At 65.6% G+C, this 230,686-nt stretch carries 198 protein-coding genes, 2 tRNA genes and 5 pseudogenes (1 of these 205 cut by a window edge); 96 read left to right on the top strand and 109 right to left on the bottom strand.

Annotation, left to right across the window (positions count from 1 at the left end; translation table 11 throughout):
• A protein-coding gene (locus tag EO141_RS01315) for a S9 family peptidase (RefSeq protein ID WP_164738997.1) crosses the window boundary here: on the top strand, positions 1-647 show its 3' portion. 1,678 nt of this gene lie to the left of the window's left edge; the window shows 647 of its 2,325 coding nt (coding positions 1,679-2,325); its start codon lies beyond the left edge, outside the window; it ends in the stop codon at positions 645-647.
• Between the two features lie 314 nt (positions 648-961).
• On the opposite strand, the gene EO141_RS01310 is transcribed toward EO141_RS01315, so the two are convergent.
• Positions 962-2,893, bottom strand: a complete 1,932-nt coding sequence (locus tag EO141_RS01310) for a S9 family peptidase (RefSeq protein WP_127168376.1) — start codon at positions 2,891-2,893, stop codon at positions 962-964.
• A 193-nt stretch (positions 2,894-3,086) separates the two neighbouring features.
• Positions 3,087-3,422 carry a DUF3817 domain-containing protein gene (locus tag EO141_RS01305; RefSeq protein ID WP_164738996.1) on the bottom strand — a complete coding sequence of 112 codons (336 nt, stop codon included), beginning with the start codon at positions 3,420-3,422 and terminating at the stop codon, positions 3,087-3,089.
• 150 nt (positions 3,423-3,572) lie between these two features.
• On the opposite strand from EO141_RS01305, the gene EO141_RS01300 reads away from it, so the two are divergent.
• The 4 genes from EO141_RS01300 (at position 3,573) to EO141_RS01285 (ending at position 7,205) form a co-directional block, all read left to right on the top strand.
• Entirely contained in the window at positions 3,573-4,196 is a 624-nt protein-coding gene (locus EO141_RS01300) for a YiiX/YebB-like N1pC/P60 family cysteine hydrolase (protein ID WP_127168328.1), read from the top strand.
• Positions 4,197-4,427: 231 nt separating this feature from the next.
• A complete protein-coding gene (locus EO141_RS01295) occupies positions 4,428-5,411 on the top strand; it encodes an alpha/beta hydrolase-fold protein (RefSeq protein WP_127168327.1) in 984 nt (327 codons plus the stop codon).
• A gap of 107 nt (positions 5,412-5,518) precedes the next feature.
• Positions 5,519-6,448, top strand: coding sequence for a CPBP family intramembrane glutamic endopeptidase (locus tag EO141_RS01290; RefSeq protein ID WP_102583358.1), 930 nt, complete (start codon positions 5,519-5,521; stop codon positions 6,446-6,448).
• Between the two features lie 295 nt (positions 6,449-6,743).
• Positions 6,744-7,205 carry a DUF4126 family protein gene (locus tag EO141_RS01285; RefSeq protein WP_164738995.1) on the top strand — a complete coding sequence of 154 codons (462 nt, stop codon included), beginning with the start codon at positions 6,744-6,746 and terminating at the stop codon, positions 7,203-7,205.
• 143 nt (positions 7,206-7,348) lie between these two features.
• Here EO141_RS01285 and EO141_RS01280 read toward each other — a convergent pair whose 3' ends face one another.
• The 3 genes from EO141_RS01280 to EO141_RS01270 form a co-directional block, all read right to left on the bottom strand.
• A complete protein-coding gene (locus tag EO141_RS01280; RefSeq protein WP_115675944.1) occupies positions 7,349-7,744 on the bottom strand; it encodes a VOC family protein in 396 nt (131 codons plus the stop codon).
• A 91-nt stretch (positions 7,745-7,835) separates the two neighbouring features.
• Positions 7,836-8,810: a glutathione S-transferase family protein gene (locus EO141_RS01275; protein WP_127168326.1), complete on the bottom strand. Its 975-nt coding sequence runs from the start codon at positions 8,808-8,810 to the stop codon at positions 7,836-7,838.
• A gap of 174 nt (positions 8,811-8,984) precedes the next feature.
• Positions 8,985-9,764 (bottom strand): SPFH domain-containing protein, encoded by a 780-nt coding sequence (locus EO141_RS01270; RefSeq protein ID WP_127168374.1) that lies wholly within the window; start codon positions 9,762-9,764, stop codon positions 8,985-8,987.
• 429 nt (positions 9,765-10,193) lie between these two features.
• Between EO141_RS01270 and EO141_RS01265 the strand changes: the two genes are divergently transcribed.
• The 7 genes from EO141_RS01265 (at position 10,194) to EO141_RS01235 (ending at position 17,027) form a co-directional block, all read left to right on the top strand.
• Positions 10,194-11,780: an SDR family oxidoreductase gene (locus tag EO141_RS01265; protein ID WP_127168325.1), complete on the top strand. Its 1,587-nt coding sequence runs from the start codon at positions 10,194-10,196 to the stop codon at positions 11,778-11,780.
• A 192-nt stretch (positions 11,781-11,972) separates the two neighbouring features.
• Positions 11,973-12,998 (top strand): alpha/beta hydrolase, encoded by a 1,026-nt coding sequence (locus EO141_RS01260; protein WP_127168324.1) that lies wholly within the window; start codon positions 11,973-11,975, stop codon positions 12,996-12,998.
• A 286-nt stretch (positions 12,999-13,284) separates the two neighbouring features.
• Positions 13,285-13,911 carry a GntR family transcriptional regulator gene (locus EO141_RS01255; protein WP_206514765.1) on the top strand — a complete coding sequence of 209 codons (627 nt, stop codon included), beginning with the start codon at positions 13,285-13,287 and terminating at the stop codon, positions 13,909-13,911.
• A gap of 260 nt (positions 13,912-14,171) precedes the next feature.
• Positions 14,172-14,312: a lasso peptide xanthomonin 1 gene (locus EO141_RS01250; RefSeq protein WP_016903879.1), complete on the top strand. Its 141-nt coding sequence runs from the start codon at positions 14,172-14,174 to the stop codon at positions 14,310-14,312.
• 48 nt (positions 14,313-14,360) lie between these two features.
• Positions 14,361-14,507: a benenodin family lasso peptide gene (locus EO141_RS01245; protein WP_104573314.1), complete on the top strand. Its 147-nt coding sequence runs from the start codon at positions 14,361-14,363 to the stop codon at positions 14,505-14,507.
• A gap of 112 nt (positions 14,508-14,619) precedes the next feature.
• The gene (locus tag EO141_RS01240; RefSeq protein ID WP_127168323.1) at positions 14,620-15,294 is read left to right on the top strand and encodes a lasso peptide biosynthesis B2 protein; all 675 of its coding nucleotides are present in this window, start codon (positions 14,620-14,622) and stop codon (positions 15,292-15,294) included.
• Positions 15,294-17,027, top strand: coding sequence for a lasso peptide isopeptide bond-forming cyclase (locus tag EO141_RS01235; RefSeq protein WP_127168322.1), 1,734 nt, complete (start codon positions 15,294-15,296; stop codon positions 17,025-17,027). The genes EO141_RS01240 and EO141_RS01235 overlap by 1 nt, the downstream gene beginning before the upstream one ends.
• 70 nt (positions 17,028-17,097) lie before the next feature.
• Here the strand turns inward: EO141_RS01235 and EO141_RS01230 are convergent, their stop codons facing one another.
• Both EO141_RS01230 and EO141_RS01225 read right to left on the bottom strand, forming a co-directional pair.
• Positions 17,098-19,179 carry an Atxe2 family lasso peptide isopeptidase gene (locus EO141_RS01230; RefSeq protein WP_241236605.1) on the bottom strand — a complete coding sequence of 694 codons (2,082 nt, stop codon included), beginning with the start codon at positions 19,177-19,179 and terminating at the stop codon, positions 17,098-17,100.
• Between the two features lie 68 nt (positions 19,180-19,247).
• On the bottom strand, positions 19,248-21,695 hold the full coding sequence (locus EO141_RS01225; protein WP_127168320.1) for a TonB-dependent receptor: 2,448 nt from the start codon (positions 21,693-21,695) through the stop codon (positions 19,248-19,250).
• A gap of 233 nt (positions 21,696-21,928) precedes the next feature.
• Between EO141_RS01225 and EO141_RS21300 the strand changes: the two genes are divergently transcribed.
• Positions 21,929-22,255 (top strand): hypothetical protein, encoded by a 327-nt coding sequence (locus EO141_RS21300; RefSeq protein WP_164738994.1) that lies wholly within the window; start codon positions 21,929-21,931, stop codon positions 22,253-22,255.
• Between the two features lie 176 nt (positions 22,256-22,431).
• Here the strand turns inward: EO141_RS21300 and EO141_RS01220 are convergent, their stop codons facing one another.
• Entirely contained in the window at positions 22,432-22,755 is a 324-nt protein-coding gene (locus EO141_RS01220; RefSeq protein ID WP_104585737.1) for a DUF4880 domain-containing protein, read from the bottom strand.
• Positions 22,756-22,849: 94 nt separating this feature from the next.
• Positions 22,850-23,422 (bottom strand): RNA polymerase sigma factor, encoded by a 573-nt coding sequence (locus EO141_RS01215; protein ID WP_241236604.1) that lies wholly within the window; start codon positions 23,420-23,422, stop codon positions 22,850-22,852.
• A gap of 609 nt (positions 23,423-24,031) precedes the next feature.
• Between EO141_RS01215 and EO141_RS01210 the strand changes: the two genes are divergently transcribed.
• Positions 24,032-24,853 (top strand): hypothetical protein, encoded by an 822-nt coding sequence (locus tag EO141_RS01210; protein WP_241236603.1) that lies wholly within the window; start codon positions 24,032-24,034, stop codon positions 24,851-24,853.
• Positions 24,854-24,934: 81 nt separating this feature from the next.
• On the opposite strand, the gene EO141_RS01205 is transcribed toward EO141_RS01210, so the two are convergent.
• From EO141_RS01205 to EO141_RS21600, 7 genes are all read right to left on the bottom strand, one after another.
• Positions 24,935-25,801: a hypothetical protein gene (locus tag EO141_RS01205; RefSeq protein WP_127168318.1), complete on the bottom strand. Its 867-nt coding sequence runs from the start codon at positions 25,799-25,801 to the stop codon at positions 24,935-24,937.
• 3 nt (positions 25,802-25,804) lie between these two features.
• Positions 25,805-26,218 carry a hypothetical protein gene (locus EO141_RS01200; RefSeq protein ID WP_127168317.1) on the bottom strand — a complete coding sequence of 138 codons (414 nt, stop codon included), beginning with the start codon at positions 26,216-26,218 and terminating at the stop codon, positions 25,805-25,807.
• A 143-nt stretch (positions 26,219-26,361) separates the two neighbouring features.
• A complete protein-coding gene (locus EO141_RS21495; RefSeq protein ID WP_241236602.1) occupies positions 26,362-26,697 on the bottom strand; it encodes a hypothetical protein in 336 nt (111 codons plus the stop codon).
• A gap of 210 nt (positions 26,698-26,907) precedes the next feature.
• Positions 26,908-28,062 carry an XVIPCD domain-containing protein gene (locus EO141_RS01190; protein ID WP_241236601.1) on the bottom strand — a complete coding sequence of 385 codons (1,155 nt, stop codon included), beginning with the start codon at positions 28,060-28,062 and terminating at the stop codon, positions 26,908-26,910.
• Between the two features lie 37 nt (positions 28,063-28,099).
• A complete protein-coding gene (locus EO141_RS01185; protein WP_127168316.1) occupies positions 28,100-28,507 on the bottom strand; it encodes a hypothetical protein in 408 nt (135 codons plus the stop codon).
• A 343-nt stretch (positions 28,508-28,850) separates the two neighbouring features.
• On the bottom strand, positions 28,851-29,267 hold the full coding sequence (locus EO141_RS01180; RefSeq protein ID WP_127168315.1) for a SymE family type I addiction module toxin: 417 nt from the start codon (positions 29,265-29,267) through the stop codon (positions 28,851-28,853).
• Positions 29,264-29,530 (bottom strand): hypothetical protein, encoded by a 267-nt coding sequence (locus EO141_RS21600; protein ID WP_241236600.1) that lies wholly within the window; start codon positions 29,528-29,530, stop codon positions 29,264-29,266. Before EO141_RS21600 ends, EO141_RS01180 begins: the two co-directional genes overlap by 4 nt.
• Positions 29,531-29,917: 387 nt before the next feature.
• Here EO141_RS21600 and EO141_RS01165 point away from each other — a divergent pair, with 387 nt between their 5' ends.
• From EO141_RS01165 to EO141_RS01145, 4 genes are all read left to right on the top strand, one after another.
• Positions 29,918-30,637, top strand: coding sequence for a hypothetical protein (locus EO141_RS01165; RefSeq protein WP_241236599.1), 720 nt, complete (start codon positions 29,918-29,920; stop codon positions 30,635-30,637).
• A 171-nt stretch (positions 30,638-30,808) separates the two neighbouring features.
• Positions 30,809-31,207, top strand: a complete 399-nt coding sequence (locus EO141_RS01160; RefSeq protein ID WP_241236598.1) for a hypothetical protein — start codon at positions 30,809-30,811, stop codon at positions 31,205-31,207.
• Positions 31,208-31,227: 20 nt separating this feature from the next.
• Positions 31,228-32,106, top strand: coding sequence for a hypothetical protein (locus EO141_RS01155; RefSeq protein ID WP_127168312.1), 879 nt, complete (start codon positions 31,228-31,230; stop codon positions 32,104-32,106).
• Between the two features lie 432 nt (positions 32,107-32,538).
• Complete coding sequence (locus EO141_RS01145) at positions 32,539-33,636, top strand: hypothetical protein (protein WP_127168311.1); 1,098 nt, start codon at positions 32,539-32,541, stop codon at positions 33,634-33,636.
• A 61-nt stretch (positions 33,637-33,697) separates the two neighbouring features.
• On the opposite strand, the pseudogene EO141_RS01140 reads toward EO141_RS01145, so the two are convergent.
• The 6 genes and pseudogenes from EO141_RS01140 to EO141_RS01110 form a co-directional block, all read right to left on the bottom strand.
• A pseudogene (locus EO141_RS01140) lies at positions 33,698-34,131 on the bottom strand (transposase); the annotation flags it as partial.
• Positions 34,132-34,630: 499 nt separating this feature from the next.
• Positions 34,631-37,291, bottom strand: coding sequence for an ATP-binding protein (locus tag EO141_RS01130; protein WP_127168310.1), 2,661 nt, complete (start codon positions 37,289-37,291; stop codon positions 34,631-34,633).
• Positions 37,292-37,567: 276 nt separating this feature from the next.
• On the bottom strand, positions 37,568-40,255 hold the full coding sequence (gene aceE / locus EO141_RS01125; RefSeq protein WP_127168309.1) for a pyruvate dehydrogenase (acetyl-transferring), homodimeric type: 2,688 nt from the start codon (positions 40,253-40,255) through the stop codon (positions 37,568-37,570).
• A gap of 527 nt (positions 40,256-40,782) precedes the next feature.
• Entirely contained in the window at positions 40,783-41,784 is a 1,002-nt protein-coding gene (locus EO141_RS01120; protein ID WP_127168308.1) for an arabinogalactan endo-1,4-beta-galactosidase, read from the bottom strand.
• 970 nt (positions 41,785-42,754) lie between these two features.
• Positions 42,755-44,080, bottom strand: coding sequence for an XVIPCD domain-containing protein (locus tag EO141_RS01115; protein WP_127168307.1), 1,326 nt, complete (start codon positions 44,078-44,080; stop codon positions 42,755-42,757).
• Positions 44,077-44,736, bottom strand: a complete 660-nt coding sequence (locus tag EO141_RS01110) for a hypothetical protein (RefSeq protein WP_127168368.1) — start codon at positions 44,734-44,736, stop codon at positions 44,077-44,079. The genes EO141_RS01115 and EO141_RS01110 overlap by 4 nt, the downstream gene beginning before the upstream one ends.
• 234 nt (positions 44,737-44,970) lie before the next feature.
• Here EO141_RS01110 and EO141_RS01105 point away from each other — a divergent pair, with 234 nt between their 5' ends.
• From EO141_RS01105 to EO141_RS01090, 4 genes are all read left to right on the top strand, one after another.
• Positions 44,971-46,923 (top strand): SpoIIE family protein phosphatase, encoded by a 1,953-nt coding sequence (locus EO141_RS01105; RefSeq protein WP_208415359.1) that lies wholly within the window; start codon positions 44,971-44,973, stop codon positions 46,921-46,923.
• Positions 46,920-47,351 (top strand): ATP-binding protein, encoded by a 432-nt coding sequence (locus EO141_RS01100; RefSeq protein ID WP_104649290.1) that lies wholly within the window; start codon positions 46,920-46,922, stop codon positions 47,349-47,351. Before EO141_RS01105 ends, EO141_RS01100 begins: the two co-directional genes overlap by 4 nt.
• On the top strand, positions 47,348-47,767 hold the full coding sequence (locus EO141_RS01095) for an STAS domain-containing protein (RefSeq protein WP_127168306.1): 420 nt from the start codon (positions 47,348-47,350) through the stop codon (positions 47,765-47,767). Before EO141_RS01100 ends, EO141_RS01095 begins: the two co-directional genes overlap by 4 nt.
• A 239-nt stretch (positions 47,768-48,006) precedes the next feature.
• On the top strand, positions 48,007-48,627 hold the full coding sequence (locus EO141_RS01090; protein WP_127168305.1) for an HAD hydrolase-like protein: 621 nt from the start codon (positions 48,007-48,009) through the stop codon (positions 48,625-48,627).
• Between the two features lie 168 nt (positions 48,628-48,795).
• On the opposite strand, the gene EO141_RS01085 is transcribed toward EO141_RS01090, so the two are convergent.
• The 9 genes from EO141_RS01085 to mdcA all read right to left on the bottom strand — a co-directional run bounded on the left by EO141_RS01085 (position 48,796) and on the right by mdcA (position 58,018).
• Positions 48,796-49,515 carry a GntR family transcriptional regulator gene (locus EO141_RS01085; RefSeq protein ID WP_127168304.1) on the bottom strand — a complete coding sequence of 240 codons (720 nt, stop codon included), beginning with the start codon at positions 49,513-49,515 and terminating at the stop codon, positions 48,796-48,798.
• Between the two features lie 79 nt (positions 49,516-49,594).
• On the bottom strand, positions 49,595-50,950 hold the full coding sequence (locus tag EO141_RS01080) for an SLC13 family permease (protein WP_039523211.1): 1,356 nt from the start codon (positions 50,948-50,950) through the stop codon (positions 49,595-49,597).
• 154 nt (positions 50,951-51,104) lie between these two features.
• Positions 51,105-52,025, bottom strand: coding sequence for a malonate decarboxylase subunit epsilon (mdcH, locus tag EO141_RS01075; protein ID WP_127168303.1), 921 nt, complete (start codon positions 52,023-52,025; stop codon positions 51,105-51,107).
• A gap of 178 nt (positions 52,026-52,203) precedes the next feature.
• Positions 52,204-53,016 carry a triphosphoribosyl-dephospho-CoA synthase MdcB gene (mdcB, locus tag EO141_RS01070; protein ID WP_241236610.1) on the bottom strand — a complete coding sequence of 271 codons (813 nt, stop codon included), beginning with the start codon at positions 53,014-53,016 and terminating at the stop codon, positions 52,204-52,206.
• Positions 53,017-53,378: 362 nt separating this feature from the next.
• A complete protein-coding gene (mdcG, locus tag EO141_RS01065; RefSeq protein ID WP_127168301.1) occupies positions 53,379-54,020 on the bottom strand; it encodes a malonate decarboxylase holo-[acyl-carrier-protein] synthase in 642 nt (213 codons plus the stop codon).
• A gap of 2 nt (positions 54,021-54,022) precedes the next feature.
• The gene (mdcE, locus tag EO141_RS01060) at positions 54,023-54,727 is read right to left on the bottom strand and encodes a biotin-independent malonate decarboxylase subunit gamma (RefSeq protein ID WP_127168300.1); all 705 of its coding nucleotides are present in this window, start codon (positions 54,725-54,727) and stop codon (positions 54,023-54,025) included.
• Positions 54,718-55,638, bottom strand: coding sequence for a biotin-independent malonate decarboxylase subunit beta (locus tag EO141_RS01055; protein WP_127168299.1), 921 nt, complete (start codon positions 55,636-55,638; stop codon positions 54,718-54,720). Before EO141_RS01055 ends, mdcE begins: the two co-directional genes overlap by 10 nt.
• 406 nt (positions 55,639-56,044) lie before the next feature.
• A complete protein-coding gene (mdcC, locus tag EO141_RS01050; protein ID WP_104583576.1) occupies positions 56,045-56,362 on the bottom strand; it encodes a malonate decarboxylase acyl carrier protein in 318 nt (105 codons plus the stop codon).
• Between the two features lie 9 nt (positions 56,363-56,371).
• Positions 56,372-58,018, bottom strand: coding sequence for a malonate decarboxylase subunit alpha (gene mdcA / locus EO141_RS01045; protein WP_119129500.1), 1,647 nt, complete (start codon positions 58,016-58,018; stop codon positions 56,372-56,374).
• A 193-nt stretch (positions 58,019-58,211) separates the two neighbouring features.
• Here mdcA and EO141_RS01040 point away from each other — a divergent pair, with 193 nt between their 5' ends.
• The gene (locus EO141_RS01040) at positions 58,212-58,754 is read left to right on the top strand and encodes a PadR family transcriptional regulator (protein ID WP_127168367.1); all 543 of its coding nucleotides are present in this window, start codon (positions 58,212-58,214) and stop codon (positions 58,752-58,754) included.
• A gap of 357 nt (positions 58,755-59,111) precedes the next feature.
• Positions 59,112-59,900 carry a siderophore-interacting protein gene (locus EO141_RS01035; RefSeq protein WP_127168298.1) on the top strand — a complete coding sequence of 263 codons (789 nt, stop codon included), beginning with the start codon at positions 59,112-59,114 and terminating at the stop codon, positions 59,898-59,900.
• Between the two features lie 369 nt (positions 59,901-60,269).
• Here the strand turns inward: EO141_RS01035 and EO141_RS01030 are convergent, their stop codons facing one another.
• Both EO141_RS01030 and EO141_RS01025 read right to left on the bottom strand, forming a co-directional pair.
• Complete coding sequence (locus tag EO141_RS01030) at positions 60,270-60,998, bottom strand: YceI family protein (RefSeq protein WP_104583572.1); 729 nt, start codon at positions 60,996-60,998, stop codon at positions 60,270-60,272.
• 231 nt (positions 60,999-61,229) lie between these two features.
• Positions 61,230-61,820 (bottom strand): malonic semialdehyde reductase, encoded by a 591-nt coding sequence (locus tag EO141_RS01025; protein ID WP_104649299.1) that lies wholly within the window; start codon positions 61,818-61,820, stop codon positions 61,230-61,232.
• Between the two features lie 136 nt (positions 61,821-61,956).
• Between EO141_RS01025 and EO141_RS01020 the strand changes: the two genes are divergently transcribed.
• The 4 genes from EO141_RS01020 (at position 61,957) to EO141_RS01005 (ending at position 65,396) form a co-directional block, all read left to right on the top strand.
• Positions 61,957-62,904 carry an ELM1/GtrOC1 family putative glycosyltransferase gene (locus tag EO141_RS01020; RefSeq protein ID WP_127168297.1) on the top strand — a complete coding sequence of 316 codons (948 nt, stop codon included), beginning with the start codon at positions 61,957-61,959 and terminating at the stop codon, positions 62,902-62,904.
• A 49-nt stretch (positions 62,905-62,953) separates the two neighbouring features.
• Positions 62,954-63,817: a DUF2145 domain-containing protein gene (locus tag EO141_RS01015; RefSeq protein WP_127168296.1), complete on the top strand. Its 864-nt coding sequence runs from the start codon at positions 62,954-62,956 to the stop codon at positions 63,815-63,817.
• Positions 63,814-64,317: a hypothetical protein gene (locus tag EO141_RS01010; RefSeq protein WP_115675866.1), complete on the top strand. Its 504-nt coding sequence runs from the start codon at positions 63,814-63,816 to the stop codon at positions 64,315-64,317. Before EO141_RS01015 ends, EO141_RS01010 begins: the two co-directional genes overlap by 4 nt.
• 521 nt (positions 64,318-64,838) lie before the next feature.
• Positions 64,839-65,396 carry a VUT family protein gene (locus EO141_RS01005; protein WP_119130455.1) on the top strand — a complete coding sequence of 186 codons (558 nt, stop codon included), beginning with the start codon at positions 64,839-64,841 and terminating at the stop codon, positions 65,394-65,396.
• Positions 65,397-65,540: 144 nt separating this feature from the next.
• On the opposite strand, the gene glnE is transcribed toward EO141_RS01005, so the two are convergent.
• The 9 genes from glnE to EO141_RS00955 form a co-directional block, all read right to left on the bottom strand.
• The gene (gene glnE, locus EO141_RS01000) at positions 65,541-68,372 is read right to left on the bottom strand and encodes a bifunctional [glutamate--ammonia ligase]-adenylyl-L-tyrosine phosphorylase/[glutamate--ammonia-ligase] adenylyltransferase (RefSeq protein ID WP_127168295.1); all 2,832 of its coding nucleotides are present in this window, start codon (positions 68,370-68,372) and stop codon (positions 65,541-65,543) included.
• Between the two features lie 420 nt (positions 68,373-68,792).
• Entirely contained in the window at positions 68,793-69,143 is a 351-nt protein-coding gene (locus EO141_RS00990; protein WP_127168294.1) for a DUF3325 domain-containing protein, read from the bottom strand.
• Complete coding sequence (locus EO141_RS00985) at positions 69,131-69,454, bottom strand: hypothetical protein (RefSeq protein WP_104583564.1); 324 nt, start codon at positions 69,452-69,454, stop codon at positions 69,131-69,133. The genes EO141_RS00990 and EO141_RS00985 overlap by 13 nt, the downstream gene beginning before the upstream one ends.
• Complete coding sequence (locus EO141_RS00980) at positions 69,451-71,049, bottom strand: PepSY-associated TM helix domain-containing protein (RefSeq protein ID WP_241236597.1); 1,599 nt, start codon at positions 71,047-71,049, stop codon at positions 69,451-69,453. Before EO141_RS00980 ends, EO141_RS00985 begins: the two co-directional genes overlap by 4 nt.
• A gap of 64 nt (positions 71,050-71,113) precedes the next feature.
• The gene (locus EO141_RS00975; protein WP_164738992.1) at positions 71,114-73,645 is read right to left on the bottom strand and encodes a TonB-dependent siderophore receptor; all 2,532 of its coding nucleotides are present in this window, start codon (positions 73,643-73,645) and stop codon (positions 71,114-71,116) included.
• A gap of 118 nt (positions 73,646-73,763) precedes the next feature.
• Positions 73,764-74,813 (bottom strand): FecR domain-containing protein, encoded by a 1,050-nt coding sequence (locus EO141_RS00970; protein ID WP_127168292.1) that lies wholly within the window; start codon positions 74,811-74,813, stop codon positions 73,764-73,766.
• A gap of 9 nt (positions 74,814-74,822) precedes the next feature.
• A complete protein-coding gene (locus EO141_RS00965; protein WP_104534532.1) occupies positions 74,823-75,332 on the bottom strand; it encodes a sigma-70 family RNA polymerase sigma factor in 510 nt (169 codons plus the stop codon).
• 419 nt (positions 75,333-75,751) lie between these two features.
• Entirely contained in the window at positions 75,752-78,166 is a 2,415-nt protein-coding gene (locus EO141_RS00960; protein WP_127168291.1) for a hypothetical protein, read from the bottom strand.
• Positions 78,167-78,372: 206 nt separating this feature from the next.
• Positions 78,373-80,550, bottom strand: a complete 2,178-nt coding sequence (locus tag EO141_RS00955) for a hypothetical protein (protein ID WP_127168290.1) — start codon at positions 80,548-80,550, stop codon at positions 78,373-78,375.
• Positions 80,551-80,937: 387 nt separating this feature from the next.
• On the opposite strand from EO141_RS00955, the gene EO141_RS00950 reads away from it, so the two are divergent.
• Positions 80,938-82,452: an acetyl-CoA hydrolase/transferase family protein gene (locus tag EO141_RS00950; RefSeq protein ID WP_127168289.1), complete on the top strand. Its 1,515-nt coding sequence runs from the start codon at positions 80,938-80,940 to the stop codon at positions 82,450-82,452.
• 892 nt (positions 82,453-83,344) lie between these two features.
• Here EO141_RS00950 and EO141_RS00935 read toward each other — a convergent pair.
• The 5 genes from EO141_RS00935 to EO141_RS00915 all read right to left on the bottom strand — a co-directional run bounded on the left by EO141_RS00935 (position 83,345) and on the right by EO141_RS00915 (position 90,611).
• Entirely contained in the window at positions 83,345-84,418 is a 1,074-nt protein-coding gene (locus EO141_RS00935) for a 3-deoxy-7-phosphoheptulonate synthase (protein ID WP_104649313.1), read from the bottom strand.
• A complete protein-coding gene (locus tag EO141_RS00930) occupies positions 84,406-84,657 on the bottom strand; it encodes a hypothetical protein (protein ID WP_127168287.1) in 252 nt (83 codons plus the stop codon). Before EO141_RS00930 ends, EO141_RS00935 begins: the two co-directional genes overlap by 13 nt.
• A gap of 496 nt (positions 84,658-85,153) precedes the next feature.
• A complete protein-coding gene (locus tag EO141_RS00925) occupies positions 85,154-88,045 on the bottom strand; it encodes a TonB-dependent receptor (RefSeq protein ID WP_127168286.1) in 2,892 nt (963 codons plus the stop codon).
• Between the two features lie 490 nt (positions 88,046-88,535).
• A complete protein-coding gene (gene groL, locus EO141_RS00920; protein ID WP_011035771.1) occupies positions 88,536-90,176 on the bottom strand; it encodes a chaperonin GroEL in 1,641 nt (546 codons plus the stop codon).
• Positions 90,177-90,323: 147 nt separating this feature from the next.
• A complete protein-coding gene (locus EO141_RS00915) occupies positions 90,324-90,611 on the bottom strand; it encodes a co-chaperone GroES (protein ID WP_003483210.1) in 288 nt (95 codons plus the stop codon).
• Between the two features lie 513 nt (positions 90,612-91,124).
• Between EO141_RS00915 and EO141_RS00905 the strand changes: the two genes are divergently transcribed.
• The 7 genes from EO141_RS00905 (at position 91,125) to accC (ending at position 99,188) form a co-directional block, all read left to right on the top strand.
• Positions 91,125-92,936, top strand: a complete 1,812-nt coding sequence (locus EO141_RS00905; RefSeq protein WP_127168284.1) for an endonuclease — start codon at positions 91,125-91,127, stop codon at positions 92,934-92,936.
• 279 nt (positions 92,937-93,215) lie between these two features.
• Complete coding sequence (gene cutA / locus EO141_RS00900) at positions 93,216-93,548, top strand: divalent-cation tolerance protein CutA (protein ID WP_104583552.1); 333 nt, start codon at positions 93,216-93,218, stop codon at positions 93,546-93,548.
• A 5-nt stretch (positions 93,549-93,553) separates the two neighbouring features.
• Entirely contained in the window at positions 93,554-95,896 is a 2,343-nt protein-coding gene (locus EO141_RS00895) for a protein-disulfide reductase DsbD (RefSeq protein ID WP_127168283.1), read from the top strand.
• Positions 95,897-96,343: 447 nt separating this feature from the next.
• On the top strand, positions 96,344-96,790 hold the full coding sequence (gene aroQ, locus EO141_RS00890) for a type II 3-dehydroquinate dehydratase (protein ID WP_104583549.1): 447 nt from the start codon (positions 96,344-96,346) through the stop codon (positions 96,788-96,790).
• A 91-nt stretch (positions 96,791-96,881) separates the two neighbouring features.
• The gene (accB, locus tag EO141_RS00885; RefSeq protein ID WP_104649183.1) at positions 96,882-97,370 is read left to right on the top strand and encodes an acetyl-CoA carboxylase biotin carboxyl carrier protein; all 489 of its coding nucleotides are present in this window, start codon (positions 96,882-96,884) and stop codon (positions 97,368-97,370) included.
• 78 nt (positions 97,371-97,448) lie between these two features.
• Positions 97,449-97,778 (top strand): four helix bundle protein, encoded by a 330-nt coding sequence (locus EO141_RS00880; protein WP_208413055.1) that lies wholly within the window; start codon positions 97,449-97,451, stop codon positions 97,776-97,778.
• Between the two features lie 42 nt (positions 97,779-97,820).
• Positions 97,821-99,188 (top strand): acetyl-CoA carboxylase biotin carboxylase subunit, encoded by a 1,368-nt coding sequence (gene accC, locus EO141_RS00875; RefSeq protein ID WP_127168282.1) that lies wholly within the window; start codon positions 97,821-97,823, stop codon positions 99,186-99,188.
• 269 nt (positions 99,189-99,457) lie between these two features.
• On the opposite strand, the gene EO141_RS00870 is transcribed toward accC, so the two are convergent.
• Together EO141_RS00870 and EO141_RS00865 are read right to left on the bottom strand one after the other, a co-directional pair.
• A complete protein-coding gene (locus EO141_RS00870; RefSeq protein ID WP_104534522.1) occupies positions 99,458-99,820 on the bottom strand; it encodes a hypothetical protein in 363 nt (120 codons plus the stop codon).
• Positions 99,817-100,740 carry a hypothetical protein gene (locus EO141_RS00865; RefSeq protein ID WP_127168281.1) on the bottom strand — a complete coding sequence of 308 codons (924 nt, stop codon included), beginning with the start codon at positions 100,738-100,740 and terminating at the stop codon, positions 99,817-99,819. Before EO141_RS00865 ends, EO141_RS00870 begins: the two co-directional genes overlap by 4 nt.
• Positions 100,741-101,121: 381 nt before the next feature.
• Here EO141_RS00865 and prmA point away from each other — a divergent pair, with 381 nt between their 5' ends.
• A complete protein-coding gene (prmA, locus tag EO141_RS00860; RefSeq protein WP_039509979.1) occupies positions 101,122-102,042 on the top strand; it encodes a 50S ribosomal protein L11 methyltransferase in 921 nt (306 codons plus the stop codon).
• 12 nt (positions 102,043-102,054) lie between these two features.
• Here the strand turns inward: prmA and EO141_RS00855 are convergent, their stop codons facing one another.
• Positions 102,055-102,531 carry a hypothetical protein gene (locus EO141_RS00855; protein ID WP_241236609.1) on the bottom strand — a complete coding sequence of 159 codons (477 nt, stop codon included), beginning with the start codon at positions 102,529-102,531 and terminating at the stop codon, positions 102,055-102,057.
• 185 nt (positions 102,532-102,716) lie between these two features.
• Here EO141_RS00855 and EO141_RS00850 point away from each other — a divergent pair, with 185 nt between their 5' ends.
• From EO141_RS00850 to fis, 3 genes are all read left to right on the top strand, one after another.
• Positions 102,717-103,094 (top strand): helix-turn-helix transcriptional regulator, encoded by a 378-nt coding sequence (locus tag EO141_RS00850; protein ID WP_104583543.1) that lies wholly within the window; start codon positions 102,717-102,719, stop codon positions 103,092-103,094.
• A 486-nt stretch (positions 103,095-103,580) separates the two neighbouring features.
• Entirely contained in the window at positions 103,581-104,720 is a 1,140-nt protein-coding gene (locus EO141_RS00845; RefSeq protein ID WP_127168279.1) for a DUF3426 domain-containing protein, read from the top strand.
• A 116-nt stretch (positions 104,721-104,836) separates the two neighbouring features.
• A complete protein-coding gene (gene fis, locus EO141_RS00840) occupies positions 104,837-105,109 on the top strand; it encodes a DNA-binding transcriptional regulator Fis (RefSeq protein ID WP_104583541.1) in 273 nt (90 codons plus the stop codon).
• A gap of 330 nt (positions 105,110-105,439) precedes the next feature.
• On the opposite strand, the gene EO141_RS00835 is transcribed toward fis, so the two are convergent.
• Both EO141_RS00835 and EO141_RS21595 read right to left on the bottom strand, forming a co-directional pair.
• The gene (locus EO141_RS00835; RefSeq protein WP_127168278.1) at positions 105,440-109,732 is read right to left on the bottom strand and encodes an Ice nucleation protein; all 4,293 of its coding nucleotides are present in this window, start codon (positions 109,730-109,732) and stop codon (positions 105,440-105,442) included.
• 1,036 nt (positions 109,733-110,768) lie between these two features.
• Positions 110,769-110,906 (bottom strand): annotated as a pseudogene (locus EO141_RS21595) (CDP-alcohol phosphatidyltransferase family protein); the annotation flags it as partial.
• A 74-nt stretch (positions 110,907-110,980) separates the two neighbouring features.
• Between EO141_RS21595 and purH the strand changes: the two are divergent.
• From purH to yccS, 4 genes and pseudogenes are all read left to right on the top strand, one after another.
• Positions 110,981-112,564 carry a bifunctional phosphoribosylaminoimidazolecarboxamide formyltransferase/IMP cyclohydrolase gene (purH, locus tag EO141_RS00825; RefSeq protein ID WP_127168276.1) on the top strand — a complete coding sequence of 528 codons (1,584 nt, stop codon included), beginning with the start codon at positions 110,981-110,983 and terminating at the stop codon, positions 112,562-112,564.
• 131 nt (positions 112,565-112,695) lie between these two features.
• Entirely contained in the window at positions 112,696-113,991 is a 1,296-nt protein-coding gene (purD, locus tag EO141_RS00820) for a phosphoribosylamine--glycine ligase (RefSeq protein WP_127168275.1), read from the top strand.
• A 6-nt stretch (positions 113,992-113,997) separates the two neighbouring features.
• Positions 113,998-114,205: pseudogene (locus tag EO141_RS21590) on the top strand (hypothetical protein); the annotation flags it as partial.
• Between the two features lie 28 nt (positions 114,206-114,233).
• Positions 114,234-116,447, top strand: a complete 2,214-nt coding sequence (gene yccS / locus EO141_RS00815; RefSeq protein ID WP_127168274.1) for a YccS family putative transporter — start codon at positions 114,234-114,236, stop codon at positions 116,445-116,447.
• A gap of 144 nt (positions 116,448-116,591) precedes the next feature.
• On the opposite strand, the gene EO141_RS00810 is transcribed toward yccS, so the two are convergent.
• Complete coding sequence (locus EO141_RS00810; RefSeq protein WP_104649175.1) at positions 116,592-117,782, bottom strand: MFS transporter; 1,191 nt, start codon at positions 117,780-117,782, stop codon at positions 116,592-116,594.
• Between the two features lie 97 nt (positions 117,783-117,879).
• Here EO141_RS00810 and EO141_RS00805 point away from each other — a divergent pair, with 97 nt between their 5' ends.
• From EO141_RS00805 to EO141_RS00790, 4 genes are all read left to right on the top strand, one after another.
• On the top strand, positions 117,880-118,788 hold the full coding sequence (locus EO141_RS00805; RefSeq protein WP_119129448.1) for a LysR family transcriptional regulator: 909 nt from the start codon (positions 117,880-117,882) through the stop codon (positions 118,786-118,788).
• A 61-nt stretch (positions 118,789-118,849) separates the two neighbouring features.
• Positions 118,850-120,772: an MFS transporter gene (locus EO141_RS00800; RefSeq protein ID WP_127168273.1), complete on the top strand. Its 1,923-nt coding sequence runs from the start codon at positions 118,850-118,852 to the stop codon at positions 120,770-120,772.
• Between the two features lie 241 nt (positions 120,773-121,013).
• On the top strand, positions 121,014-121,358 hold the full coding sequence (locus EO141_RS00795; protein ID WP_104583533.1) for a CD225/dispanin family protein: 345 nt from the start codon (positions 121,014-121,016) through the stop codon (positions 121,356-121,358).
• The gene (locus tag EO141_RS00790; RefSeq protein ID WP_126944613.1) at positions 121,358-121,768 is read left to right on the top strand and encodes a DUF2752 domain-containing protein; all 411 of its coding nucleotides are present in this window, start codon (positions 121,358-121,360) and stop codon (positions 121,766-121,768) included. The genes EO141_RS00795 and EO141_RS00790 overlap by 1 nt, the downstream gene beginning before the upstream one ends.
• 220 nt (positions 121,769-121,988) lie before the next feature.
• On the opposite strand, the gene EO141_RS00780 is transcribed toward EO141_RS00790, so the two are convergent.
• The 6 genes from EO141_RS00780 to EO141_RS00755 form a co-directional block, all read right to left on the bottom strand.
• A complete protein-coding gene (locus EO141_RS00780) occupies positions 121,989-122,882 on the bottom strand; it encodes a cobalamin biosynthesis protein (RefSeq protein WP_127168272.1) in 894 nt (297 codons plus the stop codon).
• Between the two features lie 79 nt (positions 122,883-122,961).
• Positions 122,962-123,852, bottom strand: coding sequence for an NAD(+) diphosphatase (nudC, locus tag EO141_RS00775; protein WP_127168271.1), 891 nt, complete (start codon positions 123,850-123,852; stop codon positions 122,962-122,964).
• A 311-nt stretch (positions 123,853-124,163) separates the two neighbouring features.
• Positions 124,164-125,426 (bottom strand): lipase family protein, encoded by a 1,263-nt coding sequence (locus EO141_RS00770; RefSeq protein WP_127168365.1) that lies wholly within the window; start codon positions 125,424-125,426, stop codon positions 124,164-124,166.
• Between the two features lie 645 nt (positions 125,427-126,071).
• The gene (gene erpA, locus EO141_RS00765; RefSeq protein ID WP_024938186.1) at positions 126,072-126,458 is read right to left on the bottom strand and encodes an iron-sulfur cluster insertion protein ErpA; all 387 of its coding nucleotides are present in this window, start codon (positions 126,456-126,458) and stop codon (positions 126,072-126,074) included.
• Positions 126,459-126,541: 83 nt separating this feature from the next.
• Positions 126,542-126,991, bottom strand: coding sequence for a polymer-forming cytoskeletal protein (locus tag EO141_RS00760; protein ID WP_104583528.1), 450 nt, complete (start codon positions 126,989-126,991; stop codon positions 126,542-126,544).
• A gap of 3 nt (positions 126,992-126,994) precedes the next feature.
• Complete coding sequence (locus tag EO141_RS00755; RefSeq protein WP_127168270.1) at positions 126,995-127,732, bottom strand: DUF6776 family protein; 738 nt, start codon at positions 127,730-127,732, stop codon at positions 126,995-126,997.
• 128 nt (positions 127,733-127,860) lie between these two features.
• On the opposite strand from EO141_RS00755, the gene EO141_RS00750 reads away from it, so the two are divergent.
• From EO141_RS00750 to EO141_RS00740, 3 genes are read left to right on the top strand one after another with little or no spacing between them, the layout of a single operon-like run.
• The gene (locus tag EO141_RS00750) at positions 127,861-128,487 is read left to right on the top strand and encodes a DUF4126 domain-containing protein (RefSeq protein ID WP_104649169.1); all 627 of its coding nucleotides are present in this window, start codon (positions 127,861-127,863) and stop codon (positions 128,485-128,487) included.
• A 38-nt stretch (positions 128,488-128,525) separates the two neighbouring features.
• Entirely contained in the window at positions 128,526-130,478 is a 1,953-nt protein-coding gene (locus EO141_RS00745; protein WP_164738991.1) for an EAL domain-containing response regulator, read from the top strand.
• Between the two features lie 39 nt (positions 130,479-130,517).
• The gene (locus EO141_RS00740) at positions 130,518-132,785 is read left to right on the top strand and encodes an ATP-binding protein (RefSeq protein WP_164739007.1); all 2,268 of its coding nucleotides are present in this window, start codon (positions 130,518-130,520) and stop codon (positions 132,783-132,785) included.
• 255 nt (positions 132,786-133,040) lie between these two features.
• Here EO141_RS00740 and bfr read toward each other — a convergent pair whose 3' ends face one another.
• The 3 genes from bfr to EO141_RS00725 all read right to left on the bottom strand — a co-directional run bounded on the left by bfr (position 133,041) and on the right by EO141_RS00725 (position 134,763).
• Positions 133,041-133,511 (bottom strand): bacterioferritin, encoded by a 471-nt coding sequence (bfr, locus tag EO141_RS00735; protein ID WP_005990707.1) that lies wholly within the window; start codon positions 133,509-133,511, stop codon positions 133,041-133,043.
• Between the two features lie 344 nt (positions 133,512-133,855).
• The gene (locus EO141_RS00730; RefSeq protein ID WP_024938191.1) at positions 133,856-134,065 is read right to left on the bottom strand and encodes a (2Fe-2S)-binding protein; all 210 of its coding nucleotides are present in this window, start codon (positions 134,063-134,065) and stop codon (positions 133,856-133,858) included.
• A gap of 80 nt (positions 134,066-134,145) precedes the next feature.
• Entirely contained in the window at positions 134,146-134,763 is a 618-nt protein-coding gene (locus EO141_RS00725) for an RNA pyrophosphohydrolase (protein ID WP_024938192.1), read from the bottom strand.
• A gap of 118 nt (positions 134,764-134,881) precedes the next feature.
• On the opposite strand from EO141_RS00725, the gene EO141_RS00720 reads away from it, so the two are divergent.
• Together EO141_RS00720 and EO141_RS00715 are read left to right on the top strand one after the other, a co-directional pair.
• A tRNA-Met gene (locus tag EO141_RS00720) sits at positions 134,882-134,958 on the top strand.
• Between the two features lie 52 nt (positions 134,959-135,010).
• Positions 135,011-135,084: transfer RNA gene (locus tag EO141_RS00715), tRNA-Gln, on the top strand.
• 453 nt (positions 135,085-135,537) lie between these two features.
• Here EO141_RS00715 and rpsI read toward each other — a convergent pair.
• Both rpsI and rplM read right to left on the bottom strand, forming a co-directional pair.
• Complete coding sequence (rpsI, locus tag EO141_RS00710; RefSeq protein ID WP_016902423.1) at positions 135,538-135,930, bottom strand: 30S ribosomal protein S9; 393 nt, start codon at positions 135,928-135,930, stop codon at positions 135,538-135,540.
• Positions 135,931-135,932: 2 nt separating this feature from the next.
• Positions 135,933-136,361, bottom strand: coding sequence for a 50S ribosomal protein L13 (gene rplM / locus EO141_RS00705; protein WP_016902424.1), 429 nt, complete (start codon positions 136,359-136,361; stop codon positions 135,933-135,935).
• Positions 136,362-136,542: 181 nt separating this feature from the next.
• On the opposite strand from rplM, the gene coq7 reads away from it, so the two are divergent.
• The gene (gene coq7, locus EO141_RS00700) at positions 136,543-137,196 is read left to right on the top strand and encodes a 2-polyprenyl-3-methyl-6-methoxy-1,4-benzoquinone monooxygenase (RefSeq protein ID WP_119129441.1); all 654 of its coding nucleotides are present in this window, start codon (positions 136,543-136,545) and stop codon (positions 137,194-137,196) included.
• A 281-nt stretch (positions 137,197-137,477) separates the two neighbouring features.
• On the opposite strand, the gene EO141_RS00695 is transcribed toward coq7, so the two are convergent.
• On the bottom strand, positions 137,478-137,792 hold the full coding sequence (locus EO141_RS00695; protein WP_003483069.1) for a multidrug efflux SMR transporter: 315 nt from the start codon (positions 137,790-137,792) through the stop codon (positions 137,478-137,480).
• A gap of 163 nt (positions 137,793-137,955) precedes the next feature.
• Positions 137,956-138,750 carry an adenosylmethionine decarboxylase gene (gene speD / locus EO141_RS00690; protein ID WP_005990692.1) on the bottom strand — a complete coding sequence of 265 codons (795 nt, stop codon included), beginning with the start codon at positions 138,748-138,750 and terminating at the stop codon, positions 137,956-137,958.
• A 137-nt stretch (positions 138,751-138,887) separates the two neighbouring features.
• Here speD and crp point away from each other — a divergent pair, with 137 nt between their 5' ends.
• The gene (gene crp, locus EO141_RS00685) at positions 138,888-139,580 is read left to right on the top strand and encodes a cAMP-activated global transcriptional regulator CRP (protein WP_024938194.1); all 693 of its coding nucleotides are present in this window, start codon (positions 138,888-138,890) and stop codon (positions 139,578-139,580) included.
• 292 nt (positions 139,581-139,872) lie between these two features.
• Here the strand turns inward: crp and EO141_RS00680 are convergent, their stop codons facing one another.
• From EO141_RS00680 to EO141_RS00660, 5 genes are all read right to left on the bottom strand, one after another.
• Complete coding sequence (locus EO141_RS00680; RefSeq protein WP_104583522.1) at positions 139,873-140,589, bottom strand: haloacid dehalogenase-like hydrolase; 717 nt, start codon at positions 140,587-140,589, stop codon at positions 139,873-139,875.
• Positions 140,582-141,379, bottom strand: a complete 798-nt coding sequence (trpC, locus tag EO141_RS00675) for an indole-3-glycerol phosphate synthase TrpC (RefSeq protein ID WP_104583521.1) — start codon at positions 141,377-141,379, stop codon at positions 140,582-140,584. The genes EO141_RS00680 and trpC overlap by 8 nt, the downstream gene beginning before the upstream one ends.
• Before the next feature lie 131 nt (positions 141,380-141,510).
• Entirely contained in the window at positions 141,511-142,548 is a 1,038-nt protein-coding gene (gene trpD / locus EO141_RS00670) for an anthranilate phosphoribosyltransferase (RefSeq protein WP_127168268.1), read from the bottom strand.
• Positions 142,549-142,664: 116 nt separating this feature from the next.
• A complete protein-coding gene (locus tag EO141_RS00665) occupies positions 142,665-143,297 on the bottom strand; it encodes a flavin reductase family protein (protein ID WP_127168267.1) in 633 nt (210 codons plus the stop codon).
• 175 nt (positions 143,298-143,472) lie between these two features.
• The gene (locus EO141_RS00660) at positions 143,473-144,051 is read right to left on the bottom strand and encodes an aminodeoxychorismate/anthranilate synthase component II (protein WP_104583518.1); all 579 of its coding nucleotides are present in this window, start codon (positions 144,049-144,051) and stop codon (positions 143,473-143,475) included.
• A gap of 197 nt (positions 144,052-144,248) precedes the next feature.
• Between EO141_RS00660 and EO141_RS00655 the strand changes: the two genes are divergently transcribed.
• On the top strand, positions 144,249-144,797 hold the full coding sequence (locus EO141_RS00655) for a hypothetical protein (RefSeq protein WP_127168266.1): 549 nt from the start codon (positions 144,249-144,251) through the stop codon (positions 144,795-144,797).
• Positions 144,798-144,824: 27 nt separating this feature from the next.
• On the opposite strand, the gene EO141_RS00650 is transcribed toward EO141_RS00655, so the two are convergent.
• The gene (locus EO141_RS00650) at positions 144,825-145,964 is read right to left on the bottom strand and encodes a lipocalin family protein (RefSeq protein WP_119129437.1); all 1,140 of its coding nucleotides are present in this window, start codon (positions 145,962-145,964) and stop codon (positions 144,825-144,827) included.
• Positions 145,965-146,128: 164 nt separating this feature from the next.
• Between EO141_RS00650 and EO141_RS00645 the strand changes: the two genes are divergently transcribed.
• Positions 146,129-146,839 carry a TetR/AcrR family transcriptional regulator gene (locus EO141_RS00645; protein WP_164738990.1) on the top strand — a complete coding sequence of 237 codons (711 nt, stop codon included), beginning with the start codon at positions 146,129-146,131 and terminating at the stop codon, positions 146,837-146,839.
• A 94-nt stretch (positions 146,840-146,933) separates the two neighbouring features.
• Here the strand turns inward: EO141_RS00645 and EO141_RS21880 are convergent.
• From EO141_RS21880 to EO141_RS00630, 5 genes and pseudogenes are all read right to left on the bottom strand, one after another.
• Positions 146,934-147,378 (bottom strand): annotated as a pseudogene (locus EO141_RS21880) (MarR family winged helix-turn-helix transcriptional regulator).
• Between the two features lie 72 nt (positions 147,379-147,450).
• Positions 147,451-147,645: a hypothetical protein gene (locus EO141_RS00635; protein ID WP_206514761.1), complete on the bottom strand. Its 195-nt coding sequence runs from the start codon at positions 147,643-147,645 to the stop codon at positions 147,451-147,453.
• Positions 147,626-147,892, bottom strand: a complete 267-nt coding sequence (locus EO141_RS21295; protein ID WP_164738980.1) for a hypothetical protein — start codon at positions 147,890-147,892, stop codon at positions 147,626-147,628. The genes EO141_RS00635 and EO141_RS21295 overlap by 20 nt, the downstream gene beginning before the upstream one ends.
• Positions 147,893-148,033: 141 nt before the next feature.
• Positions 148,034-148,252, bottom strand: a complete 219-nt coding sequence (locus tag EO141_RS21290; RefSeq protein WP_164738989.1) for a hypothetical protein — start codon at positions 148,250-148,252, stop codon at positions 148,034-148,036.
• A gap of 138 nt (positions 148,253-148,390) precedes the next feature.
• On the bottom strand, positions 148,391-148,783 hold the full coding sequence (locus EO141_RS00630) for a hypothetical protein (protein WP_127168264.1): 393 nt from the start codon (positions 148,781-148,783) through the stop codon (positions 148,391-148,393).
• A gap of 218 nt (positions 148,784-149,001) precedes the next feature.
• Here EO141_RS00630 and EO141_RS00625 point away from each other — a divergent pair, with 218 nt between their 5' ends.
• Positions 149,002-149,856, top strand: coding sequence for a helix-turn-helix transcriptional regulator (locus EO141_RS00625; RefSeq protein ID WP_241236595.1), 855 nt, complete (start codon positions 149,002-149,004; stop codon positions 149,854-149,856).
• A gap of 350 nt (positions 149,857-150,206) precedes the next feature.
• Here the strand turns inward: EO141_RS00625 and EO141_RS21855 are convergent, their stop codons facing one another.
• Positions 150,207-152,828, bottom strand: a complete 2,622-nt coding sequence (locus EO141_RS21855) for a methyl-accepting chemotaxis protein (protein ID WP_127168263.1) — start codon at positions 152,826-152,828, stop codon at positions 150,207-150,209.
• Positions 152,829-152,985: 157 nt separating this feature from the next.
• Between EO141_RS21855 and EO141_RS00615 the strand changes: the two genes are divergently transcribed.
• Positions 152,986-154,083, top strand: a complete 1,098-nt coding sequence (locus tag EO141_RS00615; RefSeq protein WP_127168262.1) for a hypothetical protein — start codon at positions 152,986-152,988, stop codon at positions 154,081-154,083.
• A gap of 190 nt (positions 154,084-154,273) precedes the next feature.
• On the opposite strand, the gene EO141_RS00610 is transcribed toward EO141_RS00615, so the two are convergent.
• Positions 154,274-154,903: a TetR/AcrR family transcriptional regulator gene (locus EO141_RS00610; RefSeq protein ID WP_127168261.1), complete on the bottom strand. Its 630-nt coding sequence runs from the start codon at positions 154,901-154,903 to the stop codon at positions 154,274-154,276.
• Between the two features lie 126 nt (positions 154,904-155,029).
• Here EO141_RS00610 and EO141_RS00605 point away from each other — a divergent pair, with 126 nt between their 5' ends.
• Both EO141_RS00605 and EO141_RS00600 read left to right on the top strand, forming a co-directional pair.
• Positions 155,030-155,866 (top strand): universal stress protein, encoded by an 837-nt coding sequence (locus tag EO141_RS00605; RefSeq protein ID WP_164738988.1) that lies wholly within the window; start codon positions 155,030-155,032, stop codon positions 155,864-155,866.
• A gap of 444 nt (positions 155,867-156,310) precedes the next feature.
• A complete protein-coding gene (locus tag EO141_RS00600) occupies positions 156,311-157,702 on the top strand; it encodes an NAD(P)/FAD-dependent oxidoreductase (protein ID WP_241236594.1) in 1,392 nt (463 codons plus the stop codon).
• Between the two features lie 158 nt (positions 157,703-157,860).
• On the opposite strand, the gene EO141_RS00595 is transcribed toward EO141_RS00600, so the two are convergent.
• Together EO141_RS00595 and EO141_RS00590 are read right to left on the bottom strand one after the other, a co-directional pair.
• Entirely contained in the window at positions 157,861-158,940 is a 1,080-nt protein-coding gene (locus EO141_RS00595) for an alcohol dehydrogenase catalytic domain-containing protein (RefSeq protein WP_127168259.1), read from the bottom strand.
• A gap of 26 nt (positions 158,941-158,966) precedes the next feature.
• Positions 158,967-159,737, bottom strand: a complete 771-nt coding sequence (locus tag EO141_RS00590) for a glucose 1-dehydrogenase (protein ID WP_241236593.1) — start codon at positions 159,735-159,737, stop codon at positions 158,967-158,969.
• Positions 159,738-160,480: 743 nt separating this feature from the next.
• On the opposite strand from EO141_RS00590, the gene EO141_RS00585 reads away from it, so the two are divergent.
• On the top strand, positions 160,481-162,727 hold the full coding sequence (locus tag EO141_RS00585) for a methyl-accepting chemotaxis protein (RefSeq protein WP_127168258.1): 2,247 nt from the start codon (positions 160,481-160,483) through the stop codon (positions 162,725-162,727).
• 510 nt (positions 162,728-163,237) lie between these two features.
• Positions 163,238-164,821: a thioredoxin family protein gene (locus tag EO141_RS00580; RefSeq protein ID WP_127168257.1), complete on the top strand. Its 1,584-nt coding sequence runs from the start codon at positions 163,238-163,240 to the stop codon at positions 164,819-164,821.
• A 223-nt stretch (positions 164,822-165,044) separates the two neighbouring features.
• On the opposite strand, the gene EO141_RS00575 is transcribed toward EO141_RS00580, so the two are convergent.
• On the bottom strand, positions 165,045-167,330 hold the full coding sequence (locus tag EO141_RS00575; protein ID WP_127168256.1) for a glycoside hydrolase family 3 N-terminal domain-containing protein: 2,286 nt from the start codon (positions 167,328-167,330) through the stop codon (positions 165,045-165,047).
• A 168-nt stretch (positions 167,331-167,498) separates the two neighbouring features.
• On the opposite strand from EO141_RS00575, the gene EO141_RS00570 reads away from it, so the two are divergent.
• Positions 167,499-167,816 carry a hypothetical protein gene (locus EO141_RS00570; RefSeq protein ID WP_127168255.1) on the top strand — a complete coding sequence of 106 codons (318 nt, stop codon included), beginning with the start codon at positions 167,499-167,501 and terminating at the stop codon, positions 167,814-167,816.
• A 321-nt stretch (positions 167,817-168,137) separates the two neighbouring features.
• Positions 168,138-169,727: a hypothetical protein gene (locus EO141_RS21285; protein ID WP_206514767.1), complete on the top strand. Its 1,590-nt coding sequence runs from the start codon at positions 168,138-168,140 to the stop codon at positions 169,725-169,727.
• 126 nt (positions 169,728-169,853) lie between these two features.
• Here the strand turns inward: EO141_RS21285 and EO141_RS00550 are convergent, their stop codons facing one another.
• Positions 169,854-170,426 carry a lytic transglycosylase domain-containing protein gene (locus tag EO141_RS00550; protein ID WP_241236592.1) on the bottom strand — a complete coding sequence of 191 codons (573 nt, stop codon included), beginning with the start codon at positions 170,424-170,426 and terminating at the stop codon, positions 169,854-169,856.
• A gap of 377 nt (positions 170,427-170,803) precedes the next feature.
• Here EO141_RS00550 and xopA point away from each other — a divergent pair, with 377 nt between their 5' ends.
• Positions 170,804-171,196, top strand: a complete 393-nt coding sequence (xopA, locus tag EO141_RS00545; protein WP_127168359.1) for a XopA/Hpa1 family type III secretion system protein — start codon at positions 170,804-170,806, stop codon at positions 171,194-171,196.
• A 78-nt stretch (positions 171,197-171,274) separates the two neighbouring features.
• Here xopA and sctC read toward each other — a convergent pair whose 3' ends face one another.
• The 9 genes from sctC to EO141_RS00500 form a co-directional block, all read right to left on the bottom strand.
• Positions 171,275-173,098, bottom strand: coding sequence for a type III secretion system outer membrane ring subunit SctC (sctC, locus tag EO141_RS00540; RefSeq protein WP_127168253.1), 1,824 nt, complete (start codon positions 173,096-173,098; stop codon positions 171,275-171,277).
• A 175-nt stretch (positions 173,099-173,273) separates the two neighbouring features.
• Entirely contained in the window at positions 173,274-174,104 is an 831-nt protein-coding gene (gene sctT / locus EO141_RS00535; protein WP_104583505.1) for a type III secretion system export apparatus subunit SctT, read from the bottom strand.
• Complete coding sequence (locus tag EO141_RS00530) at positions 174,101-174,610, bottom strand: type III secretion protein HrpB7 (RefSeq protein ID WP_127168252.1); 510 nt, start codon at positions 174,608-174,610, stop codon at positions 174,101-174,103. The genes sctT and EO141_RS00530 overlap by 4 nt, the downstream gene beginning before the upstream one ends.
• Positions 174,603-175,931 (bottom strand): type III secretion system ATPase SctN, encoded by a 1,329-nt coding sequence (gene sctN, locus EO141_RS00525; protein WP_127168251.1) that lies wholly within the window; start codon positions 175,929-175,931, stop codon positions 174,603-174,605. The genes EO141_RS00530 and sctN overlap by 8 nt, the downstream gene beginning before the upstream one ends.
• Positions 175,921-176,622, bottom strand: coding sequence for a type III secretion system stator protein SctL (gene sctL, locus EO141_RS00520; RefSeq protein WP_126944923.1), 702 nt, complete (start codon positions 176,620-176,622; stop codon positions 175,921-175,923). The genes sctN and sctL overlap by 11 nt, the downstream gene beginning before the upstream one ends.
• Complete coding sequence (locus tag EO141_RS00515; protein WP_127168250.1) at positions 176,607-177,236, bottom strand: type III secretion protein HrpB4; 630 nt, start codon at positions 177,234-177,236, stop codon at positions 176,607-176,609. Before EO141_RS00515 ends, sctL begins: the two co-directional genes overlap by 16 nt.
• Positions 177,237-177,245: 9 nt before the next feature.
• The gene (gene sctJ, locus EO141_RS00510) at positions 177,246-178,010 is read right to left on the bottom strand and encodes a type III secretion inner membrane ring lipoprotein SctJ (protein ID WP_127168249.1); all 765 of its coding nucleotides are present in this window, start codon (positions 178,008-178,010) and stop codon (positions 177,246-177,248) included.
• A gap of 1 nt (position 178,011) precedes the next feature.
• Positions 178,012-178,404 carry a type III secretion protein HrpB2 gene (locus EO141_RS00505; protein ID WP_104583499.1) on the bottom strand — a complete coding sequence of 131 codons (393 nt, stop codon included), beginning with the start codon at positions 178,402-178,404 and terminating at the stop codon, positions 178,012-178,014.
• A gap of 31 nt (positions 178,405-178,435) precedes the next feature.
• On the bottom strand, positions 178,436-178,891 hold the full coding sequence (locus EO141_RS00500) for an HrpB1 family type III secretion system apparatus protein (protein ID WP_126944772.1): 456 nt from the start codon (positions 178,889-178,891) through the stop codon (positions 178,436-178,438).
• 212 nt (positions 178,892-179,103) lie between these two features.
• On the opposite strand from EO141_RS00500, the gene sctU reads away from it, so the two are divergent.
• From sctU to xopZ, 13 genes are all read left to right on the top strand, one after another.
• A complete protein-coding gene (gene sctU / locus EO141_RS00495; RefSeq protein ID WP_127168248.1) occupies positions 179,104-180,177 on the top strand; it encodes a type III secretion system export apparatus subunit SctU in 1,074 nt (357 codons plus the stop codon).
• An 8-nt stretch (positions 180,178-180,185) separates the two neighbouring features.
• On the top strand, positions 180,186-182,108 hold the full coding sequence (locus EO141_RS00490) for an FHIPEP family type III secretion protein (RefSeq protein WP_115675791.1): 1,923 nt from the start codon (positions 180,186-180,188) through the stop codon (positions 182,106-182,108).
• Complete coding sequence (sctP, locus tag EO141_RS00485; protein ID WP_164738987.1) at positions 182,108-182,743, top strand: type III secretion system protein SctP; 636 nt, start codon at positions 182,108-182,110, stop codon at positions 182,741-182,743. The genes EO141_RS00490 and sctP overlap by 1 nt, the downstream gene beginning before the upstream one ends.
• Positions 182,744-182,833: 90 nt before the next feature.
• Positions 182,834-183,787, top strand: coding sequence for a type III secretion system cytoplasmic ring protein SctQ (gene sctQ, locus EO141_RS00480; protein ID WP_164739005.1), 954 nt, complete (start codon positions 182,834-182,836; stop codon positions 183,785-183,787).
• Positions 183,774-184,418, top strand: coding sequence for a type III secretion system export apparatus subunit SctR (gene sctR, locus EO141_RS00475; protein WP_104583496.1), 645 nt, complete (start codon positions 183,774-183,776; stop codon positions 184,416-184,418). The genes sctQ and sctR overlap by 14 nt, the downstream gene beginning before the upstream one ends.
• A gap of 4 nt (positions 184,419-184,422) precedes the next feature.
• Positions 184,423-184,683, top strand: a complete 261-nt coding sequence (gene sctS / locus EO141_RS00470; RefSeq protein ID WP_127168247.1) for a type III secretion system export apparatus subunit SctS — start codon at positions 184,423-184,425, stop codon at positions 184,681-184,683.
• The gene (locus EO141_RS00465; RefSeq protein ID WP_127168246.1) at positions 184,680-185,495 is read left to right on the top strand and encodes a 4-hydroxyphenylacetate catabolism regulator HpaA; all 816 of its coding nucleotides are present in this window, start codon (positions 184,680-184,682) and stop codon (positions 185,493-185,495) included. The genes sctS and EO141_RS00465 overlap by 4 nt, the downstream gene beginning before the upstream one ends.
• Positions 185,492-186,439 (top strand): HrpD5 family protein, encoded by a 948-nt coding sequence (gene hrpD5 / locus EO141_RS00460; RefSeq protein WP_127168245.1) that lies wholly within the window; start codon positions 185,492-185,494, stop codon positions 186,437-186,439. Before EO141_RS00465 ends, hrpD5 begins: the two co-directional genes overlap by 4 nt.
• A gap of 10 nt (positions 186,440-186,449) precedes the next feature.
• Positions 186,450-186,692, top strand: a complete 243-nt coding sequence (hrpD6, locus tag EO141_RS00455) for an HrpD6 family protein (RefSeq protein WP_126944754.1) — start codon at positions 186,450-186,452, stop codon at positions 186,690-186,692.
• Positions 186,693-186,778: 86 nt separating this feature from the next.
• Complete coding sequence (gene hrpE / locus EO141_RS00450; protein ID WP_104583492.1) at positions 186,779-187,051, top strand: HrpE family protein; 273 nt, start codon at positions 186,779-186,781, stop codon at positions 187,049-187,051.
• A gap of 55 nt (positions 187,052-187,106) precedes the next feature.
• On the top strand, positions 187,107-187,589 hold the full coding sequence (locus tag EO141_RS00445) for a CesT family type III secretion system chaperone (RefSeq protein ID WP_126944838.1): 483 nt from the start codon (positions 187,107-187,109) through the stop codon (positions 187,587-187,589).
• A gap of 174 nt (positions 187,590-187,763) precedes the next feature.
• Positions 187,764-188,876: a pectate lyase gene (locus EO141_RS00440; protein WP_164738986.1), complete on the top strand. Its 1,113-nt coding sequence runs from the start codon at positions 187,764-187,766 to the stop codon at positions 188,874-188,876.
• 71 nt (positions 188,877-188,947) lie between these two features.
• Positions 188,948-192,910, top strand: coding sequence for a XopZ family type III secretion system effector (gene xopZ / locus EO141_RS00435; RefSeq protein ID WP_127168244.1), 3,963 nt, complete (start codon positions 188,948-188,950; stop codon positions 192,908-192,910).
• Positions 192,911-193,019: 109 nt separating this feature from the next.
• On the opposite strand, the gene xopF1 is transcribed toward xopZ, so the two are convergent.
• Together xopF1 and hap3 are read right to left on the bottom strand one after the other, a co-directional pair.
• Entirely contained in the window at positions 193,020-195,041 is a 2,022-nt protein-coding gene (gene xopF1 / locus EO141_RS21280; protein WP_164738985.1) for a type III secretion system effector XopF1, read from the bottom strand.
• On the bottom strand, positions 195,038-195,481 hold the full coding sequence (gene hap3, locus EO141_RS00425; protein WP_126944748.1) for an Hpa3 family type III secretion system protein: 444 nt from the start codon (positions 195,479-195,481) through the stop codon (positions 195,038-195,040). The genes xopF1 and hap3 overlap by 4 nt, the downstream gene beginning before the upstream one ends.
• Before the next feature lie 400 nt (positions 195,482-195,881).
• Between hap3 and EO141_RS00420 the strand changes: the two genes are divergently transcribed.
• Positions 195,882-196,532 carry a hypothetical protein gene (locus tag EO141_RS00420; protein WP_126944745.1) on the top strand — a complete coding sequence of 217 codons (651 nt, stop codon included), beginning with the start codon at positions 195,882-195,884 and terminating at the stop codon, positions 196,530-196,532.
• Between the two features lie 649 nt (positions 196,533-197,181).
• Here the strand turns inward: EO141_RS00420 and EO141_RS00415 are convergent.
• From EO141_RS00415 to rpe, 8 genes and pseudogenes are all read right to left on the bottom strand, one after another.
• Complete coding sequence (locus EO141_RS00415; protein ID WP_127168243.1) at positions 197,182-200,037, bottom strand: HrpF/NolX family T3SS translocon protein; 2,856 nt, start codon at positions 200,035-200,037, stop codon at positions 197,182-197,184.
• A gap of 133 nt (positions 200,038-200,170) precedes the next feature.
• Positions 200,171-200,419, bottom strand: a pseudogene (locus tag EO141_RS00410) (molybdopterin cofactor-binding domain-containing protein); the annotation flags it as partial.
• Positions 200,420-200,541: 122 nt separating this feature from the next.
• On the bottom strand, positions 200,542-201,324 hold the full coding sequence (locus EO141_RS00405; protein WP_127168242.1) for an SIMPL domain-containing protein: 783 nt from the start codon (positions 201,322-201,324) through the stop codon (positions 200,542-200,544).
• A 30-nt stretch (positions 201,325-201,354) separates the two neighbouring features.
• Positions 201,355-202,419, bottom strand: a complete 1,065-nt coding sequence (locus EO141_RS00400) for an aminotransferase class I/II-fold pyridoxal phosphate-dependent enzyme (protein WP_127168241.1) — start codon at positions 202,417-202,419, stop codon at positions 201,355-201,357.
• Positions 202,419-203,894 (bottom strand): anthranilate synthase component I, encoded by a 1,476-nt coding sequence (gene trpE / locus EO141_RS00395; RefSeq protein ID WP_115675782.1) that lies wholly within the window; start codon positions 203,892-203,894, stop codon positions 202,419-202,421. The genes EO141_RS00400 and trpE overlap by 1 nt, the downstream gene beginning before the upstream one ends.
• Before the next feature lie 284 nt (positions 203,895-204,178).
• On the bottom strand, positions 204,179-205,108 hold the full coding sequence (gene yegS, locus EO141_RS00390) for a lipid kinase YegS (protein ID WP_115675781.1): 930 nt from the start codon (positions 205,106-205,108) through the stop codon (positions 204,179-204,181).
• A 233-nt stretch (positions 205,109-205,341) separates the two neighbouring features.
• The gene (locus EO141_RS00385) at positions 205,342-205,833 is read right to left on the bottom strand and encodes a GNAT family N-acetyltransferase (protein ID WP_119129425.1); all 492 of its coding nucleotides are present in this window, start codon (positions 205,831-205,833) and stop codon (positions 205,342-205,344) included.
• Positions 205,830-206,501 (bottom strand): ribulose-phosphate 3-epimerase, encoded by a 672-nt coding sequence (gene rpe / locus EO141_RS00380; RefSeq protein ID WP_104649148.1) that lies wholly within the window; start codon positions 206,499-206,501, stop codon positions 205,830-205,832. Before rpe ends, EO141_RS00385 begins: the two co-directional genes overlap by 4 nt.
• A gap of 122 nt (positions 206,502-206,623) precedes the next feature.
• On the opposite strand from rpe, the gene EO141_RS00375 reads away from it, so the two are divergent.
• Positions 206,624-207,463, top strand: a complete 840-nt coding sequence (locus EO141_RS00375) for an outer membrane beta-barrel protein (protein ID WP_104583586.1) — start codon at positions 206,624-206,626, stop codon at positions 207,461-207,463.
• Positions 207,464-207,555: 92 nt separating this feature from the next.
• Here EO141_RS00375 and EO141_RS00370 read toward each other — a convergent pair whose 3' ends face one another.
• Entirely contained in the window at positions 207,556-207,885 is a 330-nt protein-coding gene (locus EO141_RS00370; protein WP_047126203.1) for a DnaJ domain-containing protein, read from the bottom strand.
• A 208-nt stretch (positions 207,886-208,093) separates the two neighbouring features.
• Between EO141_RS00370 and EO141_RS00365 the strand changes: the two genes are divergently transcribed.
• From EO141_RS00365 to EO141_RS00335, 7 genes are all read left to right on the top strand, one after another.
• A complete protein-coding gene (locus EO141_RS00365; RefSeq protein ID WP_164738984.1) occupies positions 208,094-209,020 on the top strand; it encodes a phosphoribosylaminoimidazolesuccinocarboxamide synthase in 927 nt (308 codons plus the stop codon).
• A gap of 118 nt (positions 209,021-209,138) precedes the next feature.
• Positions 209,139-209,837, top strand: a complete 699-nt coding sequence (locus tag EO141_RS00360; protein WP_164738983.1) for a hypothetical protein — start codon at positions 209,139-209,141, stop codon at positions 209,835-209,837.
• Positions 209,838-210,112: 275 nt separating this feature from the next.
• A complete protein-coding gene (locus EO141_RS00355; RefSeq protein WP_104649146.1) occupies positions 210,113-210,619 on the top strand; it encodes a hypothetical protein in 507 nt (168 codons plus the stop codon).
• 233 nt (positions 210,620-210,852) lie between these two features.
• Positions 210,853-211,389: a hypothetical protein gene (locus EO141_RS00350; RefSeq protein ID WP_104583479.1), complete on the top strand. Its 537-nt coding sequence runs from the start codon at positions 210,853-210,855 to the stop codon at positions 211,387-211,389.
• A gap of 74 nt (positions 211,390-211,463) precedes the next feature.
• The gene (locus EO141_RS00345; RefSeq protein WP_127168239.1) at positions 211,464-213,215 is read left to right on the top strand and encodes a peptidoglycan-binding protein; all 1,752 of its coding nucleotides are present in this window, start codon (positions 211,464-211,466) and stop codon (positions 213,213-213,215) included.
• A 420-nt stretch (positions 213,216-213,635) separates the two neighbouring features.
• Positions 213,636-215,231 carry a M4 family metallopeptidase gene (locus EO141_RS00340; RefSeq protein ID WP_127168238.1) on the top strand — a complete coding sequence of 532 codons (1,596 nt, stop codon included), beginning with the start codon at positions 213,636-213,638 and terminating at the stop codon, positions 215,229-215,231.
• Between the two features lie 99 nt (positions 215,232-215,330).
• On the top strand, positions 215,331-215,816 hold the full coding sequence (locus tag EO141_RS00335; protein ID WP_127168237.1) for an Mpo1-like protein: 486 nt from the start codon (positions 215,331-215,333) through the stop codon (positions 215,814-215,816).
• A gap of 176 nt (positions 215,817-215,992) precedes the next feature.
• Here the strand turns inward: EO141_RS00335 and EO141_RS00330 are convergent, their stop codons facing one another.
• Positions 215,993-216,895: an NAD-dependent epimerase/dehydratase family protein gene (locus EO141_RS00330; RefSeq protein WP_164738982.1), complete on the bottom strand. Its 903-nt coding sequence runs from the start codon at positions 216,893-216,895 to the stop codon at positions 215,993-215,995.
• A 166-nt stretch (positions 216,896-217,061) separates the two neighbouring features.
• Here EO141_RS00330 and EO141_RS00325 point away from each other — a divergent pair, with 166 nt between their 5' ends.
• From EO141_RS00325 to EO141_RS00295, 7 genes are all read left to right on the top strand, one after another.
• Positions 217,062-219,890 carry a monovalent cation/H+ antiporter subunit A gene (locus tag EO141_RS00325; RefSeq protein WP_127168236.1) on the top strand — a complete coding sequence of 943 codons (2,829 nt, stop codon included), beginning with the start codon at positions 217,062-217,064 and terminating at the stop codon, positions 219,888-219,890.
• Positions 219,890-220,264 (top strand): Na+/H+ antiporter subunit C, encoded by a 375-nt coding sequence (locus tag EO141_RS00320; RefSeq protein ID WP_016901335.1) that lies wholly within the window; start codon positions 219,890-219,892, stop codon positions 220,262-220,264. Before EO141_RS00325 ends, EO141_RS00320 begins: the two co-directional genes overlap by 1 nt.
• On the top strand, positions 220,261-221,805 hold the full coding sequence (locus tag EO141_RS00315) for a monovalent cation/H+ antiporter subunit D (RefSeq protein ID WP_127168235.1): 1,545 nt from the start codon (positions 220,261-220,263) through the stop codon (positions 221,803-221,805). The genes EO141_RS00320 and EO141_RS00315 overlap by 4 nt, the downstream gene beginning before the upstream one ends.
• Entirely contained in the window at positions 221,802-222,308 is a 507-nt protein-coding gene (locus EO141_RS00310; protein ID WP_104649139.1) for a Na+/H+ antiporter subunit E, read from the top strand. Before EO141_RS00315 ends, EO141_RS00310 begins: the two co-directional genes overlap by 4 nt.
• Positions 222,305-222,589: a K+/H+ antiporter subunit F gene (locus EO141_RS00305; protein ID WP_016901330.1), complete on the top strand. Its 285-nt coding sequence runs from the start codon at positions 222,305-222,307 to the stop codon at positions 222,587-222,589. The genes EO141_RS00310 and EO141_RS00305 overlap by 4 nt, the downstream gene beginning before the upstream one ends.
• Complete coding sequence (locus tag EO141_RS00300; protein WP_115675773.1) at positions 222,586-223,011, top strand: Na+/H+ antiporter subunit G; 426 nt, start codon at positions 222,586-222,588, stop codon at positions 223,009-223,011. Before EO141_RS00305 ends, EO141_RS00300 begins: the two co-directional genes overlap by 4 nt.
• A 247-nt stretch (positions 223,012-223,258) precedes the next feature.
• Positions 223,259-223,810, top strand: coding sequence for a hypothetical protein (locus EO141_RS00295; RefSeq protein ID WP_127168234.1), 552 nt, complete (start codon positions 223,259-223,261; stop codon positions 223,808-223,810).
• 210 nt (positions 223,811-224,020) lie between these two features.
• Here the strand turns inward: EO141_RS00295 and hmgA are convergent, their stop codons facing one another.
• Positions 224,021-225,334 (bottom strand): homogentisate 1,2-dioxygenase, encoded by a 1,314-nt coding sequence (hmgA, locus tag EO141_RS00290; RefSeq protein WP_127168233.1) that lies wholly within the window; start codon positions 225,332-225,334, stop codon positions 224,021-224,023.
• A 288-nt stretch (positions 225,335-225,622) separates the two neighbouring features.
• Complete coding sequence (hppD, locus tag EO141_RS00285; RefSeq protein WP_164738981.1) at positions 225,623-226,738, bottom strand: 4-hydroxyphenylpyruvate dioxygenase; 1,116 nt, start codon at positions 226,736-226,738, stop codon at positions 225,623-225,625.
• Between the two features lie 122 nt (positions 226,739-226,860).
• Between hppD and EO141_RS00280 the strand changes: the two genes are divergently transcribed.
• Entirely contained in the window at positions 226,861-227,349 is a 489-nt protein-coding gene (locus EO141_RS00280; protein ID WP_104583473.1) for a MarR family transcriptional regulator, read from the top strand.
• A 51-nt stretch (positions 227,350-227,400) separates the two neighbouring features.
• On the opposite strand, the gene EO141_RS00275 is transcribed toward EO141_RS00280, so the two are convergent.
• The 3 genes from EO141_RS00275 to EO141_RS00265 form a co-directional block, all read right to left on the bottom strand.
• The gene (locus EO141_RS00275; RefSeq protein WP_104583472.1) at positions 227,401-227,991 is read right to left on the bottom strand and encodes a thioredoxin family protein; all 591 of its coding nucleotides are present in this window, start codon (positions 227,989-227,991) and stop codon (positions 227,401-227,403) included.
• A gap of 11 nt (positions 227,992-228,002) precedes the next feature.
• Complete coding sequence (locus tag EO141_RS00270; protein ID WP_127168232.1) at positions 228,003-229,517, bottom strand: oligopeptide:H+ symporter; 1,515 nt, start codon at positions 229,515-229,517, stop codon at positions 228,003-228,005.
• Positions 229,518-229,704: 187 nt separating this feature from the next.
• On the bottom strand, positions 229,705-230,607 hold the full coding sequence (locus EO141_RS00265) for a tryptophan 2,3-dioxygenase family protein (RefSeq protein ID WP_126969205.1): 903 nt from the start codon (positions 230,605-230,607) through the stop codon (positions 229,705-229,707).
• Between the last annotated feature and the right edge of the window lie 79 nt (positions 230,608-230,686).

Below are 230,686 nucleotides of genomic sequence, written 5' to 3'. Positions count from 1 at the left end.
ACCAGTCGCTGGCCGAACTGGGCTTCATCGTGATCGCCATCGATGGCATGGGCACGCCGTGGCGCTCCAAGACCTTCCACGACACCTGGTACGCCAACATGGGCGACAACACCCTGCCCGACCAGGTGGCCGCGGTGAAGGAACTCGGCCAGCGCTACCCGTGGTTCGACACCAGCCGCGTCGGCATCTGGGGGCATTCGGGCGGCGGCAATGCGTCCACCGCCGCGATGCTGCGCTACCCGGAACTGTTCAAGGTGGCCTGGTCGGAAAGCGGCAACCACGACAACCGCGGCTACGAGGACGACTGGGCCGAGAAGTATCACGGCGAGCACATCGTCAACAAGGACGGCACCTCCAACTACGACGACCAGGCCAACGCCACCCGCGCCAGCAAGCTCAAGGGCAAGCTGATGCTGGTGCACGGCACGCTGGACGACAACGTGCCGCCGTATCTGACCTTGCTGGTCGCCGATGCGCTGATCAAGGCCAACAAGGACTTCGACATGCTGATGCTGCCCAACGCCAAACACGGCTACGGCGAGCTCACCCCCTACGTCGCCCGCCGCCGCTGGGACTACTTCGTGCAGCACCTGCTCGGCGCCACCCCGCCGGCGCAGTATCAGATGAAGCCGATGCCGGAGAAGTAGGCGACGCTGGACGCGGCATCGTCGGCCATCGACGGTGCCGCGCTATCGCGCAGTTGAACCGGGAGTGCAGAGAAAGCGGCGACGCAGCCAGCCTGCGCCGTCGTGCAGCATCGGCCCTGGGCGCGACACCATGCCCCCCAGGAACCGTAGGAGCGGACCCGGCCGCGACGCCCTACCCGCACACGCAAACGTCGCAACATCGCATCGCAAAGATGCAGGCGCGCGCGCCACGGTTAACACAGCAAGCCGCATGCATCACCACCGGCACGCTAGATCATGCGCCCCCTCAGGCAACACCTGATGGAACGCCCCTCTTACTTCGCGGTCCCACCACCCAGCTGCTTGCTCAAGAACGCCAGCAAGCGCGTGTAGTACTCGCGTCGGTGCGCCTCGGTGTAGAAGCCGTGGCCCTCGTTGGGGAAGTACAGCGACTCCACCGGCACCCCCGCACCCTTCAACGCGCGTTCCATGGCCTTGGTATGTTCGATCGGCGCGCGCTCGTCCTTGCCGCCGGCCGCCAGAAACACCGGCACCTTGATCTGCTTGGCCAGCACCACCGGCGAGCGCGTAGCCAGGGTGTCACGTGCACCCAGCCAGTCGCCAGTCCAGTTCTTTGCCCAACGCGCGGAGCGCGCGGTGTCGCGGGCCATCATGTCCAGATCGTAGACGCCAACATAGCCAGCGGCGCAGCGGTACACCGCCGGCTCCTTGGCAACCCCCATCAGCGCAGCGTAACCACCGTAGCTGGCACCGTAGAGACAGATGCGCGAGGCATCGGCCACTCCCTGCGCGATAGCCCAGCGGGTGGCATCGGTGAGATCGTCCTGCATGCGCCCACCCCACTCCCTGGCGCCGGCCTGGGTGAAGGCACGCCCGTAATTGGCCGAGCCGCGGTAATTGACGCGCAGCACCGCGTAACCGGCTGCGGCCAGCAGCTGGGTGTCGTCGTCGAACTCCCATTTGTCGAAGATCCCGAACGGGCCACCATGCGGCATCACGATCAACGGCAGCGGCTTGCCTGCCTCGGCGTGCAGCGGCTGGGTCAGATAGCCGTGCAACTCCAGGCCATCGCGCGCCTTGAAGCTCACCTGCCTGGTCGCCGGCACGCCATCGGGCGGAAACCATTCGCGGCGACTGAACACCCGGTCGGCCTTCTTGCCGACCGTGTCGAACAAATAATAATCGCCGTTGTTGCGATCGCTCCACACATACACCAGCACCAGGCGACGGTCGCGGGTGGCCGAGGTGATGTAGACCGCATTGCCGTCGAAGGCTTTTTCCAGGCTGCGATAGAGCCTTGCCGTCGGCGACTTCTCGTCGAAGAAGCGATTGCGCACCCGGTCGCTCATGTAGGACGCACCGATCGGCGTGGTGCCATCCAGGTCGCGCAGGATCCGGTAGGGGTCGACGGTGTCGTCGTGCAACAACGGCGTGGACTTTCCGCTGGCCGGGTCCCATCCCACCAGCACATCGGTGCCGGTCGCCTGCTCCACTTGCAGGTAGGCCTGGCTGCCATCGGCCGCAAAGCCGAGCGGAAACGCACGATGCCCGCTGCTGGCGGCATCGTTGACCAACCGCCACGGCGCAGCATCGTCGTCGCGGTAATACAGCTTGCTGACGTTGGTCACATCGGCGCCGTTGGCAAAGCGGATGCGCCCCTGCTGGTCGGTCACGAAGTTCGCACGACGCACCGGCGATGTCGCCACGGTACTGCGCCGGCCGGTCAGGATATCCAGCTTGTCGATGCGGATGCTCGGGTCGCCGACGAACGGGATCGTGGACACCAGGATGTTGCGCGGATCACCGGGCAAGGTATCGAGCATGAACGTGCCAGGCTCCAGGTCCATCTTCAACTGCACGCCGTTGATCTCCGGATTGGTGCCATAGGGGCTGGCCAACAGGCGGCCATTCTTGCCATCGGCGTCGATGGCATGCAGTTGCCCGATCGCCATCGGCTCGTCGCGCGAGCCCAGCCGCTGCGCCATCGACACCACGATGCGGTCGTCGCTGGCCCACCAGAAATCGTCCACCACGCTGTTGGCGCCACCGGTGACTTTCGCGGTGGCCACCTTGTCCTGGCGCCGCACGATGCCCAGCACGGTGCGATCTTCCAGCGGCATGGTGAGCGCGAAATAGTCGCCCGTCGGCGAGATCTTGATCCGCTCGAACTGGTCGCTTTTGAGATAGGGCGTCAGATCCACCGGTTGCGGCGGCGTCTGCGCGCAAACCGATCCGGTGATTGCCATCGCCACCGCCAGTGCGGCAGTCGCCTTCCTCATCCAGTAATGCATTGCGACACTCCGCCTCTTCCTTGGTCCACCTATGGTGGCAAAGGCGGTAGGCGGCGTCCATCCTCTGGCGTGACGTTGGATGCGTGCACAGCGAGATGCCGCGTACCGCGCACGGCCGCCTGGCAATGCCTGGCCTGCCCTGATGTGCTCAGACACCGCTCCGTGTGCGCACACCCAGCAAGCCGATGCGCCGGAACCACATCTCCAGCGGCACCGTCACCAGCGGCGGCAACGCGGCCAGCAGGCTCAGCGCCCACGCCCACCACGGCCAGCGCAGCCGCAACGCGGCAAGCACGCTGACCACCACGTAAAACAGGAAGGCGCCGCCGTGCAGGCGACCGAACAGCCACACCACCGCCTCGGTGGTGTGGGTGCCGTACTTGAGCACCATGCCGACCAACAGCCCGGCCCAGGTCAGCCCTTCGAAAAAGGCGGCGGCGGCAAACAGCCGGCCGATCGGCGACAACGCAGAAGAAGCACGCATGCAACACTCCAGACGGACAGGGATTGCCGCGACGCGATGGCGGCGGCGACGCCCGCTGGCCACCGCATTCTACAGAGCGCATCGCGCACCAGCCGCCCGCCGTCGTTCCTGGCGATAATGGGCGCCCTTTGCATCACCTGCCGGCCTCCCATGCGCATCCTCCTCCTGCTCGCCGTGCTCGCACTGGCACTGCTGCCCGCAACGTCCATCGCAGTCCAGCTCCAGGACGGCGACCTGTTGTTCGTCACCGCCGCCCGCACCGGCCTGAGTGGCGCCATCGACGATGCCACCGCCAAACAGGACGCACCCAGCTTCGATCACGTGGCGCTACTCGCCCATGACGGCACGGAACAGGTGCTGCTGCATGCAGACGAACAAGGCTCGCGGCAGCAGCCCCTGCAGGCATTCGTCGAAGACGCCAATACCAGGCACCGGCAGATCCATGTGTACCGGCTGACGGAAGAACAGCGCAGCGCGATCCCCGGCGCCATCGCGCAGGCACGGCGCATGCTCGGCAAGCCTTACAACCAGACCTACGTGCAGGACGACAACAGTTATTACTGCTCGGACTTCATCGAGCGCGCCTTCCGCGCCCACCACGTGTTTGCGCTGCAACCGATGAACTTCCGGAACCTGCAGACCGGTCAGGTGTCGCCATACTGGACCGAGTTCTATCGCAGCAAGGGCATGGCCGTGCCGCAGGGCCTGCCCGGCACCAATCCGAACGATATGGCCAAGTCGGCGGCATTGCGCGTGGTAGGTCGTCTGCACTGAGCACGGGTGCTCCCGGGTTCTCGATGATTCCGCGGGCGCTTGGGTTCTTCGAGCATCGAGAACCTGGCAGCGGCCCGTGTTATACGTTGCCATGCCAGTCGCGTCTTCCGGCATTGCTGGCATCGTCGATGTCGGTACGCACCCAACGCGACAGAACCGGCACGCGCGGTCCGCCACGTATCGACAGCCAGCTCTCGTCTGCACCGCTGCAACGGCACCACGCTTCACCACATGCAGGAGGCTGTATTGAACAAGCTGTTATGGGCTGGATTGGCAGTATTGCTACTGACTGGCTGCGGCAAGGCACCACCGCCAGCACCCACACCCATTGCCAAAGCGACACCAGCAGCCACAGCGGATACGCCCGCTCACGCGCCTGCTAGCCAGCGTGGCGGTGGGCAACCGTATGAACTGGCCGATACGCAGGTCTGGGACGTGCCCGATCCGGCGACAGGCCGCACCTACCAGGTCTTCGTCGCGCTGCCACGCGGCTATGCGGACAATCCGCAGCGTCGTTACCCGGTGTTGTATGCCACCGATGGCGACTATGCGTTCCCGCTGGTCAAGCAGATCGCGCGGCGCTTGAACGGCGAAGGGCCAGCCATCGCCGATTTCATTCTGGTCGGGCTGTCCTACGCAGTTGGCGACGAGCCCATGCCGAGCCGCAGACGCGATTACACGCCCACCCCGGAAGATGGCCCGACCGCAGCGCCGGTTGCCACCCACGGCAAGAGCGCCGACTACATCCGCTACCTGCGCGATCGCGTGCTGCCGTTCGTCGCCAACCGCTACCGGACCGACGAACAGCGGCGCCTGTATCTGGGGCACTCGTACGGCGGCCTGCTGGGCACGCAGATCCTGTTGAGCACACCGGAGATGTTCGCCGGCTACATCCTGGGCAGCCCCTCGTACTGGTATGGCGAGCACGCGATGGTGGCGCAGGAAAACAGCTTTGCCGCGTCGCATACCGACCTGCCGGCGCAGGTGTACATGTACGTCGGCGAATACGAGCAGGTGCGCCACCACCAGAATTACGACATGGTCATCGACGCACAGAAGATGGCGCAGGCGCTGCGCGCGCGACACTATCCATCGTTGCATCTCGCGCTGGAGGTTCTCGATGACGAAGACCACTTGAGCGTCGCACCGCGCGGCATCACGCACGGGCTCAAGTCCTTGTTGCGCAGCAGCTCCTCACCGGGCGACACGCGCTGATCGACCCGGCAGTGCAACAGCGCTCATTCGCCAGCCGTATCGCAGTCGTGGCAGACGCCTCGTCCCGTTCAACCACCCGCTAGCAACCACCCACAGGCCCCCAACCCATGCACGCACCAACGCCGGCGGTTTCCAATAGCGCACTGACCACACACGGCCACGCGTCCCACCGCATTGCGCTGGGCGAGCGCAACGTCCTGCAGCCCGGCCGCCTACGCTGGCTGCGGGCGATCGGCTGGGCAGTCCTGCTGCTGGTGGCGGTCGCCACGCTGGCGCCCATGGCCGGCAGGGCCGTCGGCAGCCTGCTGCCCAAGGACTCCGGGCCGCTGCAACTGATTGCCAGCCTGGTCGGTATCGCGGTGGGCTTGGCGGTCTACGTGGTGGCGGTGCGCCTGGCCGAAGGACGGCGCGCCAGCGAGCTCGCACTACGCCCGATGTTGCCGCAGCTGAGCATTGGACTGTTGATCGGCGCGGCCATGTTCGCCGCGGTCATGGGCATCATGGCGCTGTTCGGGCTATACGACATCCAGGCGCTTGGCCCGGCGCCGGCCTGGACGGCGGTGCGCAAGGCCTTGCAGGCCGGGGTGATCGAAGAGCTGTTGTTCCGCGCCATCTTTCTGCGCCTGGTATGGCGCGCGTTCGGCCCGTGGGTGGCGTTTATCGCCTCTGCCGCGCTGTTCGGTTTCGGCCATATCGCCAACCCGCATGCAACGGCGTTTGCGGCGATTTGCATCGCACTGGAAGCAGGCATCCTGCTGGGCGCGTTCTATGCCTTGACCGGCCGCATCTGGATGTCGATCGGCGTGCATATCGCCTGGAACTTCACCCAGGGCTATCTGTTCGGCGCGGCGGTCTCCGGGACCGACATGGGCCCGGCCATTGCCCGCAGCACGGCAACGCCCGGATTTCCGCAATGGCTCACCGGCGGGGCCTTCGGCCCGGAAGCCTCGCTGCCCGGCGTGCTCATCTGCCTGGCGGTGGGTCTGTCGGTATTGTGGCTGGCGTGGCGCGCGGGCAGCTTTGCAAAGCAGCCCTGACCGGTCCTGGCGATGGCAACGCGCTGCCGCGCCCGCATGGCCAGGCAGCGCGCCGACACGGGCATGGCCTTGCCGGCTGCTGCCGCACGCCCGCACCACTACCCCGGCATGGATCGACCTGCACCTTCCCCCACGCGTCAGGCAACACCGCCCTCCCGCCAGGCAGGCACATCGCACTGGCACCGCCTTGCCATCGCGCAGACATCCGGCCTCCTAGGCTCTGGGCATCGACAACCCGACGCATGCCTGCCGGCTCCACATTGGCGCCAGGCAGCATGCTCCTGCAGAGGTGCACATGGCTTTGATCCACTCCCTCCTGATGAGCGCCGTCGCCGGCATGCGCTCGATGACCCCGCTGGCCGCAGTGGCCAACGCTGCGCGCACCGGCAAGCTCCCCGCCGACAACGGCGCGCCGGCACTGCTCGCCAATCCCCTTGCCTCGGCCGGCATGCTGGCGCTGGCCGGTGGTGAGTTGGCCGGCGACAAGATGAAAACCGCTCCCGACCGCATCGTGTTGCCCGGCATGATTGCTCGCATCGCCACCGGCGTCATCGTCGGCACCGCGCTGGCACCGCGCCATCAGCGCGGCGTGGCTGCCGTGCTGGGCGCGACCACCGCAGTGGCGGCCGCCTACCTTACCTTCAACGTGCGCATGCGCGCGATCGAACGCTATGGCCAGACCAGCACCGGTGTGGTCGAGGACGCGATCACGGTGGGCGCTGCGACGCTGATCATGCGCGACGCGGCAAAGCACTAGCCCAACACCCGGTGCCTGGGTCCGTCACCTGACGCAACCGCGTGCCGCGCCGCGGCGACGGTCACCCCACCGTCGCCCTGGCGCACCAACAGCACGCTGCCCGACAGCGCTGCGGCATGTCGCCGCAGCGCAGGCATCCGGGTCTAGACGGGCCGGTAGATCGCACAGAGCTTGTTGCCATCCGGGTCGCGCACGTAGGCCAGCCAGACCGCTCCCATGCGGCTCTCACGCTCGCCCGGCGGATCCTCGATGGACACCCCGCCTGCAGCCACGGCCGCGTCGTGGAAGGCCTGCACCTGCTCTGGCGAACTGCAGATGAAACCGACGGTGGCGCCGTTGCCGCTGGTCGCCGGTGCATCGTTGATCGGCTCGCTGACGGCGAAGGTGCTGCCGGCATGGCGATAGAACAGGCGCACATGGCCGGAGCCGGCAGTGTTGACCAGCGGCGCGGGAGCGCCGAAGACGCCGCCGAGCACCGCATCGTAGAACTGCCTGGATCGCGCAATATCGTTCGATCCCACCATCACATGATTCAGCACTGACCGCTCCTGTTGGTCACCAAGGCGCACAGCTTAGTGCACGCCATGCGGCAGTGCGCCCGAGCGCTGCGCCGTACAGCCGCCGGTTGCATCAGCCACCACGCCCATGCGGCGCCTGCAGATCCAGCAGCGGCCCCAGCGGCACGATGCCGGTGGGGTTGATCATGTCGTGGCTCTGGTAGTAATGGTGCTTGATGTGTTGGAAATTCACCGTCTCTGCGATCCCCGGCATCTGGTACAGCTCACGCAGGTAGCCGGAGAGCTGTGGATAGTCGGCAATGCGCCGCAGGTTGCATTTGAAGTGGCCCACGTACACCGCGTCGAATCGCACCAGCGTGGTGAACAGGCGCCAGTCCGCTTCGGTGAGCTGGTCGCCGCACAGGTAACGCTGCCGGCCCAGACGTGCATCGAGCCAATCCAGGCTTTCGAACAACGGCAGCACCGCCTCTTCGTACGCCGCCTGCGTGGTGGCGAAACCCGCCTTGTACACGCCGTTGTTGACGGTGTCGTACACGCGCGCATTGATCTCGTCGATCTGCTCGCGCAACGGTGCCGGATAGAAATCGCCTGCCGCAGCACCCACCTCGTCGAAGGCGCTGTTGAACATGCGGATGATGTCGGCCGACTCGTTGCTGACCACGGTATTGCGCTCGCGATCCCACAGCACCGGCACCGTCACGCGCCCGGTGTAACGCGGATCGGCATTGAGATACACCTCGTACAGGCGCTTGGCGTGGTGAACCGGATCGGCGATCACGCCCGGGCCAGGATCGAACGTCCAGCCCTGGTCGCGCATCAACCAGTTCACCACCGACACGTCGATCATCGCCTCCAGCCCTTTCAGGCGCCGGAAGATCAATGTGCGATGCGCCCACGGGCAGGCCAGCGACACATACAGGTGATAACGCCCGGGAGCGGCCTGAAAGCCGCCCTCCCCGTGCCGACCAGGGCTGCCATCGCGCGTCACCCAGTTGCGGAACTGCGATTGCGAGCGTTCGAAACGCCCGCCGCTCTTGTCGGTGTCGTACCAACTGTCCTGCCACTTGCCATCGACCAACAGGCCCATGCTGCATTCTCCGCTACACCAGTAGGCCGCAACCCTAGCCCAGCCGATTTGGAGAGTGCGTGAGCGGGCCTGCTGGCATGAGCAACCGCGACCAGCCATCTGCGCTGCAAGACCGGAGATCAACGACTGCAAGGCAATCGCGGCCCCTGCACCGCATGCGGCCGGCAACGCGCGCTATCTGGCAATCACCGACGTGCCGGACGGCACCATGTAGCAGGCCTGCGCTTTCTTGCACGCCTCTGCATTGAGTTCGGCGATCTGGCTGGCCAGATATTGTTCCGGGGTCAGCCCCATGCGATTGCGGTACGCATTGTCGGCATCGGCCCTGGCGACCTGCTCCTGTTCACGCTGCCGCTCGGCCGTGGTGGCCTCGACGAGCGTTTTGACCCGCTGCTGCTGGGCAGCGGTCAGGTTCATCTGCTGCAGGACATCCGGGTTGGGACGCGCGCGGCCCAAGGTGATGTTCTGGATCTCGATCGGCAGCTGCTGCTCCTTGACGAGGGCGCGAACGTTCTGCGTCACCGAATCGTCGATTTTTCTGGCGGTATCGGGATCGCTCATCATCTTGGTCATGTCATAGCGCTTGACTTGGTCGCGCACGATGGATGCGTATTGGCTGGCGACATTGTTCTTGAACCAATCCTGCCCGAACCTGGACAACAACAACGCCGGCGCGGTGATGCGATATTGAATCTGGGTGGAGAAGTCCAACAGGATATTGTCGCTGGACGAGAAATCGTCAAAAGCCACCTGCACCGTCTGTGGCGTCACATCCACATAGGTGACCGACGTGGTCAACCACGCATACGTCCGACCTGGCTCACGCACATCGTCCAGGCGAACGCCACCCTTGCCGAAGAACATCGGTTTATCCACCAACACGGCCTTCTGGCCCGGATCGGGCGAGACAACGGTACAGGCACAGAGCAAGCTGGCCAGCGCAGCGGCCAGCACGAACGTCTTCATCGATTTCCCCCTTGAGCGGTCGGGCGTCACTGCCGTTCCGGTGTGTTGCGAAGGTTACCTAAACTCCCGCGCATTGGCACCGGGGCCGCCCTCGCTCGAGGCTTCAACCACTGGCAGAACGCCAACTGCCTGCCATGACTGCGACGGTTCCCTCGCCACCTGCCGCGAGCGGCCGATCCAGCTGCGACACGACAGCGCACCCAAGTCCCGATCAAAACGTCCCTTGGCCGCCCTCCCCTCCGCCCCTCTCCATTGGCGCCAACCCATCACAATCGGCGAAAATAGCGGACGGCCGCACCACCGGCCAGCGGCGTGCCGTCCTCGTCCGCTGTACAAAGGCTCACCGTCCATTGCGCTCTCCTGTCGGCTGCCCGCCGCACTCGTCACGGCTTGCTGCCGTTCACTCCCGGATCCATCTTGAACACCAACGCCCCACTCCCGCCCGCCGACGACCTGCCCCTGACCGACCGCCTGCGCGCGGCGCTGGACCTGCTGGAGGCCATCGAGGCCGACCGCAGCGTGCTCGACACCCTGCCCGAGGCCGACCGCGTGCGCCTGCACCAGGTGGTGGCCAGGGTCTACCACCCCGAGCCCAAGGCGCGGCGGCAGCTGCTCAAGCAGCGCGAGCGCGAGCGGCACCAGGAGAAGGTGCGCAAGGCCGAGGCGCTGCTGGAGCAGCGCGGCATCCGCGCACTGCGGCGCAAACCGGTGTTCAGCACGCCGAACTTCTTCCCGCCGCATGCCGCCGGCCTGCACGACGCGCACAACGGCCAGAATGCCACTGCCGCACCGGAGCCCACGCATTCGCCGGAGTTGCGCCACTGCTACGTGTGCAAGCAGAAGTTCACCCAGCTGCATCACTTCTACGACCAGATGTGCCCGACCTGCGCCGAGCTGAACTACTTCAAGCGCACCGAAACCGCCGACCTGCGCGGACGCGTGGCGCTGCTGACCGGCGGCCGGGTCAAGATCGGATACCAGGCCGGTTTGAAGCTGCTGCGCGCCGGCGCTGAACTGATCGTCACCACGCGGTTTCCGCGCGATTCGGCCGCCCGCTATGCGCAGGAGCCGGACTTCAACGAGTGGGGCCATCGCCTGCAGGTGTTCGGCCTGGATCTGCGCCACACCCCCAGCGTGGAAGCGTTCTGCAGCCAGCTGCTGGCCACCCGCGACAGGCTGGACTTCATCATCAACAATGCCTGCCAGACCGTGCGCCGCCCGCCGCAGTTCTACGCGCACATGATGGCCGGCGAAACCGCCGCGCTGCATGAGTTGCCGGACATCGTGCGCAACCTGGTCGGCCATTACGAAGGCCTGCGCACGCCCGAACCACTGCGCGATGCCTCGGCGATGGCGCTGCCGGCAGTGCATGGCCGCGGCCTGGACGGCGCCGATGGCCTCACCCGCGCCGCCGAGCTGTCGCAGGTGGCGTTGCTGGACGACGAACTGGTTGGCCAGCAGCACCTGTTCCCGGAAGGACGGCTGGACCAGGACCTGCAGCAGGTGGACCTGCGCGGGCGCAACTCCTGGCGCCTGCTGATGGACGAAGTGCCCTCGGTGGAGCTGCTGGAGACCCAGCTGGTCAACGCCATCGCGCCCTTCATCATCAATGCGCGGCTGAAGCCGCTGATGCTGCGCACGCCCGAGCGCGACAAGCACATCGTCAACGTCTCGGCGATGGAAGGGCAGTTCTACCGCAACTTCAAGACCACCCGGCATCCGCATACCAACATGGCCAAGGCCGCGTTGAACATGATGACGCGCACCTCGGCGGCCGATTACCAGAACGACGGCATCCACATGAACAGCGTCGACACCGGCTGGGTCACCGACGAGGATCCGGCCGACATCGCCGCGCTCAAGGTCCAGCAGGAACGCTTTCACCCGCCGCTGGACATCGTCGATGGCGCCGCCCGCATCGTCGACCCGATCATCCACGGCGCCAACACCGGCGAGCATGTGTGGGGGCAGTTCCTCAAGGACTATGCGCCCACCGATTGGTGAGCGCTGTCTGCAGCCGGGGCTTCGCGTGATGCCGCCAGCGGCACGCAGCGCGCGCCGCTGCGATCATGCAACAGCAATCGCAACCGGCGCCCGCCGCAGATGTTGCGGCCATGTGCATAACGGCCGAGCTCCCTTTTCACCCCATTGACTGTGCCACCGCTAGCGTCAGGGTCAACCAACCGAGACGCACACATGACAGAGCACGGCAAGCCCAACCCGATCATCGACACCCTTTCCAACGTCATCGGCGCCATCCGTGCCGACGACGACATGCACGACCTGGCCCAGGCCCACGATGCGCTCGAACCCAAGGCCATCGAAAAGCTCACGCCGGCCGAAGCCCGGCAGCAGCCAACCATCGCCGATGCGGTCAAGAAGCTGCTGCAGGACCAGGGCAAGACCGCCGACCCCGAGGTGCTGGTACCCGGCGTCAAGCGCACCTCCCACACCCTGGAAACGCCTGCCGGCAATCTTTCTGCCTTCGTCTACACCCCGCAGGGCGGCACCGCACTGCCGGTCATCGTCTATTTCCACGGTGGTGGCTGGGTGATCGCCAATGCCGAGGTCTACGACGGCGGCGCGCGCGGGCTGGCCAAGGAAACCGGCGCCATCGTGGTCTCGGTCGACTATCGCCAGGCGCCCGAACACAAGTTCCCCGCCGCCTGGGACGACGCACTCGCCGCCTACGAATGGGTGCTGGCAAACGCGGCCAGCATCGGCGGCAATCCGCAGCGCGTTGCCCTTGCAGGCGAAAGCGCCGGCGGCAACCTGGCCATCGCCACGGCAGTGGCCGCACGTGACAAGGGGCTGCAGGCACCGACGCATATCCTGGCGGTGTACCCGGTTGGCCAGACCGGCAGCCTGCACACCGAGTCCTACATCGAAAACGCCATCGCCAAGCCCTTGAACAAGGCCATGATCGAATGGTTCGTGGGGCACCTGATCCGTAGCGACGCGGACAAGGCAGACACGCGCCTGGATCTGGTCAACGCCAACCTGCGCGGCCTGGCACCGGTGACGATCATCAACGCCACCATCGACCCGCTGCGCAGCGACGGCGCCAAGCTGGAAGACGCCCTCAAGGAGGCCAACGTACCGGTCGAGCGCGAGGTCTACACCGGCGTGACGCACGAGTTCTTCGGTTGTGCGGCAGTCGTTGCCAAGGCAAAGGCTGCGCAGGAGTATGCGGGCAAGCGGCTGCGTGAGTCGTTTCGCTAAGCAAGCCACGGCGCGTGGCACGCCGGTCGTGCCGCGCGACAGCAGGAACAGATAATGTTCAAACGAGGGCCGCCCTGGCAAACCAGGCGGCCCTCTTTTATTGGCCTCAGTTTGGGCGTTATAAAAACTCTTACTGTCGGGGCAGCGTATTGGCTCGCAGCCTGACTCGTACGCGGCACGATGTGACAAGCCCGGGACCAAAAGGACTACCGCAGCAACTCCTGCCGCAGCCATTGCATGTACGATCCAGCCAGGGGAGGCGTCGCGGTCAGACAAGGAGTTCGTCATGAGTGAAATCCACTCCAAACGTGCAGTTGCCTATGCGCAGGTCAGGCGCGCACTGCAGTCCGGGCGGTATCCGCCCGGTCAGCGCATCGACCCGGCAAAGCTGGCCACCGAGTTGAAGATCAGCTCCACGCCAGTTCGCTTTGCGCTGTATCGCCTGGTCGGCGAAGGCCTGCTCATCGATCACGCACGCTATGGCTTTCAGGTACCGCTGCTCACCGAGGTCGCGTTGCGAGACCTGTACGACTGGATGGAGCGCCTGTTGCGGATGGCCTGCGATATCGGCGTTGCATTGGTGCCGCATGCCCCTGGCGAGCCAGAATCCACCAGTGCAGCGGCAGACGTGGTCAAGCAGACCTGGAAGCTCTTCGATGCCATCGCCCGTGCCACCGCGCACTGGTCGCTGCACCACGCGGTCAGGCAGACCAATGACAAGCTGGCCCCGGTGCGACGTGCCAAACACGGCCTGCTCGACGGGCTCGATGAAGAACTGGCAGAGCTCACGCTGCACTGGCAGCAGCGTGAACTTGCGGCGCTGCAAACAGCGTTGCATGCCTATCACGTACGCCGCATCCAGGCCGTGCCGCGCATCGTGGCGGTCATGCATGAGCGCAGCCGTCAGGTTTGACAGCTCGGCGCTGACTGTCGCCAGCGCTACGCCTCGCAAGATCCACATGCTGTGCTGGCGCACCGCCGGCAGCGTGCATCTGATGTGGAATGAATGGCGCGATGCGACGCCACCGGCCAAGGTTGCACGGTCATCTTCGATGGCGGTCACACAGTGCATTTAATCATGACGGTGTTACGACTTAATCATTTGAAAATCAATACACCTGTTTCCTAACTTGTCTGTGTCATGGATCCCCATGGCACAACCAGGAGACAGCGATGAACATCAATGACACCACCCACAGCGATGCATCCAGCGAGATCACGGTGCTTGGCGTTGCCAGCACCGACACCAAGGGCGGCCCGCTCGCTGGCGAAGAAATCGGCGGCTTCAATGTGCCGGGCATTTCCGAAGAGTGAACCCGAGGCGTGCCTGAGCGCACGCCTCTTCCACCAGGAGTAGAGACCATGGATACCAGCAACAACGACGCGCACACCACGACGTCTGGCCAGGATCTCATCGTGCTTGGCATCGCAAGCCTGGACACACAGGGCGGGCCATTGGCAGGCGAAGAAATGGGTGGCATCACCACGCTGGGCATCAGCCAGGACTAGGCACTGCCAACGCGCGGCAGTCGCCACTCGGCCGTACATGCCGGTGGGCAACTTCCCAGGCCACGGGGCGCACTGCAACGGTGCGCCCCTTCTCTCTCTCAAGGACAGCGCCATGCAACGCTACACATTGCGCGACGACCTAGCGTTCTGCCGCATTGGCGAGCGCCTGGTGTTCCTGGATATCGGCAACGACCGCTACTTCCGCCTGCCGGAGGCACTGGAGCACTCCCTGCTCACCTATCTGGCGCAAGACCCGGTGTCGGACCTGGAGATCAACGACCTTGTCGAACGGGGACTGCTGGTGGAACGGTCGCAAGCGACCGTAGGCCCGCAGCCTTCCGTCATACCTGTTGCGCGTAGTGCGATGGAAATGCCCGTGCCGGCGCGACGACCACAGCTGCTTGAAAAACTCGAGGTACTGGCACTTGTGCTGTCCACACGCCTGGCATTGAAGCGCAACCCGCTTGGCAGGGTCCTTGGCAGCCTCTCCGCTGCAGCACAGCCTCGGGGGATGCAGCAACGCCCGCTCGCCGAACTCGAGCAACGGCTCACCGATGCGGCATCCGTCTTCCGGCGCGCACGCGTGTGGGTGCCGGTCGAGATGCGCTGCCTGCTCGATTCAGTCGCACTGGCAAGATTCCTGCGTCGGCGCCAGCTCGACGCCCAGGTTGTCTTCGGCGTCGCACTCGATCCGTTTTCGGCCCATTGCTGGGTCCAGACAGGCGATCTGGTCCTGAACGACACGGTCGGCAACGTCCATGCGCATACCCCCATCCGGGTGGTGTGATGTACCGCTACATCGCCTTGTTCAACCATGCGCAGGCACACCGCGATGGCGACCGCGCCGCTGTCGATGCGTCGTTGCGACAGATCGGGTTACAGCTACGGCAACGCGCTGGGCATATCGATCTGTATGCATCACACGACACGCCCGTGCTCGACCTGCCTGGTGGTGGCGCACTGATCGGCCATGTCTTTTCGCAGCGCAACAATGCCCCCTTGCTGGACGGCGCATCGCTGCATGCGTTGTCCGCAGCACAGCGGACGCGGCACCTGATCGAGACGCACTGGGGCGAGTACCTGCTGTTGCATGCACCGCACGCGGACCCGAGCGCCATCACCGTCATGCGCGAGCCTTCCGGCGGCGTGGCATGCGTCTACGGGCTACAGCATGGCTTCATCACCTCAGACATCTCGATCGCCACGCATGCGGGTGTGTACACGCGTGAGATCGACTGGGACGCCATCGCCCATCATCTGCACTACCCGCACCTCAAGACCGAGCGCACCGGGCTTGTCGGCGTACGCGAATTGCTGCCGGGCAGCCAGCTGTGTCTGCAGCCCGACCGCAGCAGTGTCGAACACGTCTGGAACCCCTGGGATTTCGTCGCGGCCTCTCGGCGCCGGCACGACCCACTCGACGCACAGGCGCAGCTGCGTCAGGCGGTGGCCTCGAGCGTCACCTGTTGGGCGCAGACCGATGCGTCCGTGCTGCTGGAACTCTCTGGCGGCCTGGACTCTTCCATCCTCGCCGCATGCCTGAAAGACACCGCCGCGCGCGTTGCGTGCTGCAATCTGGTCACGCCGGTGCCTGGCGCCGACGAGCGGCACTATGCCCGGCAGATGAGCGATCTGTTGGGCACCGAGCTGATCGTGCGCACCCTGGGACTCGACGCTGCACCGGTCGATTTCGCACCGCCGGCACATGCGGTCGCGCCCAGCACCTGGTTTCTGCAGCATGCCTCCAATGCGCTGAAAGAAGCGATCGGCACGCAGCTGGCCATCACCAGCTTCTTTTCCGGCGGCGGTGGCGACACCGTGTTCTGCAACACCAGAACTGCCGCGCCCGCCGCAGATGCCTTCCGTGCAGGCGGCCTGCGCGCCGGCGTCAGCGCAGTCCATGCGCTTGCCGAGCTGCATCAATGCACGCTCTGGAAAGCAGGCAGGCTGACGATCAAGAAACTCCGCGCCAAGGCCGGGCCGCCGCGCACGCCGGAGCGATCGTTCCTGCCAGGCACGCATGCTGCGGTTCCATTGCAATCGCATCCCTGGTTCGATGCCCCACCCGACAGCCTGCCCGGCGACCGCGAACGTATCTTTGATCTGGCCGGCACCCAGGTGTTCCGCGACGGACTGGCGCGCAGTGCGTCGTGGCACCTGCGCATGCCGCTGCTGTCGCAACCGGTGGTAGAAGCCTGCCTGACAGTGCCGAGCTGGATGTGGATCGCTGGTGGCCGCAATCGCGCCGTGGCACGCGATGCGTTTGCGGATGTGCTGCCTGCACAGATCCTGCACCGCCGCAGCAAAGGCACCTTCATGAACTACTCCGGCGCGGTCTATCGTCGGGGCAGGCAGCAGATCCGCGATTATCTGCTGCAGGGTCGGCTTGCAGGCCAGGGCCTGCTGGATGCCGATGCCCTGCGCCACCATTTCGACCACACATTGGCCGACGGCGACCACAGCGTCATGCGCATCTTCGACCTGTGTGCGGTCGAGAACTGGGTCCGTCATCAGGGCTGATATTGCCTGCGCTGCATAGATGCGTGCCGCCCGCATGCCAACGTGCCACGCGTCAGCCGCACCACCCACACTAGTTGCCACGCGCCGGCAGTGCCGCCTTGATTGCACGCCAGCGCGCGTACTGCACGGCCTTTTCCGGTGCAGGGTCCTGGTAATCCTGCAACCAGAAGCGGAACCAGTCGACGTTGCGCGCATACACGGCCAACTTGTGCCGGGGCTGGAACTTCTGGTGCGGCTCGTTCGCAAACACGTACAACTCGGCGCGTTGCGCACGCAGCAGTGGAATCAGGTAATCCAGCGCGTACAGATACTCCTGCTCGGAATGCTGGAACAGGATGGGCGCGCGAATCCGCTCTAGCTTGAACGCTGGCGACAGCGCCTTCCACCGCTCGGGCGTCTGCTCCGGTGCACCCAGGCCCCACATCTCGCGCAGCCCCTTGAGGAAGGGTTCGCCCTTCATGCTGCCGAACAGGTAGTACGACGGCGACACCACCGGGTTGGCCACCGAAGCGGCGGCCAGCAGGTTCGACTCGGTCGCCGTCCACAAGGTCACCGCACCGCCGAAGCTCAGCCCGCCCATGCCCACCCGCGTGCGATCGATGCCCGCCTGCGACGACAGCAAGGCCACCGCGCTTTCCACCGCCGCCAGTCCTTCGCCGTGCCGTTCCACCGCATCCATGGTGTAGCCGGGCAATTGATTGATGCACAGCGCTGCGATGCCCACCTGCGCCAACGCGGCCAGCGGCCACTCATCGCCCACGCCACCGCGCACGAAGCCCGGGCAGCTGTAGTAGGTGACGAACAATGGCAGCTTGTCCGCGCCGGTACCGTGTGCCGCAAAGAACTGCCCGCTGTAGCGCCGCCCGCGGGTATCGGTCCACTGCAACAGGCGCGCGGGCGTCGCGTTTGCCATGTCCACCGCCAACGCCGCATTGGGGTCGAACAGGACGCCGCGCGTGCCGCCGTCCAGCGCGATGCGTTCCAGACGTGGCGGGCGGTCGGCATCGGCCGTCACGCAGACCAGTGCCGTGGCCGATGCGCCACAGTGTGCCGATGGATCGCGCCCGCCATTGATCAACCCGCCGCCCTGCACCACCAGCTGCACCTGGCCGCTGGCCGGGTCCCAGCGATGGATGGATTGTGCAAGCCCCAAGGCAGGATCTGTGATGGTGAAGAGCACCTCCGTGCTCCCGGGGCGCCACTGGACGCCACTGATCGCCTTGCCCACGCAGGCTGCCTCCATACAGCGCACGGCCCTGCGCGCATGTGCACCGGGCAATACTGACAGCGCCACGTCCGGCCGGGACAGCTGCCCACTGCCGTCACCCACGCGCGACAACGCCGCTACCGCACCGCCTTGTGGCGCGCGCGCAGATTTCCACACATCGCCGACCAGGCCGCGCAGCGCGCTGACGTCGGGCTCTGCGTCAGGTCGCTGCGCATCGGCAAGCACCTGTGTAGCCCCAGTCGCCAGGTCCAGTGCCATCCACCGCGCCGGCACCCCGGCCGACAGCCCGGTACGATCGAACCACACCGAGCCGAAGCGCTGCGTGGCCAGGCGCCCGTCGACATTGCCCGAACGGAACAGGCCCTGCCCGAGCGGCACCGTCTCGTCGATCCGGATGCCCTGCGCATACTCGTCCTGTTCGGCCGCCATGACCTGCGCGCGCGTGGCGCCGACGCGGTAACGCAGCACCCGCCCATCCGCGTCCAGCGAAAACTCCTGCACATCCGCCGCATCGTGCGTCACCGGCTCCGCCCCGGAACCGTCTGCCGCCGCGCGCCACACCGCAATCACGCCATCGATCAACGCGCGGTAGTACAGCCAACGGCCATCCGGCGACCACAGCACCTTTGCAGGCAAGGACCCGCCAGCCGAATCGCGCAAGGGCACGCCGCCATCGGCAATGCGTCTGGGCGCGGCATCCTGCAGGCCCTGCACATACCAGACGGTGTCGTAGGTATTGCGCTGCACCGCTGCCTGCTCGGTGCGAAAGGCCACACTGCGGCCGTCCGGCGACAGCGTGGGGCTACCGATATCCACCACCTCCAGCAAGCGCTGGGGCGACACCGCTTGCGCGTGGCACACGCACGCACCTGCCGTCATCAGCACGCCTGCAAGCAGCAGGCGCCAGGTTTCTTGATTCCTCACGCACACACTCCTCTCAGCAACACTCAAGAGCCATGCCTGTACCTCGGCTGCAGCAGGCAGCCGACGCATCACCAGCGCTTGGACACCGACACGCTCACGAAGCGGCCGATCGCCGAATAGTTGGTGGAGTCGTACGGGGCCACGTACAGCGGCGAGGTCACCCGGTACAACGGCGGATCGCGATCGAAGGCGTTGTCCACCGATACCCCGAACTCCAGCCCCGCCCATGCATCGCGGCGTGCGCCGGTGGCGTAGCGCAACGCCACGTCGAATGTGGTGAACGATGCCGACTCCACTCCATCGGCGCGGTTGCGCACCCCGCCGCGGTAGTTGCCGAACAGCGAGGCAGTGAGCCCGCCTTGCTTCCATACCGCACCCACGCGGCTGCTCAGCCTGGGCGGGTTGAACAGCGTGCCGGACAGATCGAACGCCGGTTGCGTGGGCAACGTCTGCTGCGTGCTGTCCAGCCAGCTCGCCGCCCCGCGCAAGGTCAGCGTGCCGCGCGCCAACGCCACCTGGTAGCTACCGCTCAGGTCCAGACCCTCGATGTCCTGCTGCGCCACGTTGGCGTATTGCGTGTAGATGATTGCCGCCACCCGGCTCGGGTCGTAGGCGACGCCGGCAAAGTTGGAGAACCGGCTGGCGAGCGCAATCACATCGGCCTGCGCCTGCGGCGTCGGCATACGGTCCACGAACGGCGCGTAGATCGGATTGCGCAAGGCCTGGCTGGTATTGGCGATCGGCTGCAACACGCGGTTGCTGTAGTCCACCCCGAACCAGGTCAGCTCCGCCTCCAGGCCATCCAGCGCCTCGGGGTGCCAGGCCAGCGAGACCGAGCGGGTGATGGCGCGCTCCGGCTGCAGATCCTGGTTGCCGCCATCGGCAACCAGCACCGTCGTCCCGGCGGGAAAGCCCACCCCGCCGAACGCGCCCGGCTGGAACAGCCATGCCTCCTGCGCGTAGTTGCGCTCGAACAGCGTCGGCGCCTTGAACGACTTGCCCCACGAGGCCTTGAGCGTCACATCGCTGCCAGGCGCATACAGCACACCGAACTTGGGCGTTGTCACCCCGCCAAAGCTGCTGTAGTCCTCCCCGCGCACCGCCGCGGTCAGCGTCAGTCGCTGCACACCGGGCACGCCCTGCGCCGGGTCCACCACTGGCAGGCTCACCTCCGCATAGGCAAAGCGCGCGCTTTCGCTGCCGTCGATCGTCTCCACGCCATTGACGTGGTTGACATTGCGGAACGTGTTGCTGCGATACCCCACCCCTGCGGCAAGGCGCGCATCGCCTGCCGGCAATGCGAACAGCGGCCCCTCGGCACCCAGCTCGTAGCTGCGGCTGTCGTTGCAGTAGCACAGGTCGGTCACGCTCACCGCACCGCTGGCCAGCGCCGTTTCCTGGCGGTATTGATCGTGCTTGCTGTTGCCGTCGGTGGCGCCCAGCGTCAGCGTCCAGTCGTTGGGCAACCACACCGCAAGGCTCGGCGACAGCAGCAGGCTGGTGGTGGTCGGCGTGACCCGGCTGTTGCGGCCACTGACGGCGTAAAAGTGCAGCTGGTCGCGTTCAGTGCGTAACGCATCCAGGCGCAGCTCGGCGTTGTCGCCCAGCGCCTGGTAGGCACTCAGCAGCCCGCTGCGCAGGTCGCTGCCCGGATACAGCGTGGACGGGTCCACCAGCTGTGTGGTGTAACTGCGCTGACGGCTATAGATGGGGTCTGCCGAGACGTCCTGGTAGGTTGCAATCACGCCACCGCTGCGCCACGTGGTGCCGGCCGTGACGCTGTGTTGCCGCGACGTGAGCCCACCCTGCGTCGCCCGCCCGAAGCGCGTACCGACGTTCACCCCGTCGTAGTCGCGCTTGAGGATCACGTTGCCCACGCCACCCACCGCGTCCGACCCATAGATTGCCGACGCACCGTCGGCCACGATCTCCAGCCGCTCCACTGCCTCCACCGGGATTGCGCTGAGATCCACCGCCTGGGTGAATCCGCCATAGGCAAGCCGGCGCCCATTGAGCAGGGTGAGCGTGGCATCGGCGCCCAGGCCGCGCAGGTTGAGGCTCGCGCCACCGGTCATGTTCTGGTTCGCATTGCCGGCCCCGGCCAGGTTGCCGCTCAGCACGCCGGGGTTCTGCCCGCCGGAGAAGTTCTGCGGCACGCTGCGGATCACCTCGCCCAGATCGCTGAAATCCTCTTCCTGGATCCGCGCCGCGCTGATCGAAATCACCGGCGACGGAACTGCACCGCCCTTGATGCGCGTGCCGGTGACTTCGATGGACTCCAACTCGGTCGCGGCGGTTTGCGCCGGCGGTGCCGCCGCAATCGCAGGCCCCGGCGAGCCGCGCCTGGCCGGCTCGCCTGCGTTCGTTGCCACGGCTGCCGGCGTTTTCTGCGCCGCTGCCTCAGGTCCCGTCGCCACCTTCGCCGTCGCCGCCTGTGCCCCCACCACACCTGCCGCCCCGCTCGCCATGGCCAACAGGGCGATGGAAATGGCGTTGCGTAACGTACGTGTCTTCATGCTGCGTCCTTTGGCTTGCCTGGGTTGGCCCGCCGACGGCGCACTCCGGTCGGCCCGGTGCGCATCGCCAGCTGAGCAAGATCGGTCCTGCACCTGACTGCTGAAACACCGGCCCCCGCAACGCGGCGAACAGTGATCAGAATCGCTGACTGTTTTGCTTGCGAGCAATCGTCGCGCACGCAAGTGCCTCGGCACCCATCCGGGCCCCGACACGTCAATCGCTGTGTGCGCTATTGCCCTCCCCCACCACCTGCTGCACGTTCGACGCGCTATGCACGCATCGCCATCGCCAGTGCACGCCTTGCGACGGCAACGTTGGCAGGCGCATCAACGCGCTGCGTGTCGGCTTCCACCGCAGGTACCTGCACGCGTTGCGCGGCAGCGCGTTCCTGCGCCTCAAAATTGTGCAGCGACAGCAGCGAAACAACCGCCACTGCCAGTCTGCTGCGTGCATGATCAAAACCGACACCGCTCCCCGCTACTGCCCGTCGTGCGTGCATGTGCATCCTTCGCGTCCTGGGCGCGGCACCATCGCCATTGCGTCCCCCGACAACAAGTGATGCTGCGCAAGCGCAATGCCCTACCAGCAACGTCTGCAAGATGCAGGCAGCGCTGCAGCAAAGCGCACATTCAACGGTCTATGCGACACGCAGTGCAGAGTGCTGTGTGCTGTGTGCTGTGTGCTGTGTGCTGAGTGCCGAGTGCCGAGTGCCGAGTGCCGAGTGCCGAGTGCGCACTACTGCCTCAGCAGGTGATGCACCGCATAGCCGATCGCGGCAATCAGCATTGCTGTCAGCACCAGCCAGGGCCAGCGACGACGCCGACCGGAGGGTGGCGTCAGCAGCTCCAGGTCGTGTGCAGTGGCGGCCTGCAACTCGGGATCATCCAGCACCGCCGACGCGTGTGCGTCCACCTCGAGCAGCTGCTGGTAGGCCGCATGGTGACGCGGGTCGGCAGCCAGCCATGCCTCACGTGCGGCGCGCTCGGCCGCGTTCTCGCGCCCGTGTCGCACGAGATAGGCGGCCGCCTGCGCGTGGATGCGCTCGGACTCTGCACGCATGGCTGGTGACTCCTGGCGGGCGGTCTCCCTGCGCCCTCGCGCACGATGCTACCAGCAACTTCCGGCGGCGCCAGCCAGCCGCCTCGCAGGCCGGTTACTGCGGCAACTCCCCCACGGCCGCACGACACGCCAGCAGCGCACGGCTGATGTGCTTCTCCACCATCTTGATGGAGATGCCCATTTTCGCGGCGATCTGCGGATAGGTGAGCCCGTCGAACCGACTCAGCTTGAACGCAAGCCGGCACTTCGGCGGCAGCTCGAGCAAGGTGCGCTTGAGCAGCACATCGAGCGTCTGGCGCGCCTCGGCAATCTCGTCCACGCCGGCCTCGTCGGCCCTGATCGGCGCCACCTGATCCAGCGATACATGCTGCGCCGCCAGCCGCCGCTGACGCGAGCGCCGCAGTTCGATCACCAGATTGTGCGCAATGCGATACATCAGCAGCCGGCGGTCGCCGATGTTGGGCGCATCGCGGTACACCATCATCCGCGAGAAGGTCTCCTGCGCCAGGTCTGCAGCCGTCTCGGCATCACGCGTACGGCGGCGCAGGTACGCCAACAGCTCAGGATGCAGTGCGGACAGCGCCTGGTCGAACTCGGCACGCAGGCGCTCCCTTTCCCCAAGCGACAGCTGGCCGCGCGCCGCAGGCGGCCCGTCACGCGAGCTCATCGTAATCGCCGCGCCTTCGGCCAAGTGCCGCTGCCCACCAACGCCCCCACGCATCTTGCGACACAACACACCAGCGCCATGCGCGCGCAAGGGCCGTGCAAGTGGATCTGAACATGAGCAGTGCAGCCAAAAGGTGGAGAGTGGGTGGTGGGCACCGCACCCCGAACCGCAGCCCCACCTCTTCCTCTATGACGGCAAGCGATGCTAACCCCCTACGTCTTGCGCGTTAGTCAGCCTCGGTCGAGATCACCAAGCATTCCACACCTGGTCGCTGCAAGCGCAGTCCTGCTCGCGGCATCGCACGGTTGCCACGTTTTCCTCAACCACCCCACGCAAACAATAAGGCGGAATACTGCAGCAGTCGCGAACAATGGATACGCCGCTTGCTATGAAGCGGGCACTAGGCCACTGCATGTGGCCGAGGGAAAATGAGCCCGTACATTGCCGTCAGTACGCACATACATACGGCAGATGCAAAGCGAAACGGGCAGACTATCGTCTGCAGTGCTGATGACGGAATCAGGCACGCTGCCATCCGGATTTAGACACCGCGTAGATCGATGCAACCAACTTACGCCACGCGCATAAAAGCAAAGGAAACCCAACGTAATGGACTACCTCATGCGTACCGCCTGGATGTTCGCAGGGCTTGCCGGCACCCTCATCGCCGCGCCAATTGCTGCACAGTCAACCATCGGTGAGCCTGGGCCAACCGCATTGACGGCAGCTCCCCATACATCTGCCGTTGCGCAGCATGTGGAGGCCAAGCCGCTTGAGCCAGGCGAATACATTACAGATGCGGGATGGGGCCGGTTGCTGCTGACCAAAGACAATGGCGCGCTCCGATTCTCCGTGGAAAGCACCACCGGCCAATCCATGTGTTCATTGCAGGGCACCGTCCGCGGCACGCAAGGCAACGCAGAGGATGAAGCTGGCGCTACAGGCTGCAAGGTTCGGCTCTCACCAGTCGCCGAAGGCATCGACGTCGCAACGCCCACCCCAATGGAATGCAAAACCTTGTGCGGTTATAACGGCGGTTTTGAGGCGCGTTACCTTCGTGCCACGACAGGCTGCGACCGCAACGCCATTGCCCGCACGCGCGCGGTGTTTCAGCAGCACTACGATCGCAAGGACTATCAAGCAGCGCTCACTACACTGTCTCCCATCCTGACCCAGTGCGGGCAGACACTGGAATGGGGCGAGAAGGGAGATATGCGCAACGACCTGGCAATCACCCAATACAAGACTTCCCAGTACACGCAATGCCTGGAAACGCTGCACGACTACACTGAAGATGCAGCGTCACCAGACGATGCGGTGACGGACAACTGGCCGCCGGTCCTTGCCGATCGCTATCTGGCGATCGTCCGCGCAGCTAGAACCAATATTGGGTTGTGCAAAAAAGGGCTTGCCAGGCAAAAGAAGGACTAGCCGTCACCGACAGGCTCAAACACGAAAGACATCGGGTAGAACGCGACAATCTCCAGCCGCCCACTAGGCTCCCGTGGGCGGTTAACGTCCAGGCGCAGGCGCCTGTTGTACGGCCTGCGACTGCGCTTGGTCGTAGGCGTAGACAGCATTGTGCTGGTCGGCCATGTAGAGGCTCTGGCGCACATCGGGCGCCGGCGTCGTTGCGTCCACCTGCACACGAAATCCTGGCGTCTTCCCAGCCACAAAGATGTGGTCATCACGCAGGACGGCACCGGCGAGCTGGTCAACCCGTTCCACACCGGCCAGCTTTGCGGCAATCATCACCTCGGCGACTTTGGTATCGGAAACTGATGCCGGCAGTTGCCCACGCAGCGTATTGAAATACGCACGATCCGGATGCGAGTCTGGGAACCTGTCATGCGCCTGGTCCTGCAGGCGCGACACATCCTTGTTGATCCGATCAACATCGCTCCCGGTCACAAGGTCCCGTTCTGGATCTCCCTGGGGGCGCGCCAGTCGTGGATCGTCAGGAAACAACTGCCTGAGGCGTGGATCGTTCAAACCGGTCGCCAGATCACCGTGACGCAGCGCGTCGTATGCCTGACGCGCAAGCGCATCCTGCCCGGAGGTCTGATCGCCGAGCCGGCGGCCGGCTTCGTTGTTCCACAAGTCCATCCGGTGTTCGTAAGGATCATTTGGATGGGCCGGCCCAATCTCGGCCTCATCCCCGAACTTACGTGCAATCCACTGCTGCCCTAACGTGAGCTGGGTGACACGGCCGCTGGTATACGCATGCCGTAAGGCATCGAGCTGATCATTGTGCCCCTGCGACTGGAACGTGCCATCGGGACGCTTTGCCAAGGTGATGCCGCTCAACTGTTCGTAGTGCCGATACGCTTCCTGCTCGATCTCACGCTTGGCGCCCTTCGGATCGGTGATATCGACCATGGCTCAGGCTCCCTGCGCTGCCTTCTGAAACTCGATAGGCCCTTGATAGCCCGGATACTTCTTCTTGATCAGGATGCGATCGGATGGCGTCACACAGCTATCCTCGAGGGAATTGGCCACATGTGCCTCATCCACGAAGAACTCTTCATAAGGCAGCGGCAGCACGGATGTCTCCCCGCCCTGATCGAACTTGAGCAACAAACTGTCGTCGCGCTCGAAGCACAACGTCTTCCAGGCGAAATCAGTCAACGTCCCCGCCTCAACCACAGCCGAGTCCTTGCCGGCCAACAGCGTCACAACATGCTCGGAGAACTGTTTCTTTGAAATCGGCGGCTCGGTCATGGCGCATCCTGCAAAGGCGGCAACGACCACTGTGGCCACTGCCGAAACGTGGGGGCGGAAGATAGCGAATGGCATATGACGCGGCTCCTTCCTGCGGTAGAGGAGTGTTTCTACCAGGAGGGCGCAGTGTACGCATCTTTGTAAAAGTGGCGATTCCTTCTTTGCCAAATGTCCAAGTCCCAAGCTACTGAGAAGACCATTGACGTTGCGACGGCCGTTTACATCAAATTTGAGTAGTCGCCGATCTGATTGCATATCTCCACAGGTGGGTCATCCACCTTGACGACTCTTCGCAGGCCTCTTTCAGACTCCCCCTTTGGGGCAACGACACGGTAGACGAGATAAAACTCTCGGTCACGCTCCCAAAGACTGAATGTCGAAACTTCGGAAAATCCAAAACCTCTGCCATTCGCAGATGCAGCCTCAAAGTTGCACTCAGCATAGGCACCGAATCCACAACTGGCATCCAGGTAGCGCAACCCGTCTCTCCCACCAAGATCAAAGTGATATGAGCGCCCGTTTTCATCTTCGATGATCTGCGGTGTGATTTTCAATGCCCGGTTTACACCTGCGCTCGCCCAGTTCCGGGACTCTGCACAAAGTGAGAGATCTTGCAGCTCATGAGCACTAGTCCCGGCAAATATCAAGGTGCAACTTGTTGTAGCCAGGAGCAAAACCAGTACGCAGTTAAGTAACCTTACGCTCACATGCATACCCCGGCCTTCGTCGCAATGAGTGCGAGCGTACCAGCGATATAGAACATCTCAGCGCGTCATTGACGGGCCAGCCTGGGTAACGGCTTGCTGCGATTGCTCCAGCGCCTGCTGCTGCTCGCGCGCCTGGGCCTGAGTCTGGTTGATTGCCTGCAAGCGATCGAACGATTGGGTCTCTGGCGCCTGCACGGCGTCCACCGTCGGCATGTGCGCACGCTGGTGTGCCGGGTCATTGAGGGCGCCCTGGACGACGAAGACCTTCTCGCCCCCGGCCAGCTGAGCCGTTGGGTTGTTGAGCACGACATGGTCCACCCGCGACAGTCCTTCCTCTTTTGCCAGCGCCAGCAAGCTGGCGGTCATGCGCTGGCTTGATGCATCCCACTCCCTGCCATGCTGGGCATCGAGCTGCATCACACCGCCTTTGATCTGTTGATACAGCGGGTAGTCCGCGTGGCCTGGCTGCGAGGGTGATAGTGGCGCCTTCTGTGATGCAGAGGGTGAGTCAGGGCCCAACGCGCTTTGCTTCACATCGGAAGAAGTGATGTCACTAACGGTTCCGGGTTCCGGCCGCCCCTGCTTGCGTTGCAACGGCGCAATGTGTTTATCGTAGTAATCGCCGTAATATTGCTCGTATGTCTTACTTGGCCCAACGGAAGGTTGCTCTGTCTTGAATACCTGGGCAATCTGATTCAACGCAGCATCGCGCGTAATGCGACCTGCCATTTGTTGATCGGCAATTTTCTCGTACTGCTGTGGCCTGGTTCCGCTTCCGGCGATACCGATATCCGGCCCCTGATGATTCATAATCTCACGTCGAACCAATGCGTTGCTGAGCGTTGCTGCAGCTTCGCCACGGAGCATGTTAGTTACATAAGCTTGCTTGGACGAATAATCGGGTTCCTCGGCAAACCGATGGTGCCCAATTTCATGGGAGAGTGATCTGACAAGCCGCTCACCCTTCCCCATCGCGTTCTGATCAATCACGATTCGTCTGTCGGGAACGATGTAAGTTCCCTCGCCCGCGCGCCCCCAAACAATACCTATCTCGTCACGCTTGAGCTGAGACAAACCTGCTTGGAGCGTAGGCGACCGATCGACAAACGGCGCAAGTGCAGGATCTGTCAGCGGTGAAGTCGGGCGTACATTAGTAGATGCTGCGCCACCCTGACGCGGTTGTGGAAGTTTTGATTCTTCATTACCTTCCATTATGCATTTCCCTTGCTTGAGAAACTAAGCCTTGAGCTCATAGCTTATTAATAGAAATATAGCTCAGGTGCAACTGGTCCTCAGTCAGGCCAAAAGTGACTTTTGCGCCATCAAGCGTCATCACCCAATAGGCTCTCGAACCAGGTGCATCGGGCCGAGGTGGATAAGGAATAGCATCCTCCCAGGGAGCATTCACGAAGGCTGGACCAGGGGGCGAGAAATCTATCACCAACTTCCCGCGCGATGGATCATCTACTGCATTGCTGAACTCAACACGCTGCAATCTTTCACCAGCCAGTATGCCGCCCTCACTGACGCGCAGCTCTCTTTCCCCGTCTACCTGACGCGGTCCGAATTGAGTTCGAAGCTGCGTACTGATGGCAGCACTATCCTGGAAGTCAGTTGTGATCAAACGATCCACATCTTGCTTGAGGCGTTCCGTCACATCTTTGCTCCTGGTTTCAACGGGGGGCTTGGCAGCCGGTGCGGCTGACTGATCGTGTAGAGTGCTGGCGGCACACCCAGAATGAAGGGTACATAGCGTCAGCAACCCAAACGGTAACAACGTTGTCTTGGGGAAAGCAGTACGTCTTTGACAAAGTTGCCAAGCATGCGATCCCCAAATGCGAAGGGTCATCTTTTCTAGCCTGTGCTAGGACTGTCTCTGAAATCTAACACGCTAATGACGTTAGATCAGGCAGCCGCAGCACGTTCCCGTCCGCTTGCGTGGTGACACCGCAACGGGCCCGCAGCACTGGCTCTATCTGACCGGCGAAAGGCTCGTATCCTCACCGCCGCCCCCTATGTAATGCGGCAGCCACCTCCACCGGCGGCAACACCTCCATCAACAGCTGCCCTTCGCTGGCGGTGATGCGCAGCTTGGTGCCGATGGCAAAGCCCAGTTGTTCCAGCCATAGGCCGCTGAGGCGGACGTGGGGCACGTGCTGGTCGCCGGCGTGGTCGTGGGCGCCGGGGTAATGGGTGTAGCTGACGGTGCATTGGCGCGGGCGGCGGGCGCGGCGGGGTGCGCGCAGCGTGCCGGGGCCTTGCGGGGAGGCGTCCGGGTCGGGCGGCAGCATCGGTGGCAGCTTGGTGCGGTCGGGTTCCACAACGACCCACTGCACCCGCTTGGGCGGCGTGGGGCGCGCACGCGTGCGGGTGGGCCGTGTGCTGGCAGATGCCGTGGGTGGACGGCGGCGTGTCATGGCGCCTCCGGGTGGTGGTTGGTGGATGCGGCGACGCGCTGCTGCAACGCCACGGCCTTGCGTGCGAACCGGCGGCGCGAGGTGTGCGGTAACACACCGAGCTCGCGACTCAGCGGATGCGCGGGATGGGCGCTCGCCTGCTCAACAGCTGCGCGTGCGGCGAGCTGGCACAGCACCCCGCCTACATCTAACAGCAGGCGGTGAGCGGAGGCTGGCAATAGATCAACCGACACAGAGGCCGGCATGGATGGTGCGGTAGACATGGCAACGCCCTCCTGGAACAACCCAAGAACCGCCGCCAACGGCGACGGGATGTCGGGAGGTTCGAAACCGCAGAGAGCCGGCGGGCGTATTTCCCTTGCGGGTGTTGTATTAGCCGCCCTCCCGACACAGGCATCGCGTCGGCTTGTACCTGCAGGATGCAGGCACAAAAAACCCACCGGTTTGACGGAGGTGGGTACCGCTCTCTGAGGAGTTTCGACGCTCCTTGGCACTAGATTGCGAGCGGGGCTTGCGTGTGTCAATAGCCGCTGACGCGGATGCTTGACGCGTTTTAGTAGCCAGCTGGCGCACCACCCGCGGCTGAGGAATACTGATCGTCAAAGACGTTTTTTCGACGCGTAATCGCCGAGGGAAGCTAGATGAGTTCAATGGATGAAGTAGCAACGGAACGCAGCGCCGCCGTTGATGGAGAGGCAATCACGCTCACAGACCCCAGCTTTCCCTCGCTATCTGCAGCAATGGCTCACTACACCCAGGTCACCGAGCAGAGCCGCGCCGGTCCGGTCGAACGCTGGAGCTTGGCGATCGGCTTGATCGGTGCGGGCGTTGGTATCTTGGCTGGCACATTGCTGAGCGGCAAGGTAGGCGTGTACTTAGCGGCCACAGGCCTGGCGGTTGAGTTGGCAGGTTTTCTGGTCTACGGCGTGCTCTCGTTCAAACGCGAGTGGCCGAGCTTCCGCCGCCCATACGCGGATCACGCAGAGCTGATGGAGCGGGAGTTCCACCAGTATCAATCGATCGTTGCGTCGCTTCGCAGGTTTCCGCTGGAACAACGCCGCCGGCGCGAGGCATTTATGCGTGACCGTCGCACCAACATGCACGACCGTCTGGGGCTGTTTACCGGTGGAATGGAGAAGCTTGGCTTCATGCCTGTCCTACTTGCCCTGTATCTCCAGCTGAAAGATTGGCGCATAGGAGACTGGACGGTGTTGAGCAAGATCACCCTGACGCAGGGCGTGCTGGCCTTCATACTGTTGTTTGCCTTTGCGATGTCCTGGCATCTTGTACGCTTACGTATACGCGTGCAGTCGTACGAGCAATTATTGGCTGAAGCAAATCGTCAAGACAGCGCCCCAACAACTACGTGACCGTCAAGCGCTGCAGCTCGAGTCGTGACTAGTAATGAGCTTGAACTGCCATGAAGGCATCGCACATTTACCGGCTTGCTGTTAACACCCAAGCGTGGCTGCGAGCGATTTTCGGTAGCCTGACTTCTAGCTTGCCGTGGTAGCAGGTGCTAACGTACCTCGTCAGATCCCATGCTGGGCATGAACATGGATATGAAAAGTAGACTGATGTTTGCTACGGGATTACTCGCACTCTCAACCTTGGCTGCTTGTGCAGGAGGAAACATGCGCTCTGATTACAAGAAGAATGATGTTCAGCCGGTCAAGATCGAAAAATCAGGCGATTCACTTCAAATCACGTACCACATGCCTGCAGAAAGCCTGTTTTATTCTCCCGGTATTGATTTCGTAAATGAGGGCGGCGTATTGCGTATCGCCATCCGCAGATGTGGCATCAAAGAGAAGTGTGATGCCATGGCGAAGGCTGCCTTGCCACCCGCTGAGCCTTGGACACCGAAGGTCACCGTACCGTACGGGGGCGAAAAGGTCGTACTGGTCTACGCAGACACCGAAGAGGCGTTTACTCCATAATTCAATCAAGGAGCGATGCAATGGGCACCGAACCGGCTAGTGAGCGCGTTGTGCTTGGAATACATAGCAGGGGTGGACAGGGCGGCCTGACCGACGGCCATGCCTGGATTACGGTCAAACGGGGCAATTCGCCCACAGAGTATTATGGATTGTGGCCCGACGATCATCCGATGGTGAAGGATAACGGGGCTGGCACCGATATTCGCTCCGGAATGGAAAAGACACAGCTTTCTGATGCAGACCGCTACTACGACCTGTCACCGGCTCAAACCAAAGCCCTCGACCAGGCGCTTCGAGAGAATGTCACGTGGGAACTAAACAACAACTGTTCTTCGTGGGCTAGCGAAACGGTTTCTCGCGTCACCGGGAAGCATATTGACGCGGGAACGTGGTTACCCACTGTGGAAACGCCCAACGCGTTGATCGACACCATTCGCGAGCTGGAGTCTCGACATCCGACGTCCCCGTCCACGCCTGAGGTAAACGCACCTGCGCGCGAAGGGCGATCAAGTAGCTCACTTGGGCAGAATGACTCATCGCAAGAACATAGCAACCCTCCGACCAACGCAATGACTGATCCAGGGCATGCTGGAAATCGTCTTTTCTCTGGACTACGGGAAGGGCTGCCTCAGCACATCTCCGATGAACGTGTCGCCTTCGCGGCTCAGCGTGCACACGAAGCTGGGATCACTGACATGTCAAAAGTGAGCTGCGTCATTGAACGCGACGGCGACGTGTTCATCGCAGGAACGACTCCTGGGTTTCGCGCATCGGTACTTGCGAGTGAGCAACCTCCCACCATCGAAAATTCTAGTACAGCGCTGGCCCAACATGCTGCTGCGCATGCGCAGCCTTTGATGGAACCCGATGCTCAGGCCATTAGCCCCAGAATGGTTTAGCAAGCTGATGAGACCAACCCGGTGCGTGCCCCCCACCTGACGATCCCGCGGCTTATCGCTGGTCTAGTTGCTCAACAAAATCTTGCCAAGCGCGGGCACTCCGCACTGACGCCACACCTTGTTGGCTTACGCTTAGCAACGGCCCGGTTGTGCAATACAACGCCTACCGCGCCTTTTATCGATGAGGCCCTGTCCGACGACCTGCTTGCCAGCATCCGCCTTCATCTACAACGGCAGCGAGCCCGGCCACGACGCCTTTCGCGCGATGCTCGAAGTCAAGACCCGCAGCCTTGCCGGCGTTAGGCCCGCGGATCGGACACGCAAATCGTGCGATCGACTCATAATTTGACCCTACCCCTTTACTGAATTCGTCGAATACACCAAATCTCTAGTCAATTTTCAATTAATCACCACCATCTCACAATAGATCAAATGAGCGCCTCGAACCAATACAGCCCTTCGGCTGCCGCAAAAAACTGGAAATTTAATATTATTCGGAGCCTGAAATATTGCAAGGAGCACGGATGGCTCCTTAGCGCGGGAATTGCCTTACTAGCTGCGGTTAGTGTGTTCAACTATTCAATGCGGGAAAATGTACCTATCAACCTCACATCCGCATCGGCAATAGCTTCACTTCCCGCAATATTTGCTGCCATCGCGTGCGTAATTATTTTACTATCAAGCTTCATCCTGCTACCCACTGCCATCACCTTTATACCGCCAATTGCAGGACGCCCGACATCAATAGCTAGGCTATTTAGTGGCAGACCAAAGATTCGGATCAAAGCACGAAAAAGTTTACATTTAGCGCTTATTGTGCCAACCATAACAACTTCAATAATAATATTCTCTTTTAGCTATTACAGCAACGCGGAGAATTCGCTGTTCGGCCTTGCCGTTCTATCCTCTATTATTCTCTCGGTTACCTCGTTCATTAGGATTATAGGCGGAAAAGGAAATAGTTTTTTACCGAATATCTCTCTCGATTTTCTGGCTGTCTCGATAGCAGCATCGTTGATCCAAATTCTTACTTGGCTATCTGTTCTGAAATTCTCATTGACTTTAGTCACAGACGAAAAAAATTGGATTCCGGGATTTTTTATAGTTTCTATTGTTGCAGCTTTGACTCTTACACTCCTACAAACCTTCGCTGCAGCAGGAGTATCACAACTACTTGCCAGCTCAAAGCCTCTCAACCATCTATCCTTAATAATTTCCGCTATCGTCTTGGCAATGTGCGCTTTCCCCCCGACCGGATCAATGTTGGCTGGATTTGTAATGCAATCGATGGCTTCAGGTGGCCGCAGCTGCGTTGTAATCAAGTGGTCTAAATCAGGACTTGAAGATCCTACGCTTCCATCACAACGCGACAAAAAAAGCAGTATCGCCCTCAAACTGATGGCAGTGGATGGAAGCGATTACCTCGCCAGAGCAAATAATTCTAAACAGAAGGAGATTCAACGAATTCCTATCTCCTCAGTTCGCTCTATGTACGAGTGCCCCTCAGACAACCCGAACAACGAAAATTAATAATATCCCAACCGTAACGGATTGAGGCTAATGGGGTCGGGTTCTAAGGTATCCACGCGTTCTACAACACAAGCATCCTCTGCGGGGGCACTGCTTCGGGCAGTGTACGCAAGCGCTCCAGCCACCGTGCTACCGTTTCCACCAGCCAGCGTCTGACCAACGCCTCGCGGCCGACACGCAGTGGGAATAGAGCTTGCGGCGACTGTCGCGTGGCGCTAGCCATTAGACAATACTGGTGGACTCGCATCCAAGTCCAGCCAGCTGGCGAATGTCGCCAGCGCATTGATCAACAACAGAATTTGCAGCTGCTGACCGTGGCGGGTCAAACTATCTTTCATTGCTTGGCCGCAGCGATGCGACTTCAGATCACGAAATGGGAGCTCGGTCTGCATCCGTCGTGCATACACATTCACCAACTACTTTGCGCTGGGTGCTTGCAACTTGGTAGATGTAAACGATGAGGCATGGTTCGCTCTCACGCGCTGCACTTTAAAGACATTTAAAGAAAAGGAGGCAATTAACCCATCTGAATTTCCCCGGCAGGACAACCACGCGGACGGCACGTCGTTGGCCTTCCCAACGCGCGCTCCACCATTGCCTGGAAGCGCGGGTTGCCCAAGGCATGAGGTGGAGGCAGATTGACTGTCCGTCATCTGGGGCTAAACGCGCATGAAGCCATCGTGCCTAAAAGACACCCGCTCGGCTGCATCGCAGCCCAGATGCAGATAGACCTTGTACGGCGTGATGAGTTTGCTTTTCGCGCGCCCCAGATGCGTGTGCACGCTTGACCAGCAGCACTCGGCTGGAAAGCCACCATGGGGCTCGTACCGGATTGAGTTCGATCCGGATTGAGTTCGATGTAGCGCAAGACCGTGAGCACATACGGTTCGGTCTGCACCAGGCAGGACTTGGACCGCCCCTGCATCGCCGCGCAGGCCTGTACAACCGGTTCGCTTAATACCTCCGTCCCGTTTGCCTTTGTGCTTCTTTGCCCTCAAGCTAGAGACTCATCGTCCTCTTCGACCAATTCCTGCAGTGACTCTTGAGCTTCCAAAGAGCTTTCAACGTGGAACATGACAGAGCCAACCTGAGCAAGCCACTCTTTTGAAAATTTAGATTTAACCGTTTCCGCGGCCACTACGCCCCCTATATCCATATATGCATATGCAAAAGCTCGGCTAGACGAATTCTTTGCCTCTCGTATTACATCTTCGAAAGAGACAGCTTCATGAGCTGGCTTACCCATTTCATAGACAACCCAGCCCTCACCCCTAAAAACTTCGTCAAGCTTTCTAAACAAGTATTGTGGAAGACCGCCCTTCTTTTTTAGGGCGACATCAACCGCGTCCGATATAAATACTCGCATACCCATTACACGCTCACTAGCTAATGGACTTTGAAATCCCCACCAGCCCTGTCCGTCTAGGATAGTCCTAATAAATCCGACACTTGCGCCAGCCCCGGAACTATCAACGACCAATGGGATAACACTTCGCCCTGTGAGGAATGATGGATCAACCTTTCCGATGTATCCATCGAAAGTCGAACTATCGAATAACTCAAGAACAAAAGTCGGTGTATCAATTGATGAAATAATTGCACTCTCAAGGACGAACCAGCCCTGAGGACCCAACCCAATTAGGCTTGCCCGGTGCGTCCGAAATTTTCCTGCAACTTTCCTAGCAGCCTTTATTGCCCGCCCAATATTTTCAGGAGAGCTCTTTATGCGAAGCGCACCAATCATCTCTCTCGCATAGCTTTCTGCAATTGACGATTCAAGCAGATCCTGAAAAGGATAGGTCTTTTCGACTATGCCATCACGCTGAACGTTCAAGGGCAGTCGTCCCGACTTGTCATTCACCAACAGATCGGGATGCCCCACTTTAAATTCAACACCCCCCGATGACAAAGAGATTTTTGGTAGGTTGCGACTATAGTTATCCGAGCAGACGTAAAGCCCATTGCAGTAGAGCGAGGAACTTCGACGTAACGGCAAGTCGTAACTCCAGAATATCGATTCAAAATCAGGCACATCTACTGGCGTCCATACACTACTTTGTGACACAAGCGGTTCGGCGACCACATACTTTGAAGTTAACTCGCGCCAGCCACCACTTTCATGAATCCGGCATCGCACTTGAGGGCTAGCGTATGCATACCATTGATAGAACTCTACTTCTGACTCTGCATCAGAGCCAAGTTCATCCACCGACTTCCCCGAAAGCTGCACAGAAATGCTGGTCCCGATATCTGCAACGAGTCGCTTCACCTCAATGAGATCATCATCGAGAGACACAGTGAACTTGTATCCAAACCCCGTCGTATCTTGAAAATGTCGAGTTGTCACCGCAATAACGGGACCAACAAGAAAGGCAGCCAAAGCCCCAACACCAAACCTACCGGATCTCCTGATCTTAGATTCGCCTGATTCTTCAGAGTACTCTCCCGCCCACCATTTGCTTTTTCTAAACGAAGCGCCTGCCCGCAAAAAATATTCTTCCAGGATCTCGAGCGACATACCTACGCCGTTGTCCGTGACCCGTAGATAAGCGTCTTTCTTGTTTGCAATGTCAAGTTCGACCTCAACGCTCGGAACAAAGCCGCCCGACGACAACTTAAGCTGTTGATGGTGCATTTCTGTAACCGCATCAATAGCATTCTGAATAATCTCGCGAACGCCAATCGATGGGTCATTCCCATAAAGAGGTCCAACGAGAAGATGCAGTAGCTCGGCAGAAGCCGTTGTCAGCCTTAACTCTTTTGGTATGTAGCCTGGCTTCGAGTCTCGTTCAAACTGATCGGCGTCATCAAGATTGGAAACAAGCCGCCGAACTGTCAGACTTAGATTACTCAGAGTGTCGAATCGACCATAGACCTCCCCGAGCAAAGCCCAAGACTCATCAAGCTCGCGTTGAAGATCTCTAAATAACGCCCTTAACCCACTGAATATAACAACATCTTTTGGTACGGCAACCACATTCAGCGCTTCAGGATCATCTCCCAGCTGATGCAGCTCCAGAACAGCATGATGCTTGGCCCACTCGGACCTCGATAACGGGCTCTTCAAGCCTCTTAACTGAAGAATTTGCGTAGGCGCGCGGGCCGAATCGATTTGGATGTAATCCGCAATTCTTAGAAGCGCCATTACAAAAGGGCAGTGAATCTCCAGATATCTTCGCCTTGAAATTCTTGGCAAGACGTCTGTGGCGGATCGGATCGCCATGTTATGGCTTCTTGCTAGCAGGCCAAATATATCCCGACGCTCCAGGTCGTAGCCTACGAAAGGATCAAACACTGGCGATCCACTACTTCCAGGAACACCAGCCAGTGCAATCTCATGAGCCAACCTTGCGTGGTTTCTGCGTAGAAATTCCCCAACCATCATCTTCTGTCGATCACTTATATTCCTACAGCTTCCGATTGTCTGCGCGGGCTCAGTATCTCCAAAGACTGACATTAGCTTCTGCGAATCCCACCTTAATGCTTCCTGTTCGAATTTAGCGAACTCTTCTGGCCAAGGTCGTTCCGCGCCAATGAGAACAGAAGCCGGGGAGACGTTATCTAGAAGCGCAAAAAAACCATCCAGAGACAAATGCATTGCACAGTCATGTAGAAGAACCGCGGCGATCAGCGCTTCGACATTTTCAGCCGGCATCGAGGCCCAGGTCTGGCTAGGTATGAGACTCTCAATCGATCTCAAAACATTTGTAATGTGCGCTGGACCATGGTCGGTATATTCAAAGAAGAATGGCGTCTTGTTGTCTGCGAGCCAAACAGAGAATTCCCGAACGGCGTTGTAGACGCGCCCATCGATAGGGCTATCTCGTAAGACGCAACTCAGCTTCGGAGGAATCTCAATCTTTATGCTGTACGGCTGTGCCACATCGCCCCCTTTGCTTATATAAAAAAGGCGGCCTAAGCCGCCTTTCCATCAAACCCCAACAGGATTCGCCTTCTCAGGATCAATCTTGTACTGCTTGATCGCCCGGGCCACATCCTTCCCCGTCATCTTCCCATCCTTAGCAAGCGCGGCAATCGCCGCGTGTGCGATGTAGTAACGGTCGACCTCGAAGAAGCGGCGCAGGTTGGCACGCGTGTCCGAGCGACCGAACCCATCCGTGCCGAGCACGGTGTAGGTCATCGGGACGAAGGCGCGAATTTGGTCGGCGAAGGCGCGCACGTAGTCGGTTGCGGCGATGGCCGGGCCCTGGCGGCCTTCCAGCAACTGGGTGACGTAGGGCTTGCGCTGTTCGGCCTCCGGGTGCAGGCGGTTCCAGCGTTCCACGGCGTAGCCGTCGCGGCGCACTTCGTTGAGGCTGGGGCAGGACCAGATGTCGGCGGTGACGCCGAAGTCCTTGTCCAGCAGCTCGGCCGCGGCAATGGCTTCGCGCAGGATGGTGCCGCTGCCCAGCAGCTGCACGCGCAGCTCGCCCTTCTTGGGCTTGCCGGCGTCCTTGAGCAGGTACATGCCCTTGATGATGCCCTCGGCTGCGCCGTCCGGCATGCCGGGGTGGGCGTAGTTCTCGTTCATCAGGGTGATGTAGTAGTACTCGTCGATCTGGTCTTCCATCATCGCCTTCATGCCGTGCTGCATGATGACGGTGACTTCGAAGCCGAAGGTCGGGTCGTAGCTACGCACGTTCGGGATGGAGCCGGCGATGACCTGGCTGAAGCCGTCTTCGTGCTGCAGGCCTTCGCCATTGAGCGTGGTGCGGCCGGCGGTGCCGCCAAGCAGGAAGCCACGCGTGCGCATGTCCGCTGCCTGCCAGGCGATGTCGCCCACGCGCTGGAAGCCGAACATGGAGTAGTAGATGTAGAACGGCAGCATCGGCACGTCGGACACCGAGTAGCTGGTGCCGGCGGCCATCCACGAGGCGATGGCGCCCGGCTCGCTGATGCCCTGCTGCAGCACCTGGCCGGTCTGGTCTTCGCGGTAGTACATCAGCTGGTCGGCATCGACCGGCTTGTACTTCTGGCCGAACGGAGCATAGATGCCGATCTGGCGGAACATGCCTTCCATACCGAAGGTGCGCGCCTCATCGGCCACGATCGGCACGATGCGCGGGCCCAGTTCCTTGTCGCGCAGGGCGATGTTGAGGCTCTGCACGAAGGACATGGTGGTGGAATAGCTGCGCTCGCCGCTGTCCTTGAGCAGGCGCTCGAACTTGTCGAGCGTGGGCGCCACGAACGACTTGCTGGCCTTGGGACGGCGCGACGGCAGGAAGCCGCCCAGCACGTTGCGGCGTTCTTTGAGGTACTGCACTTCCGGGGAATCTTCGCCGGGGTGGTAGAACGGCACCTGGCCGTCTTCCAGCTGGGCGTCGGTCACCGGGATGTTGAAGCGGTCGCGGAAGTGCTTGACCGCCGCGTCGTCCAGCTTCTTGGTCTGGTGGGTGGGGTTGAGCGCCTCACCGGCCGAACCCATGCCGTAGCCCTTGACCGTCTTGGCCAGGATCACGGTGGGCATGCCGGTGGTGTTCATGGCCTGGTGGTAGGCGGCATACACCTTGTGCGGGTCGTGGCCGCCACGGTTCAGGCGCCAGATGTCGTCGTCGGACAGGCCGGCGACCATGGCCGCGGTCTCCGGGTACTTGCCGAAGAAGTTGGCGCGCGTGTAGGCGCCGCCGAAGGCCTTGCAGTTCTGGTATTCGCCGTCGACGGTTTCCATCATCAGCTTGCGCAGCACACCGTCGGTGTCCTTGGCCAGCAGCGCGTCCCAGTAGCCGCCCCAGAGCAGCTTGATGACGTTCCAGCCGCCGCCACGGAACACGCCTTCCAGTTCCTGGATGATCTTGCCGTTGCCGCGCACCGGGCCGTCCAGGCGCTGCAGGTTGCAGTTGACCACGAAGATCAGGTTGTCCAGGCCTTCGCGGCCGGCCAGCGCGATGGCGCCGAGGGTTTCCGGCTCGTCGCTCTCGCCGTCGCCGATGAAGCACCACACCTTGCGGTCGGACTTCTCGATCAGGCCGCGGTTTTCCAGGTAGCGCATGAACTGCGCCTGGTAGATGGCGGCCAGCGGGCCCAGGCCCATCGACACGGTGGGGGTCTGCCAGAACTCGGGCATCAGCCACGGGTGCGGGTAGGAGGAGATGCCCTGGCCGTCCACTTCCATGCGGAAGTTGTCCAGCTGGGCTTCGCTGATGCGGCCTTCCAGGAAGGCGCGGGCGTAGATGCCCGGGGCGCTGTGGCCCTGGATGAACAGCAGATCGCCCGGGTGCTGGTCGCTGGGCGCGCGCCAGAAGTGGTTGAAGCCCACGTCATACAGCGTGGCGCTAGAGGCGAACGAGGCAATGTGGCCGCCCAGGTCGCCCGGCTTGCGGTTGGCCCGCACGACGGTGGCCATGGCGTTCCAGCGGATGATCGAGCGGATCTTCCACTCCAGCGCGGAGTCGCCGGGATTCTTGGCCTCGTTGGCCGGTGCGATGGTGTTGACGTACTCGGTGGTGGGCGAGAACGGCAGGTAAGCGCCGGCGCGGCGGGTCTGTTCGACCATGCCTTCCAGCAGCTGATGGGCGCGCTCCGGGCCTTCGACGTCGATGACGGCCTTGATCGATTCGAGCCACTCCTGCGTCTCGAGCGGGTTCGGATCGTTGTGCAGCACTTCGTTCAACCAGTTCATTAGCGCTCCCGGGGGGACACACCCCGCGGGTGTGTCGACATCGTGAATTCGTGAACCCCCAAGTGTACCGCACGCACCTGTTGCCATTCCTCGCTACGGGGGCGTATGGAATGGGACGGTGTCGTGCGTGGGTGGGGTACCGACGCCGGCTGGGGCGAGGATCCGGCGCAGCGAGCGCTGCCGGTGTACGACCAAAGGATAAGGGCCAGCGGCGGGCGGTTGCCGCCGGGTCCGGCGCGGAACGGACCGATGTAGGAGCGCACCTGGGCGCGACGGGGCTTTCCCGGCAACGCCCGTCGCGCCCGGGTGCGCTCCTACGAGGGGCGTGAGGTCTGGGGGGGGGGCGGCAGGCGGTCTCTGGCAGAACATCCGGCCATCCGCGCTGGCGAGCAGGTGCTGTCGAGGTAGCGATTGCGCGGCCAGTTGGCGTTTCTGCACGCCCAACGTAGGAGCGCACCTGGGCGCGACGGGCATTCCCGATAACGCCCCGTCGCGCCCAGGTGCGCTCCTACGAGTTGGCGGGTTGGTCAGAACGCCTGCAGGGCTTCGGTCAGCTGGCCGTTGGTGTTGACTGCGCCCATGGTGTAGCCCTGCCAGCCGGGGTAGGCGTTGGGCTCCCAATAGAACACGCCGAGCACGCGCGATCCGATGGCATTGCTGCGGCTGAGCAGGTTGGTGAGCATGGCGCGGGTAGTGGCGGCCTGCTGCCAGTCCATGCCGACCTCGGCCACCACCACGTCGCTGCCGTAGCGGGAGATCATGTCGCGCATGTTGGTGTCCAGGCGGGCGTTGTAGTCCTGCCAGCTGCCCACCGGTGGGTAATGCGACATGCCGATGACGTCCCACTTGCCGCCGGCCGAGCGCAGGTTGTCGAAGAACCAGCGAAAGTTGGCGTTGTCGTAGCCGTTGGCCAGATGCACGATGACCTTGGCGTTGGGGTACACCGCCTTGGTGGCGTTGTAGCCGCTGTTGATGAACTGGCCCAGGGTGGCGAAGTTGGGCGTCTTGCCCTCGTTCCACAGCATGCCGCTGTTGATCTCGTTGCCCACCTGCACCCAGCTGACGGTGATGCCGTTGTCCTTGAGGTATTTGAGGATGCCCTGGGTGTGGCTGTAGACATCGGTATTGAGCTGGGCGACGGAGTGGCCCGCCCAGGCGGCCGGCTTGGTCTGCTTGCCGGGGTCGGCCCAGCTGTCGCTGTAGTGGAAGTCGATCATGATGCGCATGCCCTGCGCGGCGGCGCGCTTGGCCTTGTTCAGGGTGTCGCGGCCATCGTTCCAGCCGCCGGACGGGTTGACCCACACGCGCAGGCGGATGGCGTTGCCGCCCACGTCCTTGAACAGCTTGATGAAGTCGGTGGTGTTGCCGGCCGCATCGCGAAACACCTGCGGCGGGTTGTTGGCTGCTTGCTGATTGAGCCAGCTGACATCGGCGCCCTTGGCGATGCCCTGCGCGCCGGCGCCGGCGCTGAGGCCACCCAGCAGCAGCACGAGCAGCAAACGGTGGTACCCCTTGCGAAAAATGCGCATGAAACCCTCTCCCTTGATCGATGGATGTCGCGCCACGTGGCGCCCTGCCTTTCCCCCCCTGGATCTCACTGCGTGTTGTGCGGCGATGCGGGCCGTGCCGCGATGCCACGCGCGCTGCAAGACGGTGGCGATTCCAGCACAGCGGCGCAATAAGGTCGCGCTCGCTATAGCTGCTGCGTGATTGCGGCATATCTCGCCCCGGCAAACGCCTTGCGCCAGCGAACTGGCGGTATTTTCACCAGTGCGTTGTTGTGCGGGTGCAACAGAGAAACGGCGCGGTAGTGCGCGATGCGCCTGCTACATGCGAACCGTTGCCACAGCGAAGACGCGTGGCCGGCTGGCCGCGACAGCACGTGGATATGGGCCCATGGCGTCGGGCCCGACATGCCACGGCGATGCGCGGCGGGCGTCCTGGCACTGGGACGAAGTGTTGGAGGCACACCACCACCGCATGCGCACCGCGCGCCGCACACAGCGGCATTGGACACCAGCTGATGGGAACCGCAGCAACACCGACTCGACCAAGGCTGCGGCGCTGCACGGCACGCTGGGCTGGCTCGGCTCGGCTCGGCGGCATCAGCCTGACGCAGGAAGACCCCCTCCTTCCTGATGCCCTGCCCGCTCGGCGCATTCGACAGGCTGGCCTTCTAGGATCATCAACGATGGAACGAAAAAACGCCGGGCAAGCCGGCGTTTCCTGTGCAACGTTCGATGGCGGTAGTTGGCCGTTTGGAGCGGCGCCACGTCAGGCGTGCTGGTCAGGCGCATGCATCGCATTGAGCATGCACCGCATCGAGAGTGGGTAACGGAACTTCGCAAACTCACATCGACTGAGTGCGGACGGCGCGCCCAGAACCGGCGCATGCGATTTGGCACGAGGCGCTTCCGGGCACCGGCCGCAGCGGCCGCGCCTGCCTGGCGGCTGCGCAGTGGTTGTCAGCCGCTCGAAGCCACGCATGCCTGCGCGCACTCAGCCCAGCGCGCGTGCGCCCTGCTGTTGTTGCTGGGTCTGCGTTTGCTGCTGCTCCAGCGCCACCGTTTGGCGGGCGGCGTTGTCGGCCACACGCTGGCTGCTCTGTTCCAGCGGCGTGTTCATCGCGGTCATGGTCTCCACGCTGACCCGCAGCTGCGCGGGGTCGTCCACGCGGCCCTGCACGGCGAAGGTGCGGGCGGCATCGGGGCTCATCATCACCGCGTCGATGCGCTGGCCGCCGGCGGCGTGCATTTCCGAGGCCAGAGAGCCGGACAACTGGGCACTCTGCTGGTCGGGTGTGCGCCCTGCGCGCGCATCCTGTGCCTGCACGCCGCGCTGCGCGTCCTGGAACAAGCCATTGCCCACATGCCCCGGCTGATCGATGCGCAGCGAGGTGTGCTCGTTGCCGTGCTCGCGCGCGTCGCGCTTGGCCGGCTCGCCCGGGGCGAGTGGGCCGCGAATGGCGTCGATGGCGTCCTGGCCGAGTCCCTTTGGGCCACGACTCAACAAGGTGATGCCGGCGCGGATCTCGTTCAGATCTGACCGGTACTCGTCGATCAGCCGCTCGTTCTTCGCGGCAAGCTGGAGGGCATTCGGGTCATTGAGGGGCGAGTGCTCGCCGAGAAAGTTGCCTAATTTATGGTAACCAAGCGAAGCGACCGACGCGGCAACGGGCGAATCAGGAATCAAAAAATTGGCCTGACTGTTGCTATAACCCGCCCCGCTCAGCGCGGCAATCTCTTGCGGCCTTGCGTAAATACGCACCTGCCCGAAATGGGGCGATGCCGCACTGACCGGATCGGAGGCCATCACGTGATTTACCACGTTGGTTCCGCCCTCGGGTATTCGATATGCAAGGCTGGCAGCACCGTATGAATTGAATGTCTCGCCTTTGAGATCGAAGTGGTGAGCTGCTACCTGAGCCAACGCGCCGCCCAGCGAATGACCGGTGACGCTGACTTCAGGAGCGTGTCCGCTGCGTTGCGCCTGCTTGTTCGCGTAGTCCAAGGCATGCTTGGTCAGCGCGATTGCATCAGCAGCCTGCGGATTGTCGCGATTGAACACCATCGAACCGTCGGCCTGCACGGCATCACGATAAATTTCTTCGGTGCCCCGATGCGCAACGACGATGTCTCCGCCACCTACGCGCTGATAAATGGTCCCCTGATAACCGGTCCTGCGATTGTTGACATGCTCCAGAACTTCATACGCCGCGTCGCCAACATCTAACCGCTCGCGATCGCCCGGCCGCCGTACACCCACCTCACGGTCGACGTACCCGTCGTTCGACAAAACCGCATATTGCTGGGATGTCGGCTTCATGGCCGTGCTTCCTTGGCGACAACGGTGACCGAAAACAGTTCCTCACGCAGCTCCGGCTTAAAATCTGCTGCGTTGGGCAGACCCATGTCGGCATAGTTTTCGATGTCTTCGCGCGGGTATCCGCCCTTCCAAAAATAGAGTGTCGCCGGCTTTCCGGAGATTACGTCCTTGGAATCGAGGAACGGGAGAAACTCTGTTTCTGCGGCTGCACCAGTCGCCTTCAACGACACGCGAGTGCCAGTCAATTCCCAATGACATACGCCACGGCCGTAGTAATCCTCGTCTTGCATGAGATCGAGGTAGATGGTGCCGCGATACTCCTGCTCGGAGACTTTCTGCAAAGCGAATGATTCGTTACTGGTAATGCGACGACCAACACCTGTTTCAGGGTGGATACGCCCACACTCGCTGTCGTTAGTAACATCGTATTGCGCATACCCATTGACAGCTCCGAACGCTCCCGGTGCTTTGTCGATCTTGACGGTGACCTCATACGCCTTGCGCGGGCTGGGATTCAACTTGGCAAGGCCGCGACCGCCCGCCTCCACGTCGGCTTCTGCGGCGGCCTCGGTTGCGGGGGATTGGGTCTGGGTCATGCTGGTCTCCGGGGCGTTACAGGCCGTAAGCAAAAGGGCCAGCAGGCTCGGGGTCAGAATCTGGCGCAAGGCCGGCCTCCATGGCGATAGGGGGAGTCAATCTAGTTCGCTGACCCGCCGGGGTCAATTTACGGCAGCTGAGGATGAGGCCCCCGTGAGCCAGTTGCCGGCCGGCGGAAAACTGCCATGATCGGGCCATCCGCCGCCAGGAAGCGCGTCATCGCCACCGGTCCCACATCGCCAGCCGACGGCGTGGCCGTCACCCCGCGGGTGCACTGGCGGCACAGCCTGCGCATGCGGGTGTTGCTGGCCGCCACCGCAGTGCTGGTGGTGTTGCTGGCGGTGCTGGGCACGGTGTTCTACCTGGGCGCGCGCGCCGAGCTGGTGGAGGCGGCGCGCACCGAGGTCGATGGCCTGACCGAGCAGACCGCGCGCAGCCTGGCGGCGATGCTGGATTCGGTGCAGGTGAGCGGCCGCACGCTGGCCGCCAGCAGCAGTGCGGTGGGGTTGCAGCCGTTCAATCTGCGCGCCCTGCTGCTGGCCACGCTCAGCGGCGACCCGGATATCGGCGCGGCGCGCCTGATCATCGAGCCGCGCACGCAGAAGGCCCGCGACACCGGGTTTGTCTGGTACGTGCATCGCGACGGCACGCGCGTACTGGAAAAATCGGTGCAGGAGCTGGGATACGACTACCGCGCGATGCCGTGGTACCTGCGCACCCAGCGCGAAGGGCGCGCGTGGTGGTCCGAGCCATATCTCAATCCCAATGGCGGCAGCGCGCTGTACACCAGCTACAACCTGCCGTTGCGCCGCCCGGGCGATGCGGTGGATGCCGCGCCGGTGGGCATGGTCAGCGTGGACCTGCCGCTGCAGCACCTGCGCGAGATCATCGACCAGCTGCCGCGCGACATCAGCATCCAGCCGATGCTGCTCTCGCCCGAAGGCATGCTGGTGTTCAGCCCCGACCCGGCGCTCAACCTGCGCTACACGCTGGAGCGGTACGTGGCGCATGCGCGGCCGGACCTGCTGCCGCTGCAGCGCGCGGTGGCGGCCGGCCAGCCGATCTCGTTCGCGCATACCGCCCCCGACGGTGAGCGCTTTCTGACCCATAGCGCGGCGGTGGGGCGCAGCGGCTGGACCTTTGTGCTGTCTGCCTCGGAAGGCTATGTGCTGGCGGGGCTGAACTGGCTGGCCGCGTGGGTGGCGCTGGCGGCAGTGCTGGGCGCGGTGGTGTGGTGGTGGTTGATGGGGCGGATCACCCGCAAGCTGACGCGGCCGATCGAGGAACTGACCGACACCGCCGAGCACTTTCGCCGCGGCGAATTCGACTACCCGCTGCCGCACATCGAACGCCGCGACGAAGTGGGCGTGATGGCGCGCGCGTTCGACAGCGCGCGCGATGCGATCCGCGACCACATCGCGCAGATCGGCGAGATGACCGCCGCGCGCGAGCGCATGCACAGCGAGCTGCAGATCGCACGCGAGATCCAGCAGGCGATGCTCCCCTCCGGGCGCACCTTCGACCGCGCCAATTCGCACCTGGAAACCTGCGCCTGGCTGGAGCCGGCCAAGGCGGTGGGCGGCGACTTCTATCACTTCGTGGAGACCGAGCCGGGGCTGCTGTGGTTCGTGGTGGGCGATGTGTCCGACAAGGGCGTGCCGGCGGCCCTGTTCATGGCGCGCGCGGTGAGCGTGCTGGAAATCGCCGCGCGCCGGCATACGCGCCCGGACAGCATCCTGATCGCCGCCTCCACGCGGCTGGCCGACAACAACGACACCTGCATGTTCGCCACGGTGCTGTGCGGGGTGATCAACGTGGTCAGCGGCGACTACTGGCTGGCCAGCGCCGGCCACGAGCCGCCGGTGCTGATCGACATCGACGGCACCGCGCGGCCGTTGCCGCTGGAGACCGGCGCGCCGCTGGGGATCGAGCCGCAGGTTGCCTACCCGGTGCTGCAGGGCCGCATGAGCGCCGGGCAGACGCTGCTGGGATACACCGACGGGGTAACCGAGGCGATGGACGAGCGTGGCGCCAGCTATGGGCTGGAGCGCCTGCTAGGCGCACTGCGGCCACGCCGCAGCGCGGCGGCGCAGTGCAAGGCGGTGATCGCCAACATCGCCCACTTCACCGGCCAGGCCGACCCGTACGACGACATCACCCTGCTGGCGATCCGGCTGCGCCAGGAGCATGCTGGGCGGGTCGCAGACGCTGGCCGGGACGCACCCGGAAAGGCAACGACCCGATGAAGCTCGATCTGGCCATCGCGCCCTCGCTGGCCCAGCTGGCCGGCGCCAACGACGCGCTGGAACACTCGCTCACGCTGGAAGGCCTGCATGCCGAGCGCATCGGCCAGGTGCGGCTGATCGTGGAAGAGCTCGGCTGCAATGCGCTCACCCACGGCCAGTGCGCCGAACAGCCGCTGCGCCTGCAACTGCAGCTGGACCCGCAGGCGCTGGTGCTGGAGATGCACGACCCCGGCAGCGCGTTCGATCCCAGCGCCGCAGTGACGCCGGACCTGACTGCCGAGCTCGACGATCGCGAGATCGGCGGGCTGGGGCTGTTTCTGGTGCATCAGTTCGCCGATCACATCGACTACCGCCGCGATGGTGCATACAACGTGGTGCGCGTCACCCTGCTCCATCCGTACGCCCCTGTCCCCGAGGCACTGTCATGACCACGCTCGCCATCCAGATCGACCCGCCGCAGGACAACCGTCAACGCGTCATCCTGACCGGGCGCCTGGACACCCATACCTACCAGGACCTGGACGCGGCGCTGTCGCCGCTGCTGGGCACGCTGATCACCACGCTGGTGCTGGACCTGACCGCGCTGGAATACATCTCCAGCGCCGGCATCCGCTGCATCTTCAAGGCGCGCAAGGCGCTGGCCACGCGCCAGGGCAAGGTGCTGGTGACCAACCCGCAGCCGCAGATCCGCAAGGTCTTCGACATGGTCAAGGCGGTGCCGCTGAGCGATGTGTTCGCCTCCACCGAAGAACTGGATGCCTACCTGGCGGCGATGCAGCGCAAGGTCATCGAACAGCATGCGCAAGGCGATACGCCGATCGTGCCGCATTTTGCCGAGGCCTGAGAGTCGCTGACGACGTATAGCCGACGGGCGTTGGGTGGATGCGCGTGTACCTGGTAGAAGTGCACGCGTGGTACGTGCCGATTCCCGGCATCGGACGCGCGCCCACCTGGCGATGATTGCAGTGGGTGTGCCGATCGCCTTGCGGCGTCGCCTCGCCTGCGCGCACACATGTGGGTGTGTCTGCGCGCGGCATGTGCACGGCAGTGGTTAGGCTATGCCGCCCTGATCCCTGCGTTGCAATGCCCAAGCTGATCATCTTCGATTTCGATGGCACCCTGGCCGACTCGTTCGGTTTCTTTCTGAGCACGCAGCGCGTGCTGGCCGAGCGGCACGGCTTCCGCGCCGCGCAGGCGCATGAAGTGGACGCCGCACGCCGCCTGAGCACCCGCGCGCTGCTCAAGCAATCGGGCCTGAGCAGCTGGCGCATTCCGCTGGTGGCCGCCGACTTCATCCGCCTGATGCGTGCCGCCCCGCCGATGGCCTTGTTCGACGGCATTGCCGCGGTGCTGCAGACCCTGCACGCGCGCGGCACCTGCCTGGCGTTGGTGTCGTCCAACTCGGTGGAGAATGTGCAACGCGCCCTGGGCGAGGAACTGAGCGCGACGTTCGCCGTCATCGACGGTGGCGCGCATCTGCTGGGCAAACAGCGCGCCTTGCGCCGCGTGCTGCGCGCCACCGGGCATACCGCAGCGCAGGCGGTGTACGTGGGCGACCAGGTCGCCGACTGGGAAGCGGCGCAGATGGTGGAGTTGCCGTTTGCCGCGGTGGCCTGGGGCTATGCGCATCCGGAGGTGTTTGCGGGATTGGCGGGCACGCAGCTGATCGAGCGCGTGGACGCGTTGCTCGGGTTGGCGGAGTAGGCCGTTTTTTTTTCGGTGGGGATTGGGGATTGGGGATTCGCTAGAGCGAGAAGCCTGCCGGTGCTGCGTGCGCGCGTGCCCTCATCCGCCCTTCGGGCACCTTCTCCCGGAGGGAGAAGGAAGCGTATGGCGTGCACTGAATGGTCGCCGGGAGCCACGCGCCGACGTCTACATCCCGCCCACGCGCGGTAATGGCGCCGGCACGTTCAACATGCCGCCCGCTGCCACATACGCCGCCAGGGCCTGCCCCTGGCTCAGCAGATGCCCGTGCATCGTGCGCTCGGCACCTTCAGCATCGCGGCGGCGTACGCATGCCATCAGCTCGCGATGCTCGGCCAGCGACTGCGCCATGCGCCCGGGCGTCAACAGCTGCCGGCCGCGGTGCATCTTGAGGATGCGGTGCAGATCGTGGGTGACGCGGATCAACCACGGGTTGCCGGCGTATTGCTGCACGGTTTCGTGGATCAGGTAATTGTTGCGGTAGTACTCGGCCAGGTCGCCGGCGGCGGCGGCGGCTTCCATCGCCGCGTGCAGCTCTTCCAGGCGTTGCACGCCGGCCGCGTCGATGCGCTTGACCGCATCGTGGGCGCAGCGGCCTTCCAGCATGGCCATCACCGGGAACAACTGGTTGAGGTCTTCCAATGTCAGCCGCGTGACCCGGCTGCCACGGCCGGCGTCCAGTTGCACCAGGCCTTCGGCGGCGAGCAGCTTGAGGCTCTCGCGCAGCGGGGTACGGCTGATGCCGAGCTCCTCGGCCAGCGCCGGTTCGTCGATCCATTCGCCCGGCGGCAGCGCGTAGTCGTAGATCTTCTGGCGCAGGCGCTCGGCCACTTCCTCATACAGCGGTACGCGCTTCTTGGCGCTGCGCGAATCAGGGGCGAGGGTCATGGCAGGCGGGTCGTCGATGCGGGCGTGGGGGCGCCCATTCTACGGGGGCGCCCCGATACCCTGCCGAACGCGGGCCGGATCACAGCCAGCCCGGCACCACGAACAGCAGCCAGGCCACCAACGGCCCCAGCAGCACCACCAGCCCGCTGTACACCAGGAAACGGCGGAACAGCGCGTCGCGTTCTTCCTTGGCGGCTGAGGCCACCACCAACGCACCGTTGGTGGAGAACGGGCTGACATCGACGATGGTGGACGACACCGCCAGCGCGCAGATCACCCCGGCCGCGCCGAGCTGGCCCTGCATCAGGAACGGCACCGCCAGCGGGATGGTGGCGCCCAGCACCGCCGCCGACGAGGCGAACGCGGACACGATGCCGCCGACATAGCAGACCAGCAGCGCCCCCAGCAACGGCATGCCGATATGCGATACGCCGGTGCCGATGTAGTCCACCGCGCCGGCTTTTTCCAGCACTGCCACGTAGGTGACCACGCCGCTGATCAACAGCACCGTGGACCAGCTGATGCCGTCCACCGCGCCCTTCTGCGCGCTGGGCGAGATCAGCGCCAGTGCCACCGCCACGGTGATCGAGACCAGGCCGACGTTGAGGTTGTAGACCAGCGCGGCGACGCCCAGGCCGAGCAGGCCGACCAGCGTGATCACCCGATCGCGCGTGATGGCCACCGCCTCCAGCGCCAACGGATTGGTCGACAAGGTGCCGCCACCGGCGGCCACCAGCGAACCATGCCCTTCGATCGCGAACGGGCGCTTGGAGGCCTGGTCGTCGGCCACCGCCACGTATTGCGCGTCGGCCAGCGACACCTCCTGCCGCCGCATCAGCTTGAGCCCGCCGAAGGCGCAGAAGCAGATGATCGCCATCATCAGGTTGAAGCCCAGGCTGGTGAGGAACACCGCCATCTCGGTGACGTCCAGCCCGGCCTTTTCCACCACCTTGTTGGTGATGCCGCCATACACGCTGATCGGCGAAAAGCCACCGCCCTGCGCGCCATGGATCACCAGCAGGCCCATCATCAGGGGATTGATGCGGTACTGCTTGGCAAAGCGCAGCGCCACCGGGCCGATGATGGCCACCGCCGCCGGCCCCAACGCGCCGAACGCGGTGAGCAGGCCGGTGATGACGAACATCACCCAGGGAATCGCCACGATGCGCCCGCGTACCGCGCGCACCGCCCAGTGCACCAGCAGATCGATGGTGCCGTTCTTCTGTGCGATGGCGAACAGATAGGTGATGCCGACCAGGGTGAGGAACAGGTCGCCGGGGAAGCCGGCCAGCACCTCCTTGCCGTCCAGCCCCACCCAGACGCCGCCGATGATGAAGGCCAGCGCGAAGGCCACCGCCCCCATGTTGATGGGCAATGCGGTGGCGACGATGAACATGATCACCAAGCCAAGAATCGTTGCAATTTGCGGGGTCATGCGCCCTCCCAGACACCTGATACGCGTACAGCACGGATGGCCACCCGCCACCCAAGGGTCACACCTGGTCAGACGCAGGGCGGCTGACAGAAATAAGGGGCAGCTGCCGGGCGGTTGCCTGCGCCACGCCCACATCGCCGCTCCTGGCGTTACTTCATGCCGCGCGCTCGCACGCGGCGTGGACCCACTCCACCACGCCCTGCGTGCTGTGGAAGTCCTCCACCGATCGCGCTTCGCAGCCCGGCACGATGTCGCGTGCCATGCGCGCCAATGCGCTGCCTGGCCCCAGTTCGAGAAACACGCGCGCGCCGCGTTCGGCGGCCTGCACCAGCACGTCGTACCAGCGCACCGTCTGCGCGATCTGTGCGGCCAGCGTGTCCACCACCAGGGCCTGCGTGGTGACGGCACGTGCATCGATGCCGGCCAGCACGCGCAGCCTGGGCGCGTGCACGGCCGCGTTGTTCAATTTGACCGCGAAGGCATCGGCCGCCGCACGCAGCCAGGGCGTATGCGCTGGCACGCTCACCGGCAACTGCGTGACGCGTGCGCCCTGCGCCTGCGCTGCATCGCCCAGTGCCTGCAGCGCAGCGTGCGGGCCACCGAGCACGGCATGGTCGTCGCCATTGACGATGGCGACGGCCGCGCCATGCGTCTGGCACAGCGCTTCGAGCACACGCAGCGGCAGGCCGGCCACCGCCATCAATCCGGCGTGGTCCGGGCTGGCCGCGTCCATCAGGCGTGCGCGGGTGGCGGCCAGCTGCAGGCAGGTATCGATCTCCATGCTGCCGGCTACCGCATGCGCGGCCAGCTCACCGACGCTGTAGCCCAGCACCAGCACCGGCGTGGGCAGCTGCGCACGCAGCAGCTGCCAGTGCGCCAGGGTGCCGGCGCACACCAGTGGCTGTGCAATGGCATTGGTGTAGCGGGCGTTGTCTGCGGCAAGCGTGTGTGCCGAGGCGCCGAGCACCTTGCTTGCGGCAGCGATTACCTCGGCCGCGGCCGGCGCATCGGCAACACGCGCGAACATCGCCGCATGCTGCCCACCCTGGCCGGGACAGAGCACGGCCAGGCTCATGCGGTGGCCTGCTGGCAGGTAACGCCGTGCGCCGTGCGAGTGGAGTCCTGATCCGCCCTGCAGGCCACGTCTCCAGGGACAGCGAGAAGGATGCCGTTTCCTGCTGCACTGAGAAGGGCAGCACGACTGCACGTGTGTGCGCGCACTGCCTTCGCGGCTGCCAGTGGCCGGTGTGTGCTCATGCGCCCTCCTGACAGTGCAGGAACCAGGCGCAGGCCAGCAGGTCGGCGCTGCCGCCCGGGCTCAGACGCCGCGCGACGAACTGCCTGCCCATGGCGCTCAAGCGCGCGCGCCACTGCGGTTGTGCGATGCCGCCTTCGGCGAGAAACCCACGCGCTTGCGTCTTTGCGTAAGCCAGCCCTTCCTGCCCGCCGCGATGCAACAGGTTGAGGTCATCGACCTCGGCAACCAGGTGCATCAAGGTCTGCGCCAGTGCCGCTTCGCGCGTGGCGCCGCTGTGCACTGCGCTGCGCAGAGACGGCAACGCGATCTCGCGCAGCAAGGGATAACCGTCCGCGGCCTGCTCGCGCACGCCGCCGATCCGAAACCGTGCACGCGCGCGCTGGCCATTGCTGCGTGGATCCAGCGGCGCGGCGCGCAAGACCTCGCGCCACTCCTGCACCGCGTTGCAGACGGCTTCGCCAACCGGGCGGCTCCCGTGCAGGCCACGCAGGCGCGCGGCCTGCGCAGTGAGCAAGCCGAGGCTGAAGATCGCACCGCGGTGGGTATTGATGCCACCGGTGGCGCGCAGCATCGCCGCTTCGGCCGCGATGCCGAGCTGGCGCACATGCTCGAACGGCGCATTGTCGATACCCGCCTGTGCAATCGCGACGAAGTAGCCGCGCAAGGCAAACAGGCTGCGCAGGAATGTCGAGGCATCCATATCGGCATGGCTGCCGCTGTCGAATGGCGTGACCAGGCCGGGCTTGGGCGCGCAGCGCAGTTCCGCGTGCAGGGCGGCGACCGCGAGCCGACCCAGACGGTGCGCCAGCGCGCTGGCGGTGCCGGCTTCGGCATGCCATGTGGCTTGTAACGCGACGTTGTCTTGCACATCGCCATGCGTGCGTGCAGCACGCGACGGCGCGTAAACAAGATCCGAGCCATCGCGTGCGGGAGCAAGGCGCAGTCTTGGCTGTTGGGATGCTTCTGGCGGTGCTGCCTGTGCCAGTGCCGAGGGGATGTCCGCAGCAACCAAGCGCGTCGATGGGCTGTCTGCACCAGGCCGGGACGGCGCGATGCCCGTTTCTTTTGATGTTGTCACCGGTTTTGATGCTGTCACTAGCAGCTGCCGCTCGGACGCAGTGCACTGCGTCCCCGAGGGCCTGGCATCGGCAACGCGTTCGACCAATGCACTCATGCCGCGCTCCACACCGGAAACAGCGCGCTGCGCGGCAGCAAGCGGCAGCCGGCGCTGCACTTCACCAACACCTGTTGTGCGCTGCCGGCGTACTCGCGCCAGTTCACCGCGGTGTCGTCGGGCAGCAGCAGTTCGCCGTCTGCGCGCAGCCCATGGCGGTGTTCCCAGCGCTGCAGCAATGTCACCACTGCCTGCGCCTGTTCGGGCGTGGCGATGGACCACAACAGATCCAGGTCCGATTGCGCATGCACATACGCAAGCCCGGTCAGGGCCTGCCATGCGAAGCTGCCGAAGACGCGCGGCTGCAGGGCGCTGGCATTGGCCTGCGCTCGCAAGGCCTGCAGTGCAGGCTGCAGCGTGGCGGGTGCGGCTGCGATCACCGCGTCCAGCGCCAGCGGCGCAGTGCTGCGCACGATAGCGTCCAGGCCGGCACTCAACGCCAGCCGCTGTTTGCCTTCGTTTGGCGGCAATGGCACGCCGAGCGGCACGCGGCCGGGCGCGTGGCTGCCATCGCCACGCGCCACCACCGCCGGCCACCCCGCGGCGAACCACTGCTGCAGCCGTGGCTGCGCACCTGGCGTCAGCGCTTGCCAGCGCGCGTCCGGATGCAGCCACACCAGTGCGTGGCGGGCGGGCATGCTCAGGCCTCGCCTGCGGCCACGGCGGCGGCGACATCGCGCGCCAGGGTGCGCCCGCCACGTTGCGCGCCAAGTGCCCGGCGTTGATCGCCATCGCCGGGCGCGGCCAGGGCGTCGAGCAGCGCCTGCGCCAGGTCGCCGTCCCAGAGCGACTCCACCGCGCCCATGCGCACGTAGTTCTCCACGCCCGGTGCAAACACCGGCGAGCTCTTGCTCAGCGCCTGCAAGGTATCCACGCTCTGCTTGGTCACGCGCGCCATCGCGCGCAGATCCATCACCCGGATCTGCGCGTCCGGCAACGCGTGGATATGGTCGGCCATCAGGCCGAACGACAGGAAGCCGCCGCTGACCGATTCGCCATACACCAGTGTGACCAGCCGCGCGCCGCGCTTGCGCGCCAGATCCAGCGTGCGTGCCAGATGCGCGAAATAGCCGTTGATGCCGAGCAGTTCGTCGCGGCGTGCAAGCCGTTGCCCGGCGGTGTCGGCCAGCATCACGATCGGCCGCTGCGGATGCGCGCGCGTGCTCGCCAATACGGTCGCCGCCAATGCCAGCGCGTGGTCCACGCCAACTTCCAGCTTGTTGGCGGTGCCGATCACGGTGACGGCGCCCGCGGCCGTGGTGGCGCTGCCGGTGAGCACATCGTCATTGCGGGCGATGGCGTGGCCGAGCGGAAACAGCTGGTCCAGCAGTTGGCTCAGTTCCATGGCGTGCTCCGGTCGGCGGTGGCGGCAAGGAAGGCGTCGGTGTCCAGCAACGGCAGCCGCTGCGCATCGACGATGCCCTGGCGTTGCCAGATCTCCAGCCCATCGCGGCAATCGCCATAGGCGTCAATGCGCTTGGACAACTGTTGATGCGCCACTTCCAATGCCTGCAGTGCGGCATCGCCCGCCGGCTCGGCCAGGGTGTCCAGCGTCTGCGCGGCGGCATCGGCGAATGCGGCGATGCGGTCGGCCACCAGCGTCTGCGCCTCGCCCAGCAGATAGCGGTGCTTGCCGCCGGTGACGCGCCACACCAGGGCGCGGTCACGGGCGTCGAACTCTTCCACGCCGCGCACGGTTTCGATCACGTCCGGGCCGGACAGCGACAGGCGGCCTTCTTCGGACATGATCACCGCGCTGCAGCAGCGCGCCACGATGCCCATGCCGCCGAAGGCGCCGTTGCCGCTGCCGATCAAGGCCAGCACCGGCACGCCGGCGGCACGCGTGTTCAAGGTGGCGCGCATGATTTCGGAGATGGCGATCAGGCCGGCGTTGGCTTCGTGCAGACGCACGCCGCCGGTGTCGAGCAGCAGCAGCACTGCGTCCGGCTGGGTGGCGGTGGCGCGTTCGAGCAGGCCGGTGAGCTTGGCGCCGTGTACTTCGCCGACGCCGCCGCCCATGAAGGCGCCTTGCTGCGCGGCGATCAGCACGGTGCGCCCACGCAGCGTGCCTTCGCCGACGACGATGCCGTCATCGAAGGCGCCGGGCGTGTCCAGTTGGGCCAAATGCGGGCTGATCAGGCGGCGACGTGGGCCGACGAATTCGCGAAAGCTGCCGGCATCCAGCACGCCGTCGATGCGCTCGCGCGCGTCGGCCTCGTAATAGCTGCGCTCGGCCACGGGAATGGTGGTGCTCATACAAGCCTCCCGACGACATGCGTAGGAGCGCACCTGGGCGCGACCGGGGCGTGACCGGGAAAGCCCGTCGCGCCCGGGTGCGCTCCTACGGGGTGACTGCGGTGTGCCGGTGCGTCGTCCCTGCACTCGGCCACGGAGATGGTGGTGCCTAAGTGATTCCGGATGACCGGCGTAGGAGCGCACCTGGGCGCGACCGGGGCGTGACCGGGAACACCCGTCGCGCCCGGGTGCGCTCCTACGGGGTGACTGCGAAGTGCCGGTGCGTCGTCCCTGCACTCGGCCATGGAGATGGTGGTGCCTAAGTGATTCCGGATGACTGGCGTAGGAGCGCACCTGGGCGCGACCGGGGCGTGACCGGGAAAGCCCGTCGCGCCCGGGTGCGCTCCTACGGGGGCACTGCGGCGGCTCATGCTGTGGCTCCCTGCAGGACGTCCACCGCCTGCTCCAGGCGCAGGCTCACCACCGCCGGCGTGGCGCCGACATCGTTGATGCTGATGCGCACATCGCGCAGCGGATGGCGCGCGGCAAAATCATCCAGCACGGCCTGCCAGATCGCGCCGAAACCGCGTGCGGCGGTGAGGATCCCGATCTCCATCGCGCCGTCCAGCGGCACGCGCTCGACCAGCACTTCCAGGTTGCCGGAGGCGACCACGCCGACCAGCGCATGGTCCAGCCCGGCGCGCGCGCCGTGCTGGCCATCGAAGCGATACCGCAGGGTTTCCATGCCGTGCCCCTACCAGTTGCGAAAACGTTTCGGCGGGTCGTACAACCCACCGGACCAGCGCACCAGATCCTTGACCGTGCGCGCGGCGAGCAGGTCGCGCGTGGCATCGCGCGGCCGGATGCCCAGATCTTCGGGCCGCCTGATGACACCGCGATCGCGCAGGTTCTCGACCGCGCGCTTGTCGCGGCCCAGGCCGACGGCGGTATACCCGGACACGCCACGGATGGCCTGTTCGCGTTCTTCGGCGCTGCGGCACAGCAACAGGTTGGCGATGCCTTCTTCGGTGAGCACATGGCTGACGTCGTCGCCATAGATCATCACCGGCGGCAGCGGCATGTTGGCGCGCTCGGCCAGCTCCCAGGCATCGAGCCTGTCGACGAAGGCCGGCGCCATGTGTTCGCGGAAGGTTTCCACCATCTGCACCACCAGCTTGCGTCCGCGCGGCATCTCGCCGGGGCGCGCCGCCTCGCGCCCGGCCTTGAGCCAGGCGTCGCTGGCGTGCCGGCGGCCGCGCGCATCCGAGCCCATGTTGGGCGCGCCGCCGAAGCCGGCGATGCGGTCGCGCGTGGCGGTGGAGCTGTTGCCCTGCAGATCGATCTGCAGGGTGGAGCCGATGAACATGTCGCAGGCGTACAACCCGGCGGTCTGCGACAGCGCGCGATTGGAGCGCATGCTGCCGTCGGCACCAGTAAAGAAGATGTCCGGGCGCGCGGCGATGTAGGCCTCCATGCCCAGTTCCGAGCCGAACGAATGCACCGAGTGCACGAAGCCCGATTCGATCGCAGGAATCAATGCAGGATGCGGATTGAGCGCCCAGTGCCGGCAGATCTTGCCTTTGAGCCCCAGCGACTCGGCGTAGGTGGGCAGCAGCAATTCGATCGCTGCGGTGTCGAAACCGATGCCGTGGTTGAGCCGGTCCACGCCGTATTCGGCGTAGATGCCCTTGATCGCCATCATCGCCATCAGCACCTGGATCTCGGAGATCTGCGCCGGGTCGCGGGTGAACAGCGGTTCGATGTAGTTGGGCTTGGGCGCCTGGGTGACGAAGTCCACCCAGTCGGCCGGGATGTCCACGCGCGGCAGGGTATCGACGATCTCGTTGACCTGCGCAATCACGATGCCGCCCTTGAACGCGGTGGCCTCGACGATCACCGGGGTGTCTTCGGTATTCGGGCCGGTGTAGAGATTGCCGTGGCGGTCGGCGGCCTGCGCGGTGACAAGCGCGATGCGCGGGGTCAGGTCGATGAAATAGCGGCCGAACAATTCCAGGTAGGTGTGGATGGCGCCGATCTCGATGCGGCCCTCGCCGACCAGCCCGGCCAGGCGCGCGGCCTGCGGGCCGGAGAACGAGAAATCCAGCCGCTTGGCGATGCCGCGCTCGAACACGTCCAGATGCGCCGGCAGCGACAACACCGATTGCACCATGTGCAGGTCATGCACGCGCGCGGGATCTACCTCGGTCAGGCAGCGCGCCAGGAAGTCGGCCTGCTTCTGGTTGTTGCCTTCCAGGCAGACGCGATCGCCCGGCTCGATCACCGCCTCCAGCAGCGCCACCACGTCGTCGGCGGCCACCACGCGCCCCTGCGGCGCCAGCGCGGCGGCCCGCTGCAGGCGCTGGCGCCGGCTTTCGGCCTGAGTGTCCCACTGTCGACTCATGCGTCTGCCTCACCGGGCCAGGCCCGTAATGTCGAAGTAATTACATCGTAATTATGGAGACCAGCTGTGTCTAGCCGCGTTGCAGCATCAGCCCCAGGGATAGCCATGTTGGTCAACCGGGCGACAGGCCGGTGCTTGCAGGCCGCCATATTTCGATATATCTTTTCATCATGCTTCGATATATCGAATGAAAATGCGCTCCCACCGCGACGACCTGCCGAGCGAGCTCGATCCATCCGTGGCGACCAGTGCCACGCGCCGTGGTGGCGCCGGGCGCGCGCGGCCGCTGGAACATGGCGACCTGCGCCTGCTGCTGCTGGCGCTGATCGAGCAACAGCCACGCCATGGCTACGAGTTGATGCGGCAGATCACCGCACTGTTCAAAGGCCTCTACACGCCCAGCGCAGGCGCCATCTATCCGGCACTGGCGCAGCTCGAAGCCGATGGCTGGGTGCAGACCGCGCTGGACGAGGGCCGCAAGCGCTACCAGGTCACCGCCTCCGGCCGTACGCATGCGGCGCAGCACCGCGATGCACTCGATGCCGCATTGGCCCGCACCCACCGCCGCGCGCGCGAGCTGATCAAGGCACAGACACCGGCGCCGATTCGCGAAGCCATTCACCGCATCAAGCACGGCCTGTTTGCGCGGCATGGGCAATGGACGGATGCAGAAACCACACGCATTGCCGCGCTACTCAACGCCGCCGCTGACGGCATGGAGCGCGACAAAGGCTGAGTGCGTTTATCGCTGTGGTCCGAAGCCAACCGATGCCGGCTTGAGTTGCCTTGCGGCAGTGAGGCGTCATCGCGGTGTTTGCGTTGCGCGGCGTCAGTGGCATGCATGCATTGCTGTCCCTGCGCTGTTCTGCGACTTGATCAGCGTGTCGCTGCAAGACATCGACCTCGCTTGTTTGGCAGATGCACGCGGCTTCGCCCGTACCCGCATCCGCCCCTGCGGGGCACCTTCTTCCGAAGGGAGAAGGGTGAGCAACAACCGCTGTTCTTTTTCAGCTCGCTGGCTAGATCGTCACATTACCGTATGCAGTCACTCCCCCGCCGCGCAGCTGCGCGCCACCTCCAGGAATCGCACCACATGGCCATCCACACCCACACCCAACTCCGCCGCGACCCGCGCCTGCGCTCCGTGCAGGTGCTGCGTTGCGAATCGCTGACGCCGCAGATGCGCCGCATCGTGTTCGGCGGCAGCGAGCTTGCCGGCTTTCAGAGCGAGGCACCGGACGACCACGTCAAGCTGTTCTTCCCCAATGCCAGTGGCGCCTTCGTGCTGCCGACGATGACACCGGACGGCCCACGCTATGCCGAAGGCGCCCTGCCCTCGCCCGGCCGCGATTACACGCCGCGCTCTTTCGATCCGCAGAGTGGCGAGTTGAGCATCGACTTCGTGCTGCACGGCGACGGCGTGGCCTCCAGCTGGGCGGCGCAGGCACAGCCCGGCGACACGCTGACGATCGGTGGCCCTCGCGGCTCGTTCCTGGTTGCCGACGACTACGACCACTACGTGCTGATCGGCGATGAAACCGCCTTGCCGGCAATCGGCCGCTGGCTGGAAGCCATGCCCGCCGACATGCATGCAGAGGTCTTTATCGAAATCGCCGATGCGGCCGAGCGCCAGGACCTGCTCACCGCCGCCGAGGTGGACGTGTACTGGCTGGAACGCAACGGTTTCGATGCCGCCAGCAGCACCCTGCTGGAGGACAGCCTGCGCGATTACGAGCCGCATGACGGCGACACGTTCTACTGGATCGGCACCGAATCCATGCGCGCGCGTGCGATGCGCAAGTTTCTGGAAGAGCACATGGGCGTGGATAAGGATTCAGTGCGCGCGAAGGGCTACTGGAAGGCGAATCCGGCGGCGGAGTGAGGGTGGGCACGCGCGTGGTGCCGGGCTGAGGGTAGAGCCCTCGCGGCCAGGGCCGCTCCTACAACGCTCGGATGCTCATGCGTTGTGGTGGGACTGAGGGTAGAGCCCTCGCGGCCAGGGCCGCTCCTACAACGGTCGGATGCTCATGCGTTGTGGTGGGGCTGAGGGTCGAGCCCTCGCGGCCAGGGCCGCTCCTACAACGGTCGGATGCTCATGCGTTGTGGTGGCGCTGAGGGTGGATCCCTCGTGGCCTGGGCCGCTCCTACGAAGAGCTGGTAGGCGCCCAAGCAAAAGCCCGCCGATCGGCGGGCCTTTGCGTTACACGCATCGGTGCGATTGTTCGCACCGATGCATCCACTGCGCTGCGACTTACTTGGCAGCAGCAGCGTCACCGGCCTTGGCCTGCAGGGCTTCGGTGGTGATGCGGATCTTCACTTCGTCGCTGACGTTCGGGGCGTACTGGCCCACGCCGAAGTCGGTGCGCTTGATGGTGGTGGTGGCGTCGAAACCGGCTGCCGGCACCTTCTTCATCGGGTGCTCGCCGGCACCGTTGAGGGTGACGTCCAGCACGACCGGCTTGGTCTGATCCTTGATGGTCAGATCGCCGGTGACGGTCAGCTTGTTGGGGCCGGCCGCTTCGACCTTGGTGCTCTTGAAGGTGGCGGTCGGGAACTTGGCCGCGTCGAAGAAGTCCCCGCTCTTCAGGTGCTCGTCGAACTTGGCGGTGAAGCTGTTCAGGCCCGACAGCGGCAGGGTGACCTGCACGGTGGACTTGGTCACGTCGGCCGCGTCGTACACCAGGGTACCGTCGACATTGCCGAAGTGGGCGGTCGGGTTGGAGAAGCCGAAGTGGCTCCACTGCGCCAGCACGTCGGTGTGGCTCGGGTCCAGGGTGTAGGTGCCCGAGGCCACTTCCACGGCCGGCGCGGTCGAGGCGGCCGGTTCGGCGGCGGCAGGTGCCGTTGCAGCGGCATCGGCCGGGGCGGTGGCGGCCGGGGTTTCGGCAGCAGGCGCGGCGGCGTTGTCAGCCGGCTTGGAGCAGGCGGCGATGGCCAGGGTCAGGGCGAGCGGCAGCAGCAGTTTGTGGGTGGTCTTCATTGAAACTCCTTGAGGATGAGGGACCGCATTGGATCAACGCGGATGGAACGGACGCAGACGGACGAGGACTGCAGGAAAGCGGAAAACATGCGCCTGGGGCCGATGGCACAGGGCGCACGCTCGTCGGGTGGTGCGGGGGGCGCTCTGAAGCCGGAGTGTACGTCGCTCCCCGCCTGGCGGCGCGCCGGCTGCGCCCGCCTGACGGTGTGCGCAGCCGGTGTCTCACCGCCGTTATTCGATGCGTGCGGCTTCGTCGAAGCTCAGGCGCGGCAGCCGCGGGAATAGCCCGGCCGGATCGCCGTAGCCAAGATTGATCAGAAAGTTGGACTTGATCGGCGTGCCGGCAAAGAACGCCGCATCCACCTTGGCGTTGTCGAAGCCGGACATCGGGCCGGCATCCAGACCCAGCGCACGTGCGGCCAGGATCAGGTAGGCGCCCTGCAGCGAGCTGTTACGGAACGCGCCGGTTGCGCGCATCTCGCGCGAGCCTTCGAACCAGCTCTTGGCGTCGGCATGCGGGAACAGGTACGGCAGCTTTTCGTGGAACTCCTCATCGGAGCCGACGATCACCGTGACCGGCGCGGCCAGCGTCTTGGCGGCATTGGCCTCGGACAGCGCCGGCTTGAGCTTCTGCTTGCCCTCGGGCGTGGTCACGAACACGAAACGCGCCGGCGACCCGTTGGCCGCGGTCGGCCCCCACTTCAGCAGATCGTAGAGCTCGCGCAGCTGCGCTTCGCTCACCGGCTTGTCGAGAAAGGCGTTTTGCGTGCGGGCGGTACGAAACAGCTGATCCAGCGCGGCAGCGTCGAGCAAGTCGGACATGGAGACTCCGGGAAGCAAGGGAATGGGCGACAGTAGGGTGCAGCACCGGCGCCAGCGTGAAGACCCGCAGTGTAGAGTGGCGCGATTGCTGCAACACACGCTCAATCTGAAACAAATCTATGTCGGATCTGAAACGATGGCGCTGACCTGGGCCGTGAGCGACGGCCGCGCCGGCAATGCCCGCCAGGCCGAGGCCTTGGCGCAGGCGCTGCACTCCACACCGGTCACCGCACTGCATCTGCAGGCCCGCGCGCCGTGGCGCTGGGCCGCACCGCGCCTGTTGCCGGGGGCGCAGGCCGCATTTGGCGCGGAATTCGCGCGGCGATTGCAGCAGCCGCCGACGCTGGCGATCGGCTGCGGGCGCCAGGCCGCCCTGGCCACCCGGCTGCTGCGCGCGCGCGGCAGCCAGGCAGTGCAGATCCTGGACCCGCGGCTGAACCCGCGCCACTGGAATCTGCTGATCGTGCCCGAGCACGACGCGCTGCGTGGCGCGAACGTGATCACATTACTCGGCAGCTTGAACCCGGTGGACGATGCGTGGCTGGCCGCCGGGCGCGCCGCCTTCGCACCGCTCGGCGCGCTGCCCGGCCCACGCGTGGCGCTGTTGATCGGCGGCCCGACCGCGCAGGTGCCCTGGACCACCCAGGCGCTTGCGGCGCTGTGCATGCAGCTCCGCGCGCAGGTGCTTGCGGCCGGCGGCAGCCTGCTGGTCACCACCTCCCGGCGCACCCCGCCCGAGGCGATCGCGATGCTGCGCGATGCGCGTGCAGGCCTGCCAGGCCTGCTGTGGTGCGACGAGCGCGATGGGCCCAACCCGTACGCCGGCCTGCTGGGCTGGGCCGATGCGATCGTGGCCAGCGCCGACTCGGTCAACCTGCTCTCCGAAGCCTGCGCCACGCCGGTGCCGGTAGTAGCGGCGTTTGCCGAACAGGCGCAAGGACGGGTGGCGACGTATCTGCGGGCACTGCAGGCGCATGGCCGTCTAGGCGATGCACGGGATGTCTTCGCAACGCCGTTGCAGCTGCGACCACTGCGCGAAACCCAGCGCATCGCCGCACTGGTGCGCGAGCGCCTGCACGTATGATGGTGCCGCCGTGGATGCCACGGGGCAGCCACGCGGACGATCAATCCCCATGCAATGCGAACACACACGGCGCAGCTGGCCTGCAACAACGGCGTTGCTCATCGCCCTGACCTGCGCACTGCCTGCCATTGCCGCGCCGGTGTGCACGCCGCACTATCCGACACCCGCCACGCTGGCGGCGATGTTCGACATGGCCAGGTCCACCCAGCAGGCGCTGGACGCAGTGGACGGTGCGCAGGTGGTGCTGCTGGCACGCGGCGGCCAGGATCTGAGCCGCTATGGCCTGAAACACAGCCACCTGGCCTTCGCGCTGCGCGAGGACGACGGCACCTGGCGGGTCAAGCACCTGCTCAATCACTGCAAGTCGGACACCTCGGCGCTGTATCACGAAGGTCTGAGCAACTTCATCGGCGAAACTGCCCTCACTGCCGACCTGCGCGTCGGCGTGCCGGCACCGGCGCTGCAGCAGCAACTGCGCACGTTGCTGCAGGATCCGGCCACGCTGGCACATGCGCTGCACCAGGCGCGCTACAGCATGATCGCCTACCCGTTCTCCACCGATTACCAGAACTCCAACCAGTGGGTGCTCGAAGTGCTGGCGGCGGCATTGGCGGCGACCCACGCAGCAGATACGGCAGCTGCGCCGGTGAGCGATCGTCGCAGCGCACAGGCCTGGCTCAAGCGCAACGGTTACCAACCCACCCGCCTGCATCTGGATCTGAGCAAGCGCATCGGCGCCCGTTTCTTCGTCGCCAATGCCGCAGTGACCGACCATCCCGCCAGCGAGCGCATCTCCGGCAATTATTCGGTGATCACGGTCGAGTCGGTGTTCGATTTCCTGCAGCAGCAACAGATGCTGCAGCAGGATGATTCCATTCCCCACAGCGTCGCCACGCACGGAGCGTCCCCATGAACATCTCTCTTCGATCTGCCGGCCTCGGGTTGTTGCTCGCCATCGCGTTCGGCCAGCCGCTGCCGGCCACTGCAGGCTTGACCACGATCACCCGCGGCGATGCCTCGGCGATGTCGGCGATCCTGGTGATCTCCGCGCCGTACTTCGTGTCGTTGGCGCTGGGCCACAGTGCGGTGGCAGGTTCGGAAGCCCTCGGCGACGCATCGCACAAGGCCTCCGCAGGGCCGTTGCCGCCGATGCGGGTCAAGTCGGTGGAGAAAGCCACCGACGGCGGCTGCGAAGTGCAGTTGCAGGATCCGGCAAACGCCGACAACACCGCCTTGCTGCGCTGGCCGGCACGCCAGGACGACCCGACTGCGGGCTTTCGTGTTGGCGAGACGGTGACCTTCCAGCCGAGCCCGGCCGGTGCCGGCTGGACTGTGCAGTCGCCCCAAGGCCAGGCGCTGGCGTTCGTGCCGACCGCAGAATCCGCCGCTCAAAACAGCAGCAAGATTTGGTGACGCCGGCAAGCTCCTGACCGACGCACCAGGTCGGGATGGGGCTGTGCTGACACACTGTTTGCGGGCACGGCGGGACGCGCAGAGGCATTTTCCGCAGCCTGCCGAACTGCCTGCGCGACGGTTTGTTGATCGTCACCGACGCGCACAGCCGCGTGCAGTTGCAGAGCCTTGGCGCACCGATGCCTGGCACGCACGCAATTGCCAGCGTGCTACGGGTCGCGCCGCCCGCGGCAACGGTGTACATGCGGGTTGGCGATGTCTTCGGAGGCATGTGCGTGCTGCACGCCGGCATGCGCTCAAACAGCAGCGCAGCAGCACGCTGGATCGATAAGGCATCGCGGCCACGCGAACACAAGCAAATCCGCACGGCATCACTCCACCATGCTTGCCGCCATCCGCTGACCAAGACACTGTTTCCACCGGCAGCACGCCGCCGTGTTTGCCATGCACGGCCGATGCACACTGGCCCGCATGCGCTAACGCGCGGATAATCCGCGCTGCCCTGTCACTGCCGCACCGTCATGTCCAGCCGCTCGCCGACGCCGTTCACCCCGCTCACCGCGCGCGCATTGGCGTGGGCGGTCCTGGCCATGGGCGCGGTGGTGCTGTTGTCCAACATCCTGGTGCAATATCCAATCAACGACTGGCTGACCTGGGGCGCGTTCTCGTATCCGCTGGCGTTCCTGGTGAGCAACCTGATCAATCGCCGCTTCGGCCCACGCGCGGCGCGCAAGGTCGCCTGGTGCGGCTTTGCGCTCGCGGTGGCGTTGTCGCTGTGGCTGGCCACCCCGCGCATCGCAGCGGCCTCGTGCACCGCCTTCATCGCTGCGCAGTTGCTGGATATCAGCGTGTTCGACCGGCTGCGCAGTGGCAATTGGTGGCGCGCGCCGATCGTGGCCACCACCTGCAGTGCCACGCTGGATACGGCGATCTTCTGGAGCATCGCCTTTGCCGGTGTCGGCCTGCCATGGATCAGCTGGGCGGCCGGCGATCTGGCGGTGAAGCTGGGCATGGGCGTGTTCCTGCTCGGCCCGTTCCGTGCGCTGCTGTGGCGCAGTGCACCGCGGCCGCAGGGCTGACCGCAGCGCCTACGTACAGGCAATCAGGCCAACAACAGACGCGGTGGATGGATGCGATTCCAACGCAGCTGCACTTTGCCAACCCGCTCTGCATGCCGCACTCGCCTCATAGCGCAAGCAACGCAGCGCCCGGATACCGGCCTATCAAGGCGATGGCGCTGCCACATCCTTGCCGGCCGGAAACGCCAGTCCTTGTGCATGCGCGGTGGTGAAGATGCTGTGCCGTGCCTGCTGGATGGCCGGGGTCGGTGCGATCAGCCGCGACCGGCGATCCAGCGTGCAACTCAGGCCCGCTTCCACCAGCGTGGCATGGGCCTGGTGCAGCGCTGCTGCGCTCTCGGCCGGCAGCCACTGCACCTGCACCAGCGCATCGATCAAGGCGGGCGTGGCGCAGGCCAACAGCAACGTGGGATGGTGTGCGGCCTGGCCGAGCACACCGGCCTGCAGGACGAATTCCAGATCGACCAGGCCGCCGGCGCCCTGCTTGAGATCCAGTCGCCCCGCATCGCTGCGATCCAGTTCGCTGCGCATGCGCGCGCGCATCTTGCGCACGTCCTCGTGCAGCGCTGCGGTGTCGCGCACGCGTGTCAGCGTGTCGCCACGTACCTGCGCGAACGCTTCGCACAGCGCCGCATCGCCGGCCACCGCACGCGCGCGCACCAGCGCCTGATGTTCCCAGGTCCAGGCGCGCTCGCGCTGGTAGTCGCGGTAACTGGCCAGCGAGGACACCAGGGCGCCCTTGCCGCCGTCCGGGCGCAGCCGCACGTCGATCTCGTAGAGACGGCCGGCGCCGGTTTCGGCAGCCAGCAAGGTCATCACCTTCTGCGCCAGCCGCGCAAACCAGCGCCCGGCGTCCAACGGTCGCTTGCCATCGGAAGCCTCCACCTGCCGCGGGTGGTCGTAGAGAAACACCAGATCCAGGTCCGAGCCGAAGCCCAGCTCCAGGCCACCCAGGCTGCCGTAGCCGATGATGGCGAACGCCCCGCCCGGCACCTGCCCGTGCGCAGCGATCAGTTCGCGGCGCGCCAGCTGCAGCACCGTCTGCACCACTGCTTCAGCCAGCCAGGCCAGCTGCTGGGTGCTGTCCACGGCCTGCTGGCGGCCATCGAGCGTGGCCAGTGCAATGCGGAAGCTCAACGCGAGGCGGCGCTCGTTGAGTTCGCGCAGCGCCGCTTCGGTGTCCTCGATCTGCAAGGTGTCCAGGCACGCAGCCTGCAATGCGTCGCGGTCGGGCAACGGGCCGCTGATGCGGGTGTCGAGCAGTTCGTCCAGCAACAGCGGATGTGCAGCCAGGCGTTCGGCCAGCAGGGCGCTGCGCGAGAGCACATCGACCAGGCGTGCGAGTGCGCTGGGCTGTTCGTCCAGCAGGGCCAGGTAGCTGGTGCGGCGCAAGGTGGACTGCAACAGGCCGAGCATGCGGCGCACGGCGGCATCGGGTTGGCTGGCGCGGGTGGCCGCATGCAGCAACGCCGGCATGACACGGTCCAGGCGCGCGCTTGCGGTATCGGAGAGCGCACGCACGCCGGAGGACTGCGCAAAATCGGCCAGCACCTGATGCGCGCCGCCTGGGTCGTGCAAGCCAATGCCGGCCAACGGTGCGGCATCGCCTTCGGGCAAGGCGCGCCAGTAATCGGCAAGCGCATCGGGCGCGCTGGTGCGGACACGTGGTGCCAGCAGCTCGGCAAATTCGGCGGCAACGCGCGCGCGCTGCGGCGTGAGTGCCTGCAACAATGCCGGCCAATCCGCGTGGCCCAGGCCCAACGCGATGCGTTCGCGATCCAGCGGCACCTGCGGCAAGGCATGCGTCTGTGCATCGCGCAACATCTGCAGACGATTCTCGAGCCGGCGCAGGAAGCGATACGCCTCGGTCAATGCGTGCCCGTTGTCCGCATCGATCTGGCCTGCGTCCACCAGCGCCTGCAAGGCAGGCAGCAAGCGCCGCTCGCGCAGGCTCGGTTCGCGTCCGCCGCGAATCAGCTGCAGCGATTGCGCCAGGAACTCGATCTCGCGAATGCCACCCGGCCCGCGCTTGATGTCGTCCAGACGATCGTGCCGGGCGACTTCGGCAGTGATCGCCGCCTTCATCTCGCGCAAGCCGTCCAGCGCGGTGAAGTCAAGGTAACGCCGGTAGACGAAGGGGCGTAGCGTCTCCAGCCAGGCTTCGCCGGCATCGATATCGCCGGCCACCGCGCGCGCCTTGAGCCAGGCATAGCGCTCCCAGTCGCGCCCTTCGCGCTGGAAGTACTGGTCCATGCCGGTGAACGACAAGGCCACCCGCCCGGCCGTGCCGAACGGACGCAGGCGCAGATCCACACGATGGCTGAATCCATCGGCGGTGGTTTCGTCGAGCAGCTTGGCCAGCTGCTGGCCCAGGCGTGCGAAATATTCCTCCGCCGCCAGCGGACGGGCACCATCGGATTGGCCGCCCTGCGGATACGCGTAGACCAGATCCACATCCGAGGAAAAATTCAGCTCGCCCCCACCGAGCTTGCCCAGCCCGAACACCACCAGCCGCTGCACACTGCCGTCTTCGGCAATCACCTGGCCGTGGCGGTCGCGAAATTGCTGCTCCAATGCCTGCAGCCCACATTGCAGGCAGGTTTCGGCCAGGCGGGTGGCACCGGCCAGGGTGGCATCGACGCTATCGAGACCGAGCACATCGCGCCAGACCAGGCGCGTGGATTCGGCGCTGCGATAACGCCGCAGCTGCGCTGGCCAGGCCTGGGGCTGTGCGGCGTCCAGCACCGGCAGCGGCAACGGCGGTGGATCCGGCTGCGCCAGGTGCTGCAGCAAGGCCGGCTGGCGCGCCAGGGTATCGAGCGCAAACTCGCTGGCGAGCGCAACCTGTGCGAGCTGCCGAGCGACGTCATCGCCCGGCCAGGGCTGGTCGGCCGGCACGGCATGACGAACACGCGCCACGGCCCGCTCGATCAGGGCGGTGAGCGCAGGAGACACGGACATGATGGGCGGCGACATGCGCCGATTCTGGCATCCCTGCGCGATGGCGGCATATGTCTACGGTTGATCCAGCGGTGTCGAGGGTCAGCAATGCAACTACCGGGTTTACCACCGCGCTGCGTGTAGTCCCATCAGCACGCGGCCATGTCAGCGGGCGTGATGTCCTCACTGGTTGCGGGCTCCTTGGCGGCTTGTTCGATGTCTCTTTTTTTAGGCGTTGTGCCCCGAAGGGGCCTCAGCGTGTGGATAGCTCAGTTGCGGAGCAGTTGATGTGCGACTTGGCTGCAGGGCCCTTGCCCGCCCACCATCGCAGGACACGCCGCAAGTACGTCCATGTAGGCTCTTACGCGGCATCCATGCCGCGTAAGGTCCCGCGACGGTGGGCGGGCAAGGACCAGACGGGATGGTCGGTGTGTGTGGTCTTCAAACGACAGCAAGCTACAGCACGTGCCAAGCCATCACTGCGCATGCCGCGCCGCCCAGCAGCACTGCCAGCCCTGCACTCCAGCGCGGCGCGTACGCCAGGCCCAGCGCTACCCACAGCGCGGCCACGCTGACAAACCCCAGCCACAACAAGGTGCCCACCGCTCCGCCCCAAGCGAGCACGCACAGCACCAGCGCGGCGATCAACAGACAGACAGCCATCGCACGCAGCAACCAACGCTGCATGACCGGCGCAGTGCGGCGGCCGGTGAGCTGCTCGTAATGGCGATGCATCGCCACGGCCAGGGCCATCATTGCGGCATGGCAGAGCGCGGTGCCCAGCAGCGCGGTGATCAGCCCATCCATGGCGGATGTCCCAGCGCCCAATTCACGCCCCCCAGCACGGCGATGCCCACGCCCAGCCATCCCCACATGCGCAACGCACTGCGCGCTCGAAACATCCACAGCACGACGACCGTGTAGATGGCGAAACTCAGCAAGGTCGTGCTCAGCACCGAGACCGCAGGCGACACGCCGGCAAACCGCGACAGCAGCTGCGCCAGCACGCTGCAGCCGGTGGAGGTCAGCGCATAGCCGCCGACGCTGGCAGCGAGTACGCGACCGGCAACCGACCAGCGGTAGCGCGTCACCGACGCGGTGCTCGAAGCAGGCTTCACAACACATCCATCGCGGCAGCGGCGCCGCGCCTGGCGCGTGTCGGCACCGGTCGCACCGCGCTGCGGTGCGCCCGATATGCCGCGTAAGCAAATGCAATGCCGAAGACCAGCGAGACCAGCTCGACCCCGGCGCGCTGCAGGTCGTCGGCAGCCAGATACACACCCAGGTGCTGTCCGGTGGTGACCGCATTGAGCAGCGGCAAGCCCAGGCACAGCAACGCGGTCATCGCCAGTTGTTCCACCCAGGCACGGGCGGGCGGGCGCAGCAGCGCATGCAACAGCGTGGCCGCCCATACCCACAGGAATGCGTGGATTTCGATCTGGCTGCGCGCGGCCTGCGCAGCCGGCACCAGGCGGTTGGCGTAGAAATACCCAATGCTGGCCAACGCGGTTCCTGCGAGCGCGGCGGCATTGAGCGCTTCCACCACCCGATAGATGCCGGCCGTGGCCGCGCCGAACTCCTGCTCGCTACGCCGACGCCGCTTGATCGAAAACAGCACCGTGCCGGTGGCCATCATCAAGGTGCCGGCCAGGCCGCAGATGAAATACAGCCATTTGCTGGTCCAGCCGCCGAAACCGGCCACGTGCAAGGTCTTGATGACCTCTTCCACATCCTGCGCGTGCATGTCCGTGCGTGCGGCATCCGCGTGCCGCTCCAGCAGCGCGCCGCTGTTCGCGTCGAATACCACGCTGTTGGCTGGGTTGAGCAAGCGCCGCGAGCTGCCGGTCGCGGCCACGCGCGCGATCACCCGCAGCTTGCTGCCGGGTTGATCGGGCCGCTCGATCACCAATGTCAGCGCAGGCGCACCATTGAGCACCGCTGCACGCTGCACCAGTTCCGGCAGATAGGCAGGCACACTGTTGACCGCGATTTCGCCTGTGCTGGCAGCAGGCACTGCCGGCGTCAGCGCATCGGCATACCGCGTGTACGCGGCCTCGTCGCTGCCATACAGCGCCTGCAATGGCCCGGGCATGTAGCTGGTGGCGAAATACGCCAGGCCGGTGTAGACGATCATCAGCAAAAACGGCAGCGTCAGCACCGCGGTGGCGTTGTGCGCGTCCAGCCACGAGCGCTGGCCCTTGCCCGGGCGGAAGGTGAAGAAATCCAGAAAGATCCGCTTGTGCACGATCACCCCGGACACCAGCGCGATCAGCCCGCACAGCGACACCCAGCCCACCAGCCAATAGCCGGGAATGCCGCCGTGCAAGGTGTAGTGGAAGCTCATGAAATGCCGGCCGCCTTCGGTCTGCCGGCCCCACGGCGATGGCAGCAGCTCGCCGCTGCCGGGATCCAGCGCTGCCTGATCCTGGCCATCGGATGTCCGCCAGAACAGCGTGAGCGCCTCGCCCGGATGCGTGGGCAGGCTGATCCGCCACATGCGCGCCTGCGGCGCAAGCTGGCGCAGCTGCGCCAGTGCACGCGGCACCAGCGCGTCTTCCGACAGGACCGTGTGCATGCGCGCGCTCGGCAGGGCCGGTGCGGCCTGCATCCAGCTGGTGATCGGATCACGAAACACGCTGAGCGTGCCGGTCAGGAAGATCGCGCACAGCAGCCAGCCGCAGCTCAGGCCGCACCAGGTGTGCAGCCAGGCCATGCTTTGACGAAAGCCATCTTTCATCCGGCACGCACCCGGTACCACCGCAGCACGCGTGCACGCATCACAGCGCGCCGCGCAGGGTCACCATCACATTGCGCGGTTCGCCGTAATAGCGCCCGTTAACGAAGCTCGACAAGGTGGTGTAGTAGTGCTTGTCGAACACGTTGTTGAGATTGACCGCCACCGACCATTGCCGGTTGACCTGGTACCGCGCCAACGCATTCCAGACCGCACGCCCCTGGATCGGCGCGGTGGCAGTGCCGATCTGCCGGTACGCCGCGCTCTGCGCGCTGACACCGCCGCCGACGGTGACATCCTGCAGCACGCCCGGCAGCCGGTACGTGGTCCATACCCGCAGCAAGTGCTTGGGCGTATAGCTGTTGAAGGTCTGGCCCTGGCTGCTGACATCCTGCAGGTAGGTGGTGCGGTTGAAGGTGTAGCCGGCAAACACATTCCAGTCGCGCAGCACCTCGCCGCTGACTTCGGCATCGAAGCCACGGCTGCGCACCTTGCCGCTGTCGATGTAGCAGAAATCGTTGTTGCGGCAGGTGGGGCTGGTGCTCAGGTCGGCCTGGGCGCGGTTTTTCTGCTCGATCTGGAACAGCGCAAACGCGCTATTGATGCGCCCGTCCAGCCACTCGCCCTTGAGGCCCAGCTCGTAGTTGGCCCCGGTCATCGGCTTGAGCATCTCGCCGGCTTCGGTCTGCGCGTTCTGCGGCTGGAAGATGTCCGCGTAACTGGCATAGGCCGACCAGGTCGGGCTCAAGGCGTACAACAGGCCGGCGTACGGCGTGACCTGCCCGGTCTCGCGGGTGTGCTCGATCGATTGCGATGGCGATAGCCCGGTGGTGGTGGTGTTCCAGCGGGTGTCGTGCCAGCTCACGCGGGTGCCGACGATGGCCCTCAACGGATCGGTCAGCTGCCAGCGCAATGCGCCATACATGCCGAATTCGCGCGAGGTGCCATGCCGGGCCTCGCGCGCATTGGCGAAGATTTCCGCATCGCCGATCGCCCGCACATTGCGCTGCAGATCGAACACGTTGAAGGTCTGGAAGTTGTTCTTGTTGCCGTAGACCGTATCCACGGTGGTCTCGGCGAAGTTGCTGCCGATCACCAACTCGTGCCTGCGTCCCAGTGCATTGAACTGCCCGATCACATTGGCGTCGAAGCCGAAGGCGTCCGCATCGGAAATGGTGCGCGCGGCCAGCAGCGCGCCGGTGCCGTTGGCCGGATTGATCGCGCGGCTGGAGCTGGCGTATTTCAGATCGTGCAGCTCGCGTACCTGCACCGCACTGAGCTTGAACACCCAATCGGCAGTGAAGCGATGGTCCAGGTCCAGATACAGCCCGCGATTGGACGAGGACTGCCGGTTCCATGCCGCACCCAGATTGGTCTGGCGCGGCAGGCCGATATCGCGGCCATCGCTGAAACTGGGCAGACCGCCGAAGAACGGCCGGCCTTCCACCTGTTCGTAGCTCACGCCCAGGCTGAGCTGGGTCTGCGGCGAAAACGCGTAGTCGAGCGTGCCGTAGTAGGTAGGCGTGCGGCGCGTGACGCCATCCACGAATGAGCGCTGGTCCTGGTAATCGATCACCCCGCGCGCGCGCAAGGCGCCATCGGCGCTCAGGTTGGCGCTGGCATCGATCAGCGCACCGTAGCGATCCCAGCTGCCGCCCTGCACCATCACGCTCACGCCCGGCACATCCAGCGGGCGCTTGCGCACCAGGTTCACCGCGCCACCGGGATTGCCCGCGCCCTGCAGCAGGCCGGCCGCACCGCGCAGCACTTCGGCGCGATCGTAGATGCCCATGTTGGCGCTGTAGTTGCTCGCCCGGCCATACATGCCGCGATTGAGCGGCACGCCGTCGTACTGCACCGTGGTGATGTCGAACCCGCGCGAATAGATGTACTTGCCGCCCTGCGGGCTCTGCACGATGGTGATGCCGGTGGTGCTGGCCAGCGCGTCGTAGACCGAGGTGATGTTCTGCTCGTCCATCAACTGGCGGGTGACCACGCTGATCGACTGCGGAATGTCCTTGAGCGACTGCTCGCCGCGGCCGATGCTGACCGCGCGCGCGGTATAGCTACCGGTGCCGCTGGTGGCCGCACTGCGGTTGGCCTGCGCGGTCACCTTGACGGTGGGCAGCAGCCACGCATCCACCTCGCTCCTGGTCGCGCTGGGCTGCGGCGCGGCGCGCAGCACGTAGCCGCCGGTCTGCAACGGCACGGCCTGCAAGCCGCTGCCGGCCAGCAGCGCAGCCAGGGCGGCCGGTGCGGTATAGCTGCCCTCCAGCCCGGCGGTGGTCTTGCCGTCGGTCTGCGCGGCGGTGAAGCTCAGCAACAGGTTGGCCGAACCGGCCAGTTCACGCAGCGCCGGCGCCAACGGGCCGGCGGGGATGCGATACGCCTGGCGGGCATCCTGCGCGGCAGGCGCGGTCTGGGCGATTGCCTCGGGCATGCCCGCACACAAAGCCAGGCTGCAGAGCGCAAGCGCCACGGCCGTGCCGAGTGGGCGCTGCACGGCCTGCACCACGGCGGTGCGCTGAGACGAGGAAGAAGAAAGTTGGCCGCGGCGGCGGGCAGTGATCGACATGCTGTTCCCACAAAGGTTTGGTGTCGCACTGACACCGTCATTGGGGAGGTGCCACAACGGCGGCGATCGGGCAGCCCGGGTGCACACTTTTTTTGGCGACGTGCCAGCTGGCGGCGCCTCAGCCCTGCCCGGCTGCCTGCACCGTCACCCAGTAACGGCTGCGCCGGCTCACCCGCACCGGCAGCACGCTGGGCAGCATCGCCAGGATGCGGTCGGTGTCGTCCAGCGGGAACACGCCGGAGACGCGCAGGCCGCCTACCAGCGGGTCGCAGCGCAACAGCCCGGAGCGATAACGGCCCAGTTCGGCGACAAACGCATCCAGGCGCCACTCGTCGGCAATCAGCTGCCCGCGCACCCAGGCGGAGCCCTGCACATCGACCGGCGCGATGGCGCCGAGCGCGTCGGCGGTAAAACGGCACTGTTCCCCCGCCTGCACGCGCCCGACGGCCTGCGCGGCCGCATGTGGCCGCACCTCCACCGCGCTTTCCAGCACGCTCAGCCGGGTGTCGTGTTCGTCCTGGCGCACGCAAAAGCGCGTGCCCAATGCGCGGATATCGCCCTGCGCGGTGCGCACCAGCAAGGGCCGCGCATCGTGGCCCGCGCCCAGCGCCTGCGCGGTGGTCACCATGATCTCGCCGGCCAGCAACTGCAGCAGCCGTTGCTGCGCGTCGAACCGCACATCGATGGCGCTGCGGGTGTTGAGGGTGATGCGGCTGCCATCCTGCAACTGCACCTCGCGGCGCTGCCCCGTCGCAGTGGCGTAATCGGCGGTGGCGCGCTGCCAGCGTTCGGTGCGCGAGGCCAGCACGCCGGTGGCTCCGGCCACCCCACCCCATAGCAGCAGATTCAGCGCCTTGCGCCGGCCCGGCGATGCCTGGCCATTGCTGCCGGCATACGGCGACAGGCTGCGATAGGCCGCCTGCGGGGTCAGCGTCTTCAGCCGCCCGGTCACCGCCTCGATATGCGCCCACGCCCGCGCATGGTCCGGATGCGCATCGCGCCATTGTTGCCAGCGCTGCAGCTGCGCCTGGCTCGCGGTGCCGGACATCAGCACCGTCAGCCACTCGGCAGCCTGATCGGCGACCTGCGCACTGATCGGTTGCCCGCCGGCCAGCGGTGCTCGCTGGTCATCGGCGGCGCGCGCGCGGCGTGAGGCGGCATCAGCCATCCGTGCGGCTCACGCCGACAGGGCGAACAGGCAATGCCGGTTGGCACGCGTGAGATATTGCTTGACCGAGCTGCTGGACACGCCCAGCCGCTGCGCGATCTGCGCGTAGCTCAGCTCCTGCAGATGCGCCAGCAGAAAGGCTTCCTTCACCTTGGGCGGCAGCCCATCCAGCGCCTGGTCCACCTGCTGCACCGCTTCCAGCGCCAGCAATTGCAGCTCCGGCGACGGCGCCAGTTCTTCCGGCAGCGCAGCCAGCAGTTCCAGGTAGCTGGTTTCCAGCAACTTGCGCCGCTGCCGGTGCGCCATCAAGCGGCGCGCGATGGTGGCCAGGAACGGGCGCGGTTCGCGGATCTGGTCGGCCGCCCCTGCGCTGATCACGCTGATGAAGGTGTCCTGCGCCAGGTCGGCAGCCACGAACGCATCGCCCAGCTTGCGCCGCAGCCAGCCCTGCAGCCAGCCGTGGTGGTCGGTATACAGGCGCTCCACCTGCTGATGAAGCGCGCCTTGCGTGACCGACACGATGACCTCCTGAACGGCTGATCCGGACGGCAAGGCGTCCGGCGACAAATGAGAATTGATCTCATTCTAGCGGAAGCCGGCCGAGCCTGCAGCCGCAGCCACCGGCCGATCCGTCAACGCGGGTGGGCGACGTGTGGGCAATTGGCGCCCCTGCGTCAGCCGGCAGTGGCCTGGCCAGCCCTTCGACAGCTGGGTGTCTGGCAGGCGAGCGGCGGTGCGGTGGCTTGACTCGCCAGGCGTCGGGCAATAAAAAAGCCCGCTTGCAGCGAACTGCCAGCGGGCTTTGCTCCCTCCCCCACGTCGGGATGCAGGATCATAGTGCGCGCCCCGAACGCCACTTGCACGCTGCACTGCAAAACAACACCAGGCAGTACAGAACTGGCGCTTTCTTCTTCACGTCGCGTTGGCGCGCGGCAGCCTCAACGCAGCAGATCGGGCTGGGCCTGATACCACTCCGGTGCACGCAGCAGATGCCATTGCGGGGTCTGGCCGCGCAACCCCACCGCTGCGCTCAACATGCCCCAGCGCGCGAGCAGGCTGCCGCTGCGCTGGCTGCCCTGCAAGCGCAGGCGTGCATCCACCTGAAAGCGTTCGTTGCGTGCCTGCAGCCGGTCGACGATGACGGTCTCGCCCTGCCAATGCACACGCCCGGTCACCTGCGCCTGGCCTGCATCCACCAGCCGCAGCATCCAGTTCGGAATCGAACGATCGCGCGCGTATAGCGACATCAGGAATGCCAGGTCACGCACCTGGATGCGCACGCGTCCATCCACACCGACCGGCTGGCGCCATTGCATGCGGGTGTCTTCCAGCACGATGCGCGCCCACCAGCCATCGCGGCGCCGGCCATCGGGCCCGGTGAATCCGACATTGCGCAGCTGGATGGTGCTGGCATCGAGGCGGAAGTTTTCTGCACGCAGATCGCCGCGCTGCAGGCGCAGGTCCGCATCCACGTCGCCACGCAGTGCCAGGCCGGCAAACTGCAGCCGCGCCGCACGTGCGCCGATCCGCAGGCCGCCCTTGCCGATGCGGCCGCCGGGTTCGATCTGCAGATCGCCGCTCAATACACCGTTGCCGCCATCGAAGCGCAACTGCTGCTGCGGGAGATAGCGGTTGTAGGCACGCAGATCCGGCACGCGCGCATTGGCGAACCGCAGGTGCGCGCGCGTGGCGTCGCGCAACGTGGCCAGGTTGCGCGCGTCGGCGCGCGTCTGCAGCTCCAGACGCAGGTCGCGGCCCTGCACGAATGGACGCGTGGGCGCCTCGTCGTGCGCAATCGAGAACTGCTGCATCTGCAAGGCAAGTGCCGGCAGCAGCTGTCCGCGCGCATCGGCGCTCACACGCAGATCGGCACTGGCCTGGCCATCGATCGCATGCCCCATCACGCCGACATGCGCACGCACGTGCGGCACCTGCAGGCGGCTGCCGGCGCCGAGCTGGCCGCGATCGATGCGCAGATCCGCATCCACCAGGCCCTCGCCTTCCAGCGTCAGCCAGTCCACATCGGGAAACAGCGCCGGAATCCAGCTCAGCGAAGACAGTTGCCAATGCAGGCGCGCATGCCCGGAGGTGCGCGGCAGCAGGCTGCGCATCGATTGCAGCGGCAGTTGCCGGCCTTGCACGCGCAGATCCGCATCCAGGGTCAGCCCGGCATCGGCCGGCTCGGGCATGCTGACTTGCAGACGCATGTCCTGATCCACCTGCAGTTGCGCTGCAAGCTCGCCCAGCAGGGCAGCCGGCGTGCGCGTGCCATCGTGCAGCGGTGCGCGCCATTGCAGTTGGCTGCCGGGCTGCAGGCTGCCACGCGTCCAGCGCAACTGCCCATCCGCACGCCCCTTGCCGGCACGTGTGGCGAGCGTATGGCGTCCTTGCGCATTGCGTGTGACATCCAGTGCTGCGGTGTCGCCATGCACGGTCAGCTGCGCATCGGCAAGCTGCAGCATCGCCAGCCCGCGCGCCTGATCCGGCGCATGGCGCGCGATGCTGGCGTCGATGCGCAGCTGCCCGTTGCGCAGCACCTCGCTACCACCCCAGCGCATCCGTGCATTGTCGAAGCGCGCCCGCGAGGGAAACAGTTCCATCGGCCCGCCGCGCAATTGCTTGAACAGGCCCAGCTCCAACTGACCATCGCCTTCGATCTGCAGCTGACGCAGCGTCACTTCCTGCACCTGGTCGGCGACGATGCGGTCGAATTGCAGGGTCCAGGCCGGAGCGGTCGATGCGGGACCTGCGGGTACGCCAGCGGTCTTGGCGCCCCCGGCGGATTGCGGCACACCGGTGGATGCGCCGGTCGTGCGTGCGGGCGGCGGCGTGCTCGCCGCGACGTCTGGGGTGCGTGTGGGTGGCTTGTCCTGCGCGGTCGTTGGCGTCGTCGTACTGGCTGCGTCAGCCAGCGCCGCGGCTACCACCGGCGTATTCGGCGCTGTCGCCGGTGCTGGCATCGCCACGGTACCGGCCGTGGGCACAGCCGCCTGCATGCCGCCACGCACCCGGTGCGCATGCACCTCCGGCACCAGCAACTGCCGGTGCAGCAACGGCAGCAGCTGTACTTGCCCGCTCATGCGCTGCGCGCTGACGTTCCAGCGGGTGCGTGCCGAGCGGCCTTGCAACTCCACCCTCCACAGCGTCAGCCGGCCTGGCCACCAGGTCACTGCCGGGCCCCAGTGCATGGTGAACCTGTCCGGCTTGCGATTGAGCGCGGCCGGCCCGAGTGGCGTGTTGAGCAACAGGTTGCCGAGCAGCAGATAGCTTGCGTACACCACCAGTAACGCCAGCAACGGCCAACGCACCAGGCGGGGCAATCTTTGCCAGCGGGCGCGAACAGGCATCGTCATGACGGCAAGGCTCCTGAAGACCGCGCACGCGGCATGACGCAGTGTGCCAAGGAAACCGTGAGCGCGGTGCGCAGCGGCGAGTGCGGCGGGACACCGGCAGGTTGCCCGGTGTGCAGTCGATGTCCTGCACGCGCGGCAATGCGCGCACTACCTCTTCGAAGACGGCAAAGCTGGCCGCGTTACGCAAGCCTCAAACAAGGAGCCGCTTACTTCGCCTTCGACACCGCCGGCAGCAATCCCGGCTGCGCGTCGTACCATTCGCGTGCACCGGCCAGGTGCCACTGGCGTTGCTTGCCATCGAGTTCGATCCCGGCGCCCAGCACGCCCCAGCGCAGATACAGGTCGCCGCGCCGCTGCTCGTCGTTCAAGGCCAGCCGCGCACGCAGCGACAGGCGTGCATTCTCCGCATGCAGGTCGTCGATCAGCAGTTGCTGCTTGCGCCAACGCACCCTGCCGGTGGCGTCGAGTTCGCCCGAATCCAGCAAGCCCAATACCCAACGCGGGTAGTCGGCGCGTTGCGCGAACACCGACAGCAGCGGCGCGATATCGCGCATGCGGATCGCCGCGTCGGCATCCACCTGGAACGGTGCGCTGGCCTGGATGGTGCCGGCACCGACCTGCATCTGCCCCCACCAGTTGGCATCGGCGCTGTCCTCGCCCACCCGCATATTGCGCAGGCGCACGCGCGTGCCGCTGAGGTCGAAGAACTTGTTCTTGAAATCGGCGCGCTGCAGCTGCGCCTGCAATTCGGCATCGCCGCGCATCTGCACGCCGGCCAGCGCCAGATGCGCGCCCTGCCCGCGCAGGTTGGCATGGCCGCTGCCCACATCGCCGGCGGCATTGAGCGCCACATCGCCGGTCAGGCTGCCGCTGCCGCCGAGCAGGCGCACGTTGTTGCCCGGCAGGTAACGGTTGTAGACGGTGAGATCGGGCACGCGTGCATCGCTGAAACGCAGCTGCGCCTTGAGCGTGTCGCGCAGGCGCGCCAGTTCGGCGTCGCCATGCATGGCCAGCTGCAGATCGCGGCCGTCCAGCAGGATCTGTTTGGGTGCAGCGCGCGGCGCGGCCTTGAAGACGGGGATGCTCACGTCCAGATGCGCCTGCGGCGTGGCGGCATCGTCGATGCGTCCATGCGCCTTGGCGACACCGGCCAGCCGCGTGTCGAACACCTGCGCCACTGCCTCCACCCGCGGAATCTCCAGGCTGCTGCCGCTGGCGAGCCGGCCTTGCGCCAGGCGCAGATCGGCCTCGACCAGGCCACCGCCTTCGAGCTGGAACCACGGCTTGCGCACGAACAGCTCGGCAATCCAGTTCAGCGACTCGAACTGCCAGCGCCCACGCACCTGCCCGGACAGGCGCGGCAGCACCTGCGCAGGATCCTGGAAGGGGATGCTGCGTCCGGCAACGCGCAGATCGGCCTGCAGCTCGCTGCCCGTCTTTGCGTCGCGCGGCAGCCGTGCCTGCACGCGGATGTCGCGCGCCACGTCCAGCTGCAGCGCCAGCATGCCGCGGTCGGTCGCCCCGACGCCGGCCATCAACGGCAGGCGCCAGACCGCATGGCTGCCTTCCTGCAGCGTGCCGCGGTCCAGCGTGATGTCCGCCTCCACCCGCGCCGCCGACGGGCCGCTGCGGATGTCCACATGCGGCGCACCGGTGTCGATCTTCAACGCCACCGTAGCGGCCTTCAGCTGCAGGCGCGCGTGGGTGATGCCGAGCTTGCGCAGGCCCGGCGCTTCATCGCGGTAGTGACGCGGAAACTGGAATTGCGCATCCAGCTGCGCGCCATTGAACACCTGCACCCCGTCATAGCTGACCACCGCATCGCTGAAGCCTGCCTCGGAGGGAAACAGCTCCGACGGGCCACCCTTGAGCTGCTTGAGGAAGCCGACGCTGCCATGGCCCTGCCCGGCGATCAGCAGCTTGCCCAGGCGCGCGCTGCGGATGCTGTTGCTGGTGATCGCATCGAAGCGCAGCGTCCAGCCCTGGTCGCCGCGTGGCGGTGGCGGAATCGGGGTGTCGGAGGTTTCCACCTCCGCGCTCAGGCCGGTGGCGTGCAACCACGGCAGGCGTACCTCGCGTCGCAACAGTGCCAGCAAGGCCACGCGCGCATTGGCGCGATCGGCATGAAACACGTACACGGTGCGGTTGGCCTGCCCGCGCATGCGCACGTTCCAGGCCATCACCTGCCCCGGAAACACCGTCAGTGCCGGGCCGGTCTGCATGGTGAATTTATGCGGCTGCCGATTGGTGACGGCATCGAACAGCGGCGTGTTGAGAAACAGGTTGCCGGCCAGCAGATACAGCACATACAGCGCCACCAGCACGACCACTGCGATGCGCCATGGCCGGGGCCAGCGCTGGAAGCGGTCGCGAAGAGAGGGCATGGGCGCAGGCACAAGTCGAGTCTGCCGCCACTATCGCGGTTGCGCTGGCGGCGAGGCGTGAACGTGGCCGGTGGCCCGTTACCGCACACGCTGCATGCCAGCCGGGGCTGCATGACGGCCGGCTGCAGCGCGGGTGGTGCGCGAGACGGCCGGCCAGGTCCGCCAGGTGACTGCACGCCGGCCAGCGGCGACGCCAACGCCACATATGGCAGCGTCCCAGATGCGCAACGGGAGTGGATGAAGCCTCGCCCGTGCCGTGCTCCTGCCACGCAACAGGTCGCTTCGCACGCGGCCGACGCGGCCCGCGAGGCGCATTGCACCATGGTCGCAGCGCGGCCGACGCACGCAGCGGCGATAATGGGACGTCTCCTGCCTGCTGTGCCGCCCATGTCCGACGAACGCATCCTGTACGCGCCGCTGCGCGAGCGCCTGGTTTCTGCCGAGGCCGCTGCCGCATTGATCCAGCCCGGCGAGACCGTGGCGATGAGCGGCTTCACCGGCTCCGGTTACCCCAAGGCGGTGCCGATGGCGCTGGCGCAGCGCATCGAAGCGGCGCATCTGCAGGGCCAGCCGTTCCAGATCAAGTTGATGACCGGCGCGTCCACCGCGCCGGAACTGGACGGCGCACTGGCCAAGGCCGACGGCATCGCCATGCGCATGCCGTTCCAGTCCGACCCGGACGCGCGCCAACGCATCAACGCCGGCACGCTGGACTATATCGACATCCATCTCAGCCACGTCGCCCAGCATGTCTGGTTCGGTTTCTACGGGCAGATCGACACCGCCGTGGTGGAAGTCTCGGCGATCCGCGCCGACGGCAGCCTGGTGCCGTCCACCTCGATCGGCAACAACAAGACCTGGCTGGACCTGGCCAGCAAGGTGATCATCGAGGTCAACGACTGGCAGCCGGCCGGCCTGGATGGCATGCACGATGTCTACTACGGCACCGCGCTGCCGCCGCAGCGCAAGCCGATTCCGCTGATCCACGGCGACGACCGCATCGGCGAGCCCAGCCTGCGCTGCGATCCGGACAAGATCGTGGCAGTGGTGCGCACGCATGGCCCGGACCGCAACAGCCCGTTCGCCGCTGCCGACGCCAGCAGCGAACGCATCGCCGAACACTTGATCGCGTTCCTGCGCCATGAAGTAAGCAAGGGCCGGCTACCGGCCAGCCTGCTGCCGCTGCAATCGGGCGTGGGCAATATTCCCAATGCGGTGCTGGCCGGGCTTGCACGCAGCGGCTTCCGCGATCTGGAGGCCTTCACCGAAGTGATCCAGGACGGCATGCTCGCGCTGCTGCGCGATGGCGTGCTGCGCTACGCCTCGTGTACCGGTTTTGCGCTCAGCCCGGAGGGCAACGAGGAATTCAAGCGCAATATCGATTTCTACCGGCAGCGCATCATCATGCGCACGCAGGAGATTTCCAATCACCCGGAACTGGTGCGCCGGCTCGGCTGCATCGGCATGAACGGCATGATCGAGGCCGATCTGTACGGCAACGTCAATTCCACCCACGTGATGGGCAGCCGCATCATGAACGGCATCGGCGGCTCCGGCGACTTCGCGCGCAATGGCTTCCTGTCGATCTTCCTGAGCCCCAGCATCGCCAAGGCCGGCAGCATCTCGTCGATCGTGCCGATGGTCAGCCATGTCGACCACACCGAACACGACGTCTCGGTGATCGTCACCGAACAAGGCCTGGCCGATCTGCGCGGCCTCACGCCCAAGCAACGCGCACGCCAGTTGCTCGATCACTGCGTGCACCCGCGCTACCGCGATGCATTGGAAGAGTATGTGGCGCGCGCCAATCGCGACAGCTATGGCAAGCACACCCCGCATCTGCTGACCGAGGCACTGTCGTGGCATCAGCGCTGGTTGGAGACCGGGGATATGTTGGGGTGAGTGGGGAATCTGGAATCTGGAATCGGGAATCTGGAATCGGGAATCGGGAATCGGGAATCGGGAATCGGGAATCGGCGGTTGTAGCCCATCGCCTCGGCGCGATAGGTGGTTTGGAAGAACTTCGATGCTGGATGGTGCTTTGGCCGCCGTTGCAGAGGTCAGAGCGCAGTTGTCATGCTGGCGTTTGACGCTGGCCGAACTGCATTGCCGGTGCCGACCTGCGTGACATCGCCACGTCATGCAGGTGGCGGATAACGTTCCTGCCCGCTCGCATTCGGCGGCAGGACGGCTCTCTCCCCCTCCTGCCGCTGGGCGCGACGGGTCATTACCGGGTGGTGCCAAATCCGCCAGGCGGCTCCGTGCAGCGGCCCGGCGTTGGCGTTCTGAAGCGGCCATTAGCACGAGCACGCTTGTGTTCATTGCCAGGCTGCTCGACAGGCTTGTTGGCCGCTGGTCGCCGCAAGCTAGCGCTGTTGCGGATGTGCTGCGTTTTGGGCGCTTTGCACTTTGAAGATGCCGAACATTGAATGGAATGTGCGCCGCGTTGAATGCGCAGTGCGTTGAATACGCTGCGTGTTGAGGTACTACAGTTTCGATGGAATGCGCGTTGAATCTGTTGCCATTGCGCGAGCGCAAGTGCGCCGCGCCGTTACAAGCATGCAGCCTTGGATGGCTGCCTTCCGCCGTACCGTCACCCCATCCCCCGCTCCGCGCCCCGGCCCGCGCTTGCGGCGCGGGCGCGCCAAGGCACGCGCGCCCGTGACGCGCAAACCGTGCCTTGGCGCGCCGCAGTGAAAGGGGCTTCTCCCTTCTCCCTGCGGGAGAAGGTGGCGCGCAGCGCCGGATGAGGGTGCGGGCGAAGCCGAATCCCCTCACCCGGCTGCCCCGACGATCACGCCGCTTCGGCAACCCGCCTGGCACGCCGCGCACGCACGGCCGTCGCCAGGCGCTCCAGCACCTGCACCGAGGCGTCCCAGCCCAGGCAGCCGTCGGTGATGCTCTGGCCGTAGGTCAGCTCGCAGCCGGGCACCAGCTCCTGGCGTCCGCCGACCAGGTGGCTCTCCACCATGACGCCGACGATGCGCGTCTCGCCGCCTTCCAGCTGCGTGGCGATGTCGTCGATGACCTTGGGCTGGTTCTCGGGGTTCTTGCCGCTGTTGGCATGGCTGGCATCGATCATCAGGCGTGCCGGCAACCCGGATTTGTTGAGCACCTGGCTGGCCGCTTCCACATTGGCCGCATCGAAGTTGGGCTGCTTGCCGCCGCGCAGGATCACATGGCAATCCGGATTGCCTGCGGTTGCGGCCACCGCAGTGTGGCCGTCCTTGGTCACGGCCAGGAAATGATGCGGGTGCGAGGCCGCGCCCACCGCATCCACCGCGATCTTGACGTCGCCACCGGTGCCGTTCTTGAAGCCCACCGGGCACGACAGGCCCGAGGCCATTTCGCGGTGCACCTGGCTTTCGGTGGTGCGCGCGCCGATCGCGCCCCAGGCCACCAGGTCGGCGATGTACTGCGGCGAGATGATGTCGAGGAATTCCACACCGGCCGGCAGGCCGAGGTTGTTGATGTCGCGCAGCAGACCGCGCGCCACCCGCAGGCCCTTGTTGATCTGGAAGCTGCCATCCAGATCCGGGTCGTTGATCAGGCCCTTCCAGCCGATGGTGGTGCGCGGCTTTTCGAAGTACACCCGCATCACGATCTCCAGCGCATCACCGAACTGCTCGCGCAGCGGGCGCAGGCGGTGCGCATAGTCCATCGCCGCGACCGGATCGTGGATCGAGCAGGGCCCGATCACCACCGCCAGGCGGTCGTCGTGGCCATGCAGGATGGCGTGCAGCGCGGCGCGCGAGTTGGTCACGGTTTCGGAAGCGCGCTCGTCGCAGGGCAGCAGCGACAGCAGCTGCGAAGGCGGGGCAAGGGCTTCGATCTTGCGGATACGCAGGTCATCGGTCACGGGCGGCATAACAGTGTCTCGGTGGGCGGTGTTGCATCAGGGGGGCCAGGCGCGGCGGCAACAAAAAAAGCCGCCAGTGTGCGCTGGCGGCTTTTCGGGAATGCTGCTGAAGATTTCTTCAGGGTGAGCGCAATCCGTCCTCCGCCAGCGGCATCGGAAAACCGTAGTACCAAAAGTAAAACTGGCTGCGGGGTGCGTTCATTGAGTGCATTGATACCACGCACGTTTCGGCCGTGCCACTGTTTCATCGGCAACGGAACGTTGCAGCGCGCTGCCGGCGCCATCCGGGTCGATGGCCTGACCCGCGCTTCATCGTGTCCAACCCCCTGCAATTGCAGCGTCTCAAACGCAACCTGCGCAGGGATGCAACGCCGATACGCCGCGGGCATAAGCACGGCCGATCATGATGATGCGAACAATCGATCACCAACTCCGCGGAGGTCAGGACTGGGCGCGGTACACCCGACCAGCCCTCTCTCCCTTACATGGCTTCAACCAGCGCCGGCTTCGATGTTGGGTCACTGCGCTGCGTACTCGGACAACGCACCCAGCGACAAGTAGCGGTAACTCCCGCGCTGCCAAGATCCAGTCAGGCCCTGCGGCAGAAACGTTTCGTGTCGACCATCGTCGGTGACCACGCAACCCCACCTGCTGCAGGGTGGATGACAAACGGCGCGCCCGTTTTTGCCTGCACCACACGCCACGGCGCTATGCCGTGACGTGTGGTGCGGCCGCCACGCTCAATCAGAAGGTGAACACATATTCCGCCGCCACTTCGCGGCCGATCGGATTGAACAGCGTGGTGTTGTAGAAGCCGTAGCCGTAGAAGCGCTCCTTGTTCTCGTAGCCCACTTCGTTGAACACGTTGTTGACGTAGAAGTTGACCTTGGCGTGGTCGGTGATCTTGTAGCCGGTGCTGAGGTTCCAGTAGATCGCCGGGCCGACGCGGCCAAAATAACGCTTGCTGCTCTCGCCCAGATGCACGTTGGCGGTGTCGGTGACCACGCATGCGTCCGCGGCACTGGGTTGGTAGCCATCGTCGAAACGCGCGCAGGTGCCCCAGTTGACCGCGCGCATGGAACCGAGCCGGCGGAAGTACACCGTCCAGTCCCAGGCGCCGCCGTTATCCCAGTGCACGCTGCCACGTACACGGCTGCGCACGCGTTCGTCGCGGCGGTTTTCATCGCTGTCGGTGCGGTAGATCTGTTCGCGGTAGGCCAGCAGGCTGTTGTAGTCCAGCGACAGCTGGAAGTTGCCCCAACCCGCGGTGGCAAGCCGGTATTTCAGCGAGGCGTCAATGCCGGAGGTTTCCATCTGCGCCAGATTGATCGGGCCGCGCTCGATGCTGGCGATGGTGCCGTCGGCGTTGCGCGTCACCCGCGAGGTGATGGTGTCGCAATAGCCGGCACCGCCGGGATTGTTCCAGGCACCGCCGCTGATGGTGGTGCCGGTGCGGCAGCCAGCTTCGGCCGACAGGATCTCGTCGCGGTCCAGATCCTTGATCATTTCCTCCAGCTGGATGCGGTAGTAATCCACGCTCAGCGACAGGCCCTGCGCGATGTCCCACACCACCCCGCCAGTGAACGAGCGGCCGGTTTCCGAGCGCAGATCCGGGGTGCCGCGCCGATTCACATCCACGGTGTAGTAGATGTTGCTGTTCTCGTCGTTGCAGCCGCCGGTCTGATACGCGCCAGAGGCGATGCAGCGGTACTGGTCGATCACGGTCTGGTTGGTGGAGCTGGGTTCGCCGAGCACGTAGTGCATGTCAGGCGCGCGGAAGCTGGTGGCCAGCGTGCTGCGCAACAACAGGCTCTCGACCGGGCGCCATTCCAGACCCGCGCTCCAGGTGGTGTCGCTCTGGGTGCCGACATCGGTCGCAATCGCAGCCGAGGAACGGTAATTGCCGTAGCGATCGTAGCGACCGGCGATGTTGGCGCTCAACGTCGACAGCAGCGGGATCTGGAATTCCAGCCCGGCCGAACTGCGCAGGCGTTCGCCACCACCACTGTCCACCACGTCCACCGGGTAGCATTCGTTGGCGCAGGGGTCGGGCGACAGCTGGTAGCCCTGCTTGGCGACTTCGGCCACGGTGGCGAAGCGGATCGGCCCGGCCCAGCCCTGCACCAGATCGCCGCTGAGGCTGAAACTGGCCTGGTTCACCCACGAATACGCCGAGTTGTGCGATTTGGCGACCAGGTCGTCGTACTCGCTCGAGGACAGCGGCGCATACAGGCGCGCCTGGTTGATCGCATGGATCGGCGCGCCATCGGCAGCGGTGCCGATGGGGCTGCCGAGGAAATACGCGGTGGCGCGCGCGGTATCCACGGTGCGCACGTATTCGTCCACCGTGTAGCGCGAGCGGCCCACGCTCAGTTCCCAGTCGAAGCGGTCCGCCCACGCACCGCGCAAGCCGGCACTCAGGTCCCAGGACTGCTCCTTGTTGTAGTTGGCCAGCCGGTCCCAGCCGCCGGCTTCGCGCCGGGTGAGCTGACGGATCAGGTTCAACGAGCGCCCGGTGTCGGCGTCCTGAAACGGGCCCAGATACGCGTACGGCGGGTCGTAGGTCCAGCGGCCGATGCTGCGGTTGGCCGACAGCGTGGCCCAGGCTTCGGTGTGCTCGCCGAATTTCCAGGTGCCGTAGAGATAGGCCGAATAATCCTCGCTGCCGGTGACCAGCCCCCAGTCGCCGTAGTCGCGCGCCACGCCGCAGTAATCGCCGGCATTGGTGACCACCCCGGTGTTCTGGTCGTAGCTCAGCCGTTGCCCGTCGATGAACTCGCCGCCGAAGCGCGCGCAGGTGCCAGCAGGTGGCGCCAGGCGTTCGCTGGTGTTGGCATCGACCAGGCTCAGGCCGGTGAACGGATTGAAGCCGTAGCGGCGGTTCTGCCCGGTCCAGTTGGAATAGGACATGTCGTCGGAGTCGTCCATCTGCGGGCGATCGCGCCCGTTCAGCGGGTCGCGCCGGGTGGCCTGCAGCGCGTAGGTCAGGCTCCAGTTCTCGCCGGTGCGCCCGCCCGCCCATGACACGTCGAAACTGTCGCGGCCGCCTTCGGTCGCAGTGCCGCCGCGCAGGCGCACCTGGTCGCCCTGGTAGTCGCGCTTGAGGATCACGTTGACCACGCCGGCCACCGCGTCCGAGCCGTAGATCGCCGAGGCGCCGCCGGTCAGGATGTCGATGCGCTCCACCGCCGCGGAGGGGATGTTGCTGTAGTTGGAAAAGTTGCTTTCGCCGCCGTACGGCAGCGGGTAATCGGCCACGCGGTGGCCGTTGACCAGCAGCAGCGTACGGCCCGGCCCCAGGTCGCGCAGGTTGATCGGTGAGGCATTGGGCGTGTGCGAGCCCCACTGCGTATCGGCCTCCACCGAGCCCTGCTGGTTCATGCTGTTGAGCACGTCGTAGACGGTGGCAAAGCCCTCTTGCTGGATCTGCTGCGCGGAGATGGTGACCACCGGCTGCGCGCCTTCGACCTGCGCGCGCTTGATGCGCGAGCCGGTGACGCTGACCGCGTCCAGCGTGGAGGTGGCACGCGGTTGATCCGGCTCGGCCTGCTGGGCAGTGGCCGACGGTGCGACGGCGGCGGTCAGGGCAAGGGACAAGGAAATCGACAAGGCAAGGCGATGACTGCGGCAGTTCATAAGATCCCCGGGAGAGGCCGGCATGGCCGGCGTGGCGTTCCACTGCAACGACGCCTGCGAGCGATGCACTGCATCGCCGCCCCCTGTCCGATGGCCCCCCGACCGTTCGGCGCAAGCGCCTGCCCAGCGACGCTAGGGTTGTGATGACATCGGTGTCAACACCTTGTCATGCAAGTGTGATTGACGTCGCGATCTGCGCGGTTTTGCGATGGTGCACACGGTTGGGGCCGCGAGCCGGTTGCGCGGGCCGGTGGTGCATCGGCGCGGCGTAGGAGCGCACCCGGGCGCGATTGGGGCGCTACCGGTGAAGCCTCGTCGCGCCCAGGTGCGCTCCTACGGGTCATGGGGTCATGGGGTCGTGGCTCATGGGGGTTGCGTGGACCAGGCACGACCAATCGACGATCGCCTCTTGCGGCATCCACGACCGGCCACAAAAAAACCCCGCCTTTCGGCGGGGTCCTTTTTTGCTGCAACAACCGATGGGGCTGGATCAGAAATCCATGCCGCCCATGCCGCCCATGCCACCGCCGGCCGGCATCGCCGGCTCGTCCTTCTTCGGTGCATCGGCCACCATGGCTTCGGTGGTGATCATCAGGCCGGCGATCGAGGCTGCGTTCTGCAGCGCCGAACGGGTGACCTTGGTCGGATCCAGGATGCCGAACTCGACCATGTCGCCGAACTCGCCGTTGGCCGCGTTGTAACCGTAGTTGCCGGTGCCTTCCTTGACCTTGTTCAGGATCACGGACGGCTCTTCGCCGGCATTGGCCACGATCTCGCGCAACGGGGCTTCCATCGCGCGCAGGGCGATCTGGATGCCGTGGGTCTGGTCTTCGTTGGCACCGGTCAGGTTACCGACGGCCACCAGCGCACGCACCAGGGCCACACCGCCGCCCGGGACCACGCCTTCTTCGACGGCTGCACGGGTGGCGTGCAGGGCATCTTCGACGCGGGCCTTCTTTTCCTTCATTTCGATTTCGGTCGAAGCGCCGACCTTGATTACTGCAACGCCACCGGCCAGCTTGGCCACGCGCTCCTGCAGCTTCTCGCGGTCGTAATCGGACGAGGTGTCCTCGATCTGGGTCTTGATCTGGCCAACGCGGGCTTCGATCGTGGCCGAGTCGCCGGCGCCGTCGATGATGGTGGTGTTCTCCTTGGAGACCTGCACCTTCTTCGCACGGCCGAGATCCTTGATCGTGGCCTTCTCCAGCGCCAGACCCACTTCCTCGGAGATCACGGTACCGCCGGTCAGCACCGCCATGTCTTCCAGCATCGCCTTGCGACGGTCGCCGAAGCCCGGTGCCTTGACGGCCACGACCTTGACGATGCCACGGATGGTGTTGACCACCAGGGTCGCCAGCGCTTCGCCTTCGACTTCCTCAGCCACGATCAGCAGCGGCTTGCCGGCCTTGGCCACGCCTTCCAGCACGGGCAGCAGGTCGCGCACGTTGGAGATCTTCTTGTCGTGCAGCAGGATGAACGGGTCGTCCAGGTCGGCCGACTGGCTCTGCTGGTTGTTGATGAAGTACGGGGACAGGTAGCCGCGATCGAACTGCATGCCCTCGACCACGTCCAGCTCGTTTTCCAGGCCCGAGCCTTCTTCAACGGTGATCACGCCTTCCTTGCCGACCTTCTGCATCGCTTCGGCAATGATGTTGCCGATCGACTCGTCCGAGTTGGCCGAGATGGTGCCGACCTGGGCAATCGCCTTGTCGTCGGTGGTGGGCTTGGAGATGTTCTTCAGCTCGATGACGGCAGCCTTGACGGCCTGGTCGATACCGCGCTTGAGGTCCATCGGGTTCATGCCGGCGGCCACGGCCTTGGCGCCTTCGCGGATCAGGGCCTGGGCCAGCACGGTGGCGGTGGTGGTGCCGTCGCCAGCGTTGTCGTTGGTCTTGGAAGCGACTTCCTTGACCATCTGCGCGCCCATGTTCTCGAACTTGTCAGCCAGTTCGATTTCCTTGGCGACGGAAACGCCGTCCTTGGTGATGGTCGGCGCGCCGAAGCTCTTCTCGAGCACGACGTTGCGGCCCTTCGGGCCCAGGGTGGCCTTGACGGCATTGGCAAGCACGTTGACGCCACGGACCATGCGGGTACGTGCGTCTTCACCGAAACGAATGTCTTTAGCAGCCATTGGTATGTAACTCCGGAAATGGGGAATTGGGAATGGGGAATCGGTAGATCAACAGCGTGAATCGGGCCTGGGTGGGATGGCGAAGGGCGCTAGCCGCTTTGCCTATTCCCGATTCCCAACTCCCGATTCCCGGCGCATAGCGCCTGATCAGCCGATGACCGCCAGGATGTCGTCTTCGCGCAGCACCTTGTACTCGACGCCTTCGGACTTGTAGCTGCTGCCGGCGTACTGGCCGTAGATGACCTTGTCGCCGACCTTGACCACCGGCGCGCGCAGGCTGCCGTTGTCCAGGGGCTTGCCGGCGCCGATGGCGACGACTTCACCCTTGGTGGACTTTTCCTTGGCGGAGTCCGGGATCACGATGCCGCCGGCGGAAACTTCGTCGGCTTCGATCGGCTTGACTACAACGCGGTCGTGAAGCGGCTTGATGCTCATAGAGAAAGACCCTCTTAAGTGATTGATTGGTCTGGAAATTATCGGCGATGTTAGCACTCGCATGTGACGACTGCCAGCACAGCGCGCGGAAAAAACCCGACAGAGCGGGTGCGGGCCAGAGATTGTGCTGTGTGGGCAGCTTTCAAGGGCTGGGGGCAAAAATTTTTTCGCCGGGCAGTCCCGGTCCACAGCTGGCAGGGCCGCTGGCGGGAGCCGGCGGGCAGTTCGCCAGGTGGCTGCGAGCGGGCGGGTTTGCCACCGGACTGCGCAACGGGCTGCGGCGCCTGGCGGCACTGGGCACTGGGCACTGGGCACTGGGCACTTGGCACTGGCACTGGCACTGGCACTTGGCACTTGGCACTGGGCACTGGGCACTGGGCACTGGGCGGTAAGCGGTAAGCGGGTTAGCCGAGTCACCGGGCGAGCTGCACTAAAAATGGAACCAGGTTCCACCGATTGTCATGCGCACGTCTTACAGTCGGCAACGCATTCCCCGATCACAAGGAGCTGTCGATGAGGTTGCTGTCCCGTGCCCGTGTTTCCCCCTTGCGCTGGTCCCTGCGCTGCGCGCTTCCCCTGGCCTGTGCCTTCGCGCTGACCGCCCCTGCCGCCCACGCGGCGGTGTTCATCAACGAACTGCATTACGACGACGCGGGCGCCTCCGGCGACAGCGGCGAAGGCGTGGAGGTGGTGGCCACCGCCGGCGAATCGCTGAGCGGCTACCGCATCTATCTGTACAACGGCAGCACGCCGGGTGCGGCCACGGTCTACGCCAACACCGCGGTGCCGGCCGGCAGCCTGGCCAGCTGCGGCAGCCAGGTGCGCGTGGCCACGGTCGGCTACGCCAGCAACGGCGTGCAGAACGGGCCCAACGACGGGGTGACGCTGGTCGATCCCAACGGGCAGCTGGTGCAGTTCCTCAGCTACGAAGGCGCCATCACCGGCAGTGGCGGCCCTGCCGCGGGCGTGACCAGCCAGACCCTGCCGGTCAGCGAGAGCAACAGCAGCGCGGTCGGCAGCTCGCTGCAACTGACCGGCACCGGCAGCAGCGCGGCCAACTTCAGCTGGGCCGGCTCGTCGGCGCAGACCTTCGGCGCGTGCAACCGCGGCCAGAGCTTCAATGGCAGCGGCGGTGGCGGCGAGACCGGCGGCGCACCGACGATCACCAGCACCACCCCGACCCAGGGCGCGACCGGCTTCCCCGCCGCAGGCGACCTGAGCGTGGGCTTCAGCGAGGCGGTGACGCTGGGCAGCGGCGCCTTCGCGCTCAGCTGCGCCAGTTCCGGCACGGTGGCGCTGAGCTACCCGACCAGCGGCACCCGCTTCAGCCTGTCCACCAACACCGCGCTGGTGGGTGGCGAGCGCTGCACCCTGGCGATCACCGCCAGCGCCATCCGCGATGCCAGCGGGCTGAGCCCGGCCGCCAACCAGTCCATCGCCTTCACCGTGGCCACCGCCAGCGGCGGCGGTACCGGCTATTACGGGCGGGTCAACACCGCCAATGCCAGCCAGTTGCGCTGCTCGCTGCACACCGTGATCAAGGGCCACACGGTCTATCCGTACAGCGGCTCGGGCACCAGCACCTGGACCATCCTGGAAATGGCCGACGAGGATCCCAACAACAGCGGCCGGATCCTGGACGCCTACCGCAACCGCAGCTACGCCAAGGGCAGCGACCGTGCCGGCACCGGCAGCGGGCTGACCTACAACCGCGAGCACACCTGGCCCAACTCGCTGGGCTTTGGCAGTGCCAGCGGCGACAAGGGCCTGCCGTATGCGCCCTACACCGATACCCACATGCTGTATCTGACCGACACCGCCTTCAACGCCGACCGCGGCAACAAGCCCTATGCGGCCTGCACCAGCAGCTGCGGCGAGCGGGTCACCGAGGTCAACGACGGCAGTGGCGGCGGCAGCGGTCGCTATCCGGGCAATTCCAACTGGGTGCGCACCCCCGACGGCAACGGCGGCACCTTCGAGGTGTGGGGCAAGCGCAAGGGCGACATGGCGCGTGCGGTGATGTACATGGCGATCCGCTATGAAGGTGGCACCGACGCAGCCACCGGGCAGTCCGAGCCGGACCTGGAGCTCACCGACGACCGCAGCAAGATCGTGCAGACCTCGGCCTCGCCGGCCTACATGGGCCTGCTGTCCACGCTGCTGGCCTGGCACCAGGCCGACCCGCCGGACGATGCCGAACGCGCCCGCAACCAGGTGATCTTCAGCTTCCAGGGCAACCGCAATCCGTTCGTGGACCACCCCGAATGGGCGACGTCGAGCCTGTTCACCTCGGCCAAGCCGGCCAGCTGCCAGCTGGCCGAGTGATCCAGCCCGGCCCGGCGCGCAAGGCGTCGGGCCGGGCGTCGGCCTGCGGCGGCAACCCACACCATCGCCCGCGCGGCGAACGTGCGCGGCCGCCGGCCCGCGACGTCCGACGTTGTGCCCTTCATCCGGCACATCGCCATCGCGTCCTTGCATGCGCGAGCCGCCGGCGCGCGGGCACCGCCGCCCGGCCACCCGGCCGTCAGGCCTGGCGAAGTTGACGCCCTGTTCCGGAATCTGCGGTCGATCCCCTGCAGACAGGGGATTACACTGCGCGGTCACATGAGCGCCGCTTCCCTCCATCTATTGTTCAGCACCTGCCCGGACGCCGACAGCGCCGAGCGCATTGCGCGCGCGCTGCTGGACGAACGCCTGGCCGCCTGCGTCACCCAGTTGCCCGGCGTGCAGTCGCTGTATCGCTGGAACGGGGCGATCGAGCGCAGCCAGGAAGTGCAGCTGTTGATCAAGACCTGGGAAGACCGCGTGCCGGACGCCATCGCGCGGCTGCGAGCGCTGCATCCGTATGAACTGCCGGAGGCGATCGCGGTCCAAGCCAGCGCCGGGCTGCCGGCGTATCTCGATTGGGTCCGGGCCGAAACCCGCAAGGAATCCTGACGTCCATGAAGTCTCTGTCCCGCTGGATCGCCCGCTGCGCACTGCTGGCCGTACCGTTGCTCGCCGCGCCGCTGGCGCTGGTGGCGCCCCTGCCCGCGCAGGCCGCGGTCAGCGAGGCCGACCTGCTGCCGGTGGACCAGGCCTTCATGCTCAGCGCCACCGCCGACAGCCGCGACAGCATCGCGCTGCGCTGGAAGATCGCGCCGGGCTACTACCTGTATCGCCACCGCATCAGCGTCAAATCCGGGCAAGGCTTTGCCGCCGGCGAGCTGGCGCTGCCGGAAGGCCAGAGCAAGCACGACGAGTTCTTCGGCCAGGTGCAGACCTACCGCAAGCAACTGCAGGCCAGGCTGGCCGGCAAGGCCGATGCCGGGCTGCGGACCGCGGTGCTGCAGGTGCAATACCAGGGCTGCGCCGATGCCGGCGTGTGCTACCCGCCGCAACGTCGCGAACTGCGCGTGAGCTTGCCCGAGGCCGCGACGGCCTCGACGGCCTCGGCGCCCGCCGCCACCGCCACCACCCAGCGCGAGAACCTGGGCGCACTGGTGCCGCGCGCACCGGCGGGCCCGCGCCTGTTCGGCAGCACCGGCCAGGCGGCCGGCGTGGACGCACTGCCGCTGCCGGCCGAGCAGGCCTTCCGCTTCGAGGCGATCGTTGGCGACGGCAACAGCCTGCTGCTGCGCTTCACCCCCGCGCCCGGCTACTACATCTATCGCGACCGCACCTCGCTGGCGCTGGAAGGCGCCGGCGGCGTGCGTCCCGGGCTGCCGCGCTGGCCGCAGGGCAGCGCGCACCGCGACGAGCATTTCGGCGACGTGGTGGTGTATTTCGACCAGGCCGAAGTCACCTTGCCGTTGCTGCGCGAGCACGCCGAGCCGGTCAGGACGACGCTGGTGGCGACCTTCCAGGGCTGCCAGACCGACGGCATCTGCTACCCGCCGATGACCCGCCGCGTGGCGCTGGAGCTGCCCGCCGGCACCGTGTCGCCGCAGAACCAGGCGCAGGCGGCACCGCTGATGATTTCGCCGCTGCCCGCCGGGCAACTGCCTGCCGAGCCGGCGCCGGCACCGACGCCCGCGGCGACTGCGGCACCGGCCGCAGATGCCTCGGCCGACAATCCGCAACGCACCCAGCCGCCGCATACCGACAAGGGCCTGCTGGCGATGCTGGTGCTGGCCCTGCTCGGCGGGCTGGTGCTGAACCTGATGCCCTGCGTGCTGCCGATCCTGTCGCTGAAGGTGCTGGGCCTGGCCCACAGCGGCGAGAGCCGCAGCCACGCGCGCAGCCATGCGATCTGGTATTCGCTGGGCGTGCTGGTGTCGTTCGCGGCGATCGGCGCGCTGGTGATCGGCCTGCGTGCGGCCGGGCAGGCGGCCGGCTGGGGCTTCCAGCTGCAGCAGCCGTGGTTCGTCGCGGCGCTGGCGTACCTGATGTTTGCGGTGGGCCTGAGCCTGTCGGGCGTGTTCACGCTGGGCGGCAACCTGGGCGGCATCGGCCAGTCGCTGGCGTCGCGCAATGGCCCGCTGGGCGACTTCTTCACCGGCGTGCTGGCCTGCGTGGTAGCCAGCCCGTGCATCGCCCCGTTCATGGGCACCGCACTGGCATATGCGTTCACCGCCCCGGCGCTGCTGGCGATGCTGGTGTTCCTGGCGCTGGGCCTGGGCCTGGCGCTGCCATTCCTGCTGATCGGCTTCATCCCCTCGCTGGCGCGGCGCCTGCCCACGCCTGGCGCGTGGATGGAAACGCTCAAGCAGGTGCTGGCGTTCCCGATGTATCTCACCGCGATCTGGCTGCTGTGGGTGCTGGGCAAGCAGCGCGGCGTGGACGCGCTGGCGCTGATGCTGGTCGGTGCCACCCTGCTGGCACTGGGCCTGTTCTGCTTCGAGCGCAGCCGCTGGAAAAGCCACCGCATCGGCATGGGTTTGGCGGCGGTGATGCTGGTGCTGGCGATCGTGCCGGTGGTCGGGGTCACCCGCCTGCGCCTGCCGGCGGCCACCGCCGCCGAGGGTGTGGTGGCGTACTCACCGCAGCTGCTGGACCGCCTGCGCGCCGACAACCGCGTGGTGTTCGTCAACATGACCGCGGACTGGTGCGTGACCTGCAAGGCCAACGAAAAGAACGTGCTGAGCAGCGCCGACTTCCGCGACGCGCTGCGCCGCGTCGACGCGGTCTACATGAAAGGCGACTGGACCAACGTCGACCCCAGGATCAGCGCCTTCCTGGACCAGCACCAGGCCGTCGGCGTGCCGCTGTACGTGGTCTATGGCCCCGGTGCCCCGCCGGCGGTGCTGCCGACCGTGCTGACCAGTGCCATCACCGAGGATGCGTTGCTGCGCGCGGCGCGCTGAGTTAGCCGTCGCCCCGGCGAGCATGGCGGCCTGATCCGGCAACGGCGCAGGCTGATGACAACGGCAGCGCCAGCGCTGACACCGCTGGATGTCGGTACTCACGGGCAGGACGTCGCTGCCGGCCATGTTGATCGGCAGCGCGGCGGACACCAGGCGTGGATCGACATAACGCCCTCATCGTTGCGCCGGCAATCAGCCCCACTGCCGCGCGAGCGGACACGGCAAACGCCCCGGCGGCAATTCAGCGCGTGGTCGGCCTGCGATCGACCGACCGGCCGCGCCAGGGGCCGGCCGCGAAACGGCGGCCCCGCAAGGTTCCACGCAGCAGCACCACTGCCTGCCACGTCCAAATTTGAAACAAACGTTTAAAACAAGCCTAACTTCGCCTATCTGGACAGCATCGGCCACATCGCGCAGACTTCCGGCCTTTCCGCTCTCCCGGATGTCATGGCCCACCTGCTGCTGTTGCATGGCCCCAACCTCAACCTGCTCGGTACCCGCGAGCCGGATGTCTACGGGCGCACCACGCTGGCGCAGATCGATGCGGCCCTGGTGGACCGCGCGCAGGCGGCCGGGCATACGTTGGCCTGCCTGCAGTCCAATGCCGAGCACGTGCTGGTGGAGCGCATCCACGCCGCGCGCGAGGACGGCACCGTCTACATCCTGATCAACCCGGCCGCCTTCACCCACACCTCGGTGGCGCTGCGCGACGCGCTGCTGGGCGTGGGGTTGCCGTTCGTGGAAATCCATCTGTCCAATCCGCATGCGCGCGAGCCGTTTCGCCACCACAGCCATCTCAGCGACAAGGCCGATGGCGTGATCTGCGGCTTTGGCGCCGACAGCTACCGGCTGGCGCTGGAAGCGGTGATCGCGCGGCTGGAGCGCGACGCATGACACCCGTATCGCCGGCGCCTGCGCCGGCCGCCTGACCCCATTCCGCCGGCAGCCGCCGGCAACCTCCACCGATTCACCTCATGAGGCCCGTATGGATCTCCGCAAAATCAAGAAACTGATCGACCTGCTCGAAGAATCCAATCTCGCCGAAATCGAGATCAAGGAAGGCGAGGAAAGCGTGCGTCTGGCGCGCGTGCCCAAGGGCACGACCGTGATGAGCGCGCCGGTGCAGCAGTACGCACCCGCCCCGCTCGCGCAGGCCCCGGCGGCGGCGCCCAGCATGCCGATGCAGTCGCCCACCGAGGCCTCCACCGGCGGCGCCAAGCAGGCTGCCGCCTTGCCGGACGGCCACGTGCTGCGCGCACCGATGGTCGGCACGTTCTACACCTCGCCCTCGCCGGACAAGCCGGCCTTCGTCACCGTCGGCCAGCAGGTCAAGGCCGGCGAAACGCTGGCGATCATCGAGGCAATGAAGATGTTCAACCCGATCGAAGCAGACGTCTCCGGCACCATCGTGGCCATCCTCGGCGAAACCGGCCAGCCAGTGGAATTCGATCAGCCGCTGTTTGTGATTGGCTGAAGCGCCGGGGAATCGGGAGTGGAGAATCGGGAATCGGCAAAGCGGCCTCATGAACGCCTGGAGGCGTGGCGCGATTCCATGGAGCTTGTGGAAATGATCTATCGGTTCACCGAAATCTTTCCCGAGCAGGAACGCTACGGCCTGACGGCGCAATTGCGCCGTGCAGCCGTCAGCGTCCCGTCGAACATCGCCGAAGGTGCGGCGCGGCGCTCAACTCCCGATTACGCGCGGTTTCTCTCGATTGCGCGCGGATCGCTCTCCGAACTGGATACACAGGTCCAGATCGCCGTCCGACTGGGCTACAGCAACACCGAAGACGAAGACATCGTCAGCCAGCAGGTCGACCAGGTCTTCGCCAAGCTCACCGCATTGATGAATGCCTTACGCAGACGTGGAGCCGCACCATGATGCCCGCATCTACCCATTCCCCATTCCCGACTCCCTATTCCCATGCTCGATAAAGTCGTCATCGCCAACCGAGGTGAAATCGCGCTGCGCATCCTGCGCGCGTGCCACACGCTCGGCATCCGCACGGTCGCGGTGCATTCCACGGTCGACCGCAACCTCAAGCACGTGGCCATGGCCGACGAGTCGGTGTGTATCGGCCCGGCCGCCTCCAGCGACAGTTACCTCAACATCCCGGCGTTGATCGCCGCGGCCGAGGTGACAGATGCGCAGGCCATCCATCCCGGCTACGGCTTTTTGTCGGAAAACGCCGACTTTGCCGAGCGCGTGGAGGAATCGGGCTTCATCTTCATCGGCCCCAGGGCCGACACCATCCGCCTGATGGGCGACAAGGTCGAGGCGATCCGCGCGATGAAGGCCGCCGGCGTGCCGTGCGTGCCCGGTTCGGGCGGCCCGCTGGGCGATGACATCGTCGCCAACACCAAGGTGGCGCGCGAAATCGGCTACCCGGTGATCATCAAGGCCGCCGGCGGCGGCGGTGGACGCGGCATGCGCGTGGTGCATTCGGAGGCGGCGCTGAAGGCCGCCATCGAAACCACCAAGTCCGAAGCCAAGGCCGCTTTCAGCAACGACCAAGTCTACATGGAGAAGTTCCTGGAGAATCCGCGTCACGTGGAGATCCAGGTGCTGGCCGACGGCCAGGGTGGTGCGATCCATCTGGGCGAACGCGATTGCTCGATGCAGCGCCGCCACCAGAAGGTGGTGGAAGAAGCGCCGGCGCCGGGCATCACCGAAGAGCTGCGCAACGAGATCGGCAAGGTCTGCGTGGATGCCTGCATCCGCATCGGCTACCGCGGCGCCGGCACCTTCGAGTTCCTGTTCGAAAACGGGCGCTTCTACTTCATCGAAATGAACACGCGCATCCAGGTGGAGCATCCGGTCACCGAGCGCATCACCGGCATCGACCTGGTCTGCGAGCAGCTACGCATCGCCGCCGGCCGCAAGCTGACCATCAAGCAGAGCGACATCGTGCTGCGCGGGCATGCGATCGAGTGCCGCATCAACGCCGAGGACCCGGAAACCTTCATGCCCAATCCGGGCCTGATCACCGCCTTCCATCCGCCCGGCGGCCCCGGCGTGCGGGTGGATACGCACATCTATGCCGGCTACAAGGTGCCGCCGAACTACGATTCGATGATCGGCAAGCTGATCGTGCACGGCCCCGATCGCGAGACCGCGATCGCGCGCATGCGCGTGGCGCTGAGCGAGATGGTGGTGGACGGCATCAAGACCAACATCCCGCTGCAGCAGCGCATCATGCGCGACAAGGGCTTCCAGGCCGGTGGGCAGAACATCCACTACCTGGAAAAGCGCCTGGCCGAGCGCAAGAACAAGTCGATCGCGCTGGTCTGATCGCACTGGCCAGTGCACCGCGCAACAAGCCCGGGAAACCGGGCTTGTTGCGTTGTTGTCCGGTGCATCGCGCCGGCAGTGCCTCACGCAGGCCAGCCGACCTATGCGTAGGAGCGCACCCGGGCGCGACCGCGCCTTATCAGTGGAACCTCGTCGCGCCCAGGTGCGCTCCTACGGGATCCGGGATGCGACCGGATCGCTGCGCAGATCTTCGGTCGTCCGCGCGGATGCGCATCGCACCCGCATCGGAGCGCGATGCGCTGCATCGCTCAGCGCCGCGGCGCCGGCTGCTGGCTGCCCGGCACCGGCACGATGCCGCTGGAGGAGGCCGGGTCGACCACGGTCATGGTTTCGGTGGAACCATCCGGCCATACCACCTGGAACGTGGAGCCGGCCGGCAAGGTCGAAAACGGCATCGCGCTGCTGGCGCGGTACACCGCGGCCACCTGGCTGGCGCCATGCCGTCGCTGCTGCTCGTCGGCGGTGACCGTGGTCGACTTGACCGACAGCGGCTGGTAGCGGTGATCGGCGGTGTCGATCATCACGATGCCCACGGCCGCGGCCGAATACGCCACGAACAACGCGACCCAGAACCAGAACTTGGCGCCGTGCGCCAGGCGACGGTAATTCATGACTGCGCTCCCGGCTCGGAGACCAAGGCATCGACCATCACATCCACTCTGTCTGCTCCCTGCCGCGGCACCGCGGCATCGAATACGAACGACACGAAATCCTGTGCGCTGTCGCGCGAGCAGATGCCCGCGTTGGCGCAATAACTGGTGACCAGGGTGCTGTCTGCGCTGCAGTCCAGCCCCAGCCGGCAGGCGGCCACCTGCCAGGCCAGCTCGGCGAACTGATCGCCGGCCACATAGCCGGCCAGGCTGTCATCGCCACTGGCGCGCGCGCCCATCGCCGGCGCCAGCGCCAGGTAGGCCTCCGGATCACGCGAGGCCAGCACGCGCTGCACCAGCGCGCGCCTGTAGCTGGGCGCGCGCTGCAGCGGCTCGCCCAGCGCCAGCAATGCCGCCTCGGCCGCCAGGCTGCCCGCACGCGCGGCTGCCTGGCGTTGCTGCGCCACCAGCCGTGGGCTCAGGCCATCGCTGGGCGCAAAGCCGGCGCAGCGTTGCGCCACGCGCGTGCGCGCGGCGTGCATCGCCACCACCCCCGGCATGTGTTGGGCGGCGATCCATGCGCTGTCGGCGGCATAGCCGGCCGGGCTGGACGCATACGGGGCGCAGTAATCGTAGACACGGCTCAGGCGCCACCCCGCCTGCGCATCACCGGCGCGCACCTGCTGCTGCAATTGCTGTGCATAGCGGTACAGGTCCGGCTGCGCGTCCACCGCATCGCGGTAGGGCAGCTGCAGGGCAGTGCCGCGTTCGGCAGGCGCGTGCGCCGTCGATACAAGCGCGCCTGCGCGGGCAGTGACTGCCGCCGCTGACGGCGCCGCGGCGGGCAGATCGTCCGGTTGCGCGCGCACATGCCACCACGCCGCCGCGAGCGCGACGGGAGCCAGCAACAGCCACAGATGGCGGGAACGAGCAAACGGCATGGACGGCGGCGACCCTGCTGCGGAAAGCCCCGCAGCGACGGCGCGGAGTCTAGCACCCGCATTCGCACGCGCTGGCGCGCAAGCGGACGCTGCCGGTGCGGGTTGCGAAGGAGGGAGTGCATGAGGAGGCAGATCTGCGCGTGTGTGGTGTAAGTGGCGCGCAGCGGCAGTTTGGTTGCCGGCGCGTTCGCCTCAGCCGCCGGCAGCTGCCGGCGGCACTGCGCTGCGGCCGCAGATTGCAGCGCCGGGGCGGCGGCGTCCGGCGTCCGGCGTCGGCGTGATCGTGCGCTCGACGCATCCAGGCACCCAGGCACCGTTGCACAAGGGTCGGCCCGCACGAATGGTCTACGATGCACGCTTTCGAATCGCCCGACCGCCACGATGCCGTTTCTTGAACTGACCCTGCCCTGCTCCGATGCCACCCAGCCCCGTTACCAGAATGCGCTGGACGATATCGGCGCGCTGGCGGTGACGCTGCTCGACGCCAATGCCGACACCAGCAACGAGCGCGCCATTCTCGAACCCGGCGTCGGCGAAACGCCGCTGTGGAACACGATGGTGCTGAATGCGCTGTTCGACGGCGACAGCGATGCGCTGGTGCTGCTCGCCGCGCTGGAGGCGTTCGATCCCGGGCTGGACTGGAGCCAGGTCGCGTTCCGCACGGTCGACGACAGCGACTGGGAACGCGCCTGGATGGATCAGTTCAAGCCGATGCAGTTCGGCGCGCGCACCTTCATCGTGCCGTGGAATCACGCGCTGCCCGAGGCCGCGCAAGCGCCCGACGCGGCGGTGATCCGCCTGGATCCGGGCCTGGCGTTCGGCTCGGGCACGCATCAGACCACCGCGCTGTGCCTGCGCTGGCTGGACAGCCTGGCCGGCAGTGGCGAGCTGCAGGGCCGCAGCGTGCTGGATTTCGGCTGCGGCTCGGGCATTCTCGCCGTCGCCGCGTTGAAGCTGGGCGCCGCCAGCGCGGTGGGCGTGGACAACGACCCGCAGGCGCTGCTGGCCACCGCCGACAATGCCGAGCGCAACGCCCTGCAGGCGCAGCTGGCGGTGTACCTGCCGCAGGACGAGCCGGTGCAGACCTATCCGGTGGTGGTTGCCAACATCCTGGCGTCGGCACTGGATGCGCTGGCCGACACCTTGTCCGCACGCGTGGCGCCGGGCGGGCGGATCGCCTTGTCGGGCATCCTGCACGGCCAGGAAGAGGAGCTGCTGCAACGCTACGCGCCCTGGTTCGAGCAACTGCGCTGCGAACGCGACGAAGACTGGATGCGCATCGACGGCGTGCGCCGCCACTGACGCCGCCTCGCGTCAGCGCGGCGGCCGGCCGGCGCGGATCTGCGCGGTGGTCACTGCATCGGCCACGCTTATGGCGCGCAGCCGGGTCACCGCTTGCCAGCCGGCGCGCTGCAGCGCCGCGCTGCGCCACGGCCCGGCCTGCCGGGCCACACGGACACGCAAGACCAGCTCGGCCAGCAGCAATGCCGCCCAGGCCGGGAGCGACCACGCCTGCAGGCCCAGGCTCGCCACGCCGCCGGCCAGCGCCAACAAGCCCATCCCCGTCGCCAGCAGCCGCCAGTGCCGCTGGCGCAGCGCCCACCACCGTGGCGCCAGCCCGGCCGACCACTGCGTGCCGTCGGCGACGGCGGTCCACGCGTCATGGCGCCGCCAGACCTGGTAGCACGGTGCGCCACGAAAGTGATTGATCGCCGGATCCAGTGGCGAATGTGCCGGCCATGCGGCAGTTGGCGGAGCGGCTGGCGGCCTGGCTGGCGGCGTTGCCGGCATGCTGGGGCGGGCGGTGTCGGGAGCGGCTGGCTCGACCATGGACATCCTCCTTGAGTTCGCTGTGATCCCGTCATCATTGACGTGACGACAGTATCGCAAACATATCGGCATATGAAAGTTATACGAACTATCCCTGTTTGCTGCTAGGGCTATATCTCCCGGCCCGTTCCCACTCACGGTGCCGTGTGAGCAAGTTGTACGAACGCGTCCGCGAAGCCCGCGCGCTGACCAAGCTGACCCAGGAAGCGCTGGCCGGCGAACTGGGCGTGACCCGCAGCGCGGTGGCGCAGTGGGAGATGGCCGAAGGCACCGCGCCCTCGGTGGAAAACCTGATCGGCCTGGCCAGGCGCAGCGGCATGGCCTTCGAATACCTGGCCACCGGCCGCGGCGAGCGGACCTTCGGCCCGCCGGTGCCGGCGATCGCCGAAGAGCCGGCGCAGTACCGCCACCTGGACGACCAGCAACGCGTGCTGCTGAACCGCTTCGACACGCTGGCCCCGCGCCAGCGCAGCGGCCTGCTCGATCTGCTGCTGGCCGAGGGCAAGACGCGGCGCAGGCGTTGAGTCGGGATTCGGGATTCGGGATTCGGGATTCGGGAATCGGGAATCGGGAATCGGGAATCGGGAATCGGGGGCAGACTGCTCGGGGTGTCATTCGCACGGCAAGCTCCGAGCTGACTGGGCGCCCAGCCGGATGTGGATGATGCGGTGCCAGGACTTCCGCCTGTTTGCTGGCTGGAATGCCGCCTTTGGCCGCAACTGCGTGGGCGCGCTCCGAGTTGGCAGCTGACCCGAGCGGATTCGGATGACGTGGCGCCGGCAACTTCGTTTGCACGTCGGCTGGAATGCGGGCTTTGCTGGAATGCAGGCCTTGGCCGAGACAGGGCGGCAACAGCGGCGCGACGGTTGGCACCGGATGGCTGCATGCCCGCAGTCGATAAAAGCGGTATCGGTGCCTGTGGTGCGTGTCGCACGCACGCATGACGCACCCGGGTTCGCCCGCTGGCGTGCGCGTGGTTGAATAGAGCCCTTCCCGCTGCACGCCTGCCGATGTCCGAGACTCCGCCACCGCGCCGCCCCCTGGCCACGTTCCTGCGTGCGACGCCGGCGGCTCCATCGCTGCTGCCGACCCCGGTGGTGCCTGCTGCCGAACCGCCGCTGCCCGCGCCGCCGGTGCCGGCCAGCGAACTGGCGCCGTCAACCGAGCCGGTGGCCGCACCGGTGGCACCGAGCGCGTCGCCGCCCTTCGAGCCGCTGGTGACCGCGCCGCGCAGCGAGCCTGCGCCGGTGGACATCCCCCTGCCAGGCAGCGGTGCCGGCCAGGCCGCAGCGGATGCCACCGCGCCGGACCGGCCGGCCTGGACCACGGCAACTGCGCGCCCGCTGCCCGGCGATCCTGCCGAAGGCTCAGCGGCCGGCGCCAGCGACACCCGCACCGCGATCGCCGGCACTCCCGCTGCACAGCAGACTGCCGCACATCCAGTTGGCGTGGCGGCCGGCGGCATTGCCGGCGCAGACCAGCAGCGCGCGCACTCCGCTGCGTCCGGCGTTGCATCCGTGCCGGACGCCGAGCCAGCGTCCGGTGCCGATCCAGATACGGGCGCCGAGCCAGGCGACAGCGCCGCAGGCCCTGCCGGCGCAGCGGCACCTGACCGGTTCCAGCCCCTCGCAGCCCAGGCCGCGCCCGCCTTCGCACGCCGCGGGCTGGCCCGGCCACGGCTGCGCGCCAGCGGCCGCCAGTGGGCCTTGCTGGTCGGGCTGGTTGGCCTGCTGGCGCTGCAGATCGTCATCGCCGACCGCGCGCAGCTGGCCGCCGATGCGCGCTGGCGTCCGCTGGCCAGCGCGGCCTGTGCGGTGGCGCGCTGCACGCTGCCGGCCTGGCGCGAGCCGGCCGCGCTGACCTTGCTCCATCGCGATGTGCGCCCGCTGCCCGGGGTGCCGGGCGTGCTGCAGGTCCAGGCCAGCTTCCGCAACGAGGCGCGCTGGGCGCAGGCCTGGCCGTGGCTGCAGCTGTCGTTGTCCGACGCCGACGGGCGGGTGATCGGCACGCGCGTGCTGGCGCCGCAGGAATATCTGGGCCAGCCGCCGGCCGCGCAGGACACGCTCGCGCCGGGCCAGGCGGTGCAGGTGGCGTTTGCCGTACGCGAGCCGGCCGCGAGCACCGCCGCCTTCAGTTTCGACTTCCGCTGAGCGGACGCGACCTGCGCCGATGGCCACACGGGCGTGGCGAGCGGTGAGGTCACGCGCTAGACTCACTCCCCCTCGCCGGCCACGCGTCCCGGCTTCGTGACACTGGGAACCCTCCTTTGAACGCAGCCCCCTCTCGCCCTGACCCCGGTCGTGGCGCCCCGAAGTCGCCGCTGCGCGAACACGTGGCCCAGTCCGTCCGCCGTTACCTGCGTGACCTGGACGGCAGCGACGCCGACGATGTGTACGAAATCGTGTTGCGCGAGATGGAGATCCCGTTGTTCGTGGAAGTGCTCAACCACTGCGAAGGCAACCAGAGCCGCGCGGCGGCGATGCTGGGCATTCACCGTGCCACGCTGCGCAAGAAGCTCAAAGAGTACGGGTTGACGTAGGACGGGAATCGGGAATCGGGAATGGGATTGGGGAATCGTTAGAGCGTTGGGGTGTGCTGCGGGCTGGCAGTGCGCTGCGCTGGCACGCTTGGTGATGACGCGGCCGATGGACGATCTCGTTGCGTGTTGCGGAATGCGCAGCGTGTTGATGTCGGGTCGGGCTGCCCAAAGTGTTCGCTCTTGATCCCACGCCTTGGCGCAGGACTTCCGTCGCGCCCAGCGTGCCGCGCATGGCGCGCCCTCTTCATCTGACTGGGCCAACCGCCGCGTCTTCGGCGGTTGGCCGCAGTGCTGGATCGGCAACGCCGATCGCCTGGTCGAGGGGATTGCTCAGTTCGGCAAGTGCGTCACCGCTGCATGGTCGCCTGCGGACGCCGGCCCGCTACCCTGTTCCAGCACGATGGTGGCGATGGTGTCGAACGGATCGTCGAACTTCTCGACCACGTTCTTGTCTTCGTCCACCTGGTAGGCGGTGTCGGCCTCGACGCCCTCTTCTCCGGTCTTGGCGATGATGTTGGTATAGCGCTTGCCGTCCCAGCAGCGGAAGATCAGCACCGAGTCTTCGCCACCGGTCAGGGTGGAGCCCAGGCTGCCGATCAATCTGCTGTTGGCGCCGGCCGTCAGGATGCTGTTCTTTCCGGCGGTCAACTTGCTGCGGTCGCCCGCCATCAGCGTGCAGTCGTCGCCTGCGGTGAGCCTGCTGCGGTCCCCGGCGGTGAGGAAGCTGTTGCTGCCGGCCAGCAACTTGCTGCGGTCGCCGGCGATCTGGGTACTGTCGGCGCCAGCGATCAGCTTGCTGCGGTCGCCCGCCGTCTGCACGCTGCCCATGCCGGCGATCAGCGTGCTGCGCGAACCGGCCGTCTGCGAGCTCAGCTTGCCGGCGATCAGCATGCTGCGATGGCCGGCAATCTGGGTGCTTTCGTGCCCTGCGATCAACGAGCTGCCATAGCTGGCGATCTGGTTGCTGCCGTAGCCGGCCGTCAGATAGCTGCGCACGCCGCTGGTCAAGCTGCTGCCATAGCCGGCAATCAACGAGCTGTCCTGCCCGGCGGTCTCGGTGCTGCCGTAGCCCGCGGTCAACGAGCTGTTGTCCTGCGCGATCAACGTGCTGCCGTAGCCGGCGGTCAGGGTACTGTCGCCACCGGCGGTCTGGCTGCTGCCGTAACCGGCGATCAGCGTGCTGGAGAACCCGGCGATTTCGGTACTGCCGTAGCCGGCGGTGAGCGAGCTGTTTTCCAGCGCGGTCAGCGTGCTGCCATAACCGGCGGTCAGGGTGCTTTCGTAACCCGCGGTCTGGGTGCTGCCGTAGCCCGCGATCAGGGTACTTTCGTAACCTGCCGTGGAATTGCTGCCGTAACCGGCGGTCAGGATGCTGCCATGGCCGGCGGTTTGCGTGCTGCCGTAGCCGGTGGTGAGCCAGCTGATTTCCTGCGCGGTCTGGGTGCTGCCGTAGCCGGCGGTCAAGGTACTTTCGTAGCCGGCCGTCTGGGTGCTGCCATAGCCGGCAATCAACGAGCTCTGGAAGCTGGCGGTGGACGTGCTTCCGTAACCGGTGATCAACCAGCTGCTGCTCTGCGCGGTCTGGGTACTGCCGTAACCGGCCGTCAGGAAGCTGTCGTAACCGGCGGTCTGGGTGCTGCCATAGCCGGCGATCAGCGAGCTGTCCGGGCCGGCCATGGAGGAACTGCCGTAGCCGGCAATCAGCGAACTGCTTTCCTGCGCGGTCTGGGTACTGCCATAGCCAGTGGTGAGAATGCTCTTGTAACCGGCGGTCTGCGTACTGCCATAGCCGGCAATCAGCGTACTGTCATGCCCTGCCGTCGATGTGCTGCCGTAACCGGTGGTGAGCGAGCTGCGCTCCTGCGCGGTTTGCGTGCTGCCGTAGCCGGCGGTGAGGATGCTCTTGAAACCGGCGGTCTGCGTGCTGCCGTAGCCGGCAATCAGCGAGCTGTCCGAGCCGGCGGTGGAAGAACTGCCATAGCCGGCAGTGAGCATGCTGCCCTCTTGCGCGGTCTGGGTGCTGCCGTAACCGGTGGTCAGGATGCTTTTGAAGCCGGCGGTCTGCGTGCTGCCATAGCCGGCGATCAGCGTGCTGTCGGCACCGGCGGTGGACGTGCTGCCGTAGCCGGTGGTCAGGTCGCTGCCTTTGCGCGCGGTCTGCGTGCTGCCATAGCCGGCAGTGAGTGAACTGTCGCCGCCTGACGTCTGCGTGCTGCCATACCCGGCGATCAAGGTGCTGTCGGCACCGGCGGTGGACGTGCTGCCGTAGCCGGTGGTCAGGTCGCTGCCTTTGCGCGCGGTCTGCGTGCTGCCATAGCCGGCAGTGAGTGAACTGTCGCCGCCTGACGTCTGCGTGCTGCCATACCCGGCGATCAAGGTGCTGTCGGCACCGGCGGTGGAGGTGCTGCCATAGCCGGTGGTCAGGTCGCTGCCGCTGCGTGCGGTCTGCGTGCTGCCATACCCTGCGGTCAGCGAACTGTCGCCGCCCGACGTCTGCGTGCTGCCGTAGCCTGCAATCAGCGTGCTGTCGGCACCGGCGGTGGAGGTACTGCCGTAGCCGGTGGTCAGGTCGCTGCCGCTGCGTGCGGTCTGCGTGCTGCCATATCCGGCAGTGAGTGAACTGTCGCCGCCGGACGTTTGCGTGCTGCCATAGCCTGCAATCAGCGTGCTGTCGCCACCGGCGGTGGAGGTGCTGCCATAGCCGGTGGTCAGGTCGCTGCCGCTGCGTGCGGTCTGCGTACTGCCGTAGCCGGCAGTGAGTGAACTGTCGCCGCCGGACGTTTGCGTGCTGCCGTAGCCTGCAATCAGCGTGCTGTCGGCACCGGCGGTGGATGTGCTGCCGTAGCCGGTGGTGAGGTCGCTGCCTTTGCGTGCGGTCTGCGTGCTGCCATAGCCGGCAGTGAGTGAACTGTCGCCGCCGGACGTTTGCGTGCTGCCATAGCCTGCAATCAGCGTGCTGTCGGCACCGGCGGTGGAGGTGCTGCCGTAGCCGGTGGTGAGGTCGCTGCCGCTGCGTGCGGTCTGCGTACTGCCGTAGCCGGCAGTGAGCGAACTTTCCCCACCTGACGTTTGCGTGCTGCCATACCCGGCGATCAAGGTGCTGTCCGCGCCCGCGGTGGAAGTACTGCCGTAACCGGTGGTCAGGTCGCTGCCCTTGCGCGCGGTCTGAGTGCTGCCATAGCCGGCAGTGAGCGAACTGTCCCCGCCCGAGGTCTGGGTGCTGCCATAGCCTGCGATCAAGGTGCTGTCTGCACCGGCGGTTGCGGTGCTGCCATAGCCGGCAGTCAGGTCGCTGCCCTTGCGCGCGGTCTGGGTACTGCCGTAGCCGGCAGTGAGCGAGCTGTCGCCGCCGGAGGTTTGCGTGCTGCCGTACCCTGCGATCAAGGTGCTGTCCGCGCCGGCCGTGGAGGTGCTGCCGTAACCGGCCGTGAGGTCGCTGCCGGTGCGGGCAGTTTGCGTGCTGCCGTAGCCGGCGGTCAGCGAGCTGGCGTTGCCCGAGGTCTGTGTACTGCCATAACCGGCAATCAGCGAGCTGTCGGCACCGGCGGTACCGGTGCTGCCATAGCCGGCAGTGAGGTCACTGCCGTCCTGCGCTGTCTGCGTGCTGCCGTAGCCGGCGGTCAGCGAGCTTTCCCCGCCGGAGGTCTGGGTGCTGCCGTAGCCGGCGATCAGCGAGCTGTCGGTGCCCGCCGTGCTGGTGCTGCCGTAGCCTGCAGTGAGGTCGCTGCCGTTCTGCGCGGTCTGGGTGCTGCCGTAACCGGCCGTCAACGAGCTGTCGCCGCCGGAGGTTTGCGTACTGCCATAGCCTGCGATCAGCGAGCTGTCTGCCCCTGCGGTTTCCGTGCTGCCGTAACCGGCGGTCAGGTCGCTGCCATGCCGCGCGGTCTGGGTGCTGCCATAGCCGGCCGTCAGCGTGCTGCCCCCGCCGGCGGTCTGGGAACTGCCGTAGCCGGCAACGATGGTGCTGTCGGATCCGGCCACGCCGGTGCTGCCGTAGCCTGCGATCAACTCGCTGCCGTCACCGGCAGTCTCGGTACTTCCATAGCCGGCGATCAGCTGGCTCTGATCGGCGCCCGTGAGCGTGCTGCCATAGGTGGCGATTTCGCGGGTGCGCAAGATCGCATTCGAAGGCTGTGCGGCCTGTGGGTCGATGCCACTGGCCGCTGCTGGACGTGGCGCGGTGGAAGGCGCGCCGCTGTCGACGGCCGGCGCAGTGAACTGCGCCTGCGCTGCCTTGGGAATGAAGTCCGCGGCAACGACTGCAGGCGGCTCCGGCTGGGGCGGGGTGTGCTGCGCAATGCCCGCGGCAATGCACTGCATCGCGCCGGCACGGTTGCCGGCGTAGACCACCTCGGCGCGGGGGAACTTGATCATTCCCTCCTCGCCCAACCAGATGATGTCGGCGGTATCCACCATGCAGACCACCCAATGCGCATCGGCATGCATGTTCAGATGCGCATTGGTGCCCTGCCCCCACAACAGGCCGGTCAAACCGTTTTCCTGCTTGATGGTGGGTTGCCAATGCCGGCACTCGACACTACCGGACTGCGGCCAGATCAGTCCGCAATGATCGGACATGTTGTTCGTGCAGGTGCGTAAGGCCAGGACTTTTTCGCGATTCATAGGCTTGCTCTCATGAGGATGTTCCGGGCAGCTGCGCAAACCGGCGTGCATGCCCTGGCCAATCGAGGGATGCGGGTCATCCCGCCGTCATGGCGAGACGGATCCGCCCATTGGCAAGGGCAGTCGCGGTACTGCGGCGGTTGGTCATCGACGAGCGCCACCAGGCGCACGCGCGCTGCGGTGTCTTGCTTGAATCGCAGGGTCATGGACGGCCGTGACGGCAAGACGCAGCGGGGAGTGACGGCAAGGCTGGCTCCTGCGCGACAGCCGTTGCAGCAATTAGCGACGGGACGCCTCGCCGAGAGCGTCGTTGCTGGTGAACCGGTTGAGCGAATCGGTCAGCGAGCACAGATCGTCGGTCAGCCCGGCGTGGCCACTGTCGCCGCAGCGGAAGACAGGTGCGCATTCCCGAAGGACAGCCGGGTGCGCCACGCACGGGGACCGGTTTTTTTGATCAATCTGCGACCGGCTCCGGATTGTGTTCGTCAGTGCACAAGCCGAATCGAGGAACGTGTCGCGCACTCACCGCATCGCGTCGCGAACGCATGCCGGCATCAGATGAAGCGCCATCGCCCATGAAAACAGCGCCCCCCGCGTCGCGTGGCAATGCCGTGCGAGGCTGCAACTGAGATGCAGTGTATTCAAGGTGCGTGATCCATTCGCGCCTGCAGGCGATGCACGGTTGGCAGTTTCATCGTGGGGATGACTGCCCGCAGCGGTGACGGGCGTCAGGCAACGCGTCAGCAACGCGCGCAGCAGGCACTGTTGCGACCGTCTGCCTGGCAGATGCAACGGGCGCCGCAGCGTCGAACGTATCGCCCGTTGCGACGCATCACCTGATGATCGAAGCCTGGCACGCCTGTGGCCGGAGCGCGTCGTCTGCGTCATCGGGTGCCCGGCATCGCTGCAAGCCGGGCACCGAGGTGCGCCACGCACTCGCGCCCCGCTGTCGCGGATCACAGGGAACGCCACCTTTGGCAGCGACGCAGACCGAGGCCAGCTGGTCGCGCACGCCGCCATGGCCTGCGCGACCGGCCAGCGCGGCCACCAGCAACGACGCTGCAGCCGCAGCGGGCATCACCTGGCTGGCGCCGATGCCGCCGCGAGACAGCGTGCCCGGCATCGGCCGCAGCAGCGCCCGGGAGCGTCCTGCCAGGGCATGGATCGACGCCATCACGGGCTGTCGAGCCCATTCGAGCGCCGGTGCGGCCTACAATATCGGCTGCCCCGCCTTGATAGCCCCCACCAATGGCCTCTGATTTCCTGCCCGTGCGCCGGGCCCTGCTCTCCGTTTCCGACAAGACCGGCCTGGTCGATCTGGCCCGCGCGCTGGCAGCGCGCAACGTCGCGCTGCTGTCCACCGGCGGCACCGCCAAGGCGCTGCGCGAGGCGGGCCTGCCGGTCACCGACGTTGCCGAGCTGACCGGGTTCCCGGAGATGATGGACGGCCGCGTCAAGACCCTGCACCCGCTGGTGCACGGCGGCCTGCTCGGCCGCGCCGGCGTCGATGAAGCAGTGATGGCCGAACACGGCATCGTGCCGATCGACCTGCTGGTGCTGAACCTGTATCCGTTCGAGTCGGTGACCGCCAGGGCCGACTGCACGCTGGCCGACGCGGTGGAGAACATCGACATCGGCGGCCCGGCGATGCTGCGCTCGGCGGCGAAGAACTTCGCCCGCGTGGCGGTGGCCACCGACCCGGCGCAGTACGCGGAATTGCTGGCCGAACTCGATGCCAACGACGGCCAGCTGTCGGCGGCCAAGCGCTTTGCGCTGTCGGTGGCCGCGTTCAACCGCGTGGCGCAGTACGACGCGGCGATCAGCAACTACCTGTCGGCGGTGGCCGACAGCGCCGAAGCGGTGCCCACGCGCAGCCCGTTCCCGGCGCAGATCAATTCCAACTTCGTCAAGGTGATGGACCTGCGCTACGGCGAGAACCCGCACCAGGCCGGCGCGTTCTACCGCGACCTGTATCCGGTGCCGGGCACGCTGGCCACTTTCCAGCAGTTGCAGGGCAAGGAGCTGAGCTACAACAACCTGGCCGATGCGGATGCGGCATGGGAATGCGTGCGCCAGTTCGATGCGCCGGCCTGCGTGATCGTCAAGCATGCCAATCCCTGCGGCGTGGCGGTGGGCGCGGCCTGCGGCGATGCCTACGAGCTGGCCTATGCGACCGACCCGACCAGCGCCTTCGGCGGCATCCTGGCCTTCAACAAGACCCTCGATGCGGCGACCGCGAAAGCCATCCTGGACCGCCAGTTCGTCGAGGTGTTGATCGCCCCGGACTACGAGCCCGGCGCGCTCGACTACGCGACCAAGAAGGCCAACGTGCGCGTGCTCAAGATCCCGCACGGCAACGGCCTCAACAACTACGACACCAAGCGGATCGGCTCGGGCCTGCTGATGCAGTCGTCCGACAACCGCGGCATGTCGCTGGGCGAGCTGAGCGTGGTCACCCAGCGCGCGCCCAGCGAGGCCGAGCTGGGCGATCTGCTGTTCGCCTGGCGCGTGGCCAAGTACGTCAAATCCAACGCGATCGTCTACGCCAAGGACAACCGCACGATTGGTGTCGGCGCCGGGCAGATGAGCCGCGTGGTCAGCGCCAAGATCGCCGCGCTCAAGGCCGAGGAGGCCAAGCTCACAGTGGCCGGCTCGGTAATGGCGTCGGACGCGTTCTTCCCGTTCCGCGACGGCATCGATGCCGCCGCCGCTGCCGGCATCCAGGCAGTGATCCAGCCTGGCGGGTCGATGCGCGACGGCGAAGTGATCGCCGCCGCCGACGAACACGGCATCGCGATGGTGTTCACCGGCGTACGGCATTTCCGGCACTGACGTGCCGGGAATGGGGAGTTGGGAATCGGGAATCGGCAGAGCGGTTCCCTAGATACCACTCCACACCGTACGGCCCGCAGAACCAGAGACTTTGCTTTTCCTATTCCCCATTCCCCATTCCCGGCACTTACATGAAAATCCTCGTCATCGGCTCCGGCGGCCGTGAACATGCCCTGGCCTGGAAGATCGCGCAGTCCGCACGCGTGAGCGAAGTGCTGGTGGCACCCGGCAATGCCGGCACCGCGACCGAAACCAAATGCCGCAATGTCGCGATCAAGGTCGATGACCTGGATGGCCTGCTCGCCCTGGCCCAGCGCGAAGCCGTGGCGCTGACCGTGGTCGGCCCGGAAGTGCCGCTGGTGCTGGGCGTGGTCGACCGCTTTCACGCCGCCGGCCTGCGCATCTTCGGGCCCACTGCCAAGGCCGCGCAGCTGGAGGGCAGCAAGGCCTTCGCCAAGGATTTTCTCGCCCGTCATGGCATCCCCACCGCGTACTACGCCGTGCACACTGACGTCGACGCGGCGCTGGCCTATGTGCGCGAGAAAGGCGCGCCGATCGTGGTCAAGGCCGATGGCCTGGCTGCCGGCAAGGGCGTGATCGTGGCGATGACGCTGGCCGAGGCCGAAGACGCGGTGCGCGACATGCTCTCGGGCAATGCGTTCGGCGATGCCGGCGCGCGAGTGGTGATCGAGGAATTCCTCGATGGCGAAGAGGCCAGCTTCATCTCGATGGTCGACGGCACCCACGCCTTGCCGATGGCCACCAGCCAGGACCACAAGCGTGTCGGCGATGGCGACACCGGCCCCAATACCGGCGGCATGGGCGCGTATTCGCCGGCCCCGGTGGTCACGCCCGAGGTGCATGCACGCGTCATGCGCGAGGTGGTCGAGCCGACCGTGCAGGGCATGATCGCCGACGGCGTGCCGTTCACCGGGTTCCTGTACGCCGGGCTGATGATCGATGCGCACGGCGCGCCCAAGGTGATCGAATTCAACGTGCGCTTCGGCGACCCGGAGACCCAGCCGGTGATGCTGCGCCTGCAATCGGACCTGGTGGACCTGCTCGACGCCGCCATCGACGGCAAGCTCGACCAGGCGCAGGCGCACTGGGACCCGCGCCCGTCGCTGGGCGTGGTCATCGCTGCCCGGCCCTACCCGGAGGCGCCGGTCACCGGCGAAGTCATCACCGGCCTGGACGCCGTGCCGGCCACCGCCAAGGTGTTCCATGCCGGCACTGCACTAAATGCCAACGGTGAGGTCGTCAGCGCCGGTGGCCGCGTGCTGTGCGTTGCCGCCCTGGGGGACAGCGTGCAGGAGGCGCAGCGCAACGCCTATGCCGGCCTGCAGCCGATCCACTGGGCCAACGCCTTCCAGCGCAGCGACATCGGCTGGCGTGCGATCGCCCGCGAGCGCGACGCACAGGGCTGAGCACTCGCAACCACACGTTGCAAGGTCGTCAAGCGCGATACATGCCCGTGCAGTTGGCCGGACGCGCAGCTCACGCGGCTGCGCGCAGGCACGTGCAGCTGGGCTGCGGCGCAGCCACCGTCGTCGCGCAATCGGCTCCAATCCGCACAAACGCTGCCCTACTGACAAAGAACTAGCCGCCCTCCACCCCGATGGCGCGTGCCTGCGGCAATAATGCCCGGGCACCTTGCCTTGCAGAGACCGTGGCCACTCCCTCCTTCGAAACCCGCCTGAGCCGCCTGTGGGCCCATGAAAAGGCCAGCTATGGCCTGCGCGTGTTCATCGCGCTGGCAGTGGCGATGGGCGTGTGCTGGCACTGGCAGCAGCTCACGGCGGTGCCGGCGCTGTTCCTGGGCGCCATCGCCAGCGCCATCGCCGAGACCGACGACAACTGGCTGGGCCGCATCAAGTCGGTGCTGCTGTCGCTGCTGTGTTTCGCGGCCGCCGCCGCGTCGGTGGTGCTGCTGTTTCCGTATCCGCTGGCGTTCGTGACCGGCATGGCGGTGGCGACGTTTTCGTTGACCCTGCTCGGCGCGCTGGGCGAGCGCTACGCCTCGATCGCGCAGGCCACCGTGGCCTTGTCGATCTACGCCATGATCGGCATGGACCAGCACGGCAGCCACGATCCGTCGATCGCCTGGCACGGCGCGGCGTTGCTGCTGATCGGCGCCACCTGGTACGGCGTGCTGTCGATCCTGTGGACGCTGCTGTTTGCCAACCGCCCGGTGCGCGAGCGGCTGTCACGGCTGTTCTTCGAGCTGGGCCGCTATCTCAGGCTCAAGGCCGACCTGTTCGAACCGGTGCGGCAGAGCGACCTGCATGCACGCCGGCTGGCGCTGGCCGAGCAGAACGCCAAGGTGGTCGGCGCGCTCAACGCCGCCAAGACCGCGATCATGAGCCGCTTCGGCCGCTCGGGACGGCCGGGCGTGCAGTCGGGCCTGTATTTCCGCCTGTACTACATGGCGCAGGAATTCCACGAGCGCGCCAGTTCCTCGCACTATCCCTACGAAGCGCTGACCGACGCGTTCTTCCACAGCGACGTGCTGTACCGCTGCCAGCGCCTGCTCGCGCTGCAGGGCAAGGCCTGCGCGGCCCTGGGCGAGGCGATCCGCCTGCGCCAGCCGTTCGACTACGGCGACAACAGCCGCCTGGCCACCGAAGACCTGCGCCAGTCGCTGGACTACCTGCACGCGCGTGCCGACCCCGCCCTCGCACGTCTGCTCGGCGCGCTGGAATTGCTGGTGACCAACCTGCAGAGCATCGAACGCAAGCTGTCGGAAGCGGCGCAATCCGACTCCACCAGCGACAACCTCGACACCCGCCTGCGCGATTCCTCGCCGCATACCTTGCGCGAAATGGGCGCGCGTCTGATGCAGCAACTCACGCCCGGTTCGGTGCTGTTCCGCCACGGCCTGCGCATGGCCATCGCGCTGGTGGTCGGCTACGCCATCATGCAGTCCATCCATGCCGACAACGGCTACTGGATCCTGCTCACCACTGCCTTCGTGTGCCGGCCCAATTACGGCGCCACCCGCCTGCGGCTGGTGCAGCGCATCGCCGGCACCCTGATCGGCCTGGTCGCCACCTGGGCGTTGATGCAGCTGTTTCCCGGCACCGAAGTGCAACTGCTGCTGGCACTGGCCGCCGCCCTGGTCTTCTTCATCACCCGCACCGATCGTTACATGCTGGCCACCGCCGGCATCACCGTGATGGCGCTGTTCTGCTTCAACCTGCTCGGCGATGGCTTCGTGCTGATCTGGCCGCGCCTGATCGATACGCTGATCGGTTGCGCGATCGCCGCGGCCGCCTCGTTCCTGATCCTGCCGGACTGGCAGGGCCGCCGCCTCAACCAGGTGATGGCCACGGTGCTGGCCAGCTGCGCGCGCTACCTGGCCCAGGTGCTGGAGCAATACGCCAGCGGCATGCGCGACGACCTACCCTACCGCATTGCCCGGCGCGACATGCACAACGCCGATGCCGCGTTGTCGGTGGCCTTGTCCAACATGCTGCGCGAACCGGGCCGCTATCGGCGCAACCTGGACGCCGGCTTCCGCTTCCTGGCGCTGTCCAACACCCTGCTCGGCTATCTGTCCGCGCTTGGCGCGCATCGCGCCGCGCTCGATGGCGAACACGATCCCGCCATCGCGCAGGCCGGCGACTACCTGCAGCGCGCGCTGGGCGAAATCGCCACTGCCCTGCGCGAACGCCAGCCGCTGCCGGTGCACGACGAAAGCCAGGAAATCGCCACCGCCGAAGCGCTGGAACAGCACGCCGTGCAATTGCCGCCCAAGCAGCGCCTGGTGCGCGACCAGCTGGCACTGACCCTGCGGCTGTTGCCCAAGCTGCGTGCCGCGGCCCTGGCGGTCACCACCGCGCCGGCAGAGGGCGCACCGCGCCTGGCGAGCAGCAAGGCCTAGTGCGTCGTCGGCGGTGCGCGTGCACGGTGCGCATGCGCGCCGCCCAGCCACTGCCGCATCGATGTGAGCGGCGATGCCGACGCACCGCGATGCGCGCGCAGGCCACTTGATCCAGTGGCCGCGGCGCCGTTCCGGCAGCCGCACCTACTTCCACTGCTTGCGCGCCACGCTCAGCCCCACCCAGCCCAGCGCTGCCACCGCCAGTACCGCCCCACCGATCACCACACCGTTCCAGCCGGCCTGCGCATAGGCCGCCGTGCCCAGCGTGGAACCCACCGCACCACCGATGAAGTAGCAGGTGATGTAGGCCGAGGTGATGCGATTGCGTGCGTTCGGATTGCGCTGGTAGATCACGCTCTGGTTGGCGATATGCACGCCTTGCACCGCGATATCCAGCAGCAACACGCCGACGATCAGCAGCGCGATCGACTGCGGCGCAAACGCCAGCAATCCCCATGACAGCAGCAGCATCACCAGCCCGCCCCAGCTGACACGGTCGCCATGGCCGTGGTCGGACCAGTGACCGGAACGGTTGGCCGCCAGCGCGCCGGCCGCACCGATCAGGCCGAACAGCCCGATCACCGCCGTGCCATAGCCATAGGCGGGCCCGGACAACAGGAACGCCAGCGTGGTCCAGAACATGCTGAAGCCGGCAAAGATCAACCCGCCCAGCACCGCGCGCGCGCGCAGCACCGCATCGTCGCGCAGCAGCGTCAGCACCGAGCCCACCAGCTGCGGATACGACAGCTGCGCATTGCCGGGATGCCGCGGCAGCCCGCGCCACAGCAGCCAGGCGGTGACCAGCAACAGGCCGGAGGCGATCCAGTACACCGTATGCCAGCCACCGACACCGGCCAGCACCCCGGCCGCGGTGCGCGCCAGCAGGATGCCCAGCAACAGGCCGCTCATCACCGTGCCGATCACCCGCCCGCGCTCGTGCGGGGCGGCCAGGGTCGCGGCGAATGGCACCAGGATCTGCGCCGCCACCGAACTGGCACCGGTGACGATCGTGCCGGCCAGCAACATGCCGAAGCTGTGCGAGACGGCGCTCACCAGCAGGCCCAGCGCACTGAGCACGAACAGGCCGACGATCAGCCCGCGCCGCTCCAGCCGGTCGCCCAGCGGCACCAGCAACAGCAGCCCCGCCGCGTAGGCCAGCTGCGCGGCAGTCACCACCGCGCCGGCACTGCGCACCTGGATCCCGAACGCCTGCGCCAGCGTCTCCAGCAAGGGCTGGGCGTAATAGTTGCTCGCCACCGCCAAGCCGGTGGCGGCGGCCATCAGCAGCACCAGCCGGCGCGGCAATGGCGGGTGGGCAATCGGTTCGACGGTCATGGCAGGTGCCTGCTGAAGGAGTGGGCGCAGTGTGGGCAGCGACGCGGCATCTTTCCAATGTATTGTTTTCACCGTGTCCATCGCGTTTTGAGATCGCATGCTGACCCTGCGCCAACTGGAGTTTGCCGTGGCCGTGGCCGAGGAGGGCGGCTTCACCGCCGCCGCGCGCCGGTGCAACACCGTGCAATCGGCGCTCAGCCACCAGGTCGCCAAGATCGAGCAGACCCTTGGCGCACGCCTGTTCGAGCGCGGCACCCGTCAGGTGCGGCCCACCGCCGCCGGCGAGGTATTCCTGCACAACGCCCGCGCCACCTTGCGCGCGGCCGAGCGCCTGCACGAGGAAATGGCCCAGGCCCTGGGCACGGTGCGTGGCCAGCTCACGCTGGGGCAGATTTCCTCGCTCACCACCGTGCAGCTGCCGGCGCTGCTGCGCGCGTTTCGCAACGCGCATGCGCGGGTGGACGTGCACCTGCGCACCGCCATGAGCGAGGCCCTGCTGCACGACCTGGGCGAAGGCCGGCTGGACGTGGCGCTGGTCGGCGTCGGCCCGCAGGTCGCGGTGCCCGACCAGCGGCTGCTGCTGCACGAGGAGGCCCTGGCCCTGATCGTGGCGCCCGGCCATCGCTTTGCCACGCGCAAGCGGGTGGCGCTGGCCGAGCTGGACGACGAACCGATGGCCGGGCTGATCGCCGGCGCCGGCGTGCGCGGCATCGTCGATGCGGCCTTCGCGCAGGCCGGCTTGCGGCAACGCCAGCAATACGAGGTCACCCACGCCGATCTGATGCGCGAACTGGTCGCCGCCGACCTGGGCGTGGGTATCGTGCCGCAGACCATGGCCGCGGCCATGCGCGGGGTGGTGACGGTTGCACTGAAGGAGCGCTTCGGCTTTTTGACCTATGCGGTGTGGCGGCCCGACCCCACCCCGGCCGCACGCGCCTTCGTGGCGCTGCTGCGCGCCCAGGCCGCGCGGCGCGCGCCATCGGCACGCACGCCGCGCCGCGCGTAGCGGCATGCACCAGCCCGCCGTGGAAGCCTGCTAGGCTGCGCGCGTTCGCAAAGGAAACTGCATGTCCGGTCACAGTCAGTTCGCCCTGCTCAGGCAGCGCCGCTTCTTGCCGTTCTTCGCCGTGCAGGCGTTGGGCGCCTTCAACGACAACGTCTACCGGCAGGCCATCATCGGCCTGTTGTTCTACCTGGGCATCGATGCGGCGCAGCGCACGCTGTACACCAATCTGGCGCCGGCACTGTTCATCCTGCCGTACTTCCTGTTCTCCGCGCTGGCCGGGCAGATCGCCGAGAAGCTGGAGAAGCAGAAGCTCATCGTGATCACCACCACGATGGAGATCGCGATCATGTCGCTGGCGGCGGTGGGCTTTCTCACCGAGAACATGGTGATCCTGCTGATTGCGCTGTTCTGCACCGGCCTGCAGTCCACGCTGTTCGGGCCGGTGAAGTATTCCATCCTGCCTTCGGTGCTCAAGCCCGAGGAACTCACCGGCGGCAACGGCCTGGTCGAGATGGGCACCTCGATCTCGATCCTGTGCGGCATGATCTTCGGCGGGCTGATCTTCCAGATCGCCGGCAGCCACGGCCCGGAGGCCGCAGCCACCGCGGTGATTGCCATTGCCGTCACCGGCAACCTGGTCGCGCGGCTGGTGCCCAAGGTCGACGCCGGCGCGCCAGAGCTGAAGATCAACTGGAACCCGATCCCCGAATCGCGCGCCATCATGCGCCTGACCCGGCGCACGCCGGCGGTACGCAACGCCGTGCTCGGGGTGTCGTGGTTCTGGTTCGTCGGCACCGTGCTGACCGCGCAGCTGCCCACCTATGCGCAGGTCAATCTTGGTGGGCAGCAGGATCTGTACGTGTTCGCGCTGGCGCTGTTTTCGATCGGCACCGGTGTCGGTTCGCTGCTGTGCGAGCGGCTGTCCGGGCGCACCGTCGAAATCGGCCTGGTACCGCTGGGCGCGTTCGGCATCAGCGCCTTCCTGCTGGACCTGTATTTCGCACGCCCGGGCGCTGCGCCCGCCACCGATCTGTCGATCGGCCAGTTTGTGCAGCAGGCCGGCAGCGTGCGCTTGATCGTGGATCTGGTCGGCATCGGCCTGTTCACCGGTCTGTTCGTGGTGCCGTTGTTCGCGTTGATCCAGAGCCGCACGCCCAAGGCCGAACTCTCGCGCGTGATCGCCGGGCTCAACATTCAGAATTCGCTGTTCATCGTCACCGCCGCCATCATCGGCATCGCGCTGCAGTTGCCGCAGCTGGTGCTGTTGGGCGTGCGCATTCCGCTGCCGGGCCTGAGCATTCCGCAGGTGTTCCTGGCGTTGGCGCTGGCCAATACGCTGGTGGCGCTGTGGATCTTCACCCTGGTGCCCGAGTTCCTGATGCGCTTTCTCAGCTGGGTGCTGGTGAGCGTGCTGTACCGGCTGCGCGCGCGCGAGATCGACCGCCATGTACCCGAGGAAGGCGCCGCGCTGCTGGTGTGCAACCACGTCAGCTACATGGACGCGCTGATCCTGTCGGCGGTGATCCCGCGCCCGGTGCGCTTTGTCATGTACTACAAGATCTTCCGCATCCCGGTGATGCGCTGGATCTTCCGCACCGCCAAGGCGATCCCGATCGCCGGCGCGCGCGAAGATGCCGCGCTGATGCAGCAGGCCTTCGACCGTATCGACGCGGCGCTGGCCGACGGCGAACTGGTGTGCATCTTCCCCGAAGGTGCCTTGACCCGGGATGGCGAGATCGCAGCGTTCAAGTCGGGCGTGGAAAAGATCCTGCAACGGCGCCAGGTGCCGGTGATTCCGATGGCGCTGCGTGGCATGTGGTCGAGCATGTGGAGCCGCCGCGACACCCGCCTGGGCCGCATGCGCGTGCCGCGCCGGATCCGCGCGCATATCGAAGTGGCCGCCGGCCCAGCGGTTCCCGGCGACGCGGCGACCGCCGCGCTGCTCGAGCAGCAGGTCCGTGCACTGCGCCAGGATCAGCCATGAGTGCGGCCGGCGTGGGCTTTGCGTCCATCGCGCGCCGCGAGTAGCCTGTGCGCCATTGCACGTATTGCCGCCGCGCTCGCCTAGCGGGCGCGACAAGAAGGACCGGGGGAAGTTGCCGTACGCCACATCACCGTGTCAGACGCGTTCGCCGTGACCGGTGGACGCTGCCTGCGCGGCCCATCGCTGCCTTCCCCACGCGCTGCAACATCTCGCTGTTGTTTACCACCCAAGGAGCTTCACCATGAGTGCCATCCCACCGCCGATCCATCCCTCGTCCAGCGCCGCACCCGGCCCGGTCCCCAATCACCTGATCTGGGCGATCGTCTCCACCGTGCTCGGTTTCTGCCTGTGCTGCCCGGCCCTGATCACCGGCATCGTGGCGATCGTGTTCTCCAGCAAGGTCAACGGCCTGCTCAACCAGGGCGACATCGACGGCGCACGGCGTGCCTCCAACACCGCCAAGACCTGGTGCATCGTGACCAGCGTGCTGGCCGTGATCGGCCTGCTGATCAACATCGGTGTGGTCGCCACCGGCGGCATGCAGGGCTACATGGACTACATGCAGCAGTTGCAGCACATGCAGTAATGGAATTGCGTCCACGCCATTGGCTTGGACTCGGGGCGGCCACCAGCGTGGCCGCTCTCGGCGTGTCGTTGCTGTATCGCTTCGATCCGAACGCGAGCAACAGCCCGTTCCCGCCCTGCGTCTTCCGTGCCGTGACCGGCTGCTATTGCCCCGGTTGCGGCATGACCCGCGCGCTGTATGCGCTGGTGCACTTCGATCTCCCAGGCGCCTTCGCCATGAACCCGGCCGCCGTGCTCGGCCTGTGCACCCTGCCCGGCCTGATCGCCTGGAAGGCCGGCTGGCGCGCGCGCTGGTTCGCACCCGTGGTGGCCGTCATGTCCGAGCCGAAGTTCTGGTTATGGGCATTGCCGATGTATTGGATTGCCAGAAACTTGCCGTGGTACCCGTTTACCTTGCTGGCGCCGGGTTAGACCGCAAGGATCAAATCTGTGAACTTAGAGCAAGAATCCGAGCACGCCACTGAGCTACTAGTCGGAAAGATTGTTAAGTCTGTTAGACGTCACCGACCTGGCGAAGTCGTCATCCAGTTCGAAGATGGAAGCCGGCTCTTCGTGGACGTCAATGGCGATGCTCTTGAGCTTTCTATCACCGATTGCACAGGTGATTAACTGCCTCTAATCGGGCCTGGTGTTAACGCACCCACCCGGCGATCACCAGCAACGCCAGCACCACCATCCACAGCAGCAGCACGCGCCAGACCAGACTCATCGCATCGCGCACTTCCGGCAGGCGGCGCCACACCGGCACCAGCCCTGCATCGGTGTAGTCGTGCGCTTCTTCGCGCAGTTCGGCACTAACGCTGGCACGCGCCACCGCACCGAGAAAATGCGGCTCCAGCGACCACCGATTGCCATGCGCTTCACGCCAGGCACGGAACACCGTGTCGAAATTGCCCACCAGCGCCATCGACACGGTGATCAACTGCGCCACCGGCCATTCCAGCGCGGCCAGCAGCCAACGCGCGCCGGCCAGGTTGCGCGGCGGCAGCAGCACCGACAGCGGGCTTTCCACCGCCAGCGCCGTCAGCCGGTACAGCACCGCACCGAACGGCCCCAGCAGCAAAAACCACCACAGCACCGCGAACCAGCGCCGCAGCCCGTTGACCACCACCGCTTCCACCAGCGACGGCGCATCCTCGTGCACGCTGCCACCGGCGGCCTGCAGCTGCGCGATCGCATCGCGCCGCGCGCCCGGCTCGTCGGCATCGATCACCGCTTCCACATCGCGGTCCAGATCGCGCGGCCCCCAGGTCCAGGCCAGCACCGCCACGCCGAACAGCAAGGCCCAGAACCCGCGCCACACATCGTCCAGCAGCCATTGCAGCAGCAGCACCACCAGCAGGGCCGGTAACAGTGCCAGCAGCACGCCATAGCGCCCCTGCCACGCTCCGCGCCCGGCCGCATGGCTGTCCAGCCGGCGTAGCCACTGGCCGAACCATTCGAAACGCCGCAACCGCGCCACCTGGGCGGGCGCCAGGTGGCCCAGCGCAAGTGCGACGACGACAGCAACCAGGGTGGTGAACATGGGTGGGCCTCCTCAACCGAGTCTAGCCGAGCCGCTGCACGCGCACCCGATCTGCGTGCGCTGCGCCGCTCGCCCCGGCTCAGCCATGGACGCGATGCCAATGCTCGATCAGCGCGCGCGCGATGGAAATACGCGGCGGCAACCCGATCTCGCCGTCGCCGGCCAGTGCCGCGGTGACCTCGGCATGGCTGACCCAGCGCGCGTCTTCCAGCTCGCCGGTGACCTGCGGCACTTCGCTTGCCGCAGCGCGTGCGCTGAAGCCCAGCATCAACGCGCCCGGGAACGGCCACGGCTGCGCGCCCAGGTAGCAGCAGTCCTGCACCTGCACGCGGGTTTCCTCGAACACCTCGCGCGCCACGGTCTGCTCCAGCGACTCGCCGGGTTCGACAAAGCCGGCAATCACCGAGTAGCGCCCAGGCGCCCAGCTCGCCTGCCGCCCCAGCAGCAAGCGCGCGCCATCGCTGACCGCCACGATGATGGCCGGATCCACGCGCGGGTAATGCTCGGTCTGGCATTGCGTGCAATGGGCGATGAAGCCGGCCCGCCGGAATGCGATCGCCCCGCCGCAGACACCGCAAAAGCGCGTGCGCGACTGCCAGTGCAGCATCGCGCGCGCGTAGGCGAACGCGGTGGAGACGTCTGCCGGCCAGTCGGCGGCGGCCTGGCGCAGGTCGATGCGCTGCGGCGCTTCCACACCCGGCACATCGGACGGCAGGCAGAACCAGCCGACCCCATCGCGCAGCCCCAGAAAGATCGCTCCGTCCGGCGCTTCGCCAAGCGCGGCGCCGTCCATCAGCAGCGGCTGGCCATCGGCATCGGCCAGCGCGGTGCCCTTGGCATCGAGCAGCAGCACGCGGCCTTGCGGCCACAGACGCGCCAGCGCAGCAGCATCGTCACGCAGCAGATCGCCGCGATCCAGCGGCGCGTGGGTGAAGGCAAAACCGGAGGCGGAAAAGTAAGGCTCTGACATCGGCGCAAGCCTGCCGATAATCGGCATCGCCTGCAACCGGCGCGCCACGGATGCAGGCCCGGCTGGCGGCGCGCGTTCAGACGTGCCACGGGCCCGCGCTCGCCGGCGGTGCTGACTGCGTCACATTGCGCGCTGCGCCGCACGGCAGGCCACGCGTGATCGGCACGGCGTTGCGGCAACCAGGTCGAATCCGGGCATGCTCAGCCTTGTCGCCTGCAACAGCGACAAGGCCTCGATCGGATCGTGACGCGTCCAGGCGGACCCGGGACGCGACCGATCATCGGCGCTGGCGGCGCCCCGCCATCCAGGCCTCAGCGCTGCTTGTCCAGCAGCTGATGCCGTACGGAAACGATGCACGGCTCATTGGTGGTCAGATGCACGAAAGCCGAGTTGTCGTTGGGGTCGCCACTGCCGATGTCCACCAGCGCTGCCTGGGTGCTGCCGCGGCGTTTGAAACCGGCAATGGCGGTCACCGCATTCTTCAGCGGGATGGTCGCGTCGTTGGACGAACCGCACAGCAGCGTCGGCGTCTGCGGCGCCCAGTCCAGCACGTCGTTGCGTGCCAGATCCTTGCGGAACGGATTGTCCGGGTTGCTGGCGAAGTCACGGTAGAAGCCGGGCTGGAAATACGCCTTGAGCTGATCGATCCCGGGCAGCGTATCGCCCAGCACCAGATCGGTCAGGCCCAGCTTGCCGGGGAACAGCCCCTCGACCCTGGCCGCCCATGGGTCCTGAAACACCTGCCCGGCCGCCAGATAGAGATTGCGATACGTGTGCTGCATCGCGACGATCGCGTAGCTGCCCAGAATGATGCCGAAGCTGCTTTCACCGACGGCGTTGCTCCCGCTCCAGCTGTCCACGAAGGTCTGCTCCAGCGCGTAGGGCCCGGAGATCGGCGCGCTGGCCACCAGATGGAACTCGCTGGACAGATGCGCCTCGATTTCCCGCTGGGTTGCCAGTGCGGCATGGCCGCCTTGCGAATACCCCGACAGCATCACCTTGCCGGACAACGGCGTCTTCAGCCGCTGCAGCACGCTGCGTGCCGCGCGTAGCGCATCGATCGTCGCACTGGCCTCGGATGCGCTATGCAGGTAGGGATGGAAACCGTAGCTGGATTTGCCCAGCCCCAGGTAATCGCTGCTGACCACCACATAGCCCTGGCTGGCCAGACGAGTGACCAGCGGGTCGTTCCCCTTGGCATCACGGATGTCCTTGGCCTGTTCCTCGTTGCGGAGCGTCGCGGTCGACCGCCCCCAGCCCAGCAACGGATACGGACCGGTGCAACGCTCGCCACCTGGAATCAGCACCACGCCCGACGCCGTGGCCGGTTCGCCATCGACGCCGACGGTGGCATAGGTGAACTCGGCCACGCGCACGTTGCATCTGGGCTGTTCGGCCGCCGGCTCGGCGGTGAGCAATGCAGCAATCGCATCGCGGGTGTAGCTGGTCAGGAAATTGCTGCTGAGCAAGCTGCCCCGCGCGGGTGACGCCTGCGCACCGGGTGCAAGCACTGCGCTGGCGATGCCAAGCATGGCCAGCAGGCCAAACGCCGATCGGGTTCTGATCTGCAACATGGTGAGGCGTTCTCTCATGGATGGATGCAAGGGGCGGGGGAGCCGGCGCGACAAAGGAGCGGGATCAGCTGCCCGATCCACGTACGCACGCGTGGCGATGCGCTTACTGCGCCATGGTGTGGAATCGGCATCGCGCGCGGCACGCTCCTCACCGCAGTGGCGAGGCCCGCGTGTGTCAGGCAAGACAAGACGCGATGCATGAATGAAGCGAGCATGTCCGGGCACCGGCGCTTGGGCGTGCGTGCAGTATGGCCATCGCCGCACGCGCTCCAGCTCACGCGCACGAAGCTTGCGCGCGCATGGCGAAACCCGCAGCACGCAAATGTTTACAGCGCGTTAGACATGCATATCGATGGCGCGTGGCGCCATACCACCCCGTGGCATTCGTCCCGGTGGCGATCGTCTGCGCGGTACGTGGCGCACATCGCTCGGCGTTTTGACTGCGCCCGGCGAACGGTATCGGTATCGGTGCTGGTGTCGCGCGACATGCATCGCGTCCAAAAGACCCGCAATGCACAAGCGACGTACCGCATGCAGCCCTGTCGCCGCACTTATGCCGCTACCGCACTCACCACGCCGCGCTGAACATGGAAACGCTGCACGCAGCAGATCGCCCGCGCCTCAAACACCGGCAACCGCGTCGATTCAGACGCTGAAGCTGCTGCCGCACCCGCAGGTGGTCTTGGCATTCGGATTGCGGATCACGAACTGCGCCCCGGTCAGGCTTTCGGTGTAGTCCACTTCCGCGCCCATCAGGTATTGCAGGCTCAGCGGGTCGACCAGCAGCGTCACCCCGTCGGTGGCCACGGCCAGGTCGTCCTCGGCGCGGTTCTCGTCGAACTCGAAGCCGTACTGGAAGCCGGAACAGCCGCCCCCCTGGATATAGACGCGCAACGCCAGCTCGGCGTTGCCTTCTTCCTGGATCAGCTCGCGCACCTTGCTGGCGGCGGCAACAGAAAAGTTCAGCGGCCGGTCGATGGACTGGTAGTCCGGGGCCGGGGCGGCGGTGGGAAGCGAAACGAGCGTGCTCATGGCGTCAGCATGGGGGCCAGGCGGCCCCACTTCAAGCACTGCCTGCCAAACCCGACACCCCGCTTCAGCCGCAGGCCACGCACTCAGGCCTCGGCAGTCTCGGCCTGCAAGGCCTTGGCGGGTTCGGCACGGCCGGCGTCCGGCGCCGGCAACGCGGCGGTCGCGCCGGCGGTGGCGGCATGGATCAGGCGCCCGGTGAGCTGCGCACCGGCGCTCATCTCCACCACCTGGTAATGCACATTGCCCTGCACCCGCGCGTTGGCGGCCAGTTCGACCCGCTCGGCCGCATGCACATCGCCGGTCAGCTGGCCGTTGATGATCACCACCGGCGCGCGCACCTCGCCCTCGATGCTGCCCTGCTCGGCCACCGTCAAGATGGCGCCGGCGCCGTCTTCGGCGATCACCTTGCCCAGGATGCGGCCTTCCACATACAGCCCGCCGCTGAACACCAGGTCGCCGCGGATGACCACCTGCGGCCCGATCAAGGTATCGACCACGGTCTGCGCACCACGGTTGGATTTGTTTCCGAACATGAGCTACTCCCCCGCGCCACTCCCGGCGACTTTCCAGTCGAATGTCTGATTGACCGGCGCCCCGTCGCCGCTCAGGGTGATTCTGACACGTTGCGGAGTGAAATCCTTCGGCAGGATCACGCTGCCGTCCAATTGCTGGAAATAGCGGAACGAGTAGGCCTGCCCGGCCGCATCCGGCTTCTGGTGCAGCTCGTTCCAGTTCACCGTGACCAGCTTGCCGGCGCGCACGCCTTCCACCGTAAAGCGCAGCTGGCCCTGGCTGATCGCGCCGCGGTTGAGGTTCTGGGTCAGCACCACGCTGTAGTTCCAGGTGCCGCCGGCCTCTGCGCTGAATTGCACCGAGTGTGCGTTGAGCCCCTTGCGTTGCGCGGTGGAGCCCACCAGGCGCTCGTAGAACGCCACATCCGCGCGCAGTGCGGCGATCTGCTCGTCACGCTCGGCCAGCGAGGCCTGCACTTCGGTGTTGGCGGCGCGGCTGATCTTGTCGGACATTTCCAGATTGACCTGGCGCTGCTGCAACTGCGCAATCTGCCGACGCTGCTGGGCCTGACTGCGTTGCGCCTGCTGCAACGCCGCCTCGGCCTCGACCAGGCGCGGCGCAGCGGTACGGCTGGCCATCCACCATGCCCCGCCCAGCGATGCCAGCCACACCAGCGCGATCACCAGCCACCGCCAGCGGCCGCCAGAACGGCCACCGCCGGAGTCACGTTGGACGATCTGAACGCGTGCGGCTGGTCGCATGGGCATCGGGTCCGGACGGGCCGGCGCAGTCATGGGCGGCGTAGTGTGCCAGAGCGTCGGCAACCATCGTGCTGGCGCTGGACCGGCGGTTATCCGATAGTTCCGCATTGTTCGCAGGAAGCAACGCCATGAGCGAAGCCCATCTGTTCGTGATCGGCATCCTGCTGGCCTGGCTGGCCGGCATCCGTGTCTATCTCACCGTCTTCGGTGTCGGCCTGGCCGGCCTGCTCGGCTGGATCGAGCTGCCGCCGGCCCTGCATCCGGCGCAGTCGTGGTGGGTGCTGGGCACCTCCGGTGCACTGGCGGTGGCCGAGTTCTTCGCCGACAAGATCCCCGGCGTGGATTCGGGCTGGGACCTGCTGCAGACGCTGGCACGGGTGCCGGCCGGCGCCTTCCTGGCCGCGGCCACGCTGTCGCCGGACGGTGACCTGAGCACCGGCGTGCTGGCCGCAGGCGCCGGCGTGGCGCTGACCAGCCACACCCTCAAGGCCGGCACCCGCGCCTTGCTCAACACCTCGCCCGAACCGGCCAGCAACTGGGTCGCCTCGCTGGCCGAGGACACCATCGCCACCACCGCCCTGGCGCTGGCACTGGCGCACCCATGGCTGGCACTCAGTGTTGCGGTGGGCTCCAGCGTGCTCGCTACGCTGGTGGTCTGGTGGGTGTGGCGATTGCTGTGGCGGGGCATGCGGCGGCTGGTTGCGCCGATGCGCCCTGCCACCACGCCGGCTGCACGTCGCTCCCCGCTATCGTGAAGTTCATCGCATAATCATCGCGACTGTAGGGAGTATTGATGGCCGCCCGAGATCCGGTTCCTTTCACCCGTGACGACACCGCCACGCGTAATCGCCCACTGCGCGCCGAGACACCGCCGGCCGACTACTGGCGCCGCTGGGCCGACGAGGCCGCGGCGGCATCCAACCCGGCAGAGCCGGTGAGTGCCGCCATCATTCCCGCGCCCGCTGCCGCACCCGCATCGATCCTGCCGATGGCACCAGCCCAGGCCGTCGCGCCAGGCGGCAGCGCGCACGCGGCTGCCGCAGCGCCGACGCTGGCGACTGTCTCGGCGTCGCGCGAGGGCGACGACACCATGGCCGCCGATGCGCCGTACCGCGTGCTGATCGTCGAGGACGACCGCTCGCAGGCGCTGTTCGCGCAGAGCGTGCTGCACGGTGCCGGCATGCATGCGCAGGTGGAAATGACCGCCGCCAGCGTGCCGCAGGCGATCCAGGACTACCACCCGGATCTGATTTTGATGGATCTGCACATGCCCGAGCTGGACGGCATCCGCCTGACCACCCTGATCCGCCAGCAGCCCGGCCAGCAGCTGCTGCCGATCGTCTTCCTCACTGGCGACCCGGATCCGGAGCGTCAGTTCGAAGTGCTCGACAGCGGCGCCGACGACTTCCTGACCAAGCCGATCCGCCCGCGTCACCTGATCGCCGCGGTGTCCAACCGCATCCGCCGCGCACGCCAGCAGGCGCTGCAGCAGGCCGGTGAACAGGTCAGCGTGCGCAGCAATCCGGAGACCGGCCTGCCGACACGTGCCCATGTGATGGAACTGCTCGCCGATGCGCTGGCGCGCAGGCAGACCGGCGGGTTGTTCTTCATTGAAATCGCCAGCGCGCTCGGCTTGCGCGAGCGCTATGGCTATGCCGCCTATGAGCGCCTGATGACCCAGGCCGGGCATCGCCTGGCCAGTGCCGCGCAGCCGTATCCGCTGGCGCGCCTGAACGACAACAGCTTCCTGCTGCTGGGCGTGGACATGCCCGAAGCCAGCCTGGAACAGCAGGCACTGGAAATCCGCCAGCGGCTGTCGGCCCATGCCTTCCCGGTGCGCGAGGAAGAATCGGTGCACGTGCGCTGCGCCATCGGCGTGGCACCACTGGGCCTGGGCTTCGACGATACCGGCAGCGCGCTGGAAGCGGTCGAGCGCACCGCGCTGCAGGCGCGCCTGCGCAGCGACGGCGTGCAGGCCTACCTGGCCCCCAGCCAGGCCGAACAGCAGGAGCAGCTGCGCCTGGTCGAAGGCCAGCTCGAACTGGCGTATCAACCGATCGTGGCGGTGGCCGGCGGCGACACGGCGCAATACCAGGTGCTGCTGCGGCTGCGCCAGGCCGACGGCACGCTGCTGTCGGCCGGCCAGGTGATTCCCGCCGCCGAAGCGGCCGGACGCATCGCCGATCTCGACCAGCAGGTCATGGACCACGCGCTCGGCCTGCTGCATCTGTACCAGCACGCCCACCCGCCGCTGCGGTTGTTCGTGTCGCAGTCGCCGCGCACGCTGGCGCGCGATGCCTTCGCCGACTGGTTGCTCAAGGCGCTGGTCGAGCGCGGCGTGGCCGGGCAATCGCTGATCGTCGACCTGCGCCTGGACGATGCCTTGATCCACGCAGTCACCGTGCAGCAGTTCTGCGCCAGATTGATGCAGGCGGGCGTGCAGTTCTGCCTGAGCCAGTTCGAGCCCGGCGACGAAGCCAACGCGCTGCTGAGCCAGCTGCCGCTGAGCTTCGTGCGCATGGCCAACCGCTTCGCCGATGCCCATGGCAATGCGGCAGTCCGCGATGAACTGCGCGGCGTGATCGATATCGCCCATCAGCGTGGCTTGCTGATCATCGGCCAACGCATCGAGGACCCGCAGTCGGCCGCGGCGATGTGGATGAGTGGCGTGGACTTCATCCAGGGCAACCTGGTGCAGACGGTCGGCAAGGAACTGGACTTCGACTTCACGAACGCGGTGCTCTGAGTGACAGCGCGGGCAGGAGGCCTCCGCGCCTGGAGCGGCCTGGCCGTGTTGGCTGCGCTGGTCGCAGCGCTGGGTGCGGGCCTGCAGTGGTCGGCCATCGACGGGCCGTGGCGCACGGTGACGGCCGCCGCTGCAGCGCTGGCGTTGGTGTTCGGCCTGTGCGCCGCAGCTGCCGGCTACCGCAGCACGCGCGCCCAGCACGCCCTGACGCAACGCCTGGAAGAGGCCGACGTCGCCCGTGAGCGCCTGCAGCAGGAGCTGCAGCGCCACGGCGAGCTTGAACAGGAACTGCTGCGCGCCAAGCAGGCCGCCGAGGCCGCCACGCTGGCCAAGGGCGAATTCCTGGCCACCATGAGCCACGAGATCCGCACCCCGCTCAATGGCATCATCCCGATGCTGGAGCTCATTTCCAGCGGCCAGCTCAGCCTGGACCAGCGCGACATGCTGCAGACCGCCACCGGCAGCTCGCTGCAGTTGCTGCGCATCGTCGACGACATCCTCGACTACTCCAAACTCGAAGCCAACAAGCTCGAACTGGAGACCACCACCTTCAACCTGCGCGAGTTGCTCGACGGCGTCGTGCAGCTGTTGCAGCGTACCGCCGAAGGCAAGCAGCTGCGCCTGGCGCTGGATATCGAGCCATCGGTGCGCCTGCTGGTGCGCGGCGACCCGATCCGCCTGCGCCAGGTGCTGGGCAACCTGATCGGCAACGCGATCAAGTTCACCGAGCGCGGCAGCGTCGACATCCAGTTGCGCCGCCTGGGCGAAACCCGCGCCCAGCACCTGCTGCGCTTCCAGGTGCGCGATACCGGCATCGGCATCGCCCCGGATCAGCAGGCGCGCCTGTTCCGCTCCTTCGCCCAGGCCGACGCCTCCACCACGCGCCTGTATGGCGGCACCGGCCTGGGACTGGCGATCTGCAAGCGCATCATCGACCTGATGGGCGGCCGCATCGGCGTGGAGTCCGAGCCCGGGCGCGGCGCCACGTTCTGGTTCGAGATTCCGCTGCTCAAGGTCATCGGCGACCTGCAGCAGAACAGCGGCGCCGATGCCGCCCGGGTGATGGTGATCAGCTCCGACACACGCCTGTCGCAACGTCTCAAGCGCCTGCTCGACGGCTGGGGCGTGTCGCATGTGCTGATGGAGACCACCCAGGAAGCGCTGGAACGGGTGCGTCGCCACAGCGACGACGAAGGCTTCCGCTGCGTCATTGCCGACCACGACACGCTGCGCTACAGCGCGCGCGCCGTGCATCGCGCACTTGCGCGCCCGGACGACCTCGGTGGCGCGCGCCTGATCTGGTTGTATGGCGACGAGCCGGTGCCTGCCGAGCTGCAGGACCATGCCACCCTGGTGCCGCGCCAGAGCCCGGACGAGACCCTGCGCTCGCTGGTGCTGCCGCCCGATCCAACGCCGGCCCCCGCCACCACGCTGGCCGCGGCGATGATTCCCGAGCCGATGGCACCGGCGCTGGCCGGTACGCGCGAAGTGCGCATCCTGCTGGTGGAAGACAACCCGGTGAACCTGCTGGTCGCGCAGAAGCTGCTGGCCGTGCTCGGCTTCGACGCCGACACCGCCACCGATGGCGACGCCGCGCTGAGCAGCATGGAGTCCACCCGCTACGACATGGTCTTCATGGATTGCCAGATGCCGGTGCTGGACGGCTATGCCGCCACCCGCCGCTGGCGCGCGATGGAGACCGAGAGCGGCGGCCGTCCGGTCCCGATCGTGGCGATGACCGCCAACGCCATGGCCGGCGATCGCGAGCGCTGCCTGGCTGCCGGCATGGACGACTACCTGTCCAAACCGGTCGCCCGCGAGCAGCTCGACGCCTGCCTGCAACGCTGGCTGCCGCGTCAACCGCTGCCAGCCGGCACGCCCCATGGCAGCCAGGCCGCAGCCGCCCCCGAAAGCGCCAGCAGCGCCGCGCAGGCGCGCGCCTTGCCGATCCTGGACAACAGCGTGATCGATGAGCTGTACGAGGTGGCGGGCGCGGACACCATCACCATCCTGCAGCTGTTCCTGGAAGATGCGCCGGGCATGATCGAACGCCTGGAAACCGCGGCCACCAACCGCGACAGCATGCAGCTGCGCGATCTGGCGCATACGCTCAAATCCTCCAGCGCCAACGTCGGCGCCCAGGCGCTGGCCAATGCCGCGCGCCGGATCGAACTGGCCGCGCGTACCGGCACCATCGAACGCCCCTCGGTGATGGTGGCCCTGGTCATCGCCGAATACGCACGCGCTCGCCTGGCATTGCTCGGCCAGGTCGCCCGCCTGCAGACCAAGGCCCGCGCCGCCAACTGAGGGCGGCCAACAAACCGTGGCAGCGGCTGTCAGTCGGGTGCCAAGGACGCGCTCGCAGCAAGAGCGTGCGCGTGGTACATGCAGCTTCCGGGCAGCGACAGCCACGCCGACCGCTCATGACCTCATGCGCGCCGGCATTGATCTCGCGGTGAAAGAGGCCGAAGGCCCGACGGCAGAAAGAGCCAGGATGCAGTGAGCCGAAGCCACCCATCAACGCGCCGCCTGCCGGCAGCGCTGCAGCCCGGTCAGCGGCCCTCAGTCGTCCAGCTTGGTCAGCAGGTAGTTCGGCTCGCCGATGCGCGCCACCAGATCCAGCTGGGTTTCCAGCCAGTCGATGTGCTCTTCTTCCGACTCCAGGATGTCCACCAGCAGCTGGCGGCTCACGTAGTCGTTGACGGTCTCCGCATAGGCCACGGCCTCGCGCAGCACGGCAACCGCCTCACGCTCCAGCGCCAGATCGCAGCGGAACATCTCGGTGGGGTTCTCGCCGATGCGCAGCTTGCCCAGCGCCTGGAAATTGGGAAGTCCTTCGAGAAACAGGATGCGGTCGGACAGCTTGTCCGCATGCTTCATCTCGTCGATGGATTCCTTGTACTCATGCTCGGCCAGTTCCTTCAGGCCCCAGTTCTTCAGCATCTTGGCGTGCAGGAAGTACTGGTTGATCGCAGTGAGTTCGTTGTAGAGCACCTTGTTGAGGTACTCGATGACCTTGGTATCGCCCTTCATGCGATGTCTCCGAGACAGTGAGCCGGCCGCACTGTAGCGCGTTGCCGCGGCGCATGAAGGAACGCGAATCGTGATCAGTTGCGGGACGCTTGCCCGCTCCCGGCTGGATCGTCGTACGGCCTGTCGCGGGAGCGGAGCTCTATCGATCTGCGTCGAGCAGTCGCTGCGGACTGTGGAGGGAACCAGCGGCGGACTGACCGATGACCGCAACGGTTCCGGAGCGAGCGCATGGCCGGAGGCCAGCAAGGCGACCTGTCGACGCCAGTGGCGCGAGGAAAGCGTCAATGCGCCCACCAGCCCCGTCAACCTGTCATCGACGACGCGCGGACGCGCCGGAGGAATGCTCAGGCAGCGCTGGCAAGCCCCAGCATGGGCAACGGCAGCGCGCGGCTCGCATGGGCCTGGCTCAATACATCGCCCGCCATCTCCAGGCACGACCCACAGTTTGAACCACAGCCGGTGCGCATGGTCAGCTCGGCCAGGCTGGCGCAGCCATTCTCGGCCGCTTCGCGGATCTGGTGGTCGGTGACCCCATTACAGATGCAGACGTACACGGTATCGGTCGGGTGCTGGCGATCCGGAGAGGACCGGCACTGATTCCACCGCAAACGAGAATAGGTGTCAATTCCAAACGTTAATCATTATTAATCCGGACCGCACGAGGCCCGCCCCGCTTGCGTGGACGCTTGCGCGGGCTGTCGTGCCCGGCCGCGCTGCTGCCCGGCAACCAGGCCTCCAGCGCACGCTCGGGCATCACCCCGACCGCCGCCGAGCCGGCGATGGTCTGCGCCAGTGGAGCCAGATGACGCAGCGCGCGCGCATAGACCCCGCGCTTGAACATCACCACATGCTCGACCGGGTACCAGAAATCCACCCAGCGCCAGTGATCGAACTCGGGCGTGTCGGTGTGGTCGAGCTTGAGATGGGATTCGTGGCCGGTGAACTGCAGCAGGAACCACACCTGCTTCTGGCCAATGCAGACCTGGCGCTCATTGCGCCGTACTGCCCGGCTCGGCAGGCGATAGCGCAGCCATCCAGGGGTGGCACCGAGCAATTCGACATGCTCGGGCAACAACCCGGTTTCTTCGCGCAACTCGCGGTACATGGCTTCCACGGGTGTCTCGTCGGTATTCATGCCACCTTGCGGAAACTGCCAGCCGTCCCTGCGCACACGTCGTGCCCAGAACACCTGACCATCCTCTCGCATCAGCACGATGCCGACGTTTGGCCGGAAACCGTCCGGATCGATCACGATGCGGACTCCTGAAAATCTACTGTCACCGACTCTGCCACGGCGATGGCCGGCTCACAAGCTGAAAACGAAATGCTTGACAACACGCGAGCGCTTGGTAAGAATTGCCGGCTCCCTAGGCTATGTAGCTCAGCCGGTTAGAGCACAGCACTCATAATGCTGGGGTCGGTGGTTCGAGTCCACCCATAGCCACCAAGGTGTTCATGCGCTCACAGGCATGCAATAATCTTGGCCCAACACGTTTTATTGCCCCGTCGCCAAGCGGTAAGGCACCTGACTCTGACTCAGGCATCGGTGGTTCGAATCCATCCGGGGCAGCCAAACACAGAAGGTCCGATCTGACGATCGGGCCTTTTTTGTTGCCCGATGATCCGACCCGGCAGCCACCGGGAATGGTCCGCACCAACCACTGCCGCACCAAGGGCGCACAGGGATCGGCCGCAGGTGCCCCACCCTGCCGGAATGGGCGTGCTGCGTCGGCCAGGCAGACAGGCAGACAGGCACCACTGCCGGAACCTGGCCACCCCGCATGGCATCACCCCGGGCGGCCGTGCACAGACGCAGCGGCCGCCGCCAGGTTGTTGGCACGAGAAGAGGGCCATGCCGCCCCTGCGAAGCTGCCAGACCCGGCCCCGAAAGACCTGCCCTGCGACCCAGCACGCCCAGGCCACGAGCGCAGAGTCACGATGCGCACCCCCGAAACGACAAAAGCCCGGCATGGCCGGGCTTTTGAAGCGGGCGCCCCGGCGAACCGGACGCAGCAAACGCGATGGATCAGCGCTTGGAGAACTGGGTCGCGCGACGGGCCTTGTGCAGACCGACCTTCTTACGCTCGACTTCGCGGGCGTCACGGGTCATGAAGCCAGCCTTGCGCAGCTCGGACTTCAGGGTTTCGTCGTACTCGACCAGTGCACGGGCGATGCCCAGACGGATCGCACCGGCCTGACCGGTGGTGCCGCCGCCGGAGGCGGTGACCAGGATGTCGAAGCTTTCGGTGTTCTTGGTGAGTTCCAGCGGCTGACGCACGATCATGCGTGCAGTCTCACGGCCAAAGAACTCGTCCAGCGGACGGTCGTTGACGGTGATGTTGCCGGTACCCTTGCGCAGGAACACGCGAGCGGTGGAGGACTTGCGGCGGCCAGTGCCGTAGTTTTGCGTGATAGCCATGATTAGATATCCAGAACTTGCGGCTGCTGGGCGGCGTGCGGATGCTCGGCACCCGAATAGACCTTGAGCTTGCGGTACATGGTGCGGCCCAGTGGGCCCTTCGGCAGCATGCCCTTGACGGCGATTTCGATCACGCGCTCCGGGTGGCGCTCCAGCGCCTGCTCCAGGCTCTCGGTCTTCAGGTTACCGATGTAGCCGGTGAAGCGGTGATACTTCTTGTCTTTCAGCTTGTTGCCCGTGACCACGATCTTCTCGGCATTGATCACCACGAGGTAATCGCCGGTATCGACGTGCGGGGTATAAACCGGCTTGTGCTTGCCGCGCAGACGGCGGGCCAGTTCGGTGGACAGACGGCCGAGCGTCTTGCCGGCGGCGTCAACGAGATACCAGTCGCGCTGGACGGTCTCGGACTTGGCGGTGAACGTAGTCATGAGAAAACTCTTGAGTGGTCGGGCGGATTGCAGCGGCAATGGCCGCTGGAACTTTGCCACGCGTTGTGAAGGCGAAACAGAAGAGGCGGGATTGTACGGGACGATACAAGGCCACGCAAGTCGCCGGCCGGCCGGAGTGCTGGCGGTTGGCAGCGGCTCGGTCGGGGGCCAGAATCGGCGCATGACCCAGACCTCCTCTTTCCGACTGCATGGCCCGCTCGACCGGCTGCTGGTCGAAGCCCAGCGCGCGCTGGACACGGTATTCGGCAATCCGCCCGCCGAGCGGCCCAACCCGGCCGCCGACACCCCCGACGTCGCACTGGAACCGGACCAGCGTCGCCACGCCGCCGGCTTGATGCGGATCAACCACGTCGGCGAGGTCTGCGCGCAAGGCCTGTATTTCGGCCAGGCCGCGGTCGCCCGCGATGCCCACACCCAGCAGCATCTGCTGGAGGCGGCGCAGGAAGAAACCGACCATCTGGCCTGGTGTGCCGACCGCCTGCACGAGCTGGACAGCCGCCCCAGCCTGTTCAACCCGCTCTGGTATGCCGGCAGCTACGCGCTCGGCGCCCTGGCCGGCTTGCGCGGTGACGACTGGAGCCTGGGCTTCGTGGTCGAAACCGAGCGCCAGGTCGAAGCGCATCTGGACGAACACCTGGAAACCCTGCCGGAGATCGACCAGCGCAGCCGCGCGATCCTGCGCGTGATGAAGATCGACGAGGCACGCCACGCCGACCAGGCCGAACAGGCCGGCGCCCGCCTCCTCCCGCCGCCGATCCCCAGCGCCATGGCCCTGGCCTCCAGACTCATGAAAGCCGTGGCGTACCGGCTGTAACCGGCGGGATTGGGGATTGGGGATTGGGGATTGGCGGCTGGTGGCTGGTGGCGCCCAGCAGACCAACTGGAGCAGAGCCCCCTTTGTAAGGGGGCGCGCCGAAGGCGCGGGGATAGGATGCTACGGAGTGGGGCCCGAGGTTTGCGTAGCAAACCTTGGGGGGCAGGTCCACGCAGTGGGACTGACTACGCGTGGGGCCCGAGGTTTGCGCAGCAAACCTTGGGGGGCAGACCCACGCAGTGGGACTGACCACCGGGACTGACCACCGGGACTGACCACGCCTACCCCACCAACTTCAATCCGATCACCCCGGCCACGATCAGGCCGATGCAGGCCAGACGCGACCATGAGGCGCTGTCGCCGAACAGCGCGATGCCGGCGATGGTCACGCCCAGCGCGCCGATCCCGGTCCAGATCGCATAACCGGTGCCTACCGGGATGGTCTTCAGCGCCTGGGTCAGAAACCACAGGCTGATGCCTGCCAGACCGATGGTCAGCACCGTCGGCCACAGGCGGGTGAAGCCGTCGCTGTACTTCAGGCCCATGGCAAAACCGATTTCGAACAGGCCGGCCAGCAGCAGATAGATCCAGGGCATCGCAGTACTCCTCAGTTGAAAAACGCACAAAAAAAAAGCGGCCCAGTGCTTGCACACTGGGCCGCCGTCGGCTGTGGAACGCGAGGTCATCGCGTGGCGGGCCGTCCCGCCTTGGTTCTTTCGCGCGCCTGCAGGCAGCCGCGCAACAGCTCGCTCGCTGCGCTTACTCGCTCAGGTTGCGCCCGTGGAACAGTTCTTCGATTTCGCGCTTGAGCAGCGTTTCGATCTTCATGCGCTCTTTGAACGAGAGGTTCTTGGCGCGTTCCTCGAACAGGTACTGGTCCAGGTCGAAGTCCTTCAGGTGCATCTTGGTGTGGAAGATGTTTTCCTGATAGACGTTCACGTCGAACATCTCGTAGCGCGACTTCACGTTCTTGGCGAGGAAGTGCTGGATCGAGTTGATCTTGTGGTCGATGTAATGCTTCTTGCCCTTCACATCGCGGGTGAAGCCACGGACGCGGTAGTCCATGATCACGATGTCCGATTCCAGACTCTCGATCAGGTAGTTCAGCGCCTTCAGCGGCGAGATCACGCCACAGGTGGCCACGTCGATATCGGCACGGAACGTGGCGATACCCTCCTGCGGATGCGTCTCGGGGTATGTATGGACAGTGATATGACTCTTGTCCATATGAGCGACCACTGCATCGGAGATCAGCTCCTTGCCGGCCTGCTTCTTGTCGATGACGGGCTCTTCCGAGATCAGGATCGTGACCGATGCGCCCTGCGGATCGTAGTCCTGACGTGCGATATTGAGGATGTTGGCGCCAATGATCTCGGCAACATCGGTCAGGATCTGCGTCAGACGATCGGCGTCGTATTGCTCATCGATATATTCGATGTAGCGCTGACGCTCCTCTTCGGTACGCGCATAACAGACGTCGTAGATGTTGAAGCTCAACGCCTTGGTGAGGTTGTTGAACCCCTGTAGCCTCAGGCGAGGCAACGGCTTGACCACGTCGGTCTGTCCTTATGGAAGGCGGGAAAGGAAACAATTATGAGCCAAAGATCCCAGCAACGAAATGCCGACGTTAAGAATGGTTTACCTTGCATGACTCATGCCGTTAAGCTTCAGGAATTACACGCGGAACTACCATGAGCCCAGGAAACACGACGGTTGTGACTACGACGGTACGTAACGCTACCCCTTCTCTGGCGCTGGACGCGGGCACGATCGAGCGTTTCCTGGCGCACAGCCATCGCAGGCGCTATCCGACCCGGACCGATGTGTTCCGGCCAGGAGACCCGGCTGGCACCCTCTACTACGTGATCAGTGGCTCGGTGAGCATCATTGCCGAGGAAGATGACGATCGTGAGTTGGTGCTGGGCTACTTCGGTAGCGGCGAGTTCGTCGGCGAGATGGGGTTGTTCATCGAATCCGATACCCGCGAGGTGATCTTGCGCACCCGCACCCAGTGCGAGCTGGCCGAGATCAGCTACGAGCGGCTGCAGCAGCTGTTCCAGACCAGCCTGTCGCCGGATGCGCCGCGCATCCTGTATGCGATTGGCGTCCAGCTGTCCAAACGGTTGCTCGACACCACAAGGAAAGCCAGCCGCCTGGCGTTCCTGGACGTGACCGACCGCATCGTGCGCACCCTGCACGACCTGTCCAAGGAGCCGGAAGCGATGAGTCATCCGCAGGGCACCCAGCTGCGCGTATCGCGGCAGGAATTGGCACGGCTGGTGGGCTGTTCGCGTGAAATGGCCGGGCGCGTGCTCAAGAAGCTGCAGGCCGATGGCCTGCTGCATGCACGCGGCAAGACCGTCGTGCTCTACGGCACCCGCTAAACGGTTGTGGTCGCGGCTGGTGCAACACTGCACCAGCCGCAGCTTGAACCGCATGCCGCACGGTATGCGGACTGATGCAGTCAGGCGCGCTGCGCCGCCGCGTGCTGCGTGCGTGCCGTGCATTACTAGCTGCTTACCCTTCCCTGCTGCTTCGGCGGGCTTGGCTTGACCAGTAAATCTTGGTGAACAGCCACCGGATGCGCGCGAAGCAAGCCGTGCGTCTGCGCGGTAGCTGCCGAGTTCGAATACCTGCCGTGCCCGCCGGGCTGCGCGCCGCTACCGGCGCCAGGCGCTACAGCGCCTTGCCACCGCGATCGCGACATCCCCAGTTGAGGATCGGCGTGCCGGCCGGCAGCACCTGCCGGAACAGCGCTTCGCGATTGGCCTTCGGATTGACCACCACCGGCGCACGCGCGGCCTTCAACAGCGGCAGATCCGCGGTGCTGTCCGAATAGGCAATGGCAATGTCGGCATAGCCGCGTTCGCGCAGCATGCGCATCTTCTCTTCGTTGTGGCAGTGACGTCGCGCGGTGACTGCACCCAGGCGTGGGCCGACCAGGCTGCCGATCACCGGCACGTCCTGATGGGCGACAAAGCCGAGAATCGCGCGCGCCAGTTCCGGCGGCGCGCCGGTGGCCACCACCACACGGTCGCCGGCGGCGCGGTGGTCGGTGAACACCTTCAAGGCGTGCGGCAACAAGCGCTGCCGGATCTGCGCTTCATGCTTGAGCACGTACGCATCGATGAAGCGATTGAACTCGCGCGCGCGGTGCAGGCCGAAGGTGGCGATCCACACATAACCGGACACGCCGCGGCGGCGGGTCGGCAGCATCGCCACCATCGGGCCGAGGATCGGCGAGGCCAACAGCGCCACCAGCAGACGCAACGGGTTGCGCTTGATCAGCCAGGCGAACAGGTGGCTGCCGGAGTCACCGTCATACAGCGTGTGGTCGAAATCGAAGACCACCAGCGGTGCGTCGTCGCGCGGTACGGGATACGCCTCAGTCATGCGCGAAGAATAGCTGACGCAGCGACTCGCCGGGTTCGGGCGCGCGCATGAAGGTCTCGCCGACCAGAAACGCGTTCACGCCGTGGCCGCGCATCAACTGCACATCGGCCGGCGTCACGATGCCGCTTTCGGTCACCAGGATGCGGTCACGCGGCACGGCGGCGCGCATGTCCAGGGTGGTCTGCAGCGTCACCTCGAAGGTGCGCAGATTGCGGTTGTTGATGCCCACCAGCGGCACCGGCACCTGCACCGCGCGCTCGAGCTCGTCGATGTCATGCACTTCCACCAGCACGTCCAGGCCCAGCTGCATGGCCAGGCCGGAGAGCTCGGCCAGCTGCGCGTCCTCCAGTGCCGAGACGATCAGCAGGATGCAATCGGCGCCGAGCACGCGCGCTTCGTAGACCTGATAGGGGTCGACGGTGAAATCCTTGCGCAGCACCGGCAGCGTGCAGGCCTCTCGCGCCTGGCGCAGATAGGCATCGGCGCCCTGGAAGAAGTCCACATCGGTCAGCACCGACAGGCAACTGGCGCCGCCGAATTCGTAGCTCACCGCGATGTCGGCCGGGTGGAAGTCGGGGCGGATCACGCCCTTGGACGGACTGGCCTTCTTCACTTCGGCGATCACCGCCGGCTCGCCGGCGGCGATGCTGGCCTGCATGGCGGCGGCAAACCCGCGCGTGAGCGGCAGGTCGGCGCTGCGCGCGATCAGCTCGGCCAGCGGCACGCGCGCACTGCGCTCGGCGATTTCTTCGGCCTTGCGGGCAAGGATGGTGTTGAGGATGTCGCTCATCGTATCGGGTCCTGGCGGGCGGGCATTATCGGTCAAGACGGCCGCAACTGGCCGCGGCCACGCGCCGGCGCGCAGCATGCCAGCGGTGGCGTGAGGGTGCCGACGCGTGCCTGCCGGTGCAGTGGCAGGGGTCAGCGCTGCGCGGCAGTCTGCCGGGTGAAGGCAACATAGGCATCCAGTTTTGCACGCGCCGCGCCATCGGCCAGGACCGCACGCGCACGCACGACGCCGTCGGCGATGCTGTCGGACACGCCTGCCACGTAAAGGGCCGCACCGGCATTGAGGGCGACGATGTCCAGCGCCGGGCCGGGCACGTTGTCCAGCACCTGCAGCAGCATCGTGCGCGACTGCGCGGCATCGGCCACCTTGAGGTTGCGGCTGGCCGACATGGCGATGCCGAAATCCTCCGGATGCACCTCGTACTCGCGCACCTGGCCATCGCGCAGCTCGCCGACCAGGGTGCCGGCACCGAGCGAGAGTTCGTCCATGCCATCGCGTCCCCACACCACCAGCGCGCGCTCGGCACCGAGTTCCTGCAGCACGCGCGCCTGGATGCCGACCAGATCCGGATGGAACACGCCCATCAGGATGTTCGGCGAGCCGGCCGGGTTGGTCAGCGGGCCGAGGATGTTGAAGATGGTGCGCACGCCCATTTCGCGGCGCACCGGCGCCACCACCTTCATGGCCGGATGATGCACCGGCGCATACATGAAGCCGATACCGGTCTGCGCCAGCGAGGCGGCGACCTGCTCGGGCTGCAACTCGATCGCCGCGCCCAGTGCCTCCAGCGCGTCGGCACTGCCGGACTTGGACGAGACGCTGCGGTTGCCGTGCTTGGCGACCTTGGCGCCGCCGGCGGCAGCCACGAACATCGCGCAGGTGGAGATGTTGAAGGTATGCGAACCATCGCCACCGGTGCCGACGATGTCGACCATGTGCCGGCGATCATCCACTTCCACACGACGCGAGAACTCGCGCATCACCGTGGCTGCGCCGGCGATCTCGCCGATGGTTTCCTTCTTGACCCGCAACCCGGTGAGGATGGCCGCGACCATCATGTCCGAGACCTCGCCACGCATGATCTGGCGCATCAGCTCGACCATTTCGTCATGGAAGATTTCGCGGTGTTCGATGGTGCGCTGCAGGGCTTCTTGCGGGGTGATGGGCATGGACAAGGACCGTGGCAAAACGTGGGAAAGATGTGCGGCAGTGAGCGTGATCGATCAATCCTGGCGCTGCAGTCGCGCCCGGCGGCAACGCCACGCAGCACTGCGATGCGCAGCGCTCATTGGCCCGGACGCCGCATACGGAAGCGCGCCTGCGCCTGCACTTCGAAATAATCGGCGGCGCCGCCCGCACGCAGAATCGTCTGTACGGCAGCAGGATCGTAGATACCGTCCTGCAGCGCCGCGTGCGCCAGATGCACACCGACCACCTCGCCCAGGACCAGCCAGGTTTCGATGGCCTGCCCGCTTGCGCTCTGCAGCGGCAGCAGCTGGCTGAGCCGGCATTCGAAACTGACCGGGCTGGCCGCCACACGCGGGGCAGCGATCAGCCGCGACGGCGCCATTTCCAGGTCGGCCAATGCGAACTCGTCGACCTCCGCCGGCACCATCGCGGCGCTGGCATTCATCGCCTCGGCCAAGGGGCGCGTGGCCAGGTTCCATGTGAATTCGCCGGTGGCTTCGATGTTGCGCAGGCTGTCCTTGCGGCCGATGCTGGCAAAGCCGACGATCGGCGGCACGTAGTTGAACGCGTTGAAGAAGCTGTAAGGCGCCAGATTGGCGATGCCCCCGGCACTGCGCGAGCCGATCCAGCCGATCGGTCGCGGACCGACGATGGCATTGAACGGATCGTGTGGCAGTCCGTGGCCCTGGCTCGGTTCGTAGAAGTGGAAACTGTCGCTGGCGGTGCTCATCGGGATCCGGATGCAGGTGTGGAAGAAGCGAGGCGGGAAACCCGCTGCACGCTGGCGCGCAGCCGATTGCGGGCAGCGCGCGCATGGGTCGCCGATGCATCGATGGTGCCGAAGACTGCATCACGACTGACGCAGATTGCAGCGGCCCTTGCGACGCACGCGGTACGCATTGCGATCAACGCTGCAGGAAGTTCTTCAGCAGGGCGTGACCATGCTGGGTCAGGATCGACTCGGGATGGAACTGCACGCCTTCGACCGGGAACTGGCGATGACGCAGGCCCATGATCTCTTCGATCGAGCCATCCGGATGCTCGGTCCAGGCAGTGACTTCCAGCGCGTCGGGCAAGGTGGCCTTGTCTACCACCAGCGAGTGATAGCGGGTGGCCTCGTAGCTGTCCGGCAGGCCGGCGAACACGCCCTTGCCCTGGTGGCGGATCGGCGAGGTCTTGCCATGCATGATGTTGTCGGCGCGGATCACATCGCCGCCGTAGACCTGACCGATGCTTTGATGCCCAAGACACACGCCCAGGATCGGCGTGGTCTGACCCAGCTGCTCGATCAGCTGCAGCGAGATGCCGGCCTCGTTCGGGGTGCACGGGCCGGGCGAGATCACGATGCGCTCGGGCCTGAGCGCGGCGATCTGATCCACGCTCATCGCGTCGTTGCGCACCACCGTGACCTCGGCGCCCAGCGCCTGCAGGTACTGCACGAGGTTGTAGGTGAAGCTGTCGTAGTTATCGAGCATCAGCAACATAGTTGGCCTATCTATCTGTTTTAAAAGGGCCATGTGCCCGATGAGACTGCTGATACCCGCTCCGATACCCGCTTGTTTGGTTGATGCACCAGGTGCCGGGGTCGACAGGGACCACGCATGGCATATCTTCGCACGGGCTTGCCCTCGGCTTCCCGAACGGATCATTCCGCTGGCGAGTCCGGTGCACGGTGGCCCCGGTGGCGACCCGGCGCTGGAACGACGTCACCGTCAACAAGGGCGGTGCCAGGCAAGGTTGGACGCGGCAGATTCCCTATCGGCTGATGATCCGCTCAGCCGAGCATTGGACACCCGCCTGCGGCCCGGTCGATATCCGTCCACCAGCCTGCCGCCGTTCGCCAGGGCGCACAAAAAGCATGGAAGCGATCTTGAGGGTTGCGCAGCTTAAAGATGAGCCTCGGCAGGCCCGAAGCGCGCAGCAGATGCCGATGCGCCCAGGCTCGGGCAGGCTGGCGAAATGCCTGGTGTGCAGCTGCTCCGCTGCGCACCAGATGCTGCGCAGCATGCTGAACATGGGCCACCGGCGCGGCCCCAGCAGATCGCTCACGCTTATCGCCGATGCGTGCGAATCCAATTGGTGCGCAGTGACCCCAGCCGTGTCGATGTATGCGGGGGCCATGGTGCGCATCCAGGCCCAGTGGCCGCCGATGGATGCGGATGACCTGCACAGCCCGGAGAGCACCGGGCCGGCGCTAGCGCGTCCGTCGCTACCTAGCGCCATGCGGTAATCCTGCCATGGCGCTGGGCACCTGCGGTCAGGCCAAAGGCTCGAACGTTGGCCCCTGGCTGCTCTCGCTCGCGGTCAGGATGGTGCGACAGAACGAATTGACGGTCAGGTGTTCCTTCAGTTGCACCGAACGCCCGTCCGGTAGCCGGATCTGGCCGGTCATCGTCGACAGCAGATAACAATAGATGCGCGTGCCGCTGGCAACCGGCCAGTGGCTATATGCGCGGCCGTGCGCGGCAATGTGCACGTCGACCACCGTGTCACCGTTGGTCATCTTCAGCCGCCATTTGACGGGCAGGTTGATACCGGTGCGCGGGTCCTCCCACTTTTCCAGAACCTCGAACTCGATGTCTCCCTCACCGCTGGCGGCGTTGATGTTGACCTGCTTGTTGTCACCGTACTTGACGAAGCCCAGCTGCATTCCGTCCCGGGGCTGGAAGAAGTTGATCTTGACGTCATCCTGGATTGTGTACAGCCACCACATCCAGTTGGGCGCAGGTAGGTTCTTGATCGGATCGTTCGACTGACCGGTGATGATGTGCTCACGCACGCCATAGCCGTCGCTGAGTTCAAGCTGGTACGCCGGGGTTTTGATGGTGCCCTCCACACCAACGAACACGTCGTAACCCGCGCGGTCGTTCTCGCTCGCCTTATCGAAGGGACCCCAGTTCCAGAGCGGTGCGCCCTTCTGCGCATAGCGTAGGTCGAACTGCGCATCGCCTGCGTGGCCCTCCAACCGCCATTGAGGCGGCTGGGCGACAAAGCGCAAGCCATCGAAATCCCAGGTCACCGCATCTTCGCTCCTGGTCACCTTGAACTTGTCTCCCTTGAGCCGTTCGCTTGGCGTCCAGCCCACGCGCACGAAATCGTTGTCGGACATCGACCCGCGCTGGGACTTGGGGACCACGATCAACTGGATTTCACGCTCGGCAGAGGCGCCTTCGCCCCATAGGCCCTTGCCGTTGCCGAACAGCGCATAGCCGGCGGCCCAGAGCAGTACGTCGTACTCGCCGGCCTCGGCGACCACTCCCAGTGCAGTCTCTTCCCAGATATCCGTTTGGCTGGACGGAAGCGCCAGCGCCTCGAAGTGGGTCGCCTCATCTGCGAGCGTGACCGGTGCCTCCGAGTGCTTGATCGCGTTGTATTTGGCGCTGTAGTCGTCGCTCATGAATAGCGTTCTCCATGTTCCAGTCGATGGTGGATTGCCCAGGCGCGTGGCGAAGGCCTGCAGCCGAGCCGCAATGCCTGCCTCAAAAAACTATACCACGCAGTTTCGTTTTTTCAGCTGGCGCGAAACCGGCACAATGGGAAGCCCCTTCGTTCAGTCCGTCCATGTCCAATTCCCATCTTCGCCCCGACAAGCTCATCCCACCGCGCGCCAGTCAAGGTGGCCGCCCCACACGCGACGTGGCGGCCAGGATGAACGGACACATTCTGGAGGTCGCACTGGCACAGTTAGTCGAGCATGGAGAGGAGCACGTGACCATGGACGGCATAGCGCTTGCCGCCCAGGCCTCCAAACGGACGCTGTACGCCCGCTTCGGGTCGCGCGACGCTCTCGTGGTGGCGGCGATCGAGCACGGTGCGGCACGCTTGCTGCAGCCGATTGCCTTGTCGGTTCCAGATGGACTGTTGAAGGACCGGCTGCTGTATGTGGCGCAGCGCATGCTTGATGCCTCACTCAGCGCCGAGGTCGTGGCCATGGAAGCGCTGGTGGCAAGAATTTCCGAGCGCAGACCAGGGCTCCATTCGCAACTTGCTGCCTGGCTTCATCGCACCCCGGCGTTGCTGATCCAGTCGCTGCTGGAGCAGGCGGCCTCCAAGGGCCAGCCCATCACCCCGCTTGCTGCGGAGATGGCGCCGTTCATCTACGACGCGCTGGTTGCTCACCCGAGACGCCTGGTCCTGATTGGGACGCTACCCAGCGCAAGGCCTGCTGCCATTCGCAAATACCTGGGAAAGGTGCTCGACATCATCCTGCATGGCGTCTTGGAAAGGCCTTCGCAACCAGATACCCGCGCCGTACGCGCAAGCGATGCGTGAGCAACCGGCAGCGCCGCAGGTCGTTTCTTCAACGGGGTTGACGATTCGGCGAAAACACAACTTTGCAGTCGGGAGCAAGCCGCCGCATCCCGACTCACTCGCTTGCGGGATGCCCCAACGCTTCCAGCGTATGACGAAGGTTGTCCAAGCCCGCTTCGTCCAGCTGGCAAGCGGCTCTGATCTGGCCGTTAACGGCGCGGACCTTGGCTCCGATGGCATGGCTCGCATCAGTCAAGTCGACAAACACGCGGCGCTCGTCGGTCACATCGCGCGTGCGGGTCACCATGTCCGCAGCCTGCAGCCGCTTGAGCAGCGGGGGTCATCGTTCCGGTATCCATTCCAAGACGCGTACACAACTCGCCCACGGTGCGCGGCGAGCTGTGCAGCAGCTCGAGAATCACCAGGTACTGAGGGAAAGTCAGCCCCAGCGGATCCAGGAACTGCTTGTGCAGCCGCATGACCAGGTTGGCTGCTCCATACAGGGCAAACGATAATTGGGCACCTACCCCGTCGCTGTCACGCACTGGCGCATTCCTGATTTGGTGAACGTGGCCTCAAGATGCCACGCTCAGACTGCCCTGACAAAGCAACGCCCACGGAAATCCCACGCTTCAGTCGAGATCGAACCGGGGATGTGGAGAACCGTAATACTCGCGTAGCGATTTCGGGTCGAAGCCAGGAAGATCCGACACGCCGTAACGCTTGCCCAATTCGGCTCCGATCAGCGTCTTGCCTGCCAGCTTGATCATCTCCGGATCGCCCCAGACGGCCGCAATGACACGCCCCTCATAGCGCGGACTTTCCATGCACATGCCCTCGAAGACCTCGATCTTGTCCGCCTTCTTTGAATGACATGTCCGCTTCTGTAGCGCCCTGCAACTTCGGATAGCTTGATCGCTCGACATAAGCAATGACCGCCTTCTTATGGAGATCAAAACTAGCTGATGAACTTCCTGCTAAGAACCGCACGATGAGAGGGCACACGGCAAAATCAAGAAGAGGGCTACCGACAGCTTCACGGACGAAGACCCTGATAATGGGCTGCTTGCTCACCCTTCGCAGAAGGTTGGATGGTTGATTGCCCAACTGCGACGTCGAAACGCTGCCTAAAGGCCGTCGGCCCCGCCTGAGGGATCATGGCTGCGCGGAGCTGTGCTCGCCGTAGCCGCCTGCAAGCGACGGCAGACTCATTCGCTAACCCGCACTGGTTTCAGGCCACAAACCGTTCCACCCATCACAGACCGACCGGCCGTGCGGTGGACAGCGCGCGCTATCGCAGTCGGCCGCAATCGCATCCGCCTTGCTCGGGCGATCTACCTGCATCCCAATAGAAAGCGCCAATGCCGGAACAAGTGTCACCAATGCCAGGTAGGGCGTTTCAGCCGCATGAGCTGGCGAAAAAAGAGAGGTCATCTCGTGACTCCAGAACACCAAAACATGCCACGCGGCTGAGAGGGCTAGTAACGCGCTGCGCCGATAAACGCCAGACTTGGACGTAAAAGACTTCCACAAAGCAAGCCGATCCTGCAAAGGAGAATGCTCACAATGTCTCTAAGGATCGCCTGGCAACAATGTACGCGCCAGGGTCAGCGCTTCATCCTTGGTGGCGACCATGAGCATGGGATAGCCCCAGAACTTCTCATACATCGACGCGAACGCCCTGGAAGCTAGTCGCTTGGCGCTACTTTTCTCAACATAGATAGCCGCCTTGACATAGGTGCGGAGCTCATTCTTGTGACGCTTCATCCATAGCGACATCTGCTTCTTTTCTTCTGGTGAATGTGGATGTTCACCGCCATCAAGCCCATCCTCATTGATCAGAAGAAAGACTTCCTTGCGTGCGAGCAGCGCCTCAAATGCGACGAAAGGAGAGATCGCAGAACCTGCGGCTGACATACTTTTTCTCATCCAGGTTATTGGAAACTGCGAAGCATCGATTTGCATGCAAATATTCCTTCGAAAATAGATGGATCATCATTGGCGGCGTCGGCTCGGCTCGCCAAAAGAAAGCGACATCTCTTGCATCGGACAGCAAAGCTTTAACAAGCCAAAAATGATGGAATACACAATAGCTGGGGAGATACCTAGACGTCATTGCGCAATCTAGCCATACTATTTCTCGATTAGGCCAATGCCCCTCCTTGATCCGTGGGTTGACACGCATGATGTCGAACATCGCCCTCGCCGGCCTGGCTGTGACCGGGGATGTTGATGATGTCCCCCGCCCTGTCGTCTCACTGAGTACCACATCGGTCACCGAGGACTGGGAACATGCCACGCACCGTCACCGCAAGGCACAACTGATTTACTCGGTCCGCGGAGTTCTGAACTGCGAAATCGAAGATGGCGTCTGGATCGTGCCGCCACAATGCGCTGTATGGATCCCGGGAGACTTGCCACATGCGGCACGTGGCTCGGGGGAAACGGAATGCTATTGCCTGTTTGTGGAACCGAATGCCGCACCGGATCTTCCCAGACGTTGTTGTACGATCTCGGTGTCGCCCTTGCTGCGGGAGCTGCTTCTGAAAGCGGCTGGCTTCCCCGCGTTGTATGCGTTTGGGAGCCGGGAAGACAGGCTCATTGCCACGTTGCTGGATGAATTAGCGGCGGCTCCTGTGGAGGATCTGCACCTGCCAATGCCACGCGATCCGCGATTACGTCGCCTCGCGGACATGCTGTTGGCCAACCCCACAGACAAGACCGCAAAAAGCGATTGGGCTACCCGAATTGGCATGAGTGAGCGAAGTGTCAGCCGTCTCCTGCTGCAGGAAGTAGGAATGAGCTTTGGACGCTGGCGTCGGCAGCTGCATGTGATCCTTGCGCTTCAGCGCCTGACCCAGGGTGAAAGCGTGCAGACCGTGGCGTTGGAGCTGGGGTACGAAAACGCCAGCGGGTTCGTCACCATGTTCCGCAAGGCGGTTGGTAAGCCTCCCGCTCGATATCTCTCTGATAGAACGAGCCGCGATGAGCCTGCCGCTGTGCCCGGTATCATGCTCCCCGGGCAAATTTTGTCCTGAGTGGGTCGGCAACATTCCAACGCGCAAGTTGGTCCGAATCGAACAATGCAGGGATAGGGATTGGTCGGCATGCTGCAGTTCGGTCGGCGACCCAAATCCGCAGCTTGTTATGCAATCCGGACGTGATGCCCACGTTCCAGGCAGGCATTGACTGCCAGCAGGTCAGCTGCCCGGCAGGTACCTGGGTGTGGCGACGGCGCAAGCGCACAAGGCCCGGACGATGCCGGGCCTTGTGCGACGTATCAACGAACACTGGACGGTCGGCTGCCTTGTACTGGCTGCGATGTTCTGGCGGCCGCCACTGCTGCAGCACCTGAAACATCTTCCAGGCGGTGTCCAGACCACCAACGCTAGAATTGTTGCCACCTACCGTCACTGGTCGACGTGCTCTTCACCAGCCGAGGCTTTGCTGCACCGACCTTCCCGCTCTTATTTGCAAGGTGCTGGGCCACCGGAGCGGGCGTACGTTGCCGGGCAGCAATGACGGCGCTCCCTTCAATCTTGAACACGGCAACCGCATCGGTGAGCTGCACCGCCTGATCTTCGAGCGAGCGTGCAGCCGCCGTGGCTTCTTCCACCAGCGCTGCGTTTTGCTGAGTCGCCTCATCCATCTGGGTGACGGTCTGGTTGACCTGTTCGATGCCGGCCGATTGTTCCTGCGAGGCGGCGGAAATCTCGCCCATGATGTCGGTCACGCGCTGTACGCTCGCAACCACTTCACTCATGGTCTTGCCGGCGTTGTGCACCAGAATGGAGCCTTCGCCGACGCGCTGCACCGAGTCGTCGATGAGATGCTTGATCTCCCTGGCCGCGCCGGAGGAGCGCTGTGCGAGGGTACGCACCTCGGAGGCGACAACCGCAAAGCCACGGCCTTGTTCGCCCGCGCGTGCCGCCTCCACTGCAGCATTCAATGCCAGGATGTTGGTCTGGAATGCTATTCCGTCGATGACAGAGATGATGTCGGCAATCTTTCTGGAAGAAGCCTCGATACCGCTCATCGTCTCGACCACCTGGTTCACGACCTGCCCCCCCTGGGCAGCGACGCTGGCGGCGCCGATAGCGAGCTGGTTCGCCTGGCGCGCGCCCTCGGCATTCTGCCTGACGGTGGACGTCAGCTCCTCCATCGATGCAGCTGTCTCTTCAAGGTTGGCGGCCTGCTGCTCGGTTCGTTGCGACAGATCCTGATTGCCCGCAGCGATTTCGCTGGCGGCGCCCTTGATGGAAACCGCCGAGGTCTGGATGCTGCTCACAATCATCGCCAACTGGCTGGCAGTGGCATTGGCATCGTCGCGCATTTGAGCAAAGACGCCGCGGAAGTCGCCGGTCATCCGCGCGGTAAGATCGCCGGCGGCAATCGACTGCAGCAGGCGGGAGAGTTCCGCAAGGTTGACATCGGTGGTCTGCATCAGATTGTTCAGCCCCTCCACCATGCCGCGGAAATCGTGATCGAACGCAGCGGCATCGCCTCGCGTCGAGAAGTCTCCGGACTCGGCAGCCTGCGCCAACGCGAGAATCTGGCGGTTGATCGCCTGGAGATTGCGCTTGGTCGCTGCCATCGCGTCGCTCAGCGCCGCCTTCTCACCCGGCAGTTGCGGCATATCCGCCTGCATGTCTCCTACGGCGTAACGCGACATGACCGCGACGAGTTGCCGCTGGACCTGTACATGCGCATCCACCAGGTCGTTGGTGCCAGCCACCATCCGGCCGTACTCGCCTGGAAAGCGCTCTGCATTCATGCGGTAGCTCATCTCTCCGGCATCATGCCGCATCGCCATGTCGTCCTGGGCCTCGATGACCGCGCGTAGCTGCGCCTGCATCGTGCCCATCGACAGCAACAGCTGGCCCATCTCATCCTGACGACGGGGTGCGATCCGGCTATTGAGTTCGCCGGACGATACTGCGGCAGATACACGCACCGCCTCAGCCAGGGGCGCCAACACCTGGCGGCGCAACAAGACATAGAGTGCGGCGCTGAGCAAGGCAGCCGAGAGCAGGCCCACGACGATGATCACCCAAAGCAAGGAGCGGGCCTGCGCCATGACGTGGTGCTTGGGAACCATGATGCCGAGCGCAAAGACCTCTGGCGCATCTCCCAGACGCAACGGCACGAACACCCGCAGCCAATCAGCTCCAGCCAGCTGTGTCTCGTCACTACTCACTTTCCCCGAGCGCACCTGAGCGAGCATGGCTTGCGTATGAGCATCGGTCATCTTCTTGCCGACCTGCTTTGTGTCGGCGCTCGCCATCACCGCGCCAGTCGGCGACAGCAGGATCGCCTGCCCGACGTCCAGCGGGCGAAGCCTCGCAACCCGTTTCTGCAACGCATCCAGGGAGATGGTGATGTTGACCGTGCCGAGGAAATGGCCATCCTCCATGATCGGCGTGCTCAAGGTGGTCATGAGTGTGTCCACGCCGGCCACCGGATAGTAATACGGCTCAAGTACCACCGGCGCATGGCTCTTGCGGGCGGCCAGGTACCAGTCCCCTTCTCCCGGCTTGTCATAGCTATGCAAGGCCTCCCGCACCAACGCGTCCTTCTGGTACGACCAATACACCATGAAGCGTCCGGTCGCGTCATGAAATGGCGCGTTGATATTGGCAGAGTCGCGGCCATCGAACGCCTCGGGCTCCCAGAGCGTGCTGATGCCCAGCCAGTTCTTTTGCAGTCGCAATTGCTCGCGCAACACCGACGCGGCCGACGCGCGGCTCACGCCATCGGCCTTGCGCTCGATGCGGAACGTATTGGCCAGGGTCGCGCCCGTGTTGAAGGCGGACCCAACGTCCGATGAGATTTCGCTGGCCTCATGACGCGCCACTTCGCGCAGCATCTCCCGGGATGACCCGAGTAACGCCTCGCTACTGCGCCAATAGCTGATAGCGGCCGTCAAGCCGAAGCACAGCAACGCCAAGATCCCCGTTCCAATCATCAAGCGACTGGCCACACTGTTGCGACGAATCAACCGCCTGCTCATCGATGCTCCCGAAATGAAGTTGGCGCGCCGCGCTCGGGCACCTCTGCTCCGCTGGATATCGACATGCAACACCCGAACTTGAGCGCCACGCGGTCCTCAGGCCGCAGCGCTTACGGCCGATATAGGACTGCCCAACAATGTCCGCCACACACACCCGATGAAACGACTATCCAAGCTATTGCTATTGCTTGCGCCTATCGCAGCATCCAGCAATGCGGCCGCCCAGGATGCAGCGGCTAACGAAACCTATGCCAAGCTCGGGGGCGCTGTGCGCTTCAACTACGGGTGGCTGGACTACGCGCCGTCCCAACCGCTGGACCTAGAATTGCTCAGGGTGGATCTGAACGCAGGCACCGGACCGGTCTTCGTGTCGATCCAGCATCGCTGGTACGACGGGTTCGATGCCGTGCACCACGCATTTGTCGGCTGGAACGTGAGCGACCGTATCACCGTCAAGGCGGGAATCCAGCAAGTGCCATTCGGCTTGCTACCGACCGCCTCGAACAGCTTCTGGTTCGGATCGGGTTATTACCTCGGCATTGAGGATGACTATGATCCGGGTGTTGTTGTGACACGGACAGACGAAAGCAATACGCTGCACATCGGATGGTTCCTGGGCGATGAATATGGAGACGGCGCCCGTTACGATCGCTACTCGTTCGACGTCGCTGATACAGATGCGCATCCATATCGCGAACGCCATCGCATCAATCTGCGCTATGAACATCGCTATGCGATGACCCATGGAACCGCAGCCCTCGGTGTATCGGCGTTCTACGGCCACATCCTGAACAACACGGACCGCAATCGTCACGGATATGGAAGTGCAGCAGTCCATGCGCAATGGACCGCCGGCCGCTGGACTACCCAGCTGCAGTGGGCGCGTTACCGTTATGACGTGCCTGGAGACCGGATCGCGATGTCGGCCTTCCTGTTCCCGTTCGAGATCGCCGCCGAAGCCGACGTGCCCACCGCGAACATTGCCTATTCCTTCGGCAAGACAGGGTGGCTCGAAGACGTCACTTGCTACAACAATCTCAGCAAGACGATGCCCTACGGTGGTGGACCTGGCGTGCGCTCGTCCGTGCAGAACGTCACCGGCTGCAGTGTAAAGAAGGGGGCGATGCTGACCTATCTGGACTGGATTGCGGGCAAGAACATGTGGTTTGCAGGTGGAAACGGCATAGGGATCGATGATGGCGAGCGGTCGCGCTGGCACTCGCGCTTCAACCTCAATATCGGCTTCTATTTCTGACGGCGCATTCGCGGCCCCTCGACCTGCCTGCGTACGCCTCCCGTGGCGCCTTTTCCCGTTGCATGGCAAAGCAACAGGCCGAGGCGTTGACGATGCATAGACGACATGGAAGGGCGTGACACCAGGCCGTTGTCGTAGCTACAGCGCGCCAGAGCGCCGCCCACATCTGATCCGCTGGACTCACTCGCCCCTACGTTGGGGCATGCGCAGGCTCCAGCAGTGCGTTGATAAGCTGCTTCACGAATTTGGCAATCGCCTGCCTATCGGCCTGCTGACCGGTTGCCGCACGCACCATGAAGCCATTGAAGGCTGCCGTGATCATCATCATCGCAGTCGTCAGCTGCGTGCGATCCATTCCCGGCGGAAGGCCGCATCGTTCCGCCGCATCGATGAATTGCTTCAGGACGATGGCGTCGGACTGGGCGAGGATGCGATGGATAGCCGTGTTGCGCGCTCCTTCGGCTGCAAGTTCGAGACGCAGCTGCACGTGCTCCGGCTCAAGCACCTTGGCCAGGGATGCATCGACCAGGCGCGTGAGTCGCTCTGCGACCGACCCGCCCAGGGGGTCGAGCTCCACCTCGCGGGCCAGTTGTGCCATGTCGTGCTCCTCTCGCCTGGCGATGGCTTCGACGATGGAGTCCTTGTTGGCGAAGTAGTGGTAGATGTGCCCGGGGCTCATGCCGGCTTCGCTGCAGATCCGCGCAATGCTGGTGCCATGAAAGCCATGCCGACGAAAGCAGATGGCGGCGGCATCAAGCACCTGCTGGCGACGCATCTCTCCCTTTTGAGCATCCAGGGGGTCGGAGACAACTGACATCATCGAGGGGGACTCTCAAAGCTTGGCGAGACTATGTCGCTGGCTCGATTGTAGTACGATGCAAAGAATAGAATGATCGTTCTAAATGCACAGGCGCAGTCTGCCACGGCGCACGTACAAAGGGCCTGCTTGTCTACCTTGAAGAACATCGCGGTGCTGTTCGATGCCAGCGTGCAGGGGCTGCACGTGCTGGAGACCGCTGCGCGGATGGCAGGTCGGCAGGCAAGCCACCTGATCGGGATAACCGCGATGGATCGGGCTCCACGCCCCGTGCACGATCGCCACGCGATCAACGGTGCGGTGGCCGAGGTGCTGGCTCACAGCCAAGCGACCATTGCCTCACGTCTGCTTGCCTTGGGCCAGCGCCTGAGCAGCGCCGTGCAGCGGCATGCCAACAGTGGCGAGCTTCGCATCATCTCCTTCGCCGAGTCGAGCAGCGAATCCTCCCTGCATGCCCTGGGCTGCGATCTTCTGATCTTGTCCAGCCCTGCGCTTTCGGGCAGCCCGCGGAGCTGGGCGACACAGTCGATCCTTTTTGAGTCAGGGCTGTCGCTGCTGGTGGTCCCATGGACATGGGCGGATAAGCCCGTCGCGACAAGGATCCTTGTCGTATGGAACGGCAGTCGGCAATCAGGACGTGCGATTACCAATGCACTGCCTCTGCTTGCGGCCGCAGACGTGGTCAAGATTGTCGTGGTCGACCCGGAGAAGGCGTCCGAACGCCACGGTCATCCGCCCGGCGTGGATATGGTCGCGTTTCTGGCGGAGCATCGGGTTGCCGTCGACGTCGCCGCCATCTCCTCCGGTGGCAGGTCCGTTGCTGAAACCATTCAGGCCTATGCAGCCTCGATCGACGCCGACATGCTGGTGATCGGCGCCCACGCCCACATCGCCGAGGGACCGGCCGAGGAAGTGACGAAGACCCTGCTCTCGGCTGTTGCCCTGCCGATGTTCGTGTCGCACTAGGACCAGCACGTGACCCGGATTCGCTATCTCATGCGTACCCGTCCTGCTCCATGACACCGCGCGCGCGACGGCATCAATTTCCTGCGCTGGGCCAAGCCACTGGCCACGGCCGAACGTTGCTTCCCAGACAGCCGGCCCATCCAGTACCACCGGTAAGCGACATCTGCCCGACGGCCTGGACAAACGGTCGCACGCAGCACCGCAGCGGTTCGGTGGGTGGCTCAACGGTTCCATGCCGAAGGCGCGCAGAGGATGTGCGCGAGCATGACCGCCCGGCACGCCAGTGCTGCAGCCGCATCAGCAACGCACCTCTCCGGATCCGCATTAGTGGTGTCGAGGGTTTCACACCCGGCCGCCTGGCTCGAGACGTCTGGGCCTGCCTGTGCCGGTCCGCAGCCGCCGCCCCGCACGTGTGGTGAATTCCACCAACCAAAGGACAATGCATTGACTCAGAGCAACCCACTGGAGCAGGCCCCCGGGCCGGACAATCCGGCGATGAAAGCACCAGCGCCTGGCGCCCCGGGCAGGTCAACATCTGTCCAGGGCAGACCGCATCTGGTCGTTGTCGGCGGCGGCGTGGCCGGGCTGGAGGTGGCCACGCGGCTGGCCAGGAAGTGGCAACGAAAGAACAATGCTCCCCGCATTACGCTGGTGGATCACGACAGTGCACATGTCTGGAAACCCATGCTGCACACGATTGCCGCGGGCACCCGCGATATCTCGCAGCAACAAACCCCCTACGTGGCACAGGCGCATAACGCGGGGTTTGTCTACCAGCCAGGTGCGTTGCGCGGATTGGACCGTGCGGCTCGCACGATTTCCATTGCGCCGCTGTTGGCCTCCGACGGCCGGGAGCTGATTCCGGCGCGCACGCTTGCCTACGATCGACTGGTGCTGGCGGTGGGAAGCCGTGCCAATGACTTCGGAACGCCCGGCGTCGCCGAGCATTGCTTCATGATCGACTCGCGTCCTCAGGCCGTGCACTTCAATGCCGAGGTCCGCGTCCGCCTCTTTCAGGCACTCGCATCCAGGCACGATGTCACCATCGCGATCGTGGGAGGTGGCGCGACCGGCGTGGAACTCGCTGCCGAACTGGTTCAACTCGTGCAGACCTCGGTGGCATATGGCGCAGACGAGCTCGAAAGTCGCGTCAGCGTATTGCTGATCCAAAGCGGCGAACGGCTATTGCCTGCGCTGCCGGCAGATGTGGCAGCTGCCGTGCAACAACGCCTGGAGTCGCTGGGAGTGACCGTCAAGCTGCATGCCACCGTGACCTCGGTCGATGCAGCGGGCTTGATGCTGGACGATGGAAGCCACATCCCTGCCTCCCCGGTGGTCTGGGCTGCCGGCGTGATGGCGCCGGCGTTCCTGAAGCAACTGGACGGCCTCGAGACGACGCGGTCCAATCAGTTGGTCGTGAACGCTGGCCTGCAGACGACGCGTGACCCGGCCATCTTTGCGCTGGGCGATTGTTCCAGCCTGCTCATGGAAGGTGCCGAGCGCCCCTTGCCACCGACTGCTCAGGTGGCTCACCAGCAGGCCGACCACTTCGTCCGCCACATCGACGCCATCATGACGCAGGGCGCTGCCCTGCCGGCCTTTCGTTATCGGGACATGGGGTCGCTGGTGTCGTTGGGCGACTACGATGCCTACGGTTCGTTGGGAAAGGCCGGGCTCTTCAAGGGAGTCACGATTCGTGGCCGCATCGCCCAGCTTGGCCACGTACTGCTCTACCGGGAGCATCAATCGCGGCTGCACGGGTTCTGGAAAGGAAGCCTGATGTGGTTCGTGGACGTGCTCAACTCCCGTCTGCACCCGAGAATTCGGCTCGACTGATCCGCGCTGGCCCGGGCGGCATTCCGGCATTGATCGGTCTGCCGCCTGGACTCCATCCACGATGTGCGCAACGTCGGTTGCGCTGTGCCGACAGAGAAGTCACCCCGGCAATCCACATGAGGTAGCCATCTCTTGCCATACCTGGGGCGATGGCGACTTCAACCTTGCGCGTTGGCCAACCTTTCCGCGCCGCCGTCGTTCATGACCAGCACCGCGCGACCGCGTACCCTGCCCGCCTCCAGTTCGTCGAGCGCATCGAGCGCCCGCGCGAAATCGTAGCGTTGGATCACCGGGCTGATGCGCCCGGATCGGGCCAGGTCGACGATCTGGTGCAGGTCGTCATAGGTGCCGCTGTAGGGCCTGACCAGCGACGCGCCCCAAGGAAGGATCGTCGAGGTCTGCGCGGTTTCGAACGGCAGGACCCCGCAGCCGAGCCCCGGCACACGTATGGCGCCATACCGGGCGATGACACCACTTGCCAGGCGCAAGGTTGCGTCGTTGCCCACGAAATCCAGTACGACGTCGGCACCGTAGCCGGAAGTGAAGGCGAGGATCTGCTCGGCGACGTCTTCTGCGTCTGACTTCAACGCAAGGTCGACATGGTCGCGTACGGCGTCCAGTGCGCCGGCATTTACATCGAGCGCAACGATCCGCGTGGCCGTCAGGGCACGCAGCATCTGGATGGCCAGGTGGCCAAGGCCGCCCAGACCGATGACCACCGCCGTCGAGCCTGGACGCAGCTGCTCTTCGACGGCCCGGATGGAGTGATAGGGAACAAGCGCCGCATCTGGAAGGATCGCCGCGACTGCCGGGTCTATGCCGTCTGCGCGCACCAGCGCCGATGCGGGCACGGCGACGTAGTCCGCCATGCCGCCCGCAACCGTGACACCGGGCGTGGGCGGCGATTGCAGCCTTCCACCCGTCTGGCGACACGCGTTCTGCCGTCCCGCGACGCATTCGCGACAGGCGCCGCATGACCAGCAGGGATAGACGATGACGTCCTCCCCGACGTGCCAACCGTGTACTCCCGCACCCAACCGCTCGATACGGCCGGCGATCTCGTGGCCCAGCACAAGGCCTGGCGGATAGGCGTCGCTCTGCTCATGCCGGATGCTGACGTCGGTATGACAAACCCCGGCCGCAGTGACGCGCAGCAGTACCTCGTGCGAGCGGGGTTCGGGGACGGGAAGCTCGGCGATGACGAGTTTGGTCGGCTGGACAAGCTGGACGGCTTTCATGGGGGTCTTCTCTTGCAGAGGCAGGGTTATTGCGCTGTATATCCGCCGTCCACGGCCAGCACGGCGCCGGTAACGAACGAAGCGAGATCGGACAACAGGAAGGCCGCCGCATTGGCGATCTCTTCGGGCGTTCCCAGGCGACCGATCGGATGGAGCGAGACGATCCTGTCGAAGTCCTCCTGGCTCACGACGCTGCGCACGAGCGGCGTGTCGATATAGCCTGGCGCGATCGCATTCACGCGAACGCCGCGATCCGAATAATCCATCGCTGCGGATCTCGTCGCGCCGACGATGGCGTGCTTGGAGGCGATGTAGGCCGCGTTGTTGCGTTGACCGACGAGCCCCAGGGCAGAGGCCATGTTGACGATGGCACCGCCGCCGGACGCGATCATCGCCGGAATCTGGTACTTCATGCAGCCGAACATGGCGTCGAGATTGACGGCCTGTACCCGGCGCCACACCTCTGGGTCGTACTCAACCACGCCCTTTGAATCGCCGCCGATCCCGGCATTGTTCACGGCCAGGTCGAGCCGGCCGAACGTGGTAACGGTCCAGGTGACCATCTGCTCGATGGCGTTGAAGTCACCAAGATCGATCTGGTAGGCACGGGCATCTGCACCGATCTCGGCGGCGATGGCTTCGGCCGCGTCATGGTTGAAGTCCGCCACCACAACCGCTGCGCCCAGGGACGCAAGCCTGCGGACGGTCGCCGCGCCTATCCCCGAGGCGCCGCCGGTGATGAGTGCGACCTTGCCTGCGAAATCCAGGTCCATGTTGCTGCTTCCGCGCTTGTCCATCCTGCTCTCCATGACGGTCGCGCCACAGACGCGACGCATTGGGTGACGGGTAGGAGGAGGAGGATAGGATTTAATTGACGCGTCAACAATAGCGGCAGCAGGGTTGGCTCACCGTTTCGGCCTCTCGTTACAGATGAGGTTAAGGTGGCGCGGAAAACAGGCCACACCCGGACGCTGCCTCGACCAACTTGCCGCCGCCGGGCCGAGGGCCGAACCGGGCTGCATCCAGGCCGCACGCCGTGGCTCGGGACGCCCTTCATGGGCATGCATCCATCGTCCCAGCGCACCCACCCTGCGATCCAGCGCCGGAGTTGCATCGGCCTGTGCTGAGCGCTGCCCGCGTCGCAAGCAACTTGGCACAGACGTTTTCGGTGCTGCCGATCCGGTACCGATAGCGCCACGGCCTGCTCCCGGTGGGGCGTACCTCGAGGTACCGCCCCTCCACGATCTGCCCGATGCCCGCAGCCGCCAGGAGGCCTTGTCGGTGGATCCCGGACCGGTTGTTCCGGCCTTCTCGTTGGCATCCAGCAATAGCCGGGGGCCGGTAGCGATCACCCGGGCATCGCCTGCTGCGGCGTTGGCTGCATCAAGGATGTGTGATGGCTGCCGCTAAGGAAGGGCAGGGCAAGCAATCTCTACCGCTCTGAACAACCCCGCTGCCGAGGCGTCGCGTCAGGCCGCCTTGCCGTGCCTTGCTCCCCAATTGGCTCTTCCGCCCCCTCAGCTGCATCACCAGGCCCGTCATGCTAACCACGATCAAGAGCAAATTTTTATTGGCATTGTTGGGAACGCTGATCCCGAGCATCCTGCTCTGCCTGTTCCTACTGAACAGCCTGCACACCTCCAAGAACAATGTCGGCACGCTCTACAACCGGGACTTCATTGGCTCTGCGCTTGCCAGCAGCATCGACGGCCAGCTGACGCGCGTCGACATCAACATCTTGCGCATGATTGCCATCGGCACGCCGGAGCTGATCACGCAGTGGAAACAGGAAAACGAGAAGCGATTCACCCAGGCGGCCGCCAGCATCGTGGAACTGGAGCAGATGCTGCACAACGAAAAGCAGCACGCGGCCCAGTTGCAGAAGATCAAGACAAGCTACGCGGCCATGCAGGCCGGCATGCAGCGCCAGATCGAGTTGATCGAGGCAGGAGATATCGCGGGCGGCGCGGAAGTCAACCGCACCCAGGTCAAGGACAACGCGAACGCCACGTTCGCCGGGCTGGCCACCTTGCGCGATGAGCTGGCCAGCTCCGCCAAGCTGCGTTACCAGCAGCAGCAAGCCACCAACACGCGCGCGATGACCCTGTCGGCGATCGCCCTGGGCCTGATTGCACTGGCCGGCGTCAGCCTCGCACTGATCCTGGGCAACGCGATCTCCGCCTCGATTCGGCGGGCGGTGGCCGCCGTTGAGCAGCTGTCGCGCGGCGTGCTGGATGTCGATATCAAGGTCAGCGGCAAGGACGAAACCGTACAACTTGCCAGCGCGGTCTACCGCATCCGCGATCGTCTGCAAGGGGTCATCGCGGCGCAGCTGGAAATGGCCCGTCGACACGACGCTGGCGAAATGAGCTACCGCATGGACGAGGGCGCATTTCCCGGAGAGTATGGCCACATGGTGCGCGATGCCAACGCGCTGGTGAGTTCGCACATCGCGGTGACGATGCGCCTGACCCAGATCGTCGGGCGCTACGCCATTGGCGATCTCTCCGACGAGATGGACCGCCTGCCGGGCGAAAAGGCCGTGCTTACCCGGACCATGGACGAGGTCAGGGCCAATCTGACCGCGATGAATGACCAGATCAAGCAGCTCGCGCAGGCCGCCGCCAGTGGCGATTTCACCGCGCGCGGCGACGCCGACCGTTTCCAGTACGATTTCCACGTGATGGTCGACAGCCTGAACCAGCTGATGGCCACCGCCGATGGCAACCTGCAGTCGCTGTCGTCGCTGCTGCAATCCATCGCCGCCGGCAACCTGACCGCGCGCATGCGCGGCGACTTCAATGGCGTGTTCGCGCAGATGCGCGACGACGCCAACACCACCGCCGCGCAGCTTGCAGACATCGTCGGACGCATCCAGCACTCGGCGATCTCCATCAACTCGGCCGCCAGCGAGATCGCCGCCGGCAACCAGGACCTGTCGCAGCGCACCGAACAGCAGGCCGCCAACCTGGAAGAAACCGCCGCCTCGATGGAAGAGCTGACGTCCACGGTCAGGCAGAATGCCGAGCACGCGCGTCAGGCCAACCAACTGGCGATCGGCGCGGCAAGCGTGGCATCGCAGGGCGGGGAGATCGTCAGCAAGGTCGTCGGCACCATGGCCGGCATCGAAGCCTCGTCGAGGAAGATCGCCGACATCATTTCGGTCATCGACGGCATCTCGTTCCAAACCAATATCCTGGCGCTCAATGCCGCCGTGGAAGCGGCGCGTGCCGGCGAACAGGGCCGTGGCTTCGCCGTGGTCGCCTCTGAAGTGCGCACCCTGGCCCAGCGCTCCACCGCGGCGGCCAAGGAGATCAAGGGATTGATCGACGACTCGGTGCAGCGCGTTGCCGAAGGCTCGACGCTGGTGCATACCGCGGGCTCCACGATGGCGGAGATCGTGGCCAGCGTGCAGCGCGTGACCGACATCATGGGCGAGATCTCCGCCGCCTCGCAGGAACAGTCCGCAGGCATCGAGCAGGTCAACCTCACCGTGACCCAGATGGACGAAACCACCCAGCAGAACGCGGCACTGGTGGAAGAAGCCACCGCCGCGGCACGTTCGATGGAAGAACAGGCCGGGCAACTCACGCAGGCGGTCGCGGTGTTCAAGATAGAAGAGGCCAAGGTCCGCACCGCGCACGCCCCGGCGCGGGCAACAGTAGCCCATAACGTCGCCCAGGGGAAAAACCCGGCACCTGGCAAGACGTCGACACGCCGGGCGGTTGCGCCACAAAAGCCGACCGCTCCCACCGCCATGGATGCCGCCAACTGGCGGGAATTTTAGTCCTCAGGCAACCGGAGGGCCCGGTGATCCGGGCTCTCTTGCGTGTGAGGTTGCTGGCTGAAGCAACAAGCGCTGCCGCCGAGCCGGCGATGCCATGGGCATCGCTGATGCGTTGACCGTCCATGACTGGACGGTGACACCCCGATCGCGGCTATCCGGAGACGGTCAACACACCTGCAGCACCAGGCCTATCGATGAATCCGCGGCCCTCCACGCAGGCGATGCCGAGCGCTGCGATGCACCGGCACCTGCCGGCGAAGGAGCGCGCAATGCTGGGCGATCGTACCCGTTTTCATTTCCGTTGATCGGACCTTCGCGCACGACGGGCGCCATGCCCCGTGCGTCGTCGAGACCTTGACTCGCATCACTGCGCTGGCGCCAACGCCACTTCGCATCCAGTGACGCTGCCGGATTGCCGGCGGCGCTAAATAGGGCGTGACGTCATCGAGCGCAGGCGCAATGCCGCGCGCTCAGTCATTCGATCCTCCCCGCTCTCACTGGTGATTTCTCATGCTGCTGTCATTCCAGCGCCCTTGGCCCCTATCGATCGCGCTGTTGGCGGTGCTGGCAAGCCTGACCGCCTGCGGCAAGCCGGACACACCAGCACCGCCGGCGCAGACCCGGACCGCTGCCCCACCTGCCGCCAGCGCCGGCATCGCCTGGCGCGAAGGGGACGTCGAGGGTGCCTTTGCCGAGGCCAAGGAGAGCGGCAAACCACTGATGCTTTATTGGGGCGCCATCTGGTGCCCACCGTGCAACCGGCTGCAGGCCACCTTGTTCAAGGATCCTGCCTTCATCGCATTGACGCGTAAATTCGTGGTGGTGCATCTGAACGCGGACCTTGCAGATGCCCAGAAGTGGGGCGATCACTACAACGTCAAGGCATATCCCACCATCATCGTGCTGCGCCCGGATCGCAGCCAGATCACGCGCCTGGCCGGTTATAGCGACAATGCCCGCCTGACTGACGCGCTGCGGGTGGCTGCCACACGGACCACGACCTCGGAGCAATTGCTCGAGCGGGCATTGCAGACGCCGAAGGAACTGAGCGCCGACGACTGGACCCTGCTGGCCGGCTACGAGTGGTGGGGCATGGCGCGCGAGCCGACAAGAACGCACAGTGCAAGCGAGGTGCTTGAGCATTTGGCCGCCTCCGCGCCGCAGCCCGCATTGCAGCGCAGGTTCGCGCTGCTGGCGCTGTCCATTGCACCAACGCCGCCGGTGACCAGCCCGGCACATCTGGCGTTGTTGAAGACGGTGCTGGCCGACCCGGCGGAAGTGCGCGCCAATCGCAGTGAGCTGAGCCGCTTTGCGCCGCGCCTGGTGGTGGCGTCCACCAATGATCCTGGCGAGCGCGCTGCCCTCTCCCTGGCGCTGAATCAGGCGCTGGACACGGTCTACGCCGACGCCACGCTTCCGATCGCGGACAGGATGATCACGGCCTCCACACAGGTCGATCTCGCTCGCCTGGCACAAGGTCAAACATCCGACAGCGCGCCACAGAAGCCGCAACCACCGCTGCCGGCAGCGGTGCTCGACACCGTTCGCCAGCGCGTGCAATGGGCTGTGCAGGCGGCAAAGACCGACGAAGAACGCGAGTCCGTCATCGCCGGAGCCGCCGAACTGCTGGACGCAACAGGCGACAACGCCGGTGCAGAACAACTGCTGCTGGGCGAACTGACGCGTAGCAAGACGCCTTATCACTACATGCAGTTCCTGGCCTATCTCGCCGAGGAACGCAACGATCCGAAGACGGCGGTGACGTGGTTGAAAAAGTCCTACGAAGGTTCACAAGGCCCTGCAACGCGTGTGGAGTCGGCGTTGCGGTATGCCGATGGAGTGCTCCGGCTCACCCCGCAGGACACCGCTGCCGTCGAATCCGCCGGCGCGCAGGTGATCGCCGAAGTGGCAGGCCAACCGGATCGCTACGGTCGGCGTAACCGTCAGGGCATCCAGGCGCTGGGCAGCGCGCTCAAGACCTGGAGCAGGCAGCATCGCCAGGAAGGCGGCGCGGTGCTGGCGCGGCTGCAGCAGAAGATGCAGGCCAGCTGCGACGGCAAGACCACCAGCACCTGCAGCAGCTGGCTGAGCTGAGCGGGGACGCACCGGCAGGCAGCTGCAGGGCGGCGATGGCGCTGTCTCAGGTGCCTGCCGCGCCCTCACCGCCCGCGCATCCGATTCCAGCGCCATCATTCGTTAGGGATCCTCCTGCGCCAACGTGGAACGTGGCCCGGCGACATCATGCTCCGGCAGATATCCCCGGCCGCGCTCCTCGGACCACGTCTGCCTGGGTGCGCAGGCGATACCGCACGCCGGTTCACCCCACCAATTCGAAGCTCGCCGTCACGCCTGCAGCTTCGGCCGACGGCGCCACCCACACATCGAACACCCCCGGCTCCACCGTCGGTTTCAACGCCTGGCCGATGAACAACAGGTCCGCACGCCGCAGCACGAACTCCACCGGCGCACTGCCGCCTGCAGGCACCGTGAGCTTGCGGAAATCCTTCAGCTCGCGCACCGGCCGGGTGACGCTGGCACTGCGGTCGCGGACATACAGTTGCACCACTTCGTCCGCATCGCGCGTGCCGTGGTTGTAGATGCGTGCGCTGATGCGCAGGCTGCCGTTGGCTGGCAGGCGCGCATCGCTCAAGCTCAGCTCGGCATAGGCGATGCGCCCATAGGTGAGCCCGTGGCCAAACGGAAACAGCGCCGCATTGGGCGCCGTCCGGTAATGCGTGGTGTAAGGCTCCAGGTCGTCCGGCTGCGGAGTGGGACGGCCGGTGGGTGGGTGGGCATAGGTGTACGGCACCTGCCCGAGCGCATGCGGGAAACTCACCGGCAAACGGCCGGACGGTGCCTGTGCACCGAACAGGATGTCGGCCAGTGCAACGCCGGCGGCAGAGCCCAGAAACCAGGTCACCAGGATCGCCGCGCAGCCAAGCACCGGCCCCTCCAGCGCAAGCGCGCGACCGGTGCTCAGCAGGACCACGACAGGCGTGCCGGTGGCGACGACTGCCGCCAGCAACTGTCGCTGCGGCTCGGGGATGCAGATCTCACTGCGCGATTGCGCTTCGCCCGAGTAGCTCAATGGTTCGCCGATCGCCAGCAGCGCGACATCGGCACCGCTGGCGGCCGCCACCGCGGCCTGCACGCCGCCCGGCAGTGCCTGATCAAAGTCGCAGCCGTCCACCACCTGCAGTAACTGCGGATCCTGCAGCGCATTCGCCAGTGCGGCGGCCAGCGTGTTGCGCCTGTCCTCCTCGTCGAACAGGCTCCATGGCCCGGCGTGGTTGATCCAGTCGCGCGCCATCGGCCCGATCAAGGCAATGCGCTGCCCGCTGCGGCGCAATGGCAGCAGCTCGCCATCGTTCTTCAGCAATACCACCGATTTGCAGGCGGCCTCGCGGGCCAGTGCCAAGGTGTCGGTGGTGCGCTGCGATGACTGCGCCCGTGCGGGCCGGATGCGCCGGAACGGGTCGTCGAACAGCCCCAGCGCCGCCTTGAACGCCAGCACGCGTCTTACCGACGCATCCAGCCGTGCCATCGGCACATCACCTGCGGCAACCAGGGCCGGCAGGTGCTGCAGATACAGGCCGCTTTCCATGCTGATATCCACCCCGGCCAGAAAGGCCAGCCTTGCCGCGTCACGCCCATCGACCGCAACGCCGTGCGCAATCAGTTCCTGGTCGGCCTGGAAGTCGGACACCACCAGGCCGGGATAGCCCCATTCCTGGCGCAACGTCGTATCCAGCAGCCACGCATTGGCCGTGGCGGGAATGCCCGACAGTTCGTTGAAGGCGGCCATGGTCGTGACCGCGCCGGCGGCAAACGCTGCCTGGAACGGCGGGAAATACACCTCGCGCAGGGTCCGTTCGGACACATCCACGCGGTTGTAATCCAGCCCACCCTCGGCCGCACCATAGGCGGCGAAGTGTTTGGGGCAGGCAGCCATCGCCTCGGGATGGGCCAGCCCCGCATCGCCCTGAAAGCCACGTACCCGTGCCTGCGCAAACAGCCGTGCCAGCAGCACGTCTTCGCCGGCGCCTTCCACGCCACGGCCCCAACGTGCATCGCGGGCGATATCCACCATGGGCGCGAAGGTCCAGTCCAGACCGACCGCACTGGCCTCCCTCGCCGCGGCACGCGCAGTGCGCTGTGCCAGCGCCGGCTCGAAGCTGGCTGCTTCGGCCAACGGCACCGGGAACACGGTGGTGTAGCCGTGGATCACATCGGCGGCGAACAACAGCGGAATCCGCAACCGGCTCTGCAGCGCGGCCTGCTGAAGTTGCTGATGCCAGCGTACGTTGGAACCGTTGAACACTCCGGTCAGCCGTCCGGCGCGGGCGGCAGCCAGTTGCGCGCTCCCATCGGCAGTGCGCGTGAGTGGATTGGCGACGATCGCCTTGCCATCCTGCTGCGCCGAACTGAACAGGCTGAGCTGGCCCGCTTTTTCCTCCACGCTCATGCGTGCGATCAATGCATCGATGAAGCCGGGCGGCCGTGCCGGACCGGCCGGCAATGCCCAGCCGGCGGGAATGCGCGCGAGCAAGGCAAGTGTGCCCGCGCCACGCAGCAGCTGGCGTCGAGTGGTGCATACGGACATAAGGATGGAGCTCGGCGGCGTCAGCCAACGCTACAGGAGCGGCAAGCCCGGGCGCAGATCCCACGTTCGCATTTGCGGCGCGTCCTTCGGGATATCTCCATCCTGCTGATTTGAATAACCAACTGGAGAACATGCAGGAGCAACCCCATCAGTCGCCGCACTCCTGCAGTGAGCATTCAAGATATCTGCCGCACTGCCGAGCCATCCGCACCGATGGGTATGGGCGCGAAGGCCCATCATTGGCGTCTTACCAACATGCGTGACACTGCAGGAGCGGCGATCCAAATCGCGCCGGCCTTTTTCTGGAGAATTCAATTCGACGGTGGTCGTCGCTGCGAGCACGACGATGTGCTCGGGTCGGCGAAGGCACGGCCAACGGCAGACACATTCCATCGGCACAAGGAATGCTTTATTCCGTTGCGGAATGATCATTTCGCAGTTGAAGCGTCCCCGATCTTCGGTGTGATGTCATTTTCGAATCACTGACGACGATGACGCATGCCACACACGGTGGCCGTGGATGCCGGGGCGCGTCCAAGCACTGCGACTGCACGCTGGAAAGTTCGCACTGTCGTTGACCGGATCGTTGATGACAGCACGTGCGCCAGACCGTGTCTGCGTGCCGCGCGTCGGCCGGGCGACACCTCGATCGACGCGTCGCCGACCACCGGCGCCGCCTGCGCTGCAACCGAGGCCGGCACCGCCATGCGTCCGTCGAATGATGTGCTGGCTGTCAACGCCGCACGTCGGCAGCCCAGCAAGCCCGGCGGCAGCGCGCCGCCCTTCCCCCCACAGCGAGGACATGCCGTGATGAAGATCCCCTCAGCCAGTGCTTCCCAGCCATCGCAATCGACGCATAAAGACGTTGTGATTGACATGCCGCCGCTGCAACAGCGCAACGAGACGCCAGCAACGACGGCAGACCCTGCACTGGCGGGCCTGCCTCGCAGGCCGTCTGGACGACGCAGCAACTCGCAACGCAGCACCGGATCTGGCAGCGCTGCGGACGGAACCCAGCACACCGGCAAGAGCCCGCTGCTGCATGCCGCTAGCGCGTCGATACTGCATGGCGAAGAAAGCACCAGCGAGCACTTCTTCGACGCCGACGACTCCTTTGCACCACCAGACCCGTCCTCCATCCCCCACCAACAGGCTGCACCACACGATCCGCCGGAGCACACATCCGCAGCCACCGCCGCAACAACACGCAGCGAGCGCCTGGGTGCGCTGGCTGCATCGATCGGGACCGGTGCAGTGCGTGGCGCAAGCACCGTCCTTGGACCGACCGCCACCGCGGTGGCGGCGGCAGCGCGCGGCATACTCCCGATCAAATTCGACGGACAGTACCTGGGTGCTGCGCTGGGGCATCTGGTGCACCAGTCCAGCTCCGTGGGACCGACCACATTTGCGCGTGAGTTGCTGGGCGAGGGATTGTTTGCCGCTCTTCGCCAGCTTCCACCCGAGGCGGTGGTCGCCATGCAGGCCGTCGCCGGCACGCTGCAGATGGCGCTGCATACGCTGCGGAGCAACCGCGAGAAGCGCAACCCCGACGCGGCTGCGCGAGGCTTCCACAATCTCAGTCTCGAACAGTGGGATGCCTTATCCAGCGACGAACAGGAGAACAAGAGAACCGAGCAGCAACATTACTCGGATCTGGTCACCCGGCTCGCGCTGGGCGGCATCCTGAGCAACATCGCCGTGGGTGCGGCCGGCAAGGCATCCGGCCAACCGGAGATGGCGGCCAGGCTGCTGGCCAGCGACCTGAAGATCGCCGCGTATGCCGCAGCCCGCGACACCATCCAGGCCACCTTCAAGATGGTGGGAATGCAGCACCCGGCCCGCTCCAATGGTGGCATCAGCGATCCGCACATCACCAGCGCCGGCAGGTTCTACGGCATGGCCAACGTGCTGGCCAACCTGGCATCGAACGAGCTGGCGTCGCCGGACTTTGCAGCGGCCCGGCAGCGCTGGGCCGGCCTGAACTCGCCTTTCACCCAAGGCGAGGCGACCAGCATCATCTTGCGTCAATCGGCGATGACGGCGGCCCTGAATGTCGGCCTGGAAACGGCGGACTGGATCAATGTCACCCAGCACGAAGCCGACCAGGCCGGGACGAAGCAGATCTGGGAGCCCGAATGGAAAGGCAAGCGCGAGGATTATGAGCGGGTCATGGATCACTCGGTCGCACGCACGGCCGCCATCAATTCCAATATCGCGCTTGGTACCGCCATCAACATGATTGGCGCCTGGGTCGGGCTATCGCCCGCACGCAGCGGCCTGCTCTCCAATACGGTGTCCGGCGTGGCCGCCGGCATGCAGTACAAGACCATCGGCGCCACCTGGCAGGCCGATGGGGCCGTTCGCGCAGCCGAAGCGGTTCGCTCGCAGGCCGGGTAAGCACGGCGATCAAACCACCGCGCTCGCCATTCGGCGGACGTGGTGTGTATGCCCACGGTACTTCCTTTTGGGCACGCGATGCGGGCAGACCAGCAACGCAGTGCGCCACCGCCGTGTGCAATAGCGTTACTCGGCAATCACCCCGCGCCTGGTCAGAATCGCGTGAATGGCATGCGCATACTTGTCGCGCTCGGCGGGCGTTTCGGAATGATAGGCGCCGACGGCAGCCCAGGTATTTCCATATTTATTGGTCATCTCGCGCAGCCGCCAGGCCGCCACATACACGCTGACGCACGGCTGCATCAACGCATCCCTGGAGATGCCGTAGCTGGAAAGACGTCGCAGATGGATCGAATTGATCTGCATTTTTCCATAATCGATGGTGCCGTTGTTGTTGCGGTGGATCGCGTCTGCACGGCCCCGGGATTCCTGCCACGCAATGGCGCGCAACACCCAGGGATTGACGTGTTGATAACCGGCGGCTTCTTCAAAACAGTCTGCGCGTGCGAGCGGCGCGGCGCACAGCAACGCCGCCGCAAGCCACGCGCGTCGCCGAGGCGCGACAGCACGGCTGGCCTGGAGCGCGCACCATCGCTCGTCTGCGGGCATGTTGCTGGAGAGCGTGGCCCAATGCTGTGGATGCCACGTCCCCGTGCCGTGCGCAGACGCACACGTGGTCGGCGTATCGGTCTCTGTCATCTCTGTCACCTGATCGTCGTTGATTCCAGCAACGCGGCGGAGTGGATACGCATCCCCGGTTGATCCAACGTCCCCCGCTCGATCGCGCCACCATAACGGTGCTGTGCATACGCCGGCACATGCTGGACGAAGCGTCTATGACATAAGCGAAAGCACCGCGTGCAGCGTTGCAAGGCAGCTGTTTTCCATTGATTTCCCGAGATTTCGCCATCCTCACGTTCGCAAGCAAAAGCGCACTTTCGCGTCCTGGCAGATGCATCGCGCTTGCCTCTTCTACCTTGCCGACGGGGCAACACAGCGTCCCTGTTGCGAGCCTGCCGTTGCAGCTTTCCGGCAACCGCGATGTACCCAGTCAACCACATGAGACGGGAACCACCATGGACTCATCTATCGGAACCAACTTTTCGAATTTCAGCAACGTGCAGACGATGGGCGTCGGGCCCCAGCAAACGCAGAACTCCGGTCAGCGCGCGTCCTCGGCTGGCTCCGAGCAGCAGCTGGATCAATTGCTCGCCATGTTCATCATGATGATGCTTCAACAGAGCCAGGGCAGCGATGCCAATCAGGAATGCGGAAGCGACCAGCCGCAGGACGGTCAGCAGGGCCTGAGTCCGTTGACGCAGATGCTGATGCAGATCGTGATGCAACTGATGCAGAACCAGGGCGGCGCCGGCATGGGCGGTGGCGGTTCGCTAGGCAGCAGCCTGGGCGGCAACAGTCTGGGTGGCGGTTTCAATGCCAACCTGTCGAGCATTACCGGCCAGGCCTGATGGGCAATGCGTGCAGGCTGCCGGTCCACGCGGCAGCCTGCACGTTTCAACAGCATCGGCAGCCCCTCAAGGCGCTGCTCAGGGCGAGACGATATGCGGGGTCAGCAGGAACAAGCGCTGCAGCCGCGACCCGCTCTGCTGGCGGTGCTTGAACAGGTTGCCGACCAGTGGAATCTTGGACAACCCGGGCACCTTGTTCAGATCGGTCTGGTCGCTATCGGAAGCATAACCGGCGATCAGCAGGCTCTGCCCCTCGTTGACGAATGCCTGCGTGGTGATCTCGCTGGAGGTGATGACGGGAATGCCATCGACGGTGTTGGCGCCCAGCTGCCCGTCTTCGATGCGCACATCCAGGCGCATCTGTCCGTTGGCCGAGCCCGGCACCACACTTGGCAGAACGCGTAGCGACACGCCGGCGGACAGGTTGTAGAGGTCCGCGGATGCGTAGCCGCTGACACGCACGAATGCCTGCTGCTTGTGATCCATCACCGCTTCCACGTTGTCCAGCGTCGCCACCTGCGGGGTAGAGACGATCTTGGCCTTGTTGGTCTGCTCCAGCGCCGACACACGCGTCATCAGGTAACGTCCCGCATCTCCCAGGACCGCCGTCAAGGTGCCGCCCAACGGAGCACTTGCCCCTGCCGCCGCCGCACCGCTCAGGGTGCCATCGTAGCCAAGCTGGCCGCCACGGCCGTCGCCGGTCTGCACATCGACACGCCGGCTGTGGAAACGCCAGTCCACGCCGAGATCCTGCATGGCGCCATCGCGGATCTCGATGATGGTGGCATCGATCTGCAGCAGCTTGGGGCGGTTGTCGAGCTGCTGGATCAACGTGCCATAGGCCGCCATCCGCTCGGGGCGGTCGCGAATCAGAATGGCGTTGGTGCGCGGGTCGGCCTCGATCACCGGCGCGTCGGAGGCCAGCTCGCCGCCGCTGCCTGCATCCACCGCCAGCGGCGTGTCGCGCCGGGCCTGGCTCATCTCCGGCCAGACGCTGGCCGGCGCATTGGTGCCAGTGCCCGGCAACGGCGGGCTGACCGGCACCCGATCGGACGGCGCGCCACCGCCGAACCACGACGCAGGCAAACCGAGAATGCCGTTGTTACCACTGCCGCCGCCATTCTGGCCCTGAGCACTGTTGCCGAACGTATTGGACGAGCCGCCGCCGATCGGTTGCACCCGCCCGAAATTGGCGCCCGGCCCGGGCAGCGCCGCGGTGGGAGCGCCACGCACGCCGTACATGCTGCGCAACAGGCTGGCCATGCCCGGCACCTGGACGTCCTGCCCACCGATGCGGGTGCTGTGATCGGCGGCCTGCGCATAATGCAGCTGGAACACCTGCACCTCCGTGGCGTCGCGTTGGCGTGCGCCCTGCTCGACCTGTCTGGCGATCGCGGCGACGGTATCCACATACCCCGGCGGGCCGGACACCACCGCCACGTGCGCCGCCTCGTCGTAACGGACCGGAAAGCGCGGATCGTCCAGGCGCATGCGCGCAAGCGCATCGCGCAAGGCAGTCGTCGACGCAGCGCCCAGATTCAAGGTTGCATTCTTGGTTTCATTGGCGCCCCAGATCCTGAGCACCGCACCGTCGTAATACCAGACGAAGCCGAATGTCGCAGACAAATCGTCGAGGAATTTCTGCGGGCTGGCCTCGAACTTGCCACTGAGCGTGCCGGTCACTTCCGGTGAAATCCAGGTGGTGATGGATTGGCTGGCGGACAGGTCGCGCAGCACTTCCTTGAGATCCTTGTGGTCGGCGACGTATTTGAAGCTGCGCGAATGCCACGGCACCTGCGCGGCATCGGCACGCGGCGGCAGCAGCGGCAGCAGGCTGAGCAACAACGCGGCGGCCAATGGCGCACGTCGATGGCGGTGAACTGGAGGACAGGCATATGCCATGGCGTTCCCTCTGCGAGGCAAGTGAAAGAAGTCGATGGGGTGGCGCCCGGCAGGCAGGCGTCGGCCGGGATTGCGTGCCGCGTGCAGCCGGGCTGCAGACACGGCGTCGGGCAGTGCATCGGTGGCGCGTGCGGTCAGTGTAGGCAGCGCACGGCAGTGGATGTCTCAACAATGATCAATTCGCGGCGCCCCCTTTGCCGCCGATGTTGGCGGCATCGTGCAACTGCTGCTGGAAATGGAGGAAGCCGAGTGCGTCACCGGATTGCGTAATGAACACGCTGGTCAGCAATGCGAGCAGCAGCAATGCCAGTACCCCACGGATCGGCTGGCTCAGGTTCGATGGTTCCAGCTTGTCGGCGGCGCGGGCCACAAAGCCGATGGCCAGATCCACCAGCACCAGCACCAACATCACCGGCGCAGACAGCTTGACCATTGCGGTCATCATGTCGTCGGTCTGCTGGATGACGAAGGACTCGGCGACCGCTCCCATGTCCGGCGTGAGCTGGCTCAGCGGCCACCAACGGAACGATTCGAACAGCGCACCGAGCAGCATCAGCATGCCGCCCAGCGCGTAGAAGGACACGATCGCCAGCTGCATCAACACCGTGGACACCGGCGTACTCTGCTCGCCGCTCAGCGGGTTGGTCATCTGGACGTTGTTGTAGCCGGACACATCGTCGATGAGCAGGCCCACGCTCTCGGCAACCCAGAACACCGTGGATGCGGCAAACCCGATCAGCAGGCCGATGAAGGCTTCCTTGAATACCAGGCCCACCAGGCCGGTCGCTTCGATCCTGGCCAGCGCATCGGCCGGCTGTCCGTAGGCGATGAAGGAACTGAGCACATAGATCACGCCGTTGCGCGCCATTCCCGGAAGACTGTCCTGCGCCGTGGCCGGCAGCACGAAGAACATCACGAACACACGCACTCCGCACAACGCCAGCAGGGTCAGCAGCGACACGCCCTGGGATGACAGCGCCAGCAGCGCGGTGGCGGTGTCGTTCATTGCCCCACTCCGCGCGCGGCACGATGCAAGCGCAGCCCGACCAACACCTCGATCGCGTCGTCCTCCTCGGCCGCTTCGCGTTGGGCTTGCCAGGCACGCTGCGCGCTGGCGGCGTTTTCCGCATACATCTGCGCCTGCGCCTGCAGCTTGCTCACGGCCTGTTGCACCACTGCGGCCTCGTCGCGTGCGTTCTGCAACGCCTGCGTCGCTGCGACCAGCGCCTGCTCTGCGGCGCGGCAACGCTCTTCCAGCACGGCGCGGAAGCGCTGGTGCTGCAGGATCGCCTCGATGCCGATCGGCTCGCCCGCGCCGGCCCTGTCGGCCAGCGTGGCATCGAACGCGGCCAGACGCGCGGTGCAGGCGCTGGCCTCCTGACTGCAACTGGCGCATTCGCGGTCGCACTGCGCCAGCGCACGCCTGCAGTCGCTCAGACGGTCCTGCATCCGTTCATGACGGCGCGTCTTCAGCTGCTGCAACGTGGTCCAGGTGCCGGCATGCTCACGCATCGTCGATCACGCCGGCAAGCTGCTCCAGGGTGGTGTCATAGTCGCTGAGCTGATCGGTGGGCTGGCTGAGGAAGTCGCGAATGGCATCGATCCTGGCGATCGCCTCGTCGGCGACCGCGTCGCTGCCCTGGCGGTATTCGCCGACCTGCAGCAAGGTTTCCACCTCGTTGTACTTGGCCAGCAGACGCCGCAGCTGGCCGGCGTACTGGCGTTGCTCGGCAGACACGATCTGGCTCATCACCCGGCTCAGGCTTCCCAGCACATCGATGGCCGGGTACTGGTTCTTGGCGGCGATCTCGCGCGACAGAATCAGATGGCCATCCAGGATGCCGCGCACTTCTTCGGCGATCGGATCGCTGCCGGTATCGTCCTCGGCCAGCACGGTGTAAAACGCGGTGATCGAGCCGGTCTCGCCCATGCCGGCACGTTCGAGCAGGCGGGGCAGCTCGGCGAACACCGATGGCGGAAATCCACGACGCGTGGGCGGCTCGCCGGCGGCCAGACCGATCTCGCGTTGCGCGCGGGCAAAGCGCGTCAGCGAGTCCATCATCAGCAGAACGCGCATGCCCTGATCGCGAAAATACTCGGCGATGGCGGTGCCGACATAGGCGGCCTTGGCGCGCTCGATGGAGGAGCGATCGGAGGTGGCGCACACCACCACGCTGCGCGCCAGACCATCCTGGCCAAGAATCATCTCGATGAATTCACGCACTTCGCGTCCGCGTTCGCCGATCAGCACGATCACATTGACATCGCACTGCGTGCCGCGCGCGAACATTCCCATCAAGGTGCTCTTGCCGACGCCTGCTGCGGCGAAGATGCCCATGCGCTGGCCTTCGCCCAGCGTCATCAGGCCATCGACGATGCGCACGCCGGTCGGCATCGGTTGTTCGATCAGGCGCCGGCGCATCGGATCCGGCGCCTGCGCCTGGATCCGGACCCAGCCGTCGTCGGCGAGCGGCCCCTGGCCGTCCGCCGGCTCGCCCAGGCCATCGAGCACGCGTCCCAGCAACGCCGACCCGACCGGCACCGCCAATGGGTGGCCCGATCCGATCACGCGCGTCTCGCGCGACAAGCCCACCAGTTCGCCGAACGGCGCCAGCAATGCGAGATTGCGGCTGAAACCCACCACCTCGGCACGCTGCAGCAGCGTGCCGTCGCGCTGGCGCAACTCGCACACCTCGCCCAGGCTGACCTGCACCCCGGCGACCTTGAGCATGGTGCCGATCACCTCGACCACCTTGCCGTAGCGACGACCGAAGGCCAGCGCAGCCAATTCGCGCTCGAGCGTTGCCTCCAGCACCGGCAGCTCAGCAGTCATCCGGCACCGCCTGTGGCGCGGCCAGGACGCGGCGGATCACCCGCTGGATGCTGCGTAGCTGATCGTGCAGATCGGCCTCGAACACGCCGGTATCCCATTCGCACACGCAGGCGCCCAGGGCCAGACCCGCGTCGCCGCACAGTTCCACCGGCATGGGCCAGCCTGCGGCCGCCGCGGCCGTATCGAAGGCGCGCCGCGCGTCGTCCAGCGCATCCGGATGCACGCTCACCCTTAAGGCCCTGGCCTCGTCCAGGGCGCCGTCCAGCGCCTGGGCGGCGCGTGCGTACAGCGCAGCGGGGTCGTGCCCGTGCAGGACCTGTGCGCAGGCATGCGCGACGATCCCGGCCAGACGCTCGCGTGCGCGCCGTGCGGCATCCTCGGCCGCGAAGGCATGCCGCACGCCGCGCTCGTTCCACGTGTCGAGCTGACGGCGCAGCCCGGCGGCATAGCCCAACCGTGCGCTGCGTTCGGCCTTGTCCCGGGCATCGTCGAGGATCGCCTCGGCTTGCTGCTGCGCATCGTCGATCAGCGCCTGCGCACGCGTTTGGGCGTCCGCCAGCGTCTGCGCGCACCGCGCGTGCACCTGTGCAGTCGCGGCGTCCAGTTCCAGCACACGGGCCAATGCCTCACGGGGGATGACGTCGCCGTCCAGGCCGACCGCCTCCGGCGTGGACCTCAGCCACAGACGCATGGCAGCTCCGGCAACAAGGTGGGAAGCGCCTGCAGGAATGCATCGCTCGCGCCATCTGCAGCGATGGGCGCCACCTGGGCAGCGCCCAGCGGCAAGGACAGCGCGATCACTTTGGCGATGCACGGGTCGGGCCAGGCCCCATCGGCCGCCAGGCGACGCCAGCCATCGCCGACCCATGCCGCCTGGTCGGCATCGCGCGGCAACAGTGGCGCTGTCATGCCGGTGACCGCGCGATGGCGCACATGCTCAAGTACCGCCGGCCCCACTCGCTGCTCGAACCAGCTCAGGCGCTCGCGCTCGATGCAGCGGCGCAGCGCCAGTGCGCGCGAAAACAACGCGCGGCTCATAAATACCTTGGCGAGCAGGTCGGGCGCCAGCACGACCAGCCGGTTGGCCGGCGAATCCAGCGCAGAGACCTGCATGCGCGAGCATCCCGCCCAGGCCTGGACCACGCGCACACGGCGCTGCGCAGGCGCGCGTTCCCAGCCCAACGCAGCGACCGGACCCAGCCAGTGCGCCACCCGCTCTGCCTCCAGCGATTGCGCCAGGGCACGCACCGCAGCCGCCCATCGTTGAAGCCACCGTGCCGCGTTGTCGATGCGTGCCTTGTCCATCGGCCGGCCTCACCCAGCAGGTTTTCTGGACAACGCGCGCAGGCGCTGCCAGCCGCCCCAGCGGCGTGCATCGGTGCTCGGCCACCAGTACAGCGCTGCTGCACCGACCGCCACGCACAGCGCCAGCGCGCATCCGGCCAGCCATGGCCACGCCCAGGCGCGTGGGGGCGCCGATGTGGAGAGCTGCGCATCGCTTTCCGCCCCGCCTGGCACCAGCGTGACGCTGACGTTCTCGTAGGTCAGTCCTTCCACGCTGTGCATCACCAGCGTCTTGATGCTGGGCACCAGGCTGGTCAGATCGCTACCGACGCGAAACTTGATGAACACCGCGGCGCTGGAGGGTTTGACCGAGGTGGACAGCGGGTCGTTGTTGGGAAGCACGATCTCCACGTCGGCCGCGATCACCCCATCGATATTCGACAGGGTCTGCGACAGCTGCTGCGACACGCCGTAGATGAAGCGCACGCGTTCTTCGGTGGGTGTGGAGATCAGGCCGTCCTTCTTGAACATCTCGCCGAGATTGGCGTGCCGCGCGTGCGGCATGCCATGCGCGCGCAGCACCTGCAACGCGTACGCCACCTGGTCATGCGGCGCGTTGATCGCCCAGGTCTTGCCGTCGTCGGGCGTGCGCTTTTCCGCATCCACATCGGCGGTCAGCAGCACGGCGAGCATCTCGTTGGCGTCGTTCTCGGTCAGCCCGGAATACAGCTGCTGGTCGCAGCCAGACAGCAGCAGTGCCAGCAGCAACACCACCAGATATCTGAGCATTCGCATGCTATTGGTTCTTGAACAGGGTTTGCACGGCGTTCTTGCCCGACTGCGCCACGCCGACGCTGACATTGAGGTTGAAGCCGACCATGGTCAGCTCGTGCATCAGCTTCATTTGTTGCGAGGCCATTTCCTGCAGGCCCATGGTCGGCGCCTGCATGCTGAAGGCATCGATATGCTCGGCGATGGTGCGCACGCCATCGTTCTGCACGTCGACCATCCGGCTCACCATGCTGGGCTCTCCCACGCGCTGCATGGCAGGCGGCAGCGGGCTGGAGGATTGCATCAGCGCCTGGAAGCGGTTGACGAGCGCCTGGTTCGGCGCTGCCGTCGGCGATATCGCGGGCGTGGACAGGCCGGAACTGGCGGTGATCGGGGCAACAGGAGGAATGAGCGTCATGGCATGTTCCGCAGGCTGAGTAACGTCCGGGTCAGGCGCGCAGATACTGCGCGTTGGGAACTTCCATCGGCGCGGCGGATTCGGTTGCCGATTCCGCTTGCATGGGTGCCGGCGTGTAGCGTCCTGACAGCGCCTTGACCAGGCCAACAGCGTCGGCATCGGCGTCCTCTTCGATCAGGCTGTCTGCAATGCCATGCCACGAGGCGTCGCCCACCGCAAACAGGCAGCACGCGTACAAGGCCTTGCACAGTGGCTTGGAGCCGGCATCGGCCTCCAGCTCACGCAACAGGCGCGCACCCTCCAGATAACTGCCACGCTTGATCGCGATCCAGGCATCGAAGGTATCCAGCGCCTTCAGCTCCGGCCGCAGCACCCGCACCGCGGCCAGTACCGCTGCGGCCTCTTCGAGTTTCTCGTGCGTCAGCCCCACCGTGATCAGTTCGATCAACCCACTCACGACCGAACCGGGACATTCCATCTTTTCCATACCGCACCTCGTCATTCAATGGCTGTGGACAGCATGCGTGCGTAACGTACGCGTCGGCGCCAACCAAGGCTCTTCAGAAGCGAACATCGGAATACCATCGCGAACAAACACAGTGTGCTTCGTCCACCCATGCACACGTTCGCCCTGGAAGCGGATCGCCTGCCGATGGCTCAACCAGAATCGGCGTGCAGCAACCGCGGCCGGAGATCGCCATGTCGGATGAGAAGACCGAGAAGCCGACAGAAAAAAAACTGCAGGATGCGCGCAGGGATGGGGAAGTGCCGGTCAGCCCGGACGTCACTGCCGCCGCCGTCCTGCTGGCCGCGTTGTTGGTGATGAAACTGGCGGGCAGTTATTTCGTCGAACACCTGCGCGCCTTGATGTCGATCGGCTTCAATTTCAGCGCCAATACACGCGATGCCACCGCCTTGCACCGTGCACTCGGTCGCATCGGCGTCCAGGGCGTGTGGCTGACGCTGCCCTTCGTGGTCGCATGCCTGGCCGCAGGATTGATCGGCAGCTTTCTGCAGACCGGGCTCAATGCCTCGCTCAAACCGGTCACGCCCAAGTTCGATTCGCTCAATCCCGTCAACGGGGTCAAAAAACTCTTTTCGTTGCGAAGTCTCATCAACCTGCTGAAATTGGGCATCAAGGCCGCGGTGATCGGCGTGGTGCTGTGGTACGGCCTGCGCGCACTGATGCCGACGATCATCGGGCTCGCCTACCAGCCAACGGCCGACATCGCCCAGATCGGCTGGCGTGCGCTGGGCATCCTGTGCGCCCTGGCGGTGCTGGTATTCGTGCTGGTCGGCGCGGCGGACTGGAGCGTGCAGCACTGGCTGTTCATTCGCGACAAACGCATGAGCAAGGACGAGCAGAAACGCGAACACAAGGACAGCGAAGGCGATCCGGAATTGAAGGGAAAGCGCAAGGAATTCGCCAAGGAACTGGTCTTCGGCGACCCGCGCGAGCGCCTCGCCAAGGCCAAGGTGATGGTGGTCAACCCGACCCATTACGCCGTCGCGCTGGCCTATGAACCGGATGGCTTCGGTCTGCCGCAAGTGGTGGCCAAGGGTGTGGACGACGGTGCGCTGGAACTGCGTGCCCACGCGCACAACCAGGGCATTCCGATTGTGGCGAACCCGCCATTGGCGCGTGCGCTGCATCAGGTCGAACTGGGCGAGGCGGTTCCCGAATCACTGTTCGAAACGGTGGCGGTGGTGCTGCGCTGGGTCGACGAGCTGGGCCGCGACAACGATGACGGCAGCGGTCCGCTGCCCTGCTAGGAGATCGCATGCGCCTGACACGGTATTTCGCATACACCGGAGAAGTGGCGATCGCTGCCTTGGTGGTGGCGGTCATCGGCTTGATGATCCTGCCGCTGCCCACCCCGCTCATCGACACGCTGCTGGGCATCAACATCACCCTGAGCGTGGTGTTGCTGATGGTCACGATGTATGTACCCGACTCGATCTCGCTGTCGTCGTTTCCCTCGTTGCTGCTGTTCACCACGCTGCTGCGGCTGTCGTTGAACATCGCGTCGACAAAATCGATCCTGCTGCATGCCGAGGCCGGTCACATCATCGAGAGCTTTGGCGAGCTGGTGGTCGGCGGCAACCTGGTGGTGGGCCTGGTAGTGTTCCTGATCATCACCACGGTGCAGTTCATCGTGATCGCCAAGGGTTCCGAGCGCGTGGCAGAAGTCGGTGCGCGCTTCACCCTGGACGCGATGCCCGGCAAGCAGATGAGCATCGATGCCGACCTGCGCGGCGGCAACCTGAGCGCAGACGAGGCACGCAGCAAACGCGCGCGGCTGGCGATCGAGAGTCAACTGCACGGTGGCATGGATGGCGCCATGAAATTCGTCAAGGGCGACGCCATCGCCGGCCTGGTGATCACCATGGTGAACATCCTGGCCGGCATCGTGGTGGGCGTGACCTACCACGGCATGAGCGCAGGCGAGGCCGCCAACCGCTTTGCAATCCTGTCGGTGGGCGATGCAATGGTCTCGCAGATCGCCTCGCTGCTGATCTCGGTGGCGGCCGGCGTCATGATCACCCGCGTCGCCAACGAGAACGAGGCCAAGACCAGCTCGCTCGGGCTCGAGATCGGCCGCCAGCTCACCGGCAATGCGCGCGCCTTGATGGCGGCGAGCGTGCTGCTGGCGTGCTTTGCGTTCGTTCCGGGATTTCCTGCGGTGCTGTTCCTGCTGCTGGCGGCGGCAGTTGGCGCAGGCGGCTATACGATCTGGCGCAAGCAACGCGATGTCAGCGGCAGCGATCAGCCCACGCTGCCATCCACCAGCCGCAAGGGCGCCAAGGGCGATGCACCGCACATCCGCAAGAGCGCGCCGGATTTCGCCTCGCCCCTGTCGATGCGGCTGTCTCCGCAACTGGCTGCGCGGCTCGACCCGGCACTGCTGGACCAGGCGATCGAGTGCGAACGCCGGCAGTTGGTGGAACTGCTGGGCCTGCCGTTTCCGGGCATTGCGATCTGGCAAAGCGACGCCCTGCAGGACCTGCAGTACGAAGTGCTGATCCACGACGTCCCGGAAACCCGCAGTGCCTTGAGCGATACCGCAGACCTGCAGAAGGCGCTGGCCCAACAGGCGATCGCACCGCTGCGTGCACGCGCGCATCTGTTCGTCGGCATCCAGGAAACACAGTGGATGCTGGAACAGGTAAGCGCGGACTATCCCGGGCTGGTTGCAGAGGTCAACAAGGCCATGCCCGCCCAGCGCATCGCCGATGTGTTGCGGCGGCTGCTGGAAGAACGCATCCCGGTGCGCAACATCAAGAGCATCCTGGAAAGCCTGGTGGTGTGGGGACCGAAGGAAAAGGACCTGCTGATGCTGACCGAGTATGTGCGCTGCGATCTCGGCCGCTATCTTGCGCACACTGCGACCGCAGGCACTGGGCAGCTGCCTGCGGTGATGCTCGACCACGCGGTGGAACAATTGATCCGGCAGTCGATTCGCGCCACGCCGGCGGGTAATTTCCTGGCCCTGCCACCGGAGCAGGCCAACCAGTTGGTCGAGCAGGTGGAGCGCATCGTCGCAGATCAGGCACAGCATCCACTGGCGGTGGTCGCATCGATGGACGTGCGGCGTTATGTGCGCCGCATGATCGAGGCGCGCCTGAACTGGCTGGAGGTCTATTCGTTCCAGGAACTGGGCGCAGAGGTGCAGCTGCAGCCGATCGGCAGAGTGGTGGCCTGATGCGCAAGCCACCGGTCCGCCATGTGCGCATCCTGCCGATCGCCGGTGCACCGTTGCCGCCGCACGCAGCGCCCACACCGGTGCGTGCAACGCAGCGTGTCAGCTTCATGCAACTGCGCCGACGCCTGAGCAGCGTGCTGCGCGGATTGCCGGACATGGTGGTGCCGGAGGATGGCGACGACGCTCCGCCGCTGCCAGAGGATGCGGATGCTGCCAGCGACAGCCAAGCCCCAGCGCCGCTGCCAAGCGCGCCCCCCTGCCTGGATGACGGCAATCGTGGACAGATCGCGCGAGGCGACGACAGCGACGCCTTGGGTCGGCAGATCGCCGCCGAGTGGATCCGCACCCAACGCGCGCAGATGGCCATCCACCACATCGCGCTGCGGGTGGCCGAATTCTGCAATGCCACGCCGGTGCGCGGCGCAGGGATCTGGGAGGCGTGGCTGGAGATCAACCACGACATCCTGCCGCAGACCACGCTGTTCTTGCGGCTTTCGCCAGACCAGCTATCGCTTCGCTTCGACAGCGGCTCGCCCGAGACGCACGAGGTACTTTGCAATGGAAGAAAGCGTCTGGATACCGCATTGAAGGCCGCGCTCAGCGACACGCTGCAGATCAGCATCGAGGTCGTCTAGCGCCGCACATGCAGAACAGCCATATCGAGGGACCCCGCTTTGTCAACCGAGCCGAGCCCGACGCCAACGGCACGCGACTTGTCGCAAGCGCTGACCCACGTGCCTGCTGCGCGCGCGCAGCTCGGCAGAATCCTGTGCGACCCGCGTACCGCACGCCGCTGCGGCTTTACCGCGCAACGCCGCGGCATCCGGGCCGCGGAAGCGGCGCGCCTGCAGCTGCAGTTCGATAGCGGCACCCTGGAGTTGCGGATCGCCGCACGCGACGGCCTGGCGCTGCTGTTGAACGAAGCCGATGCCGCCCTGCGCACCGCGATCGCCGGTGTGCTGTTGAGCGATGCGCTGCGCGCCTTCGCACCGCTCGGACTGGGCGCTGCCGAGGTCGTCGCCTTCGAGCGCTGCGCGGACGCGGCCAATTGCCTCGACATCGGCATCGCCCTCGGCGACATCGACGCGATCGCGGAGACCGCCAGCCCATTGCTGCTTGCCGCGCTGCACACCGCGACCGCTGCGCTGGCGACACCATCGCCACTGCCGGCCTGGCTGAGCGCACTGCGGCTGAGCACGCGCCTGCGCATTGGCCGGCGCACGGCGGCGGCGACGCTGCTGCAGTCGCTACGCCCGGGCGATGTGCTGCTGCACGCGCTTGGCCCGGCCCCGGTGCGCAGCGGCGAGTTGCTCTGGGGCATCCCCGGAGGTGCGGTGTTGCGCGCACCGGTGCACCTGAACCCGCAACAGATGATTCTGGAGACCGCCCCCGCCATGCAGCACGATACGCCCGAGTCCGATCCCTCGCAGTCCACCACCGATGTGGCGGCACTGGAGCTGCCTGTCCAACTGGAAGTGGACCAACTTGCGCTGTCGCTGTCGGTGCTGTCGGGCCTGCAGCCCGGCCAGATCCTCGAACTGTCGGTGCCGGTGGACCAGGCCGACATCCGTCTTGTCGTCTATGGCCAGACCATCGGCATCGGCAGGCTGCTGGCGGTGGGCGAACATCTCGGCGTGCAGATCTTCAGCATGTCGGAGACTCCACATGCAGATGCCTGATGTCGGCTCGCTGCTGCTGGTGGTCATCATGCTGGGCTTGCTGCCCTTCGCAGCGATGGTGGTCACCTCCTACACCAAGATCGTGGTCGTGCTCGGCTTGCTGCGCAATGCCATCGGTGTGCAGCAGGTGCCGCCCAACATGGTGCTCAACGGTGTTGCGTTGCTGGTGTCGTGCTTTGTGATGGCGCCGGTGGGCATGGAGGCGTTCAAGGCCGCGCAGAACTACAGTCCCGGTGCCGACAACAGCCGCGTGGTGGTGCTGCTCGACGCCTGCCGCGAACCGTTTCGGCAGTTCCTGCTCAAGCACACGCGCGAGCGCGAAAAGGCCTTTTTCATGCGCTCGGCGCAGCAGATCTGGCCCAAGGACAAGGCCGACACGCTCAAGCCGGACGATCTGCTCGTGCTGGCACCGGCATTCACGCTCAGCGAGCTGACCGAGGCGTTCCGCATCGGATTTCTGCTGTATCTGGTCTTCATCGTGATCGATCTGGTGGTGGCCAATGCGTTGATGGCGATGGGTCTTTCGCAGGTGACGCCGACCAACGTGGCCATTCCGTTCAAATTGCTGCTGTTCGTGGCGCTGGATGGCTGGTCCATGCTGATCCACGGCCTGGTCTTGAGTTATCGGTGACGCCATGGACCATGACGATCTGGTGCGGTTCACCTCCGAAGCCTTGTTGCTGTGCCTCAAGGTGTCGTTGCCCGTGGTCGGCGTCGCCGCGCTTGCCGGCTTGCTGATTGCCTTCATGCAGGCAGTGATGTCGTTGCAGGATGCGTCGATTTCGTTTGCGCTCAAGCTGGTGGTGGTGGTGGCTGCCATTGCGGTCACCGCGCCCTGGGGCGCCTCGGCGATCATGCAGTTCGGCCAGGCGCTGATGCAGGCGGCCTTTCCATGATCCGGCGCATTTCCCCAGGCGCTGTGCCGCCGTCGCTGCCGACCACGCCCGGCGCCCCGCATCACCATGCCGATGCGCCGGGAGCTGGCGCGCAGCCGCTGGCGGATACGCCGCATCATGCCCCCCGTCTGCGCCCCGCTCCGCCACGCAGGCGGCGCCGTGGCATGCGGTCGCTGGATGGCATGGACGACGAACTCGACGCCACCGACCAGGAAGATGCCGAAGCGGCGCGCGTGTCGGCGCTACGCGGCCGCGTCAGCATCGCAGTCGCTCAGCCCCAGGAGCAGGGACAACGTCAGGACGATCAGCATGGCGCCGGTGGTCGCCCACATGCCGGCGATCCGCACGCAGGGACGTGGCCAAGCGCCTCGCCGTTACACTGGGACGAGGATGTGCGTGCGGGTGTCCAGGCCGTCATCGATCGCTATGCGGCAACGCGCGCCGCCGACCAGACGGTCAGACGGCACGCCCTCACCGCCGCGTTCATGGAGTTGCGTGACATCGGCATTGCCCATCCGGTCGCCGCATCGCTGACCACCATGGTCTGGATGTTGATGCGCGAGCACCTGCAATCGGTCCAGGCGAGCACCTTGTCCGAAAGCGTCGACACCTTGCGCCAACGCCTGGTGGAGATGGTGCGCGCGCAACCGGAGCCCACACCGGCGCTGCGCAGCTACAACCTGCTGCTGCCGCTGATGCTGATCAGCGCGGGAAAGCCGCGCAGACCCGCTGATTGTGCGCGTGGCGTCACACGTTTGAACACGCTACTGATGGAACACCAAGACGGGGCCGCTCAGGGGATTCGTGCATGATCATGCAACTTCGCATACTGACGGGAATACACGCCGGCGCGCGATTAGATTTGCAGCCAGGCAGCTACACGTTAGGCGCCGATCCCCAGGCCGAGATCCGGATCGAAGACTGGCCTGATGGCCCGCTCATCATCGAGGTGGATGCAGATGGTCAAGCTCGTTATCGCAGCGACGCGTTGCCAACGACACCGTTTGTTGCGCTGCATCCAGTGCGTTTTGGTCCGTTGGTGCTCTGCGTCGGCGGGGCTGCTGCCGATTGGCCGGACGATGTGGCGCTGCTGGAGCGGTTGCTGTCTCCAGCCGCGACGCCGGCAACACCCCCACCACGCAAGTCCAGGCGCACTGCGCTGCGCGCAGTGGTGGGCGCCATGCTAGCGCTGGCCGCCGCAGCGCTGCTGCCCTCCCTGCTACCGGCATTTCTCTCCGATGCCGCTCCCGCGCGCAGCCAGGACAACCAGCTCAACCAGGTCCGGTCCGTGCTGAAACGGCTGGGCTTGCGCGAAGCGCGCGTGGAACAGGTCGGTACGCGCGTGCGCGTCGAGGGTTTGGTGGCGAGCAGCGCGGATGCGGCACGCCTGCGCGTACAACTGCACCGGTACCAACATGCGGTCACGGTCGATGTGCTGGTGGTGGATGAGGTGCTGGCAACCCTGCGCGATACCTTGGCCGACCGCGATCTGAACGTTCGCTACGACGGTCAAGGCGTGTTCTCCATCGCCGGCAGCAGCGACAACGCGGAGCGCGCAATCCGAAGGATCGCCGATCTACGCAGCGATCTGGGCCCGGATGTCCGCAAGCTGCATGTGGACATCACCCAGCAGGACCCTTCGGTAAAACCGCCCGCCAATTACGACGCCGCGCTGCTCGCCGACGGGTTGCATTACGTCGAGACCCCGGACGGCACCAAGCACCTGACTTCCCTGCCGCAGCACGCGGCGCCATGAGAACCGCACCATGTTCGATGCCATGACCCACACGGTCACCCAGGATATGAGCAAGATCTTGCAGACCAAGGCGGAGGATCTCTCCGGTGAGCGACTGCGCAACATCGATGCAGCGCTGCACACGACAGCGCAACAACTCCGTGTGCACTGGTCTGCAGCGAGCGATCAGGCTACGCGCAACAATTTCACCGTCTTGCACGACGGCATCAACGCCGCACGCGACATCGTCGCGCACATTGCCAGCATGCCTTGATCATCGAGTTCCTTGGCCACGTTGGTCAAGCAAAACGCGCCGACAGGCGCTCCACGTTACTTCACCTTTAGCTGAGGAGTATTTCTATGTCGGATTTACAATCGATTGGGCCGCGATTGGGCCAGGGCGGGGATCTGTTTAAATCGGACTTTTCAAGCAGATACGACAATCATATGAGCAGCCAGACTTCAGACAATCAGATGGATAGTCTGATGGGTGGCATTGGCCATTCAGCCTCCGCACAGGAGCGCATGAACAACTACCTGACCGAGAAGAAGAACGAACTTGACTTCAACGTAGCGCTCAACAAATTCATCGGCAAGGCTGGCGACAACGCGAAGCAGCTGGTTGGCCAGTAATGGGCCCTGACATGACGCAGGGCCGATGCATGGCCCTGCGCATGTCGTACGACAGATGAGCAGCACCCGATTCGAAGCGATCGTCCAGCAGATGTGCGAAGCACTGGACCTGCCGGATGTGCAGACGGTGCTCAGCAAACGCGTGCTGTGGGTGGACGGGTTTGAAGTCTATCTGCACATGCCTGCAGCCCAGACCGACGATGAAGCACAGCAAGCGCCGGAAGAAGAAGCGCTGTATCTACGCATCTGCTACGGCCTTGCTCCTGCGGGACGCAGCTTGACGGTCTTCCGGCTATTGCTGGAAGCCAACCTCTCGGTGTACGCGCAGGACCAGGCGCAACTGGGATTGAACGATGCCGGCGTGATCGTGCTGATCGTGCGCGTTCCGCTGGACGACGACGTCGACGGCGCATGGATCTGCGATCTGCTCGCCCACTACGCCGAGCATGGCCGTTACTGGAACAACAATATCTTCATTGCACACGACGAAATGTTTGAAGGAATCGCGACGGGGAATTATCTGTGGCTACGCGCCTGAGGTGCTCGGCCGTGCATGCAAGCTGATGCCTGCAGCGAGGCAGGCACGACTCAGCAGCACGCTGATCGGAGCCTTGCGCATCCGCTGCGCTGGGTCACATCGCCACGCTGTCGCGCCGTCATTCCATCTCGCAGGATTTCTTACGCCATTCATCACTCGCAAGGACACTCGCCAATGAATCTCGCCATCCCCTCACACACCACTGCGAGCTTGCAGCCGTCCTCGTTCTCCCTGTCGCAGCAACAAGCCCTTACCGCGGTGATCATGAGCATGCTGGCGTACTGCATGCAACGCGTGCTTAGCGACATGCTGCAGTCACAGGATCAGCCATCCAGTGACGGTCAGTCACCGACCACCCCCAATCCGACGCCCTCGATGCCGCCATCGAACCCGCCGAGTTCCACCAACCCCGGCGGACAACACGGCAGCGGGACTGGCAATGGCAGCGGCGGCAATGGCAGCAACACCAACAAGGGCAACGGAAGCACCAGCGGAACAGGAGCCGGCAACGGCGCATCCCACAGCAACCCGGGTCAACCGGCAACGCCGCCTGGCACCGGCCAGCCGGTAACGCCCAGCGCCAACGGCACGCAAGCACCCCTGCCTCCCGGCAAGGTCGTCACCGCACCGCCCGGCGTACAGAACAAGCCCATCGTGGTGCATAAGGGCGAGGTGTTCGACGGCAAGAATCAGACCTATATCGGCGGCCCCTGCCTGGGCAAAGGCGATCAGGACGAGCACCAGCAACCGTTGTTCGTCGTCGAGGACGGCGGCTGCCTCTGCAACGTCAACATGACGGGCGGCGGCGACGGGGTGCATTTCATGGGCAGCGGCAAGATGGTCAACTGCGTCAACGAAGATGTCAGCGAGGATGCGGTCACCATCGATGGCCAGGGCAACCGCGAGCATGATGCGGGAATTGCAGGTTGTAGCGCTGAGGTCAGCGGCCGGCCGAAGGTCGAGATCATCAATTGCACGTTCAAGAATGCCGCAGACAAGGTCGTGCAGGACAACGGTGCTGCCGACGTGGTGATGTCGGGTGACACCGTCGAGGGTGCCAGCAAGGTCTTCCGCACCAACGGTGGGCATGCCGATATCAATACGAGCCTTCAAGTGGAAAACTGCGAGTTCAATCAGGTCAAGGAAGCAGTGTTCCGCACCGACGCGCCAGGCGCGACGGTGGCGTTGGCAAACCTGAAGACCGATGCGCCCGACGAGGTGATTGCTCCCAACGCGTCCCAGGCCATCGGCGCGACACGCATCGGCCATAAGGCCTACAGCGGCTGATCACACCCTGCACCGTTGCTGTGCGTCGAGCGCGCCCGGTGGTGTCGAGGTCCACATGCGAGGTGTCGAGCGTGACCCGTATCCGCCCTTCCACCCTGACATTCGGGCTGCCTGGCAACAGCCATGGCGCGGCGCATGCGGGTACGCCGTCGCCGCACAAGCAGGCCCATCACCGACTGCATCAACTGGATGGGCCAGCGGCCGAGTCCGAAGCACGCGCTGCAGAGCTGGATGTGGCCGCACGGGTGTATCGCTACACCGCAGCTGCTGCCGACACCGGACGGGGCGCGCCTGCGCCACGCGAGACAGGCAGGCTGCGGGGCGTGCGGAAGTCGTTGCAGAAGCTCGCCCGGCTCGCCGGCACGGCGGTGGGCATCGCCCGGCAGGCCACTCCCGACCATACGCGCCTGCTGCGCTACCAGGGCACATCTGCGCAGCCTGCACCGCCCGCTCGGGCAGAGCCGGGCCACTGGCACACGCTCGCTCCTTTGCAGACAGCGACATTCGCCGCCTCGCAACGGCTAAGCGACGCCCGGATCGCCGTGCGCAAGGCCGCAGCGCTTGAGCGCCTGGTGGTGCTGCATATCGATCGCCTGGAGCAGGACACAAGCCTGCAGGCCAGACGCGCACCGCGCCTGGCCGACCGTGCCAACGCCACCCGCAAACGCCAACAGGTGCTGGCCACCTGGAATACGCTGCTCCGCAAGCACATCGCCAGCTGCAGCGAGCGCCTGGCGCGCACCGAGCAACAGCTGCAGCAGCAACTGGACCAGCTCACGGCCATGCCCGCGCCCGCTGCAAACGAGCGCCGACCGCGCTTGCGTGACCTGCTCAAGCACGAAGCCGAGCTGGAGCGCATCCGCAAGCAGCACCAGCACGCGCAGCACCTGTCCGCCCTGCGCGAGAAACAACAGACCTTGCTGCAGCGCCTGGAAGCGCGCGCCGCCAACCTCGACACCACACTGGCACAGGCGCTGCAGTCAGCACTCATCGTGGCCGGCGACCTGTTCGAGACCGCTGCGCGCGCCGACGCGTTGCGTGCACTGCTGCCGGCCCTGGCGGATCTCACGCAATCGCTCGAGGAGGAGGTTGACCGCGCGGCGGCCGACGATCTGCGCGCCAGCCAGGCGCTGCGGGCCGCGTCGGACGCACTGATTGCCGCGCAGATCGCGCAGACCGCCTCCAGCACAACCGATGCCGCCGCGGCCACCGCATTGCGCAACCGCTTGTCGTCCTGGGCGAGCGGGCTGTCCACCACGCGTTTCGCAGACCAGGCGGTGCCTGCAGCGGGGATCGTGGCCATCGCGCTCGGCGCGCTGCGCGCGGCAGTGGCCGGTGTGCTCGGCGACAACCGCGCTGACGCCGCGGCGCTGCTGTTGGCCACCTTCGACCGTGTCCACGACAGCACCTGGAGCGCGCTGATCCCCGCCGATCCGGAACGGCCAGGAGACCCGCCGGGCACGACGATGGGCGAGCACTCCGCCATTGCCCGCGCAGCGATCGAGGCGGCGACAACGCATTGGATGGAGACCCTGGGACGTGTGCCACGCGGCCGTCAGGTACTGGGCCAGTTGATCCGGGCACGCCACGAGCGTGCCGCCGACCCCGGCCGCCAGGACATCGCGCGCATTGCGTTGCGGGCCGATGCGCTGCTGCGCGCCGCACCTGTGGACCATGCCGCCACGCGGTGCTGGCTGAGCGGTGCGCGGCGCGCCGCCGGTGTCGCCCTGCACGCGGCCGACCCGGCAGATGCGTTGCGCACCTGCAGCAGCGACGAACGTGCGGCCTACCATGCGCTGCGCAATGGCTACGAGTCGCGTGCTCCCGATTCGGCGTATGCGCGCGCAAACGCCCACCTGCAGGCGTTCGGCGAGGCGGTGCGCACTGCCACCTCGCCGCATCCTGCCGGCACACACGCGAGCGCTCCCAATCCACTGCAGGCCTTGTCGGAGGGGCTTGAGGTCGCATCGGCCACCGCACTGCCGACACCGCGTCGACGCGCCAACCTGGCCCTGGAGCACGCCGCGGCTGCCTTGGCCGGCTACCTGGGCGCATTGCATGCGGCCCGACCGCAGGGCAGTGTTCCATCACAGGCCGAGCTGCACTGGCAGGCGGCGGCCGAGCTGCTGCAATGGGTCGATGAGGACGTGGACCGCAGTTGCGTGGTCTTCGATGCCGCCACCCTTGCACGCATCGCCGAACGTGCCGCAGCGCTGCACAACCACCGTCAGGCGCAGGCATCCCGAGCCCCGGGCGGTGCAGCGGTGCAGGCAGCACCACCGGAAGGATTGCGGCGTGCCTGGGAGCAGGTGCGGAGCGGTCGCTGCACCGCGCCAGCCGCGTTCGATCTGTTGCGCACCTGCCTGTCTACGGTGCGGGCGGAGCACGCAGAGCAAGCGGCGGAGCCGCAAGCAGGCGATCCCTCGCCACAGGCCACGTTGTGGCTCGCACATGCGCAGGACTGCCTGGCGCATTTCGACGCCGCCGTCGACAAGACCTTGCAGTTGATGAAGCAGACCGGTGCCGGCGCCCTGGCTCACCCTGAGGCATTGCTGGACCTGCTGCGCGACATGCTCTCGCACCTGGAATGGCGCGACCGCTGGCGGATGACCTGCCAACAGACCTGGGGCGCCAATCTCGCACCGCTTTCGGCGGCAGCTGCGATTGCAGGGTCTGCGTTCGGCCTGGGTACACGACTGATCGCCAGCATGCAGTGCAATCGCGATGCCTCGCTGGAGTTCTACATGGGACGTACCGGCCTGTACCTGCAGATCAGCCGCCAATCCGCGACGCAGCGCCAGCTCGGTGCGGGCCTGACTGTCGGCTATGGCATCGATGTGGAAAGCGACTACGCGGCAGCCGGGGTGTCGGCCGCCGTGGACTGGCGCTATCGGCGCGAGGCCGGCGTGGAAGACGGCCTGCAGCTCCGTATCCCCCGGTTGGGCAAGGGACGCGAGCCGGAGCTGCTGCAGGCATTTTTGCGCATGCTGGAGCATCTGGTACGCCGCGCAACGCCCGATCCTTCCGCACAGCCCCCCGGCGCGGACTGGATGCAGGCATTGCTGGCCGAGCATCCGGACGCCAGCGTCGGGCTGATCGACCAGGCCGCACGCGTCAGCCAGGGCACCGAATGCAGCGCCAGCGTCAGCGCCGGCCTGCGTGCAGGCGATGCGCACGGCCGCCGCGCGGGCGGTGCGCTGGGGCTCGGCGTCAAGTCGCGCCAGGACCTCGGCTGGACATCGACGACCGTGGCCGGCTACATGACCACGCACTACTGCGACGCCACCGCCGCACGCCGGGTGGAAGCGGCCGCACGCCTGACGGCCGGCGTGCAATTGGCGCTTGCCCAGCATCGACACGGAGGCGCATCGGCAACGCCTGCGGCCAGCACCACGCTCTCGGCACTCGATGCCGGCTATGTGGCCGAAGTGAACGCGGACGTGGCCACCGCGTTCTGCACGCTGTTCCAGTTCGGTGGTGAGATCGATGCGGTCCGCAGCGACCGCGCAACCGACTTCGCGCAATTCGCCGCGTTCGAGCGCCTGGTCCGCACCCAGTGGGAGCGCTGGGCCGACTACGGCCTGGCCAAGCTGGGCAACGATGTCGACCAGACCTTGCAGCCGGTGCTGGCAGAGCTGCAACTGGAGCATTTCATGCAGCAGGCCAGGCGCTTTGCCGATGGCAACGCACTGGCTGCACTGTTCGCCGACGAGGCGTTACGCAGCGAAGCTGCACCGCTGCTGGACGTGCACCGCGCACTTGCACTGGTGGCGCAGGATGCAGGTGACGACACGGCTGCACTCGCCGAGCGCACCGCCTTCGACGCGTTGCTGCAGCAGCCCGCCGTGTGGGAGCCGACGTTGCTGCTGGTCCGCGAGAAGACAAAACTGACCGAAGAACGTGGCGTGGACTTCATCGTCAAGCGCCAGCGCAACCGCATCGCCGAGGCCATGCGCACGGTCGGTCAATGGCCAGCGTACGAAGCGGTGCCGCGCGCCGTATCGCCCCGCCCCACTCCCACTGCTCGCACGTAAGCCCGCACCGGGCTGGCCCCGGGACCGCCAACGAACGACAGACGCAACGGCGGTTGCGTCTGTCGTAGCGGCGTGCGCGACGCAGTGGATCGGCTGCAGGATCGACCGCTCACGGCCTGCCGTTTTCCCAGTGGCGAAGTTCCTCGCTTTCGTGCAGTGCCTGCCTGAGCTTCTGTAGCTCGGTCTTGAGTGTCTTGGTCAGGTCGTTGCGTGGCACGCCGCTGAACATCGCCGCCTGCCCGGCGTGCAGGCGGTCGAGCACAGTGTCGATGGTCGCAATCGAGACCGATTGCGTGCTGACCTCCGTGCGCAACTCCTCCAGGGCTTCACGCAATCTCCCCGCCAGCGGCCCAGTTGCAGGCGCAAGCGGCTGCCCCTCCTCCAGGGCGCGCGCAATCTCTGCCGATGTCGGCGCCGACAACAGCGCGATCGCCGCCTCGACGGGTTCGGCCAGCGCCTGAAGCGTGCCTGCGATGGCGCGTTGATGACCGGCGGCGCTGGCGGCGCGTTCCTGGTCGAGGCGCGTGGCCTGGGTGGTGTTGGCGCCGTTCTTGGCCTTGAGCGCATTCCAGATCGTATCGTTGAACAGGGTCTGCGCTGCCTGTTGCACGACCGTGGCGGTGGAATTGGCGGCTTCGCCTGCAACGCTGCCGTTTGCGTTACCGCCACGCAAGGGCGCAGCGATCAGGCGGCCGGCCCCGAGCGAGGCGAAATTGGCCAGCACGTTGCTGAGCATGTGACGGCCCAGCACATCGCGTACCGCAGTGGTGATCGCGTTGGTGGTGCTCAAGGCCTGCCTGGCCAACGCCAGGCCTTCCATCCCGGTTTCCAGCAGGTAGTTGGGGAAACGCACAGCGTCAGACCATTGCGCGGGCCGACGGGTCTTGTCCGGCAATGCCAGCGCAAACAGATTCAGCCGCTGCTGTCCGCCAAGCAGGTCGGGCACGCGCATCTGGCCGGTACGCGCAACCGCCTTGCCGGTTTCGAGCATCGCCTTCTGCACCACCCCTGCCCCGCCAATGGCGAGCGCGCTCAAGCCCAGTTGGCCGGCCGGCGTGCGCGTGCCCGGGTCGGCGGAGGTCCGCCGCGCCGCGTTGAATCCCGCGTTGATCGTCGGCTTGAGCAGCAACGTGTCCAGGGACTTGTCGTCCAGGGTCGATTGCCACTGGGTGATTCCCTGGCGGAGGTCGTAGGTCTGCGCCTTGAGCTCGGGAAGCGTTGCGGTGTTGCCTTCGCCGGGACGCGTGAAGCGTTTGCCCTCGGCAGTGATTTCCAGCAGGGCCGGCGGCGGATCGGGCACCAGGATCTTGGGGTCGATGGCCTGGAACCGCGGCAGGTTGGCAACACGCGCGCGCCGGTCCATCGCCGGGATCAGCAACGTATCGCTGGTATAGGACATCAGGCCCGCCACCGTGCCGGACAGCGTCGTCGTACTCAGCGTCTCCGATCCGGGCGCACGCGCGCCATCGTAGGCTGCACCCGCGGCGAGACCGAACGGGGTCCGCATCGAGCCGATGACGAAGGCCCTGAGGCACTCGTAAGCGATCGGCCACGCTGCTTTTGCGCCTGCCGTCTTCATATCGCCGATGATCTGGTATCCGGCATCCGGCCCGAACGCGGCGATGCGTTCGTCCACGCGCGCGTCCGCCCATTCCAGATACGCGGCCTGCAGTGCCTCCTGCTCCTCCGAGGGCGCTGCAAAGCGCAGATTGCCCAGGCGAGTCCGTAGCTGCGCCTTCAACTCAGCGGCCGCCGCCGCGCTGCGCTGCGCATAGCTCGCTGCAACGGCAGGCGCATGCGGCTCATCGACGACCGAGGACGCGGGGCTTACATACGGAGTGTAAAACGCTGCGTCCGTCGACTCGGAAGAATGCGATGACTGCGAGGACTCCGAGCGATGTGATGCACCATGCGAGGACTCGGCATGACTTGCGTCGGTGGTCACGCGACGTGCAACCGGTGCGCGGCGACCGCGCAATACCGGGCCCGAAGAGGGCAGGCCGGCGAGCGGCCCGGTTGGCACTCGCGTCTGTGGCAGGGCGACGGCCTCCTCGGCATGCGTCGGGCGTGTGGGTGCAGGAGACGTTGCGCGGCCGCTGGGAGAGGTCCCGATGTTGCTGGAGAGCTTCATGAGGCCACCTCGGCCGTGCTGCCGGCCTGCGTCACCAGCGCGTCCAGCACCACACGTGCGGCCACCTGCCCGCGCTCCAGCGCAGTGGCCACGGCATCGGGCGTGCGTTCGACCAACAGCGGGCAGACACAGAGCAGGCCAAGGTCCGAGAGCGTGAGCCGCCAGCCGTAGTGGGTCAGCAATTGTTCCTGCAGCGCCAGCAGCGTCACCACCTCCTCGCCGCCGAGCTCGCGTGCGGCCAATGGCAGGATCACTTCCGGAAACGCCGTCATCCCGCCCTGCTGCACCTGCGCGTGGACACGGCACAGCATGCCCGCAGGACCAAGGATGGTTTCGCCTTGGCCAAGTCGCTGCGCAAGCTCCTCAGGCAACCCAAGACGGACTCCCAGGCTGGTGAAGAATGTGTCGTTCGCTGTGTGGAGATTTCCCAATTCCGACATTGTCCGAAATCCTCGAGAAAGTATGCGATAGGTACCGATACACCATTCCGGTAGGAGAAAGTCTCCATTACCGGATGCATAGCCGGGTAACCCCCTGCGAAAGACTCTTGCCGCGCGCGAAGATGTCCTGCTGAAAAATGTGCAACCGAGACCTGGATCATGTGCCTTGCACTCCGGAGCACGACAGGATCATGTTGCACAACCCGGATGCGGGATTAACGCGATTGCACCCCGGACATTCGATTCGCATCGCTATGCCCGACTTCGCGATGCAGGTCGCAAAAAATGGTCAGCGTGCTGCATTGTTGCCGCCCATAGCGGCCACCCTAAACATCAGACGTGGATTCGCTATCGCGCGTTGCGTTTCACCCTATTTCATCAATACAAGCGAGTGGTATTCATGAAGGTTTCTTCCGCACCCCAGACAGCACATTCCTACACTAACCCCGTAGTGAATTCACCCAGCGCCGAAAGGCAAAGCAGGCCGACCACAAAAAGCGATGGGCCGCTTGCACAGCTCCAGGGACGTTCCGCTCCGAAAAGATATCGCACCGCCCCCAAGCCTGCTCAGTCGAACGCACAGGCTCAGCAGATGCGGCCACTTGGCATGCCGCCATTCCATGCAGGCACCAGTAACGACTGCGGTCTTCATACGATTGCGGCACTGACCGGGCTCGCCGAGGCGGATGTTGTCAACGGGCTTGGCCTGACACCGGACAACATTCAATACATCAGCCAGCATGGCATGACGCCAGACCAGTTTACCTGGGCGATTAGTAAATTCGAAAATGGCAGTGTCAAACACCAGCGCGGATCGCCGCAAGACCTTGCAAGTGCGCTTCATCAGCTTCCAAACTACGAAAAGATTGCGATCGGCATGGAGCGTCATTCAGGCATCGGACACCTCGTTGCTGCGATGCGCCAAGGTGAAAAACTGGTCATCTGGGATCGCCAGGTCAGCCATGTAACAGAAGTGCGAACGAGAGAGGAGTTATTGCATTATTTCAATAGCAATAATGTGTCAAGTGTTCAAACGTGGTCCCGTCAGTGATTCCCGGTAGCCCGCAGCTATCCGCAGGCAACTGAAAAAAACCTCTGCAACATCCTTCTGCAATTGCTGCAGGGCTGCAGCCCAAGCGCTCAGCCCTGCAGTGGTCCGGCCGTTCACCTTTCCCGGGCAGGCCAGGATAATGCGCTTCGGGCAGGCGATAGCAGAGAGAGTCGCCCAGTGCGCTGACCTCTCACGTTTCGATGCAGCGTCATTGCTACGCTCGCCACTTCCACAGCTCTCGCGAACACCCCCGGTCCGGGGGCCGGTGCAGGAATGCTTGCCGGTCGCAGATAGCAGCGGCAAGGGACATTGGCGTTCAAGGTAGCAAGATGGTGGCCGCCAACCTTTGTCAGGCGGCCGTGGGTAATCCTGCGCTGCGCGCTGCCGGTCGATAAGGCTGCGTTCGTTCGGCACTCGGGAGGTGCAAGACGACCCAATGCAGCGTCCAGCTGGGCTGGCAATCTCGCTTATACGGATACGCTCGCTCGCAGTGGTGAACAGGTATGTGCGGCAAAATTTATTGCAGCCACCGTCTATCGAACCGCGAGAGTGCGCGCCTGAAATCAGTTAATCGGCACGCCAATGCATCAGGCGATCGTGGTGATCGCCCTGCACTGCTCTCACAGCAAACGCCGAACGAAGGCGAGCATTACCTGCGCCGCCCACCCCTCAAACTCCTGAGATTTTCCTTCGTATCCGCCTCGAAGTTGTCTGCAATGGGCTTGGGAATACTCTGTTTACCCAGTGGCACCCCGCCCGCGTCTTCCAGATTCTGGCGGATCTCGCCTTTCTTCTTCTCCTTGTCCAATCGCATCTCTTCGTAATGCAAACCTGCCAACACAGGCACTTTGAGCATCTCAGTCGATTTGCTGATGCTGCTACCTACTAAATAACCTTTAACCGCATCAGTTGGCTGTTGCCGCTCGGCTGCCCCCTTGCCTGTTCCCTTGGCTGCGCCCTCGGCTGTCCCCTTGGCTGTCCCCTTGGCCGCGCCTTCGCCTGCGCCCTTGGTTGCACCCTCAGTCGCCCCCTTGCTCACTCCCTTGGCTGCACCCTCGCCTGCCCCCTTGCTCGCCCCCTTGGCGGCGCCCTCGGCGACCCCTTTGGCGGCCCCCTTGGCTGCGAGCCTGGCCGTGGGTCCGCCGACAGCGCCAACCACCGCCCCAGCCATGTTGATGCCGGCGAGTTTCCACGCGAGCGACATGTCGCCGCCTTGCAGTGCGGTGTCGAGGACCTGTGCCGCCTGCGCTTCGCTCTCCAGTGCCAGCGCTGCTGCATCGGCAAACTCGCCGATGACGGGGATGCCGTTCAGTGCACTCAGTCCGACCGAGGCCCAGTCCAGGATCTTGCTGTCCCACTTCAGGAACTCATGCAGTCCCTTGCCGACGGTACCGATGTCCTTTTTCTTCTTCTTGATCTCCGGTTGATCGGCCTTGCCCATCAACATGTCCGCGACGGCCTTCTGCTGGTCGGGTGATGTGGCTGTGTGCGTGGGCGATTTCTCCACGATCTTGTTGGCCCCCGTCATATGTTCGTAGAACTGCTGAAAGTCCTTCTTGCTGATCTTGCCCGAGTCGACGACATGGCCGCCGCCGAAGAAGCTGTGGGGCTTCTTGTAGCCGGTGATCGAGTTGTTCAACACGCCGAACAGCAGCGGGTCGCCCAACAGCTGTTTGGCGGCGTCGCGAACTGCGGGGTCGGCCTTGTCGTCTTTGGCGATCGTGTCGAGCTTGTCGCGCGTCACCTCCTTGCCGTCGCCGAAGAACGCGTCCTGGTGGCTGTTGATGGTGTCCAGCGTTTTCAGTTCGGGCGCGGTCAGGTGCATCTGCGATGCGGATTTCTGCAGGAAATCCGGGGTACTCATCGAACCCGAGTCTCCCGCCAGCGCCTTCCACTGATCGGGGTGCTCACGGAAATACTGCGCGGCAGCGATGACCTGCGGTGGGCGCTTCTGGGTCTTGTCGTCGCCTTCGACCAGGTGCTTGAACGCGTCCTGGTTCAGATCCTTCGGCAGATAGTCCGAATAACGATAGAACTCGCGCATCGCGTCGCTTTCGGTCATGACCGTCGGCTCGGTCTTGTCCGGGCTGTCCGACGCCACATAGTTTTGCGTGTAGCCCTTGGCTTGCTTGGTGGCGTACTCCGCCACCTGCGCGTGGCCGGCCGAGAACTTGCCGAGATCGCCGGCCTTGATCTTGCCGCCGCATTTGCCATCGCCCTGCGAGCCGATGGCGAAGAACAGCCGCGGGTCCTTTTGCAGTTCCGTCAATGCCTTCTTCAGATCCGGCGGTGTCGCCGGGTCGTTGATCTTCGCATCGAGATCGGCCCACGCGAGCGGCAGCTTGTCCTTGTGGCGATCGAGCGTGGTGACGATCTCCAACTCGTTCTGGGTGAGCGTCCCGCCATCCCACGTGACCGAAGAGCCGTCCACCGGCGGCGGCAGGTCGCGCCCTTTCATTTTTTCGGGATTGTAGGTCGCGTTCTTCCCACCCATGGCAGTGACTTGCGGATGGCGATCGGCAAAGTCGTAGAGGTTGGCCGCAATCAGCTTGCCATTGCACTTGCCCTGGTCGTCGTGGTGGTGCTTGCCGTGTCCCTGGGATGCCATTGCGAAGAACAGGCCGGGGTCCTGCTGCAGACCTTGCAGGGCTTTTTTCAGGTCAGGCGGCGTGGCCGGATCGTTGATCTTTTCATCGAGCTTGTCGAACTCGATCGGCGTCATGTCGCGATGCTGATTGAGCGTGGAGACGATCTCGAGCTGGGACTGCGTAAGCGTGCCGCCGTCCCAGGTGACCGTGGAGCCCTCTGCTGCCGGCGGCGGCGTGTCTCCCTTGATATTTTTGGGATTGAACTCGGCGTTCTTCCCGCCCAGATCGGTCACCTGTTGATGGTGGTCTGCAAAATCCCACAAATCGGCGGCCTTGATCTTGCCGCCGCATTTGCCATCGCCCTGCGAGCCGATGGCAAAGAACAGACGCGGGTCTTTCTGCAGGCCTTGCAGCGCGCTCTTCAGATCGGGGGGTGTGGATGGGTCGTTGATCCTGTCGTCGAGTTTTGCGAACTCAAGCGGCATCTTCTCCTTGTGCTGATTGAGTGTCGAAACAATCTGGAGCTCCGATGCGGTGAGCGTGCCGCCGTCCCAGGTCACCGACGATCCATCCACCGCAGGCGGCAGCTTGGATCCCTTGATGTCCTTGGCATCGAAGGCGGTTGGGAGCGTCGGCCAGGAGGTGCGTTTGTCGATCGGCTGGCTGGCCTGCATGTCGTCAGCCGAAGGCGTGGACAACCCAGCCAGTCCGCTGCCTGATCCATCGTTCGGCGCATTGCCGTAGATGGCGGCAAGCAGCTGGTAGATCTGTTGCAGGAACAGGTTATCCATCGCCAGCAACAGATCGGAGTCGTTCATGGCCGAATCGGATCCTGTCGCCTCCGGAGACGACGTATCATCGGTAAGAGGGAGAAGCAGACCGGCGGCACTCCCGGTCGAAAGCGTGTTGAGCGACATGTGCGGCCTCGCAGTGACAGAGCAGTGACAGAGCAGCTGCATATGAGTACATGCTCATACGGTCACACGGGCATGTCTCATGCGGCGAGCACAAATGTTGCCACCGCCGGTACGGGGCGCATGCACCGATGAACTATTTTGGCGAAAAAAGCGCAAGAAACCGCGCGCAGACGACGAGCCTGCAAACCGGCGTAGAGGTAAGACACCCCCGCGCCACGATGGTGTCGCTGCCTGCGCCGATATCGGTCATGTCGGTCTCGATGGTCACCGTGCCGGTGCGATCCGGCCGCGCACGCGCACCTGCCTTGGACATCGGCGCGCCGCACACGGCAGCGGCCATGCCCATCCCGATCAGCCATTGCCCGTCGCGCACGCTGGCGTGCGCCGCCTGTTTAACAGCGCGCGCGCCTCGTCATGCTCGGCGCGTGCAGTGGCCAGCGCTATCTCCGGATACTTGCCCGTGGCATGGACGTTTTCCTTGCAGACGATCCGGATGGCAGCGGCTCACTGCGCGATCAGGAACACCGCATAGATGTTTTCGGTGTAGGTGATGGTGCCGGTCAGCAGGCTTTCGCCGATGCCCTGGGCTCCGGCGCTTGGCGCAGGCGGCGGCGGTGGGGCCGGTGGCGAAGGCGGCGACACCACCGAGCCTGGCTTTGGCGCTGCGGGGGCCGACCAGGTGCCTGCCTCGACACCATAGGCAAAATTGGGGGCGACATCGGAGATGCTGTAGATCCCGCCGAGCCGCACGCCGTAAGCAGCGGCCAGTCCTTGGGCCGATTCGCGCGACTGCGTGGCGGCTTCGCCCTTGAGGTCTGCACGCAAGGCAGCGGCATCGGCGTAGGCGGTCTGCATCGACAGCACCTGGACATGCTCATTGGCCTCCAAGCCGCCGAGAAAGGCACGCACATCCTTCAAGGACGTAAAGGTGCCGCGGATCTTGCGCTCCACGCGGGTGCCTTCGAAGACCGATTTACCCGCCTCGTAACGCGATTGCGGCGCAATCGACAACGCAGAGGCATACAGCGAGTCCTTGAGCACGCGGTTGCGCTGCAACCCATCCAGGACCACACGGGCGCGCTCTTCGACGAACGTGCGTGCCAGGTCGGGCTGCAGATTGGTGTTGCTGACCTTCAGATCGACGATGAACCGGTCCGGGTCCACGGTCCGATAGGCCTGCCCCTTCACCAGCAAGTGCGGCTGCGAGGGCAGCGTATTGATCTGCGCTGTGCCCACGGCAGGTAGCATGAGGGCGGTGGCAAGCATCCAGCCGGCGAATCTGTTCATTGTCGTCTTCCTTGATGGCGAGTGATGCCCCTACAGCGTGGGGTCCTGCAGAAGCGCCGCCACGTCCGTGCACAGCCGATCGACCGCCGCCGGCGTGGTGGCCCATGAGGTCACAAAGCGAATGACCAGGCGGCCATCGCTGCGGGTTTCCCAGCGTTCGAAATCGTAGCGCCGGGCGAGCTGTTCGGCCTGCGCTGTGCTGACGACGATGAACTGCTGGTTGGTCGGCGAGTCGCTGGTGAACTGCACGCCAGCGGCCAGCAAGCCGGCGCGCAAGCGCTGCGCCATGGCATTGGCATGCGCGGCCAGCTCGAAGAACAATCCATCCTCGAACAAGGTGGCGAACTGCGCGCCCAGCAGCATGCCCTTGGCCAGCAGCGCGCCACGTTGCTTGATCAGATAGCGGAAGTCCGCCTGCAATGCCGGAGTGACGATGACCAGCGCTTCGCCGAGCAAGGCACCGTTCTTGGTGCCGCCGATGTAGAACGCATCGGTCAGCGCGGCAATCGTCGGCAGGTCCAGATCGTTGCCAGCGGCAGTGAGTGCGGCGCCCAGGCGTGCGCCATCCAGGTACAGCAGCAGGTCGTGTGCGCGGCAGAAACGCGACAGCGCCTGGAGTTCGGCACGCGTGTAGATGGTGCCGCTCTCGGTGCTGTTGGAAATGTAGACCAGGCGTGGTTGCACCATGTGCTCGTTGCCGTGCACGTCCAGCAACGGCTGGATCAGCGCCGGGGTCAGCTTGTCGTGCAACGCGGGCACGGCCAGCACCTTGTGGCCGGTGGCTTCGATGGCGCCGGTTTCGTGCGTGGCGATGTGCCCGGCCTCCACCGCGATCACCGCCTGGTGCGGGCGCAGGAACGCCGCGATCGCCGTCAGGTTGGTCTGGGTGCCGCCGACCAGCAGATGCACGTCGGCCTGTGCCTGCGCGACTGCATTGCGAATCAATGCAGCCGCACGCGCGGTGTGGCGATCGGTACCATAGCCGGCGTTCTGTTCGGCGCTGGCCTGTGCCAGGGCCTGCAGCAGGCGCGGATGCGCGCCCTCGCTGTAGTCGTTGCGGAAGCTGATGCGCATCGCGTTGCCCTGCCCGTCCATCACAACCCCTTGGCCGCCTGCGCGACCGCACGGAACAGCGCACGCCCCTTGTTCATGGTCTCCTGCCATTCCAGGTCCGGGTCGGAGTCGTAGACCACGCCGCCGCCGGCCTGCACGTACAGATACCCGTCCTGGATCACGGCGGTGCGGATCGCAATGGCGGTGTCGGCATCGCCATGCCAGCCGATATAGCCGACTGCACCGGAATAGACGTTGCGCTTGACCGGCTCCAGCTCGCGGATGATCTCCAGCGCGCGAATCTTCGGCGCGCCGCTGACGGTGCCGGCCGGGAAGGTGGCGCGCAGCACGTCGCTGTAATTCAGGCCGGCCTTGAGCGTGCCGGTGACCTCGCTGACGATATGCATCACGTGGCTATAGCGCTCGATCACGAACTGCTCGCCCACCTTGACCGTGCCCGGTTCGGCCACGCGGCCGACATCGTTACGACCCAGGTCGATCAGCATCACGTGCTCGGCGCGCTCTTTCGGGTCGGCCAGCAATTCTTCTTCTAGCGCCTTGTCCAGCTCCGGTGTTGCGCCGCGTGGGCGGGTACCGGCGATCGGACGCACGGTGACCACGCCATCGCGCAGGCGCGCCAGGATTTCCGGCGAGGAGCCGACCACCTGCGTACCGCCGACATCGAGAAAATACATGTACGGCGATGGATTGAGCGCACGCAGCGCGCGATACACATCCACCGGACGCGCGCGGAACGGCACGCGCAGCCGTTGCGACGGCACCACCTGGAAGATGTCGCCGGCACGCACGTATTCCTGCGCCTTGCGCACCACCGCGTGGTAGTCCTCGCGGGTAAACGAGGAGCGGAAATCCGACTCGTCGATCGCATCGGAAATCTGCGCCTGCGGATACCCCGCGCCGCCCTGACGCAGGCGGTGCGCCAGTTCGTCCAGGCGCCGGTTGGCGCGCACGTAGGCCTGCGGCTGGCGCGGGTCGGCATGCACGATCAGGTACAGCCGGCCCTTGAGGTTGTCGAACACCGCCAGCTCTTCGGACAGCATCAGCAGGATGTCCGGCGTGCCCAGCTCATCGGGTTTGTCGCCGGTGCCCAGGCGCGGCTCGATGTACTGGATGCACTCGAAACCGAACCAGCCGACCAGGCCACCGGTGAAACCGGGCAGGCCGTCGAGCTGCGGCACCGAGTGCTCGGCGCGCAAGGCGTCGACTTCGGCCAGCGGGTCGGCGACCTCGCGGGTTTCCAGCACTTCGCCGTGCTCGCTGATTTCCAGCGTGTGCCCGCGGAAGCTGTACACGCGCCGCGCCGGCAGGCCGATGATGGAATAGCGCCCGAAGCGTTCGCCACCTTCGACCGATTCGAACAGGTAGGTGTAGGCGCCGTCGGCGAGCTTCAGATAGACCGACAGCGGCGTGTCCAGGTCGGACAGCACTTGCCGGACAACGGGGATACGGGTGTGACCTTCAGCGGCCTGGCGCTGGAACTGCTCTGCAGTGATCAAGACGACTTTCCTTCCGGGACTCTGTGGCGGGGCGGACGACGGCAACGGGCCACCATCGCCACCAGCGGCGAGCGGAAGAGAAGGAGCGTGGAGTCGTCAGGCGGGACACGCCGCTACTGTAGCGCAACTGCCGCGCAAGGGCAGCAGGCGCGAAGCCAAAGCCGCGCAAATCGCGAAGCTGCGTCAGTCCGGCCTGGGTGTCTTACAGCCCGTGACACCAACACCCCGCTCTATCGCTCCATCGCTCTTCCGATTCCCCAATCCCGATTCCCGATTCCCAGCGCTCAAACGCTCCGCAACGGGCACTCCACCGGCAAATGCATCCGCAACCGCGCCGGCACGCATTCGATGCGGAAATGCAGCGAGGTCTCCGGCTCGCCATCCAGGTTCAAGGTCAGCGGCTGGTGCGAGACGATCTCCAGCCACGGCAGCCGCGCGCGCACGGCCACGCGCTCCAGCGCGGCCTGTTTGCCGCCGGTGACCAGGGTACCGAGGGTGGCGGCCACTTCGCCGTTGAGCGCAGGCACGATGGTGACGTCGAGCAGGCCGTCGTCGATCAGGGCCTCCGGGCACAGCGCCTGGCCGCCGCCGGCCTGGCGTCCGTTGCCCAGGCCAAGTGCAATGAACTCGCCTTCCCAACTGAAATCCGGGCCGCTGAAGCGGGCGCTGATCGGGTCGATCCGGCCCAGCCGCGACATGCCGGTGATCAGATACGCCAGGCCGCCCAGCATCTTCTTCAGGCCTTCGTCGGTTTCGACGGTGACCTGGGTGCCGAACCCGCCGCTGGCGACGTTGGCGCACCAGTGCGGGCCGTGCTCGGCGTCGATGCGCAACAGGTCGATCGGCTCGGCCGCACGCTCGGCGATCAACGTCAACGCGGCGAGCGGCTCGATCGGCAGATTGGCGGCGGTGGCGAAGTCGTTGGCGGTCCCCAGCGGCACCAGGCCCAGCGACGGCAGCGTGGCGGCGTCGGCCGTGTGATGCGCCAGCGCGGCGGCCACTTCGCTCAAGGTACCGTCGCCGCCGGCCGCGATCACGGTGTGGGCGCCGTCGGCAACCGCTTCGCCGACATAGCGCTCGGCATCGCCGTCTTCCCAGGTGACCCGCACCTCGAGCTGGATGCCGCGCTTGCGCAGCGTTCCCACCGCCTCACGCAGGTCCAGGTTGTCGGTGGACTTGCCGTTGAGGATCAGACGCCAGTGGGACGCGGCCATGCACGCTGCCAATGCTGTGAGGGTGGTGGCCGCAGGCTAGCAGCGGCCCGCTGCGTGCCTCGTGAATACGCAGCGTCGCCGGGCTGTCATCGGCATGTCACCGATGACCCGGAGAGTGGAAGGCCATAGCAGGGACGACGGGCGGAGGCAGGATCAGCCTCCAATTTTCCTGAAGGCCGCTCCGGTGGGGGCGGCCTTCTTCTTGCGTGCCACGGCGGCGCGGCAGGCCGCGCTCAGGTACCGGCGGCGAAGGCGGCCAGGCGCTCGCCGTCGAGCCGGTAGACGGTCCAGCCGTCCATCGGGCGCGCACCGGCCGCCTGGTAGAAGTCGATGGCCGGCTGGTTCCAGTCCAGCACCGACCATTCGAAACGCCCGCAGCCACGCTGCACGGCCAACCGGGCCAGATGCCGCAACAAGGCCAGGCCGGCGCCCTGCCCGCGCGCCTGCGGACGCACGAACAGGTCTTCCAGATACAGGCCGTTGCGGCCGAGCCAGGTCGAGTAGTTGAAGAAATACACCGCAAATCCCAACGCCTGGCCATCCTGCTCGCAGATCAGTGCATGCGCGGTGGCCCCGTCGCCGAACAGGCTGGCGCGCAGGTCCTCCGGGCTGGCCTTGACCGCATCGGGTTCGCGCTCGTACACCGCCAGTGCGGTGATCAGCTCGTGCAGCAGCTGCGCATCGTTCGGCGTGGCAGCGCGGATCTGCAGCGTGGGCGCGCTCATCGCACCGCGTCCACCGCTGCGCGCATCTGCGCGATCACCTGCGCATAGTCGGGCGCGTTGAAGATCGCCGAGCCGGCGACGAAGGTGTCGGCACCGGCCGCAGCGATCGCGCCGATGTTGTCGGCCTTGACCCCGCCGTCGATCTCCAGCCGGATCGGCTTGCCCAGCGCGTCGATCCTCTTGCGGATGGCGCGCAATTTATCCAGCGCCGAGGGAATGAAGGCCTGCCCGCCGAAGCCGGGGTTGACCGACATCACCAGCACCAGATCCAGCTCGGGCAGCACCCAGTCCAGGATGTCCACCGGGGTGGCCGGGTTGAGCACCAGGCCGGCCTGGCAGCCGTGCGACTTGATCAGCTGGATCGTGCGGTGCACATGGCGGCTGGCTTCGGGATGGAAGCTGATGGTGGTGGCGCCGGCCTCGGCGAAGTCCGGCACGATGCGGTCCACCGGCTCGACCATCAGGTGCACGTCGATCGGCGCGACGATGCCGTGCTTGCGCAGCGCCTGGCACACCATCGGGCCGATGGTGAGGTTGGGCACGTAGTGGTTGTCCATCACGTCGAAGTGCACCCAGTCGGCGCCGGCCTTCAGGACGTTGCTCACTTCCTCGCCCAGGCGGGCGAAATCGGCGGACAGGATGGACGGGGCAATCGCCGTCGGTTGCATGGGCAGCTCGTCAAGGAACGGGACACGCATTGTCGCAGGCACGCGACGCCGGTGCATCCGCGCCGGTCCCGCCTGCGTATGCACCTGACCGGCGCACCGCGCCCTTTCGCCAAGGACACCGCATGAAGACCACCCCGCTCGCCTCCGCTGCGCTTGTTTTGATGGCCCTGGCCCCGTCTGCCTGGGCACAGACCGGCCCGGCCGACTGGTCAGGTTTCTCGATCGGCGCCAATGTCGGCGGTGCCGACGTCAGTGGCGTTTCCGGCGGCCGCTTCGGCTTCGACACCAACCTGGACGGCCGCGATGGCGACCAGGTCAGCACCCCGACCGGCGCCGATGCCTTCTCGCCCGGATTCTGCGGCGGCGCGGCGGCCGGGCGCACCCCGGCCAGCGGCTGCAGCAAGGACAAGGGCGGCGCCGAATACGGCGCGCGGCTGGGCTACGACTGGCAGGCCGGCAACTGGGTCTACGGCGTGGTCGCCGAATACACCCGCAACGACCTGCGCGACAGCGTCAGCGCCTTCAGCACCACCCCGGCGTTCTACACCTTCACCCGCCAGCTCAACCGCACCGCCGCCCTGCGCGGCCGTATCGGCTATGCCTTCGGCGCGCAGGGTGACTATCTGGCCTATGTCACCGCCGGCGTGGCACGCGGCGAGTTCGACCACAGCTTCTCCAGCAGCAACACCGCCAACAGCTTCACCAGCAGCGGCGGCGACAGCGCCGACGGCTACCAGGCCGGCCTGGGCCTGCAGCGCCGCTTGAGCGACAACGTCTCGGTGGGCGTGGAGTACCTGTTCACCCGCCTGCAGGACGAAGACACCCGCGTGCGTGTCGGCCCGGGCACCGCGCCGGCCACCAACCCGTTCCTGCGCGTCAACCCGGCCGGTACCGATCTGCGCCGCACCGATACGGACTTCTCGTCGAATGCGGTGCGCCTGACGGCGACCTATCGCTTCTGAGTTCTGGAGCTTGCGTGACCACGCCCGACCTGCAAGGGGTCGGGCGTGCTTGATGGTGGCGCCAATGCCGATGCCGGAACGCGGCGGCTGGATCAGCGTTTGCGAAGACGCTGGATCCGGTCGTAGGCCGCATTGATCTGGCTGGCTTTCCGCTCGGCCTGGCGGCGTGCTTCCGGCTCGGCGTTGGCCACCTTGTCCGGGTGGTAGCGCGACATCAGCCGGCGATAGGCCAGGTCGATCTCGGCAGTAGTGGCGTCCGGCTCCAGTCCCAGCGCTTCGTACGGGTTTTCGGCGCGGCGCTTGAACCAGCCGGCGTCCACCGCATGCCCGATGGCCAGGCCGATCATCAGCCCGACCACCGGCGCGCCACGGAACAGCAGGGCGCCGGCCAGTGCGCCGAGCAGTTTTCCATACCAGGACATGGGCGATCGGGGGGCGGGAAGGCGGGCTGGCGATCTTACCCGAACGCCCGCCCGGCCTGGCTGACGCGGCCTGCACGCCGGCCCGCAGGCGGGCTCCAATAAATACAGCGGCGCGCACCGAAGCGCCGTACACTACGCGGCCCGCTGCACACCCGCGGGCCCGCCGGGTCCCGGGGACAGCGTCATTGCGACGTCCTTAGGAGTGCCTGTGTCGACCACGCTGTTGCAATCCGATCTGCCCGGCCTGCCGTTGCGTCACCGTGGCAAGGTCCGCGATGTCTTCGACATTCCCCGCGAGCGCCTGCCCGCCGATGCGCCCCCGGGCGATTATCTGTTGATGGTGGCGACCGACCGCCTGTCCGCGTTCGACGTGGTGCTGCCCGACCCGATCCCCGGCAAGGGCGAGATGCTGTGCCAGGTGTCCAACTTCTGGTTCCACAAGACCGAGCACCTGATGCCCAACCACCTGGTCGACATCACCGTGGAGCAGGTGCTGCCCGAAGGTGTGGACCCGGCGCTGTATACCAGGCGCGCGGTCGTCACGCGCAAGCTCAAGCCGGTGCCGGTGGAAGCGATCGCACGCGGCTATCTGATCGGCAGCGGCTGGAAGGATTACCAGCGCACCGGCAAGATCAGCGGCATCGAACTGCCCGACGGCCTGCGCCAGGCCGAAAAACTGCCCGAGCCGATCTTTACCCCGTCGACCAAGGCCGCGGTCGGCGACCATGACGAAAACATCGACTTCGACGCGATGGTCATGACCGTCGGCGCCGAGCTCGCCGAACGCGTCCGCGATGCCACCTTGCGCATCTACCGTTTCGCCGCCGATTTCGCCGCCGAACGCGGCATCCTGCTGGCCGATACCAAGTTTGAATTCGGCACCGATGCCGATGGCCGCCTGTACATCATGGACGAGATGCTGACCCCGGACTCGTCGCGTTACTGGCCCGCCGACCAGTACGAACTCGGCACCAGCCCGCCCAGCTACGACAAGCAGTTCGTGCGCGATTACCTGGAAACCTTGGACTGGGGCAAGACCGCCCCCGGCCCCAGCCTGCCGGCAGACGTGATCGAACGCACGCGCGCAAAATATGCCGAGGCATTGCAGCGGTTGGCGGGTATTTCGGTTGATTGATCTTCAAGGCCCCGCACTCGGGGCTTTGACGCTGCGCCAAAGCAGCACTGGCGGCCGGCGCTCGTCATCGAGCGCCGAAGCACGCACCTGACGCCATCCATTGTCCAAGGAAGTCGCAATGGCTCTCTCCTGTTTTTCCTTGCGCAGATTGCCGGTGTTACGCAACGCCCTACTGCCGGCGCTGCTTGCAGTAAGCGCGTGCAGCGCCGGCGAATCGGCAGCGCCTGCCGCGCCGCCAGTCACGTCCGCGGCATCGGCGTCTGCAGCAGCACATGCCACCTCTCCTGGTGGCGCTTCCGGCAATGACCGGCTCGCGACGTTACTGCAGGCGAGCGGCGTGCAGTGCGCCGATGCGCACATGGCAAAAGGCTGTACGGCCGGAAATGTCGATGCCGGCGATTTCTATGACGTAGAGCTCTCACCTGCATGTGGCAATACGGGCTTCTTTGCCGGCGTGGCGCAAGCAAACGGGGTGGATGTACTCGACGCGGTGCCAACCACTGGAAGTAATGCGATCGCAAGAGCCAGGCTGGCGCAGGGCCAGCTCGTCTGCATCCAAGCGATCGGCCGCGCTGGACAGACCCCGCTGTATTACTACGTCATCGCGATCCCTGCAGACACTGTCGCCCAATGCAAGAACAACCCGGCATGCGGAACATACGGCGACAGGCCGATCCAACGCTCGAGCACCGCCACTGGTGACAGCTGCCACGCCGCCGCACCGGGCCAGTACGTCGGCGAGTGCGCGCAGGGATGGGTGGGTGCGGATGCACTCGATGTGTTTTCAAACGGGATAGAGTCACCCGCGCCGGCCTGATAAATCTGCAGGTAACCCATAATCAAATCATCATGATTTTTGCGAAGGCGGGATTTGCGTTAGCCTGGCGCGTGTTGGCGGCAATCACCGGCAATGGAACGACCCGAGTGCCGGGGCACGGATCGTCGGGCGGGTGGCTCTCCTGGGGTGTTGGCCTGCCGCCTGCCGGCCGGTTTGGGTCACCCTCGGTACCGCAAGCCTTCACACATTTGCAGGTAGCGCGCGGATAGCATCCCGCCCGCGCACCCGTTGCCCACCATGATCAGGAGGATCCCTTGGCCCTTTTCCGAACGTCCCTGCACGCGCTCGCACTGAGCCTGGCGCTGGTTGCCTGCAAACCGCAAGCAGAGCCAGCCGGCGCTGCGATGCCTGCTGCGGCTGCCGCGCCTGCCGCCTCGCCACCTGCTGCCGCTGCAGCAACGCCTGCCCAGCCGGCAACCTGCCCCAACGCCGACTTCGCTACGTTTCTGAAAAGCTTCAGTGCGGACATTGCGGTACAGGAAAAGGCCACGGCCAATCCGCTGACGATGATTCAACTCGACCCGGACGCACAGCCCGAGCCGGCGCCGGTCACCCGTACGGTTGCGCTGGCCGACGTTGAATGGCCCGTCATCCCGAACCTGGAGGCGGCCCGCAACGGCGGCCGCGAAGTCACGATTTCTGAAGAAGCCGATGGCCGCCAGGTGCTGGTCCGCACACCGGACACCGGCGATCAGCAGGTCTACCACTTCGCCCAGCGCCCTTGCTGGATGCTGGTCAAGGTGGACGACCAATCCCTGTAATCTGCGCGCCAGCGGCCGCGCCGTTCATCGCATACCTGCCATCGTTCCAGGAGATAACCTTGCGCCCTTTCCGATTGATCGGCCCTGCATTGGCAGTTGTCCTTGCGGCCTGTAACGGCCCCCAGGCCGGCGGTGCAACCGAGCAGCCGACGGCTGCTGCCGACACTGCGGCGACGCAGTCGTCCGCACCTGCCGCAACACCCCCCGCATCACCGACACAAGGGACTGTACCTATGGGCACGATAGACTCCTTCATTCCGGCAGGATCGAAGGCTCTGGAGACCATCCGTGGCGATCTGACTGGCGCGGGGCGCTCCGATGCGCTGGTGGTGATTTCCCCGCCAGCCACTGGTGCGGAAAAGCTCGGTGAAGGGCAGCCGCGTACGGTCCTGTTGCTGACACAGACTGCCGACGGCGCGCTGAAAAAGGCTGCCGAAAACAGCAAGATCGTCCCATGCGCCCGGTGTGGCGGCCTGGCAGGCGACCCCTATGCGTTTTCGCGCATCCAGCCCGGGCAATTCACCATTTCCATTTCCGGCGGATCGCGTGAGCGCTGGGCAGACGACTTTACATTCAAGTACTCGGCAGACAAGCAGAGCTGGTTGCTGGACAAGGTGGTGCGTGACCTGTCCGATACCGAGACCGAGCAGCACAACACCCTGGAATTGACCACCAAGGATTTCGGCACGGTGGCATTCGCGGAATTTGATCCCTCCACATTGAAGAAAGCTGCGGCATTGGACGACGCCGCAGCCGAGAAGGCGAATTAAACGGAAGTAATGGTTTGCACGGACAAGGAAGGAGTCCGTTATTTCATGTTGCTGAGAAATGAGGAGTTACACCCATGGCAACCGATCGCGAAACAGGGCTGCTCCAATCAGCCTATGCAGCAGGCATTACCCAGCCGAAGGAGCTGGCAAACTTCATGGCCCAGGTGGGTCATGAGTCGATGGGCCTCAACCGCCTGGAAGAAGGGTTCCGCTATACGCACGGATCCTCGCAGGTGAGTTCGAAGGTGCGATCCGCACTGCGTGAGGGCCCCGAGGCCCTGGAGCAGGCGCGTCTGGATGCCCTGCGCGGGCAACCGGAAAAACTGGCCGAATTGATGTATGGCGGGCGCATGGGCAATGACGAGCCCGGCGATGGCTACCTGTACCGTGGCCGCGGTTACATGCAGCTCACCGGCAAGGATCAATATCGTGCGGCCGGCGAAGCGTTGAACCTGGACCTGGTGGCGCACCCCGATCTGGCGGCACAACCTGAGAACGCATCCCGCATCGCGACCTGGTACTGGCAGAACAACGTGCCACAGGCCGCCAGGCAGGACGCGCATGCGGCAGGCGTTGCGATCAACGGCGGCGATCCGCCGAATGGATTGGCCGACCGCGAGAACCGGTTTGCCCGCTGGCAGCGCGATATCACTCCAGAGCTAATGAACAACCTGGCACATGGCCAGCTCGGGCAGCCGGTGCAGCCCGCTGCGCCAGCACCTGCGCAGCCGCAGCATGGCGGTTCCAGCACGTTTCAGCACACGATGGAACGGATGCTCCCGCCGCAGAACGGGACGGCGCCGCACATCACCGGCCATTACGGCGAGCATCGCAGTGCCCGCGATCACGGCGGTACCGACTTCAACTACCAGGGTGGCCAGACAGGCCGCAACCTGCAGCACCCGACGGTGCATTCGCCGGTCTCCGGAACCGTGACGTTTGCGGGCGGCAACTACGGCACTGTCAAGATTCGCGATGCACAGGGTAACTCGCACGAGATCCTGCACCTGGACGCACTCAAGGTGAAAGAAGGTCAGGCGCTGTCCGCGGGCGATGCCATCGGCACGATGGGTGGACGCGGCCCGAACGGCAACAGCCAGTACGCACAGCATGTGCATTACCAACTGCGCGATGCCAGCGGCAAGTTGACCAGCCCGGAGACGTTCTGGAATCAGGGTCATCAGCAGGAGTCGGGCGCGCGCCACTCCCAGCCAGCGATACCGGCGGGCAACGGCACGCTGCGGCATGGCGAGCAGGGCGGCGATGTCGGCAAGCTGCAGCAGGACCTCAACCGGCTTGGCGTGCGCGATGCGCAGGGCAACCGGCTTGCCGAGGATGGTCGCTTTGGCGACAACACGCGGGAGGCGGTGATTGCGTTCCAGAAGCAGCACGGACTGCAGCCCGATGGCGTGGTGGGGCGCAACACGCAGGCCGCGTTGTCCGCACAACCGGCACAGGCACAGGCAGCACAGACGCCTGTCGCTGCGCCCAAGGGCCCGTCGCTCGACGATGCCTCGCACCCGGACCATGCCTTGCACACCGCGATCCGCAGCAAGCTGCCCAGCATGATCTCCAACGAGACGGCGGCCCACGTCACGCTGCAGGCCAAGCAGAACGGGATCGATTCGGCAGACAAGCTGCAGAACGTCACCGTGCAGGATGGCAAGGCGTTCGTCATGGGCACCACGCCGGGCTTCCGTGCGGCGGTGGATCTGAACCAGCCTGCCCCCACGCTCGAGCAGACCAGTGCGCAATTGCTGGCTGGCCAGGCTTCGCAGCAGCGCGCTCAGGACGAGCAGCAGAGGGTCGCGATCGGCGGCCGCTGAGGGCTCAACGGTGCAGCACAAGAAAACCGGCCAGGTCTCTGGCCGGTTTTTTTGTGCGTGTCCTTTCGGCATTGCCGCCGAGAGCGATGCGGCCCTACCTTGGCACACACGCATCAGCGCCTTGCCTTCGCCGTTGGCCGATTGCCTGCCACCGGAGATCGACACACCTTCCAGACGTCGGTTAGACACGGCCTGCAGCGCTGACGACGTCCCACACGCAGCGCCACGTCGGGCGCTCTGCGATGCCCTCCACATCGCAAAGTGGCGCGGCGCACAGAACGCAACACAGCTGTAACTTTTCCTACTGCGCTGTCATGGACTGTGCAAGTTTATCTGCAGGCACCTGTTGCCAGTCGCGATCGGCCGTGATGCGTGTCGCCGCCGATCTTTGCATTGCACGTTTTCGGGGAGAGAGTCGTCATGCAAGTTCATGTCCTGGGCGCGGCGATCTGCTGCGCGCTATCGTTGTCTGCTGTCGCCACTGCCGCGGATCTTTCCGCGGATGCCGCGGTGTCGCGCGCGCAATCCTTGTTGGGCAATCACGCTGCGGCGCTGGCCAACCGTGCAACGGCCGATGCGTTTGTCGCGCGCGACAGCATTGTCGATGCCGACGGCAGCGAGCATGTGCGCTTTGATCGCACCTACCGGGGCTTGCCGGTCATCGGCGGCGATGTGGTGGTGCATTCGCGACGCGGAGTGATGCGTCAGTTGAGCCAGAGCATGGACACCAGCGTGCGCCCGAGCATCGTGCCGGGCATCGATGCGGACACGGCTATGCGTGCGGCCGGTGCGCAGTTCGATCTGGCACCCGATGCGGCGCCGCGCGCAAGCCTGGCCTTGTATGCGCGCCAGGGGGCACCGCGTCTGGTTTATGAAGTGATCTACAGCGGCATCAAGCCCGACCAGACGCCGACCGAAATGCATTACATCGTCGATGCAGTCAGTCAACGCATTCTCGAGTCCTGGGACACGGTGCATACCGCCTGCGCGGGCGGCACCAGTGCGGCCGGCACCGGACGTTCGCTGTATGCGGGCAACGTTGGATTATCGACAACGCGTTGCAGCAGCGGGTATGAGTTGACCGATCTGAGCCGCGGCAGCGGCGCCACCTACAACATGCGCAACAGCACCTCCGGCAACGGCACGCTGGTCACCGATGCCGACAACACCTGGGGCAGCGGCGCCAATAGCGATACGGTGACTGCGGCGGTGGATGCGCATTACGGCGTCGCATTGACCTGGGACTATTTCCGCACCGCCCATGCGCGCAGCGGCATCGCCAACGATGGAGCCGGTGCACGCAGCCGGGTGCACTACGGCAGCCGCTACAACAACGCGTTCTGGCAGGACAGCTGCTTCTGCATGACCTTCGGCGATGGCGACGGCAGCACGTTCTCGCCGTTGGTGTCGGTGGATGTGGCCGGTCACGAGATGACCCACGGCGTGACCAGCCGCACCGCGCGCCTGGTGTATTCGGGCGAGTCGGGCGGCTTGAACGAAGCCACCTCCGACATCATGGGCGCGATGGTGGAGTATTCCGCCAACAACAGCGCGCAGCCGGGCAATTACCTGATCGGCGAGAAGATCATCCCCGGCAACAGCAGCGGGACGCTGGCGCTGCGCTACATGTTCAAGCCCAGCCTGGATGGCGACTCGCCCGATTGCTACAGCAGCAGCCTGGGTTCGCTCAACGTGCATTACAGCTCGGGCGTGGCCAACCATTTCTACTATCTGCTGGCCGAAGGCGCGGTGGTGCCGAGCGGCTTCGGGTCGGGCACCAGCTGGAACGTGACGCCGGCCGGGTTGGTCTGCAACGGCAACACGGCACTGACGGCGATCGGCCGGGCGGCGGCCAGCCGCATCTGGTACCGCGCGTTGACGGTGTACATGACCTCCTCGACCAACTATGCGGCCGCACGCCGGGCGACGTTGAGCGCGGCCACCGATCTGTACGGCAGCAGCTCCACGCAGTACCGCGCGGTTGCCGCAGCGTGGAGCGCCGTGTCGGTCAACTGATGGACGCCGCCCCCTGCCACGCGCGCTGCGCGTGGCAGGGGGCGCGGCTGCCACAGTGCCATCCGCGCGCGTATGCTTGGGTCATTCCTGGGAGGGAACATGACCGAACGCACCAAGACCGCGCGACCGATCGACCGCTATTTCGCCAGTTATTCCGACGACCATCGCAACGCGACCAATCAGCAGATCCACGTGCTGGCGGTGCCGGCGATCCTGTGGTCGGTGGTGGGCCTGCTGTGGTGCATCCCGGTCGGCGGCACCTGGTTCAGCAGCGGCGTATGGGCGGCGTTGTCGATGTTCGCGGCCTGGTCGTACTACAACCGCTTATCGCGTCCGCTCGGGCTGGGCATGCTGGGGATCTTCTTTTTCTTCGGCTGCCTGTGCCGGTTGATCGAAGGCAGGCTCGGGCTCAGCGGCCTGTTCACCACGGCGCTTTCAGTGTTCGTGCTGGCCTGGATCGCGCAGTTCGTCGGCCACCGGATCGAAGGCCGCAAGCCGAGCTTTCTGACCGACCTGACCTATCTGCTGATCGGGCCGATCTGGGTGCTGGCCAAGTTGTATCGTCAGTTGGGTTGGCGGTATTGAGCACGGCCGACACGCCCAGCGCACAGCCCGGTGCCGGCGTGGTCCTGCGTTGAAGCGGCGTATTACGACTGCGCGCTGCCGCGGCTGACGCTGAGGACGCGCCATTGCTGCACCCCAGGCGTGGTCGACTGCGCGCCACGCAGCGCTGCATGGCACACAGGTGCACCTGTGGGGTATCACTCGCCGATGCCGAGCTCTTCGGGCAGCGGACGAAAGGCGCGTGGCGCGTAGCCGAAGTCGCGACGCGCCGGTTCCAGGTCGAACACCAGGTCATCGCGCATGCGCTGCAATGCGGCCGCATTGATGCCACGCAGGCGCCCCAGCCGCTGCGCGGCAGTGAGGGCAAGGCCGAACAGGCCGGGCGGCACCTGATACAGCCGCGCCGGTCGCGGCAGCGCCGCCAGCACGCGCTCCACCATCTGCGTATAGGCCAGCACCTCGCCGCCGCCGACGGCATAGCTGCGCTGCTGTGTCGCCGGCTGGGTGAGCACTGCCAGCGCGGCGCTGGCCAGATCGTCCACATGCACCGGCTGGCGCAGCCCGGTTGCGTTGGCTGGCAGCACGAAGGCGCCGGTGCGCTGCGCCAGCCCGGCGATCTGGGTGAGCGTGCGGTCGCGCCCGGCCCCATAGACCAGCGTCGGGCGCAGCACCGTCGCCGTGGCACCACGCGCCTGGGCTGCGGAGAACAGGGCCTGTTCGGCATGTGCCAGGCGCTGTGCGACATCGCGCTCGGCCGCGTCGATCGAATGTTCCTTGACCTCCAGGCTGGTGGAACCGAACGCCACAATGCGCGGAGCGCGCACCGGATTTTCGGCATACCAGCGCGCGAAATGGTCCAGCGGGCCGCAGCTGAAGATCACCTCGAAGGCCTCGCCCGCGGCAGCCGGCGTGGCCAGGTCGCCCTGCCGCCAGATCAGCCCGGAGCGCGCCGCGCGCGGCTGGCGCGACCATGCCGTCACCTGCCAGCCGCGGCCGAGCAGCCGCGTCAGCAGGCGTTCGCCGATCTGACCGCTGCCGCCGAACACCAGGGCGCGCGGCGCAGAAACGGCAGGGGACGGAGCGGGATCGGCAGCGGTCACGGGGCTCGGATGCGGTCTGGGTGATCCCAGCATAACCAGTGACACGCAGCGGCGCGATGCTGCTGCGTTGGCGATTTACGCATGCGCGCAGCCACGGCGTTGACGCGGGCGTCAGTCAACGGTTTGTTAAGCTCTCTGGCCTGCTCGCGAATCTTGTGTTCCCTGCATGCCTTTTCCGCTGGAAATCCTGCTCGCGCTGCCATTTGTGATGGCGGCCGCCACTGCGCTGCTCTGGCGCGTCTCCCGTTCGATCACTGCGTGGTTGGCTGCGGCCGCGCCGTTGGGCGGGCTGCTCATCCTGGCAACGCTCACACCGGCCGTGCTGCGCGGCGAGGTGGTCGGCAGCAAGCACGCGTGGTTGCCGCAGATCGGCCTGATGTTCTCGCTGCGGCTCGATGGCCTGGCGTGGATGTTCGCGTTGCTGGTGCTGGGCATCGGCGCGCTGGTGGTGCTGTATGCGCATTACTACCTGAGTGCACGCGACAGCGCCTCGCGCTTCTTTGCCTATCTGATGCTGTTCATGGGCGCGATGCTCGGCATGGTGTTGTCGGGCAACCTGCTGTTGCTGATGGTGTTCTGGGAGCTCACCAGCATCAGCTCGTTCCTGTTGATCGGCTTCTGGTCGCACCGCAAGGACGCGCGCGAAGGTGCGCGCATGGCCTTCGTGCTGACGGCCGGTGGCGGCCTGGCGCTGCTCGGCGGCATCCTGATGATCGGCGGCATCGTCGGCAGCTTTGAGCTGGATGCGGTACTGGCGGCCGGCGATCTCATTCGCGCCAGCCCGCTGTATCCGTATGCGTTGGGATTGGTGCTGCTGGGCATCTTCACCAAGAGCGCGCAGTTCCCGTTCCACTTCTGGCTGCCGCACGCGATGGCCGCGCCTACGCCGGTGTCGGCGTATCTGCATTCGGCCACGATGGTGAAGGCCGGCGTGTTCCTGCTGGCGCGCCTGCATCCTGCCCTGGCCGGCACCGATCTGTTCTTCTATACGGTCACCAGCATCGGTGCGATCACGCTGCTGCTTGGCGCCTGGCACGCGATCTTCCAGCACGACCTCAAGGGCGTGCTGGCGTACTCGACCATTTCGCATCTGGGCCTGATCACGATGCTGTTCGGCCTGTCCACGCCGATGGCGGTGGTGGCCGGCGTGTTCCACATCCTCAACCATGCGGTGTTCAAGGCCTCGCTGTTCATGGCCGCCGGCATCATCGACCACGAGACCGGCACGCGCGACATGCGCAAGCTGGGCAATCTGCGCCGCCTGATGCCGGTCACCAGCGCGCTGGCGATCACCGCCTCGCTGGCAATGGCCGGCGTTCCGCTGCTCAACGGCTTCCTGTCCAAGGAAATGTTCTTTGCCGTGGCGCTGGAAACCGACGCGCCGCAGACCATGCGGGTATTGGCCAGCATCGCCGCCCTGCTGGCCGGCCTGCTCGGCGTGGCCTACAGCCTGCGCTTCGTGCACGACACCTTCTTCGGCCAGGGCCCACGCGATCTGGACACCACTCCGCACGAGCCGCCGCGCTGGATGCGGATTCCGGTGGACGTGCTGGTGCTGATCTGCGTGGCCGTGGGCATCGTGCCGGCCTGGACCATCGCGCCGGTGCTGCGTGCCGGTGCCAGCGCCATCCTCGGCGAGCGCCTGCCCGACTACAGCCTGGCGCTGTGGCACGGCTGGAACTGGCCGCTGGCGATGAGCATCGCCGGCATGGTGGGCGGCACCCTGTTGTACATGGCGCTGCGCCGCACGCTGGACATGTACGCGATCCAGAACCGCTCGCCGGGCAAGGCGCTGTTCAACTGGAACCTGCGCGCCCTGTTCGCCGGTACCGTGCGCATGACCGATGCGGTCACCAACGGCAATCTGCAGCGCATGCTGATGCTGCTGGTGCTGAGCGCGGTCGTGGTGGCGCTGGTGCCGTTCCTGCAGGGCGGCGCCTTGCCGGCCTGGCCGGCGCCCACCCCGCTGCCGCTGCTGGGCTGGACGATCTGGCTGCTGATGATCGCCTGCGCCCTGGGCAGCCTGTTCCTGTACAAGCAGCGCCTGCTCGCCGTGCTGGTGCTGGGTGGCACCGGCCTGGCCGTCAGCATGACCTTCGTGTTCCTGTCGGCACCGGACCTTGCGTTGACCCAGCTGCTGGTGGAGATGGTGACGCTGGTGCTGATGCTGCTGGCGATGAATTACCTGCCCGAGCGCTCGGTGCCCGAACCTGCGCGCCTGCGCAAACTCCGCGATGCCGGCATCGCCGTGGTCGGGGGCGCCGGGCTGGCTGCGTTGGCCTACACCTTGATGACCCAGCCCAGCCACACGGTCGCCGGCGAGCTGCTGCAGCGTGCGCTGCCGGAAGCCTACGGGCGCAACGTGGTCAACGTGATCCTGGTGGATTTCCGCGGCTTCGATACCTTCGGCGAGATCACCGTGTTCGCGATCGCCGGGCTGGTGGTGCACGCGCTGCTGCGGCGCTCGCGCATGGCGCCGGAGCGCACCATGCCCGGCCCGCCGATCAAGTTGCCGGTGCCGGCCGACCTGGCGCAGATCATGTTCCCGCTGACGCTGACGGTGTCGTTGTTCCTGTTCCTGCGCGGCCATAACGCGCCCGGTGGCGGTTTTATCGCCGGGCTGGTGCTGGCGGTGCCGTTGCTGATGCAGTACGTGATCCAGGGCACCGCGTCGGTGGAATCGCGCTTCGGCTTCGACTACATCCGCCTGATCGGCATCGGCCTGCTGTGCGCGCTGGTCAGTGGCGCCGGTGCGCTGGTCTTCGGCATGCCGTTCCTGAGCAGCGGGCATCTGGAGATTCCGTTGCCGCTGCTGGGCGATCTGGAACTGGCCAGCGCGCTGGGCTTCGATATCGGCGTGTATCTGGTGGTGTTCGGCGCGGCGATGTTGATGCTGTCGATGATGGGCACGATCAAACCCTCGCGTACGCGCAGCTCGCAGCGTGGCGAGATCGACCCCACCCAGCGTTCGACACGCACCGCGGAGCAGCATTGATGGAACTGGCAGTGGCAAGCGCGATCGGCGTCCTGACCGCATTGGCGATCTACCTGTTGCTGCGCGCGCGCAGCTTCGACGTGATCCTGGGCATGACCTTCCTGTCGTATGCGACCAACCTGCTGATCTTCGCCGGTGGGCGGCTGCGTAGCGGCCAGGCGCCGGTGCTGCGCGAGGGCGTGCCGGCCGACCTGATGCACTACACCGATCCGTTGCCGCAGGCGCTGGTGCTGACTGCGATCGTGATCGCCTTCGCGATGACCGCCGTGAGCCTGGTGCTGGCGATCCGCAGCCGCAGCGACAATGGCAGCGACCATGTGGATGCGCATGAAGACGCCACCACCGGCGTGGATACGCGCGAGGCACGGCGATGAATCATCTGCTGATCCTGCCGATCCTGATCCCGATGCTGGGCGCATCGGCGTCGCTGTTCGTCGAACATCGGCGCTATGGGCCGCGCGTGCAGCGCACGGTGGCGTGGACGAGCATGGTGTTGCTGGCCGTGTCGGTCATCGCCTTGTTCGCGCGCGCCGCCGACGGCCAGGTGCTGGTGTACCTGCTCGGCGACTGGCCGGCGCGCATCGGCATCGTGCTGATGGGCGACCGCCTGTCGGCGTGGATGATGTTGACCACCTTGATCCTGGGCGCGGCCTGCCTGCTGCATGCCTGCGCGGGCTGGGACCGGCGCGCGCCGCATTTCCATGCCTTGTTCCAGTTCCAGTTGATGGGCTTGAACGGTGCGTTCCTGACCGGCGACATCTTCAACCTGTTCGTGTTCTTCGAAGTGATGCTGATCGCCTCCTACGGCCTGTTGCTCAGCGGCGGGCGCGGGCTGCAGATGCGTGTGGGCCTGCATTACGTGGTGTTCAACGTGTGTGCGTCGACCCTGTTCCTGATCGCGCTGGGCCTGCTGTTCGGCGTGTTCGGCACCTTGAACATGGCCGAGCTGTCGCAGCGCATCGCCACGTTGCCGGCGCAGGACGTGCCGCTGGCCAAGGCCAGCCTGGGCCTGTTGCTGCTGGTGTTCTGCAGCAAGGCCGCGTTGCTGCCGCTGTACCTGTGGTTGCCGGAGACCTATTCGCGCGCGCCGGCGGCGGTGGCGGCGTTGTTTGCGATCATGACCAAGGTCGGGCTGTACGCGACGCTGCGCGTGTCGGCGCTGTGGTTCGGCGCCGGTGCCGGCGCGCTGCAGGGCTTCGGTCGCCACGCATTGCTGTGGCTGGGCATCGCCACGCTGTTGATGGCCGCCTTCGGGGTGATGGCCGCATCGCGGCTGCGGGTGATGGTGTCGTATCTGGTGGTGTTCTCGGCGGCGACGTTGTTCATCGCCTTCTCGCTGGACGATGCCGGCGCATTGGGTGCGGGGCTGTACTACCTGCCGCACAGCAGCTTCGTGGCCGCGGCCTTGTTCATGGTGTCGGACCTGATCCGGCGGCGCCGCGGCAGCGCCAGCGACCGCAAGGAAGTGGTCGCGCCGCTGCCGCGGCGCGGGATGCCCGGTGCGATGTTCATGGTCGCCGCGGTGGCGGTTGCCGGGCTGCCGCCGTTGTCCGGCTTCCTGGCCAAGGCCGCGTTGCTGCAGCACGTGCCCGCCGGCCTGGTCGGGCCGGTGTGGGTCGCCATCCTCGGCAGCAGCCTGCTGGTGGTGATCGGCCTGACGCGTGCCGGCGTGCGCCTGTTCTGGCGCGTGCCCGAAGCGGTGCAGGATGTCCCCGCGCTGCAGCCGCAACGCCGTGCGCGCATGCGCCCGGTGGAGACTGCCGCCACGCTGCTGTTGCTGGGCGGGCTGGTGGCGATGACGGCCGGTGCCGGCCCGTTGATGCGTTATACCGACGCGGCCGGCGTGCAACTGCGCGATCCCGGCGCCTACGTGGAACAGGTGCGCGCCACCATGCCGCAACGGAGGCAGCCATGAGCACGCGCATGCCGCTGCGCAGCCGGCTGCTGCCCTCGCCCTCGCTGAGCGTGACGGTGTTCATTTTCTGGCTGTTGCTCAGCGACAGCTTCGGGCCGCAGCAATGGGTGCTGGGCCTGCTGCTGGGCTGGGTGGTGCCGATCTTTGCGGCGCGCCTGGACCGCGAGTTCGCCCGCATCGGGTCGCTGCGCTCGGTGCCGCGCATGTTGCTGGTGGCCGCCGGCGACATCGTGCGCTCCAACCTCAAGGTGGCCGGCCAGGTGCTCGGCCCGGAGTCGCGCATCCACCCCGGTTTCATCTGGGTGCCGCTGGACATCGCCAACATCCACGGCATCGCCGCGCTGACCAGCATGATCACCCTCACTCCCGGCACGGTGTCGGCGGCGCTCTCGGATGACCGCAAGTATCTGCTGGTGCACGTGCTGCACCTGGACGACCCGGACGCCCTGATCGCCGAGATCAAGAGCCGCTACGAGAAGCCCCTGATGGAGATCTTTCCATGACCGGCCACATGTTCATCGAATCGACCATCGTCATCTGCATGCATGCGGTGGGCCTGGCCATGCTGATGGCGCTGTGGCGCCTGCTGCGCGGGCCGAGCGTGCCCGATCGCATCCTGGCGCTGGACACCCTGTCCATCACCGCCATCGCCGAGCTGATGCTGCTGGGCATGTACCTGGATTCGCCGATCTACTTCGAAGCCGCGCTGGTGATCGCGATGCTGGGCTTCGGCAGCACCGTGGTGCTGAGCAAGTTCGTGCTGCGTCGGGACATCGTCGAATGATCGCGCTGACCGAATATCTGCTCAGCGCGCTGTTGCTGGTCGGCACCTTCTTCATCCTGATCGGCGCGTTCGGCCTGGTGAAGCTGTCGGACTTCTTCAAGCGCCTGCATGCGCCGACCAAGGCCAGCACGCTGGGGGTGGGCTGCGTGCTGCTGGCATCGGTGGGCTATCACCTGTTCCTCGGCGTGGACCCGCAACCGCGCGAACTGCTGATCACCGTGTTCCTCTTCATCACCGCACCGATCAGTGCCCATCTGATGGCCAAGGCCGCGTTGTCGCTGATGATGGAAGACCGCCCGGAAGTGCCCAACCACGGCGACATGAAAAAGGAAGGCCTGCCCACGCCGCAGACCCAAGGCGATGTCGGCGAGAACGCCGACACCGCCAGCCAGCACGCCGGGCCGGACAAGCATCCGCACTGAGGCTTCCTGCTGCCGCGTCGGCCGCCACCGCCGTGCTGGCCCGGCGCGGTTGCAGCCGATCAGCGACAGCAGTGTGCCCATCAAACCGGGCAATCCGGTGGTCATGCATGGCGTTCCTACGGGTCCGCCACAGCCCAACGGCGCACATCGCGGCGGCGTGCAGAACGCCAGCGCGCCTTGCAGCGTGCCGATGTCATCGGCGCTTCATTGGCTGCGGGCAAGCTGGGCGCCTCGCAGGACCGCCGCCATGACCCCACGCAAGACCGAGCTCGCCCTCACCGCGCTGCAATCGCACCGCAGTCCCCTCACCTTGCTGCAGCGACGCGCGCTGATCCTGGCAGACGGGCAGCGCGATCTGGCCACCCTGGCAGCACTGCTGGGCGGCGACGGCGCCGCGTTGGTGCAGGGGCTCTGCGCGATGGGCTATCTGGCCTTCGGCACGCCTGCAGGCAACGCGAGAACGCCACTCGCGCCCCCGGTCGCTGCGCTCGCTCCCGTCGTTGCGGGCGATTGCGTGCCGTCGCCAGCTGCGCCACCGAGCGAGGAGGACCTGCAACGCCAGCGTCGCCGCGCGGCCACCAACGCACGGCTGTACCTGCTCGACATCCTGCAGCTGCAACGCAACCCGGCGGCCGTGGTGCTGCACCGGCAGCTGCACGCCGCACGTACCGAAGACACCATCGCCGCCGCCATCGCCGAGGCGCTGCGCGCGTTGCCGCAGATCACCTCGGCAAGCTATGCCGAGCGCGTACGTGCACGGATCGGCGAGCTGTTGCCGGATGCGTTGCAGGCTGCCTGATCGGGCAACTGACACCGACATGGCGTGGATGGCGTGATCGGCCAGCGGCAACGGATGCCTTGCAGTTGGCGTGATCCGACAATCGCAGCCGGTACCGTGCAGGCTGCTCGAGCACGCGTCTGCGACTGCTGCGTCGCAAACGGCACGTTTCCGACAACCACGCCTCTGCCGTGCCGTACTGCCTGCTCAGCCCCCGGCTGGTGGCCTGAGCTACGGTGCATCACCTGACCTGGGCGCCTGGAACGCTGCGCGCAAGCCGGACCAGCACTGCTGGTAGTCGCCCTGCCGATGCGCGGCCTGCAATGCCTGCTGCGTGGGGCGCAGCACCGCCCGCGTTTCGAACATGAAGGCCATGGTGTCGGCGATCACGTCCGGGCGCGTCAGGTCGGCATGCGAGGCCTTGTCGAAGGTCGCCGCATCCGGGCCGTGCCCGCTCATGCAGTTGTGCAGCGAGGCACCACCGGGCGCGAAGCCGTCGGCCTTGGCATCGTAGACGCCGTGCACCAGCCCCATGAACTCGCTGGCCACATTGCGATGGAACCACGGCGGGCGGAAGGTGTGCTGCGCCACCAGCCAGCGGGGCGGGAAGATCGCAAAATCCATGTTCGCCGTGCCATGCGTGTCGCTGGGCGAGGTCAGCACGGTGAAGATGCTCGGGTCCGGATGGTCGAAGCTGATCGAACCGATGGTGTTGAAGCGGCGCAGATCGTAGCGATACGGCGCGTAGTTGCCATGCCAGGCCACCACGTCCAGCGGCGAGTGGCCGATGTCCGCGCGCCACAGATGGCCCTGGAACTTGGCCACCAGTTCGAACGCGCCTTCGCGCTGCTCGAAGGCCGCATGCGGCGTTTCGACATCGCGCGCGTTGGCCAGCCCGTTGGAGCCGATCGGCCCCAGGTCGGGCAGCCGCAGCAATGCGCCGAAGTTTTCGCAGACATAGCCACGCGCCTCGCCATCGGGCAGCTCGACACGGAAGCGCACGCCGCGCGGTATCACCCCGATCTGCTGCGGCTCCAGTTCCAGCACCCCGAGCTCGCTGTGGATGCGCAGGCGCCCGAGTTGTGGCACCAGCAACAGCTCGCCATCGGCATCGTAGAAGAAGCGATCGTGCATGGAGGCATTGGCCGCATACAGATGCACGGCAACGCCGGACATCGCTTCCGGCCCACCGTTGCCGGCCATGGTGTAGAGACCATCGACGAAGTCGGTTGGCGCCGACGGCAGCGGCAACGGGCTCCAGCGCAGTTGATCCGGTGGCACCGGGCCGCGCCCGAAATCGTTGTGGAAGGGTGTCTGCGCGATCAGCGAGAACGCGCCATGCACCGCCGCCGGGCGGATGCGATACAGCCAGCTGCGCCGGTTCTCGCTGCGTGGCGCGGTGAACGCGGTGCCGGACAACTGTTCGGCATACAACCCGTGCGCGACACGCTGCGGCGAGTTCTGCCCCACCGGCAAGGTGCCGGCCACCGCCTCGGTGGCGAACGTGTTGCCGAAACCGGTCATGTACTGCGGGGTGTTGTGCATGGCATGCGTCCGGATCTTGGCCCTCCCTCCCCGGATGCAGAAGGTTGGGATTGAGTTGAATCAGGCCGCTTTCCTACCGAAGAAAAGCTGAGGCCTGGCGGATTACGCCCCTCTCCCCGCGGGGCGAGAAGGCACACCTTGCGCGCCACTGGCGCGCGTGCCTTGGAGCGCCCGCGCCGCAAGCGCGGGCCGGGGCGCGGAGCGGGGGTTGGGGTGAGGGTACGGCGTAGCGACTGCCTCGAAGATCATCTCGACCATTCCCGAACAGCGAATCCCCAATCCCCGCCCTCAAAGCACCCCACGCTTCATCTGATCGCGCTCGATGCTCTCGAACAGCGCCTGGAAGTTGCCTTCGCCAAAGCCCTCGTTGCCCTTGCGCTGAATGATCTCGAAGAAGATCGGGCCGATGCAGTTGGTGGTGAAGATCTGCAGCAGCTTGCGCTGCTTGGTGTCCACATCCGCATCGATCAGGATCTTGTTGCGCCGCAGGCGTTCGACATCCTCGCCGTGGTCGGGAATGCGCAGGTCCACCACGTCGAAATAGGTGTCGGGCGTGTCCAGGAATGTCACGCCGGCCTCGCGCATCCTTTCCACCGAGCTGTAGATATCGTCGGTGAAGCAGGCGATGTGCTGGATGCCTTCGCCGTGGTAGGCGTCCAGATACTCGTTGATCTGGCTCTTGGGGTCGGAGGATTCGTTGAGCGGGATGCGCACGATGCCGTCCGGGGCGGTCATCGCCTTGGACACCAGGCCGGTCTTGGCGCCCTTGATGTCGAAGTAGCGGATCTCGCGGAAGTTGAACAGGCGCTCGTAATAGTCCGACCAGCGCTGCATGTTGCCGAAGTACAGGTTGTGGGTCAGGTGGTCGATGAAGGTCAGCCCGAAGCCGGCCGGCTGCGGGTCGGCTCCTTCGATCGGCTCGTAGTCGGCGTCGTAGATGCTGCCCGCATCGCCGTAACGGTCCACCAGGTACAGCATGCAGTCGCCGATGCCCTTGACCACCGGGGCCGGGACAGCGCGCGTGTCGGCCTTGTCCTGCACCGCTTCGCCGCCGTTGCCCAGCACGGTCTGCAGCACCGTCTCGGCCGGGGTGCGGAAGCGGATCGCAAAGCCGCAGGCGCTCGGGCCGTGCGCGGCGGCGAAATCGGCGGCAAACGAATCGGGATCTTCGTTGAGCAGGAAGTTGACCCCGCCCTGGCGATAGACGGTAATGGCGCGGCTGCGGTGACGCAGCACCGCGCTGAAGCCCATCTTGCGGAAGTAGTCGTGCAGCTGCGCGGCCTGGCCGGCGGGCGCGGCGAATTCGACGAACTCGAACCCGTCGATCCCCATCGGATTGTCGAAGGTGGTGACCTGCATGCCCAGGTTCGGGCGGGTTGCGGTACTGCTCGGTTGTGCGCTCATCGTCGTTTCTCCACGCTAGGCCGTCCGCAGGGCTATGCGGGGTGGCAGAAGACCCGCGAGAATGCGCAGGCCACCCAAGGTTTGTAGTTGCAAATGAAACCAAAATCAAGACACAGTGCAACATGAGCGATCTCGACGCCCCTACCCCGCCGCCACATCCTGTGCTGCTCAACCTCGAGCAGTTCCTGCCGTATCGCCTGAGCGTGCTGTCCAACCGCATCAGCAGCAATATCGCCAAGGTCTACGGTGATCGTTACGGCATGGCCATTCCCGAGTGGCGGGTGATCACCATCCTGGCGCTGTATCCGGGTTCCTCGGCCAGCGAGGTCTCCGACCGCACCGCGATGGATAAAGTTGCAGTCAGCCGCGCCGTGGCGCGCCTGCTGGAGCGCGGCTTCATCCGCCGCGAAACCCATGGCGACGACCGCCGCCGCTCGATGCTGGCGCTGTCGCCGGCCGGGCGCCAGGTCTACGAGACCGTCGCCCCGCTGGTCAACGAGATGGAACAGCGGCTGATGTCGGTGTTCAGCGCCGAGGAACAGCAGATCCTGGAGACGCTGATCGACCGGCTGGCCAAGGACGGGCTGCCGCGCATGGCCGGCAAGGACTGATAAAAAAACCCCCGCAGTGCGGGGGTTTTTGCATGCCACGGCAACGACGGGTCAGGCCTGCGGCGGCGCCCACTGCTTGAGGAAATCGAACAGTTTCCTGCGGTCGAAGCCCTCGCCCTTGCGCAGTTCTGGGCCGGACTGGGTGGTCAGCAGCTTGCCGTCGTTGTCCAGCACCAGCAGCGACGGATAGTCGTTGAGCTGGGCGAACTGCGACAGGAACGCGGCGTTCTCGTTGGTCGCATCGCGATTGACCTTGACCACCACGAAGTGCGCATCGCGGAAGCTGCGCAGCTCCGCATCGCCGCCCATCAGCTCGTCCAGCGCCTTGCACGGCTCGCAGGCCGCATTGCCGACGTTGAGCACGATGCGCTTGCCGCCGCGCTTGGCCTCGACCTTGGCGGTCTCCAGATCGGCGGCCGGATCGCGCGAGGGGTCGTACTGCGCATTGAGCGCCGCCGCCGCGGCGATGTCGGCCGCGGTGGGCGTATTGCCCGAGGACACCGGCTGGCTGGGGTCGGCGCTGGGCGGCTTCTGCATCGAGGTGTCCAGCGGCCGTGGCGCCTCCTGTTGCTCGGTGGGCTGCCCGCAGGCGCTCAACAGACCTGCCAGCAGCAGGCCACAGACAGTGGGTTTGATCGGCATTGCTGTTCTCCTCACTTCACACCATGCATCAGTTTGTTGACCAATGGGGCAATCAGCAACAGCAATACGCCCGCAGCGATCAACGACCAGAACCCGAAAGTGTAGCCCTTCAATGCAGAGGCCACGGTCATACCGGTCTCGCCGCTGACCGCAGAAGCGAAGATGCCCGACAGGTTGTTGCCAATCGCGGTCGACAGGAACCAGCCACCCATGGCCAAGCCAACGACTTTGGCGGGCGCCAGTTTTGTGGTCATCGACAAACCGATCGGAGACAAGCAAAGCTCACCGACAGTCTGGATGACGTAGACCATGAACAAGGTCCAGAAGGGAATTTTCCCGGCATCGTCCACAAGTGCAGACAACGCGTACATCAGCAGTGCAAAAGCCAATCCGTTGAAAATCAAGCCCAGGCCGAACTTGCGCGGGATCGACGGATTGGCCGATTTCAGCGCTACCCAAAGCCAGACAAAGACCGGGCCAAGCACCAGGATGGCCAGCGTGTTGACCGATTGGAACCAACCCACCGGGAACATCCAGCCACCCAGGTCGCGCTCCACGATGTTCTGGGCGAGGAAGTTGAACGAACTGCCCGCCTGCTCGAAGAACATGAAGAACATTACGTTAAACACAAACACGATCAGCATGGCGATGGCGCGGTCGCGGTGCACTTTGCCTTCGCGAATGCCTTCGAACAGGATCAATCCGCACAGGGCTAGGAACAAGACGGTCAGGATCCAACCAAGGATGCTGGCATCGATCAGCAACAGGCCATAGGCGACCGGAATTGCAACAAGTGTGCCCACCAGTACCGCCAGAGTTCGGCCCATGCCTTCTCCACCGACAGGCGGCAAGCCGACCGGCCCGAGTTGACGACGTCCCAACCAGAACCAGACAAGACTGATCAGCATGCCCACGCCTGAGGCGATAAAAACGTACTTGTAGGCAGGCATCGCCTCGGTGCCAAAAATTTTGTCTGCAAGCAAACCGGTCAGAATCGGCGCCAGAAACCCGCCTGCATTGATACCCATGTAGAAGATCGTGAATCCTGAATCCCGACGCGGATCGTTCAGCGGATACAGTTTGCCGACCATGGTCGAGACGTTCGGCTTGAACAGGCCGTTGCCGGCGATGATCGTCGCCAGGCCAATTTTGAATATTTGTTCGTTTGGCACTGCGATCAGGAATAGGCCGACCGACATGATAACTGCACCGATCAACAGCGAGCGCTGATAGCCAATGAGTCGGTCTGCGACGAACCCACCAAACAGCGCCGAGGCATATACCAGTGCCAGATAAGCGCCGTAGAGTCGATTGGCCGGGGCTTCGCCGGCGCCTGAGCCCTCGTAAAACTGGGCCACGATATAGAGCGTCAGCGCCCAACGAATGCCGTAGAACGCGAAGCGTTCCCAGAACTCGGTCATGAACAGCATCCACAACGGCCGGGGATGGCCGAGCAGCGTGGGGAACTCGGGAGGTGCAGGCGGCGGCGGGGTGGCGGAAGTCGGCGCGGTAGCGTCAACGCTCATGGAATGTCCCTTGCGTATTCAGGAATGGCTGGGTGCCCAGGGCGTACCCGGGAGACGCGCGAGGATCACTTAGACGTCATGTACGCGTCAAATTCGCAGCACTCCTCGACCTGATGGCGGCCATTGGAGCGCCACCGGCCTCAACTCCAGCGAGCCACTACCGCCCCGCCCGCTTCCGCTGGCCCGCTCAGCCATTCTCCGGCTCATCGCGGCCACCCTTCATCGGCTCGCGGCTTTCCATGCCCACCGACGTGCGCACGTCGAACAGCTCCGGGAAGAAGGTCAGCGCCAGCGCCTGCTGCAGGAATCCCACGCCGCTGGACCCACCGGTGCCACGCTTGAAGCCGATCACCCGCATCACCGTGCGCATGTGGCGGAAACGCCATAGCTGGAACTGGGTTTCCACATCGACCAGGTCCTCGCACAGCGAATACTCGCGCCAGTAGCGGTCGGTGTTTTCGTAGATGCGCTCGAACACCGGGCGCAGGCTGTCGTCGGCCACATGCGCGCAGGTCCAGTCGCGCCCCTGGTATTGCGGCGGGATGGCATGCCCGAAGCGCGCCAGGTAGCGCAGGAATTCCTCGTACAGGCTGGGCGCTTCCAGCACCTGGCGCAGGCGCGCCTGCCCCTGCGGGTCGTACGCGAACACCTGCAGCATCTGCGGGTTCTTGTTGCCCAGCAGGAACTCGATATAGCGGTACTGCAGCGACTGGAAGCCGGACGAGGGCCCCAGCACATCGCGAAACCCCATGTACTCGCTCGGGGTGAGCGTCTCCAGTACCGACCACTGTTCGGTGAGCTGGCGCAGCACCTGCTTGCTGCGCGCCAGCACCTTGCGGCACTGCCAGACCTGGTCGTTCTGCAGGTGCACCATCGCCGCGCGCAGCTCGTGCGCCAGCAGCTTCAGCCACAGCTCGGAGGTCTGGTGCTGGATGATGAACAGCATCTCGTCGTGGTGCGCCGGCTCGGACAGGGGCTGCTGCGCCGACAGCAACTGGTCCAGCCGCAGATAGCCGCCGTAGGTCAGCCGCCCCTCCAGATCGGTATGGATGCCGGGTTCCAGGTCACGCAGGTTCTTGTCGACGGGCATGGCAGTGCAGATGGATCGGGCCGGTCAGGGTAGCTCAGTGGCGGGGATTGGGGATTGGGGGTGTCTCTGATACCCATCT

Source organism: Xanthomonas sp. BRIP62415 (assembly GCF_003993515.1).
GTDB classification, from domain to species: domain Bacteria; phylum Pseudomonadota; class Gammaproteobacteria; order Xanthomonadales; family Xanthomonadaceae; genus Xanthomonas; species Xanthomonas euroxanthea.
The sequence above is the reverse complement of the archived record's forward strand: the minus strand, read 5'-3'. Positions and strand labels throughout refer to the sequence as shown.

Excerpts from the sequence above, each read along its gene's own strand:
- EO141_RS01310 (WP_127168376.1), bottom strand. The coding sequence starts at position 2,893 with ATGGCAATCACCGGATCGGTTTGCGCGCAGACGCCGCCGCAACCGGTG.
- EO141_RS01305 (WP_164738996.1), bottom strand. The coding sequence starts at position 3,422 with ATGCGTGCTTCTTCTGCGTTGTCGCCGATCGGCCGGCTGTTTGCCGCC.
- EO141_RS01300 (WP_127168328.1), top strand. The coding sequence starts at position 3,573 with ATGCGCATCCTCCTCCTGCTCGCCGTGCTCGCACTGGCACTGCTGCCC.
- EO141_RS01295 (WP_127168327.1), top strand. The coding sequence starts at position 4,428 with ATGCAGGAGGCTGTATTGAACAAGCTGTTATGGGCTGGATTGGCAGTA.
- EO141_RS01290 (WP_102583358.1), top strand. The coding sequence starts at position 5,519 with ATGCACGCACCAACGCCGGCGGTTTCCAATAGCGCACTGACCACACAC.
- EO141_RS01285 (WP_164738995.1), top strand. The coding sequence starts at position 6,744 with ATGGCTTTGATCCACTCCCTCCTGATGAGCGCCGTCGCCGGCATGCGC.
- EO141_RS01275 (WP_127168326.1), bottom strand. The coding sequence starts at position 8,810 with ATGGGCCTGTTGGTCGATGGCAAGTGGCAGGACAGTTGGTACGACACC.
- EO141_RS01260 (WP_127168324.1), top strand. The coding sequence starts at position 11,973 with ATGACAGAGCACGGCAAGCCCAACCCGATCATCGACACCCTTTCCAAC.
- EO141_RS01255 (WP_206514765.1), top strand. The coding sequence starts at position 13,285 with ATGAGTGAAATCCACTCCAAACGTGCAGTTGCCTATGCGCAGGTCAGG.
- EO141_RS01250 (WP_016903879.1), top strand. The coding sequence starts at position 14,172 with ATGAACATCAATGACACCACCCACAGCGATGCATCCAGCGAGATCACG.
- EO141_RS01245 (WP_104573314.1), top strand. The coding sequence starts at position 14,361 with ATGGATACCAGCAACAACGACGCGCACACCACGACGTCTGGCCAGGAT.
- EO141_RS01240 (WP_127168323.1), top strand. The coding sequence starts at position 14,620 with ATGCAACGCTACACATTGCGCGACGACCTAGCGTTCTGCCGCATTGGC.
- EO141_RS01235 (WP_127168322.1), top strand. The coding sequence starts at position 15,294 with ATGTACCGCTACATCGCCTTGTTCAACCATGCGCAGGCACACCGCGAT.
- EO141_RS01225 (WP_127168320.1), bottom strand. The coding sequence starts at position 21,695 with ATGAAGACACGTACGTTACGCAACGCCATTTCCATCGCCCTGTTGGCC.
- EO141_RS01220 (WP_104585737.1), bottom strand. The coding sequence starts at position 22,755 with ATGCGTGCAGAGTCCGAGCGCATCCACGCGCAGGCGGCCGCCTATCTC.
- EO141_RS01215 (WP_241236604.1), bottom strand. The coding sequence starts at position 23,422 with ATGAGCTCGCGTGACGGGCCGCCTGCGGCGCGCGGCCAGCTGTCGCTT.
- EO141_RS01210 (WP_241236603.1), top strand. The coding sequence starts at position 24,032 with ATGGACTACCTCATGCGTACCGCCTGGATGTTCGCAGGGCTTGCCGGC.
- EO141_RS01205 (WP_127168318.1), bottom strand. The coding sequence starts at position 25,801 with ATGGTCGATATCACCGATCCGAAGGGCGCCAAGCGTGAGATCGAGCAG.
- EO141_RS01200 (WP_127168317.1), bottom strand. The coding sequence starts at position 26,218 with ATGCCATTCGCTATCTTCCGCCCCCACGTTTCGGCAGTGGCCACAGTG.
- EO141_RS01190 (WP_241236601.1), bottom strand. The coding sequence starts at position 28,062 with ATGGAAGGTAATGAAGAATCAAAACTTCCACAACCGCGTCAGGGTGGC.
- EO141_RS01180 (WP_127168315.1), bottom strand. The coding sequence starts at position 29,267 with ATGACACGCCGCCGTCCACCCACGGCATCTGCCAGCACACGGCCCACC.
- EO141_RS21600 (WP_241236600.1), bottom strand. The coding sequence starts at position 29,530 with ATGTCTACCGCACCATCCATGCCGGCCTCTGTGTCGGTTGATCTATTG.
- EO141_RS01165 (WP_241236599.1), top strand. The coding sequence starts at position 29,918 with ATGGATGAAGTAGCAACGGAACGCAGCGCCGCCGTTGATGGAGAGGCA.
- EO141_RS01160 (WP_241236598.1), top strand. The coding sequence starts at position 30,809 with ATGCTGGGCATGAACATGGATATGAAAAGTAGACTGATGTTTGCTACG.
- EO141_RS01155 (WP_127168312.1), top strand. The coding sequence starts at position 31,228 with ATGGGCACCGAACCGGCTAGTGAGCGCGTTGTGCTTGGAATACATAGC.
- EO141_RS01145 (WP_127168311.1), top strand. The coding sequence starts at position 32,539 with ATGAGCGCCTCGAACCAATACAGCCCTTCGGCTGCCGCAAAAAACTGG.
- EO141_RS01130 (WP_127168310.1), bottom strand. The coding sequence starts at position 37,291 with ATGCCGGCTGAAAATGTCGAAGCGCTGATCGCCGCGGTTCTTCTACAT.
- aceE (WP_127168309.1), bottom strand. The coding sequence starts at position 40,255 with ATGAACTGGTTGAACGAAGTGCTGCACAACGATCCGAACCCGCTCGAG.
- EO141_RS01120 (WP_127168308.1), bottom strand. The coding sequence starts at position 41,784 with ATGCGCATTTTTCGCAAGGGGTACCACCGTTTGCTGCTCGTGCTGCTG.
- EO141_RS01115 (WP_127168307.1), bottom strand. The coding sequence starts at position 44,080 with ATGAAGCCGACATCCCAGCAATATGCGGTTTTGTCGAACGACGGGTAC.
- EO141_RS01105 (WP_208415359.1), top strand. The coding sequence starts at position 44,971 with ATGCGGGTGTTGCTGGCCGCCACCGCAGTGCTGGTGGTGTTGCTGGCG.
- EO141_RS01100 (WP_104649290.1), top strand. The coding sequence starts at position 46,920 with ATGAAGCTCGATCTGGCCATCGCGCCCTCGCTGGCCCAGCTGGCCGGC.
- EO141_RS01095 (WP_127168306.1), top strand. The coding sequence starts at position 47,348 with ATGACCACGCTCGCCATCCAGATCGACCCGCCGCAGGACAACCGTCAA.
- EO141_RS01090 (WP_127168305.1), top strand. The coding sequence starts at position 48,007 with ATGCCCAAGCTGATCATCTTCGATTTCGATGGCACCCTGGCCGACTCG.
- EO141_RS01085 (WP_127168304.1), bottom strand. The coding sequence starts at position 49,515 with ATGACCCTCGCCCCTGATTCGCGCAGCGCCAAGAAGCGCGTACCGCTG.
- EO141_RS01080 (WP_039523211.1), bottom strand. The coding sequence starts at position 50,950 with ATGACCCCGCAAATTGCAACGATTCTTGGCTTGGTGATCATGTTCATC.
- mdcH (WP_127168303.1), bottom strand. The coding sequence starts at position 52,025 with ATGAGCCTGGCCGTGCTCTGTCCCGGCCAGGGTGGGCAGCATGCGGCG.
- mdcG (WP_127168301.1), bottom strand. The coding sequence starts at position 54,020 with ATGCCCGCCCGCCACGCACTGGTGTGGCTGCATCCGGACGCGCGCTGG.
- mdcE (WP_127168300.1), bottom strand. The coding sequence starts at position 54,727 with ATGGAACTGAGCCAACTGCTGGACCAGCTGTTTCCGCTCGGCCACGCC.
- EO141_RS01055 (WP_127168299.1), bottom strand. The coding sequence starts at position 55,638 with ATGAGCACCACCATTCCCGTGGCCGAGCGCAGCTATTACGAGGCCGAC.
- mdcC (WP_104583576.1), bottom strand. The coding sequence starts at position 56,362 with ATGGAAACCCTGCGGTATCGCTTCGATGGCCAGCACGGCGCGCGCGCC.
- mdcA (WP_119129500.1), bottom strand. The coding sequence starts at position 58,018 with ATGAGTCGACAGTGGGACACTCAGGCCGAAAGCCGGCGCCAGCGCCTG.
- EO141_RS01040 (WP_127168367.1), top strand. The coding sequence starts at position 58,212 with ATGCGCTCCCACCGCGACGACCTGCCGAGCGAGCTCGATCCATCCGTG.
- EO141_RS01035 (WP_127168298.1), top strand. The coding sequence starts at position 59,112 with ATGGCCATCCACACCCACACCCAACTCCGCCGCGACCCGCGCCTGCGC.
- EO141_RS01030 (WP_104583572.1), bottom strand. The coding sequence starts at position 60,998 with ATGAAGACCACCCACAAACTGCTGCTGCCGCTCGCCCTGACCCTGGCC.
- EO141_RS01025 (WP_104649299.1), bottom strand. The coding sequence starts at position 61,820 with ATGTCCGACTTGCTCGACGCTGCCGCGCTGGATCAGCTGTTTCGTACC.
- EO141_RS01020 (WP_127168297.1), top strand. The coding sequence starts at position 61,957 with ATGGCGCTGACCTGGGCCGTGAGCGACGGCCGCGCCGGCAATGCCCGC.
- EO141_RS01015 (WP_127168296.1), top strand. The coding sequence starts at position 62,954 with ATGCAATGCGAACACACACGGCGCAGCTGGCCTGCAACAACGGCGTTG.
- EO141_RS01010 (WP_115675866.1), top strand. The coding sequence starts at position 63,814 with ATGAACATCTCTCTTCGATCTGCCGGCCTCGGGTTGTTGCTCGCCATC.
- EO141_RS01005 (WP_119130455.1), top strand. The coding sequence starts at position 64,839 with ATGTCCAGCCGCTCGCCGACGCCGTTCACCCCGCTCACCGCGCGCGCA.
- glnE (WP_127168295.1), bottom strand. The coding sequence starts at position 68,372 with ATGTCGCCGCCCATCATGTCCGTGTCTCCTGCGCTCACCGCCCTGATC.
- EO141_RS00990 (WP_127168294.1), bottom strand. The coding sequence starts at position 69,143 with ATGGATGGGCTGATCACCGCGCTGCTGGGCACCGCGCTCTGCCATGCC.
- EO141_RS00980 (WP_241236597.1), bottom strand. The coding sequence starts at position 71,049 with ATGGCCTGGCTGCACACCTGGTGCGGCCTGAGCTGCGGCTGGCTGCTG.
- EO141_RS00975 (WP_164738992.1), bottom strand. The coding sequence starts at position 73,645 with ATGTCGATCACTGCCCGCCGCCGCGGCCAACTTTCTTCTTCCTCGTCT.
- EO141_RS00970 (WP_127168292.1), bottom strand. The coding sequence starts at position 74,813 with ATGGCTGATGCCGCCTCACGCCGCGCGCGCGCCGCCGATGACCAGCGA.
- EO141_RS00960 (WP_127168291.1), bottom strand. The coding sequence starts at position 78,166 with ATGACGATGCCTGTTCGCGCCCGCTGGCAAAGATTGCCCCGCCTGGTG.
- EO141_RS00955 (WP_127168290.1), bottom strand. The coding sequence starts at position 80,550 with ATGCCCTCTCTTCGCGACCGCTTCCAGCGCTGGCCCCGGCCATGGCGC.
- EO141_RS00950 (WP_127168289.1), top strand. The coding sequence starts at position 80,938 with ATGTCCGACGAACGCATCCTGTACGCGCCGCTGCGCGAGCGCCTGGTT.
- EO141_RS00935 (WP_104649313.1), bottom strand. The coding sequence starts at position 84,418 with ATGCCGCCCGTGACCGATGACCTGCGTATCCGCAAGATCGAAGCCCTT.
- EO141_RS00930 (WP_127168287.1), bottom strand. The coding sequence starts at position 84,657 with ATGAAACAGTGGCACGGCCGAAACGTGCGTGGTATCAATGCACTCAAT.
- EO141_RS00925 (WP_127168286.1), bottom strand. The coding sequence starts at position 88,045 with ATGAACTGCCGCAGTCATCGCCTTGCCTTGTCGATTTCCTTGTCCCTT.
- groL (WP_011035771.1), bottom strand. The coding sequence starts at position 90,176 with ATGGCTGCTAAAGACATTCGTTTCGGTGAAGACGCACGTACCCGCATG.
- EO141_RS00915 (WP_003483210.1), bottom strand. The coding sequence starts at position 90,611 with ATGAGCATCAAGCCGCTTCACGACCGCGTTGTAGTCAAGCCGATCGAA.
- EO141_RS00905 (WP_127168284.1), top strand. The coding sequence starts at position 91,125 with ATGAGGTTGCTGTCCCGTGCCCGTGTTTCCCCCTTGCGCTGGTCCCTG.
- cutA (WP_104583552.1), top strand. The coding sequence starts at position 93,216 with ATGAGCGCCGCTTCCCTCCATCTATTGTTCAGCACCTGCCCGGACGCC.
- EO141_RS00895 (WP_127168283.1), top strand. The coding sequence starts at position 93,554 with ATGAAGTCTCTGTCCCGCTGGATCGCCCGCTGCGCACTGCTGGCCGTA.
- aroQ (WP_104583549.1), top strand. The coding sequence starts at position 96,344 with ATGGCCCACCTGCTGCTGTTGCATGGCCCCAACCTCAACCTGCTCGGT.
- accB (WP_104649183.1), top strand. The coding sequence starts at position 96,882 with ATGGATCTCCGCAAAATCAAGAAACTGATCGACCTGCTCGAAGAATCC.
- EO141_RS00880 (WP_208413055.1), top strand. The coding sequence starts at position 97,449 with ATGGAGCTTGTGGAAATGATCTATCGGTTCACCGAAATCTTTCCCGAG.
- accC (WP_127168282.1), top strand. The coding sequence starts at position 97,821 with ATGCTCGATAAAGTCGTCATCGCCAACCGAGGTGAAATCGCGCTGCGC.
- EO141_RS00870 (WP_104534522.1), bottom strand. The coding sequence starts at position 99,820 with ATGAATTACCGTCGCCTGGCGCACGGCGCCAAGTTCTGGTTCTGGGTC.
- EO141_RS00865 (WP_127168281.1), bottom strand. The coding sequence starts at position 100,740 with ATGCCGTTTGCTCGTTCCCGCCATCTGTGGCTGTTGCTGGCTCCCGTC.
- prmA (WP_039509979.1), top strand. The coding sequence starts at position 101,122 with ATGCCGTTTCTTGAACTGACCCTGCCCTGCTCCGATGCCACCCAGCCC.
- EO141_RS00855 (WP_241236609.1), bottom strand. The coding sequence starts at position 102,531 with ATGCCGGCAACGCCGCCAGCCAGGCCGCCAGCCGCTCCGCCAACTGCC.
- EO141_RS00845 (WP_127168279.1), top strand. The coding sequence starts at position 103,581 with ATGTCCGAGACTCCGCCACCGCGCCGCCCCCTGGCCACGTTCCTGCGT.
- EO141_RS00835 (WP_127168278.1), bottom strand. The coding sequence starts at position 109,732 with ATGAATCGCGAAAAAGTCCTGGCCTTACGCACCTGCACGAACAACATG.
- purH (WP_127168276.1), top strand. The coding sequence starts at position 110,981 with ATGGCCTCTGATTTCCTGCCCGTGCGCCGGGCCCTGCTCTCCGTTTCC.
- purD (WP_127168275.1), top strand. The coding sequence starts at position 112,696 with ATGAAAATCCTCGTCATCGGCTCCGGCGGCCGTGAACATGCCCTGGCC.
- EO141_RS00810 (WP_104649175.1), bottom strand. The coding sequence starts at position 117,782 with ATGACCGTCGAACCGATTGCCCACCCGCCATTGCCGCGCCGGCTGGTG.
- EO141_RS00805 (WP_119129448.1), top strand. The coding sequence starts at position 117,880 with ATGCTGACCCTGCGCCAACTGGAGTTTGCCGTGGCCGTGGCCGAGGAG.
- EO141_RS00800 (WP_127168273.1), top strand. The coding sequence starts at position 118,850 with ATGTCCGGTCACAGTCAGTTCGCCCTGCTCAGGCAGCGCCGCTTCTTG.
- EO141_RS00795 (WP_104583533.1), top strand. The coding sequence starts at position 121,014 with ATGAGTGCCATCCCACCGCCGATCCATCCCTCGTCCAGCGCCGCACCC.
- EO141_RS00790 (WP_126944613.1), top strand. The coding sequence starts at position 121,358 with ATGGAATTGCGTCCACGCCATTGGCTTGGACTCGGGGCGGCCACCAGC.
- EO141_RS00780 (WP_127168272.1), bottom strand. The coding sequence starts at position 122,882 with ATGTTCACCACCCTGGTTGCTGTCGTCGTCGCACTTGCGCTGGGCCAC.
- nudC (WP_127168271.1), bottom strand. The coding sequence starts at position 123,852 with ATGTCAGAGCCTTACTTTTCCGCCTCCGGTTTTGCCTTCACCCACGCG.
- EO141_RS00770 (WP_127168365.1), bottom strand. The coding sequence starts at position 125,426 with ATGTTGCAGATCAGAACCCGATCGGCGTTTGGCCTGCTGGCCATGCTT.
- erpA (WP_024938186.1), bottom strand. The coding sequence starts at position 126,458 with ATGAGCACGCTCGTTTCGCTTCCCACCGCCGCCCCGGCCCCGGACTAC.
- EO141_RS00760 (WP_104583528.1), bottom strand. The coding sequence starts at position 126,991 with ATGTTCGGAAACAAATCCAACCGTGGTGCGCAGACCGTGGTCGATACC.
- EO141_RS00755 (WP_127168270.1), bottom strand. The coding sequence starts at position 127,732 with ATGCGACCAGCCGCACGCGTTCAGATCGTCCAACGTGACTCCGGCGGT.
- EO141_RS00750 (WP_104649169.1), top strand. The coding sequence starts at position 127,861 with ATGAGCGAAGCCCATCTGTTCGTGATCGGCATCCTGCTGGCCTGGCTG.
- EO141_RS00745 (WP_164738991.1), top strand. The coding sequence starts at position 128,526 with ATGGCCGCCCGAGATCCGGTTCCTTTCACCCGTGACGACACCGCCACG.
- bfr (WP_005990707.1), bottom strand. The coding sequence starts at position 133,511 with ATGAAGGGCGATACCAAGGTCATCGAGTACCTCAACAAGGTGCTCTAC.
- rpsI (WP_016902423.1), bottom strand. The coding sequence starts at position 135,930 with ATGGCTATCACGCAAAACTACGGCACTGGCCGCCGCAAGTCCTCCACC.
- rplM (WP_016902424.1), bottom strand. The coding sequence starts at position 136,361 with ATGACTACGTTCACCGCCAAGTCCGAGACCGTCCAGCGCGACTGGTAT.
- coq7 (WP_119129441.1), top strand. The coding sequence starts at position 136,543 with ATGACCCAGACCTCCTCTTTCCGACTGCATGGCCCGCTCGACCGGCTG.
- EO141_RS00695 (WP_003483069.1), bottom strand. The coding sequence starts at position 137,792 with ATGCCCTGGATCTATCTGCTGCTGGCCGGCCTGTTCGAAATCGGTTTT.
- crp (WP_024938194.1), top strand. The coding sequence starts at position 138,888 with ATGAGCCCAGGAAACACGACGGTTGTGACTACGACGGTACGTAACGCT.
- EO141_RS00680 (WP_104583522.1), bottom strand. The coding sequence starts at position 140,589 with ATGACTGAGGCGTATCCCGTACCGCGCGACGACGCACCGCTGGTGGTC.
- trpC (WP_104583521.1), bottom strand. The coding sequence starts at position 141,379 with ATGAGCGACATCCTCAACACCATCCTTGCCCGCAAGGCCGAAGAAATC.
- trpD (WP_127168268.1), bottom strand. The coding sequence starts at position 142,548 with ATGCCCATCACCCCGCAAGAAGCCCTGCAGCGCACCATCGAACACCGC.
- EO141_RS00665 (WP_127168267.1), bottom strand. The coding sequence starts at position 143,297 with ATGAGCACCGCCAGCGACAGTTTCCACTTCTACGAACCGAGCCAGGGC.
- EO141_RS00660 (WP_104583518.1), bottom strand. The coding sequence starts at position 144,051 with ATGTTGCTGATGCTCGATAACTACGACAGCTTCACCTACAACCTCGTG.
- EO141_RS00650 (WP_119129437.1), bottom strand. The coding sequence starts at position 145,964 with ATGAGCGACGACTACAGCGCCAAATACAACGCGATCAAGCACTCGGAG.
- EO141_RS00645 (WP_164738990.1), top strand. The coding sequence starts at position 146,129 with ATGTCCAATTCCCATCTTCGCCCCGACAAGCTCATCCCACCGCGCGCC.
- EO141_RS00635 (WP_206514761.1), bottom strand. The coding sequence starts at position 147,645 with ATGGAAAGTCCGCGCTATGAGGGGCGTGTCATTGCGGCCGTCTGGGGC.
- EO141_RS21290 (WP_164738989.1), bottom strand. The coding sequence starts at position 148,252 with ATGACCTCTCTTTTTTCGCCAGCTCATGCGGCTGAAACGCCCTACCTG.
- EO141_RS00630 (WP_127168264.1), bottom strand. The coding sequence starts at position 148,783 with ATGCAAATCGATGCTTCGCAGTTTCCAATAACCTGGATGAGAAAAAGT.
- EO141_RS00625 (WP_241236595.1), top strand. The coding sequence starts at position 149,002 with ATGATGTCGAACATCGCCCTCGCCGGCCTGGCTGTGACCGGGGATGTT.
- EO141_RS21855 (WP_127168263.1), bottom strand. The coding sequence starts at position 152,828 with ATGAGCAGGCGGTTGATTCGTCGCAACAGTGTGGCCAGTCGCTTGATG.
- EO141_RS00615 (WP_127168262.1), top strand. The coding sequence starts at position 152,986 with ATGAAACGACTATCCAAGCTATTGCTATTGCTTGCGCCTATCGCAGCA.
- EO141_RS00610 (WP_127168261.1), bottom strand. The coding sequence starts at position 154,903 with ATGATGTCAGTTGTCTCCGACCCCCTGGATGCTCAAAAGGGAGAGATG.
- EO141_RS00595 (WP_127168259.1), bottom strand. The coding sequence starts at position 158,940 with ATGAAAGCCGTCCAGCTTGTCCAGCCGACCAAACTCGTCATCGCCGAG.
- EO141_RS00590 (WP_241236593.1), bottom strand. The coding sequence starts at position 159,737 with ATGGACAAGCGCGGAAGCAGCAACATGGACCTGGATTTCGCAGGCAAG.
- EO141_RS00585 (WP_127168258.1), top strand. The coding sequence starts at position 160,481 with ATGCTAACCACGATCAAGAGCAAATTTTTATTGGCATTGTTGGGAACG.
- EO141_RS00580 (WP_127168257.1), top strand. The coding sequence starts at position 163,238 with ATGCTGCTGTCATTCCAGCGCCCTTGGCCCCTATCGATCGCGCTGTTG.
- EO141_RS00575 (WP_127168256.1), bottom strand. The coding sequence starts at position 167,330 with ATGTCCGTATGCACCACTCGACGCCAGCTGCTGCGTGGCGCGGGCACA.
- EO141_RS00550 (WP_241236592.1), bottom strand. The coding sequence starts at position 170,426 with ATGACAGAGACCGATACGCCGACCACGTGTGCGTCTGCGCACGGCACG.
- xopA (WP_127168359.1), top strand. The coding sequence starts at position 170,804 with ATGGACTCATCTATCGGAACCAACTTTTCGAATTTCAGCAACGTGCAG.
- sctC (WP_127168253.1), bottom strand. The coding sequence starts at position 173,098 with ATGGCATATGCCTGTCCTCCAGTTCACCGCCATCGACGTGCGCCATTG.
- sctT (WP_104583505.1), bottom strand. The coding sequence starts at position 174,104 with ATGAACGACACCGCCACCGCGCTGCTGGCGCTGTCATCCCAGGGCGTG.
- EO141_RS00530 (WP_127168252.1), bottom strand. The coding sequence starts at position 174,610 with ATGCGTGAGCATGCCGGCACCTGGACCACGTTGCAGCAGCTGAAGACG.
- sctN (WP_127168251.1), bottom strand. The coding sequence starts at position 175,931 with ATGACTGCTGAGCTGCCGGTGCTGGAGGCAACGCTCGAGCGCGAATTG.
- sctL (WP_126944923.1), bottom strand. The coding sequence starts at position 176,622 with ATGCGTCTGTGGCTGAGGTCCACGCCGGAGGCGGTCGGCCTGGACGGC.
- EO141_RS00515 (WP_127168250.1), bottom strand. The coding sequence starts at position 177,236 with ATGGACAAGGCACGCATCGACAACGCGGCACGGTGGCTTCAACGATGG.
- sctJ (WP_127168249.1), bottom strand. The coding sequence starts at position 178,010 with ATGCGAATGCTCAGATATCTGGTGGTGTTGCTGCTGGCACTGCTGCTG.
- EO141_RS00505 (WP_104583499.1), bottom strand. The coding sequence starts at position 178,404 with ATGACGCTCATTCCTCCTGTTGCCCCGATCACCGCCAGTTCCGGCCTG.
- EO141_RS00500 (WP_126944772.1), bottom strand. The coding sequence starts at position 178,891 with ATGGAAAAGATGGAATGTCCCGGTTCGGTCGTGAGTGGGTTGATCGAA.
- sctU (WP_127168248.1), top strand. The coding sequence starts at position 179,104 with ATGTCGGATGAGAAGACCGAGAAGCCGACAGAAAAAAAACTGCAGGAT.
- EO141_RS00490 (WP_115675791.1), top strand. The coding sequence starts at position 180,186 with ATGCGCCTGACACGGTATTTCGCATACACCGGAGAAGTGGCGATCGCT.
- sctP (WP_164738987.1), top strand. The coding sequence starts at position 182,108 with ATGCGCAAGCCACCGGTCCGCCATGTGCGCATCCTGCCGATCGCCGGT.
- sctR (WP_104583496.1), top strand. The coding sequence starts at position 183,774 with ATGCAGATGCCTGATGTCGGCTCGCTGCTGCTGGTGGTCATCATGCTG.
- sctS (WP_127168247.1), top strand. The coding sequence starts at position 184,423 with ATGGACCATGACGATCTGGTGCGGTTCACCTCCGAAGCCTTGTTGCTG.
- EO141_RS00465 (WP_127168246.1), top strand. The coding sequence starts at position 184,680 with ATGATCCGGCGCATTTCCCCAGGCGCTGTGCCGCCGTCGCTGCCGACC.
- hrpD5 (WP_127168245.1), top strand. The coding sequence starts at position 185,492 with ATGATCATGCAACTTCGCATACTGACGGGAATACACGCCGGCGCGCGA.
- hrpD6 (WP_126944754.1), top strand. The coding sequence starts at position 186,450 with ATGTTCGATGCCATGACCCACACGGTCACCCAGGATATGAGCAAGATC.
- hrpE (WP_104583492.1), top strand. The coding sequence starts at position 186,779 with ATGTCGGATTTACAATCGATTGGGCCGCGATTGGGCCAGGGCGGGGAT.
- EO141_RS00445 (WP_126944838.1), top strand. The coding sequence starts at position 187,107 with ATGAGCAGCACCCGATTCGAAGCGATCGTCCAGCAGATGTGCGAAGCA.
- EO141_RS00440 (WP_164738986.1), top strand. The coding sequence starts at position 187,764 with ATGAATCTCGCCATCCCCTCACACACCACTGCGAGCTTGCAGCCGTCC.
- xopF1 (WP_164738985.1), bottom strand. The coding sequence starts at position 195,041 with ATGAAGCTCTCCAGCAACATCGGGACCTCTCCCAGCGGCCGCGCAACG.
- hap3 (WP_126944748.1), bottom strand. The coding sequence starts at position 195,481 with ATGTCGGAATTGGGAAATCTCCACACAGCGAACGACACATTCTTCACC.
- EO141_RS00420 (WP_126944745.1), top strand. The coding sequence starts at position 195,882 with ATGAAGGTTTCTTCCGCACCCCAGACAGCACATTCCTACACTAACCCC.
- EO141_RS00415 (WP_127168243.1), bottom strand. The coding sequence starts at position 200,037 with ATGTCGCTCAACACGCTTTCGACCGGGAGTGCCGCCGGTCTGCTTCTC.
- EO141_RS00405 (WP_127168242.1), bottom strand. The coding sequence starts at position 201,324 with ATGAACAGATTCGCCGGCTGGATGCTTGCCACCGCCCTCATGCTACCT.
- EO141_RS00400 (WP_127168241.1), bottom strand. The coding sequence starts at position 202,419 with ATGGACGGGCAGGGCAACGCGATGCGCATCAGCTTCCGCAACGACTAC.
- yegS (WP_115675781.1), bottom strand. The coding sequence starts at position 205,108 with ATGGCCGCGTCCCACTGGCGTCTGATCCTCAACGGCAAGTCCACCGAC.
- EO141_RS00385 (WP_119129425.1), bottom strand. The coding sequence starts at position 205,833 with ATGAGCGCGCCCACGCTGCAGATCCGCGCTGCCACGCCGAACGATGCG.
- rpe (WP_104649148.1), bottom strand. The coding sequence starts at position 206,501 with ATGCAACCGACGGCGATTGCCCCGTCCATCCTGTCCGCCGATTTCGCC.
- EO141_RS00375 (WP_104583586.1), top strand. The coding sequence starts at position 206,624 with ATGAAGACCACCCCGCTCGCCTCCGCTGCGCTTGTTTTGATGGCCCTG.
- EO141_RS00370 (WP_047126203.1), bottom strand. The coding sequence starts at position 207,885 with ATGTCCTGGTATGGAAAACTGCTCGGCGCACTGGCCGGCGCCCTGCTG.
- EO141_RS00360 (WP_164738983.1), top strand. The coding sequence starts at position 209,139 with ATGGCTCTCTCCTGTTTTTCCTTGCGCAGATTGCCGGTGTTACGCAAC.
- EO141_RS00350 (WP_104583479.1), top strand. The coding sequence starts at position 210,853 with ATGGGCACGATAGACTCCTTCATTCCGGCAGGATCGAAGGCTCTGGAG.
- EO141_RS00345 (WP_127168239.1), top strand. The coding sequence starts at position 211,464 with ATGGCAACCGATCGCGAAACAGGGCTGCTCCAATCAGCCTATGCAGCA.
- EO141_RS00340 (WP_127168238.1), top strand. The coding sequence starts at position 213,636 with ATGCAAGTTCATGTCCTGGGCGCGGCGATCTGCTGCGCGCTATCGTTG.
- EO141_RS00335 (WP_127168237.1), top strand. The coding sequence starts at position 215,331 with ATGACCGAACGCACCAAGACCGCGCGACCGATCGACCGCTATTTCGCC.
- EO141_RS00325 (WP_127168236.1), top strand. The coding sequence starts at position 217,062 with ATGCCTTTTCCGCTGGAAATCCTGCTCGCGCTGCCATTTGTGATGGCG.
- EO141_RS00320 (WP_016901335.1), top strand. The coding sequence starts at position 219,890 with ATGGAACTGGCAGTGGCAAGCGCGATCGGCGTCCTGACCGCATTGGCG.
- EO141_RS00315 (WP_127168235.1), top strand. The coding sequence starts at position 220,261 with ATGAATCATCTGCTGATCCTGCCGATCCTGATCCCGATGCTGGGCGCA.
- EO141_RS00310 (WP_104649139.1), top strand. The coding sequence starts at position 221,802 with ATGAGCACGCGCATGCCGCTGCGCAGCCGGCTGCTGCCCTCGCCCTCG.
- EO141_RS00305 (WP_016901330.1), top strand. The coding sequence starts at position 222,305 with ATGACCGGCCACATGTTCATCGAATCGACCATCGTCATCTGCATGCAT.
- EO141_RS00300 (WP_115675773.1), top strand. The coding sequence starts at position 222,586 with ATGATCGCGCTGACCGAATATCTGCTCAGCGCGCTGTTGCTGGTCGGC.
- EO141_RS00295 (WP_127168234.1), top strand. The coding sequence starts at position 223,259 with ATGACCCCACGCAAGACCGAGCTCGCCCTCACCGCGCTGCAATCGCAC.
- hmgA (WP_127168233.1), bottom strand. The coding sequence starts at position 225,334 with ATGCACAACACCCCGCAGTACATGACCGGTTTCGGCAACACGTTCGCC.
- hppD (WP_164738981.1), bottom strand. The coding sequence starts at position 226,738 with ATGAGCGCACAACCGAGCAGTACCGCAACCCGCCCGAACCTGGGCATG.
- EO141_RS00280 (WP_104583473.1), top strand. The coding sequence starts at position 226,861 with ATGAGCGATCTCGACGCCCCTACCCCGCCGCCACATCCTGTGCTGCTC.
- EO141_RS00275 (WP_104583472.1), bottom strand. The coding sequence starts at position 227,991 with ATGCCGATCAAACCCACTGTCTGTGGCCTGCTGCTGGCAGGTCTGTTG.
- EO141_RS00270 (WP_127168232.1), bottom strand. The coding sequence starts at position 229,517 with ATGAGCGTTGACGCTACCGCGCCGACTTCCGCCACCCCGCCGCCGCCT.
- EO141_RS00265 (WP_126969205.1), bottom strand. The coding sequence starts at position 230,607 with ATGCCCGTCGACAAGAACCTGCGTGACCTGGAACCCGGCATCCATACC.